The sequence below is a fragment of the Pseudomonas sp. NFACC05-1 genome, assembly GCF_900100135.1.
GTDB classification, from domain to species: domain Bacteria; phylum Pseudomonadota; class Gammaproteobacteria; order Pseudomonadales; family Pseudomonadaceae; genus Aquipseudomonas; species Aquipseudomonas fluorescens_Q.
On record NZ_FMTR01000003.1, the window covers coordinates 1 to 228,754 of the forward strand.

Annotated in this window: 202 protein-coding genes, 2 tRNA genes and 3 pseudogenes (1 of these 207 cut by a window edge); 101 read left to right on the plus strand and 106 right to left on the minus strand. The window is 61.3% G+C overall.

Annotated elements, in window-relative coordinates; translation table 11 throughout:
• A partial coding sequence (locus BLO97_RS06325) for a retention module-containing protein (RefSeq protein ID WP_139197657.1) occupies window positions 1-1,085 on the minus strand: 1,085 nt, incomplete at its 3' end.
• A 358-nt stretch (window positions 1,086-1,443) separates the two neighbouring features.
• Between BLO97_RS06325 and BLO97_RS06330 the strand changes: the two genes are divergently transcribed.
• From BLO97_RS06330 to BLO97_RS06360, 7 genes are all read left to right on the plus strand, one after another.
• Entirely contained in the window at window positions 1,444-2,793 is a 1,350-nt protein-coding gene (locus BLO97_RS06330) for a TolC family outer membrane protein (RefSeq protein WP_092345347.1), read from the plus strand.
• Between the two features lie 37 nt (window positions 2,794-2,830).
• Window positions 2,831-4,987 (plus strand): type I secretion system permease/ATPase, encoded by a 2,157-nt coding sequence (locus BLO97_RS06335; protein ID WP_092345521.1) that lies wholly within the window; start codon window positions 2,831-2,833, stop codon window positions 4,985-4,987.
• Window positions 4,977-6,344: an HlyD family type I secretion periplasmic adaptor subunit gene (locus BLO97_RS06340; RefSeq protein ID WP_063323481.1), complete on the plus strand. Its 1,368-nt coding sequence runs from the start codon at window positions 4,977-4,979 to the stop codon at window positions 6,342-6,344. Before BLO97_RS06335 ends, BLO97_RS06340 begins: the two co-directional genes overlap by 11 nt.
• Window positions 6,345-6,702: 358 nt before the next feature.
• Entirely contained in the window at window positions 6,703-7,614 is a 912-nt protein-coding gene (locus BLO97_RS06345; RefSeq protein WP_092345349.1) for a TauD/TfdA dioxygenase family protein, read from the plus strand.
• A gap of 37 nt (window positions 7,615-7,651) precedes the next feature.
• Entirely contained in the window at window positions 7,652-8,677 is a 1,026-nt protein-coding gene (locus tag BLO97_RS06350; protein ID WP_092345351.1) for an ABC transporter substrate-binding protein, read from the plus strand.
• Between the two features lie 5 nt (window positions 8,678-8,682).
• Window positions 8,683-9,543, plus strand: a complete 861-nt coding sequence (locus BLO97_RS06355) for an ABC transporter ATP-binding protein (RefSeq protein WP_092345353.1) — start codon at window positions 8,683-8,685, stop codon at window positions 9,541-9,543.
• A gap of 12 nt (window positions 9,544-9,555) precedes the next feature.
• Entirely contained in the window at window positions 9,556-10,422 is an 867-nt protein-coding gene (locus tag BLO97_RS06360) for an ABC transporter permease (RefSeq protein WP_092151086.1), read from the plus strand.
• Window positions 10,423-10,435: 13 nt separating this feature from the next.
• Here the strand turns inward: BLO97_RS06360 and BLO97_RS06365 are convergent, their stop codons facing one another.
• Window positions 10,436-11,272 carry an RHS repeat-associated core domain-containing protein gene (locus tag BLO97_RS06365; protein WP_092222184.1) on the minus strand — a complete coding sequence of 279 codons (837 nt, stop codon included), beginning with the start codon at window positions 11,270-11,272 and terminating at the stop codon, window positions 10,436-10,438.
• 414 nt (window positions 11,273-11,686) lie between these two features.
• Window positions 11,687-12,058, minus strand: a complete 372-nt coding sequence (locus BLO97_RS06370) for a DUF6124 family protein (RefSeq protein ID WP_092345355.1) — start codon at window positions 12,056-12,058, stop codon at window positions 11,687-11,689.
• 612 nt (window positions 12,059-12,670) lie between these two features.
• On the opposite strand from BLO97_RS06370, the gene BLO97_RS06375 reads away from it, so the two are divergent.
• From BLO97_RS06375 to BLO97_RS06405, 7 genes are all read left to right on the plus strand, one after another.
• Window positions 12,671-13,159, plus strand: a complete 489-nt coding sequence (locus tag BLO97_RS06375) for a cell division protein (RefSeq protein ID WP_170867286.1) — start codon at window positions 12,671-12,673, stop codon at window positions 13,157-13,159.
• Window positions 13,152-14,594 carry a TIGR01777 family oxidoreductase gene (locus BLO97_RS06380; RefSeq protein ID WP_092345523.1) on the plus strand — a complete coding sequence of 481 codons (1,443 nt, stop codon included), beginning with the start codon at window positions 13,152-13,154 and terminating at the stop codon, window positions 14,592-14,594. The genes BLO97_RS06375 and BLO97_RS06380 overlap by 8 nt, the downstream gene beginning before the upstream one ends.
• Window positions 14,595-14,603: 9 nt before the next feature.
• Window positions 14,604-17,039 (plus strand): alpha/beta hydrolase, encoded by a 2,436-nt coding sequence (locus BLO97_RS06385; protein WP_092345357.1) that lies wholly within the window; start codon window positions 14,604-14,606, stop codon window positions 17,037-17,039.
• An 846-nt stretch (window positions 17,040-17,885) separates the two neighbouring features.
• On the plus strand, window positions 17,886-18,665 hold the full coding sequence (locus BLO97_RS06390) for an efflux RND transporter periplasmic adaptor subunit (protein ID WP_092146640.1): 780 nt from the start codon (window positions 17,886-17,888) through the stop codon (window positions 18,663-18,665).
• Entirely contained in the window at window positions 18,662-19,981 is a 1,320-nt protein-coding gene (locus BLO97_RS06395) for an efflux RND transporter periplasmic adaptor subunit (RefSeq protein WP_092345359.1), read from the plus strand. Before BLO97_RS06390 ends, BLO97_RS06395 begins: the two co-directional genes overlap by 4 nt.
• A 1-nt stretch (window position 19,982) precedes the next feature.
• The gene (locus tag BLO97_RS06400; protein WP_092345361.1) at window positions 19,983-22,079 is read left to right on the plus strand and encodes a site-2 protease family protein; all 2,097 of its coding nucleotides are present in this window, start codon (window positions 19,983-19,985) and stop codon (window positions 22,077-22,079) included.
• A gap of 9 nt (window positions 22,080-22,088) precedes the next feature.
• A complete protein-coding gene (locus BLO97_RS06405) occupies window positions 22,089-22,580 on the plus strand; it encodes a GNAT family N-acetyltransferase (protein ID WP_092146634.1) in 492 nt (163 codons plus the stop codon).
• Between the two features lie 66 nt (window positions 22,581-22,646).
• Here the strand turns inward: BLO97_RS06405 and BLO97_RS06410 are convergent, their stop codons facing one another.
• Window positions 22,647-22,958 carry a DUF6916 family protein gene (locus BLO97_RS06410; protein ID WP_092146632.1) on the minus strand — a complete coding sequence of 104 codons (312 nt, stop codon included), beginning with the start codon at window positions 22,956-22,958 and terminating at the stop codon, window positions 22,647-22,649.
• A 46-nt stretch (window positions 22,959-23,004) separates the two neighbouring features.
• Window positions 23,005-23,592 carry a phage tail protein gene (locus tag BLO97_RS06415; RefSeq protein WP_092146630.1) on the minus strand — a complete coding sequence of 196 codons (588 nt, stop codon included), beginning with the start codon at window positions 23,590-23,592 and terminating at the stop codon, window positions 23,005-23,007.
• A gap of 306 nt (window positions 23,593-23,898) precedes the next feature.
• Here BLO97_RS06415 and BLO97_RS06420 point away from each other — a divergent pair, with 306 nt between their 5' ends.
• From BLO97_RS06420 to BLO97_RS06440, 5 genes are read left to right on the plus strand one after another with little or no spacing between them, the layout of a single operon-like run.
• A complete protein-coding gene (locus BLO97_RS06420) occupies window positions 23,899-24,744 on the plus strand; it encodes a sulfotransferase family protein (RefSeq protein ID WP_092146628.1) in 846 nt (281 codons plus the stop codon).
• A gap of 51 nt (window positions 24,745-24,795) precedes the next feature.
• On the plus strand, window positions 24,796-32,031 hold the full coding sequence (locus BLO97_RS06425; RefSeq protein ID WP_092345363.1) for an Ig-like domain-containing protein: 7,236 nt from the start codon (window positions 24,796-24,798) through the stop codon (window positions 32,029-32,031).
• Window positions 32,032-32,071: 40 nt separating this feature from the next.
• A complete protein-coding gene (locus BLO97_RS06430; protein ID WP_092146624.1) occupies window positions 32,072-33,586 on the plus strand; it encodes a TolC family protein in 1,515 nt (504 codons plus the stop codon).
• A 12-nt stretch (window positions 33,587-33,598) separates the two neighbouring features.
• Window positions 33,599-34,384, plus strand: a complete 786-nt coding sequence (locus tag BLO97_RS06435; protein ID WP_092345365.1) for an aspartyl/asparaginyl beta-hydroxylase domain-containing protein — start codon at window positions 33,599-33,601, stop codon at window positions 34,382-34,384.
• The gene (locus BLO97_RS06440; protein ID WP_092345367.1) at window positions 34,372-35,316 is read left to right on the plus strand and encodes a sulfotransferase family protein; all 945 of its coding nucleotides are present in this window, start codon (window positions 34,372-34,374) and stop codon (window positions 35,314-35,316) included. The genes BLO97_RS06435 and BLO97_RS06440 overlap by 13 nt, the downstream gene beginning before the upstream one ends.
• A 136-nt stretch (window positions 35,317-35,452) precedes the next feature.
• On the opposite strand, the gene BLO97_RS06445 is transcribed toward BLO97_RS06440, so the two are convergent.
• The gene (locus BLO97_RS06445; protein WP_063323460.1) at window positions 35,453-36,214 is read right to left on the minus strand and encodes a slipin family protein; all 762 of its coding nucleotides are present in this window, start codon (window positions 36,212-36,214) and stop codon (window positions 35,453-35,455) included.
• A gap of 1 nt (window position 36,215) precedes the next feature.
• Window positions 36,216-36,740, minus strand: a complete 525-nt coding sequence (locus BLO97_RS06450) for an NfeD family protein (protein WP_092222200.1) — start codon at window positions 36,738-36,740, stop codon at window positions 36,216-36,218.
• A gap of 148 nt (window positions 36,741-36,888) precedes the next feature.
• On the opposite strand from BLO97_RS06450, the gene BLO97_RS06455 reads away from it, so the two are divergent.
• From BLO97_RS06455 to BLO97_RS06470, 4 genes are all read left to right on the plus strand, one after another.
• Window positions 36,889-37,134: a DUF2789 domain-containing protein gene (locus BLO97_RS06455; protein ID WP_063323458.1), complete on the plus strand. Its 246-nt coding sequence runs from the start codon at window positions 36,889-36,891 to the stop codon at window positions 37,132-37,134.
• 214 nt (window positions 37,135-37,348) lie between these two features.
• Window positions 37,349-37,930, plus strand: a complete 582-nt coding sequence (locus tag BLO97_RS06460) for an alpha/beta hydrolase (RefSeq protein WP_092146617.1) — start codon at window positions 37,349-37,351, stop codon at window positions 37,928-37,930.
• 46 nt (window positions 37,931-37,976) lie between these two features.
• Entirely contained in the window at window positions 37,977-38,912 is a 936-nt protein-coding gene (locus BLO97_RS06465) for a sigma 54-interacting transcriptional regulator (protein ID WP_092345369.1), read from the plus strand.
• A 280-nt stretch (window positions 38,913-39,192) separates the two neighbouring features.
• Window positions 39,193-39,975, plus strand: coding sequence for a MetQ/NlpA family ABC transporter substrate-binding protein (locus BLO97_RS06470; RefSeq protein ID WP_092345371.1), 783 nt, complete (start codon window positions 39,193-39,195; stop codon window positions 39,973-39,975).
• 122 nt (window positions 39,976-40,097) lie between these two features.
• Here BLO97_RS06470 and BLO97_RS06475 read toward each other — a convergent pair whose 3' ends face one another.
• Complete coding sequence (locus BLO97_RS06475) at window positions 40,098-41,258, minus strand: AAA family ATPase (protein WP_092222202.1); 1,161 nt, start codon at window positions 41,256-41,258, stop codon at window positions 40,098-40,100.
• Between the two features lie 140 nt (window positions 41,259-41,398).
• Here BLO97_RS06475 and BLO97_RS06480 point away from each other — a divergent pair, with 140 nt between their 5' ends.
• The 3 genes from BLO97_RS06480 to BLO97_RS06490 are packed head-to-tail and all read left to right on the plus strand — an operon-like array spanning window position 41,399 to window position 46,607.
• Complete coding sequence (locus BLO97_RS06480) at window positions 41,399-42,502, plus strand: efflux RND transporter periplasmic adaptor subunit (protein WP_092345373.1); 1,104 nt, start codon at window positions 41,399-41,401, stop codon at window positions 42,500-42,502.
• Window positions 42,499-43,563: an efflux RND transporter periplasmic adaptor subunit gene (locus tag BLO97_RS06485; RefSeq protein ID WP_092222206.1), complete on the plus strand. Its 1,065-nt coding sequence runs from the start codon at window positions 42,499-42,501 to the stop codon at window positions 43,561-43,563. Before BLO97_RS06480 ends, BLO97_RS06485 begins: the two co-directional genes overlap by 4 nt.
• Window positions 43,560-46,607, plus strand: a complete 3,048-nt coding sequence (locus tag BLO97_RS06490; RefSeq protein ID WP_092222208.1) for an efflux RND transporter permease subunit — start codon at window positions 43,560-43,562, stop codon at window positions 46,605-46,607. The genes BLO97_RS06485 and BLO97_RS06490 overlap by 4 nt, the downstream gene beginning before the upstream one ends.
• A 199-nt stretch (window positions 46,608-46,806) precedes the next feature.
• Here the strand turns inward: BLO97_RS06490 and BLO97_RS06495 are convergent, their stop codons facing one another.
• Window positions 46,807-49,026: a heavy metal translocating P-type ATPase gene (locus BLO97_RS06495; RefSeq protein ID WP_092345375.1), complete on the minus strand. Its 2,220-nt coding sequence runs from the start codon at window positions 49,024-49,026 to the stop codon at window positions 46,807-46,809.
• 86 nt (window positions 49,027-49,112) lie between these two features.
• Here BLO97_RS06495 and cadR point away from each other — a divergent pair, with 86 nt between their 5' ends.
• On the plus strand, window positions 49,113-49,559 hold the full coding sequence (gene cadR, locus BLO97_RS06500; protein ID WP_003196623.1) for a Cd(II)/Pb(II)-responsive transcriptional regulator: 447 nt from the start codon (window positions 49,113-49,115) through the stop codon (window positions 49,557-49,559).
• Between the two features lie 131 nt (window positions 49,560-49,690).
• Here the strand turns inward: cadR and BLO97_RS06505 are convergent, their stop codons facing one another.
• The 3 genes from BLO97_RS06505 to BLO97_RS06515 all read right to left on the minus strand — a co-directional run bounded on the left by BLO97_RS06505 (window position 49,691) and on the right by BLO97_RS06515 (window position 52,373).
• Window positions 49,691-50,662: a thymidylate synthase gene (locus BLO97_RS06505; RefSeq protein WP_092146603.1), complete on the minus strand. Its 972-nt coding sequence runs from the start codon at window positions 50,660-50,662 to the stop codon at window positions 49,691-49,693.
• Between the two features lie 50 nt (window positions 50,663-50,712).
• Window positions 50,713-51,522: a prolipoprotein diacylglyceryl transferase gene (gene lgt / locus BLO97_RS06510; RefSeq protein ID WP_092146601.1), complete on the minus strand. Its 810-nt coding sequence runs from the start codon at window positions 51,520-51,522 to the stop codon at window positions 50,713-50,715.
• Window positions 51,523-51,590: 68 nt separating this feature from the next.
• Entirely contained in the window at window positions 51,591-52,373 is a 783-nt protein-coding gene (locus tag BLO97_RS06515) for a sulfite exporter TauE/SafE family protein (RefSeq protein WP_057450605.1), read from the minus strand.
• Between the two features lie 324 nt (window positions 52,374-52,697).
• Here BLO97_RS06515 and BLO97_RS06520 point away from each other — a divergent pair, with 324 nt between their 5' ends.
• A complete protein-coding gene (locus BLO97_RS06520) occupies window positions 52,698-53,444 on the plus strand; it encodes an NRDE family protein (RefSeq protein WP_092345377.1) in 747 nt (248 codons plus the stop codon).
• Between the two features lie 154 nt (window positions 53,445-53,598).
• On the opposite strand, the gene ptsP is transcribed toward BLO97_RS06520, so the two are convergent.
• Window positions 53,599-55,878, minus strand: coding sequence for a phosphoenolpyruvate--protein phosphotransferase (gene ptsP / locus BLO97_RS06525; protein WP_063323448.1), 2,280 nt, complete (start codon window positions 55,876-55,878; stop codon window positions 53,599-53,601).
• A 22-nt stretch (window positions 55,879-55,900) separates the two neighbouring features.
• Window positions 55,901-56,380 carry an RNA pyrophosphohydrolase gene (locus tag BLO97_RS06530; RefSeq protein ID WP_003186867.1) on the minus strand — a complete coding sequence of 160 codons (480 nt, stop codon included), beginning with the start codon at window positions 56,378-56,380 and terminating at the stop codon, window positions 55,901-55,903.
• 143 nt (window positions 56,381-56,523) lie between these two features.
• Between BLO97_RS06530 and BLO97_RS06535 the strand changes: the two genes are divergently transcribed.
• A complete protein-coding gene (locus BLO97_RS06535) occupies window positions 56,524-57,180 on the plus strand; it encodes a histidinol-phosphatase (RefSeq protein ID WP_092345379.1) in 657 nt (218 codons plus the stop codon).
• A gap of 37 nt (window positions 57,181-57,217) precedes the next feature.
• On the opposite strand, the gene BLO97_RS06540 is transcribed toward BLO97_RS06535, so the two are convergent.
• Together BLO97_RS06540 and ilvA are read right to left on the minus strand one after the other, a co-directional pair.
• Window positions 57,218-57,643, minus strand: coding sequence for a DUF2269 family protein (locus BLO97_RS06540; RefSeq protein WP_092146597.1), 426 nt, complete (start codon window positions 57,641-57,643; stop codon window positions 57,218-57,220).
• Window positions 57,644-57,787: 144 nt separating this feature from the next.
• The gene (gene ilvA / locus BLO97_RS06545) at window positions 57,788-59,302 is read right to left on the minus strand and encodes a threonine ammonia-lyase, biosynthetic (protein ID WP_063323445.1); all 1,515 of its coding nucleotides are present in this window, start codon (window positions 59,300-59,302) and stop codon (window positions 57,788-57,790) included.
• A 137-nt stretch (window positions 59,303-59,439) separates the two neighbouring features.
• Here ilvA and rpiA point away from each other — a divergent pair, with 137 nt between their 5' ends.
• The gene (gene rpiA / locus BLO97_RS06550; RefSeq protein ID WP_092345381.1) at window positions 59,440-60,111 is read left to right on the plus strand and encodes a ribose-5-phosphate isomerase RpiA; all 672 of its coding nucleotides are present in this window, start codon (window positions 59,440-59,442) and stop codon (window positions 60,109-60,111) included.
• Window positions 60,112-60,498: 387 nt separating this feature from the next.
• Here rpiA and BLO97_RS06555 read toward each other — a convergent pair whose 3' ends face one another.
• The 4 genes from BLO97_RS06555 to BLO97_RS06570 form a co-directional block, all read right to left on the minus strand.
• Window positions 60,499-61,416, minus strand: coding sequence for an SdiA-regulated domain-containing protein (locus tag BLO97_RS06555; protein WP_092146595.1), 918 nt, complete (start codon window positions 61,414-61,416; stop codon window positions 60,499-60,501).
• A gap of 121 nt (window positions 61,417-61,537) precedes the next feature.
• The gene (locus BLO97_RS06560; RefSeq protein ID WP_092146593.1) at window positions 61,538-62,470 is read right to left on the minus strand and encodes an SdiA-regulated domain-containing protein; all 933 of its coding nucleotides are present in this window, start codon (window positions 62,468-62,470) and stop codon (window positions 61,538-61,540) included.
• Between the two features lie 242 nt (window positions 62,471-62,712).
• A complete protein-coding gene (locus BLO97_RS06565) occupies window positions 62,713-63,378 on the minus strand; it encodes a fumarylacetoacetate hydrolase family protein (protein WP_063323441.1) in 666 nt (221 codons plus the stop codon).
• 42 nt (window positions 63,379-63,420) lie between these two features.
• The gene (locus BLO97_RS06570) at window positions 63,421-64,815 is read right to left on the minus strand and encodes an FAD-binding oxidoreductase (protein WP_092345383.1); all 1,395 of its coding nucleotides are present in this window, start codon (window positions 64,813-64,815) and stop codon (window positions 63,421-63,423) included.
• A gap of 205 nt (window positions 64,816-65,020) precedes the next feature.
• Between BLO97_RS06570 and serA the strand changes: the two genes are divergently transcribed.
• Complete coding sequence (gene serA / locus BLO97_RS06580) at window positions 65,021-66,250, plus strand: phosphoglycerate dehydrogenase (RefSeq protein ID WP_003186856.1); 1,230 nt, start codon at window positions 65,021-65,023, stop codon at window positions 66,248-66,250.
• An 80-nt stretch (window positions 66,251-66,330) separates the two neighbouring features.
• Here the strand turns inward: serA and BLO97_RS06585 are convergent, their stop codons facing one another.
• Window positions 66,331-66,756, minus strand: coding sequence for a DUF4399 domain-containing protein (locus BLO97_RS06585; protein WP_092146644.1), 426 nt, complete (start codon window positions 66,754-66,756; stop codon window positions 66,331-66,333).
• Window positions 66,757-66,889: 133 nt separating this feature from the next.
• On the opposite strand from BLO97_RS06585, the gene BLO97_RS06590 reads away from it, so the two are divergent.
• Complete coding sequence (locus tag BLO97_RS06590) at window positions 66,890-67,468, plus strand: transporter substrate-binding domain-containing protein (protein WP_092146591.1); 579 nt, start codon at window positions 66,890-66,892, stop codon at window positions 67,466-67,468.
• Window positions 67,469-67,681: 213 nt separating this feature from the next.
• Here BLO97_RS06590 and BLO97_RS06595 read toward each other — a convergent pair whose 3' ends face one another.
• From BLO97_RS06595 to BLO97_RS06650, 12 genes are all read right to left on the minus strand, one after another.
• A complete protein-coding gene (locus BLO97_RS06595) occupies window positions 67,682-68,308 on the minus strand; it encodes a class I SAM-dependent methyltransferase (RefSeq protein WP_063323438.1) in 627 nt (208 codons plus the stop codon).
• A 63-nt stretch (window positions 68,309-68,371) separates the two neighbouring features.
• On the minus strand, window positions 68,372-69,016 hold the full coding sequence (locus BLO97_RS06600; RefSeq protein ID WP_092146587.1) for a methionine ABC transporter permease: 645 nt from the start codon (window positions 69,014-69,016) through the stop codon (window positions 68,372-68,374).
• Complete coding sequence (locus BLO97_RS06605; protein WP_092222222.1) at window positions 69,006-70,130, minus strand: methionine ABC transporter ATP-binding protein; 1,125 nt, start codon at window positions 70,128-70,130, stop codon at window positions 69,006-69,008. Before BLO97_RS06605 ends, BLO97_RS06600 begins: the two co-directional genes overlap by 11 nt.
• Window position 70,131: 1 nt before the next feature.
• Window positions 70,132-70,941, minus strand: a complete 810-nt coding sequence (locus BLO97_RS06610) for a MetQ/NlpA family ABC transporter substrate-binding protein (RefSeq protein ID WP_092345387.1) — start codon at window positions 70,939-70,941, stop codon at window positions 70,132-70,134.
• Between the two features lie 161 nt (window positions 70,942-71,102).
• Window positions 71,103-72,461 (minus strand): LLM class flavin-dependent oxidoreductase, encoded by a 1,359-nt coding sequence (locus BLO97_RS06615; RefSeq protein ID WP_092345389.1) that lies wholly within the window; start codon window positions 72,459-72,461, stop codon window positions 71,103-71,105.
• A complete protein-coding gene (locus BLO97_RS06620; RefSeq protein WP_092146582.1) occupies window positions 72,461-73,654 on the minus strand; it encodes an SfnB family sulfur acquisition oxidoreductase in 1,194 nt (397 codons plus the stop codon). The genes BLO97_RS06615 and BLO97_RS06620 overlap by 1 nt, the downstream gene beginning before the upstream one ends.
• A gap of 23 nt (window positions 73,655-73,677) precedes the next feature.
• Window positions 73,678-74,919 (minus strand): SfnB family sulfur acquisition oxidoreductase, encoded by a 1,242-nt coding sequence (locus BLO97_RS06625; RefSeq protein WP_092345391.1) that lies wholly within the window; start codon window positions 74,917-74,919, stop codon window positions 73,678-73,680.
• Window positions 74,920-75,239: 320 nt separating this feature from the next.
• On the minus strand, window positions 75,240-76,010 hold the full coding sequence (locus BLO97_RS06630; RefSeq protein WP_092345393.1) for a hypothetical protein: 771 nt from the start codon (window positions 76,008-76,010) through the stop codon (window positions 75,240-75,242).
• A gap of 515 nt (window positions 76,011-76,525) precedes the next feature.
• On the minus strand, window positions 76,526-77,287 hold the full coding sequence (gene tcyN, locus BLO97_RS06635; RefSeq protein ID WP_092345395.1) for an L-cystine ABC transporter ATP-binding protein TcyN: 762 nt from the start codon (window positions 77,285-77,287) through the stop codon (window positions 76,526-76,528).
• 3 nt (window positions 77,288-77,290) lie between these two features.
• Window positions 77,291-77,956 (minus strand): cystine ABC transporter permease, encoded by a 666-nt coding sequence (tcyL, locus tag BLO97_RS06640; RefSeq protein ID WP_063323430.1) that lies wholly within the window; start codon window positions 77,954-77,956, stop codon window positions 77,291-77,293.
• Window positions 77,956-78,756: a cystine ABC transporter substrate-binding protein gene (gene tcyJ, locus BLO97_RS06645; protein ID WP_003196665.1), complete on the minus strand. Its 801-nt coding sequence runs from the start codon at window positions 78,754-78,756 to the stop codon at window positions 77,956-77,958. The genes tcyL and tcyJ overlap by 1 nt, the downstream gene beginning before the upstream one ends.
• 307 nt (window positions 78,757-79,063) lie before the next feature.
• Window positions 79,064-80,056, minus strand: a complete 993-nt coding sequence (locus BLO97_RS06650) for a D-cysteine desulfhydrase (protein WP_092345397.1) — start codon at window positions 80,054-80,056, stop codon at window positions 79,064-79,066.
• Between the two features lie 443 nt (window positions 80,057-80,499).
• On the opposite strand from BLO97_RS06650, the gene betT reads away from it, so the two are divergent.
• Window positions 80,500-82,461 carry a choline transporter BetT gene (gene betT, locus BLO97_RS06655; protein WP_170862053.1) on the plus strand — a complete coding sequence of 654 codons (1,962 nt, stop codon included), beginning with the start codon at window positions 80,500-80,502 and terminating at the stop codon, window positions 82,459-82,461.
• A 12-nt stretch (window positions 82,462-82,473) separates the two neighbouring features.
• On the opposite strand, the gene BLO97_RS06660 is transcribed toward betT, so the two are convergent.
• Window positions 82,474-83,214, minus strand: coding sequence for an SDR family oxidoreductase (locus BLO97_RS06660; protein ID WP_092146568.1), 741 nt, complete (start codon window positions 83,212-83,214; stop codon window positions 82,474-82,476).
• Between the two features lie 132 nt (window positions 83,215-83,346).
• Here BLO97_RS06660 and BLO97_RS06665 point away from each other — a divergent pair, with 132 nt between their 5' ends.
• The 4 genes from BLO97_RS06665 to mgrA all read left to right on the plus strand — a co-directional run bounded on the left by BLO97_RS06665 (window position 83,347) and on the right by mgrA (window position 86,138).
• Complete coding sequence (locus BLO97_RS06665; RefSeq protein WP_072342675.1) at window positions 83,347-84,237, plus strand: LysR family transcriptional regulator; 891 nt, start codon at window positions 83,347-83,349, stop codon at window positions 84,235-84,237.
• A 126-nt stretch (window positions 84,238-84,363) separates the two neighbouring features.
• Entirely contained in the window at window positions 84,364-84,546 is a 183-nt protein-coding gene (locus BLO97_RS06670) for a type II toxin-antitoxin system HicA family toxin (RefSeq protein WP_092345399.1), read from the plus strand.
• A gap of 92 nt (window positions 84,547-84,638) precedes the next feature.
• Window positions 84,639-85,040 carry a type II toxin-antitoxin system HicB family antitoxin gene (locus BLO97_RS06675; protein WP_063325186.1) on the plus strand — a complete coding sequence of 134 codons (402 nt, stop codon included), beginning with the start codon at window positions 84,639-84,641 and terminating at the stop codon, window positions 85,038-85,040.
• Between the two features lie 60 nt (window positions 85,041-85,100).
• The gene (gene mgrA, locus BLO97_RS06680) at window positions 85,101-86,138 is read left to right on the plus strand and encodes an L-glyceraldehyde 3-phosphate reductase (protein ID WP_092146565.1); all 1,038 of its coding nucleotides are present in this window, start codon (window positions 85,101-85,103) and stop codon (window positions 86,136-86,138) included.
• A gap of 159 nt (window positions 86,139-86,297) precedes the next feature.
• Here mgrA and tauD read toward each other — a convergent pair whose 3' ends face one another.
• From tauD to BLO97_RS06715, 7 genes are all read right to left on the minus strand, one after another.
• Window positions 86,298-87,140 (minus strand): taurine dioxygenase, encoded by an 843-nt coding sequence (gene tauD, locus BLO97_RS06685; RefSeq protein WP_092146563.1) that lies wholly within the window; start codon window positions 87,138-87,140, stop codon window positions 86,298-86,300.
• Window positions 87,141-87,189: 49 nt separating this feature from the next.
• A complete protein-coding gene (gene tauC / locus BLO97_RS06690; RefSeq protein ID WP_072342690.1) occupies window positions 87,190-88,029 on the minus strand; it encodes a taurine ABC transporter permease TauC in 840 nt (279 codons plus the stop codon).
• Window positions 88,026-88,820, minus strand: coding sequence for a taurine ABC transporter ATP-binding subunit (gene tauB, locus BLO97_RS06695; RefSeq protein ID WP_072342693.1), 795 nt, complete (start codon window positions 88,818-88,820; stop codon window positions 88,026-88,028). Before tauB ends, tauC begins: the two co-directional genes overlap by 4 nt.
• A gap of 21 nt (window positions 88,821-88,841) precedes the next feature.
• Window positions 88,842-89,819 carry a taurine ABC transporter substrate-binding protein gene (tauA, locus tag BLO97_RS06700; protein WP_063323420.1) on the minus strand — a complete coding sequence of 326 codons (978 nt, stop codon included), beginning with the start codon at window positions 89,817-89,819 and terminating at the stop codon, window positions 88,842-88,844.
• Between the two features lie 250 nt (window positions 89,820-90,069).
• The gene (gshA, locus tag BLO97_RS06705; protein ID WP_092345401.1) at window positions 90,070-91,653 is read right to left on the minus strand and encodes a glutamate--cysteine ligase; all 1,584 of its coding nucleotides are present in this window, start codon (window positions 91,651-91,653) and stop codon (window positions 90,070-90,072) included.
• A 270-nt stretch (window positions 91,654-91,923) separates the two neighbouring features.
• On the minus strand, window positions 91,924-92,307 hold the full coding sequence (locus BLO97_RS06710; RefSeq protein ID WP_014336033.1) for a PaaI family thioesterase: 384 nt from the start codon (window positions 92,305-92,307) through the stop codon (window positions 91,924-91,926).
• Window positions 92,307-94,631, minus strand: coding sequence for a Tex family protein (locus BLO97_RS06715; RefSeq protein WP_092345404.1), 2,325 nt, complete (start codon window positions 94,629-94,631; stop codon window positions 92,307-92,309). Before BLO97_RS06715 ends, BLO97_RS06710 begins: the two co-directional genes overlap by 1 nt.
• A 355-nt stretch (window positions 94,632-94,986) precedes the next feature.
• Between BLO97_RS06715 and ompR the strand changes: the two genes are divergently transcribed.
• A complete protein-coding gene (ompR, locus tag BLO97_RS06720) occupies window positions 94,987-95,727 on the plus strand; it encodes an osmolarity response regulator transcription factor OmpR (RefSeq protein WP_003196691.1) in 741 nt (246 codons plus the stop codon).
• Window positions 95,728-95,841: 114 nt separating this feature from the next.
• The gene (locus tag BLO97_RS06725; protein ID WP_063323417.1) at window positions 95,842-97,155 is read left to right on the plus strand and encodes an ATP-binding protein; all 1,314 of its coding nucleotides are present in this window, start codon (window positions 95,842-95,844) and stop codon (window positions 97,153-97,155) included.
• A 70-nt stretch (window positions 97,156-97,225) separates the two neighbouring features.
• Here the strand turns inward: BLO97_RS06725 and rimK are convergent, their stop codons facing one another.
• Together rimK and BLO97_RS06735 are read right to left on the minus strand one after the other, a co-directional pair.
• Window positions 97,226-98,131, minus strand: coding sequence for a 30S ribosomal protein S6--L-glutamate ligase (gene rimK, locus BLO97_RS06730; protein ID WP_003196697.1), 906 nt, complete (start codon window positions 98,129-98,131; stop codon window positions 97,226-97,228).
• Window positions 98,128-98,592 (minus strand): retropepsin-like aspartic endopeptidase RimB, encoded by a 465-nt coding sequence (locus BLO97_RS06735; RefSeq protein ID WP_170845936.1) that lies wholly within the window; start codon window positions 98,590-98,592, stop codon window positions 98,128-98,130. Before BLO97_RS06735 ends, rimK begins: the two co-directional genes overlap by 4 nt.
• A gap of 254 nt (window positions 98,593-98,846) precedes the next feature.
• Here BLO97_RS06735 and BLO97_RS06740 point away from each other — a divergent pair, with 254 nt between their 5' ends.
• From BLO97_RS06740 to BLO97_RS06755, 3 genes are all read left to right on the plus strand, one after another.
• On the plus strand, window positions 98,847-99,251 hold the full coding sequence (locus BLO97_RS06740; protein WP_072342873.1) for an RNA-binding S4 domain-containing protein: 405 nt from the start codon (window positions 98,847-98,849) through the stop codon (window positions 99,249-99,251).
• Window positions 99,252-99,487: 236 nt separating this feature from the next.
• Window positions 99,488-100,390 carry an Hsp33 family molecular chaperone HslO gene (gene hslO / locus BLO97_RS06745; RefSeq protein ID WP_063323416.1) on the plus strand — a complete coding sequence of 301 codons (903 nt, stop codon included), beginning with the start codon at window positions 99,488-99,490 and terminating at the stop codon, window positions 100,388-100,390.
• A 178-nt stretch (window positions 100,391-100,568) separates the two neighbouring features.
• A complete protein-coding gene (locus tag BLO97_RS06755) occupies window positions 100,569-102,113 on the plus strand; it encodes a phosphoenolpyruvate carboxykinase (protein ID WP_060739668.1) in 1,545 nt (514 codons plus the stop codon).
• 69 nt (window positions 102,114-102,182) lie between these two features.
• Here the strand turns inward: BLO97_RS06755 and BLO97_RS06760 are convergent, their stop codons facing one another.
• From BLO97_RS06760 to BLO97_RS06770, 3 genes are all read right to left on the minus strand, one after another.
• Window positions 102,183-102,536, minus strand: a complete 354-nt coding sequence (locus BLO97_RS06760; protein WP_092222240.1) for a DUF1493 family protein — start codon at window positions 102,534-102,536, stop codon at window positions 102,183-102,185.
• Window positions 102,537-102,927: 391 nt separating this feature from the next.
• Window positions 102,928-103,194, minus strand: coding sequence for a hypothetical protein (locus BLO97_RS06765; protein WP_092222242.1), 267 nt, complete (start codon window positions 103,192-103,194; stop codon window positions 102,928-102,930).
• 312 nt (window positions 103,195-103,506) lie between these two features.
• Window positions 103,507-104,571, minus strand: coding sequence for a S8 family peptidase (locus tag BLO97_RS06770; RefSeq protein ID WP_092146554.1), 1,065 nt, complete (start codon window positions 104,569-104,571; stop codon window positions 103,507-103,509).
• 249 nt (window positions 104,572-104,820) lie between these two features.
• Here BLO97_RS06770 and BLO97_RS06775 point away from each other — a divergent pair, with 249 nt between their 5' ends.
• From BLO97_RS06775 to BLO97_RS06785, 3 genes are all read left to right on the plus strand, one after another.
• Window positions 104,821-106,749: a RecQ family ATP-dependent DNA helicase gene (locus tag BLO97_RS06775; RefSeq protein ID WP_092146552.1), complete on the plus strand. Its 1,929-nt coding sequence runs from the start codon at window positions 104,821-104,823 to the stop codon at window positions 106,747-106,749.
• A gap of 107 nt (window positions 106,750-106,856) precedes the next feature.
• A complete protein-coding gene (locus BLO97_RS06780) occupies window positions 106,857-108,083 on the plus strand; it encodes a 3-hydroxyacyl-CoA dehydrogenase (RefSeq protein WP_092222244.1) in 1,227 nt (408 codons plus the stop codon).
• 47 nt (window positions 108,084-108,130) lie between these two features.
• Window positions 108,131-108,550: an acyl-CoA thioesterase gene (locus tag BLO97_RS06785; RefSeq protein WP_092146548.1), complete on the plus strand. Its 420-nt coding sequence runs from the start codon at window positions 108,131-108,133 to the stop codon at window positions 108,548-108,550.
• Between the two features lie 78 nt (window positions 108,551-108,628).
• On the opposite strand, the gene BLO97_RS06790 is transcribed toward BLO97_RS06785, so the two are convergent.
• The 4 genes from BLO97_RS06790 to BLO97_RS06805 all read right to left on the minus strand — a co-directional run bounded on the left by BLO97_RS06790 (window position 108,629) and on the right by BLO97_RS06805 (window position 113,571).
• On the minus strand, window positions 108,629-109,108 hold the full coding sequence (locus BLO97_RS06790; protein WP_058544959.1) for a glycine zipper domain-containing protein: 480 nt from the start codon (window positions 109,106-109,108) through the stop codon (window positions 108,629-108,631).
• Between the two features lie 297 nt (window positions 109,109-109,405).
• Window positions 109,406-111,754 (minus strand): FdhF/YdeP family oxidoreductase, encoded by a 2,349-nt coding sequence (locus BLO97_RS06795; protein ID WP_092146546.1) that lies wholly within the window; start codon window positions 111,752-111,754, stop codon window positions 109,406-109,408.
• Window positions 111,751-112,590 (minus strand): formate dehydrogenase accessory sulfurtransferase FdhD, encoded by an 840-nt coding sequence (fdhD, locus tag BLO97_RS06800; RefSeq protein WP_092146545.1) that lies wholly within the window; start codon window positions 112,588-112,590, stop codon window positions 111,751-111,753. Before fdhD ends, BLO97_RS06795 begins: the two co-directional genes overlap by 4 nt.
• A 93-nt stretch (window positions 112,591-112,683) precedes the next feature.
• A complete protein-coding gene (locus BLO97_RS06805; protein WP_092222247.1) occupies window positions 112,684-113,571 on the minus strand; it encodes a LysR family transcriptional regulator in 888 nt (295 codons plus the stop codon).
• Window positions 113,572-113,704: 133 nt separating this feature from the next.
• Between BLO97_RS06805 and lysM the strand changes: the two genes are divergently transcribed.
• Window positions 113,705-114,145 (plus strand): peptidoglycan-binding protein LysM, encoded by a 441-nt coding sequence (lysM, locus tag BLO97_RS06810; RefSeq protein ID WP_092222249.1) that lies wholly within the window; start codon window positions 113,705-113,707, stop codon window positions 114,143-114,145.
• Between the two features lie 116 nt (window positions 114,146-114,261).
• Here the strand turns inward: lysM and yrfG are convergent, their stop codons facing one another.
• The gene (gene yrfG, locus BLO97_RS06815; protein ID WP_092146541.1) at window positions 114,262-114,924 is read right to left on the minus strand and encodes a GMP/IMP nucleotidase; all 663 of its coding nucleotides are present in this window, start codon (window positions 114,922-114,924) and stop codon (window positions 114,262-114,264) included.
• A gap of 88 nt (window positions 114,925-115,012) precedes the next feature.
• Between yrfG and nudE the strand changes: the two genes are divergently transcribed.
• Both nudE and cysQ read left to right on the plus strand, forming a co-directional pair.
• Window positions 115,013-115,579 carry an ADP compounds hydrolase NudE gene (gene nudE / locus BLO97_RS06820; protein WP_003196729.1) on the plus strand — a complete coding sequence of 189 codons (567 nt, stop codon included), beginning with the start codon at window positions 115,013-115,015 and terminating at the stop codon, window positions 115,577-115,579.
• Window positions 115,576-116,403 (plus strand): 3'(2'),5'-bisphosphate nucleotidase CysQ, encoded by an 828-nt coding sequence (cysQ, locus tag BLO97_RS06825; RefSeq protein ID WP_092146539.1) that lies wholly within the window; start codon window positions 115,576-115,578, stop codon window positions 116,401-116,403. Before nudE ends, cysQ begins: the two co-directional genes overlap by 4 nt.
• 125 nt (window positions 116,404-116,528) lie before the next feature.
• Here the strand turns inward: cysQ and BLO97_RS06830 are convergent, their stop codons facing one another.
• From BLO97_RS06830 to rfbB, 7 genes are all read right to left on the minus strand, one after another.
• Window positions 116,529-116,984, minus strand: coding sequence for a YiiD C-terminal domain-containing protein (locus BLO97_RS06830; protein WP_092146537.1), 456 nt, complete (start codon window positions 116,982-116,984; stop codon window positions 116,529-116,531).
• Window positions 116,985-117,021: 37 nt separating this feature from the next.
• Window positions 117,022-118,413, minus strand: a complete 1,392-nt coding sequence (locus BLO97_RS06835; RefSeq protein WP_092146535.1) for a sigma-54-dependent transcriptional regulator — start codon at window positions 118,411-118,413, stop codon at window positions 117,022-117,024.
• Entirely contained in the window at window positions 118,410-120,218 is a 1,809-nt protein-coding gene (locus BLO97_RS06840; protein WP_092345406.1) for a sensor histidine kinase, read from the minus strand. The genes BLO97_RS06835 and BLO97_RS06840 overlap by 4 nt, the downstream gene beginning before the upstream one ends.
• 71 nt (window positions 120,219-120,289) lie before the next feature.
• Entirely contained in the window at window positions 120,290-121,171 is an 882-nt protein-coding gene (rfbD, locus tag BLO97_RS06845; RefSeq protein WP_092345408.1) for a dTDP-4-dehydrorhamnose reductase, read from the minus strand.
• The gene (gene rfbC, locus BLO97_RS06850; protein ID WP_092345410.1) at window positions 121,168-121,713 is read right to left on the minus strand and encodes a dTDP-4-dehydrorhamnose 3,5-epimerase; all 546 of its coding nucleotides are present in this window, start codon (window positions 121,711-121,713) and stop codon (window positions 121,168-121,170) included. Before rfbC ends, rfbD begins: the two co-directional genes overlap by 4 nt.
• The gene (gene rfbA / locus BLO97_RS06855) at window positions 121,710-122,585 is read right to left on the minus strand and encodes a glucose-1-phosphate thymidylyltransferase RfbA (RefSeq protein WP_092146528.1); all 876 of its coding nucleotides are present in this window, start codon (window positions 122,583-122,585) and stop codon (window positions 121,710-121,712) included. The genes rfbC and rfbA overlap by 4 nt, the downstream gene beginning before the upstream one ends.
• Window positions 122,582-123,664, minus strand: coding sequence for a dTDP-glucose 4,6-dehydratase (rfbB, locus tag BLO97_RS06860; protein ID WP_092222259.1), 1,083 nt, complete (start codon window positions 123,662-123,664; stop codon window positions 122,582-122,584). The genes rfbA and rfbB overlap by 4 nt, the downstream gene beginning before the upstream one ends.
• A 211-nt stretch (window positions 123,665-123,875) precedes the next feature.
• Between rfbB and BLO97_RS06865 the strand changes: the two genes are divergently transcribed.
• The 9 genes from BLO97_RS06865 (at window position 123,876) to BLO97_RS06905 (ending at window position 133,597) form a co-directional block, all read left to right on the plus strand.
• Window positions 123,876-126,788, plus strand: coding sequence for an aminotransferase (locus BLO97_RS06865; RefSeq protein ID WP_092345412.1), 2,913 nt, complete (start codon window positions 123,876-123,878; stop codon window positions 126,786-126,788).
• 253 nt (window positions 126,789-127,041) lie between these two features.
• Window positions 127,042-128,148, plus strand: coding sequence for an agmatine deiminase (aguA, locus tag BLO97_RS06870; RefSeq protein ID WP_092345414.1), 1,107 nt, complete (start codon window positions 127,042-127,044; stop codon window positions 128,146-128,148).
• A gap of 242 nt (window positions 128,149-128,390) precedes the next feature.
• Window positions 128,391-128,591 (plus strand): hypothetical protein, encoded by a 201-nt coding sequence (locus BLO97_RS06875; RefSeq protein WP_053177657.1) that lies wholly within the window; start codon window positions 128,391-128,393, stop codon window positions 128,589-128,591.
• A gap of 239 nt (window positions 128,592-128,830) precedes the next feature.
• Complete coding sequence (locus BLO97_RS06880; protein WP_092345416.1) at window positions 128,831-129,502, plus strand: DsbA family protein; 672 nt, start codon at window positions 128,831-128,833, stop codon at window positions 129,500-129,502.
• Window positions 129,503-129,753: 251 nt separating this feature from the next.
• The gene (locus BLO97_RS06885) at window positions 129,754-131,040 is read left to right on the plus strand and encodes an OprD family porin (RefSeq protein ID WP_072342793.1); all 1,287 of its coding nucleotides are present in this window, start codon (window positions 129,754-129,756) and stop codon (window positions 131,038-131,040) included.
• A 353-nt stretch (window positions 131,041-131,393) separates the two neighbouring features.
• Complete coding sequence (locus BLO97_RS06890) at window positions 131,394-132,140, plus strand: 2OG-Fe dioxygenase family protein (RefSeq protein WP_003196764.1); 747 nt, start codon at window positions 131,394-131,396, stop codon at window positions 132,138-132,140.
• A 13-nt stretch (window positions 132,141-132,153) separates the two neighbouring features.
• Complete coding sequence (locus BLO97_RS06895; RefSeq protein WP_170845933.1) at window positions 132,154-132,591, plus strand: GNAT family N-acetyltransferase; 438 nt, start codon at window positions 132,154-132,156, stop codon at window positions 132,589-132,591.
• Window positions 132,588-133,301, plus strand: coding sequence for an AzlC family ABC transporter permease (locus tag BLO97_RS06900; RefSeq protein WP_003196767.1), 714 nt, complete (start codon window positions 132,588-132,590; stop codon window positions 133,299-133,301). Before BLO97_RS06895 ends, BLO97_RS06900 begins: the two co-directional genes overlap by 4 nt.
• The gene (locus BLO97_RS06905; RefSeq protein ID WP_063323390.1) at window positions 133,280-133,597 is read left to right on the plus strand and encodes an AzlD domain-containing protein; all 318 of its coding nucleotides are present in this window, start codon (window positions 133,280-133,282) and stop codon (window positions 133,595-133,597) included. Before BLO97_RS06900 ends, BLO97_RS06905 begins: the two co-directional genes overlap by 22 nt.
• Here the strand turns inward: BLO97_RS06905 and BLO97_RS06910 are convergent.
• The gene (locus BLO97_RS06910) at window positions 133,514-134,440 is read right to left on the minus strand and encodes a LysR family transcriptional regulator (protein WP_092345418.1); all 927 of its coding nucleotides are present in this window, start codon (window positions 134,438-134,440) and stop codon (window positions 133,514-133,516) included. The two genes, BLO97_RS06905 and BLO97_RS06910, sit on opposite strands and share 84 nt — an antisense overlap.
• Before the next feature lie 345 nt (window positions 134,441-134,785).
• Here BLO97_RS06910 and BLO97_RS06915 point away from each other — a divergent pair, with 345 nt between their 5' ends.
• Entirely contained in the window at window positions 134,786-135,196 is a 411-nt protein-coding gene (locus BLO97_RS06915; protein ID WP_003196771.1) for an MbcA/ParS/Xre antitoxin family protein, read from the plus strand.
• The gene (locus tag BLO97_RS06920) at window positions 135,196-135,873 is read left to right on the plus strand and encodes an RES family NAD+ phosphorylase (RefSeq protein ID WP_063323388.1); all 678 of its coding nucleotides are present in this window, start codon (window positions 135,196-135,198) and stop codon (window positions 135,871-135,873) included. The genes BLO97_RS06915 and BLO97_RS06920 overlap by 1 nt, the downstream gene beginning before the upstream one ends.
• Before the next feature lie 54 nt (window positions 135,874-135,927).
• Here BLO97_RS06920 and BLO97_RS06925 read toward each other — a convergent pair whose 3' ends face one another.
• On the minus strand, window positions 135,928-137,535 hold the full coding sequence (locus BLO97_RS06925; RefSeq protein WP_092146517.1) for a methyl-accepting chemotaxis protein: 1,608 nt from the start codon (window positions 137,533-137,535) through the stop codon (window positions 135,928-135,930).
• A 266-nt stretch (window positions 137,536-137,801) separates the two neighbouring features.
• A complete protein-coding gene (locus BLO97_RS06930; RefSeq protein ID WP_092146515.1) occupies window positions 137,802-138,080 on the minus strand; it encodes a DUF3077 domain-containing protein in 279 nt (92 codons plus the stop codon).
• 378 nt (window positions 138,081-138,458) lie between these two features.
• Here BLO97_RS06930 and BLO97_RS06935 point away from each other — a divergent pair, with 378 nt between their 5' ends.
• Window positions 138,459-138,995, plus strand: a complete 537-nt coding sequence (locus BLO97_RS06935; RefSeq protein WP_092146513.1) for a dihydrofolate reductase family protein — start codon at window positions 138,459-138,461, stop codon at window positions 138,993-138,995.
• Between the two features lie 179 nt (window positions 138,996-139,174).
• Here BLO97_RS06935 and BLO97_RS06940 read toward each other — a convergent pair whose 3' ends face one another.
• Both BLO97_RS06940 and BLO97_RS06945 read right to left on the minus strand, forming a co-directional pair.
• Window positions 139,175-139,459 (minus strand): helix-turn-helix domain-containing protein, encoded by a 285-nt coding sequence (locus BLO97_RS06940; RefSeq protein ID WP_092146511.1) that lies wholly within the window; start codon window positions 139,457-139,459, stop codon window positions 139,175-139,177.
• Window positions 139,460-139,856: 397 nt separating this feature from the next.
• Entirely contained in the window at window positions 139,857-140,846 is a 990-nt protein-coding gene (locus BLO97_RS06945; protein ID WP_092146509.1) for an Abi family protein, read from the minus strand.
• A 569-nt stretch (window positions 140,847-141,415) separates the two neighbouring features.
• Here BLO97_RS06945 and BLO97_RS06950 point away from each other — a divergent pair.
• Window positions 141,416-141,655 carry a type II toxin-antitoxin system RelB/DinJ family antitoxin gene (locus tag BLO97_RS06950; protein ID WP_010567868.1) on the plus strand — a complete coding sequence of 80 codons (240 nt, stop codon included), beginning with the start codon at window positions 141,416-141,418 and terminating at the stop codon, window positions 141,653-141,655.
• Between the two features lie 136 nt (window positions 141,656-141,791).
• Window positions 141,792-142,751 (plus strand): LysR family transcriptional regulator, encoded by a 960-nt coding sequence (locus tag BLO97_RS06955; protein ID WP_371856956.1) that lies wholly within the window; start codon window positions 141,792-141,794, stop codon window positions 142,749-142,751.
• Window positions 142,752-142,770: 19 nt separating this feature from the next.
• Here BLO97_RS06955 and BLO97_RS06960 read toward each other — a convergent pair whose 3' ends face one another.
• A complete protein-coding gene (locus BLO97_RS06960; RefSeq protein ID WP_092146505.1) occupies window positions 142,771-143,232 on the minus strand; it encodes a RidA family protein in 462 nt (153 codons plus the stop codon).
• Between the two features lie 274 nt (window positions 143,233-143,506).
• On the opposite strand from BLO97_RS06960, the gene BLO97_RS06965 reads away from it, so the two are divergent.
• Entirely contained in the window at window positions 143,507-144,193 is a 687-nt protein-coding gene (locus tag BLO97_RS06965) for a hydrolase (protein ID WP_042730239.1), read from the plus strand.
• Between the two features lie 231 nt (window positions 144,194-144,424).
• Here the strand turns inward: BLO97_RS06965 and BLO97_RS06970 are convergent, their stop codons facing one another.
• From BLO97_RS06970 to vapB, 11 genes and pseudogenes are all read right to left on the minus strand, one after another.
• Window positions 144,425-145,582 carry an AAA family ATPase gene (locus tag BLO97_RS06970; RefSeq protein ID WP_092146503.1) on the minus strand — a complete coding sequence of 386 codons (1,158 nt, stop codon included), beginning with the start codon at window positions 145,580-145,582 and terminating at the stop codon, window positions 144,425-144,427.
• 208 nt (window positions 145,583-145,790) lie between these two features.
• Window positions 145,791-145,866 (minus strand) — tRNA-Thr (locus BLO97_RS06975).
• A gap of 75 nt (window positions 145,867-145,941) precedes the next feature.
• Entirely contained in the window at window positions 145,942-146,766 is an 825-nt protein-coding gene (locus BLO97_RS06980; protein ID WP_092146501.1) for an FkbM family methyltransferase, read from the minus strand.
• Window positions 146,767-147,076: 310 nt separating this feature from the next.
• Window positions 147,077-148,330 carry a methyltransferase gene (locus BLO97_RS06985; protein WP_092345420.1) on the minus strand — a complete coding sequence of 418 codons (1,254 nt, stop codon included), beginning with the start codon at window positions 148,328-148,330 and terminating at the stop codon, window positions 147,077-147,079.
• Window positions 148,311-149,000, minus strand: a complete 690-nt coding sequence (locus tag BLO97_RS06990) for an ABC transporter permease (RefSeq protein ID WP_092146498.1) — start codon at window positions 148,998-149,000, stop codon at window positions 148,311-148,313. Before BLO97_RS06990 ends, BLO97_RS06985 begins: the two co-directional genes overlap by 20 nt.
• Window positions 148,997-149,692 carry an ABC transporter permease gene (locus BLO97_RS06995; protein WP_063323379.1) on the minus strand — a complete coding sequence of 232 codons (696 nt, stop codon included), beginning with the start codon at window positions 149,690-149,692 and terminating at the stop codon, window positions 148,997-148,999. Before BLO97_RS06995 ends, BLO97_RS06990 begins: the two co-directional genes overlap by 4 nt.
• 78 nt (window positions 149,693-149,770) lie before the next feature.
• Window positions 149,771-150,526 (minus strand): ABC transporter substrate-binding protein, encoded by a 756-nt coding sequence (locus BLO97_RS07000; RefSeq protein ID WP_072342838.1) that lies wholly within the window; start codon window positions 150,524-150,526, stop codon window positions 149,771-149,773.
• Between the two features lie 13 nt (window positions 150,527-150,539).
• The gene (locus BLO97_RS07005; protein WP_014336086.1) at window positions 150,540-151,313 is read right to left on the minus strand and encodes an ABC transporter ATP-binding protein; all 774 of its coding nucleotides are present in this window, start codon (window positions 151,311-151,313) and stop codon (window positions 150,540-150,542) included.
• 301 nt (window positions 151,314-151,614) lie between these two features.
• Window positions 151,615-152,025, minus strand: a complete 411-nt coding sequence (locus BLO97_RS07010) for a hypothetical protein (RefSeq protein WP_175456236.1) — start codon at window positions 152,023-152,025, stop codon at window positions 151,615-151,617.
• Window positions 152,026-152,283: 258 nt separating this feature from the next.
• Window positions 152,284-152,526: pseudogene (locus tag BLO97_RS07015) on the minus strand (PIN domain-containing protein); the annotation flags it as partial.
• The gene (gene vapB / locus BLO97_RS07020; protein WP_092146642.1) at window positions 152,495-152,743 is read right to left on the minus strand and encodes a type II toxin-antitoxin system VapB family antitoxin; all 249 of its coding nucleotides are present in this window, start codon (window positions 152,741-152,743) and stop codon (window positions 152,495-152,497) included. The pseudogene BLO97_RS07015 and the gene vapB, both read right to left, overlap by 32 nt.
• Before the next feature lie 179 nt (window positions 152,744-152,922).
• Here vapB and BLO97_RS07025 point away from each other — a divergent pair, with 179 nt between their 5' ends.
• A complete protein-coding gene (locus BLO97_RS07025) occupies window positions 152,923-153,372 on the plus strand; it encodes a peptidase associated/transthyretin-like domain-containing protein (protein WP_092146496.1) in 450 nt (149 codons plus the stop codon).
• A gap of 8 nt (window positions 153,373-153,380) precedes the next feature.
• Here BLO97_RS07025 and BLO97_RS07030 read toward each other — a convergent pair whose 3' ends face one another.
• The 9 genes from BLO97_RS07030 to panM form a co-directional block, all read right to left on the minus strand.
• A complete protein-coding gene (locus BLO97_RS07030; protein WP_092146494.1) occupies window positions 153,381-153,827 on the minus strand; it encodes a hypothetical protein in 447 nt (148 codons plus the stop codon).
• 176 nt (window positions 153,828-154,003) lie between these two features.
• Window positions 154,004-155,053, minus strand: a complete 1,050-nt coding sequence (locus BLO97_RS07035; RefSeq protein ID WP_092222271.1) for a PDDEXK nuclease domain-containing protein — start codon at window positions 155,051-155,053, stop codon at window positions 154,004-154,006.
• Between the two features lie 223 nt (window positions 155,054-155,276).
• Window positions 155,277-155,684 (minus strand): hypothetical protein, encoded by a 408-nt coding sequence (locus tag BLO97_RS07040; RefSeq protein ID WP_063323372.1) that lies wholly within the window; start codon window positions 155,682-155,684, stop codon window positions 155,277-155,279.
• Between the two features lie 61 nt (window positions 155,685-155,745).
• On the minus strand, window positions 155,746-156,075 hold the full coding sequence (locus BLO97_RS07045) for a DHCW motif cupin fold protein (RefSeq protein ID WP_063323371.1): 330 nt from the start codon (window positions 156,073-156,075) through the stop codon (window positions 155,746-155,748).
• A gap of 116 nt (window positions 156,076-156,191) precedes the next feature.
• Window positions 156,192-156,267, minus strand: a tRNA-Phe gene (locus BLO97_RS07050).
• Between the two features lie 102 nt (window positions 156,268-156,369).
• Window positions 156,370-156,642: an oxidative damage protection protein gene (locus BLO97_RS07055; protein ID WP_003196814.1), complete on the minus strand. Its 273-nt coding sequence runs from the start codon at window positions 156,640-156,642 to the stop codon at window positions 156,370-156,372.
• A complete protein-coding gene (mutY, locus tag BLO97_RS07060; RefSeq protein ID WP_092146490.1) occupies window positions 156,639-157,706 on the minus strand; it encodes an A/G-specific adenine glycosylase in 1,068 nt (355 codons plus the stop codon). Before mutY ends, BLO97_RS07055 begins: the two co-directional genes overlap by 4 nt.
• Entirely contained in the window at window positions 157,703-159,934 is a 2,232-nt protein-coding gene (locus BLO97_RS07065; RefSeq protein WP_072342853.1) for an AsmA family protein, read from the minus strand. Before BLO97_RS07065 ends, mutY begins: the two co-directional genes overlap by 4 nt.
• 269 nt (window positions 159,935-160,203) lie before the next feature.
• Window positions 160,204-160,602: an aspartate 1-decarboxylase autocleavage activator PanM gene (gene panM, locus BLO97_RS07070; protein WP_092146488.1), complete on the minus strand. Its 399-nt coding sequence runs from the start codon at window positions 160,600-160,602 to the stop codon at window positions 160,204-160,206.
• A 261-nt stretch (window positions 160,603-160,863) separates the two neighbouring features.
• On the opposite strand from panM, the gene BLO97_RS07075 reads away from it, so the two are divergent.
• The 7 genes from BLO97_RS07075 (at window position 160,864) to BLO97_RS07105 (ending at window position 166,662) form a co-directional block, all read left to right on the plus strand.
• Window positions 160,864-162,525: an OFA family MFS transporter gene (locus BLO97_RS07075; protein ID WP_092146486.1), complete on the plus strand. Its 1,662-nt coding sequence runs from the start codon at window positions 160,864-160,866 to the stop codon at window positions 162,523-162,525.
• A 281-nt stretch (window positions 162,526-162,806) separates the two neighbouring features.
• A complete protein-coding gene (gene hisB, locus BLO97_RS07080; protein ID WP_003186751.1) occupies window positions 162,807-163,400 on the plus strand; it encodes an imidazoleglycerol-phosphate dehydratase HisB in 594 nt (197 codons plus the stop codon).
• Window positions 163,400-164,038: an imidazole glycerol phosphate synthase subunit HisH gene (hisH, locus tag BLO97_RS07085; RefSeq protein ID WP_018606318.1), complete on the plus strand. Its 639-nt coding sequence runs from the start codon at window positions 163,400-163,402 to the stop codon at window positions 164,036-164,038. Before hisB ends, hisH begins: the two co-directional genes overlap by 1 nt.
• Window positions 164,038-164,292 (plus strand): DUF2164 domain-containing protein, encoded by a 255-nt coding sequence (locus BLO97_RS07090; protein ID WP_003186749.1) that lies wholly within the window; start codon window positions 164,038-164,040, stop codon window positions 164,290-164,292. Before hisH ends, BLO97_RS07090 begins: the two co-directional genes overlap by 1 nt.
• 42 nt (window positions 164,293-164,334) lie before the next feature.
• Entirely contained in the window at window positions 164,335-165,072 is a 738-nt protein-coding gene (gene hisA, locus BLO97_RS07095) for a 1-(5-phosphoribosyl)-5-[(5-phosphoribosylamino)methylideneamino]imidazole-4-carboxamide isomerase (protein ID WP_063323366.1), read from the plus strand.
• Between the two features lie 9 nt (window positions 165,073-165,081).
• Window positions 165,082-165,852 carry an imidazole glycerol phosphate synthase subunit HisF gene (hisF, locus tag BLO97_RS07100; RefSeq protein ID WP_003196830.1) on the plus strand — a complete coding sequence of 257 codons (771 nt, stop codon included), beginning with the start codon at window positions 165,082-165,084 and terminating at the stop codon, window positions 165,850-165,852.
• A gap of 63 nt (window positions 165,853-165,915) precedes the next feature.
• Window positions 165,916-166,662, plus strand: coding sequence for a substrate-binding periplasmic protein (locus BLO97_RS07105; protein ID WP_092345422.1), 747 nt, complete (start codon window positions 165,916-165,918; stop codon window positions 166,660-166,662).
• Window positions 166,663-166,740: 78 nt separating this feature from the next.
• Here the strand turns inward: BLO97_RS07105 and BLO97_RS07110 are convergent, their stop codons facing one another.
• The 4 genes from BLO97_RS07110 to gpmI all read right to left on the minus strand — a co-directional run bounded on the left by BLO97_RS07110 (window position 166,741) and on the right by gpmI (window position 172,026).
• The gene (locus BLO97_RS07110) at window positions 166,741-167,520 is read right to left on the minus strand and encodes a divergent polysaccharide deacetylase family protein (protein WP_092146482.1); all 780 of its coding nucleotides are present in this window, start codon (window positions 167,518-167,520) and stop codon (window positions 166,741-166,743) included.
• Window position 167,521: 1 nt separating this feature from the next.
• Window positions 167,522-168,838, minus strand: coding sequence for a S41 family peptidase (locus BLO97_RS07115; RefSeq protein ID WP_063323363.1), 1,317 nt, complete (start codon window positions 168,836-168,838; stop codon window positions 167,522-167,524).
• 32 nt (window positions 168,839-168,870) lie between these two features.
• Entirely contained in the window at window positions 168,871-170,163 is a 1,293-nt protein-coding gene (locus tag BLO97_RS07120) for a murein hydrolase activator EnvC family protein (protein ID WP_092345424.1), read from the minus strand.
• A gap of 333 nt (window positions 170,164-170,496) precedes the next feature.
• Window positions 170,497-172,026, minus strand: coding sequence for a 2,3-bisphosphoglycerate-independent phosphoglycerate mutase (gene gpmI, locus BLO97_RS07125; RefSeq protein WP_092345426.1), 1,530 nt, complete (start codon window positions 172,024-172,026; stop codon window positions 170,497-170,499).
• A gap of 152 nt (window positions 172,027-172,178) precedes the next feature.
• On the opposite strand from gpmI, the gene BLO97_RS07130 reads away from it, so the two are divergent.
• Genes BLO97_RS07130 through secB form a run of 3 tightly spaced genes read left to right on the plus strand, consistent with a single transcriptional unit; the run spans window position 172,179 to window position 173,370 of the window.
• Window positions 172,179-172,592: a rhodanese-like domain-containing protein gene (locus BLO97_RS07130; RefSeq protein ID WP_092146476.1), complete on the plus strand. Its 414-nt coding sequence runs from the start codon at window positions 172,179-172,181 to the stop codon at window positions 172,590-172,592.
• Between the two features lies 1 nt (window position 172,593).
• Window positions 172,594-172,848 carry a glutaredoxin 3 gene (gene grxC, locus BLO97_RS07135; protein ID WP_063323359.1) on the plus strand — a complete coding sequence of 85 codons (255 nt, stop codon included), beginning with the start codon at window positions 172,594-172,596 and terminating at the stop codon, window positions 172,846-172,848.
• Window positions 172,849-172,887: 39 nt separating this feature from the next.
• On the plus strand, window positions 172,888-173,370 hold the full coding sequence (gene secB, locus BLO97_RS07140) for a protein-export chaperone SecB (protein ID WP_063323358.1): 483 nt from the start codon (window positions 172,888-172,890) through the stop codon (window positions 173,368-173,370).
• Between the two features lie 118 nt (window positions 173,371-173,488).
• On the opposite strand, the gene BLO97_RS07145 is transcribed toward secB, so the two are convergent.
• Window positions 173,489-173,944, minus strand: coding sequence for a tRNA (cytidine(34)-2'-O)-methyltransferase (locus BLO97_RS07145; protein ID WP_092345428.1), 456 nt, complete (start codon window positions 173,942-173,944; stop codon window positions 173,489-173,491).
• On the opposite strand from BLO97_RS07145, the gene BLO97_RS07150 reads away from it, so the two are divergent.
• Complete coding sequence (locus BLO97_RS07150) at window positions 173,943-174,383, plus strand: hypothetical protein (protein WP_086936680.1); 441 nt, start codon at window positions 173,943-173,945, stop codon at window positions 174,381-174,383. The two genes, BLO97_RS07145 and BLO97_RS07150, sit on opposite strands and share 2 nt — an antisense overlap.
• Before the next feature lie 494 nt (window positions 174,384-174,877).
• Here the strand turns inward: BLO97_RS07150 and ntrC are convergent, their stop codons facing one another.
• The 6 genes from ntrC to glnA form a co-directional block, all read right to left on the minus strand.
• On the minus strand, window positions 174,878-176,314 hold the full coding sequence (ntrC, locus tag BLO97_RS07155) for a nitrogen regulation protein NR(I) (protein ID WP_013692071.1): 1,437 nt from the start codon (window positions 176,312-176,314) through the stop codon (window positions 174,878-174,880).
• Window positions 176,311-177,396 carry a nitrogen regulation protein NR(II) gene (gene glnL / locus BLO97_RS07160; protein WP_053117539.1) on the minus strand — a complete coding sequence of 362 codons (1,086 nt, stop codon included), beginning with the start codon at window positions 177,394-177,396 and terminating at the stop codon, window positions 176,311-176,313. The genes ntrC and glnL overlap by 4 nt, the downstream gene beginning before the upstream one ends.
• A gap of 254 nt (window positions 177,397-177,650) precedes the next feature.
• Entirely contained in the window at window positions 177,651-178,274 is a 624-nt protein-coding gene (locus BLO97_RS07165; RefSeq protein ID WP_063323355.1) for a DUF4124 domain-containing protein, read from the minus strand.
• Complete coding sequence (locus tag BLO97_RS07170; RefSeq protein ID WP_092345430.1) at window positions 178,271-178,789, minus strand: DUF4124 domain-containing protein; 519 nt, start codon at window positions 178,787-178,789, stop codon at window positions 178,271-178,273. Before BLO97_RS07170 ends, BLO97_RS07165 begins: the two co-directional genes overlap by 4 nt.
• A 188-nt stretch (window positions 178,790-178,977) precedes the next feature.
• Window positions 178,978-179,541: a chorismate mutase gene (locus BLO97_RS07175; protein WP_092146466.1), complete on the minus strand. Its 564-nt coding sequence runs from the start codon at window positions 179,539-179,541 to the stop codon at window positions 178,978-178,980.
• A 121-nt stretch (window positions 179,542-179,662) separates the two neighbouring features.
• Window positions 179,663-181,069 (minus strand): type I glutamate--ammonia ligase, encoded by a 1,407-nt coding sequence (gene glnA / locus BLO97_RS07180; RefSeq protein ID WP_003196860.1) that lies wholly within the window; start codon window positions 181,067-181,069, stop codon window positions 179,663-179,665.
• Between the two features lie 328 nt (window positions 181,070-181,397).
• On the opposite strand from glnA, the gene thiI reads away from it, so the two are divergent.
• Window positions 181,398-182,852: a tRNA uracil 4-sulfurtransferase ThiI gene (thiI, locus tag BLO97_RS07190; RefSeq protein WP_063323352.1), complete on the plus strand. Its 1,455-nt coding sequence runs from the start codon at window positions 181,398-181,400 to the stop codon at window positions 182,850-182,852.
• Between the two features lie 138 nt (window positions 182,853-182,990).
• Entirely contained in the window at window positions 182,991-184,811 is a 1,821-nt protein-coding gene (gene typA, locus BLO97_RS07195) for a translational GTPase TypA (protein ID WP_047226918.1), read from the plus strand.
• A 151-nt stretch (window positions 184,812-184,962) separates the two neighbouring features.
• On the opposite strand, the gene BLO97_RS07200 is transcribed toward typA, so the two are convergent.
• Together BLO97_RS07200 and BLO97_RS31580 are read right to left on the minus strand one after the other, a co-directional pair.
• Entirely contained in the window at window positions 184,963-185,400 is a 438-nt protein-coding gene (locus BLO97_RS07200) for a YkgJ family cysteine cluster protein (protein WP_092146462.1), read from the minus strand.
• Between the two features lie 6 nt (window positions 185,401-185,406).
• On the minus strand, window positions 185,407-185,547 hold the full coding sequence (locus BLO97_RS31580) for a hypothetical protein (RefSeq protein WP_155767778.1): 141 nt from the start codon (window positions 185,545-185,547) through the stop codon (window positions 185,407-185,409).
• Between the two features lie 106 nt (window positions 185,548-185,653).
• Between BLO97_RS31580 and BLO97_RS07205 the strand changes: the two genes are divergently transcribed.
• From BLO97_RS07205 to BLO97_RS07225, 5 genes are all read left to right on the plus strand, one after another.
• Window positions 185,654-188,104, plus strand: a complete 2,451-nt coding sequence (locus tag BLO97_RS07205; protein ID WP_092345432.1) for a glycogen/starch/alpha-glucan phosphorylase — start codon at window positions 185,654-185,656, stop codon at window positions 188,102-188,104.
• A gap of 290 nt (window positions 188,105-188,394) precedes the next feature.
• Complete coding sequence (locus BLO97_RS07210) at window positions 188,395-192,018, plus strand: DUF2339 domain-containing protein (RefSeq protein WP_092345434.1); 3,624 nt, start codon at window positions 188,395-188,397, stop codon at window positions 192,016-192,018.
• Entirely contained in the window at window positions 192,015-193,391 is a 1,377-nt protein-coding gene (locus BLO97_RS07215; RefSeq protein WP_092345436.1) for a DUF3999 domain-containing protein, read from the plus strand. Before BLO97_RS07210 ends, BLO97_RS07215 begins: the two co-directional genes overlap by 4 nt.
• Before the next feature lie 231 nt (window positions 193,392-193,622).
• Window positions 193,623-194,633 (plus strand): class 1 fructose-bisphosphatase, encoded by a 1,011-nt coding sequence (locus BLO97_RS07220; protein WP_014336119.1) that lies wholly within the window; start codon window positions 193,623-193,625, stop codon window positions 194,631-194,633.
• 3 nt (window positions 194,634-194,636) lie between these two features.
• Window positions 194,637-195,233 carry a DUF924 family protein gene (locus BLO97_RS07225; RefSeq protein WP_092146454.1) on the plus strand — a complete coding sequence of 199 codons (597 nt, stop codon included), beginning with the start codon at window positions 194,637-194,639 and terminating at the stop codon, window positions 195,231-195,233.
• A 113-nt stretch (window positions 195,234-195,346) separates the two neighbouring features.
• On the opposite strand, the gene BLO97_RS07230 is transcribed toward BLO97_RS07225, so the two are convergent.
• Window positions 195,347-197,239, minus strand: a complete 1,893-nt coding sequence (locus tag BLO97_RS07230; RefSeq protein ID WP_218189609.1) for a methyl-accepting chemotaxis protein — start codon at window positions 197,237-197,239, stop codon at window positions 195,347-195,349.
• A gap of 282 nt (window positions 197,240-197,521) precedes the next feature.
• On the opposite strand from BLO97_RS07230, the gene BLO97_RS07235 reads away from it, so the two are divergent.
• Together BLO97_RS07235 and BLO97_RS07240 are read left to right on the plus strand one after the other, a co-directional pair.
• Window positions 197,522-197,776: a hypothetical protein gene (locus tag BLO97_RS07235; RefSeq protein WP_003196877.1), complete on the plus strand. Its 255-nt coding sequence runs from the start codon at window positions 197,522-197,524 to the stop codon at window positions 197,774-197,776.
• A gap of 106 nt (window positions 197,777-197,882) precedes the next feature.
• Window positions 197,883-198,452 carry a lipocalin family protein gene (locus BLO97_RS07240; RefSeq protein ID WP_072345109.1) on the plus strand — a complete coding sequence of 190 codons (570 nt, stop codon included), beginning with the start codon at window positions 197,883-197,885 and terminating at the stop codon, window positions 198,450-198,452.
• A 121-nt stretch (window positions 198,453-198,573) separates the two neighbouring features.
• Here BLO97_RS07240 and BLO97_RS07245 read toward each other — a convergent pair whose 3' ends face one another.
• Window positions 198,574-199,938, minus strand: coding sequence for a formimidoylglutamate deiminase (locus BLO97_RS07245; protein WP_092345440.1), 1,365 nt, complete (start codon window positions 199,936-199,938; stop codon window positions 198,574-198,576).
• Between the two features lie 143 nt (window positions 199,939-200,081).
• Between BLO97_RS07245 and hutC the strand changes: the two genes are divergently transcribed.
• The 17 genes from hutC to mdoH all read left to right on the plus strand — a co-directional run bounded on the left by hutC (window position 200,082) and on the right by mdoH (window position 221,900).
• Window positions 200,082-200,792, plus strand: a complete 711-nt coding sequence (gene hutC / locus BLO97_RS07250) for a histidine utilization repressor (protein ID WP_170845945.1) — start codon at window positions 200,082-200,084, stop codon at window positions 200,790-200,792.
• A complete protein-coding gene (locus BLO97_RS07255) occupies window positions 200,789-201,358 on the plus strand; it encodes a HutD/Ves family protein (protein WP_092345442.1) in 570 nt (189 codons plus the stop codon). The genes hutC and BLO97_RS07255 overlap by 4 nt, the downstream gene beginning before the upstream one ends.
• A 489-nt stretch (window positions 201,359-201,847) precedes the next feature.
• Window positions 201,848-203,536, plus strand: coding sequence for a urocanate hydratase (hutU, locus tag BLO97_RS07260; protein ID WP_092222286.1), 1,689 nt, complete (start codon window positions 201,848-201,850; stop codon window positions 203,534-203,536).
• Window positions 203,537-203,674: 138 nt separating this feature from the next.
• A complete protein-coding gene (locus BLO97_RS07265) occupies window positions 203,675-205,141 on the plus strand; it encodes a purine-cytosine permease family protein (RefSeq protein WP_092222288.1) in 1,467 nt (488 codons plus the stop codon).
• 70 nt (window positions 205,142-205,211) lie between these two features.
• Entirely contained in the window at window positions 205,212-206,180 is a 969-nt protein-coding gene (locus BLO97_RS07270) for an ABC transporter substrate-binding protein (RefSeq protein WP_092151004.1), read from the plus strand.
• A gap of 69 nt (window positions 206,181-206,249) precedes the next feature.
• The gene (locus BLO97_RS07275) at window positions 206,250-207,101 is read left to right on the plus strand and encodes an ABC transporter permease (RefSeq protein ID WP_041024738.1); all 852 of its coding nucleotides are present in this window, start codon (window positions 206,250-206,252) and stop codon (window positions 207,099-207,101) included.
• Window positions 207,098-207,928, plus strand: coding sequence for a quaternary amine ABC transporter ATP-binding protein (locus BLO97_RS07280; protein ID WP_092345444.1), 831 nt, complete (start codon window positions 207,098-207,100; stop codon window positions 207,926-207,928). Before BLO97_RS07275 ends, BLO97_RS07280 begins: the two co-directional genes overlap by 4 nt.
• 200 nt (window positions 207,929-208,128) lie before the next feature.
• Window positions 208,129-209,652 carry a histidine ammonia-lyase gene (hutH, locus tag BLO97_RS07285; RefSeq protein WP_092151010.1) on the plus strand — a complete coding sequence of 508 codons (1,524 nt, stop codon included), beginning with the start codon at window positions 208,129-208,131 and terminating at the stop codon, window positions 209,650-209,652.
• Window positions 209,653-209,781: 129 nt separating this feature from the next.
• On the plus strand, window positions 209,782-211,314 hold the full coding sequence (hutH, locus tag BLO97_RS07290) for a histidine ammonia-lyase (protein WP_063323336.1): 1,533 nt from the start codon (window positions 209,782-209,784) through the stop codon (window positions 211,312-211,314).
• 136 nt (window positions 211,315-211,450) lie between these two features.
• Window positions 211,451-212,653, plus strand: a complete 1,203-nt coding sequence (hutI, locus tag BLO97_RS07295) for an imidazolonepropionase (RefSeq protein WP_092151013.1) — start codon at window positions 211,451-211,453, stop codon at window positions 212,651-212,653.
• An 11-nt stretch (window positions 212,654-212,664) separates the two neighbouring features.
• A complete protein-coding gene (gene hutG, locus BLO97_RS07300; protein ID WP_092151016.1) occupies window positions 212,665-213,468 on the plus strand; it encodes an N-formylglutamate deformylase in 804 nt (267 codons plus the stop codon).
• Between the two features lie 261 nt (window positions 213,469-213,729).
• The gene (locus BLO97_RS07310; protein ID WP_092222294.1) at window positions 213,730-214,677 is read left to right on the plus strand and encodes a choline ABC transporter substrate-binding protein; all 948 of its coding nucleotides are present in this window, start codon (window positions 213,730-213,732) and stop codon (window positions 214,675-214,677) included.
• A gap of 144 nt (window positions 214,678-214,821) precedes the next feature.
• Window positions 214,822-215,733 (plus strand): alpha/beta hydrolase, encoded by a 912-nt coding sequence (locus BLO97_RS07315; RefSeq protein ID WP_256571716.1) that lies wholly within the window; start codon window positions 214,822-214,824, stop codon window positions 215,731-215,733.
• Window positions 215,734-215,838: 105 nt separating this feature from the next.
• Window positions 215,839-216,810, plus strand: a complete 972-nt coding sequence (gene pip, locus BLO97_RS07320; RefSeq protein WP_003196909.1) for a prolyl aminopeptidase — start codon at window positions 215,839-215,841, stop codon at window positions 216,808-216,810.
• Window positions 216,807-217,244: a D-aminoacyl-tRNA deacylase gene (dtd, locus tag BLO97_RS07325; protein WP_092151025.1), complete on the plus strand. Its 438-nt coding sequence runs from the start codon at window positions 216,807-216,809 to the stop codon at window positions 217,242-217,244. Before pip ends, dtd begins: the two co-directional genes overlap by 4 nt.
• Window positions 217,245-217,594: 350 nt before the next feature.
• Window positions 217,595-219,337, plus strand: coding sequence for a glucan biosynthesis protein G (locus BLO97_RS07330; protein WP_218189610.1), 1,743 nt, complete (start codon window positions 217,595-217,597; stop codon window positions 219,335-219,337).
• On the plus strand, window positions 219,330-221,900 hold the full coding sequence (mdoH, locus tag BLO97_RS07335; RefSeq protein ID WP_092222297.1) for a glucans biosynthesis glucosyltransferase MdoH: 2,571 nt from the start codon (window positions 219,330-219,332) through the stop codon (window positions 221,898-221,900). Before BLO97_RS07330 ends, mdoH begins: the two co-directional genes overlap by 8 nt.
• 201 nt (window positions 221,901-222,101) lie before the next feature.
• On the opposite strand, the gene BLO97_RS07340 is transcribed toward mdoH, so the two are convergent.
• From BLO97_RS07340 to tatC, 7 genes and pseudogenes are all read right to left on the minus strand, one after another.
• Window positions 222,102-222,443 (minus strand): DUF6124 family protein, encoded by a 342-nt coding sequence (locus BLO97_RS07340; RefSeq protein ID WP_092345448.1) that lies wholly within the window; start codon window positions 222,441-222,443, stop codon window positions 222,102-222,104.
• A gap of 1,453 nt (window positions 222,444-223,896) precedes the next feature.
• Complete coding sequence (locus tag BLO97_RS32200) at window positions 223,897-224,769, minus strand: methyl-accepting chemotaxis protein (RefSeq protein ID WP_371914211.1); 873 nt, start codon at window positions 224,767-224,769, stop codon at window positions 223,897-223,899.
• Window positions 224,755-225,801 (minus strand): annotated as a pseudogene (locus BLO97_RS32205) (methyl-accepting chemotaxis protein); the annotation flags it as partial. The pseudogene BLO97_RS32205 and the gene BLO97_RS32200, both read right to left, overlap by 15 nt.
• Window positions 225,802-225,950: 149 nt before the next feature.
• Window positions 225,951-226,814 (minus strand): methyl-accepting chemotaxis protein, encoded by an 864-nt coding sequence (locus tag BLO97_RS32210; protein WP_371914212.1) that lies wholly within the window; start codon window positions 226,812-226,814, stop codon window positions 225,951-225,953.
• Window positions 226,806-227,867, minus strand: a pseudogene (locus BLO97_RS32215) (methyl-accepting chemotaxis protein); the annotation flags it as partial. The pseudogene BLO97_RS32215 and the gene BLO97_RS32210, both read right to left, overlap by 9 nt.
• Before the next feature lie 159 nt (window positions 227,868-228,026).
• Window positions 228,027-228,734 (minus strand): 16S rRNA (uracil(1498)-N(3))-methyltransferase, encoded by a 708-nt coding sequence (locus BLO97_RS07365; protein ID WP_092345452.1) that lies wholly within the window; start codon window positions 228,732-228,734, stop codon window positions 228,027-228,029.
• A protein-coding gene (tatC, locus tag BLO97_RS07370; RefSeq protein ID WP_060739577.1) for a twin-arginine translocase subunit TatC crosses the window boundary here: on the minus strand, window positions 228,731-228,754 show its 3' portion. Its footprint extends 774 nt past the window's final position; 24 of the gene's 798 nt are visible here — the last part of the coding sequence; its start codon lies beyond the right edge, outside the window; it ends in the stop codon at window positions 228,731-228,733. The genes BLO97_RS07365 and tatC overlap by 4 nt, the downstream gene beginning before the upstream one ends.

Here is a 228,754-nt window from a genome sequence, read left to right on the forward strand (position 1 = left end):
GTAGTGCTCGGGACCAGGTTTTCGAAGTTGCCACCGGTCGCGCCGGTAATGGTGGTGCTGACCGTGCTGCCGTTGTTGTAGACGTCATTGGCTGGCGTCTCGACGTTAACGGTGCCTGTGGTCTGGCCAGCCGCGATGGTGATGACCGAGCCATTGCTCAAGGTCACGGTCACCGGGGTCTGGGCCGGGTTGGTCAGGGTGGCGGTGTAGGTGATCTGGCCGCCTTCGGTCACGGTGTTGCCCGCCGTCAGGGTGACGGTGGTGGTGTCGATGGTGTCGGTGATCTGGGTCACGGCCGGCGTGGTGGGCACGGTCACGGCAATACCAGTGCCACCGGTGGTGCCAGTGACGGTCACGCTGATCTGGCTTGGGTCGTTGTAAACAGTGTTATTCGGCGCGAGTGGAACGTTGACGCTACCGGTCAGCTGACCCGCCGGGATCACGATGACCGCGCCGTTGGACAAGGTCACGGTCAAGGCCGTCTGCGGGGCCTGGGTCACGGTCGCGGTATAGACCAGCACGCCGCCGGCTTCGGTCAGGGTTGGCGTAGCGCTCAGGGTCATCGTCGCATTGAGCACGGCGTTGGCGGTTGTATCCGTAGTATCGCCACCCAGGATGTTGTTATCGGTGGCGGCAGCCGCAGCGAGACCTTCAGTTGGGAAACCGACAGTAGGGTCGACACTACCAGCGGTGGCATCCAGCACCACAAAGCTGTGGCCGCCACCGGCGGCACCGCCCGTACCTGCGGCAGTGGCGCCGGCGGCGGTGGCTTCCAGGGCGGTCGTCGGGTCGACGCCGGCGGCGATGGCTTGTTGCAGCTCTTCTACTGACGGCGCAGCCTGGGCTGTGGCCTGTTCAAGATCGGTGGACGAGTCCGGGGCATTGGCGCTCCACTGGGTATCGCGGCCCAGGTCCAGGGTGCGGCCGTCGGCCAGATCCAATGTGACGGCGCCGGAAGGGCCAGTGTCCAACTGATCGCCCGTGTACAAGCGATCACCTTCAATGAGTACGCGCCGGATGCCCTCAGGGGATACGACGAAAACCTGACCAACAATGCTTTTGACAACGGCAATAACACTGCTCATTGAAGACTCTCCGGGGGCCACGCTCAGTAGACTTCCATGGACCCGCTGGCTTGTAGGCAGCAGCGGTCTGGACGTTCATGTTCACAAAGTAAGGTTATTTGACGCTTTTACATGTCAATATTCTGGCTATAATTTTTCAATTATTTTGTTTGTGCCAAACTATTGACCTTATGCCGGCCATCCTAAACAATCATTGGCGTAATGTCACATTGATATTTAAGCGGCGACCTGTTCTTTCGGTGCGTGTTCCAGCTCCTGTTTTGAACTTTCCGACATACGGTCATTCCGGTTGCCATCATCCGATGCAGCGCCACGTTTCGCTGTGATCCAAGACAAGTGTTTCAGGAAGAAATCCACCATGCGTCTGTACCTGTTCAAGGCTTTACCTTTTGCCCTCGCCGCCAGTTTCGTACAAGCACAAACCTTGCCGCAGGCCATGCAACAGGCGCTGGATGTCCATCCTGAAATCCAGGCCGGCGTGAACAGTCGCCTTGCGGCGGATTACCAACTCAAGGCGGCCAAGGGGGGCTACCTGCCTAGAGTGGACCTTGCAGCCGGATACGGCCGTGAAGGCACCGACAGCGTCACCACCCGGTCGGGCGGGACCAATCATTGGGAAACCCTGAACCGCAGCGAGTCGAGCCTGCGCCTGTCGCAAATGGTTTTTGACGGTTTTGCGACGTCCAGCGAAGTTGGGCGTCAACAAGCCACCGTCAATGCCCGTGCCTACTCGTTGCTGGACGCGTCCGAGCGCACCGGGTTGACAGTGGCCCAGGTCTACCTGGACGTGCTGACCCGTCGCGAGTTCGTGCGCCTGGCCGAGGAAAACCTCAAGAGTCACGAGCGCATCTTCGACCAGATCAAGCTGCGCACTTCCCGCGGCGTGGGCAGCGGCGCCGACCTGGACCAGGCCGAAGCGCGCATGGCCCAGGCCCGCAACAACCTGATCACCGAACAAACCAACCTGGCCGATGCCGAGACCAACTACCTCAGCGCCGTCGGCCAACTGCCGGATCAACTGGAGCGACCTGCTGATTTTCTGGCGTTGCTGCCGGCCAACCTGACCGAAGCCCGCGCCCAGATGCTGGAAAACAGCCCGGTGCTGCGTTCGGCCGAAGCCGACATCGCCGCAGCCGAGCAACAGTACGAAGCCGCCAAGTCAAGCTTCTACCCACGTTTCGACGCTGAGCTGGGCCGCACTGCCGACAACGACCTGGACGGCCAGAACGGTCACAACAATGAATGGCAAGCCATGCTGCGCATGCGTTTCAACCTGTATGCCGGCGGCAGCAACAAGGCGGACCTGGAATCCAAGTCGTACCTGTCCAACCAGGCGCTGGACATTCGCAACAACGCGCTGCGCCAGCTCAATGAAGAACTGGGCCTGGCCTGGAACGCCTTGAACAACGCCAACGCCCAGGTGCCGATCGCCCAGCAATACGTGGATCGCAGCGCCAATGTGCGCACTGCCTACCAGAAGCAGTTCAGCCTCGGCGAGCGGACCCTGCTCGACTTGCTCGACAGTGAAAACGAGCTGTTCAGCGCGTCCCGCCGTCTGGCCGAAATCAAGAATGTGCAGCTGTTCACCCAGTACCGGATCAAGGCGACCATGGGCCAGCTGTTGAAAAGCCAGGGTGTGGTCGCGCCGTTGGCATCGGTTGTGCAGAACGACATGAAGCCCAAGGTTCAGTTGCCTGGGATGAATTGAGTCCTACCACCCGTTTTAATCAGTCAGAGTGCCGAGCGTGGAATCAGAAGTCAGTCCAGTCGAACTAGTTCATGACCCGCGCACGCTGCACGACGACCCGCTGCTGGACGGCTTGCTGGCGCTTTGCATGCTGCATCAGAAGCCGGCCAGCGCCGCAATGCTCACCACCGGCCTGCCGCTGCCCAAGCAGCGGCTGAGCGTCGAATTATTGTCGCGCGCGGCGGCCCGTGCCGGCCTGCAAGGTCGGGTGCTGCAACGCAAGCTCGAACAAATCCCGACCATCGCCATGCCAGCGCTGTTGTTGCTCAAGGACGGCCGCAGTGCCGTGCTGCTGGGCTGGGTCGGTGACAATCAGGCGCGGTTGCTGCTCAGCGAAAGTGATGGCGGTGAGGTGACCATCAGCCGCGAACTGCTGGCCGATGACTACAGTGGCAAGGTGTTCTTCGCCCAGCCGCAGCATAAATTTGACGTTAACCACGGCACGCTGATTCCTCGGGCGCGTTCGTGGTTTCGCGACACCCTCAAGCGGTCCCGCTGGCTGTATGCCGATGCCATTGCCGCGAGCCTGCTGATCAACATCATCGCCATGGCCGCGCCACTGTTCGTGATGAACGTCTACGACCGCGTGGTGCCGAACCAGGCCGAATCGACCCTGTGGGTATTGGCCGTTGGTATCACCGGCGCCTATGTCTTCGACCTGATCCTCAAGATGCTGCGTAGCCTGTGTCTGGATCTGGCGGGCAAGAAAACCGACCTGATCATCTCGGCGACGCTGTTCGAGCGCATCGTCGGTATGTCCATGAAGTACCGCCCGGCGCGGGTCGGCAGCTTTGCCCAGAACATCCATGAGTTCCAGAGCCTGCGGGATTTCCTCGCTTCGCTGACCCTCACCAGCCTGATCGACCTGCCGTTCACCCTGCTGATCTTCATGGTCATCGCGATTATCGGCGGGCACCTGGTGTGGATTCCGGTGCTGGCATTCCCGATTGCCTTGCTGATCGGCTACGCCTTGCAAAAGCCCTTGGTGGCAACCATGGAACGCACCATGGCCCTGGGCGCCGAGCGCCAATCCAGCCTGATCGAAACCCTGGCCGGCCTGGACGCGGTGAAGGTCAACAACGCCGAGAGCGAGCGCCAGTACCAGTGGGAACAGACAATCGGCACCCTCAGCCGCCTCGAACTGCGGGTGAAGATGCTGTCCGGGCTGGCGATGAACATCACCTTGCTGATCCAGCAATTGGCCGGGGTGATCATGATCGTCTTCGGCGTTTACCTGATCATCGCCGGCAACCTGAGCATGGGCGGGCTGGTGGCCTGCTACATGCTCAGTGGCCGCGCCCTCAGCCCACTGGCGTCGCTGTCGGGCCTGTTGACCCGCTACCAGCAGGCGCGGGTGACCATGACCTCCGTCGACCAGATGATGGAGCTGCCCCAAGAGCGCAATTTCGACGAGCGCCCGCTCAGCCGCAAGGTGTTGCAGGGCGCCATTGAATGCCGTCAGTTGAACTTCACCTACCCGAACCAGCAGAACCCCGCGCTGAAGAACATCAACCTGGTGATCAAGCCGGGCGAGAAAATCGGCATCATCGGTCGCAGCGGCTCGGGCAAGAGTTCCCTGGCCAAGTTGCTGGTGGGGCTTTATCAACCCGATGACGGCGCCTTGCTAGTGGACGGCGTGGACATCCGCCAGATCGACGTCAGCGAGCTGCGCTACAACATTGGCTACGTGCCCCAGGACATCCAGCTGCTGGCCGGCACCCTGCGGGACAACCTGACCTCCGGCGCCCGTTACGTCGAAGATGAACTGGTGCTCCAGGCCGCGGAACTGGCGGGCGTGCATGAGTTCGCGCGCCTGCATCCGCAGGGCTATGAACTGCAGGTCGGTGAGCGCGGACAAAACCTGTCCGGTGGCCAGCGCCAGAACGTCGCCCTGGCCCGCGCATTGCTGCTCAACCCGCCCATCCTGTTGCTGGACGAACCCACCAGCGCCATGGACAACACGGGTGAAGAACGCTTGAAACAGCGCCTGGCCGCCGTGGTGGAAAACAAGACCGTGTTGTTGGTGACGCACCGGGCATCCTTGCTGTCGTTGGTGGACCGCCTATTGGTGATCGACCGTGGACAGATCCTTGCCGACGGCCCGAAAGCCGCCGTCATGGAAGCGTTGAAGAAGGGGCAGATCAGTGTTGCTTAAATCAGGTTTCAGGGGCGCTGTGGGCCGCTATTTCAAAGGCTCCGACTCGCTGCACGGCCAACCGCTGCCCGAAGTCAACAAGGCGCTGATCGAGGACGCTCCCCGGGTGGTGCGCTTGACGATCTGGGGCATCATCGGCTTCTTTGTGTTCCTGGCGCTGTGGGCCAACTTCGCCGTGATCGACGAAGTGACCAAGGGCGACGGCAAGGCGATTCCCTCGTCCAAGATCCAGAAAGTCCAGAACCTGGAAGGCGGCATCGTCGCTGAGCTGTTCGTCAAGGAAGGGCAGATCGTCGAAGCCGGCGCACCGTTGATTCGCCTGGACGACACCCGCTTTGTCTCCAATGTCGGCGAAACCGAGGCCGATCGCCTGTCCATGCTGTTGCGGGTCGAGCGCCTGAGTGCCGAGGTCGATGACCGGCCGCTGAACTTCCCGGCCGATGTGCTCAAGGCGGTGCCGGGCCAGGCCGCCAGCGAGGAGTCGCTGTACATCAGCCGCCGCCAGCAGTTGCACGATGAAATCGGCGGCTTGCAGGAGCAGTTGATCCAGCGCCAGCAGGAACTGCGCGAATTCGTGTCCAAGCAGGCGCAATACCGCTCAGGCCTGGCGCTGCAACGCCAGGAAATCAACATGTCCGAGCCGCTGGTGGCCCAGGGCGCGGTATCGCCGGTGGAAGTGCTGCGGCTCAAGCGCGCCGAGGTCGAGACCCGTGGGCAACTGGACGCCACGACGCTGGCGATCCCGCGTGCCGAATCGGCGATCAAGGAAGTGCAGCGCAAGATCGACGAGACGCGCGGCAAGTTCCGCAGCGATGCCCTGACCCAGCTCAATGAAGCACGCACCGACCTGAACAAGGCCCAGGCCACCGGCAAAGCCCTGGAAGACCGGGTGAGCCGGACCCTGGTGACGTCGCCCGTGCGCGGCATCGTCAACAAGTTGCTGGTGAACACCATCGGCGGCGTGATCCAGCCCGGCAGCGACCTGGTGGAAATCGTGCCGCTGGACGATACCATCCTGGTGGAGGCGAAAATTCGTCCCCAGGACATCGCCTTCCTGCACCCCGGCCAGGACGCCACGGTGAAATTCACCGCATACGACTACACCATCTACGGCGGGATGAAAGCCAAGCTGGAACAGATCGGCGCCGACACCATCACCGATGAAGACAAGAAGACTACTTACTACATCATCAAGCTGCGCACCGAACGCAGCCACCTGGGCACTGATGAAAAACCGCTGCTGATCATTCCGGGCATGGTGGCGTCGGTGGACATCATCACCGGCAAGAAAACCGTGCTCAGCTACCTGCTCAAACCCATCATCAAGGCCCGGGCCGAGGCGCTGCACGAGCGGTAGAGTCCCAATAGCTCGGGCCGGCGCCATCTCTGTGGCGAGGGGATTTATCCCCGTTGGGCTGCGCAGCAGCCCCAAATTGGCTGAATGTAACCAAGCCTGACACGCCGAGGTGGTAGGTTTTAGGGCTGCTTCGCAGCCCAACGGGGATAAATCCCCTCGCCACAGGAGGCGGTGAAAACTCTAAGCCATATCGTTATTCATTAACGGTATTTAAATTTCAATTCTTATACCCTTAAAGTCATCCCCCTGCGTACCTGCCGACCAATCGGCGCGCCGCACGACACAAACCAACACGGTAACGCCGTGAGTTTTGATCGAGTGCGCGCCTGTTCAAGCGCGCCGTGCGTGGGAGTGATGTATGTCAGCCGTCTCTTATTCTCCGGATTCCCTTACCCCAAGCGCCGCGAACATCGCGCCGCAGACGTTCGAAATCCGTCCGTTCATCGAAGCCGTTGGCGCCGAGATCATTGGGCTGGACCTGTCCCGACCGATCAACGACCAGGACTTCGCCCGCATCCATCGCGCCCACCTGGATCATCACGTGGTGGTGTTCCGCGACCAGCAAATTACCCCGGAACAGCACATCGCCTTCAGCCGCCGTTTTGGCGTGCTGCAAATCCATGTGCTCAAGCAGTTCCTGCTGGCCGGGCATCCGGAGATCCTCATCGTCTCCAACATCATCGAAAACGGCCAATCCGTCGGCCTCGGCGATGCCGGCAAATTCTGGCATTCGGACCTCTCCTATAAAGAACTGCCCAGCCTCGGCTCGATGCTCCACGCTCAGGAATTGCCTAACGAAGGCGGCGACACGCTGTTTGCCGACATGCACAAAGCCTGGGAGGGCTTGCCCGAAGCGTTGCGCAAAGCGGTGGAAGGGCGTTCGGCGGCGCATTCCTACACGGCGCGCTACAGCGAAACCAAATTCGAAGGCAACTGGCGCCCGACGCTAACGCCGGAGCAACTGGCCCAGGTGGCCGAAGTGGTGCATCCCATCGTGCGCACCCACCCGGAAACCGGGCGCAAGGCGTTGTTCGTCAGCGAGGGCTTCACCACCCGCATCGTCGGCTTGCCGGAGGACGAAAGCCAAGCGCTGCTGGCCGAGCTGTATGCCCACAGCGTGCTGCCGCAGAACATCTATCGCCATCAATGGCAGCCCCATGACCTGGTGTTCTGGGACAACCGCTCGCTGATCCACCTGGCCGCCGGTTGCCCGAGCCATCTGCGCCGCAAGCTGTACCGCACCACCATCCAGGGCGACGCCCCTTTCTGATCGGCTGCGCCTGGCGCAAAGAGCTTGGAGAATCACCATGTCCAAACGCATCGCTTTTGCACCGCTGGCCGCCGCCATCGGCCTGGGCTTCGGTTTGTTGGCTGGCAGCCTGGTCACGCCGGCCAGCGCCCACGCCGAGGGCGAGATTCGGATCGCCGAGCAGTTCGGCATCGTTTACCTGTTGCTGAACGTGGTCCGCGACCAGCAATTGATCGAGAAGCACGGCAAGGAGGAGGGCATCGACATCAAGGTCGATTGGACTCAACTGTCCGGCGGCGCGGCGGTCAACGATGCGTTGCTGTCTGGCTCCATCGACATTGCCGGGGCCGGCGTCGGGCCGTTGTTGACGGTCTGGGACCGCACCCGTGGCAAGCAGAACGTCAAGGCCGTGGCCTCCCTGGGCAACTTCCCTTATTACCTGTTGAGCAACAACCCGAACATCAAGACCATCGCCGACTTCACCGAGAAGGACCGCATCGCGGTGCCAGCGGTGGGTGTTTCGGTGCAGTCGCGCTTCCTGCAATACGCCGCCGCGAAGCAGTGGGGCGACAAGGACTTCAATCGCCTCGACAAGTACACCTTGGCCGTTCCTCACCCGGATGCCACGGCGGCATTGATCGCCGGCGGCACCGAGTTGACCGGGCACTTTTCCAACCCGCCGTTCCAGGACCAGGCCCTGCAAAACCCCAGTGTCCACGTGGTGCTCAATTCCTATGACGTACTCGGTCCGAACTCGCCCACGGTGCTGTTTGCCACCGAGAAATTCCGCGATGAGAACCCGAAGACCTACAAGGCATTCGTCGAGGCACTGACCGAAGCGGCCGAGTTTGCCCAGAACGACAAAGGCGCGGCGGCGGATACCTACCTGCGGGTGACCCAGGCCAAGATCGACCGGGCGACCTTGCTGAAAATCATCGATAACCCGCAGATCGAATTCACCGTCAGCCCGAAAAACACTTACCCGCTGGCCGAGTTTCTTTACCGCGTCGGTGCGATCAAGAACAAACCGGCGTCATGGGAGGATTATTTCTTCCAGGATGCCAAACCGTTGCAGGGGAGCTGATTGTCATGAATGCGCTTTTGCAAGGCCACGCGGCCAGCAACCCCACCTCTAGCGGTACCGCGTTGTTGTCGGTGGATAACGTCAGCCTGGAATACCGCACCCCGCAGCGTGTGGTGCGGGCGACGCACCAGGTGAGTTTCGAAGTCGATCCGGCGGACCGTTTCGTATTGCTCGGCCCCTCCGGCTGCGGCAAGTCCACCTTGCTCAAGGCCATTGGTGGTTTCATCGCCCCGTGCGAAGGCGAGATTCGCTTGCAAGGCCAAACCGTCAGCGCGCCGGGGCCGGACCGGATCGTGGTGTTCCAGGAGTTCGACCAACTGCCGCCCTGGAAAACCGTAAAGCAGAACGTGATGTTCGCGCTGTTGGCGTCTGGCACGCTCAAGCGTCGCGAAGCCGAGGAGCGGTCGCTGCATTACCTGGACAAGGTTGGTCTGGCGGCGTTTGCCGATGCGTATCCCCATACGTTGTCCGGCGGCATGAAAGCTCGCGTCGCGATTGCCCGGGCGCTGGCGATGCAGCCGAAAATCCTCTTGATGGATGAGCCCTTCGCGGCCCTCGATGCCCTGACCCGGCGCAAAATGCAGGAAGAGTTGCTGCTGCTCTGGGAAGAGGTGCGCTTCACGCTGCTGTTCGTCACCCACTCGATCGAAGAGGCGTTGGTGGTGGGCAATCGCATCCTGCTGCTGTCACCGCACCCCGGGCGTGTGCGGGCCGAAGTCCACAGCCATCAATACGATCTGCATAGCCTCGGTGGCGTGGGGTTCCAGCATACGGCGCGGCGGATTCATGGCTTGCTGTTCAATGAAGGCCAGCCGCTTGAAGCCGAGCGTGAGCTGGATTTCACCGACATTCGTATCGCGTACTGAGGGGAACATTCCATGAGCCATTTGTCGCCCGCGCGCGAAGAATATGAAGTCGACCTGCAACCTTTGACCCACGTGCCGCTGGAGCGGGAGCTGCCCCTCGGCCAGCGCCTCTGGCAACAGGGCTGGCTGCGCAAGAGCCTGATCCTGTTGCTGCTGGCGGTGGTGTGGGAAGCCGTGGCCCGCTACCAGAACAACGACCTGCTGCTACCGGGCTTCCTGCAAACCGCCAACGCGTTGTACGACGGTTTACTCAGCGGCGAGCTGCTGGGCAAGGTGTGGATTTCCCTGGTGGTGCTGATCAAGGGCTACCTGCTGGGCATCGTCCTGGCGTTCGGCCTGACCACCCTGGCGGTGTCGACCCAACTGGGCCGCGACCTGCTCAGCACCCTGACATCGATGTTCAACCCGTTGCCGGCCATCGCCCTGTTGCCGTTGGCGCTGCTGTGGTTTGGCCTGGGGCAGAACAGCCTGATTTTCGTGCTGGTGCATTCGGTGCTGTGGGCGCTGGCGTTGAACATGTATGCAGGGTTTCTCGGCGTGTCGGAAACGCTGCGCATGGCTGGGCGCAACTACGGGCTCAAGGGCCTGCGTTTTGTGCTGTTTATCCTGATCCCGGCGGCGTTGCCATCGATTCTCGCCGGGCTGAAAATCGGCTGGGCCTTCGCCTGGCGCACCCTCATCGCCGCCGAACTGGTGTTCGGCGCCACCAGCGGCAAAGGTGGCCTGGGCTGGTACATCTTCCAGAACCGCAACGAGCTGTACACCGACAAGGTGTTTGCCGGGTTGGCGGTGGTGATTTTGATTGGGTTGCTGGTGGAGAACCTGGTGTTCGACAGTTTGGAGCGGGTGACGGTGAAGCGTTGGGGGATGCAGCGGTAAAAAAGAAGCTGGCTTACTCAGAATCAGCCCCAAAATTCCTATACGAATTAAACTGGTCAACCCGGTTGGAACGGAGTTGTTCGGCTTGAGCAGCTAGATTGAACTCACGTTCTGTCTCCAGGTTTCTCTTGGCTGCTTCGTTTGCAAGCGTGAGATGTTCGTTGGATGGTTTGGTACTTTTAAGCTTCGTCATGTAGGTGCGGCCGTGTTCTTGATTCCGTAATTTGGTACTCGGGATTTTCGAAGTGCGCGTCGTGGCGGAAGGAGGCAGTGTTTCTCGAGTGAGGAGTTTTCGAAGTTCAGTCGACATCTTTTTCTGTGTCCCCCCTATAACGAGCTTACTGACTTCATTTCGTGCTCGATTTACGCCGCTGAAAATAGTTGAGACCGCGCTATTGACAGAGTTTGCGGCACTGGTAGCGCGTGTCATGGCAGTTCGCAGCCCGCCAATGAACTTCAGTATAAAGCTCGAAGCCCAGCCCAAATAGTGCCCCGTCGGATCCGAGTTCATCACCGGTTCCCCACCGCAATACATATACGCATTCAGCCCACCTTTACCAAACGGGCTCAAACTGTCCGGGCTATGAAAGCGCATCAGCCGTGGGTTGTAGACGCGGTAGCCATTACCCAAAAAGTACCATTGAGGTATTGCTTCGCGCCGTTCGCCATTGAAACCCAACTGGGATATGACCCCATGTTGTGCTGATTGATGACCGTACGGGGAGTACGCAATGCGATTGGGGTTACTCGCGTCGAGTTCAGCAAGTACCGAATTTTTGAGATCCACTGCCAGCAACACCGTCCGCGGCTGGCTCGGCTTCTCTTGATCGTTCGGTCTGCTTTGAGTCATACGAAACACTCGCAAGCGTGAGGCTCGAAACTGTTGGCTTTAGTTCTACACCTCTGGCGCCGGTTGGAGAACTATCAGAACTGCTAGTTGTTCCACATTCCACCCCAGGAGCAAGCTCCTGGAGGGAAAATACTGGCAGCTCGAACCCGTGGCGAGGGAGCTTGCTCCCGCTGGCCTGCGAAGCAGGCCCCTGCGTTTCTTCAGGCGGACCGCGTTGCCGGGTTTTGCGACTGCTGCGCAGTCGAGCGGGAGCAAGCTCCCTCGCCACGGGTTCTGGGTTGTCTGGGCTGGCGTCATCGCGAGCAAGCTCGCTCCCACAGTTGACGGGCGTTGATCTCGATATCTCAGTCGACACAAAACCCCTGTGGGAGCGAGCTTGCTCGCGATGGCGGTTTTCAATCCACCACAGGAATGTCAGCCCGAAGCCTGGACCTCAAGCCGATCCATCGCCCGCTCCACCAATAAATGCACCCCATCGGCCATGCGGCTGATCGCCAGGATGACACTGCGGCGGCTGCCTTCAACGTCATCCGCCAGGTCGGCGGCGATGGCGCTGATGGACAGCAGGTCTTCGGAGGCATTGGCCAGCAGGGTTTCGGTGTCGATGTCCGGGGCGACCATGAAGAGGTGGGCGGTTTGGGTTTTGCCCGAGGTTTCATCGGCCGGTTTGGGATTGAGGTAATAGTCGAGAACGCGCTCGGCGGTTTCGTCGAGTTTTTTGGTTTTCGAGGATTTGTCAGAGCTGATGCCAGGATCGCCTGGCGGATTTGGTGTCACTTTGAACATGTTGTGAAGCTCCATCTGTAGTGTTGGAACTGACACTCTTTCGCTTGCACGCAAATGAGGTGGCAGTTGTACGCAGGTGTGCAAGACCGGGCAGACGGAACCCCGGCAGACTCTTCCTTACGGAAAAATCTCCCACGCACAACCGCCATAAAAAACCTTGATCAAGGCTGATAGCGATGTGCGACGTCTTTTACCCGGACTTGCACGTCCGTGTCACCGTTTTTTCAGTGACAAACCCAGACTAGCGGCGGGCCCGAAGCCGAACAAGTTCACCAACATCGCTACAACTTGAAGGAAATCTCCTAGGACCTGTTGCTTACTGAAATGGAACACCGAACCTGTGGCGAGGGGATTTATCCCCGTTGGGCTGCGCAGCAGCCCTGAAACCAGTCTCCTCGGTGTGTCAGGCTGCGGGTGTTCAGCCATTTGGGGCTGCTGCGCAGCCCAGCGGGGATAAATCCCCTCGCCACAATTGCGTTCGGCTTGGGTGTGGGGAACGCCTCAGGTGCTCAGGCGGTGGATTTATTTATCGTTGGCCGGCCCGTTAGCCAGATAAAGCCACCTCCTTTTCCATTAGACTTGCGACCCTCCCGCAAGCCTTCAGGACACGGAATGCCAGTCCCTCAAAGCACCCTTCGCAAAGCCCTGGTCGTTTGGCTCTATGCCGCCGCCCTGATGCATCTGCTTGCCGGCGTCACCCTGAGCTGGGCAGGCCATTCGGGCTTGCTCGATGGCTACCTGCAAAACATCGAACAGGCCTTCTGGGGCGCCGCCGCGGTGCCCGCGACGGCCAGGGCACAACAGGTCTGGTGGCTGGCCTTGTTCGGCGCCACGTTGCAAAGCTATGCGTTGTACATGCTCGCCCTCGTGCACATTGGCAATCGACTGAAGCGCGCCATGCCTTGGGGTTGGATCATCGCCGGCATCTTGCTCTGGGCGCCCCAGGACATGCTGATTTCTGTCCAGGCACGGGTCTGGTCGCACCTGTGGTTCGACAGCCTGGCACTGCTCGTTTTATTGCCGCCGCTGTTTTGGCTCTATCGCCACGACCGCCGCACCTCCCTGACTGACAACGCGTCGAGTGATGCAAACCATGCCTGACTTTTCACTGCTGGACTGGGCCATCACCCTGCTGATTGCCCAAGCGATCCTCGGTGCGCTGGATACCCTGTATCACCACGAACTGACCGTCGCCTTGCCCTATCGCCACAGTGCCCGGCTGGAGCTCTCTATCCACGCCCTGCGCTCGTGCTTCTACGGGGTCCTGTTCCTGGGCATGGCGCACTTGGCCTTCGAGGGGACGTGGGCGATCGTCATCGCGCTGCTGTTCGCGCTGGAGATCGGCCTGACGCTCTGGGATTTCGTGGTCGAGGACCGGACCCGCAAGTTGCCCGCCATCGAGCGCATCATGCACACGGTGCTGGCGGTCAACGGCGGGGCCTTCTTCGCGTTGTACGGCGTGCAACTGGCGCAATGGGCGAATTTGCCGACCGGCCTGAGCGCGATCGAGCTGGGCTGGCGCGGTTGGTTGCTGACCTTGTTCGCCATCGGGGTCACGGCCTCGGGGATTCGCGACGGGTTGGCGGCCTTGCGCATGCAGCGCGCGGGCAAGCCCGCCAACCCGTTTGCCGGTGGCGCCTACAAGCGCGTGCTGGTGACCGGGGGCACCGGGTTTATCGGCGAGACACTGGTCAATCAACTGCTCGATGCCGGGCACACGGTCAGCGTGCTGGCTCGCGATCCATTGAAAGCGGCCTATCTGTTCGACGGCCGCGCCCGGTGCCTGCGTTCGTTGGGCAAACTGGGCCATGACGAAACCTTCGATGTGGTGATCAACCTGGCAGGCGCACCGGTGGCCGGGCCGCGCTGGAGTCCCAAGCGTCAGGCGCAACTCATCGCCAGTCGGGTCAATACCACTGAAGCCTTGATGACCTGGTTGAAAAACGCCCGGCACAAACCGGCGTTGTGGATACAGGCCTCGGCCGTCGGTTTTTACGGCGTGCGTGACGCCAGCGAAAGTCTCGATGAAAGTGCCGCCCAGGGTGATGGTTTCATGGCTGAACTCTGTGTGCGTTGGGAAGCCTCAGCCCGGCCCGCCACTGAGTTGGGCGTGCGCCAGGTGGTGATGCGCCTGGGCGTGGTGTTTGGCCCGGGCGGCGCGTTGCTGCCGTTGCTGATTCCGTTTCGCCTGGGGTTCGGCGGGCGGATGGGCGATGGTCGGCAGATCATGAGTTGGGTGCACCGCGACGACGTCATCCAAGTGATCGCCCGGGCTTTCGATGACGAAAGCCTGAGCGGCACCTACAACCTGGTGGCGCCAGAAACGGTCAGTCAGGCGCTGTTCGCCGAAAGCGTCGGCAAGGTACTCAAGCGTCCGGTGTGGTTCCACATTCCTGCCGCGCCGGTGCGTGCCCTGGCTGGCGAGATGGCCCAGCTGTTTTTCGACGGCCAGCGCGTGGTGCCCAATCGTCTCGTCGAGGCCGGTTATACGTTCCGGTACCCGACCCTCGACGCTGCCTTGCGCGACCTGGCCTGAGGAGCGCCCATGAGCAAGCCCCGGATGTACCTGCTGGCCGGCAACGGAAGCGCCGCCGATTGGTGGGACGACGCGTTGCCGCATTTTCAGCACCACGACGTGGTGCCGCTGGAGCTGCCTGGCTTTGGTAACAACCCTCAGGCCCCCTGCGAAGACCTGGCGGCCTACGCCCAGGCGTTGCTGGCGGCAACGGACAAGGGCAGCGCGATCATGGCGGTCGGGGTCAACGCCTTGCTGGTGCTGCACGCCTTGCAACGTCAGCCGGGGCATTTTTGTCGCAGTGTGTTGTTGGCGCCGGTTGGTGCTTTTTTGTGGCAACGACGGCTGCCGGCGTTGATGTCGCCACTGCCGATTCGCAAGACCATTCACTGGCTGCTCTCGAACAAGCCGACGCTGTTTGCCCACAAATTCTCCCGCCAGACCTGGACGCCCGCGCAGTACCAGCGCATGGGCGCCGGCTATGCTCGCTGCCGCGCCTTTGTGCCGCTCTGGGATCAGTTGCGTGCGGACACCGCACTGCCGCTGCTGGAATGGATCACCGACCCGGTCGAACTGGTCTGGGGCGATCAGGACAAGGTGCTGGGCGTCGCCCAGGCGGCGGCCTGGTCGGCCATTCTTGCCCGTGCCGATTTGACCATCAGCCTGAAACCCGGTTGGGGCCACTACCCGTGGATCGATGCGCCGGCCGAGTTCGCCGCATGGCTGGAGTCGGGCGAGCGTGGGTTCGTCGCGCACACCAAGGGTGGCCGCTTGCGTCTGGCGGAACTGGCCGGGCAGGCGGTGCCTGCGGCGCTGTCGCTCAACGATTGCCATGATCCGCGCTTGCCGGCGTTCCTGAGCAGTCAACCGGACGCTATCTGGGCGGTGCGTTCCTCCAGCTACGGCGAGGACCAGGCCGACGCGGCGAATGCCGGCCTGAGCACCACGTTCCTGCGTGAACCGACGCACAACGTGCCGGCGCGCATTGTCGAGTTGAGTGCGGCAGGTGTCGAGGAAGTGGTGGTGCAGCGCTTCATCGCACCACGGTTGTCCGGGATTGCCTTCGTGCGCCACCTGTCCGTCGAACTGGAATGGGTCGAAGGTCACCTGGAGTCGTTGGCCGATGGTCAGGTGAGCCCCGAGCGGGCGATCCTTTCCCGCCTCGGCGCGTCGTGGAGCAGCGGCACATTCAAGCCCGCCCATGGCCTGACCGAAGACGTGCTATGGCGTTTCCTGCAAGGCGTGCTGCGGGTCTTCCACTACGTACCCGGCGACGTTGAATGGGCCTGGGACGGCACGCAACTCTGGCTGCTGCAATACCGGCCGATCAGCGACTACGGCTGGCGCCGCCACCTGACCGCCGCCAACATCGCCGAGATCCTGCCGCCGCAACCCAGCGTGTTGGTGGAGTACGCCCAGCGCCGCGCGGCGGCGAGTATTCCGGCGATCATGGCGCGTTGGGACTCGCGGGTGTTACAGGACAGCGAGCCGTTCACGGCGGTGTTTGGCGGCGCGTCGTACATCAACAACGACCTGTTTCTCGCCCGGCTGGCCGACTGGGGCATCAGTGCCAGCAGTTACGCCGGCGAGGTTGGCGGCGCGACACCGCACCTGCCTTGGCGGCCACTGTGCCTGCTGCGTTCGCTGCCGTTGTTCCTGCGCATGCAACGCATCGCTCGTGGGCATCTGCTCACGCTCGAACACGGCTTGCGGCGCTTCGACCCGGAGCTGTTCGAACTGACCACACAAGGCGCCGACGGCCAGCAACTAGCCGACTGGTTCACCCGCTTCTACGTGTTCGTGGTGCAAGGCAACCTGTGCATCGCCAGCGCGTTGGCCAGCAGCGGCGGCGACCTGTTGGGGCGCCCACCGACCGCCTATGACGACCTTGAACACAGCCCCCATCGCCTGCCGTGGGAAACCGACCCGGCGACGCCACGCCCGGTGCCGACCGAGTTGCCCTTGCAAGCCTTCCCACAATGGCCCCTGGCGATTCGTGCTGCCCATTCGACGGGTCTGCCGGGCTTACGCGGTTACTACCTGCAAGTGCGCGAATGGTATCGCGACAACCTGATGCGGATGTTCTTCCGCCTGCATCACGCCATGCCGACGGCTGACCGAGCCCATTGGTTCGCGCCGCACCCGGACATCCGCACCCGCGATGGCAGCTTCTGGCAGGACGGTCGTGAAGGCACCGAGCAGGCCAGCGGCTTCATGATTTATCCGGGGCAGGCCCGCGGGATTCTGGGTGAGGACATTCTGCTTGAAGACACGTTGGACCCTGGTCGCCACGCACACTATCAAAGCGCCCGGGCGGTGATTGCGCGAATGGGTGGGCGTTTGTCCCACGGCTCGACGTTGCTGCGTGAGTTGCGCAAACCCTCGGCGGTGTTGCCGCAGGTGGATGTGGGTTGGTTGGGGCGTGAGGTGGTGTATTGCGATGGGGAGCTGAGGTTGGTGGAGTAGGCAGCGCGAAGGCTGTCGATCACGGAACCTGTGGCGAGGGAGCTTGCTCCCGCTGGGTTGCGTAGCGACCCCAAGCCGTTTGAATGCGATCTGCCTGACACACCGAGGCGCCAGGGTTTGGGACTGCTGCGCAGTCCAGCGGGAGCAAGCTCCCTCGCCACAGGGGTGAGTTCAATTCAGGGGCTGTTCTCAATCCCCAGAAACGAAAAAACCGGCCGAAGCCGGTGTTTTCACCCCAACGGCCAGAGAATTTAATCTCTGCGTACGGGGTTGAGTGAGTGAATCGTTGGTGGAGTAGGCAGCGTGATCTGCGTCGATCACGGAACCTGTGGCGAGGGAGCTTGCTCCCGCTGGGTTGCGTAGCGACCCCAAGCAATTTGAATGCGATCTGCCTGACACACCGAGGCGCCAGGGTTTGGGACTGCTGCGCAGTCCAGCGGGAGCAAGCTCCCTCGCCACAGGGGTGAGTTCAATTCAGGGGCTGTTCTCAATCCCCAGAAACGAAAAAACCGGCCGAAGCCGGTGTTTTCACCCCAACGGCCAGAGAATTTAATCTCTGCGTACGGGGTTGAGTGAGTGAATCGTTGGTGGAGTAGGCAGCGTGATCTGCGTCGATCACGGAACCTGTGGCGAGGGAGCTTGCTCCCGCTGGGTTGCGTAGCGACCCTAAGCAATTTGAATGCGATCTGCCTGACACCCCGAGGCGCCAGGTTTTGGGACTGCTGCGCAGTCCAGCGGGAGCAAGCTCCCTCGCCACAGGGCGTGTATGACCACCAAATTTCTCGCCTCCCTTGACGCCCCCCACCGCTGTCGTAGACTCCGCCCATCCGTCAGGGAGTAACGGTCATGCGACGTTTGAGTAGTTGGGTTGTGGGATTGACCTTTGTAGCGTGCACGGTTCAGGCACAAACGCCTGCTGCCGACGATCCTTTGCTGGAAAGCAGTGTCACGGCCAGTGCGCCGAGTGGCAACGAGGCGCGAGGGGTGCTGCGGGCGCGGGACCAGGCGGTGCTGGCCAGCGAGTTGGCCGGGCGTATCGTCGAGTTGCCGTTCAGTGAGGGCGAGTCGTTCAAGAAGGGCGACACCCTGGCGCGTTTCGATTGCTCGGCGTATCAGGCCCAGCTCAACGCGGCCCAGGCGGCCAGCCGGGGTGCTGGTGAGGAATTGGCGCATAACCGGCAACTGGCGCAATTGAAATCAGTCGGGCGTTTTGAGGTGTCGCGGGCCGAGGCCCGGCTCAATGAGACCCAGGCACAGTCCCAGGTGTATCAGGTTCAGGTCAAGCGCTGCAGCGTGGTCGCACCCTTCGATGGTCAGGTGGTGGCGCGCAAGGTCCAGCGTTATGAAAGCGTGGCCGCTGGGGCGCCGTTGCTCGATGTGGTGGACAACCGCACCCTGGAAATCCATCTGCTGGTGCCGTCGCGCTGGATGAACCGGCTCAAGCCCGGCCAGCCTTTCACGTTTATTCCCGATGAAACCGGCAAGCCATTGCAAGCGACGGTCAAGCGCTTGGGCGCGCGCATCGATGAGGGTAGCCAGACCTTGCTGCTGGTGGCGACCTTGCCGGATGCCACGGGGCTGTTGTCCGGCATGAGTGGTACCGCGCGTTTCGCGGAGCCCAAGTGAACGCGCCGATCACCGGCAACGCCGAGCAGGTGTTCGCCCGCTTCCTCGACCTGGAGCGCCAGACGCGTGCTGCACGTACCCCGGCGCAACTGAGCTACAGCCTGGTCAACGACGGTCAGGCCCTGTTCGGCTTTCGCCATGCCGCGCTATTGATCGCCGGCAAGGTCCAGGCCGTGACGGGCGTCAGCGCCGTGGAGCCGAACGCACCGTTTGTGGCGTTCGTCGAACAGGCGGTGGCGCAGTCGTTCAAGCAGGGGGTACTGAATCAGGCCCGGGTGATCGCCGCCGAGGGGGTGGGCGAATCCATCCGGGCTGACTGGCAAAGCCTGTCCGCCGGGCAGGTGTTCTGGCTGCCGTTGATCGATCATCAAGGCCAGGTGTTCGGCGGCTTATGGCTGGCCCGCGACCTGCCATGGACCCCTGCCGAGCAAGTACTGTTATCGCAACTGGGCGACACCTACAGCCATGCGTGGCTGGCGCTGCAACCGCGCAAGCCGTGGCGTCTGCGTTGGACGCGCAAGCGCCAGGTCGCCCTGGTGGCGGTGTTGCTGCTGGGCTTGCTGATCCCGGTGCGCCAGTCCGTGTTGGCCCCGGCCGAAGTGGTGCCATTGGGCGGGCAGGTGGTGGCGGCGCCGTTGGATGGGGTGATTGCCGAGTTCCTGGTCAAGCCCAACCAGACGGTCAAGAACGGCGACCTGCTGCTGCGTTTCGAAAGCACCAGCCTCAAGGCCCAGGCCGATGTGGCCGAGCGTGCGTTGGGCGTGGCTGAGGCCGAACTCAAGGCCAATTCCCAGCGTTCGTTTGTCGACGCTGAATCCAGTTCGAAGATTGACTTGCTGGCCGCCCGCGTCGAACAGAAGCGGGCCGAGCGCAACTACGCGCTTGAGCTGCTCAAGCGCAGCGAAGTCCGCGCCGAGCGCGACGGCATTGCGGTATTTGCCGACGCCGAGCGTTGGCTCGGCAAGCCCGTGCAGACCGGCGAGCGACTGATGGAAATCGCCGACCCGAACCAGGCCGAGTTGCGTATTGAATTGGCAGTGGGCGACGCGATTGCCCTGGAGCCCGGTGCGCAAGTGGCGTTGTTTCTCGACAGCGACCCGTTGCAGCGGCACCTGGCCTGGCTCGAGCGCTCGGCCTATGAAGCGCAGCCTACCGCCGCCGGGCAGTTGGCGTACCGGTTGGACGCGCGTTTCGATGCCACGGCGCCGCGCATCGGCCTGCGGGGCACGGCGAAGGTCTTTGGCGACCGCGCGCCGCTGGCGTTGTACCTGCTGCGTCGGCCACTGGCCGGCCTGCGCCAGAGCGTAGGCCTGTAGCATGGACTTGCCGAGCCTGCGGCCGGACCTGCAGTTGTCCGCGGCGGCGCCGGACCCGGACGGTTCGCCGCAGTGGACCTTGGCCGATCCGGTGCGAGGGCGCTATTTCAAGCTTGGCGCGGCGGCCATGCGCATGTTGCGGCACTGGTCCCTGGGCGATCCGGAGCAGGTGCTGCAAGCCGCAAACCGCGAGCCGGGCCTGCCGCTCAATGGCGAGTCGCTGGAGCAACTGCTGGGTTTCTTGCGCGGCCATGACCTGATCAGCGCAATGGACCCACAACAGCGCGACAGTTACCTCTTCAAGACTGCCGCACAACGCCAGAGCCTGTGGCAGATCCTGCTGCATCAATACCTGTTTTTCCGCATCCCGCTGTGGCGCCCGGACGCCTTTCTCAACCGGGCCTGGCCCTGGTTGGCGCGGTTCGGCCCCGGGATCCTGCGCTATGGCCTGCCGCTGACCCTGGGCCTCGGCATCTTCCTGGTGTCGCGGGACTGGCAGCGCTTCATCGCGACGTTTCCGCACCTGTTCAGCCTGGGCGGTGCGCTGGCCTTCGGGGCGGCGTTGCTCTTCGCCAAGCTGTGCCATGAGTTCGGCCATGCCTTCATGGCCAAGCGCGCCGGTTGCCGCGTGCAAAGCATGGGCGTGGCGTTCATGGTGCTGTTGCCAATGTTCTATACCGACGTCAGCGACGCCTGGCGGATCAACGATCGTCGCGCGCGGTTGCTGATCGGTGCCGGCGGCGTCCTGGCCGAATTGTTGCTGGCGTGCATCGCGCTGCTGGCCTGGTCGCTGCTGCCCGACGGACCGGCGCGCACGGCGGCGTTCATGCTGGCCAGCGCCACCTGGATCACCACGCTGATCATCAACTTGAACCCGTTCATGCGTTTTGACGGGTATTTCCTGCTCAGTGATTTCTGGGCGGTGGATAACCTTCAGGGGCGTGCGTTCGCCCTGTGCCGCTGGCACCTGCGCGAAGCCTTGTTCGGTTATGGGGCGGCAGCGCCGGAGCCCTGGTCGCCGAAGATGCGCCGGCGTTTGCTGGTCTGGGGATACGGCTCCTGGCTGTGGCGGGCATTGTTGTTTTTCGGGATTGCCCTGGCGGTCTATCACCTGTTTTTCAAGGTGCTGGGCATTTTTCTGATGATGGTGGAATTGGTGTGGTTCATTTTTATGCCCATCGTGAATGAGTGGCGGCAATGGTGGAGCCGCCGCGAGCAGGCCCATGGCCCGCGAGTGCTGTTTGCAGGCCTGGTATTGCTGGGGTTGCTGTTGGCGCTGGTGCTGCCCTGGCGCAGCGCTGTGGAGGTGCCGGTCATGCTCGAGGCCGGCCGCGCCAGTGCCCTGCATGCGCCAGTGGCGGCACGGGTCAAGCAAGTGAATGTGCACGATGGCCAGACCGTGGCCCAAGGCGATGTGTTGATTGAATTGGAATCGCCGGACATGGCCTCGCGTTTGACCATCGTGCGCCGGGAAATCGAGATCCAGCAGTTGCAGATGCGTCGTCAGGCCGGGCGCAGCGAAACCGCAGCCGATGCCGGCATCATCGAACAGCAACTGGCCGAAGCGGTGGCCGAGTACCGAGGCCTGGTGGCCCAGCGCGAACGTCTGTTGTTGCGTGCTCCCCATGCCGGCCAAGTGCGCGACTTGTTGCCGCAACTGTCGGTAGGGCGCTGGCTGTCACCGACGCAGGTGCTGGCGCGGGTGGTGCAGCCCGATTCGCGGTTGCGCGGGTACCTCACCGAAGCCGAGCTCTGGCGGGTCGGGCCGGGTGCCACGGGACGGTTCATTGCCGACGATCCGATGCACCCATCGATTGCCGTGCAGTTGAATGAAATCGACACCAACGGCGTGGCCTGGGTCGAACAACAAGCGTTGACGTCCGACCACCATGGGCCGATTGCGGTGCGCCGGGATTCGCAGCAACGGGCCGAGCCGGTGCAGGCGCAGTATGGCGTGCGCCTGAGTGCCATTGACGATTCGGCCGCGCCGGTGCAACCGCTGCGTGGCGTGGTGGTGTTGCAGGGGCAGGGCGAGTCGGTGTTGGGAGCGGCCTGGCGTCGGTTGGCGGCGTTGGGTGTCAGGGAAAGCGGTTTTTAAGGAGCGAGCATGGATTCAGTGGCGGCGGAGGGATTGGTGGTGCGGCCATCGCGGGTCAGCGATGGTCCGTTCTTGCAGAGCCTTTACCAGGCGGCACGACCGGATCTGCAGTGGATCGACGGCGAGCATGAGCAGGTGCGGCAGGTGATTGCCCAGCAGTTTCAAGTGCAGGAGCAAGGGTTGGGAGAGTGCTTCCCCAATGCCATGCATTACGTGGTGGAAAAACTCGGCACCGCTATCGGCGCCTTGAGCACTGATTTTGGTCCCAATGAAATTCGCGTGCTGTACCTGGCCTTTATCCCTCAGGCCCGCGGGCAAGGCTATGGCCGGGCGGTGCTGCAAGGGGTGCAAAAAGCCGCGCAACAGGTCCGCTGCCCGGTGGCGACCGTGGTCTGGACCAGCAACCCCCACGCGCGTCGGCACTACCTGGCGCTGGGTTTCGAAGTGCAGGAAAGCAACCCGGCGGCGGAGCGGTTGGTCTGGTATCCGAAAGGCAACTGAACAGTGCCTGACTGGTCACCTGTTCAATATGGGAGCGGGTTTGCTCCCACAAGGGATCATCAGTTTTTAGTTAAACGCGATGTAGAAGTATCCCAGCGCCGGATCCCGTCCCATGGGCGGCATCCGTGATACGAACACCCCCTCGATCTTGCCCAGTTCCGGCACCTCCAGCCCGCACAGGCCGTCCACGAACGCGGTGCTCTCCAGGCTGTTGAACTCGACGCTGAAGGGCATGCGCTCGGTGTTCGGCATCTTCGCCCGAGGTGTTTCTTCAAGGGTTTCGAAGCGTACCGGCAGGCAACTGCCGTCGGGCAGGGTCAGGCTGCCGGTCTGGCCTAGCAGCGGTTGGAAATGGCGGCTATGAACCTGTTGCAGCATGTCGACACTCCAAAAGGCCGGAGGACCGCAGCCCTCCGGCGGTTTATCAGTTACGGGTTGGGAATAGACCGTTCAAGGCGACACTGAAGTTGACCACCAGGAACGGGTTCATGACCGCCATTGGCAAGCCGTTGCCCGCGGGGGAAATCGTGCCGTCGATGCTCGTGCTCACGCCCTTGACCGGCACTGGTGAGGCGCCGATCTGGTCGGAATAAATCGCCGCCGAGCCAGGCCCGGTGCCCGAGGTGCCGATGAACGAGTTGGTGGCCGTCGGCGTATTCACCGGGTTGCTGGCCGGGTTTGCCAGTTGCAGGGTGGTGGAGGCGGTGAGTCCCGCCAGGGTGTGAGTGTGGGCGGGCAGGTTGCTGATCGTTGCAGTGACGTTTTCGGTGCCGGAGACTTCGCCCATGACCCGCGGCGTCAGACCCTGGCCGTTGCCTTGTCCTAGCGGCAGGCGGCCTTGCAGATTGGGGAGCATGAAGTTGGTGGTGCCGTTGCCTCCGTAATACGTGCCGAGCAAGGAGAACAAAGCCTGGTACTGGGCAATTGGGAGGCTCTGCCCGTTGCACTGAGCCCACCCATTGGGGGCGAAGTTAAAGGCAAACGGTTGGATGGTGCCCATAAATACTTCCATAGATTCCTCATCCCTTCAGATTATTGGTATGGCAATGCCGCCAGGATCCAAGGGAGGGTAGTGCGGTCAGCCCGATGCCTTCATTCCCTGGCCTGGTCACGCACGGCTGAGCGTAGACGGGGATGTCTCATTCTGCTGGGCAGCAATAGAGGAAAAATGTGGTCGATCGGCTTAATCGATTCAGGTTCGCATCGCCGCTATACCGTCCATCTTTTTTACAGAATTGGCTGATTTTGATGTCAAAGTACCACTAGGCGAAGATTGTTTCCTCGGCTACGCTTCGCGATACAAAGGGACTACAAACAGGTGAATGGATTGCCGCAGTTTCACTTTATTTCCGGTTTACCGCGCTCAGGCTCGACCCTGCTTTCTGCCATTTTGCTGCAGAATCCGCGCTTTCATGCCGGGATGACCAGTCCCGTCGGTTCGCTGTTCAGCACCGTCCTGCAACAATGCAGCGCCGGCAGCGAGTTCGGTTCGGTGATCGACACCGACCTGCGCCGCCGCCTGTTGCGTGGCCTCTTCGATTCCTACTACGCCGACAAAGCCGATAAACCGGTCATCTTCGACACCAATCGCCAATGGTGTGCCCGTTTGCCTGCCCTGCAGGACCTGTTTCCCCAGGCCAAGACCATCGCTTGCGTGCGCAACGTTGCCTGGATCCTCGACAGCCTGGAGCGCCTTTATCGCGCCAATCCGTTCGAGAACACCAAGCTGTTCAACGACGATGACGAGCGCAACACCGTCTACAGCCGCTGCGAAACCCTGGCCCAGCGCAATCGTCTGGTGGGGCTTGCCTGGACGGCGCTCAAAGAGGCCTATTACGGCGAGAACGCCGAGTCGTTGCTGGTCGTTGACTACGACCTGCTGAGCCAGGCACCGGAGCGGGTCATGCGACTGGTGTACGAGTTTATCGGCGAGCCCTGGTTCGAGCACGATTTCAATCACTTGACCTACGACGCACCGGCCTTCGACCAGGCACTGGGCGTTGCCGGCCTGCACAAGGTCAAGCCCAAGGTCGCGCCGCAAGCTCGACGCACCCTGCTGCCGCCGGATCTGTTTGAAAAGTATGCCGAGTTGTCGTTCTGGCGCGATGGGTCCGCAAGCGCCGCCAATGTCATTCGTATGAAAACCGACGCCGCCGTCAGCTGACTGCGGTTTTTTTTCATTTGTGTTCAAGAAGTTCGAGTCCAGGTGATCGTCATGTGGTGGAGCAAAGGCAAATCGCGGGTAACCGAGGGCGCACAGGCCCTGGCATCGCCAATGATCATGTCCCTGGAGCCGCGAATGCTGTTCGACGGCGCGGTGGCGGCAACCGTGGCCGACGCCGCGCAACCGGACGCTCATCCGACTGCCGAGGCGGCCAAGACGCCCACAGCGGACCAGCCTGCCGATAGTCATGCACCCCAAGGCCAGGTCGATGCCACCCAGGCTGCCGTTCCGGGCAAATCCGTGGTGTTTGTCGATTCCCGGGTCAAGGATTCCGCCAACCTGCTCGAAGGCGTGGCGCCCGGGACCCAGGTGGTGCAACTGGATGCCACCAAGGACGGTCTGCAACAGATCGCCGATTACCTGGACACCCACCAGGGCGTCAGCTCGGTGCAGATCATCGCCCACGGTAATGCCGGTGATTTGTGGCTGGGCAACAGCTACCTGTCGGCGGACAACGTCCAGGCCCGCAGCGAAGTGCTGGCACAGATCGGCCAGGACATGAACGCCGGCGGCGATATCCTGATCTACGGCTGCTACACCGCCGAAGGCGAGCGTGGCCTGAGCCTGGTGGATTCATTGGCGCAGTTGACCGGGCGTGACGTGGCGGCTTCCGACGATCGCACTGGCGTCGGCGGCGACTGGGACCTGGAGATCGCCACCGGCAACATCGAAAGTGCCAATGCGCTCTCGGCCACGGCCATGAGCGAGTACCAATGGGGCCTGGCCACCTGGACCGCCACCAACAATGCCAATTCCGGCGTGGGCTCCCTGCGCGCCGCCCTGGTTTCCGCGCAGAACGGCGATATCGTCACCTTCAACAGCAGCATGACCGTTGCCTTGACCCAGGTGCTGGTGGTGAACCAGAACATCACGATCGACGGCGATCTCAACAACGACAACGTCGCCGATGTCACCCTGGACGGGCAGTTCCGCACCCAGGTGATCAGCGTGACGGCCGGCACCACGGCCACCCTCGATGGTTTGGTGATTACCCGCGGCGTTGTGTCGGGCAACGGCGGTAACGGTGGTGACGATGCGCTGGTGGCCAAGGGCGGCGGGATCAACAACGCGGGTACCTTGACCCTGCGTAACGTCACGGTCACGGCTAACGTGGCGGCGGGCGGTGGCGGCGGCGGTGGTGTGACGCCGGAATACGCAGGTGGTGGTGGCGGTGGCGGTGGTGCGCTCGGCGGCGGGATCGGCGGGCGTGGCGGCGATACGCTCAACTCCTCGGGTTCCTTGGGCTCTACCAACCAGGGCGGTGCCGGTGGCGGCTTCTTCAACATCGGCGGGCGTGGCGGCTCCGCGACCGGCGGTGCCGGCGGCGCTGTCTATGCCGGCTACAGCACCGGCTCCTCCGGTGGCACGGCCAGCAGCGGCGGGTTGTCCATCGGCGGCGGCGGTGGTGGCGATGGCTATAACGACATCGGCGGTGCCGGCGGTGGCGCGGTTGGCGGTATCTACAACGACACGGGCGCAACCCTGCGGATCATCGGCAACTCGGTCATCTCCAACAACATCGGCGCGGGCGGTGGTGGCGGTGGCGGCGGTGCCGGCGGCGGCTACACCCAGGCGGGCGGCGCCGGTGGCGTGGGTGTCGGTGCGATCTGGAACAAGGGTTCGATCCTGATCACTGCGGCCAACTTCGCGGCCCTGGCCGGCAACGTCGGTGGCAGCGGCACCGGTGGAACGAGTGCCGGCACGGCAGGTGTCTCGCCGAGTTCGGTGGCCAACGTCTATGGCGACGGCGGCACCATCAATACCAACTATGTGCCGGACGAAACGCCGCCCACCGCGACAGTCGTGGTGGCCAACACCAACCTGAACTCTGGCGGCACGTCGCAGGTGACTATCACCTTCTCCGAGGCGGTGACCGGGCTGACCGCGGCGGACCTGACCGTACAGAACGGCACCATCGGCACGCTGACCAGCGGCGACGGCGGCATCACCTGGACCGGCACGCTGACGGCGGCAAGCAACATCGCCGATACCACCAACATCATCACCTTGAACAACACCGGTGTGGCGGACCTGGCCGGTAACGCCGGGGTGGGCACCACCGATTCGAATAATTACGTGGTCAACGACACCGTGGCGCCGACGGCGTCCATCGTGGTATCTGACACGGCCCTCAGGAACGGTGAAACCTCGCTGGTGACCATCACCTTTTCCGAGGCGGTCAGCGGCTTGACCACGGCCGACCTGACGGTGGCCAATGGCACCCTCAGCGGCCTGAGCAGCAGTGACGGCGGTATCACCTGGACAGCAACCCTGACACCCGACGCCGCTGTCACCGACACCACCAATCTGGTGGTGCTGAACAATGCCGGTGTCGCGGACCTGAGTGGCAACGACGGCGTTGGCACCACCAACTCCAACAACTACGCGATCGACACCGTGCTGCCGACCGCCACGATCGTGGTGACTGACACGGCGCTGAGCGCCGGTGAAACATCCTTGGTGACGATCACGTTCAACGAGGCGGTCAGTGGTTTCACCACCGCTGACCTGACGGTGGCCAACGGCACGGTCACCGGGCTGAGCACCAGCGACGGAGGTATCACCTGGACCGCAACGCTGACCCCGACCGCCAGCGTGAGCGATACCAGCAACCTGATCACGTTGAGCAACAGCGGCGTTGCCGACCTGTCCGGCAACGTCGGTACCGGCACCACCGACTCGAACAACTACGCGATCGACACCCTGCGCCCGACCGCCACGATCGTGGTGGCCGACAACGCGCTGAACATCGGTGAAACCTCCCTGGTGACGATTACCTTCAGCGAGGCGGTGACGGGGTTCACCCTGGCCGACCTGACCGTTGCCAATGGATCCCTGAGCGGGCTGAGCAGCAGCGACGGCGGTATCACCTGGACCGCGACGCTCACTCCAAGCGCCAGCATCAGCGATGCCACCAACCTGATTGTCCTGGCCAATACCGGCGTACTGGACGCGGCCGGTAACGCTGGCACCGGCACCACCAGTTCCAACAACTACGCCGTCGACACCGCGCGCCCGACCGCGACGATTGTTGTTGCCGACAACGCCTTGAGAATCGGCGAAACCTCGCTGGTGACCATCACCTTCAACGAAGCAGTGACCGGCTTCACCACTGCCGACCTGACGGTCGCCAACGGCACCCTGACCGGGCTGAGCAGCAGCGACGGCGGTATCACCTGGACCGCGACACTGACCCCGAGCGCCAGCATCAGCGACGCCACCAACCTGATCACCCTGGATAACACCGGCGTGGCGGACGCCGCCGGCAACGCCGGCAGCGGTACCACCGACTCCAACAACTACGCCATCGACACGGCGCGCCCCACCGCCACCATCGTCGTCGCCGATACGGCCGTCGCCCTGGGCGAAACCTCGGTGGTGACCATCACTTTCAGCGAGGCGGTGACCGGCTTCACCCTGGCTGACCTGACGGTCGCCAACGGTAGCCTGAGCGGGCTGAGCACCAGCGACAACATCACCTACACCGCCACCTTCACCCCGAGCGTCGGCACCAGCGATGCCACCAACCTGATTACGCTGAATAACACGGGCGTCGTAGATGGGGCGGGCAACGCCGGCAGCGGCACCACCGACTCCAACAACTACGCCGTCGACACGCTGCGTCCCACCGCGACCATCGTGGTGGCCGACAACGCGCTGAGCGTCGGTGAAACCTCACTGGTGACCATTACGTTCTCCGAGGCGGTCAGTGGTTTCGACAACTCGGACCTGAGCGTGGCCAATGGCACGCTGAGTGCGGTCAGCAGCAGCGACGGTGGAATCACTTGGACGGCGACGTTCACGCCTGCGCTCGGTGTCAGCGACACCTCCAACGTCATCACCCTGAACAACACCGGCGTCAGCGATGCCGCGGGCAATACCGGCACCGGCACGACCAACTCCAACAACTACCAGGTCGACACCAATGTGCCGACCGCGACCATCGTGGTCGCCGACAGTACGCTGGGAATCGGTGAAACGACCCAGGTGACCATCACCTTCAATTCGGCGGTGAGCGGTTTCGATAACGCGGACCTGACAGTCAGCAACGGCACGCTCAGCAATGTGTCGTCCACCGACGGCGGCGTCACCTGGACGGCCACGTTCACGCCGAGCGCGAGCATTTCCGATACCAGCAACGTGATCACGCTGGACAATACCGGCTTGATCAACGGCGCGGGCAACGCAGGTGTCGGCACCACCGATTCCAATAACTACGTGGTCGACACCGTGCGCCCCACTGCGACCATCGTCATGGCCGACCCAACCGTTGCCATTGGCGAAACCTCGCTGGTGACCATTACCTTCAGCGAGGCCGTGACGAGCTTCACCCTGGCGGACCTGACCGTGGCCAATGGTTCCCTGAGCGGGCTGAGTACCAGCGACAACATTACCTTCACCGCGACCTTCACCCCGAGTGCGGGAATCAGCGACAGTACCAACCTGATCAGCCTCAACAGTGGCTCGATCGCCGATGTGGCGGGCAACATCAACACCGGCACTGCGGATTCGAACAACTACGCTGTCGATACCCTGCGCCCGACCGCGACCATCGTGATGGCCGATAGCAACCTCAGCGTCGGCGAAACCTCACTGGTGACCATCACCTTCAGCGAGGCGGTCAGCGGTTTCGACAATTCGGACCTGAGCGTGGCCAATGGCACCCTGAGCGCCGTGAGCAGCAGCGATGGCGGCATTACCTGGACGGCGACCTTTACCCCGGCCACCGGTACGCGGGACGCCACCAACCTGATCGTCCTGGACAACAGCGGCGTGAGCGACGCGGCCGGCAACGCCGGTACCGGCACCAGCAACTCCGCCAACTACACCGTCGATACCCAGGTGCCGACCGCGACCATCGTGGTGGCCGATACGTCCCTGAGCATCGGTGAAACCAGCCAGGTGACCATCACCTTCAACGAAGCGGTGAGCGGTTTCGACAACAGCGACCTGACCGTCAGCAACGGCACGCTGAGCAATGTGTCGTCCTCCGACGGCGGCGTCACGTGGACGGCTACGTTCACACCGAGTGCGAGCATTGCCGATACCAGCAACCTGATCACCCTGGACAATACCGGTGTCGTCAACGTCTCGGGCAACGCTGGCGTCGGCACCACCGATTCCAATAACTACGCCATCGACACCGTGCGCCCGACCGCGACCATCGTCGTCGCCGACACCGCCATCGCCGCGGGCGAGACCTCGCTGGTGACCATCACCTTCAGCGAGGCCGTGACCGGCTTCACCACTGCCGACCTGAGCGTCGCCAACGGGACCCTCAGCGGGCTGAGCAGCAATGACGGTGGCATTACCTGGACCGCGACCTTCACGCCTGCCGCTGGCATCACGGACACCAGCAACGTCATCACCCTTGCCAACAGCGGCGTCGCCGACCTGGCGGGCAACGCGGGCAGCGGCACCACCGATTCGAACAACTACAGCGTCGACAGCCAGCGTCCGACCGCCACCATCGTGCTGAGCGATTCGGTGTTGAAACCGGGTGAAACCGCCCAAGTGACCATCACCTTCAGCGAGGCCGTTACCGGCTTCAGCAACGCTGACCTGAGTGTCGCCAACGGTACCCTGAGCGCTGTCAGCAGCAGCGATGGCGGCCTGACCTGGACCGCGACCTTCACGCCAACCCTGGGCGTGACCGACGCCAGCAACCTGATCAGCCTGGACAATACCGGCGTGAGCGACGCGGCTGGCAACAGCGGGGCAGGTACCACCGACTCAGCCAACTATGCGGTCGAGACGCAGGTGCCGACTGCCACGATCGTGGTGGCCGACAGTGCGCTGCGCGTAGGAGAAACCTCGCAGGTCACCATTACGTTCTCGGAGGCGGTGAGCGGTTTGGACAACAGTGACCTGACCATCAGCAACGGCACGCTCAGCAATGTGTCGTCCACCGACGGCGGCGTCACCTGGACGGCCACGTTCACGCCGAGCGCCAGCATCACCGATACCAGCAACCTGATCAGCCTGGACACCAGCGGCGTGGTCAACGCCTCGGGCAACAGCGGTGTCGGTGTGGTGGACTCCAACAACTACGCAATCGACACGGTTCGCCCAGGCGCCACCATCACCGTGGGCGACACCACCCTGGGCATCGGCCAGAGCACCACCGTGACTATCTCCTTCACCGAGGCGGTGTCCGGTTTCGACCTGTCCGACCTGAGTGTGGCCAATGGTGTGCTGTCCAACCTCGCCAGCAGTGACGGTGGCCTGACCTGGACGGCGACCTTGACGCCTACTGCAGGCGTCAACGATGCCACCAACCTGATCCTGCTCGACGCCAGCAATGTGCAGGACCTGGCCGGCAACGCCGGCGTGGGCATCGCGATCTCCGCCAACTACGCGCTCGATGCCACCCGGCCGACAGCGACCATCGTGGTGGCCGATCCGAACCTGACCGTGGGCGAGACGACCCAGGTCACCATCACCTTCAGCGAGGCGGTGAGCAATTTCGATCTGTCGGACCTCAGCGTCACCAACGGCGAGCTGACCAACCTGACCAGCAGCGACGGCGGCAGGACCTGGACCGCGACGTTCACACCGACGGTGAACCTCACCGACCCGAGCAACTTCATTGCCCTGGACACCAGCAACGTCAGCGACCTGTCGGGCAACGCCGGGGGCAGCGTGGCGGTGTCCAACAACTATGCGATCGACACCGTGGTGCCCAACGATGTGAAGCCGCCGCCGGAGTTCCTGACCTCCGACCCGGTCACGGTTATCCCGCCGTCCGAGGTGCCGCTGCAACCGATCGTCTTTACCCCGCCGACCGGCAATCTCGGTTCGCCGCTGGGGTTCCCGCCGCTGTTCGAGCAACGGGACGTGGGCGGGGGCCTCAAGCCGATTGGAGATATTTTCATCAACCGGGGCCAATTGGCGCCTAGCTATATCGCTCAGGTGTTCAGCAGCGATGCCGCTGGCGATGGTTCGGGCCAGGGCTTCCTGGGCTTTGGTGGGGGCGATGGTGGGGTATTCGGCAGCAGCACGCTTTCGACCCTGTTCACCCAGGACTCCGCTTCCGAGAGCGAATCGATGGGTGCCTTCGGCAGTCAGTCGATGCAGGGCGGCGATGTATCCCAAGGGCTGCGCGGGATGTTCGGCGCACCGACCTTGGGCCAGCAGCTGCAACAGCTCAAGGATACTGAACAGCGTCAGGTCGACAGCTTGGCAACGGCGTTACGACAGGTCGGCATCAGCCAGGCGCAGGCCTGAATTCTAAAAAATATTGGGGCAGCCAGGGGCAATCCAGGGAATGAATAGAAGTCAGAAGTTATTCGGTATGAGTTTGCTGGCGCTGGTGGTGAGTGGATGTGCGGTCACCAGCGATCCGATCGAGCGTAGCGTCAGCGAGCAGCGCGCTCGAACCGACCTGCAGAATATGTACAAGGATCAGGAGCCGCTCAGTGGCCCGCTGACCCTGCACCAGGCCATGGCCCGGGCAGTGAAGTACAACCTCGAAGGCCGCTTGAAGATCATGGAGGAAGCCCTGGCCAAGCGTCAGTTGGACCTGGCCAGTTTCGACATGCTGCCGCGCATGGCCCTGGACGCCGGCTATGTGGGCCGCAACAACGTCAATGCCTCCAGCAGCCAGAGCGTGGAAACCGGCACCCAGTCCCTGGAACCGTCGACCTCCCAGGACCGCGACCGCGAGGTGGCGGACCTGACCATGGTCTGGAACGTGCTCGATTTCGGCGTCAGCTACATCAGCGCCAAGCAGGCCGGGGACCAGCGCCTGATCGTGCAGGAGCGCCGGCGCAAGGTGATCAACACCATCGTCCAGGACGTGCGTTCGGCCTACTGGCGCGCCATGGCCGCCGAACGTTTGCTCAAGCAGATCGACAGCCTGATGGCCCGGGTCGAGGCTGCGCGCGACAACAGCCAGAGCATGAGCGAACAGCGCATTGGTGACCCGGTGCAGGCCCTGGGTTACCAGCGCTCGCTGATCCAGGCGACCCGTCAACTGGAAGAGCAGCGTCGGGCGCTGTCCCTGGCCAAGACCGAACTGGCGACCCTGATCAACCTGCCCCTGGGTACCGAGCTGACCCTGGCCACCCAGGATGAATACGTCATCCCGGAACTCAAGGTCGACCTGGCTCGTCTCGAACAGGAAGCCCTGGCCAGCCGCCCGGAACTGCGCGAGCAGGATTACCAGACCCGCATCACCGCCGCCGAAACCCGCAAGGCCATGCTGCGCCTGCTGCCGGGGCTGGAGTTTTCCGCCGGCGGGCATTACGACAGCAACTCGTTCCTGGTGGAACAGGGCTGGGCTGACTACGGTGTGAAAGTCACCTGGAACCTGTTCAACGTGATCTCCGCCCCGGCGGCCATCGACGTGGCCAAGGCCGGTGAAGAAGTGGCCTCGGCGCGGCGCCAGGCGATGTCGATTGCCGTGCTGGCGCAGCTGTACGTCGCCAACGCCAACTATCGCGAAGCGCTGCGCCAGTTCAAGACCAGCCAGCAACTGTCGGACATTGACGGGCAGATTGTCGGTCAATTGCGCAATCGGCACCAGGCTGCCGGCATTGGCGAGCTGGATCTGATCCAGGGTGAACTGAATACCTTGCAGGCCGATCTGCGCCGGGACCTGGCCTACGCTGACCTGCGCAACGCCTACGGGCAGATCTTTGCCAGTGCCGGTCTCGACCCACTGCCAAACGAAGTGCAATCGACCGCAGTCCAGTCGATCGCCACGGCACTGGCTAATCGTGAAGCGGCCTGGGCCCAGGGCGACATCACGGTGCCGACGACGGCCGCGGTGACTCAGTAACCGGGCGCTGGCATGACGCGCCCGGCGTTTTCCCGGCTGCCGGTGGCGGTGAACCTGCCGTTGCTGTTGCAGGCATTGGCCGCCATTGAAGACGAGCGCTGGCAGGGGCATTTCAACAGTGCCTTTTACAGTGGCGACTGGAGCGGCGTGGCGCTGATTTCGGCGGTCGATGCCTTGACCGAGTTGTCTCCCGGGCGCGGTCTGCCTGTGACGCGCGCGCCTTGGTCAGAGGATCGTCGTTGGCGCGAAGCGTTGCGTGATTGCTCCCTGGAGATCGTCTCGGCCCGGCTATTGCGGCTCGGGCCGGGTGGGTGCATTCACGAGCATCGCGACTATGACCTGGGCGGGCCGGACGCCGACCTGCGCCTGCACATTCCGCTGCTCAGCCCGCCGCAAGTGGACTTCTGGCTGGATGACCAGCGTGTGCCTATGACGGCGGGCGAGTGCTGGTTTCTCGACTTGTCGCGACCTCATCGCGTCGATAACCGCAGTGCCGAGCCCAGAGTTCATCTGGTGCTCGATTGCCGCCCGGGGCCCTGGTTGGAGCAGCAGATTGCCGCTGGGTTGCCCACTACACCGGCAGCTGGCGGCGGGCATAGCGACTTCGCCCGTTTTCAGCAGCACGTAGAGACTGATATCCAACTCGCCCGAACCTTGCAGAGCGTGCATGACGTAGACGCTTTCATTGAGTGCGCAATTGCGCTGGGTGCCGGACAAGGCCTGCACTTCACTGCGCAAGAACTCCGGGCGGCCATGCGCAACGGTCGCCGACAGTGGAGAGACCAGTGGAAAGCCTGAACCTGGACGGCTGGCTGCCGATCCGCGTGTGGCAAGAGGCTGGGCAGTGGTGGGTCGATTGGTGCTGGTTCGGCGATGCGCGACTGTCACAGCCATTCTTTGGCGATGCGGTGGAAGACGCCCTGCGCCTGCCCTTCAACCAGGCGTTCCGCCGCCGGACTCCCTTGGACGCCCTCGGTCAGTGGCAACGACAAACCCCGGGACTGGAGCCCAGCGCATTCATTTTCCATGCCTCCCGTTGCGGCTCGACATTGATCAGCCAGATGCTTGCCCAGTTGGACGACCATATCGTCATCTCGGAACCACCGCCCCTGGATACGTTGCTGCGCAGTGATTTGCCGTCGCCCGAGCGGTGCGTGGCGCTCAAGGGCTTGATGTCGGCTTATGGGCAGCGCCGACGAGGCGTGGAGCAACGGCTGGTGGTCAAGCTCGACGCCTGGAACATCGGTGAGTTGGCGCTGTTGCGAGAATGTTTTCCCGACACCCCCAGGCTGTTCCTGTACCGCGACCCTTTGGAAATCGCCGTCTCCCATCTGCGTCGTCCTGGCCTGCACATGGTGCCGGGGATGATCGGGACGAGTGTGCTGGACGATGGGTTGCCGTTCAGTAGCCCGGAAGATTTCATCTCGCGCCGGGTGGGGCAGTTGTTGGCGACGGGTTTGGACCACTGTCAGGTATTGGGTGCAATGGCGGTCAACTACACCGAACTGCCCGAGGTGATGACGGGCAAGCTGGCGGCGTTTTTCCGGCTTGATGAGGAGCAAGGCAGGCAAGTGTTCGCCGCAGTGGGGCAGCATGCCAAGCAGCCGGCGCAGGTGTTTGTTGGCGATAGCGAGGACAAGCGCCGCGAGGCTTCGGCGTTGTTGCGGGAGCGGGTCATGCGCTGGGCGTGGGGGCCTTACGAAGCGCTCGAGTGTTTGAGAAGGTCTTGAATTCAGGAGTGTCCTGTGGCGAGGGAGCTTGCTCCCGCTCGGTTGCGCAGCAACCGCAAGATCTTGGGGCTGCTACGCAGCCCAGCGGGAGCAAGCTCCCTCGCCACAGGGGCTCGCTTGTGCCTTGCCTAATCCATCACGGCTTGTTGGGCGACAACTCCGCCATTCCCTTGAGCAACTCGATCGGCAAGGGGAAGACGATGGTGGAGCTTTTATCCCCGGCAATCGAGCCCAGCGTCTGCATATAGCGCAGCTGCATGGCCCCTGGCTGGCGGCCGAGCATTTCGGCGGCCTGCATGAGTTTTTCCGAGGCCTGCAGCTCGCCTTCGGCGTGAATCACCTTGGCCCGGCGTTCGCGCTCGGCTTCGGCTTGGCGGGCGATGGCGCGGATCATCGATTCGTTGAGGTCCACGTGCTTGATCTCGACATTTGCCACTTTGATGCCCCAGGCATCGGTCTGGGCGTCGAGCACCTGCTGGATGTCGCCGTTCAATTGCTCGCGCTCGGCCAGCAGTTGGTCCAGGTCATGCTTGCCGAGGACCGCGCGCAAGGTGGTCTGGGCCAGTTGGCTGGTGGCCATGAGGAAGTTTTCGACCTGGATGATGGCTTTCTGCGGATCGAGCACGCGGAAATACAGCACCGCATTGACCTTCACCGAGACGTTGTCGCGGGTGATCACGTCCTGGGGCGGCACGTCGAGGACAATGGTGCGCAGGTCGACGCGGATCATCTGCTGCACCACCGGAATCAGCAGGATCAATCCCGGCCCCTTGACCTGCCAGAACCGACCGAGCTGGAACACCACCGCTCGTTCGTATTCGCGCAGGATCCGGAACGTCGCACCCGCCAGTGCAATCAACAGTAACAACAGCAGCACAAAACCGATTTGCATGCCCATCTCAGACTCCTTGTGAATCAGCGGGGGCCACTTCCAACAGCAAACCCTTGCGGGTGATGACTCGCACCGCTTGCCCAGGCCGCAGCGGCGTTGCGCTTGCCACCTGCCAGCGTTCGCCTTCCAACTGGACCCAGCCATGATGATGATTGCCGGCCTGCAACGCGGTCACCATAGTGACGCTGCCCAACAGCGCCGCATCGCCGCTGACCGGCTGGCGCGGTCGTGTTTTCAACGCACGGACCAACAGGACGATCAGCAGCAAGGCGCTGGCCAGGCCCAGGCCGAGCATCAGCGGAGCCGGTATATCGGCGTTGGTCAGGATGACCGCGCCAATCACGCACAGGACAATGCCACCCAGCCCTGCGATACCGTAATTGGGCAGGGCCGCCTCGAAGACCAGCAAGGCCACGCCAACGGCAACCAGCCAGAAACCCAGGGAATCGGTGCCTGGCAGCACGAGGCCATCGGCGCCGAGCACAGGTCCGCTGATCGCCAGCAGCGCAACCGTCAACCAGTGAATGTTCACAGGACCCTCCGCAACGTGTATTCGTCGGGATGTTATTCAAAGTCTAGTCGAGTCGAGGGTTGATTGAATTTTGATCAGTCTGGCGGTCGTCGAGGGGCTAGACTGCGGAGAAACACCCCGCCATCTCCATTATGTTCAGGAGGCCCGTATGGAAACCCCAATTCACCCTCTTTCCTCATTATTCAAGCAACTGGGCTTGCCCGATGACGCCGAGGGCATTGATAAATTTATCACCAGCCATTCACCCCTCAAGCCTGGGCTGCACCTGGCCGATGCGTTTTTCTGGAGCGAGGGCCAGCGGCAAATGCTGCGCGACGAGATCCTCGAGGATGCGGACTGGGCGGAGGTGATAGACCAGTTGGATGTGTTGTTGCGCAAGGGCCGTAGCGAGTGAGACCGACGCAATTCCTATGGGAGCGGGCTTGCTCGCGATGGCGGACTGTCAGTCAACATTGATGTAACGGACCTGACACTATCGTGAGCAAGCTCGCACTCACAGGTTTGAGTCAATATTCTTTTACGGTCTTAACAAATAGCTTCTTATTCCTTAAATAATATAGCTCTCCTCCCTATACTCGTCCGGGAACAGACACGCAGGAGAGCAACCCATGCGCAACGAATCGATTCGCTACCTGATTGTGCCGGGCTGGCAAGGATCGCCGGAAAATCATTGGCAAACCCACTGGCAGAACAGCCTGCCCAACAGCGCGCGGGTCGAGCAGGCCGACTGGTTGACGCCCCGGCGTGAAGACTGGGTCGCGGCGTTGGCCGAGGCCGTGGCCGCCGACAGCACGCCAGTGATCCTGATTGCCCATAGCCTGGGTTGCATCACGGTGGCCCATTGGGCCGCCACCGCGCCGGTGCAGTTCCTGCGCCAAGTACGCGGGGCATTGTTGGTGGCGCCGGCGGATGTCGAGCGGCCGGCTTGCGTTCCGGCGCTGCGCAACTTCGCGCCGATTCCCACTGATCTGTTGCCGTTCCCAAGCCAAGTGGTCAGCTCCGACAACGACGCCGCCGTGAGCGCTCCGCGCGCTCTGGAACTGGCCCGCAACTGGGGCGCCGAGGCCGGGATTCTGTCCGGAGCGGGGCATATCAACGTGAAGTCCGGTCACCAGCGTTGGGAGCAGGGTTTCGCTTACCTCTATCGCCTGCAAAACCGCATGGAGCATCACGCCCTGCGTCGCGCCTGAATTTTAGCGCCCCCCGTCTCCCGGCGGTCTGGGGCGGGAGCCTGCCATGAGTTTGCATGAAACCTTCGGTCAGCCCTTGCTGACCTTTCCCGATGCGGAAAAAAGCCCCCTGAGCATTCGCGCCAAGGCGCTGGTGTTCGTCGACCCACGTTCGCGGCAGTTGCGCCAGGCGTTGGAGCAACTGGCGCCACGTGCGGTCTCGGTGCTGATACGGGGTGAAACCGGTAGCGGCAAGGAATTGCTGGCTCGACATATCCATCGCGAAAGTGATCGCGGTGGGTTGTTTGTGTCGGTCAACTGCGGCGCCATCAGCCCGACCTACGCCGACGCCGAATTGTTCGGCTATGCCGCCGGCAGTTACAGCGGTTCGGCCAGCAGCCGGGCCGGTTGGTTTGGTTCGGCCAACGGCGGCACCCTTTACCTGGATGAAATCGGTGATTTGCCGCTGCCGATCCAGATCAAATTGCTGGCGGCCCTGGAAAACCATGAAGTCACCCGTGTGGGGGCGCATCAGCCCAGCCCGGTAGATGTCCGCCTGGTGGCAGCGACCAGCATCGACCTGGCGCAAGCGGTGGCGGCCGGGAAATTCCACGAGCGGCTCTACCATTACCTTGGCGAAGGCCAACTGGAACTGCCGGCCCTGCGTGAGCGGGTGGGCGATATCCTGTCCCTGGCCGAATATTTCCTGGGCATCTACAGCCAGCGACTCGGCCTCAGCGTGCCACTGATCAGTGAAGCGGCGCAGTCCGCCCTCGAGCGGCACAGTTGGCCGGGCAACACCCGCGAGCTGGAAAATGTCATTCACTTCGCGTTGCTGGTGAGCACCGGTGACGAGATTTTACCCGAGCACCTGAATTTGCCGCCCCAGCCTTCAGTGCCTGAACTGATCGAGCAGCAAGTGGCGCAGGTCATCGCAGGGGGATCGGAAGGTGAGCGTGCCGCACTCAAGGTGCTGCTCAGTCGATTGGGCTCGATGCTGTAAGTGTGGCTGACCCACTCTTGTGGCGAGGGAGCTTGCTCCCGCTGGGCTGCGTAGCGGCCCCAAGATCTTGCGGTTGCTGCGCAACCGAGCGGGAGCAAGCTCCCTCGCCACAAAAGCGGTGTTAGCTATATGAGGAAAATGAATATGAACTTGAACAAAAGATATTGTTAAGGAATAAAAAATGTCGGTATTGTCCGCATCACGCCAGCGATAGCACTTCACTGGCACTCCACATTTGGCCGTCGTCCATGACGACAGTGATTTTCGATAAGGACACTGCATGAAAAAGGTTCTGTTGTTCACCGCATTGGCGGCAGCCTTGGCCTCGGGCCTGGCCCAGGCCGCGGAGAAACTGGTCGTGGCCGCCACCCCGGTACCCCACGCTGAAATCCTCGAACTGATCAAGCCGGCCCTGGCCAAAGAAGGTGTGGACCTGGAAATCAAGGTATTCACCGACTACGTCCAACCCAACGTACAGGTTGATCAGAAGCGCCTGGACGCCAACTACTTCCAGACCCTGCCGTACCTGACGAACTTCAACGAAGGCAAAGGCACCCATCTGGTGACCGTGATCGGCGTTCACGTCGAACCGTTCGGCGGCTACTCGAAGAAGTACAAAAAGCTGGCTGATCTGCCGAATGGCGCGACCATCGCATTGCCAAACGAAGGCAGCAACAGCGGCCGTGCCCTGATCCTGCTGCAGAAGGCTGGGCTGATCGAGTTGAAAGACCCGAAAAACGCTCTGGCGACCCCGAAAGATATCGCCAAGAACCCGCACAACTTCAAGTTCAAGGAACTGGAGTCGGCCATGCTGCCGCGCGTGCTGGACCAGGTCGACCTGGACCTGATCAACACCAACTATGCCCTGGAAGCGGGTCTTAACCCAGCCAAGGACGCACTGGTAATCGAAGGCGCGGATTCGCCTTACGTCAACTTCCTGGTGGCCCGTCCGGACAACAAGGACAGCCCGGCCATCCAGAAGCTGGCCAAGGCCCTGACCAGCCCTGAAGTGAAGGCGTACATCGAGAAGAAATACAGCGGCGCGGTACTGCCGGCGTTCTGATTCGCGGGCTGAACCTTGTCACAGTTTCAAACGCCGACGGCTGATACAGCGTCGGCGTTTTTTGTGCTCGCGTTTTAATTGTGGGAGCGAGCTTGCTCGCGATTCGGTTGATCGGGCGCCAGTCAATCCGGCCAATGCCACGCCGGCTCATCCAACATCCGTTGCCCGACAATCCCGGTCTGTCCAAGCTCCTTTTCCAGCACGATGCAATTGCAGTCTTCATCCTGCTCCAGGGCGGCGATCAGGCGCGTGGCGTGGGACACCACCCAGACCTGGCAATTGACTGAAGCCCGGATGATCAGCCGCGCCAAGGCCGGCAACAGATCGGGGTGCAGGCTGGTTTCCGGTTCGTTGAGCACCATCAGCGAGGGTGGTCGTGGTGTGAGCAGAGCGGCCACCAGTAGCAGATAGCGCAGGGTCCCGTCCGACAGTTCGGCAGCGGACAGCGGGCGCAGCAGGCCATGCTGTTGAAACGCGATAGCGAAACGTCCGCCTTGCAGTTTCTCGATGTGCAGTTGGGCGCCGGGGAACGCGTCGCCGATGGCGGCATGCAAGGCCTCGATGTCACCGATTTCCAGGATCGTCTGCAGCGCGGCGGCGAGGTCGCGCCCGTCGTGGTGCAGCACCGGCGTGCGGGTGCCCAGTTGCGGTTGGCGCACCGGGGCGTCGGCATCGCTGCGAAAATGATCGTAGAAGCGCCAGCGCCGAATGAACTCGCGCATCTGCAAGACCTCTGGCGAAGTGCGCAGGCTGCCGACCTGGTCGAACAGGCTGTCGAAGGTCGGCGTGTGCTGGGCCAGCACATCCCAGGAGCGGCCTTCGCGGGCACGGATCATGGGCCCGTTGCGGTCCACCAGCAGGCTGGCCGGCCGAAACACCGGGCCGGCCCAGATGCATTCGCGCTTGATTTCAGGGTCCAGTGAAAACGCTGAACGACTGGGCTCTGGCAAGCCCAGGGCGATCGAATAGCTGAAGTCCTCCCCAGCGAAGCCCAGGCGCAGGCGCTTGGTGCCCTGGCGCACAATCGCCTGGACCGGCACCTCGCCGTTACGCATGCGCCGGCTGATTTCTTCCGGCCCGGCCCAGAAGGTCGAGTCCAGTCCGCCTTCGCGGGCCAGGGCGTTGACCACCCCGCCCTGGGCTGTCTCTGCCAACAGGCGTAGGGCGCGGTACAGATTGGACTTGCCGCTGCCGTTGGGACCGGTGATCAGGTTCAGCCGGCCCAGGGGGATTACCAGCTTGTTGATGGATCGGTAATTGGCCACCGCCAGGGTCTTGAGCATGAGCAGACTCCAGCTGCTGGGGGTCCATAGGGAAGTGATCAGTTTGCCCGATTTGTTGCGTCCATTGTATTCGTTGAACCCTGTTCTAAGCTCACAGTCGTATCGTCACTGGTACGTCCGTACAGCGCAAAGGAGTCTGCATGGCTGGTCCCCGAATCAAACTGGTAGTCGGCTTGGGCCTCTGTGTGCTGCTGGCCGGATGCGGCGATGAAAAGCCTGTGGAAAAAGCCCTGCCGCGGGTTTTCGTGCAGCAAGCCGTGCCCAGCGAATACGCCGCTTCGGTGACCTTGACCGGCGATGTCCAGGCGCGGGTGCAGGCTGATCTGTCGTTTCGCGTGGGTGGCAAGATCATCGAGCGCAAGGTCGATGTCGGCGCCCGGGTTTCGGCCCGGCAAGTGCTGGCCCGGCTCGATCCTCGGGACCTGCAGACCAACGTCGACTCCGCAGCGGCCCAGGTGGCCGCCGAGCAGGCGCGGGTCAAGCAGAGTGCGGCGGCCTTCGTGCGCCAGCAGAAACTCTTGCCCAAGGGCTACACCAGCCAGAGCGAATACGACGCCGCCCAGGCTCAACTGCGCAGCAGCCAGAGTGCGCTGACCGCCGCCCAGGCCCAACTGGCCAACGCCCGCGAACAACTGAGCTACACCGCACTGATTGCCGAGGCCCCGGGCATCATCACCGCGCGCCAGGCGGAAGTCGGCCAGGTGGTGCAGGCGACGGAGCCGATCTTCAGCCTGGCCCGGGATGGCGAACGCGACGCAGTGTTCAACATCTACGAGTCGCTGTTGAGCGAACCGCCATCGGACCCTGCCATCACCATCAGTCTGCTGGATAACCCCTCCATCAAGACCACCGGCACGGTGCGCGAGATCACCCCGGCGGTGTCTGCCCAGACCGGCACCGTGCAGGTCAAGGTCACCCTCGATGATCTGCCCGAAGGCATGCGCCTGGGCTCGGTGGTCAGTGCCACGGCTAAAGCCGCCGGCAAGACCGCCTTCGAGCTGCCCTGGTCGGCCTTGACCAAGAACCTCAGTGAGCCGACCGTGTGGCTGGTGGACAGCGAGGGCAAGGCGCAGTTGCAAACGGTGACCGTCGGCCGCTACCTGACCGGCAAAGTCATCGTCAGCGATGGCCTCAAGGGCGGTGAGAAAATCATCATCGCAGGCGGGCAATTGCTACACCCCGGCGTACGCGTCGAGATCGCTGAAAACACCTCTGGAAAAACCACGTCGGGAGTCCAGCCATGAAGGGTTTATGGATGGTCTCGGTCGGCCTCTTGCTGGCCGCCTGCTCCCAGGAAGAAGCGCCACCCGAACCGGTGCGCCCAGTGTTGTCAATTGAAGTCAGGGCCCTCGACCAGCAGGCGCTTGGGCGGTTCGCCGGGAATATCCAGGCCCGCTACGAGAGCAACGTGGGTTTCCGCGTGCCAGGACGGATCGCCAGCCGCAATGTCGACGTCGGCGCTGAAGTGAAGAAGGGCGACCTGCTTGCCACGCTCGACCCTACCGACCAGCAGAACCAATTGCGCGCCGCCCAGGGCGATCTGGCGCGGATCGAGGCGCAGTACATCAATGCCCAGGCCAATGCCCGCCGCCAGCAGCAATTGTTCGACCGTGGCGTCGGTGCCCAGGCGCAACTGGACATCGCCCAGACCGACTTGAAAACTACCGGCGCGTCCCTTGAACAGGCCCGGGCTTCGGTGGAGCAGGCCCGCGACCAGCTCAACTACAGCGAACTGCACACCGACCACGACGCTGTCGTCACGGCCTGGAATGCCGAAGCCGGGCAGGTGGTCACCGCCGGCCAGCAAGTGGTGACCCTGGCCCGCCCGGACATCAAGGAGGCAGTGATCGACCTGCCGGCCGATCTCGTCGACCGGCTGCCCGCGGACGTGGTGTTCGAAGTCACCGCGCAAATGGACCCGAGCATCCACACCACCGCCACCGTGCGCGAGATCGAACCCCAGGCCCAGAGCGCCACCCGTACCCGCCGCGCGCGCCTGACATTGGCCGATACACCACCAGGTTTTCGCCTGGGCACGGCCATCAGCGTGACCCTGAGCTCGACGATCGAACCGCGCATCGAGCTGCCACTCAGCGCGTTGCAAGAGATCGACGGCAAGGCGCGGATCTGGCTGGTCGACCCCCACAGCCAGACCGTCTCCCCCCGTGACGTGCGGATTCTCGAACGTTCGGCCAGTTCGGTGCTGGTGGCCAACGGCATCAAGGCCGGCGATCGCGTGGTCAGCGCCGGGGTGAACAGTCTCCAGCCGGGGCAGAAAGTGAAACTCGACGAGGATGCACGATGAAAGGGCCTTTCAATCTGTCCGAATGGGCCCTGCGGCATCAGTCGTTCGTCTGGTACCTGATGTTCGTGGCGTTGTTGATGGGCGTGTTTTCGTACATGAACCTGGGGCGCGAAGAAGACCCATCGTTCACGATCAAGACCATGGTCATCCAGACCCGTTGGCCTGGCGCGACCCAGGAAGAAACCCTCAGGCAGGTCACCGACCGCATCGAGAAGAAGCTCGAAGAGCTTGATTCCCTCGACTACGTCAAAAGCTACACCCGACCGGGAGAATCGACGGTGTTCGTGTACCTGCTCGACACCACCGCAGCCAAGGAAATTCCCGAGATCTGGTACCAGGTGCGCAAGAAGATCAACGACATTCGCGGCGATTTTCCTGACGGCCTGCAAGGACCCGGGTTCAACGACGAGTTCGGCGATGTCTACGGTTCGGTGTACGCCTTCACTGGCGACGGCCTGTCGATGCGCCAGTTGCGCGACTACGTGGAACAGGTGCGCGCCGAGATCCGTGACGTCCCGGGCCTGGGCAAGGTCGAGATGGTGGGCGAGCAGGACGAAGTGCTCTACCTGAACTTCTCCACGCGCAAACTTGCCGCGCTGGGGATCGACCAGCGCGAGGTCGTGCAGAGCCTGCAAACCCAGAACGCCGTGACCCCGGCCGGGGTGATCGATGCCGGGCCCGAGCGGATTTCCGTGCGCACGTCCGGGCAGTTCCAATCCGAAAAAGACCTGGCCAACGTCAACCTGCGGCTCAATGACCGCTTCTATCGGCTGGCCGACATCGCCGACATCAGCCGCGGTTACGTTGACCCTGCCACGCCGATGTTCCGTTTCAACGGTACACCGGCCATCGGCCTCGCCATCGCAATGAAGAAGGGCGGCAACATCCAGGATTTCGGCAAGGCGCTGCATGCGCGCATGAGCGAGCTGACCGCTGACCTGCCGGTGGGCGTTGGCGTGCATACCGTGTCGGACCAGGCCGAAGTGGTGGAAGAGGCGGTCGGCGGCTTCACCAGTGCCTTGTTCGAGGCGGTGATTATCGTCCTGGTCGTCAGCTTCGTCAGCCTCGGCGTCAGGGCCGGACTGGTGGTGGCCTGCTCGATTCCGCTGGTACTGGCGATGGTCTTCCTGTTCATGGAATACAGCGGCATCACCATGCAGCGGATTTCCCTCGGTGCGTTGATCATCGCCCTCGGCCTGCTGGTGGACGACGCGATGATCACCGTGGAAATGATGGTCACGCGCCTGGAAAAAGGCGACAGCAAGGACCAGGCCGCGACGTTCGCCTATACCTCGACGGCATTCCCGATGCTCACCGGGACCCTGGTGACCGTGGCCGGTTTCGTGCCCATCGGCCTGAACGCCAGTTCTGCGGGTGAGTACACCTTCACCCTGTTCGCGGTCATCGCGGTGGCGATGCTGGTGTCATGGATCGTCGCGGTGTTATTTGCCCCGGTGATCGGCGTGCACATCCTCAGCACCAACGTAAAACCCCACAGCGCCGAGCCGGGACGGATCGGAAGGGCGTTCAACGGTGGCCTGTTGTGGGCGATGCGCAATCGCTGGTGGGCCATCGGCATCACCGTGTTGCTGTTCGTGCTGTCGGTGTTTTGCATGCGTTTCGTGCAGAACCAGTTCTTCCCGTCCTCGGACCGGCCGGAAATCCTGGTGGACCTCAACCTGCCGCAAAACGCCTCGATGGACGAGACCCGCCGGGCGGTCGATCGCCTGGAAGCGACCCTCAAGGGCGACCCGGATATCGAGCGCTGGAGCACCTACATCGGCGAAGGTGCGATTCGCTTTTACCTGCCGCTGGATCAGCAACTGCAGAACCCGTACTACGCGCAACTGGTGATTGTCAGCAAAGGCCTGGAGTCGCGCACGGCCCTCACCGAGCGCCTGCAAAAGCGTCTGCGTGAGGATTTCGTCGGGATTGGCAGCTACGTGCAAGCCCTGGAAATGGGCCCGCCAGTGGGCCGGCCGATTCAGTACCGGGTCAGCGGCAAGGACATCGACCAGGTGCGCAAGCATGCGATCGAGCTGGCCACCGAGCTGGACAAGAACTCGCATATTGGCGAAATCATTTACGACTGGAACGAACCGGGCAAGGTGCTGCGCATCGACATCGCCCAGGACAAGGCGCGGCAGTTGGGCTTGTCTTCCGAAGATGTGGCCAGGCTGATGAACAGTATCGTCAGTGGCTCGCCGGTGACCCAGGTCAACGACGATATTTACCTGATCGACGTAGTCGGCCGTGCCGAAGATGCCGAGCGTGGTTCGCCGGAAACCCTGCAGAACCTGCAAATCGTCACCCCGGGCGGCACCTCGATTCCGTTGCTGGCGTTCGCCACGGTGCGCTATGAACTGGAACAGCCCTTGGTGTGGCGTCGTGACCGCAAGCCCACCATCACCATCAAGGCTGCCGTGCGCGACGAGATCCAACCCACCGACCTGGTCAAGCAACTGCAACCGGCCATCGACAAGTTCGCCGCCGGCCTGCCTGTGGGCTACAAGGTCGCCACGGGCGGTACGGTGGAAGAGAGCAGCAAGGCCCAAGGGCCGATCGCCAGTGTCGTGCCGTTGATGCTGTTCTTGATGGCGACTTTCCTGATGATTCAGTTGCACAGCGTGCAGAAGCTGTTCCTGGTGGCGAGCGTCGCGCCCCTCGGATTGATCGGCGTGGTGCTGGCGCTGGTGCCGACGGGCACGCCCATGGGCTTTGTGGCGATCCTCGGGATCCTCGCGTTGATCGGCATCATCATCCGTAACTCGGTGATCCTGGTGACCCAGATTGATGAATACGAACGTGACGGCTACGAGCCCTGGGATGCGGTGGTGGAGGCCACCGAACACCGGCGCCGGCCGATCCTGCTCACGGCCGCCGCGGCGAGCCTGGGGATGATCCCGATTGCCCGGGAAGTGTTCTGGGGGCCGATGGCCTACGCGATGATCGGAGGGATCATCATCGCCACCCTACTGACGCTGCTGTTCCTGCCGGCGCTGTATGTGGCCTGGTACAAGATCCGCGAGCCGAAGCGCGATTGATCGACGGGAGCTGGCTTTGCACTACTTCTGTGGCGAGGGAGCTTGCTCCCGCTGGGCTGCAGCCCTATAAGCGATGAGCGCTTCGCACTCAAGCGGGAGCAAGCTCCCTCGCCACGGGTTTCTGCGGGGCTTGATCTTCAGCGAAATCCTGCGGGAGCGAGCTTGCTCGCGATGAGGCCAGCCCAGTCACCCAGGCCTTTTACTTGCGCAACAACCGCAACCCATTGAACACCACCAACAAACTCACCCCCATGTCGGCGAACACCGCCATCCACATGGTGGCGAACCCGGCGAAGGTGAATCCGAGAAAGATCGCCTTGATCACCAACGCCAAGGCAATGTTCTGTTTCAGGATGCTGGAAGTCTGCCGCGACAGACGAATGAAAGCCGGGATCTTGCGCAGATCATCGTCCATCAGCGCGACGTCGGCAGTCTCGATGGCCGTGTCGGTGCCGGCCGCCGCCATGGCGAAACCGATTTCCGAACGGGCCAGGGCCGGGGCATCGTTGATGCCGTCGCCGACCATGCCGACGCGGTGACCCTGGGCGTACAACGCTTCAATGGCTTGCAGCTTGTCTTCGGGCAACAGATCGCCCCGAGCCTGGTCCATGCCCACCTGCGCGGCAATCGCGTCGGCGGTGTGGGCGTTGTCGCCGGTGAGCATCAAGGTCTTGATGCCCAGGTCATGCAGTTGCCGGATGGCTTCGCGGCTGGAGTCCTTCACGGTGTCGGCCACGGCAAACAGCGCCAAGGGACCTGTAGCGTCGAGCAGCAGCACGACGGACTTGCCTTGTTTTTCCAGGGCGAAGAGTTTCTCTTCCAGTTCGGGGGAGCACAGGCCGAGGTCTTCCACGAGGCGGTGATTGCCCAGGTGATAAGTCTGCCCGCCGATGTCGCCGCGCACGCCGCGCCCGGCAAGCGCCTCGAAGTTATCCACAACCTGCTGTGCCAGCTGCTTATCCACAGCCGCGTTGGCAATCGCCCGGGAAACCGGGTGATCGGAGCGGGCGGCGAGGCTGGCGGCCAGGGCTGGAGCGGTGGTTTCCACGCTCGGGTCCAGCGCCACATAGTCGGTTTGCACCGGCTTGCCGTGGGTGAGCGTGCCGGTCTTGTCCAGGGCCAGGTAGTCGAGCTTGTAGCCACCTTCCAGGTACACGCCGCCCTTGACCAGGATGCCTTTGCGCGCAGCGGCAGCGAGGCCGCTGACGATGGTCACGGGGGTGGATATCACCAGTGCGCACGGGCAAGCGACCACCAGCAGCACCAGCGCCCGGTAGATCCAGTCGAACCACGCCGCGCCCATGAACAGCGGTGGGATGATGGCTACAGCCAGGGCCAGGACAAACACCGCTGGGGTGTAGATTTTCGAGAACTGGTCGACGAAGCGCTGGGTCGGCGCACGGGAGCCCTGGGCCCGTTCCACGGCGTGGATGATCCGCGCCAGGGTGGAGTGATCGGCCGCCGCGGTGACGGTGTATTCCAGCTCGCCGGCCTGGTTGATGGTGCCGGCGAACACCTTGTCGCCGATGGCTTTTTCCACCGGCAGGCTCTCGCCGGTGATCGGTGCCTGGTCAATGGTCGAACGACCGGCGACCACGTCGCCGTCCAGCCCAACCCTTTCGCCCGGGCGAAGCCGTATCCGCGCACCGAGGGCGATGACTTTTACGTCCTGCACCTGCCAGCTGCCATCGGCCTGTTGCACGGTGGCCTGTTGCGGGGCCATCTGCATCAAGCCGCTGATGGCGTTGCGCGCGCGGTCGAGGGATTTGGCTTCGATCAGCTCGGCCACGGTGAACAGGAACATCACCATCGCCGCTTCCGGCCATTGGCCGATCAGCACGGCGCCGGTCACGGCGATGCTCATCAGCGCGTTGATGTTCAAGTTGCGGTTCTTCAGGGCGATCCAACCCTTCTTGTAGGTACCCAGGCCGCCACTGAGGATCGACACCAACGCCACCAGCGCGACCACCCAGTTTGGCGCGGCGTTGGTGAAATGGATCAACTCGGCGCCCAGGGCTGTCACGCCGGACAGCGCCAGCGGCCACCAGGGCTTGGCCGGGGCGGGCAAGTCAGGGGAGGCTTTCTCTTTGCCCGGAGTCATCGGCTCGGCCTGCATCCCTAAGGATTCGATAGCCTTGATGATCGGCGCGTCGCTAGGCAAATCGTGGGTTACGCCCAGCACACGGTTGATCAGGTTGAAGTCCAGTCGCTGCACGCCTTCAAGCTTGCCGAGCTTGTTCTGGATCAGCGTCTGTTCGGTGGGGCAGTCCATGGCTTCGATGCGGAAACTGCTCAGCCGCGCACCGTCCGTCGGCGTTTTGCCGAGGATGACCACCGCTGGCGCCGCTTTCGAGGCGCAGCAGGAATGCCCGTGGTCATGGCCGTGGTCGGGTTTGTGGGTGTGAAGGGAATCGCTCATCGGGTGACGTCCGTGAAAAGTGCCTGTTGCGCAGTAAAGACCCTGTAGCCACTATAGGGTCAAGCACCTATTTGGGAGGCCGCATCATGAAGATCGGAGAACTGGCGAAAATCACCGACTGCCAGGTCGAAACCATCCGCTACTACGAGCGCGAAGGCTTGCTGCCGGAACCGGCCCGTAGCGACGGCAATTACCGCGTCTACACCCAGGCCCATGCCGAGCGGCTGACGTTCATCCGCAATTGCCGCACCCTGGACATGACCCTGGAAGAAATCCGCAGCCTCCTGGCCCTGCGCGACAGCCCCCAGGACCAGTGCGAAAGCGTCAACGCGCTGATCGACGAGCACATCCAACACGTCAAGGCCCGCATCGACGGCCTGCTGGCCTTGCAGACGCAACTGATCGACCTGCGCCATCGTTGTGGCGAAGGGCCGGACCTGGATCAATGCGGAATCTTGCAGCGGCTGGAGGTCAGTGGTGCGGTGGCGCCGGAGGTGGAGCATTCGCATGTGGGGCGCAGTCACGGGCATTGAAAGCCCATTGATCGCTCCCACGCTCCGCGCGCGAATGCAGCCCGGAACGCTCCGCGTCCCTGTGTGACGCAGAGCGTCACTGGATACACTCCCACGCAGAGCGTGGGAGCGATCAAGAGAGGTGGTGTGGCTCAGACCGCCATCGGCGCGGTCATCGGCGCGTGGTGCTGGTAGCCTTCGAGGGAGAAGTCGCCCGGTTCCACCAACTCCAGCCACTCAGGCTGGTACACACCAGTCTGGGCAAACGCCGGCACGCGCTCGGAAATCACCAGTTTCGGCATCGGGAACGGCTCGCGCTTGAGCTGTTCGTTGAGCATGTCCAAGTGGTTTTCGTAGACGTGGGCATCGCCGATGAAATAGGTGAACCAGCGCGGCGTGTAGCCGGTCAGGCGACCGATCAGGCTCAGCAGCGCGGCGCCTTCGGTGAGGTTGAACGGCGTGCCCAGGCCCAGGTCGTTGGAGCGGATGTAGAGGGTCAGGGAGATTTCCTTGGTCTCGACATTCGGGTGGAACTGGTAGAGCAGGTGGCACGGCGGCAGGGCCATCTCATCGAGCTGGGCGCAGTTCCAGCCATGGAACAGGATACGCCGGCTGCCCGGGTCCTTGATGATGGTGTCGACGCACTGGCGAACCTGGTCGATGGCCTTGTACAGCACCACGTAGGCCTGGCCGTTTTCTTCACCTTCGGCGATCTGCCGGTAACCCTGGGCCAGGGTCTGCTCGATGGCCGCCGGGTTGCTCAAGGGGATCTGTTTGTAGGCCGGCCATTTGCGCCATTGCACGCCGTAGATCTCGCCCAGGTCGTCTTCGCCCTGGCGGAACGGGTTGGCCAGCCACTGGGCATTTTCGTTGGCGTTCTGGTCCCAGACCTTGCAGCCCAGGGCACGGAACTCGGCGGCGTTGTTAACCCCACGGAGAAAGCCGCACATCTCGCCAATGGCCGATTTGAACGCCATTTTACGGGTGGTGATGGCCGGGAAGCCGTCCTGCAAGTCATAGCGCAGCATGGCGCCGGGGAAGCTGATGGTGTTCACGCCGGTGCGGTTGGCCTGCTTGGTGCCGTTCTTGATGACATGGGCCACCAGATCGAGATATTGCTTCATGGGTTACCTTGTGTCCTTGAACCCGGGGCCAGCGCCCCGGGGTTCGAATTTTAAACCTTGGCCGCGGCAGCCGGCGCTCGATGATAAGCCAGCCAGATCAGTGCCAGGCCGCCGACGATCATCGGCAGGCAGAGCACCTGGCCCATGGTCAGCCAGTTCCACGCCAGGTAGCCGAGCTGGGCGTCCGGTACGCGGACGAATTCAACGATGAAACGGAAGATCCCGTAGAACAGCGCGAACATGCCCGACACCGCCATGGTTGGCCGCGGCTTGCGCGAGAACAGCCAGAGGATCAGGAACAATGCCACGCCTTCGAGGGCAAACTGGTAAAGCTGCGACGGGTGGCGCGGCAACTGCGCCGGGTCGCTGAACGGCGGGAAGATCATCGCCCACGGCACGTCGGTCGGCTTGCCCCACAATTCGGCATTGATGAAGTTGCCGATGCGCCCGGCGCCCAGGCCGATCGGCACCATCGGCGCGACGAAGTCCATCAGCTCGAAAAACGATTTGTTGTTGCGCTTGCCGAACCACAACGCCGCCAGCATTACGCCGATGAACCCGCCGTGGAACGACATGCCACCCTTCCAGACTTCGAGGATCAGCGTCGGGTTGGCCAGGTACGCACTCAGGTCGTAGAACAGCACGTAGCCCAGGCGCCCGCCGACGATCACGCCCATGGACAGCCAGAACACCAGGTCCGAGAGCTTTTCCTTGTTCCAGGTCGGGTCGAAACGGTTGAGCCGACGCGACGCCAGCAACCAGGCGCCGCCGATGCCGATCAGGTACATCAGGCCGTACCAGTGGATTTTCAGCGGGCCGATGGCCAAGGCCACCGGATCGATCTGCGGGTAAGGCAGCATTGATATTCCTCGTAAACGTCAAAAATACCCGGGCGACGCTGCCACCTCGGGATTAAGCCAGGATTGCGTCAGAACAGAAAACTCAAGCCCACGCAGAATAGCAAGGCGGCGAACAGCCGCTTGAGCAAGCGCGGCGACAGGCGATGGGCCAGTCGCGCACCGAAGCGGGCGAAGACCATGCTGGTCAGGGCGATGCCCAGCAACGCCGGCAAATACACAAAACCGAGACTATGGGCCGGCAGCAGCGGATCGTGCCAGCCCAGAATCATGAAACTTAGTGCACTGACCACGGCGATGGGCAGTCCGCAGGCCGATGAGGTCGCGACTGCTTGCTGCATCGGCACGCTGCGCCAGGTCAGGAACGGTACGGTCAGCGAACCGCCGCCGATGCCGAAAATCGCCGAGGCCCAGCCGATCACCGTGCCGGCCAGGGTCAGTCCGGCCTTGCCCGGTACGCTGCGACTGGCGTTGGGCTTGAAATCCAGGGCCAATTGCAGAGCAACGATCAGGGCGAACACGCCGATGATCTTTTGCAGGTGCGGGCCGGAAATCGCTTCGGCGGTGATCGCGCCGAATCCGGCACCGATCAGGATGCCGACGGTCATCCAGGCGAACACCGGCCAGCGCACCGCGCCTTTGCGTTGATGCTCGCGTACGGCATTGACCGAGGTGAAGATGATCGATGCCAGCGAGGTGCCGACGGCCAGGTGCGTCAGCACCTGCGGGTCGAAGCCCTGCAGGGTGAAACTGAACACCAGCACCGGGACGATGATGATCCCGCCCCCCACGCCGAACAACCCGGCCAACACGCCGGCGCAGGCGCCGAGCAGCAGATAGAGCACAAATTCCACCAGACTCTCCCCGCCCATCCCCGAAATAAGAGCGGCATGGTAACGGATCCAGGGTCCCTGGCTCCACTGAAGGTGATGGATGTGGGGGCCATGTCTGGGTAGAGTGATCTATAGCTGACCCGGAACGGAACCTTTGTGGCGAGGGGATTTATCCCCGCTGGGCTGCGAAGCAGCCCCAAAACCATCAACTCAATCAACCTGGCACACTTGGATGTCAGGTTTTTAGGACTGCTGCGCAGTCCAACGGGGATAAATCCCCTCGCCACAACAGCGGTGTCCGGCTTTATTCTTTTAACGGATTGGCATAGTTAACAGGACGACCTGATGTGCCTGATCGTATTTGCCTGGCGACCCGGCCATGCCCAACCGCTGATCGTGGCGGCCAACCGCGACGAATTCTACGCCCGGCCGACCTTGCCCCTTGCCCAGTGGCCTGATGCGCCCCATGTGCATGCTGGTCGCGACCTGGAGGCCGGCGGCACCTGGCTTGGCATTGGCGCCGAAGGGCGCTTTGCGGCGCTGACCAACATCCGTGACCCGGGCCAGTTGCCGGCATTCAAGTCGCGCGGTGAATTGGTGGCGCGGTTCCTGACCGGAAATCTTTCGATTACCGAGTATTTGAGCGAAATCGTGCCCCGCGCCAGCGAGTATGGTGGGTTCAACCTGCTGCTCGGCGATGGCGTCGAGCTGTGGCACCACAACGCCCGCGATGCCCAGCCGCAGCGGCTGGGCGAGGGGCTCTATGGCTTGTCGAACGCGGGGTTGAACACGCCATGGCCCAAGCTGCTCAAGGCCCGCGCGGCGCTGGGCGAGGTGCTGGACGATCCGCAGCCCGAGGCACTGCTTACGCTGCTGAACGACCCGCGGCCTGCTCCGGTGGCTGAGCTGCCTGATACCGGGGTGGGAGTGGCGACCGAGATGCTGCTATCGAGTGTGTTCATCGCCAGCCCGGCTTACGGGACGCGGGCGAGTACGGCACTGATTGTCCATGCCGATGGGACGCGGCAGATGGTCGAGCGCAGTTTCGGGCCCCACGGGGGGCATTTGGGGGAGGTGGAGCTGCACATTTGAATGCCTGCGATAACCCGTGGCGAGGGAGCTTGCTCCCGCTCGGCTGCGAAGCAGTCGCAAGTTGGCAGACACTGCCCTTATCGCTATCACCGCAATCGGGAGTGCTTCGCACTCCAGCGGGAGCAAGCTCCCTCGCCACACACTCCAATGCTCGTCAGAGCGTCTTGTTCGAAGCCGGATTGATCATCCGCGCCAACCCAAGGTTCTTCAGCGCCAGTTGCAAGGAGCTGTGGATCACTTGCGGGTTGTCGATGGTCATCACCTCCGCGAGCAATTCCTGGGCCTTGCTGAGGTTGATCTGGCGCAGCATCCACTTCACTTTCGGCAGGTTGGTGGCGTTCATCGACAAGCTGTCGAAGCCCATCGCCATCAGCAGCACTGCGGCGGCCGGGTCGCCGGCCATTTCGCCGCAGATGCTCACTGGCTTGCCTTCGGCATGGGCGTCACGTACCACGTTCTGCAAGGCTTGCAGCACCGCCGGGTGCAGATAGTCGTACAGATCCGCGACCCGTGGGTTGTTGCGGTCCACGGCCAGCAGGTACTGGGTCAGGTCGTTGGAGCCCACCGACAGGAAGTCCACCTGTCGCGCCAATTCCTTGGTCTGGTACACCGCTGCCGGAATCTCGATCATCACGCCAATCGGCGGCATCGGCACGTCGGTGCCTTCGTCGCGCACTTCGCCCCAGGCCCGGTGGATCAGGTGCAGGGCTTCTTCCAGTTCATGGGTGCCGGAGATCATCGGCAACAGGATGCGCAGGTTGTTCAGGCCTTCGCTGGCCTTGAGCATGGCACGGGCCTGGACCAGGAAGATTTCCGGGTGGTCGAGGGTCACGCGAATCCCGCGCCAGCCGAGGAACGGGTTGTCTTCCTTGATCGGGAAGTAGGACAGGGACTTGTCGCCGCCAATGTCCAGGCTGCGCATGGTCACCGGTTGCGGGTGGAACGCGGCCAGTTGTTCGCGGTAGATCGCCAGCTGTTCCTTTTCGCTGGGGAAGCGCTGGTTGATCATGAACGGCACTTCAGTGCGGTACAGGCCCACGCCCTCGGCGCCACGTTTCTGCGCCCGGGCCACGTCGGCCAGCAGGCCGGTGTTTACCCACAGTGGCATGCGGTGGCCGTCGAGCGTCACGCACGGCAGGTCCCGCAGCGCATCCAGTCCCAGGGACAGTTGCTTTTCTTCCTCGACCACATCGGCAAACTGCTTGCGCAGCACGTCGCTGGGGTTGGTGTAGACCTCGCCGTGGTAGCCATCGACGATCATCTGGATGCCGTCGACCTTGGAGTACGGCAGGTCCACCAGGCCCATCACCGTCGGGATGCCCATGGCCCGGGCCAGGATCGCTACGTGGGAGTTGCCCGAACCCAGTACCGAGACCAGTCCCGCCAGTTTGCCTTCGGGCACTTCGCCGAGCATGGCCGGCGTCAGTTCTTCACTGACCAGGATGGTGTTGTCGGGGTAGACCAGGGTCTGCTGGCGCTCTTGCTGCAAGTAGGCCAGCAACCGGCGGCCAAGGTCCTTGACGTCCGAGGCCCGCTCGCGCAGGTAGGCGTCGTCCATCAGTTCGAAGCGGTTGACGTGGTCGGTCACCACCTGGCGCAGTGCGCCCTGGGCCCACTGGCCGGTCTTGATGACGGTGGTCACTTCGCTGCCCAGGGAGGCATCGTCGAGCATCATCAGGTAAACGTCGAACAGCGCGCGCTCTTCAGGGCGCAGCTGCGTTGCCAGCTTGGCCGACAGGGCGCGCATGTCGGCGCGTACGCCTTCGATGGCGGTCTTGAACAAGCCCAGCTCGGCGTCGATATCGGTGATGGCCTTGTCCGGCACCACGTCCAGGTCGGCGGGTGGCAACATGACCACCGCCGTACCCACCGCCGCGCCCGGTGAACCCGGCACGCCGACGAACTTGGCTTCCTGGATGCCCTTGCCCTGGCGCCCCAGGCCGCTGATCGAGCCGGTGGCCTCGGCGTGGGCGATAACGCCGGCCAGTTGCGCGCTCATGGTCACGAGGAAGGCTTCTTCACCCTCATCGAACTGGCGGCGTTCTTTTTGCTGGATGACCAACACGCCGACAACGCGGCGGTGGTGGATGATCGGTGCCCCGAGGAACGAGGCGTAGCGTTCTTCGCCGGTTTCGGCGAAGTAGCGGTAGCGCGGGTGATCCGCGGCGTTTTCGAGGTTCAGGGGTTCTTCGCGTGTGCCGACCAGACCGACCAGGCCTTCATTGGGGGCCATGCTGACTTTGCCGATGGAGCGCTTGTTCAAGCCCTCGGTGGCCATCAACACGAAACGATTGGTCTCGGGATCCAGCAGGTAGACCGAGCAGACCTGGCTGCCCATGGCCTCTTTGACACGCAATACAATAATCCCCAACGCCGCCTTGAGATCCTTGGCGGAGTTAACTTCCTGGACGATCTTGCGCAGCGTATTGAGCATGGCTCGGGGTCGAACTCCGTCGTCAGTCGCGCGTCAGCAGGCGCGGGGCAAGCTCTTTGAGAGCGCGTCGGTACACTTCGCGCTTGAATGTCACCACCTGGCCCAACGGATACCAATAGCTGACCCAGCGCCAGCCATCGAACTCCGGTTTACCGGTCAAATCCATCCGCACCCGCTGCTCGTTGGAGATCAGGCGCAGGAGAAACCATTTCTGCTTCTGGCCGATGCACAGCGGTTGGCTGTGCGTCCTGACCAGGCGTTGCGGCAAACGATAGCGCAACCAGCCGCGGGTGCAGGCGAGTATTTCGACATCTTCTCGCTCAAGCCCCACTTCTTCGTTCAACTCGCGGTACAAGGCCTCTTCCGGCGTCTCCTGGGGGTTGATCCCGCCCTGAGGAAACTGCCAGGCGTCTTGATTGATACGGCGAGCCCATAGCACCTGCCCTGCATCATTCGTAAGAATGATCCCCACATTGGGGCGGAAACCATCGGGGTCGATCACGGCAACAACCTCGCAAACGCATGTCGCCGCATTGTTCCACAAAGGTTGTGAAAGCAGCAACGAGCCCGCCTAGCTTATGTGCACTCTTGTGAAAAGTCCGTATTCTGGACGCCTTTCTTCAGATTTTTCAGCGAGTAACTGCAATGCGGCTGGCTTTATTCGACTTGGATAACACATTGCTGGGCGGCGACAGCGACCACGCGTGGGGCGATTACCTGTGCGAGCGCGGTTTCCTGGACGCTGTCACATACAAGGCACGCAACGACGCGTTCTACCAGGATTACCTGGCCGGCAAGCTCGACAACGCCGAGTACCTGAATTTTTGCCTGGAAATCCTCGGTCGTACCGAAATGGACGTGCTGGCCCAATGGCACCTGGACTACATGCGCGACTGCATCGAGCCGATCGTGTTGCCCCAGGCCATCGAATTGCTGGAAAAACACCGTGACGCTGGCGACAAGCTGGTGATCATCACCGCCACCAACCGCTTTGTCACCGGGCCGATTGCCGAGCGCCTGGGCGTCGAAACCCTGATCGCCACCGAGTGCGAGATGATCGACGGGCGCTACAGCGGGCGCAGCACGGATGTCCCGTGCTTTCGCGAGGGCAAGGTGACTCGGCTGAACCGTTGGCTGGAAGAGACCGGGCATTCGCTCGACGGCAGCTATTTCTACAGCGATTCGATGAACGACCTGGCGCTGCTGGAGGTGGTGACGCATCCGGTGGCGGTGGATCCGGATCCGAATCTTCGGGCGGAGGCCCAGAAGCGGGGTTGGCCGATAATCAGTCTGCGTGGCTGAAACAGCTATCGCGAGCAAGCCGGCGCGGTCTAACGCCTCAAACCGGCTTGGCGCCCATCAACCCCGCAATGGCGATAAAGCAGGCAACACTGAACAGCGCCAAGGCAAAGGTAAACTTCCCGCTACCTCCCGGCGTCTTGCGCAATTTGTTCAGTCGCACCACCAACCAGAACCCCGCCAGCGCCGCCACGGTGTAGAGCACGCTGGAAGCCAGCAACCAGGTCTGCCCCAGCGACCAGCCAACCTGATGCACCATCCACCAGCCCGTAAACGGCAGGCTTGCCAATGCCAGGATCATCACCAGCCAGACGAACAGTCGCGGACGTTGCAGCGTGCGTGCCGCCGCCGTGGCATCGCCGTTGCGGCGCGTGCGCCAGACCCAGAGGGCCAGCCCGAGGGCGCCCGCCAACAGCAGAACCGTGGCTACGACGTGGGCGATTTTCAGGAGGGTCAACGTTTCCATGGTTCGATTTCCTTATGACTTGTCCAGCACAGCTTAGACCCCCCTGTGGCGAGGGAGCTTGCTCCCGCTGGGTCGCGAAGCGGCCCCAAAAAAAGCAGTGAGCGCTTCGCACTCAAGCGGGAGCAAGCTCCCTCGCCACAAGGTTCACCCCAAGAACAGCTGATACGCCGGGTTATCGCTTTCATCCCAGTACGGGTAGCCGATTTCTTCCAGGGCGGCCGGCACCAGGTGGCGCTCGTCGTGCGGCACCTGTAGCCCGGCGACCACACGGCCATCCGCCGCGCCATGGTTGCGGTAGTGGAACATCGAGATGTTCCAGCGTCCGCCCAGCTTGTTGAGGAAGTTGAACAGCGCGCCCGGGCGTTCCGGGAATTCGAAGCGCAGCACCACTTCGTCGATGACATGGGCCGCATGCCCGCCGACCATGTGGCGAATGTGCAATTTGGCCAGTTCATTGTCGGTCAGGTCCAGCACCGGGAAGCCTTGTTCGGTCAGGCTGGCGATCAGCGCGCTGCGCGGGTCGTTTTCCGGGTGGGTCTGCACGCCAACGAAGATGTGCGCCTCACTGCCGGTGTTGTAGCGATAGTTGAATTCGGTGATCTGGCGCTTGCCGACGGCTTCACAGAACGCCTTGAAGCTGCCCGGCTGCTCGGGGATGGTCACGGCGATGATCGCTTCGCGGCCCTCGCCCAGTTCGGCGCGTTCGGCAACGTGGCGCAAGCGGTCGAAGTTGACGTTGGCGCCGGAGTCGATGGCCACCAGGGTCTGGCCGCTGATGCCGCGCGACTCGACGTACTTCTTGATCCCGGCCACACCCAACGCGCCGGCAGGTTCGGTGATCGAGCGGGTATCGTCGTAGATATCCTTGATCGCAGCGCAGATCTCGTCGGTGCTGACGGTGATCACTTCGTCCACGTAATGCTTGCAGATGTCGAAGGTGTGCTGGCCGATCTGTGCCACGGCGACGCCGTCGGCGAACAGCCCCACGGTCGGCAGGACCACGCGCTCGCCAGCGGCCATGGCCGCTTGCAGGCAATTGGAGTCGTCCGGCTCGACGCCGATGATCTTGATGTCCGGGCGCAGGTATTTCACGTAGGCCGCGATCCCGGCAATCAGCCCGCCACCGCCCACCGGGACGAAGATCGCATCCAGGCGCCCCGGGTGCTGGCGCAGGATTTCCATCGCCACGGTGCCCTGCCCGGCAATGGTGTGGGGATCGTCATACGGGTGGATGTAGACGTAGCCTTTTTCGTCGACCAGTTTCAGCGAGTAGGCCAGGGCTTCGGGGAACGAGTCACCGTGCAGCACCACCTTGCCGCCACGTGAGCGCACGCCTTCGACCTTGATTTCCGGGGTGGTCTTGGGCATCACGATGGTGGCCTTGACCCCCAGTACCTTGGCCGCCAGGGCCAGGCCCTGGGCATGGTTGCCTGCCGAAGCGGTGACCACGCCGCGTGCGCGCTCTTCGTCGCTGAGCTGGGTCAGCTTGTTGTAGGCCCCGCGAATCTTGAACGAGAACACCGGCTGCAAGTCTTCGCGCTTGAGCAAGATGCTGTTGCCCAGCCGCTCGGAGAGCTGGCGAGCGGACTGCAGCGGGGTTTCTACGGCAACGTCGTAAACGCGCGAGGTGAGGATCTTTTTGACGTACTGTTCAAGCATCGGAAAGCATCACTGAGCGGGTTGGGCAGGGCCAAGGAGTCTAACCCGGCTTTTAGCTGGGCGACCACACGAATCCCAAGGTTTTGTTGGGTTATACTCGCGCCCCTCTTTACTTCCTGCCCGCTTTCGGAGCCCGCATGACCCAGGATCAACTCAAACAGGCCGTGGCCCAGGCCGCCGTCGACCTCATCCTCCCGAAGCTGGATGACAAGAGCATTGTCGGGGTTGGCACCGGCTCTACGGCCAATTGCTTCATCGACGCGCTGGCGCAACACAAGGGTGCGTTCGACGGCGCGGTCGCCAGCTCCGAAGCCACCGCCGCGCGCCTCAAGGGCCACGGGATTCCGGTGTACGAGCTCAACACCGTGAGCGACCTGGAGTTCTATATCGACGGCGCCGATGAAAGCGACGCGCACCTGAACCTGATCAAGGGCGGCGGCGCGGCCCTGACTCGCGAGAAGATCGTCGCGGCCGTGGCCAAGACCTTCATCTGCATTGCCGACGCCAGCAAGCTGGTGCCGGTGCTGGGCGCGTTCCCGTTGCCCGTGGAAGTCATCCCGATGGCCCGCAGTTATGTGGCCCGCGAACTGGTGAAACTGGGTGGTGACCCGGTGTATCGCGAAGGCGTGCTGACCGATAACGGCAACATCATCCTCGACGTACACAACCTGCAGATCACTAACCCGGTGGAACTGGAAAGCCAGATCAACGCCATCGTGGGCGTGGTCACCAACGGTTTGTTCGCTGCGCGTCCTGCTGATGTGCTGCTGCTGGGGACCCCTGAAGGGGTGAAGACCCTCAAGGCTTGATCCGCTGTTGTGACTGTGGCGAGGGAGCTTGCTCCCGCTGGGTTGCGTAGCAGCCCCCTCTCAAGCCCACCCAATCAACCTGATCCACAGCGTTGCCGGGTTTTAGGGCCGCTGCGCGGCCCAGCGGGAGCAAGCTCCCTCGCCACGGGAATTGGGCACGGCGCGGGTCAAGGGAATGCCTCGAATCAGTGTCAGTTTCAAGCGCAAATCGGTTGGTCGACCGGGATGCTTTTGTGGCGAGGGAGCTTGCTCCCGCTGGGGCGCGAAGCGGCCCCAAAAAAGCGGTGAGCGCTTCGCACTCAAGCGGGAGCAAGCTCCCTCGCCACAATGATTCAGGTCGGTCTTGAGTGATCGGGTGGGCTTGCCGCGGGATCTTTTCCTATCTGTTCAATCAGGCTGCGGCTTCTTGAACACATAGAACAGATTCGGCTCGCTCACCAGATACAGGTTGCCATCGTCGTCCATGGCGAGGCCCTCGGCCTGGGGCACGGTTTTTTGCAAGCCGTGGCGGCCCTTGCTCAACGACAGCGTGCTCAGCGGCCGGCCGTCAATATCCAATTCGATAATCAGCCGCGACTCCTCGGACAGCGCCAGTAAGTGGCCGCTGCGTTCGTCGTATTGCAGGCTTGAGAGGTCGCGTACGAACAGCCCGGCATCGCGCTTGGGGTTGTTGATCACATGGACGGCATAGGATTTTTCCGGATTGTGATGGGGAAACCCATGCACTTCATAAATCAGCATCGGGTCGCGTTCCTTCGCCACGAACAGGCGTTTGCCTACCGAATCGTAGGCCAGCCCTTCGAACCCCTTGTTGCCGCTCATGTGCACGCCCAGGGTTATCTGTTCGGCTTCGGCGGCGTCGATGAATTGGGTGTCCTCTTCCAGGTGAATCTTGATCAGGCGCTGCTGACGCTCGTCGGTGATGACGTAGATGTCTTCGCTGATGAACTCCACCGCCTCCGGATCGCCAAAGCCGATCAGGGCGATGCGCCGCAAAATCTTGCCGTCCAGCGATAACTCGACCAGCTCGGCATTTTTATTGGTGACGGTGAACAGGCTCTTGCGGATCGGATCGAACGTCAGCGCTGAAACGTCATCGTCCAGGCCGTCGATCGCCTGCGCCTCGAGCGTGACTCGGTATTGGTCCAGGGCGATGGCCTGTTCGCTGGGGGTTCGCCAGAGGGTGTTGAGGTTGAACCAGGCGCGTTCGAACAGGCGCAGATGCTGGCCGGCGGCGATCAGGAAGATCAGCGCCAGCGTCAGCAGTATCAGGATCAAGGGTTTGGGGCGGGCGAGTCGACGCATGTTGGGGTGGGCTCGGATAAGAACAGGTGCCTGGAAATACCACGGTTGCCTGAACTGAAGCTTAATGGCTGTGTGCCACACCCTACAACAATGGAGGATTTATCCTACAGAGTTGGTGCTGTCAGCGCTGTTTTTCGAAACGATAGAACAGATTCGGTTCGCTGACCATGTACAGATTGCCGGCCTCATCGACGGTGATGCCTTCGGCACGAGGGATTGTGTCTTTCAGGCCGTTGAAGCCGCCCAGCAAGGTCATGAAGCTGACCTGCTCGCCTTTTTCGTCCAGTTCCAGCAGCAGATGGGAGTCGGCCGAAAGCACCAGCATGTGACCGGTGCGCGGATCGATCGCCAGTGCCGAGAGGTTGCGCAGGTCCAGTTCATTGCTGACATGGATTTGCTTGTTGCCCTTGAGCAATTGGCTACCATCGCTTTTCCAGGTGAACAGCGCCGGCGGGCGTTCCTCTCCGAGTACCAGTTGCTGGTTGCGCGGGTCCCAGGCGATCGCTTCGAACCCTTTGTTCTTGTTCTTGGATGGGCCTAGATCGTAGTGGGGGAAATCGGCGTTGTTCAATTCGCGGGTGTCGGCACCAACGTGGACGATGGTCAACGTGTGACTTCGTTCGTCGGTGATAGCCAGCAGGCCGTCTTCCATATAAGTCACGCCCTCGGGGTTGCTCCAGCCCACCAACGGCATCTTGCGCAGCACATCGCCTTGCAGGGTCAGCTCCACCAGGAACGGGTTCTTGCCCATGACGGCGAACAGTGTCTTGGTCTGCGGGTTGTAGGTCACATCGGACGCCTCGTCCTTCTCCAAGCCGGGTAGCGGCTTGGCGTCGATCACGGCATGGTAGTCCGGCAACCAGATGCTCGCCTGGCGCTCGGCTGGGCTCTGGAAGTGTTCCGATAGCCAAAGCAGGCCGCGGTCGTCCCAATGCATCGCAAACGCCAGGCCATAGGCTGCGGCCACTGCCAGCAGCGACCAGGCATACCAGGGCAGGGCGAAGCGGGAGCGGCGGGCGGGTTTGGCGGCAAACAGTGCTTGGGTTTTGGCCATCGGGGAATGCGTTCCAGAAAATTCGGCTAGGGGAGTGGCTGGCTCAGATGCCGCATTCCCCGGAATTATCCGGATGGCATGTGAAAAAAACGGTAAAACCTTGGGCTCGGGAAAGCTGGATGCCTGTGGGAGCGGGCTTGCTCGCGAAGGGGCCATCAGGTGCAACATCTTTATGCCGACCGTTATACCGCCTTCGCGAGCAAGCCAGCTCCCACATGATCTCTAGCGGTCACAAAACCGAGTTAGCGAACGCTGCTTTCGAAGCGGCTCGCTCCCGGCAACTCCAGTACCAGTTCATCGCCTGCATTCAGCGGCCCGACGCCTGCCGGGGTGCCGGTGAGGATCACGTCGCCGGCCTGCAACGAGAAGCAGCCGGCCATGTATTGGATCATCGGCACAATGGGATTGAGCATCAGGCTGCTATTACCGTCCTGGCGCACTTCACCGTTGATGGTCAGGCGAACGGGGATGTCGGTCAGGTCGGCAAAGGTGCCGTTCGACACGAACGGTGCGAGCACCGCCGCGCCGTCGAAGGACTTGGCCACTTCCCACGGCAGGCCCTTGGCCTTGAGCTCGGCCTGCTTGTCCCGCAGGGTCAGGTCCAGGGCCGGGGCGAAGCCGGAGATCGCGTCCAGTACTTCTTCAGCGCTGGGCTTGGTGGACAGCGGCTTGCCGATCAGCACGGCGATTTCCGCCTCGTAGTGCACCGAGCCACGGTCGGCAGGAATGCTGAAACCACCTTCCAGCGGCACCACGCAACTGCCTGGCTTGATGAACAGCAAGGGTTCGGTGGGTACCGGGTTATCCAGTTCCTTTGCATGTTCGGCGTAGTTGCGGCCAATGCACACCACTTTCCCTACCGGAAAATGAATACGTGTACCGTCGACATACTGGTGCTGATAGCTCATTACCGGCTCCTGCTTCTGGGATTCATCAGGTGTTTTTAGGCGTCAAATCGCGAAAATCTTGCCCGGGTTCATGATGCCGTTCGGGTCGAATACCGCCTTCACCGCTTTCATGTACTCGATTTCCACAGGTGAACGACTATAGGTCAGGTAGTCGCGCTTGGTCATGCCCACGCCGTGTTCGGCGGAAATCGAGCCGTTGTACTTCTCGACGGTCTCAAAGACCCATTTGTTCACGGTCGCGCACTTGGCGAAGAACTCATCCTTGCTCAGGTTTTCCGGCTTGAGGATGTTCAGGTGCAGGTTGCCGTCGCCGATGTGGCCAAACCAGACGATTTCGAAGTCCGGGTAGTGTTCGCCGACGATCGCGTCGATTTCCCGCAAGAAACCCGGAACCTTGGAGACGGTCACCGAGATGTCGTTCTTGTACGGCGTCCAGTGGGAGATGGTTTCGGAAATGTATTCGCGCAGCTTCCACAGGTTCTGCAGTTGGGTTTCGCTCTGGCTCATCACGCCGTCCAGCACCCAGCCTTGCTCCACGCAATGCTCGAAGGTTTCCAGGGCGTGATTGGCGACTTCTTCAGTGGTGGCTTCGAATTCCAGCAGGGCGTAGAACGGGCACTCGGTTTCGAACGGTGCTGGCACGTCGCCGCGAGCGAGGACCTTGGCCAGGGCCTTGTCGGAGAAAAATTCGAAGGCGGTCAGGTCCAGCTTGCCCTGGAAGGCGTGCAGCACCGGCATGATCGAATCGAAGTCCGGCGTGCCGAGCACCATGGAGGTGAGGTTTTTCGGCGCACGGTCCAGGCGCATGGTGGCCTCGACCACGAAGCCCAGGGTGCCTTCGGCGCCGATGAACAGCTGCCGCAAGTCATAGCCGGTGGCGTTCTTGATCAGGTCCTTGTTCAGCTCCAGCAGGTCACCCTTGCCGGTGACGACCTTCATGCCCGCCACCCAGTTGCGGGTCATGCCGTAGCGAATGACCTTGATCCCGCCGGCATTGGTGCCGATGTTGCCGCCAATCTGGCTGGAACCGGCGGAAGCGAAGTCTACCGGATAGTACAGGCCATGTTCTTCGGCCTTGTTCTGCAGTTGTTCGGTGACCACGCCAGGCTGGCAGACCGCGGTGCGGTCGGTGAGGTTCACGTCGAGCACCTGGTTCATGTAGTCGAATGACACGACCACTTCGCCGTTGGCCGCCACGGCGGCGGCGGAAAGCCCGGTACGCCCGCCCGACGGCACCAGCGCGACCTTGTGTTCATTGGCCCAGCGCACGATGGCCTGGACCTGCTCGGTGGTCTTGGGAAAGACGATGGCCGTGGGCGCCGGGGCGAAATGCTTGGTCCAATCCTTGCCGTAAGCGTTCAGGGAGTCGGCATCGGTCAGGACCTTGCCAGGCTCAACCAGGGTCTTCAGCTCATCTATCAGGGCAGGATTGGTCATCGACAGAACTCTCGAACAATTCATGGTCATCCTGAGAACGCTTCACGTCGCAGGAATGAGTGTTTAGCGGGGTGCATATGCTAGCATACCGACCCCGCAGCGTAGTGCCCAACGGCTGTTCTGCGGCGACGGCTGTCACGCCGGTCGGGCCAGCATGCGCTGTCCGATTCCCTGCCATTTTTCTCCGGGACACAGGTTTACGCAGATGAGCAAGACTTCTCTCGATAAGAGCAAGATCAAGTTCCTTCTTCTCGAAGGCGTCCACCAATCGGCTGTCGACGTCCTCAAGTCGGCGGGCTACACCAGCATCGAGTACATCACCAGTTCTCTGCCGGAAGCCCAGCTCAAGGAAAAGATCGCCGATGCTCACTTCATCGGCATTCGCTCCCGTACTCAATTGACCGAAGAGATCTTCGACCACGCCAAGAAACTGGTGGCGGTCGGCTGCTTCTGCATCGGCACCAACCAGGTTGACCTCAATGCGGCGCGCGAGCGCGGCATCGCGGTGTTCAACGCGCCGTACTCCAACACCCGTTCCGTTGCCGAACTGGTGTTGGCCGAAGCGATCCTGCTGCTGCGCGGCATCCCTGAGAAGAACGCTTCCTGCCACCGTGGCGGCTGGATCAAGAGTGCGGCCAACTCCTTCGAAATCCGCGGCAAGAAGCTGGGTATCGTCGGTTACGGCTCGATCGGCACCCAGTTGTCGGTACTGGCTGAAGGCCTTGGCATGCAGGTGTTCTTCTACGACACCGTGACCAAACTGCCCTTGGGCAACGCCACCCAGGTCAACAACCTGCACGAGTTGCTGGGCATGTCCGACATCGTGACCCTGCACGTGCCGGAAACCGCTGCCACCCAGTGGATGATCGGCGAGAAGGAAATCCGTGCCATCAAGAAGGGCGGGATCCTGATCAACGCCGCGCGTGGCACCGTGGTCAAGCTCGATGCCCTGGCCGACGCGATCAAGGACAAGCACCTGATCGGCGCCGCCATCGACGTGTTCCCGGTGGAGCCGCGCTCCAACGACGACATCTTCGAAAGCCCGCTGCGTGGCCTGGACAACGTGATCCTGACCCCGCACATCGGCGGTTCCACCGCTGAAGCCCAGGCCAACATCGGTCTGGAAGTGGCGGAAAAACTGGTCAAGTACAGCGACAACGGTACGTCGGTATCGTCCGTGAACTTCCCGGAAGTGGCTCTGCCGGCACACCCTGGCAAGCATCGCCTGTTGCACATCCACGAGAACATCCCGGGTGTGATGAGCGAGATCAACAAGGTCTTCGCCGAAAACGGCATCAACATTTCCGGTCAGTTCCTGCAGACCAACGAGAAAGTCGGCTACGTCGTGATCGACGTCGACGCCGAATACTCGGACCTGGCGCAAGAGAAGCTGCAGCACATCAACGGCACCATTCGTTGCCGGGTGTTGTTCTAAGAAGGTTGGACGGCAAGTTGAGGTTTGGCTTGCAATAAAGAACGGGAGCTTCGTAAGGGGCTCCCGTTTTTTTGCCTGCGTTACTTCACGGTGACGGTGATCTTCTTGGACACGATCGTCGGATGGAACGGCATATGGCCGCTGTCACCCAATATCAGCTGCAAGGTATGTTTGCCCGGGGCCAGCTTGATGGTGGCTTCGGTCTGCGCTTTGCCGAAGTGCATGTGGTTGGCGTCGGTCGGAATCGGTGCGCCTTCGGCGGGCAGTTTGTCGACATCGATCAGCAGATGATGATGCCCGGTGTTTTTGGTCACATCACCCGCCGGAGCCAGGGCGATGTCCTTGACGCCGAACTTGACCTTGAATTCCTGGGCAACGGTGGCGCCGTCTTGCGGGGAAACGATGAATACCTCTGCGCCTTTGGGAGCGGGGGTTGCGGCAGTCGCCAGCATCGAAGTACTCAGCAACAGGCCGGCCAACGCGGCACGAGACATAAAGCTTTTCATTTTTTTCTCCAATTTTTCCATGAAATCCGCCTGGCCATGACAACTTCATGACCAATCGTTGTCGAAGCCTGCAACAACCATAGCAAAGCGAGCCTGAAACGAGCGTCGCTTGTATAAATACAAAGGAGTGACCATGCGCTTTCTGCCTGGCCTGATCTGCCTGCTACCCCTTTTGAGTCCCCTGGCTCATGCCGAACTGATCGATGACATCAATGACCGTGGCGAACTGCGCATTGCCCTTGAGGCCAACGCCGCGCCCTTCAACTTCAAGGAAGACGGCAAACTCACTGGTTTCGAAGTGGAGCTGGGCGAAATGCTTGCCAGTGAGCTCGATGTACGCCCCGACTTCGTGGTCACTGATGCCGGGGACCTGATGAGCGGGGTGGAGAGCGGCAAGTACGACGTCGCCATCAACCACATAGCAATGACCCCGGAACTGGTGGAACGTTTCGACACCAGCGCCGTTTACAGTCAGCCGGATGCACAATTGCTGGCGAGCAAGGAGCAGACGCCACGCCCGCTGGTCATGGCGCAGTCGTTCCAGCCCGAAAAAAAGAGCGACCCGGCGCCGAGCCTGGTGATTCCGTTCCAGAAGGGCAACCCGGCGTTCAAGGCCAGCCTGGACAACGCCCTGACACGTATCAAGGAGGATGGAAGGCTGGAGCGGTTGTCGCAGAAGTGGTTGGAAAAACAGCCAGCGGAAAACAATTGAGGCTTGGATTCAACGCGACACTTTGTGGCGAGGGAGCTTGCTCCCGCTGGGCTGAAGCAGCCCCAATCGGGATAACGCAAAACTCCAGGCAGACCGTGTCAGCCGGTTTTACGACGGCTGCGCCGCCGAGCGGGAGCAAGCTCCCTCGCCACTGGGTTCTTGTTTGGACCGGGGGACATGGTTACCGCTCACCCTGTCCAAACAGGCCTGTCCTCAAGACTTGCGCCAGACACTTGCCAACCAAGGCTGTTGCTCGCGCGGCAGCCCAGCCGGTCGGTAGTAATGCTCCAGTTCCACGAAGCCTGCGTCGCCGAGCAGCGTGCGCCAGGCCGCGAGGTCGTGATAAGCGCCGAAGCGCTGGCCGTTCCAGCCCTCCTGGTTTTCGCCCCGTGGGTTGGAGCTGAACAGCACGCCGCCGGGCTTGAGCGTGGCATGCAGTTGTTTCAGCACCCGAGGCAGTTCCTGGACCGGGATATGAAACAGCACGGCGTTGGCAAAGATCCCGTCGAAGCGTTCAGCCGGCAGGTCGAGTTTCAAAAAGTCCTGTTGCCACACTTCGCACCCGCTGTCCTGGCGCGCCATCCGGGCAAATTCCGCTGAGCCATCGAGGCCCACCGCCACATGGCCCATGGCGGTGAACGTGCGCAGGTCTCGTCCGGGGCCGCAGCCGAAGTCCAGGATGTGCAACGGTGCCTGGGCCTGAATATGCCGCAGCAACGCGTCGATATTCTGGCTGACGTCGTGATCACGGGTGCCTTCGCGAAAGCTGTCGGCGACCGCGTTGTAATGGCCCAGGGTCGTGGCGGTGATGGTTTGCAGGTCGTCGGGGGTGTGTTTCATGGTCGCTGGCTTGGAGTGGGGGAGCGTGAGCCGACTATACCGCAAGATCATTGATCGCTCAGGTCAGCGCTTGTTCAAGCCCCGCGCCAACCGATCCCCACCGAGTTGAATCAACGCCACCAATGCCACCAGCAACACGATCACCGTGAGCATGATCTGGCTGTCGAAACGCTGGTAACCATACCGGTAGGCGATGTCCCCCAGGCCGCCAGCGCCGATTGCCCCGGCCATCGCCGAGGAGTTGATCATGGTCACCAGTGTGATGGTAAAACCGCCGACGATGCCCGGCCGTGCTTCGGGCAGCAGCACATGCCAGACAATGTGCCAGCGTCGGCACCCCATGGCCTGGGCCGCTTCGATCAGGCCATGGTCGACCTCCCGCAAACTGACTTCGGCGATGCGGGCGAAGAACGGGGTGGCGGCGATGGTCAGGGGAACCACCGCCGCCCAGACGCCGTAGGTGGTGCCGACGATCAGCCGCGTGAACGGAATCAGCGCCACCATCAGGATCAGGAACGGTATCGAGCGGAACAGGTTCACGAACGCGCCCAGGACGCGGTTCAGGGCGGGCGCTTCATAGATCCCACCCTTGTCACTGGTGACCAGAATCACCGCCAGCGGAATGCCCGCCAGCAAAGCGATCAATGACGACACGCCGACCATCAGGAAGGTGTCGATGAAGCCCTGCAATAACCGATCAAACCACATAGCCCAGCACCTCCACCTGTTGCGCCCAATTGCCTGCACGTTGGCGCAGCTCTTCGGCGCTCCATGACGAGCCACTCACCGCCAGCAGTAATTGTCCCAGCCCGTGGCCTTGGATCCGTTCGATGCCGCCGTGCAGTAGCCGAACCCGACCATCCAGGGCGTTGAACAAGGCCGCGAGGTCCGGTTCGTCCCGCCCGATGCCGGTGAATTGCAGGCGCAGCACGGTAGCGGCATCCGCCGATGCTGGCAGGGCCTGCAAGCGGCTTTGCAGTTCTTCAGGTATGGCGTGTTGCAGGGGGGCCAGCAGTGTTCGACTGACGTCGTGTTGCGGGTTACCGAACACTTCCCAGACCGGACCCTGCTCGACAATCCGACCTTGCTCGAGGACCACCACGCGGTCACACACCTCGCGAATCACCGCCATTTCATGGGTGATCAACACGATGGTCAGGCCCAGTCGCTGATTGATCTCACGCAGCAAACCGAGGATCGATTGAGTGGTTTCCGGGTCCAGGGCCGAGGTAGCCTCGTCGCAGAGCAGGATCTGCGGATCATGGACCAGCGCCCGGGCGATCCCGACGCGCTGCTTCTGTCCGCCCGAGAGTTGCGCCGGGTAGGCCTTGTGCTTGCCCTGCAAACCCACCAGCTCCAACAGCTCACGAACTTTCTGCTGGCGCTCCTCCTTGGGCACGCCGGCGACTTTCAGCGGCAGCTCGACGTTCTGCCACACGGTCTTGGCCGACATCAGGTTGAAGTGCTGGAAGATCATGCCGATGCGCCGACGCAGTTCCACCAGGCGGTCTTCATCGAACTCGCCGATGTCTATCTGATCGATCAACACCCGGCCACTGGTGGGTTGTTCGAGGCGGTTGATGGTGCGGATCAGCGACGATTTGCCAGCGCCGCTGCGGCCGATGATGCCGAACACTTCGCCGCGCTGGATCGCCAGGTCGATGCCTTGCAGCGCCGCCACCGGACCCTGGGCGCCGTTGTAGGTCTTGCCCAGGCCGATGAAGCGCACGTGGGCGCGGTTGAGCTCTGGATGCAGTTCGGTGTGTTTGGCGCTTCTGGGTGTGGGGGCTTCTTGTCGAAGTCGAGCATTGACGGCGTTCATGTCAGCTTTCCCAGCCGGGTTGATAGAGCTTGCCGTGGGCCTTGTCCAGGGCGGCGCGCACGGCTGGCGAATGTTGGTAGATGTCGACGAACTTGATCAGCCGTGGATCGTTCTTGCTCTTGGGCTGGATCACGAACTGAATCACGTATTCCTTGTGATCGAGGCCGTCGAACAGCAAGGCAGAGCTGGCATCGAAGGTCTTGGCCAGGCGGATGTAGGCCGGGTAGCCCTGTACCAGGTCGGCGTCTTCATAGGCGCGCACCAGTTGCACGGCTTCGACCTGCAGGATCTTGACTTTCTTCGGGTTGGCGACGATATCGTCTTCTGTGGCCTTGTAGCCGACGCCCGGCTTGAGGCTGATCAGCCCGGCCTTGGCCAACAGTTGCAGGCCGCGACCGCTGTTGATCGGGTCGTTGGCAATGGCGACGCTGGCGCCTTCCGGGAGTTCGTCGAAGCTTTTGTATTTTTTCGAATAGAGGCCGACGTTGTTGATGATCCCCGGTGCAAAGGGCACCAGATCGAACCCGGCGGCGGCCTTGGCGTTTTCCAGGAACGGGATGTGCTGGAAGTAATTCACGTCGATGTCGCCGGAGGCCAGGCTGACGTTGGGCGCTATCCAGTCGCTGAACTCCACCAGTTCGACCTTCAGGCCTTGCTTGCTGGCCTCTTCCACGGCGGCCTCCAGGGGAATGGCGAACGCGGCGGTGGTGCCGATTTTCAACGGTGCGTCGGCGGCAAACAGTGCCGAGCTGAACAGGCCGAGGGCCAGGGCCAGTGCTTTGACTGGCAGGGTCAGGAGTTGCTGGGTCATGTCAGTTGTTCCAGTCATTAATGGATGAGTCTCAGGCTTTTGTGGCGAGGGAGCTTGCTCCCGCTGGGCTACGAAGTAGCCCCAACGCCTTTTTGGGCGGGCTTCGCCCACCAGCGGGAGCAAGCTCCCTCGCCACAGGGTCAGTGTCGGTAGTCCCAGGGTCAGTGTCGGTAGGTTGAGCCGGTGTGTTGTTCAGGTAGATGAGCCCCCGCGCGAAACAGCTTTTCCCGCAGGGTGCCGTTGTCGTATTCGGTCTTGTACGCGCCGCGCCGTTGCAGTTCGGGAATCACCAGGTCGATGAAGTCCACGTAGCTTTGCGGCGTGACGATGCGGGTCAGGTTGAAACCATCGAGGCCGGTTTCGCCGATCCAGGATTCCAGCTCGTCGGCCACCTGTTCGGGCGAGCCGACCACCGTGATGTAGCGACCGCCCAAGGCGTGTTGTTCGAGCAATTTGCGCCGGGTCCAGTCGTTGTTCTGCAAGGTCTTGGTGGCGGACTGGATGGCGTTGCTCTTGACGTACTGGATCGGTTCGTCCAGTTCGTACTGGGAAAAATCGATGCCCGTTGACGCGGAAAAATGCGCCACGCCGGCCTCGGCGCTGGCATAGCTCAGGTACTCGGCATGCTTGGCCCAGGCAGCCGCTTCGGTCTCGCCGACGATCACGTTCAGGCCCATGAACACCTTGATGTCCCCGGGGTTGCGCCCCGTCTCTACGGCGCTGGCGCGGACCTTGTCCACCTGGGCCTTGGTCGCCGGTTTGTTCTGGCCGCTGATGAACACGCACTCGGCATGCCGTCCGGCGAACAGCAGGCCGCGCTCGGAACTGCCGGCCTGGAACAGCACCGGCGTGCGCTGGGGCGAGGGTTCGCACAGGTGATAACCCTCGACCTGATAGAACTCGCCCTGATGCCGGACCTTGTGCACTTTCTCCGGCTGCGCATAGATCCGCCGCTGGCGATCGTTGAGTACCGCGTCGTTTTCCCAGCTGCCTTCCCAGAGTTTGTAGAGCACTTGCAGGTACTCGTCGGCCTGGTCGTAGCGGCGATCATGCTCGACCTGCGCGGTCAGGCCCATGGCCTTGGCGGCGCTGTCCAAGTAGCCGGTGACGATGTTCCAGCCGACCCGGCCGCGGCTCAGGTGGTCGAGGGTGCTCATGCGGCGGGCGAACAGGTAGGGCGGTTCGTAGGTGAGGTTGGCGGTGAGGCCGAAGCCGAGGTTCTTCGTGACGGCGGCCATTGCCGAGACCAGCAGCAACGGGTCGTTGACCGGCAGTTGGATCGACTCCTTGAGCGTGACGTCCACCGACTGTTGATACACGTCATAGACCCCGACGATGTCGGCGATGAACAGCCCGTCGAACAACCCGCGTTCGAGCAATTGCGCCAGGGCGGTCCAGTATTCGATCGTGTTGAACTGGGTCGACGTGTCCTGGGGATGGGTCCAGAGGCCGTGATTGATGTGCCCGATGCAGTTCATGTTGAACGCGTTGAGCAGGATTTTTTTCTTGCCGGGAGCCATCAGATAGTCCCCCGCAGCGGCGGTTTTTCATCGTTGAGGTAGAAGTTGCCCACGGCGTGGTATTTCCAGCGCACCGGGTCATGCAGGGTGTGCACTCGCGCGTTGCGCCAGTGACGGTCGAGGCCATGTTCGGCCAGGGTCGCCTGGCTGCCGGCCAATTCGAACAGCGTGCTGCTGGCGGCCAGGGATATTTCGGTGCTGACGGCACGGGCTTCGGCCACGGCAATCGAGGCGGCGGCGACCGTGTCGGCCCGGGTGTCGGCCTGGGCCCGGTCGAGGAATTCACCGGCACGTTCCAACAGGGCTTCGGCGGCATGCAGGCGGATGCTCAGTTGGCCGAAACTCTTGAGGGTGTGCGGGTCTTCGGTGGCGACGTCGCTGGTGGCGTCGATCCAGGGGCGGGTTTTATTGCGGACAAAATGCAGGGCGTCTTCGTAGGCGGCGCGGGCGATGCCGGTGTCGATAGCGGCGTGAAGGATCTGCGCCAGCGGCCCTACCGGTGTGGGACGTTCGAAGGCGCTCTGGAAGGGCACGATGTCGGTGGCGGCGACATAAACGTCTTCGAACACCACCGAACCGCTGCCCGTGGTGCGCTGGCCAAAACCGCTCCAGTCGTCGATCACCGTCAGGCCTTGGCTGCTGCGAGGCACGAACGCCAGTTGTTGCACACCGTTTTCGTCCACCACTGACGTGGGGATGCGCTGGGCGTAGATCGCGCCCGTGGCGTAGAACTTGCGACCGTTGATGCGATAGCCCTCGCCGTCGCGGCGCAGTTGGGTGATGCGATCATGGGCAGTCTTGGTGCCAAGTTCGGCCAGGGCGTTACCAAAGCGCTGGCCGGCGAGCACTTCGGCGTAGAGGCGTTGTTTTTGCGCTTCAGTGCCATTTACCCGTAGCACTTCCAGGGCATAGAAATGATTTTGCGGAATCTGCCCCAGCGAGCTGTCGGCCTGGGAAATCAGCGCAATGACTTTGGCCAGGGTGACGTTGGACACACCGGCACCGCCATAGGCCGTGGGCACGCTGATACCCCACAGGCCCGAGCGGGAGAAAGCCTCCAGTTCCGGGTACGGCAAACGGCGCTCGCGGTCGCGCAGGGCGCTGTCGCGCTTGAAGTCATCGGCCAGGTCGCTGGCCACGATCAGGGCTTGTTCATCGCTGGTGATCACCGCGACGTGTTGAGAAAGCGTCATGTGCTGCTCCAGAGGTCGGGTCGTCAGATCCAGGAATGGCGGGCCGGCAAGGTGCCGTTCAGGTGGTAGGCGCCTACCGCGTGATACTTCCAGCGCACCGGGTCGTGCAGGGTGTGGACCCGTGCGTTGCGCCAGTGGCGATCGAGGTTGAATTCGGCGAGGGTGGCGCGGCTGCCGGCCAGTTCGAAGAGTTTTTCGCTGGCGTGCAGGGCGATTTCGGTGGTGAGCACTTTGGCCTCGGCCACGGCAATCGAGGCGCGGGCGGCAGATTGCGCCGTGATGGGGGCGGCACTGACCTGGTCCAGCACCTGTCCGGCCTTGCGCAGCAAGGCTTCGGCGGCGTGCAGTTCGATTTTCAGTTTGCCAATGTCGGCGATCACGTAGAGGTCGTCACTGGCTCGGTCGACCTTGGCGTCGATCCAGGGCCGGGCCCGTTCACGCACAAAAGCGATGGCATCATCGATGGCGCCACGGGCGATACCCGCATCGATGGCGGCCTGGATCAGTTGGGAAATCGCACCTTGCACGCCGGGTGTTTCGTTGATGCGCCAGTTATCCAGGACCAACTCGGTATCCACCCGCACATTGTTCAGCAGCACGGTGCCGCTGGCGGTGGTGCGCTGGCCGAATCCTGACCAGTCGTCGACGATCCGCAGGCCCGGGGTGCCGCGCCGCACGAATGCCAGCACCTGGCGGCCCTCGTCATTCAACGCCTTGACCGCGACCCAATGGGCAAACAGCGCGCCGGTGGAATAGAACTTCTGACCATTGATGACAAACCCGTCACCGTCAGTGGTGATCCGAGCCTTGAGCTCAAGGGTATTGCGAGTACCGCGCTCCGGCCCGGCGTTGCCGATGCGCCAACCTTCGAGCACGCTCTGCAAGAGGATTTTTTTCTGCCGTTCGGTGCCGGTGCCGAGAATCAGCTGGAGCACGCCGAACTGGTTCTGCGGGATCTGCCCAAGGGCCGGGTCAGCGGCGGAAATGATCGCGAACACGTCGGCCAGGGTGACGAACGAAACCTGCGGACCGCCGTATGCCCGGGGAATGGCAATGCTGCCCAATCCGCTGCGGGTGAATTGCTCGATTTCTGCCCAGGGCAGCTTGCGTTGCTGGTCACGACGCGCGGCCTGCTGACGGGCGACCTGCGCCAGTTCATGGGCGGCTTTGATGGCCTCGGCATCGTTGCGCAACACCTGTGCGGGCAACAACAGTGGTGCGATGTCCAGGTCGCTCTGGACTTTTGCTTGCGCCAGATCCGACATTACAGCCACTCCGTGGCTGCAGGCAGTGCCTTGGCGTATTGCACTGGGGTGATTGTGTTCCGTTCCATACCCACCTCACATCTTTTCGGAAAACGCCGCGATAAATGCGGCGAGTCAAAATCAAGAATGTCCGGTGGTCCGGTATATATACCCTAAGCGTGTATAAATTATTTTTGAACTAACTTTTAGGAATATGTATAGGTTGGATTCAATTGGAAGGAGTCCTCTGTGGCGAGGGAGCTTGCTCCCGCTGGGTTGCGCAGCAACCCTTCTTTTACCCAAGCGGGAGCAAGCTCCCTCGCCACCAAAAGCGCTCTGTATCAAGGCGCTCGATGTCGCGGTTCGGCGGCCATGAGGGCCTCTTTCGAGGGCTTCTTCAGATAGGGATTGGCGCAACCGATCTTCAGCGTTCGCGGCGGTGCCCAGAGGGAATTGTTGCCTACGCGATCAATGATGCAGTAGGTCACTTCCAGGCGCAGGTCTTCGCCTGCCTCCAGGATGATCTGCGGCGGGACCCAGATATTGATTGGCTGGTCGACCTCGCTGGCGGCGACGGCAGGCAGGTCCATGCGCACATCGCCCCAGCGCAGGGTCACGGCATCGCCGGCGGCCATGTTCAGGTAGGGTTCGATGGTCAGTGGTACGCCGCGCTTGATCTGGTTGGGGTTCACCCCTTGGCGTCGGATAGTACCGGGAATGCGCACGGGCGCCAGGCCCTGGTTTTCATCGCCGCTCAGGGCCGACGGCTGCCCGCCGGGGCAATCGAGTTTCGCGTGTACCCGCTGCCTGGCAGATAGCGCCGGCCCACGCCCGACCTGCATCACCCGATAGTGAATGCGCGAGGTGCCATCGACGATGAAACTCTCCGGGACTCGCAGGGTGACGCTGTCTTGCACATCGGCCTGCGACAGCAAGCGCGAGCCGACGTAGCAGTTGTCCCAGAACAGTTCGATCAGGTCACCTGCGTCCATGCCAGGGTAGGGCGCAATGGCAACCTCCAGGTGAGCGGCGTTGGCGATATTGATGCCGGTAGGGTGGGCGTTGGCCAGGGTGGGGGCGGCCAGTTCAGGACTCTTCGACTTACATGTCATGGTGTTCTCCTTGATGCTTGAAAACTAAGTCCGTTTCGGGAAGATCAACGGCGATGACTAATCGCGACATATTTTATGTGTGCAGCCATATAGGCCAGGCTGCGCCTAATCACTGTGCAGAAAATAAATAATGTGCATCGCTTGTTGGTCACTAGATAAAGGCTCCATAGTTTCAGTGTCAATAGAGGCACTTGCTTAATAATTCATTATGAAAGGCTTCAGAAATATCCTACGCCCCCATGTTAATAATGCGCGGCATCACAAGCCCTTTTCCGAGGCTCGCAGGTTTCTGGAAAATGCTCGAAAGAGCGTTTTGAGACTAAAAAGGAGGAGTGCTTGGGCTGAGCGTAAGTGTTACGAGAGGTAGATCCATGCCGTGCATAAAACGGTCGAGGATGTTGAGTAGGGCGCAAGTTGCAAGTTGTTTCTTTATGGCAAAGTTATGGCGCTAGTATCTTGAAGAGTGTTGCAACTGCCTCACTTCCATCCCTGGAAGTGATGACACTGCCGATAACTTACTGAGCGCCGTGACCGGCGGAGAGGAACTTGCTGAGGAACTGTCGCGTGCGTTCTTCCTTGGGAGCTGCAAACAAGGCCTTGGCTTCGCCTTGTTCGACGATCACGCCTTTGTCGAAAAACACCACGCGGTTGGCCACGTCCCGGGCGAAGCCCATTTCGTGGGTCACGATGACCATGGTGCGTTTTTCTTCGGCCAAGTCGCGAATGGTTGCCAGCACCTCGCCCACCAGTTCCGGATCCAGGGCCGAGGTCGGCTCATCGAACAGGATCACCGCCGGCTCCATCGCCAACGCCCGGGCAATCGCCACGCGCTGTTGCTGGCCGCCGGAAAGGCGCCGTGGGTAGGCGTCCTCCTTGCCGGCCAGCCCGACCTTGGCCAACAGCTTGCGCCCCAGGGCTTCGGCTTCGGTGCGAGGAATTTTCTTCACCACCTGCGGGCCTTCAGTGACATTTTCCAATGCGGTGCGATGGGGAAACAGGTTGAAGTTCTGGAACACGAAGCCCACCTGCTGGCGCAAACGGCGCACCAGGCCCTGTTGCTGGTTCAGCGGTCGACTGCCATCGATTTCGATGTCGCCGACCTTGATCCGGCCACTGGTAGGTTCTTCGAGGAAGTTCAGGCAGCGCAGGAAGGTGGTCTTGCCCGAGCCGCTGGGGCCGATGATCGCAACCACTTCGCCTTCTTCGATCTTCAAGTCGATGCCGTTGAGCACCACCTGACCCTTGAACTGCTTTGTCAGTTTTTCCACGACAATCATGGGTCAGGACTCCTGGTCATGCCGATTGACCCGTGCTTCCAGGACGTTCTGCAGGTGCGAGAGCACGGTAGCAAGAACCCAATAGATCAGCGCGGCGGCAAGGTACATGGTGAAGATTTCGAAGGTTCGCGCGGTGATCAGCTGCGCCTGGCGGAACAGCTCCGGCACCTGGATGGTCGCCGCCAGCGCGGTGTCCTTGACCAGGGAAATGAAGCTGTTGCCCAACGGTGGCAGCGCCGTGCGTGCGGCTTGCGGCAGGATGGCCCGGCGCAGGGTCTGGGCGCGGGTCATGCCGATACTCGCCGCCGCTTCCCACTGGCCGCGCTCGATGGAACTGATAGCGGCCCGCAGGATTTCACACGCATAGGCAGCCATGTTCAGCGAGAAACCGATCAGGGCCGCGGGCAGCGGATCCAGCTCGATGCCCAGTTGCGGCAACCCGTAATAGATCACGAACAACTGCACCAGCAACGGCGTACCGCGAAAGAACGACACGTAGATGCGGGCGATCCAGTTCACCAGCTTGAAGCGCGACAGGCGCATCAGCGCCAGGCCGAACCCCAGCAGCAAGCCGAAAAACATACCGCCCAGGCTGAGGAAGACCGTGTAATACGCGCCCTTGAGCAGGAAGGGCGCGGAGTCCAGTGCGAGTTGAAGAGCTGCTTCCATTATTGGGTAACGTCAGCGCTGAAGTATTTTTCCGAAAGTTTTTTCAACGTACCGTCGGCGCGAAGTTTTTCGATGGCCTTGTTCACGGCTGCCAACAGCTCAGGCTCGCCTTTGCGCAGGGCAATACCGGACTCCTGGCGAGAAAAGGCTTCGCTGGTGACGGTGGTGTCCTTGGCTTTCTTGGCGTATTCCAGTGCGGCCAGGCGGTCGATCAGGATGGTGTCGATACGACCGACGCGCAGGTCCTGGAACTTGGTGGGGTCGTCATCGTAGGTTTTGACTTGGGCGCCCGGTACTTCTGCCTTGACCCACTGTTCGTAGTTGGTGCCCAGGCCCACGCCGACTTTTTTACCGTCCAGGTCGGCGGCCTTCTTGATGTTCAGCTCGTCGGCTTTCTTGGTCAGTACCAGCGCTTGAATCCCGGAAACGGTGTACGGCTCGGAGAAATCGTATTTTTTCTTACGTTCCTCGGAGATGGTCACCTGGTTGACCACTGCGTCCAGACGCTTGGATTCCAGGGCCGCGAGAATGCCGGCCCATGGGGTCGTCTGCAGCTTGACCTTCACACCCAGTTCCTTGGCCAGGGCTTCGGAGAACTCCACTTCGAAGCCGGTCAGTTTGCCGCTGTCATCAACGAAACTGAACGGTGGATAAGTGCCTTCCAGGCCGATCTTGATTTCGCCGGCATCCTTGATTTTCTGCAGCTGCTCACCGGCAACCGCTTGCCCCAGCAGCCCGGCGCTCAATGCCAAGCCCAGCGAACCCACCAACAGGTTGCGACGTAATGCGGAAAAATTCATGACAAGCCCCTGTGTTTTCTTATGAAGAGGTTATTTGGCTGAGATAAGGCGTAGCCGCGATCCGAAAAGATTGCCACATCCTGCCTTAAAGCGGTTTGGGCGTCTCGCGGCAAATGCGCCTGCGGCGAGACTATAGGATGGCTTTTATAGATTGGAAAATAATATTAAATCAACTCTATATGCCTGTTTTGAATTTTTCCCCGTGGGAGCGAGCTTGCTCGCGATAGCAGTGGATCAGCCCAATTCCAATCAACTGACACACTCTCATCGCGAGCAAGCTTGCTCCCACATTAAGGCTTTTCTATCTTCAGAAGACTGCGTTATAGGCAAACAACGCCGGTGCGCCGCCGGTGTGGAGGAAGATGATCGGGCCTTCGTCGAAACGGTCGCGACCCATGCCGTCGAGCAGGCCGGCCATGGCCTTGCCGGTGTAGACCGGATCGAGCAGCAGCCCTTCCTGGCTGGCCAGCAGCTTGACCGCCGCCAGTGTCCCGGCGTTGGGTTCGCCGTAGCGGGGGGCGAAATATTCGTCCCACAGGATCACTTTGAACGCTTCCGGAAGGTCGACTTCGAGCAACGCTGCCGTACGCTCGGCCAGGCCCTGGACCTTCGGAAACTGATCCTCCTCGCTGCGGGAAACGGTGACGCCAATGACCGGTAGTGCCGGCAGGCTTTCGCTCAACGCCAGTGCCAGGCCGCTATGGGTGCCGGCACTGCCCGAGGCCAGTACCACGGCGGCGAATTCAATCCCGGTGTCCTTGATCTGCTCGGCCAGTTCCAGGCCGGCGCGCACATACCCCAGCGCGCCCAAGGCGTTCGAACCGCCAATCGGCACCAGATAGGGCTTTTTCCCGTTGCTGCGCAGGCGCCCGGCGAGGGCCTGTAGCTGCTCATCGGCGTTGTCCAGGTTGTCCACCAGCTCGACCTTGGCGTCGAACAATTCCAACAGCAGCCGGTTGCCGTTGCCCAGGTAATTGCTGTCTTCGGTGCCGATGGGGTTTTCCAGCAAGGCCACGCAGCCCAGGCCCAGTTTCGCGGCGAGGGCGGCGGTCTGGCGTACATGGTTGGACTGGATCGCCCCGGCGGTGATGAGGGTATCGGCGCCTTGGGCGATGGCATCGGCGGCCAGGTATTCGAGCTTGCGCAGTTTGTTGCCGCCCATGGCCAGGGGCGTCAGGTCGTCACGCTTGATATAGATGTCCCGGCCGAGCCAGGTGGAGAGGCGGTCGAGTTTTTCCAGCGGTGTCGGATGGCCGAGCAGGTCGAGACGGTTAAAGCGAGACAGCTGTTCTTTGATCATGGGTCCGTACTGGTTGTAGGAGATGTCTGGACTATAGGCACGCGGATATTCAGGGGCAACCGGCAATCATTTGTTTGGAAGTAAACCGGCGACGGACAGGGAGTGACACATGATTTATGAACACACAAACCCTGTGGGAGCGAGCCTGCTCGCTCCCACAGGGTTTGTGTGTGGTCTGTTGAACACTGAACGAATACACACCAAGCAGCGTCTATCCTCCCACTGGCCTGCGTAGGAAACGCGCCGTTGAGCCCTGCGATTAGTCCTTAGCTGCCTATTCATGTTTAACTTGAACGTTCATTCAAGTTAAACCGTCGGTTTGCTGCCCGCTCACAATAAGGAGGCTTGCTTTTGCCGAGTCCGTTTTCGACCCTCGCTGTTTCTCTGCCCGGGGGCCCTCGCCCATGAGTGCTTCGTCCCTGCCACCCAGCGGCCTGGTCCGCATGAACCCGCCGGTCTTTTACTTCGCCGCGACCTTCATCCTGCTGTTCGGCCTGGTGGTGATTGCCATGCCCGCACAGGCCGGCGCTTGGCTGCTGGCCGCGCAGAACTGGGCGGCCAATACGGTCGGCTGGTACTACATGCTCGCGATGACGCTGTATCTGGTCTTCGTGGTGGTCACCGCCTTGTCCGGCTACGGCAAGATCAAGCTCGGTGCCGACCACGACGAGCCCGAATTCAGTTATCTGTCCTGGGCCGGCATGCTGTTCGCCGCCGGCATCAGCATCACACTGTTTTTCTTCTGCGTGTCCGAGCCGCTGACCCACATGGTGCAGCCGCCCCAGGGCGAGGCTGGTACCGCCGAGGCGGCGCGCCAGGCCATGCAGATCCTGTTCTTGCACTGGGGCCTGCACGGCTGGGGCGTCTTCGCGTTCGTCGGCATGGCCCTGGCGTATTTTGCCTACCGGCACAATTTGCCGCTGGCCCTGCGCTCGGCGTTGTACCCGCTGATTGGCAAGCGCATCAACGGCCCCATCGGCTACGCCGTGGACGGCTTCGGCATTATCGCCACGGTGTTCGGCCTCGGCGCGGACATGGGTTTTGGTGTGTTGCACCTCAATTCCGGGCTCGATTACCTGTTCGGCATCGCCCATACCCAATGGATCCAGGTCGGCCTGATCGTGCTGATGATGGGCGCGGCGATCATCGTCGCCGTGGCCGGTGTCGACAAAGGCGTGCGGGTCATGTCCGACATCAACATGCTGCTGGCCTGCGCCTTGTTGTTGTTCGTGCTGTTCGCCGGGCCCACCCAGCATTTGCTCAATACGTTGATCCAGAACATCGGCGATTACCTCGGCGCCTTGCCGATGAAGAGTTTCGATCTGTACGCCTACGACAAACCCAGCGACTGGCTGGGCGGCTGGACGGTGTTCTACTGGGCCTGGTGGATCGCGTGGTCGCCGTTCGTGGGGCTGTTCATCGCACGGATTTCCCGTGGCCGCACCATCCGCGAATTCGTGTTTGGCGTGCTGCTGATTCCCCTGGGTTTCACCCTGGCGTGGATGTCGATCTTCGGCAACAGCGCCATCGACCAGGTGCTGAACCATGGCATGAGTGCCCTGGGCATGTCCGCCCTGGAAAACCCATCGATGAGCCTTTACCTGCTGCTGGAAACCTATCCCTGGAGCAAGACCGTCATCGCGGTCACGGTGTTCATCAGCTTCGTGTTCTTCGTCACGTCCGCCGACTCGGGCACCGTGGTGCTGTCGACGTTGTCGGCCAAGGGCGGCAACCCCGACGAGGACGGGCCGAAGTGGTTGCGGGTGTTCTGGGGCGCGATGACTGCCCTGGTGACCAGCGCGTTGCTGTTCTCCGGCAGCATCGACGCCTTGAAGTCGGCGGTGGTGCTGACGTCCTTGCCGTTCTCGTTGATTCTGCTGCTGATGATGTGGGGCCTGCACAAGGCGTTCTACCTGGAGTCCCAGAAGCAGATCGCGCAATTGCATTCCCTGGCGCCGGTGTCGGGCTCGCGCCGGGGTACGGGCGGCTGGCGCCAGCGCTTGAGCCAGGCGGTGCATTTTCCGTCCCGTGATGAGGTGTACCGTTTCCTCGACACCACGGTGCGCCCGGCCATTGAAGAAGTGACCGCAGTGTTCGTCGAAAAGGGCCTGACGGTGGTGACCCAGCCCGATCCGGTCAATGACAACGTCAGCCTGGAGATCGGCCACGGCGAGCAGCATCCGTTCATCTACCAGGTGCAGATGCGCGGCTACTTCACGCCGTCCTTCGCCCGCGGCGGCATGGGGTCGAAGGAGCTCAACAACCGTCGTTACTACCGTGCCGAAGTGCACTTGAGCGAAGGCAGCCAGGATTACGACCTGGTGGGCTACACCAAGGAGCAAGTCATCAACGACATCCTCGACCAGTACGAGCGGCACCTGCAGTTCCTGCATTTGGTGCGCTGATCGGCCTGAGCCTCAGACGAGCCCGCCGTTGGCCCGCAGGATCTGCCCGTTCACCCACCCGGCGTCCGGACCCACCAGGAAGGTGATGATGCGGGCGATGTCCTGCGGCTGGCCGAGGCGCTCCAGGGGCGGCATCTTGGCGTAGTGCTGCACCTGTTCCTCACTCTTGCCGTGCATGAACAGCTCGGTGGCGACGGGGCCGGGGGCCACGGCATTGACCGTGATCTGCCGACCGCGCAGTTCCTTGGCGAACACCTGGGTCAGGGATTCCACTGCGGCCTTGCTGGCGATGTACACCGAGTAGCCGGGCAGGTTCAGGCCCACGGTGCTGCTGGAAAAATTCACGATCCGGCCACCGTCATTCAAACGGGTCGCGGCCTCGCGCAGGGTGTTGAAGGTGCCACGGGTGTTGATGGCGAACGTCTGCTCGAACAGCTCGTCGCTGTGCTGTGCCAGGGGCATGACCTGGAGGATGCCGGCGTTGTTGATCAACACATCGACCTTGCCCAGCTGCGCTTCGGTTTCATCGAACATCCGCCGGACATCGGCGGCAGACGACACGTCCGCCTTGATCGCTATGGCCTGATGGCCAGCCTGACGCAATTGCACCACCAGTTTCGAGGCTTCGGTGGCGCTGTTGGCGTAGTTGATGGCGACGGCGAAACCTTCGCTGGCCAGTTGCTTGGCAATCTCTGCTCCGATGCCGCGAGAGGCGCCGGTCACGATGGCAACTTTCGAATTTTGAACAGTCATGTGAAGGGTTCCTTTGCTGTTGAGGCGTTGTGATTCGTTGGAGCCAGATTCACATGTTTACTGTTGGCGATAAATACACGAGAGTTGCCTTGACTATTCAATATCTTCCAACAATCGGCGGGAAGGATTCAGATGGACCAGGTCAAGGCGATGAGAGTGTTTGTCCGCATATACGAGCGCAGCAGCTTCACCCTGGCCGCTGAAGACTTGAATATGCCCCGGGCCACGCTGACCCATACGCTCAATCAATTCGAAGCCTGGCTGGGTGTTCGTTTGTTGGAGCGCAGCACCCGCAAGGTGCGCCCGACTCTCGACGGCGAAGCCTACTACCCGCGCTGTGTGCAATTGCTGGCTGAACTTGAAGAGGCCGAACTGGCGTTTCGCGGTGTGGCGCCCAAAGGCAAGCTGAGGGTGGACTTACATGGCACCCAGGCCCGGTACTTCGTGATTCCGGCGTTACCACAGTTCATGGCTCGCTACCCTGAAATAGAGCTGTTCATCAGCGAGGCGGATCGTTTCGTCGACCTGATTGCCGAGGGCGTCGATTGCGTGCTGCGCTCCGGTACGCTGGCGGATTCATCATTGATCGGCCGACGTGTCGCCAATCTCCGGCAGATCACCTGTGCCAGCCCCGGTTACCTGCGCCAGTACGGCGAGCCGAAGAGCCTCGATGACCTGAAACATCACCGGGCGGTGAATTACGTCTCGCGGACCACCGCCAAACTCTATCCGTTTGAGTTCATGGTCGATGGCGAACTCAAGGAGGTAGCGATCGGGGGGACGTTGTCGGTGTCCGGTGCCGAAATCTACGCCGCCTCGGCCATCGCCGGCATGGGCTTGATCCAATGTCCGCATTACCGAATGGAAGAACCGATCCGGCAAGGGCTGATCCAGGAAGTCCTCACCGCCACCCCGCCACCGTCCATGCCGGTGTCGGTGCTCTATCCCCACAACCGACACATGTCGCCACGGGTCCGCGTGTTCGTGGATTGGGTGGCGGAGGTGTTTGCGCAGGCGCGATGACCGAGTGGTGAGGGCGGTGCATGGGTTGGAGAGTTGAACTAATATTTTTCTGGGTGTGTATTGTGTGTATCTGGGTCTTTTTCGCAGCTAGAGTTTTCCGGCAGAGTTGTGAATAAGGCAAAGGTGATGCGAAGTCGGGAAATGATCAGGAAGATCGAAGAGGACGGTTGGTATCGGGTGGCAGTCAAGGGTAGCCATCATCCGTACAAGCATGCCATCAAGGCTGGAAGGGTGACGATCAAGCACCCTGACGCCGATCTGCCCAGAGGCACGATCAATAGCATATTGAAACAGGCGGGCCTGAAATGAAGCCCATGACCGATTACGAAATCCCCGATGGGGATGCATTGTTATCAGACCGGTTGCTGCGGTTGCCGGATCTGAAGGAAGGATTCGTCCACATGAAATTTCCGGTCGTTCTGCACAAGGATGCCGATTCCGACTACGGAGTGACGGTCCCGGATGTACCGGGTTGTTTCTCCGCAGGCAGTACTGTGAGCCAGGCATTCGAAAATGTGAAAGAGGCGCTCTCGTTGCACTATGAAGGCTTGATAGCCGACGGCGAACCGCTGCCGCAGATCCATGAAATCGACGATCATCTCGACGATCCGCAATACGCCGGGGGGATATGGGGGGTGGTTGAGTTTGATGTCACGCCCTATTTCGGAAAGTCAGTGCGGTTCAACGCCACGCTGCCCGAGCAATTGCTTGAGCGCATCGACCAAACCGTGCGACGGGACCAGCGTTATAGCTCGCGTTCGGGTTTTCTGGCGGCGGCGGCCTTGCGCGAACTTTCAGCCTGACCGAGGCGTCTGTGAAATGTTAGCGTCTGTCACCCGCCGTCCGAACAGAGAGCCTTTTCGATGACCTACACCGCTGCGCAAAACCGCTACGAGTCCATTCCTTACCGCCGCGTCGGTCGCAGCGGGCTGGTGCTGCCGGCGTTGTCGCTGGGGTTGTGGCACAACTTTGGCGACAGCACGCCCATCGATACCCAGCGCGCCTTGTTGCGTACGGCGTTTGACCTGGGCATCAACCACTTCGACCTGGCCAACAACTACGGCCCGCCCTACGGCAGCGCCGAGATCAATTTCGGCCGGTTGCTGCGCGAAGATTTCCAGCAGTACCGCGATGAGTTGATCATCTCCAGCAAGGCCGGTTGGGACATGTGGCCGGGCCCATACGGCCAGGGCGGTGGCTCGCGCAAATACGTGCTCGCCAGCCTCGACCAGAGCCTGCAACGCCTGGGGCTGGACTATGTGGACATCTTCTATTCCCACCGTTTCGACCCCGACACCCCACTGGAGGAAACCGCCAGCGCACTGGCCACTGCCGTACAGCAGGGCAAGGCGTTGTACATCGGCATTTCCTCGTATTCCGGGGTGAAGACCCGGGAAATGGCGGCGTTGCTCAAGGAATGGAAAGTCCCGCTGCTGATCCACCAGCCGGCCTACAACCTGCTCAACCGCTGGGTGGAGAAAGACCTGCTGGACGCCACCGACGAACTGGGTACCGGTGTGATCGCTTTTACGCCGCTGGCCCAGGGCCTGTTGACCGACAAATACCTCAAGGGCGTTCCGGCCGATGCGCGGGTGAACCGTCCGGGCGGCGGCTCTTTGCAGGCTTCGCACCTGTCGGAGGAAAACATCGCCCATGTACGCGCCCTCAATGAGATCGCCCAGCGGCGCGGCCAGAGCCTGGCACAAATGGCCCTGGCCTGGACCCTGCGCGATCCCCGGGTCACTTCCGCCCTGATCGGCGCCAGCCGGCCGGAGCAGATCGTCGAGAACGTCGGGGCGTTGAAGAACCTGAGCTTCAGTGCTGAAGAGCTGGCCGAGATCGATCGGTTTGCCCAGGAAGGCGGAATCAATCTTTGGGAAAAGCCTTCGTCGGCGGAATAACACAAAACCCCTGTGGCGAGGGAGCTTGATCCCGCTCGACTGCGCAGCAGTCGCAAAAACCTCGCCCCCTGTTTTTTCCTGATGCGCCGTGTTGAATGGATTGGGGCTGCTACGCAGCCCAGCGGGAGCAAGCTCCCTCGCCACAGGTAAGTGGTGCGTTCAGCGAAAAAACGGCACATCCCCCAACACCGTCGCCCGGTGCATCACTCGGCGGGCGGGGCGGTAGTCATCCACGGCAAAGTGCTGGGTGACGCGGTTGTCCCAGAACGCCACGTCGTTGACCTGCCAGCGCCAGCGCAGGGTGAACTCCGGGCGGGTGGAGTGGGCGAAGAGCAGTTTCAGGATCACCTCGCTTTCGGTTTCCGACAGCTCGTTGATCCGTGTCGTGAAGCCTTCATTGACGAACAGCGACCGTCGCCCGCTCTCCGGATGAGTGCGGATCACCGGATGGGACAGCGGTGGGTTTTTTCGCCGTGCCTCTTCCCAGCGCGCCAGGTCTTCGGCGGTGTTGCCAAACCGTTCCAAGGGAAAGGACCGGGTGAAATCATGGGTCGCTGTCAGGCCTTCCAGCAAGCGCTTCAACGGCGCCGACAAGGCTTCATAAGCCGCGATGCCACTGGCCCATAACGTATCGCCGCCAAATGCCGGCAGCAGTTTGGCGCTGAGCACCGCGCCCATGGCCGGCGTCGGGAGAAAGGTCACGTCGGTGTGCCACACGGCGTTGTCGCGCACATCGGTGACGGCGGTGTCGAGCACCAATACTTCGGGCTGCTCCGGTACGTTGGGGTAGATCGGGTGAATGTGCAGGTCGCCAAAATACGCGGCGAAACGCGCTTGTTGCGTTGGGTCGATCGGCTGGTCGCGAAAGAACAACACCTGATGCGTGAGCAGGGCCTGCTCAATGGTCGTGCGATGTTCCTGGCTCAGCGGCTGGCTGATATCGATCCCACTGATCTGAGCGCCGAGGGCAGTGCTCAATGGCGTAATGGTTGGGCGGTTCATCGCAATGTTCTCGGTCTGGGCGCCGAAGGGTCGGCGTGGTCATTGGGTATCAATGGGCCTGGCCGTGCCACGGCACCAGTTTGCGTTGCAGGGCGCGCAGGCCCATTTCCATGGCGAAAGCGATCAGTGCGATCACCAGGATTCCCAGCACCACCACGTCGGTAACCAGGAACTGCGCCGCTGACTGCACCATGAACCCCAGGCCGCTGGTGGCGGCGATCAGTTCGGCGGCCACCAGCGTCGACCAACCCACGCCCAGGCCAATGCGAATGCCGGTGAGGATGTCCGGCAAGGCACTGGGCACGATCACGTGGCGAATCAACTGGGCCCGGGTGGCGCCCAACGATTGCGCAGCGCGTAGCTTGGCCCGGTCGACAGTGCGCACACCGGTGGCGGTGGCGATGGCAATCGGGGCGAAGATCGCCAGGTAGATCAGCAGGACCTTCGACAACTCGCCGATGCCGCACCAGATCACGATCAACGGCAAGTACGCCAACGGCGGAATTGGCCGGTAGAACTCGATCAACGGGTCGAGCACGCCGCGAGCGATGCGGTTGGCGCCAATGGCAATGCCCACCGGCACTGCCGTCAGCACCGCGAACAACAGGCCCAGGCCGATGCGTTCAAGGCTGGCGGCCAGGTGCTGCCAGAGGGTCGAGTCCATGTAGCCGCTGGTCGCCAGCAGCCAACCTTTTTGCAGCACGGCAGACGGCGAGGGCAGGAACAGCGGTTCGATCAGGCCGCTGGCGGTGACGGCCCACCAGACCGCCAGCAGTGCGATCAGGGTCAAGCCGCTGATCCAGCGCGTACTCAGGTGGGGTCTCAAACCGCTGGCCTTGGGCTGGGTCGTCGTGTCACGGACCGTGGCTGGAATTTCGTAGCTGCTCATGCGCGCTCCTGGGGTCGAGTGGCGCTGCGTTGGGAGAACACCTTGGCAAGCACATGCTCGCGGGTTTCGATAAAGCGCGGGTCGGACTTGATCGACCGCGCCGATTCCCCGGCGCCGTAGCGCTGGCCGAAATCCAGGCTTAGACGCTCGACGATCTGCCCCGGATTGGGCGCCAGCAAAATCAAGTCGGTGGCGAGGAAGACCGCTTCTTCAATGTCATGGGTAATCAGGAATACCGGTTTGGCGGTGCGCTGCCAGACTTGCAGCAACAGTTCCTGCATCTGCTCGCGGGTGAAGGCGTCCAGCGCGCCGAACGGTTCGTCCATCAGCAGCACGCGAGGGTCGGCCGCCAATGCCCGGGCCAGGCCGACGCGTTGCTTCTGGCCGCCGGAGAGCTGCCAGACACGGCGGTGCTCGAAACCGGCCAGGTCCACCAAAGCAAGCATTTCCCGGGCGCGAGCCTCGCGTTTTTCCTTGGGGATGCCGGCCAGTTCCAGGCCGAACCCAACGTTTGCCAGCACGTCCTGCCACGGCAGCAGCGCATCGTCCTGGAACACCACGCCGCGTTCGGCGCCCGGGCCCTTGACCGGCCTGCCGTCGAGAGTGATCTGCCCGGCGCTGGGCTCGACGAACCCGGCAATCAGGTTCAACAGCGATGTCTTGCCACTGCCGGACGGGCCGAGGGCAACCAGCAATTGCTGGGGCCCCAGGGTCAGTGAAATATCCGCCAGCACAGGTTCCGCCGCGCCGGGGTACTGTGCGCTGATGCGCTCCAGCTGGAGCAAGGCCATTGCGTGTCTCCCTTTTTTCGCTCAACGAGCAATGTATTTGGCGCTGACGTAAGGCGCGTAGTCCGGCAGCACGGCGTCGACCTTGCCTTGCTCCTTGAGGAACGCTGCGGTGTCGGTGATGGCTTGGGTGGTCGGTGCGCCGAGGCTCACGACCTGATCGGCCGCCAGGGGAAAGACGTTGCCTTGCAGCAACAGCGGGATATCGCTGGCCTTGGCGCCGGAGAGCTTCACCAGTTTGTCGACATTGGATGCATCGGCCAGCCAGGCTTGTGGGTCCTTGCGGTATTGGGCGTAGGCATCCAGGGTCACTTTGGCGAAGGCTGTGACAATTTCAGGGTGCTTCTGGGCGAAGTCCTTGCGCACAATCCAGGCGTCGAAGGTCGGGGCGCCGAACTTGGCCAGCTCCGCCGAGGTGATCAGGACCTTGCCGTTTTCCTTGGCTACGCCCAGGGCCGGGTCCCAGACGTAGGTGGCGTCGATGTCACCGCGCTTCCAGGCGGCGATGATGGCCGGTGGCGCCAGGTTGAGTACGGTGACTTTCGACGGGTCGATGTTCCAGTGCTTCAACGCGGCGAGCAGGCTGTAGTGCCCGGTGGACACGAATGGCACGGCGATTTTCTTGCCGATCAGGTCTTGTGGGGAATTGATGCCCGAACCGTCACGAACCACCAAGGCTTCGGCGGCACCGATCTGGGTGGCGATGAGGAAGGTTTCCACCGGGACCTTGCGGGTGATGGCCGCCGTCAACGGGCTGGAACCGAGGTAGCCGATCTGCACGTCGCCCGAGGCGATGGCGGTGATGACATCGGCGCCGTTATCGAACTTGCGCCAGTCGATCTTGGCTTGGGTGGCTTTTTCATAGGCGCCATCGGCCTGGGCGACCTTGGCCGGGTCGACGGTGGTCTGGTAGGCGACGGTCAGGTCGGCTGCCTGGACAAAAAAGCTGGTGACGGCCAGGGAGGCGGCCGCGAGAAGGCGAAGGGGGAAACGCAAAGACATGGGAAAGCTCCTCAACAGGCCGCCGGATGTTCGGCGTTGAAGGAGACTAAATGATCTAAGAATTGGAAAATAAATAACTTTTTCGAATGAGCTTATTTTCGAAAAAATCTATTGAAGATGGCTAAGCCCCCCGTGGCGAGGGAGCTTGCTCCCGCTGGGCTGCGCAGCAGGCCCCATTTTTACGACTGCTGCGCAGCCGAGCGGGAGCAAGCTCCCTCGCCACAAGAGCATCCCCGTCAAAGAAGGATGATCAGTTACTGATCGCCAAAATGCTCGCCTGATACGAACCCACGAACACATCGAAATCGCCGACCTCGTTCTGTTCCAGCTCAGCTTGCTGGACCAGCGACTCGCGCGCGGCGTCTTCGAAGGCCGCCTGCTCCTGGGCGGGCAACGGCTCGGCGCGGAAGAACTCGGCGTGGGCCTTGCTTTGGCGCAGGGAGAACTGGGCAAAGCTTTCCTGATGTTCGGCCATGGCGGCCAGCACCTGGGCGGAGGGCGTCAGGGACGGGTCGCGGACTTTCGCCAGTTGTGCGTCCAGCGCCTGGCGGTGGGCATCGCCACCTTGGCTCTGGTCGAGCAGCGAGGCCAACGGTGCGATTTTTTCCAGCAATTCGACGGCCCAGGCCTGCATGTCCACCGCTTGACCCTGGCGCTGCAATTGCAGGCCAGGCTTGCGGCCTTCCTTGACCACGGTCAGGAAGTTGCTCGTGGCGTTGCCGCATTCGTTGTTTTCCAACTGCGGGCTGTCATTGAGGCCGCAATACAGCAGGAACGCATCGAGGAATCGCGACTCGGTGAGGTCGATGCCCATCGGCAGGAACGGGTTGATGTCCAGGCAACGCACTTCGACGTACTGGATACCCCGGGCCATCAAGGCCTGGATCGGCCGCTCGCCGGTGTAGGTCACGCGTTTGGGGCGGATGTTGGAGTAGTACTCGTTTTCGATCTGCAGGATGTTGGTATTGAGCTGCACCCACTCGCCGTTCTGGTGAGTGCCGACTTCGACGTACGGCGCATAAGGCGTCGCCACCGCTTTGCGCAGGCTGTCGGTGTAGCTGGCCAGGTCGTTGTAGCAAGGCGTGAGGCCGGCCTGGGCGTTGCTCTGGTAACCCAGGTCGCTCATGCGCAGGCTGGTGGCGTAGGGCAGGTACAGGGTGTCCGGGTCCAGTTGCTCCAACTGGTGCGGGCGCCCCCGCAGGAAACCGGCGTCCAGGGCCGGCGAGGCACCGAACAGGTACATCAGCAACCAGCTGTAGCGGCGGAAATTGCGGATCAGCGCGATGTAGGCCGACGACTGGAAATCACGGTCGCTGGTCTCGACGCCTTCGGCCTGCCGGAGCAGGGGCCAGAGCTTTTCAGGCAGAGAAAAGTTGTAGTGGATCCCGGCAATGCATTGCATGGTCTTGCCGTAGCGCAGGGCCAGGCCCTTGCGATAGACGTACTTGAGACGACCGATGTTCGAGGTGCCGTAATACGCGATCGGGATATTCTCTTCCGCCGGCAGTGGGCACGGCATCGAAGGGCTCCACAGGTACTCGTCGCCGAGCTTGCTGTAGGCAAACCGATGGATCTTGTCGAGGCTGCGCAGGGTATCGGCGGGTTTGGTCAGGGCTGGCGTGATGAACTCCAGCAGCGACTCGGAATAGTCGGTAGTGATCTGTTCGTTGGTCAACGCCGAGCCCAGGGCCTTGGGATGCGGGGTCTGCGCCAAATGCCCATCGCCAGTGACGCGCAGGCATTCGCGCTCGATGCCGTGCAGGCACTGTTCGAGCAGGGAGAGGTTGGCGCGCTCGCCGAGCAGGGCCAGGCGGCGGTTTAAAAGGTCGCTCAAGTTGAATTCCTTCACGCGTCAGTCGCCCCAATATGGGGGTGGGCAAGACGGTCTACAAGGGTGAAGTTGAAACTGGCGTTTTCGCCTGGTTTTCGTGCCAAAAGCTAGCCACCGCAACCCCACTGTGGGAGCGAGCTTGCTCGCGATGGCGGTGGATCAGCAACGTTGATCTTGACTGACCCTGCGCTATCGCGAGCAAGCCCGCTCCCACAGGAAAGCCCGACACCGCATTTCGTGGCGTCGAAATTAACTCAAATCGATGACCGGGAGCTATAGGACAGCGAACGTGCCTTGCGCTTTTGCGACCAGTTTGTCGCCTTGCATCACCTCGGCTTCGACCACCAGCGTGCGCCGGCCGGGGTGGATGACCCGGGCGGTGCACAACACGTCGCCGTCGGACACGGCGCGGATGTAGTTGATCTTGCATTCGATGGTCGCGCTCTGCTGGTCAAAGCCGTGGACACTGGAACAGGCCAGCCCCATGGCGATGTCCACCAGGCTGAACAGCGCGCCGCCGTGCAGCTTGCCGCCGCGATTGCGCAGCGGCGGCTCAAGGCTCAGGGCGACTTGCGCCACCCCGTCCCCAAGGCTGTGCAGACGGCAGCCGAGCAGCTTGAAAAAAGCGCTCTCCACCAACCCGGCTGGCACGTCCATCAGCGTTTCTTCAACTGCTTGGCGTTGGCGAACAACGAAGCCATGGCGTTGTTCGTCGGTGCTGCGGTGGCGCTTTCCTTGCGCGGCGCGGTGTTTTGCCTCTGGCGTGGTGTCGAGCCAGGACGCGCACCACGGGCACCGTCGACTTTCTCGCCCGGCGTGTCGCTCATGCGCATCGACAGGCCAACGCGTTTGCGCGGGATGTCGACTTCCATGACCTTCACTTTCACCACATCACCGGCCTTCACGGCCTCGCGCGGGTCCTTGATGAACTTCTCCGACAGCGCCGAGATGTGTACCAGGCCGTCCTGGTGCACGCCGATGTCGACGAAGGCACCGAAGTTGGTGACGTTGGTCACCACGCCTTCGAGGATCATGCCCGGTTGCAGGTCCTTGAGGTCTTCGACGCCGTCCTGGAACTCGGCGGTCTTGAACTCGGGGCGCGGGTCGCGGCCCGGCTTTTCCAGTTCCTGGAGGATGTCGGTCACGGTGGGCAGGCCGAAGGTTTCGTCGGTGAATTTCTTCGGGTCCAGGCGCTTGAGGAACGCGGCGTCGCCGATCAGCGAACGGATGTCGCGGTCGGTCTGGGCGGCGATGCGTTGTACCAGCGGGTAGGCTTCAGGGTGGACAGCGGAGGAGTCCAGCGGGTTATCGCCGTTCATCACCCGCAGGAAGCCGGCGGCCTGTTCGAAGGTCTTTTCACCCAGGCGCGGCACTTTCTTCAACGCGGCGCGGGTCTTGAACGCGCCGTGTTCGTCACGGTGGGTGACGATGTTCTGCGCCAGCGTGGCGTTCAGGCCGGAGATCCGCGCCAGCAGCGCCACCGAAGCGGTGTTCACGTCCACGCCCACGGCGTTCACGCAATCTTCCACCACCGCATCCAGGCCGCGCGCCAGTTTCAGTTGAGAAACGTCGTGCTGGTACTGGCCGACACCGATGGATTTGGGGTCGATCTTTACCAACTCCGCCAATGGGTCTTGCAGGCGACGGGCGATGGACACCGCGCCACGGATCGACACGTCCAGGTCCGGGAACTCCTTGGAGGCCAGTTCCGACGCCGAATAAACCGAAGCGCCGGCTTCGGAAACCATCACCTTGGTCATTTTCATGGCCGGGTATTTCTTGATCAGCTCGGCGGCCAGCTTGTCGGTCTCGCGGCTGGCGGTGCCGTTGCCGATGGCGATCAGGTCCACCGAATGCTTGGCACACAGGGCGGCGAGCACGGCGAGGGTCTGGTCCCATTTGTTGTGCGGCACGTGCGGGTAGACCGTGGCGTGGTCCAGCAGCTTGCCGGTGGAGTCCACCACCGCGACCTTGCAGCCGGTGCGCAGGCCCGGGTCCAGGCCCAGGGTGGCGCGGGGGCCGGCCGGTGCGGCCAGCAGCAGGTCATGCAGGTTGTGGGCGAACACGTTGATCGCCTCGGTCTCGGCGTTATCGCGCAACTCGCCCAGCAGGTCGGTTTCCAGGTGGGTGTAGAGCTTGACCTTCCAAGTCCAGCGCACCACTTCGGCCAGCCATTTGTCGGCGGCGCGGTTCTGGTTCTGGATGCCGAATTGCTGGCCGATCATGCCTTCGCACGGGTGCATGGTGCCTGGCAGTTCATCGCCGACCTTCAGTGCGGAGCTGAGGATGCCTTCGTTGCGACCCCGGAAAATCGCCAGGGCGCGGTGGGACGGCATGCTCTTGAGCGGTTCGTCGTGTTCGAAGTAGTCGCGGAACTTCGCGCCTTCCTCTTCCTTGCCGGCGATCACCCGGGCGCTGAGGGTGGCTTCCTGCTTGAGGTAGTTACGCAGTTTTTCCAACAGGTTGGCGTCTTCGGCGAAACGCTCCATGAGAATGTACTTGGCGCCTTCCAGCGCCGCTTTCACGTCCGCCACGCCTTTTTCGGCATCGACGAAGCGCGCGGCTTCGGTTTCCGGGGCCAGGGTCGGGTCGTTGAACAGGCCGTCGGCCAGCTCGCCGAGGCCGGCTTCCAGGGCGATCTGGCCCTTGGTGCGGCGCTTTTGCTTGTAGGGCAGGTACAAGTCTTCGAGACGAGTCTTGGTGTCGGCCAGCTTGATGTCGCGCTCGAGTTGCGGGGTCAGCTTGCCCTGCTCCTGGATGCTGGCCAGGATACTGATGCGCCGTTCGTCGAGTTCTCGCAGGTAGCGCAGGCGTTCTTCCAGATGCCGCAATTGAGTGTCATCGAGGCTGCCGGTCACTTCTTTCCGGTAACGGGCGATGAAAGGCACCGTGGAGCCTTCATCGAGTAGCGCGACGGCCGCTTCGACCTGTTGTGGGCGTACACCGAGTTCCTCGGCGATGCGGCTGTTGATGCTGTCCATAAAACCACCTGACAAATTGTGAAATCAGGCTCGCCACCGCAGAAGCAGGGTTCGGCGAGACTGGTTGAGCGGCCTGGCATGCGCCGCTGCCTGGGTCAAAAGGCTGCCTGTTGACCCGCGAAATTCAAAAAGTTGCCTTGCCAAGGCTGAAAAAATGGCACGCCGGGTCACGATCCGACATTCCCTGGCACAAAAGGCCGCGCATTATAACCAGCGTTCTGTCCTGAGGGGGGGACATGGTCTGTAGGCTTGATACCCGGATTTGTGGTGATAGAGGAAAAATCTGCTAACAATGCACACGGTGCGTATAACGGCAGCTAGGCCATAATGCGCGCCGAGATCAAAGGAGCTTCCTATGAGCAGCACTGCACAAACTGCTGAAGGCGAAAAAATTCTTATTGTTGACGACGATCCGGGGCTGAGCAGCTTGCTGGAACGCTTTTTCGTCAGCAAGGGCTACCGCGCCCGCACCGTACCGAATACCGAGCAAATGGATCGGTTGCTGGCCCGTGAAGTGTTCAACCTGGTCGTACTCGACCTGATGCTGCCCGGTGAAGACGGCCTGACCGCCTGCCGCCGCTTGCGCGGCGCCAACAACCAGATCCCGATCATCATGCTCACCGCCAAGGGCGACGAGCTTAGCCGTATCAAGGGCCTTGAACTGGGCGCCGACGATTACCTGGCCAAGCCGTTCAACCCCGACGAGCTGATGGCCCGCGTCAAGGCGGTGCTGCGTCGCCAGTCGGCGCCGGTGCCTGGCGCGCCGGGCAGCGAAGACGAAAGCGTGACTTTCGGCGACTACGAACTGTCCCTGGCCACCCGTGAGCTCAAGCGCGGCGATGAGGTCCACATGCTCACCACCGGCGAGTTCGCCGTGCTCAAGGCCCTGGTGATGAACGCCCGCCAGCCGCTGACCCGCGACAAACTGATGAACCTGGCCCGTGGTCGTGAATGGGATGCGCTGGAGCGCTCCATTGACGTGCAGATTTCCCGTCTGCGCCGGATGATCGAACCCGATCCTTCCAAGCCGCGGTACATCCAGACCGTCTGGGGCGTGGGTTACGTGTTCGTACCGGATGGCGCCGCCAGCAAGTGATCGGCGATTTGTAGGAGCGGGTGGCCTGGCCGGTTGAAATGTCTTCTTCCAGGCGACTCGCGGTCTGTCATTGTGCGAGCATCGCTCGCTCCTGCAAGTGTGTAGCGGTTATTCATGAAAACCCCCGTTTGGTTCCCCCAGAGTTTCTTCTCCCGCACCCTCTGGCTGGTGCTGATCGTCGTGCTCTTCTCCAAGGCACTGACGCTGGTGTACCTGCTGATGAACGAAGACGTTCTAGTGGACCGGCAGTACAGCCACGGTGTTGCCTTGACCCTGCGGGCCTATTGGGCGGCGGACGAAACCAACCGGGCGAAAATTGCCGAGGCGGCGACACTGATCCGCGTCGTCGGTGCCGGCGTGCCGGAGGGCGAGCAGCATTGGCCCTACAGCGAGATCTATCAACGCCAGATGCAGGCCGAACTGGGCGCCGATACCGAGGTGCGATTGCGCATGCATTCGCCGCCAGCGCTGTGGGTGCGGGCCCCGAGCTTGGGGGATGGCTGGCTGAAAGTGCCGTTGTACCCGCATCCGCTGCGCGGCCAGAAAATCTGGAACGTGCTCGGCTGGTTCCTGGCCATCGGCCTGCTGTCGACGGCATCGGCGTGGATCTTCGTCAGCCAGCTCAATCAACCGTTGAAACGCCTGGTCTACGCCGCCCGCCAACTAGGCCAGGGGCGTAGCGTGCGGCTGCCCATCAGCGATACGCCCAGCGAGATGACCGAGGTCTACCGCGCCTTCAACCAGATGGCCGAGGATGTCGAACAGGCCGGGCGCGAGCGTGAGTTGATGCTCGCGGGTGTCTCCCATGACTTGCGTACGCCGCTGACCCGGTTGCGCTTGTCACTGGAGTTGATGGGCGAGCACACCGACTTGACTGACGAGATGGTCCGCGACATCGAGGACATGGACGCGATTCTCGACCAGTTCCTGGCGTTCATTCGCGACGGTCGTGACGAGTCTGTGGAAGAAGTGGACCTCAGTGAATTGGTGCGGGAGGTGGCTGCGCCCTATAACCAGAATGACGAAAAAGTGCACCTGCGCCTGGAGCCGATCCAGCCTTTCCCCCTGCGCCGGGTGTCGATGAAGCGCTTGTTGAACAACCTGATTGGCAATGCGCTGAACCACGCTGGCACCGGCGTCGAGGTCGCGGCCTATGTCTCCGGTGACACCAGCGCGCCTTACGTGGTGCTGAGCGTCATGGACCGAGGTGCCGGCATCGATCCCTCTGAGCTGGAAGCCATTTTCAACCCGTTCACTCGCGGCGATCGCGCCCGGGGCGGGAAGGGCACGGGGCTGGGCCTGGCCATCGTCAAGCGCATCGCCTCGATGCACGGCGGCAACGTCGAGTTGCGCAATCGCGCCGGTGGTGGGCTGGAGGCTCGGGTGCGGTTGCCGTTGGGGCTGATGCTGCCAAGGGATGCGGTATAGGGGCAGCTGCAAGTCGCGAGCTTCAAGCTGCAAGTTGAACCGGCTTGGCTTAAAGCTTGAAGCTGCTCTTCTAGCCCTTTCCTTTGGTCCGGGTCATGTTCGGCCCGCCATTCTTTTCCAGGTGTTCGATGATGATCCCTGCCACGTTCTTGCTTGTAGTGGTCTCGATTCCTTCCAGGCCTGGCGAGGAGTTGACCTCCATCACCAGCGGCCCGTGATTGGAGCGCAGGATATCCACGCCGGCCACGGCCAAACCCATGACTTTCGCGGCCCGCAGGGCGGTCATGCGTTCTTCCGGAGTAATCTTGATCAGGCTGGCACTGCCGCCGCGATGCAGGTTGGAGCGGAACTCTCCGGGTTTGGCCTGGCGTTTCATCGAGGCAATCACTTTATCGCCGACGACGAAGCAGCGAATGTCTGCGCCACCGGCTTCCTTGATGTACTCCTGGACCATGATGTTCTGCTTCAGGCCCATGAACGCCTCGATCACCGACTCCGCCGCCGTCGCGGTTTCACACAAGACCACGCCGATGCCCTGGGTGCCTTCCAGCACCTTGATCACCAGTGGTGCGCCGTTGACCATCGCAATCAGGTCGGGAATGTCGTCGGGGGAGTGGGCAAAACCGGTGACTGGCAGGCCTATCCCGCGCCGTGACAGCAGTTGCAGCGAGCGCAGCTTGTCCCGGGAGCGGGCGATGGCCACCGACTCGTTGAGGGGAAACACCCCCATCATTTCGAACTGGCGCAACACGGCGCAGCCATAGAACGTCACCGATGCGCCGATGCGCGGGATCACCGCGTCGAACCCTTCCAGCGGCTTGCCACGGTAGTGGATCTGAGGCTTGTGGCTGGCGATGTTCATGTAGGCGCGCAGGGTGTCGATCACCACCATTTCATGGCCTCGTTCGGTCCCGGCTTCAACCAGACGACGAGTGGAATACAGACGCGGATTACGCGACAGCACAGCGATCTTCATGCAACACCTGTGGCAGAGGTAGTGGACACCGGGAATGCCGGCTTGTCTTGAACGTATTTGATACCCGGATTGACCACCAGTTGGCCGTCGATCAAGGCTTTGGAACCCAGTAACAGGCGGTATCGCATGGACTTGCGGCAGGCAAGGGTGAACTCGACCCGCCAGATCCGATCACCCAGTGCCAACGTGGTGCTGATCACGTAGCGGACCTGAGCGTGGCCGTTGGAGCTTTTTATTGTCTTGCGGGCCACCAGCGGGGCTTCGCAGCGGCGATGGCGCAATTGCACGACCGTACCGAGGTGGGCAGTGAAGCGCACCCACTTTTCGCCATCGCGCTCGAATGGCTCGATGTCTGTGGCATGCAGGCTGGAGGTGCTGGCGCCGGTGTCGATTTTTGCCCGCAGGCCCACGACTCCCAGATCCGGGAGCGCCACCCACTCGCGCAGACCGACAACGGTCAAATGGTCAAAAGTCTTCAATAAAAAAACCTGCGATCAGTACATCGGATCGTGGACTCCGCGAATCGCGGTATTCACGCAGAATAATCACAAAATGGCGACAGTTATCTACGCGCTTGTTTGTGCTTGTAACCGATTTCTAGCCAAGCCATGCATGTGGAGGCGATTTGGCGGACATTCTATCCGTCGGCCCGGATTCGTGCGCTCGACAAAAACGGTAGTACAGTTCCGGCAATTGGCAGAAAAGAGGAATGGCAGTGGCACAAAAAAAGGAAGAGGACGACAAGGTCCGTCTCGATAAATGGTTGTGGGCGGCGCGATTCTACAAGACGCGGGCCCTGGCCAAGACCGCCATCGAGAGCGGCAAGGTTCATCACCGCGGAGAACGTTGCAAGCCGGGCAAGGAGCCACGCGTTGGCGATGAATTTGTCATTCGCACCGGCTTCGATGAAAAGACCGTGGTGGTCGAAGCTTTGTCGATCGTGCGTCGCGGCGCACCTGAAGCGCAGGCGCTGTATCGTGAGACCGAAGCCAGCATCGCCAAGCGCGAAGCCGCCGCCGCGCAACGCAAGGCCGGCGCCCTGGGGGTCAGCACCGATGGCAAGCCGAGCAAGAAGCAGCGCCGGGACCTGTTCAAATTTCATGGCAGCAATAACGAATAAAAAGGCTGGCGCAAGGCCCGTGGCGAGGGAGCTTGCTCCCGCTGGGCTGCGTAGCGGCCCCGAAATCTGACGGTCGCTGCGCAACCGAGCGGGAGCAAGCTCCCTCGCCACAATGACAATTCGGATTGAGTCATCGGTCTCTTCCCGTCAGGCAAACCCAAGCCTTGCTTGGAACCCACCGGCAATGCCCATAAAATGCCCGCCATCATTTGTCATCACCTCAGATACCAGACCCTATGACTGATTTACCGGATACCGACTACACCCAACGTTTCATCTTCGATGACAGCGACGCCCGTGGCGAGCTGGTGGCGTTGGAGCGTAGCTACGCCGAAGTCCTCGCCAAGCACCCCTATCCGGAGCCGGTCGCACAACTGCTCGGCGAGCTGATGGCGGCTGCGGCGTTGCTGGTGGGCACCTTGAAGTTCGATGGCTTGCTGATTCTCCAGGCGCGTTCCGAAGGTCCGGTCCCGCTGCTGATGATCGAGTGCTCCAGCGAGCGCGAGATCCGCGGCTTGGCCCGTTATCACGCCGAGCAGATCGCGCCCGACGCGACCCTGGCCGACATGATGCCCAACGGCGTGCTGGCCCTGACGGTGGACCCTACCCATGGCAAGCGCTACCAGGGCATCGTCGATCTCGATGGCGTGACCCTGGCTGAATGCTTCACCAACTACTTCGTCATGTCCCAGCAGACCAATACCCGCTTCTGGCTCTACGCCGACGGGCGGCGTGCCCGCGGTTTGCTGTTGCAACAACTGCCTGCCGATCGCCTGCGTGACCCGGAAGAGCGCGACGCCAGTTGGCAGCACGTCACCGCTCTGGCCAGCACCCTGAGCGCCGATGAGCTGTTGAGCCTGGACAACGAAACCGTGCTGCATCGCCTCTATCACGAGGAGCAGGTACGCTTGTTCGACGGACAACCGTTGCGCTTCCAATGCAGCTGCTCTCGTGAACGTTCTGCCAATGCGCTGGTCAGTCTGGGTCTGGAAGATGCGCAGCAACTGGTGATCGAGCATGGCGGTGCCATCGAGATCGATTGCCAGTTTTGCAACGAGCGCTACCTGTTCGACGCGGCGGACATTGCGCAATTGTTCGCCGGTGCGGGTGTCGACACACCGTCAGATACTCGTCACTAAAACGGTTCAGCGCAGGTAAATCTCCTGGCAAACGCCGGATTTACGCCGTACTGACGGGAGGGCCCTACTCTTTTTGGGGTTTTCTGGCATAATCCGGCCCACTTTTTTCGGGTAGTAGTGCGCGACTTCCTACTACAAAACGTTTGGAGCACTCGGCCACGGGCCGACGGGGAATCTCATGACGCAAGCCAATAACGCCGTGTACACCGATCTGAGTGTCGATGATCTGGTCAAAGAAGCCCTGAATCGCGGTGAAGGCGAGCTTGCCGATACTGGCGCGCTGGTTGTTCGTACCGGTCATCGTACCGGTCGCTCGCCAGTCGACCGTTTCATCGTGGAAGAGCCAACCACCCAGGACGCCATCGCCTGGGGCCCGATCAACCGCAAGTTCCCGGCCGACAAGTTCGATGCCTTGTGGAACCGCGTTGAAGCCTACCTGGGCGAGCGCGAGCGTTTTGTCTCCCATGTGCATGTAGGTTCCGATCCTGCGCACTACCTGCCGGTCAAGATGACCACCGAGACAGCCTGGCACAACCTGTTCGGTCGCTGCCTGTTCATCAACCCCGAGCAGTACAACGCCGGTGGCAAGGATGAGTGGCAGATCCTCAACGCGCCGAACTTCGTCTGCGAGCCTGAGCGCGACGGCACCAACTCCGACGGTACCGTGATCATCAATTTCGCGGCCAAGAAAGTGCTGATCGCCGGCATGCGTTACGCCGGCGAGATGAAAAAGGCCCTGTTCTCCGTGCAGAACTTCCTGCTGCCAGCGGTCGATGTGCTGCCGATGCACTGCGCTGCCAACATGGGCGAAGAGGGCGACGTGACCCTGTTCTTCGGTCTGTCGGGCACTGGCAAGACCACCCTGTCTGCCGATGAAAGCCGTTACCTGATCGGCGACGACGAGCACGGCTGGGGCGTGGGCGTGGTCTTCAACATCGAAGGCGGTTGCTACGCCAAGTGCATCGACCTGTCCGAGAAGAACGAGCCGGTTATCTGGAAAGCCATCCAGCACGGCGCCGTGCTGGAAAACGTCGTCCTGGACCCAGTCACCAAGAAAGCCGACTACGCCGACGACAGCCTGACCCAGAACAGCCGCGCCGCCTACCCGCGTGAGCTGATCGAAAAACGCGCACCGAAAAACCTCGGTGGCGAGCCCAATGCCGTGATCTTCCTGACCTGCGACCTGACCGGCGTACTGCCGCCTGTGTCGATTCTCAGCGAAGAGCAAGCCGCCTACCACTTCCTGTCCGGCTACACCGCGCTGGTGGGCTCGACCGAAATGGGTTCGGGCAGTGGCATCAAATCGACCTTCTCCACCTGCTTCGGCGCCCCGTTCTTCCCGCGTCCGGCCGGTGAGTACGCTGAGCTGCTGATCAAGCGTATCCGCGGCTTCGGCTCCAAGGTCTACCTGGTCAACACTGGCTGGACTGGCGGCGGCTATGGCGTCGGCAAGCGCTTCAACATCCCGACCACCCGTGCGGTGATCGCGGCGATCCAGAGCGGCGCGCTGATCGGTGCTGAAACCGAACACCTGGACATCATCAACCTGGACGTGCCGCTGGCTGTTCCGGGCGTCGAGACTGGCCTGTTGAACCCACGCAACACCTGGGCCGACAAAGCTGCCTACGACGAAGCGGCCAAGGCCTTGGCCGGGTTGTTCACCGAGAACTTCAAGAAGTTCGACGTGAGCGACGCGATCAAGGCTGCTGGTCCGCAGCTGTAAGGCTCGGTTAGCAGATGAAAAAGCCGCCCTCTTCAGGGCGGCTTTTTTGTGGGCGGCTTGTCTTACCAGCTAGGCGTTTTCCACTTCCTGCGTATCCCATCGTTGTGCCTTGATGGCCTTGTAGAGCATGCCGATGGTCAACGGCATCTTATTGCCACGGCCCTTGGCCCTGCGCTTTTGAAACACATCAAAGCCTTCCGGCTGGAAGTAGCGGTAAGCGTCATAGTCGACGAGATCGATGGTGAACCGCTCCTCCAAGGCTTCCATCAGCTGCCGGGCATCCGCGCCATCGCAGCCCAGATCGAAATTGATTGCCGTGCCCAGGCGAATGGTCTTGTGCTCGGGCAAGCCGATTTCTTCGTGGAGCAGTTCCATGAGTTGGCGTATGACCGGGTCGTCGGGGAAGTCTGGGCTAAGGCGCATGGTGAAATGTCCGGGCTGAAGGGGGGGTGTCTATCGGGGTGAAAGTCTAGGGCGAATCGTTGCCCATTGGAAAAAGAAGAAAAGTCTCACAACAGTCTCGGAACCGTCTGGTAAGGGGGCTTTTGGTTGCTCGGTATGGTTTGCCGCGCCCTTCAATGGGGGGTAATGCTGTTCACTTAAGGCCATCGACAAACCCGTGGCGAGGGAGCTTGCTCCCGCTGGGCTGCGAAGCGGCCCCTAAACCTGGCAAATGCGCAGCATCAGACACACCGCCCCCGCCGGTTTACGACTGCTTCGCAGCCGAGCGGGAGCAAGCTCCCTCGCCACAGGTCCATCATTTTCTTAAGTGAACAGCATTACCCTTCGAGGGCGTTTTTTTATGGACGGCTAATTAACGCAACCGCTGCCGCACAACCTCCAGCAACTCGCTGCCATCTTGAGTCAGCAGATAAAGCGCATGAACGATGTTGGGAATGTCTTTCACATCGGCATGTTTGAAGCATAGGCAGTGAAGGGTTTCGAGCAGGTCGCTGGACGCGCGGATTCGTTGGGCGGCGGCGTCGCAGAGGTCGTGGAGGTTGGCCTCGGTGTCGATGGCCAGAATCGGTGTGCTGTTGAGTCGCTGGTATCGATCGATGGGCGGAGTATCCGTATGCATTTGAGCCCTCTTCAGTACGATTTTCAATCGCGCCGAAACTATAGAGGGCTCCTTCCAGGCACCGCAATAGGACCTGAAAGGACAGCTTGTGTAGGACGTTTACCAGCGTCTGACGCTTGGATGAAATGTTTGCTCCAGGGCTAGCTGACCCGTCTTCATTTCCCATTCACCGTCTGGCCGATCCTACAAACTCGCTGTAGGGAAGGCTTAGGATGCGGCAGGCCATTTCCGACAGGCTAGTCATCTCGCCGTTACAGGAGCTGATGAAATAACAAGCGGTGGAAGCGAGCTCCACGTCGATGGTGCAGTACTTTAATCCGCTATGGGGGCGGGGACTCGTCGTGAGGCCGCCTCCAGATCCATCAACCCCCTGCCATAGGCCTCACTGTTGGCATAGATGCCCGTGCGGTTGGTTGTCGCCAGCAGATGCTCGCGCACCTGTTGCGGGTTGAGTTGCGGGTAAAGGCTTTGCAGCGCAGCCAGTGCGCCACTGACCAAGGCTGCGGCTGGAGACGTGCCGGCGGTTTGCACGTAACGACCCTCCTTGCCCACCGTGAGCAAGCCTGCCTGCGCCCCGGAGTCGCCGCCAGGTACGGCGATGCACCAGGCGGCTGCAACGCCGCAATAGTTGGATTTGCCATTGATCGCGCTGCCGTCGTTTTTCAGCGCAACCACCGCGAGCCACCCTTTTTCCAGTTCAGGCAAGGCCACCGGCAGCCCCGATTCGGCCAAAGGCTCACGCTTGAGTTCGTTACCTGTCGGGAAGACGAACACGGCGCCGTCCGCGACCAGTTTTCGAGCAACGGCCAGAGAGTCGGGCATGACCTGGTTGTAACGTGCCTCATTGATTTCGGTGGCGGGGATGGCGTTGGCCCACGAGTTGTTGAACAGGCGGGCGCCCTTGTCGAAGCCGCTTTGCCAGGATTGTGCGATTTCGCTGTCAAAGAAAAACGGCTCGTTGTCGTCGCCAAAACGAAAGGGGATCAACCGAGCGTTGAACGCGATGCCATGCATACCCTGGTCGTCCTTGTTGGCGGCGAGTATGCCGGCCATTTGCGTGCCGTGGCCGATGCGGTCAATCGTGCCTGGACGGTTTTCGACGTAATCGAATCCGGGATCGCTCAGTCGGTCTTCGAACTCCTTCAGGCGGGTGTCGAGCCCCGAATCGATCAGTGCGACCAGCACACCCTGTCCGGTGCCGCCACGGGCATATAACGCCGAGGCCTTGACGACGGCCAAGCCCTGCTGAGCGTGATACTCCGGTGTTTCGAACACGGCCGGTTCCACCCCGGAGGGTTCAGCAATGGTCAGGCAGCCGGCCAGCAGTGAGGCGGATGCTATCGCCAGGGCGCGTAGCACGGGAAACAGGTGTGGCATGGTTCGATCCTTGAAGAGAGTCTTGAGCGTCAGGCTTCCTGGCCTTGCTCTTGAGTTGACGGCGCACCTTAACCCGCAAATGGAGGGGGAACGAGGCATCAAAGTGCCCGGATTTGTATCACCTCGTGGCAAAGCAATCGGACGTTGAGGCTGTATCATCCGGTATCGTTTTTTACCCGACCTTTTCTCGACGCGCTGCGCTGTCCCGCTAGTCTTTGGGTCTCGCAGCAGTCAAAGGAGCGACCGCTCATGCACAGCACCCTGGAACAGGTTTTCGGTTATCCACAGTTTCGCCCCGGTCAGGAGTCTGCCATCGGAGCAGTCCTGGCCGGTCGGTCGGCAGCGGCCATTTTTCCCACCGGTTCCGGCAAGTCCCTGTGTTATCAATTGCCAGCCCTGCTATTGCCGCACCTGACCCTGGTGGTTTCACCATTGCTGGCGCTGATGCAGGATCAGTTGGCGTTCCTGCAACGTCACGGCATCGCGTCGGCCAGTATCGATTCGGCCCAGAGCCGTGACGAAGCCAACGACGCCATGGCGCGGGCCCGTTCGGGGGAGTTGAAGATCCTGATGATTTCCGTGGAGCGGCTGAAGAACGAGCGCTTTCGCAATTTCCTGCAGCAGGTACCGATCTCGTTGCTGGTGGTGGACGAGGCCCACTGTATTTCAGAGTGGGGGCATAACTTTCGTCCGGACTACCTCAAGCTTCCCGATTATCAGCGCCAGTTCAATATTCCCCAGGTGTTGCTGCTGACGGCCACCGCGACACCCAAGGTCATCGCCGACATGCAGGCGAAGTTCGCCATCGCCGCCGAGGATGTGGTGACGACCGGTTTCTATCGGCCCAACCTCAACCTGCTGGTCGAACCCGTGCGCGGTGCGCACAAGCGAGCACGGCTGGTGCAATGGCTGGGCGAACGTCCCGGGCAACCGAGCATCGTCTACGTCACCTTGCAGCGAACCGCCGAGCAGATAGCCGAACACCTGACCCAGCACGGCATCGGGGCCGAGGCCTATCACGCCGGTTTGCCCCACGAACAACGCGAAGCCATCCAGCGGCGGTTCATGGGCGGGCAGTCCAATTGCATTGTCGCGACCATTGCGTTCGGCATGGGCATCGACAAGAGCGATATCCGCAACGTGGTGCATTTCGACTTGCCCAAATCCATCGAAAACTACAGTCAGGAGATTGGCCGGGCCGGGCGGGACGGGCAACCGTCCGATTGCCTGGTACTGGCCAATCGCGACAGCCTCAACGTGCTGGAGAACTTTGTCTATGGCGATACTCCTGAGTTGGAGGGCATTCGTTGCGTGCTCGATGAGCTGAAGGCCGCCGCGCCCGATGGGCAATGGGAGTTTTTGCTAGGCCCCCTGGCGGACCAGAGCAACATCCGGCAATTGCCGCTCAAGACGCTGCTGGTCCAGCTGGAACTGCGCCGGCTGATCGCGCCGCGTTATGCCTATTTCGCGGAGTACCGCTTCAAGTTCCTGACTGAGCCACAAGAATTGCTGGAGCGCTTCGAAGGCGAGCGAAGGGATTTCGTCTCGGCCATCATCCAGACCTCCAGTCGCGCCCGGACCTGGGCCACGGTGAATTTCGACGGGATGTACCAGCAGTATCACGCTGAACGCAGTCGCGTGGTCAAGGCACTGGATTACTTCCAGGAGAAGGGCTGGATCGAGCTGGAAAGCAAGCAGATGACCGAGGTGTACAACGTGCTGGAGACGAATATGGATACGCAGGTCTTGGGCGCCGAACTCCATGCTTATTTCACCCGGCATGAACGCGGTGAAATCGCGCGGATCCATGCCATGCTCGAGTTGTTCGCCACCGACCGTTGCCTCGGTTATCGATTGGCGCAGTATTTCGGCGATGACAACGCGCCGCAGCAGTGCGGTCATTGCTCGGTGTGCCACGGACAGGTCGCTCAATTGCCGGAACCGCCGTCGTTGCCGGCACTTGTGGATAAAAACTTCGAGACGCTGTGCGGTGACTTTATCCACAGGCATGAGGAGCACACCGGCAACCCACCTTCCGCCGAGCGCTTGACCCGGTTTCTGTGCGGGATCAGCGTGCCGTTGTTCACCCGGTTGAAGGCGCGAAAGATCCGTGGATATGCCGCACTGGAGGAATATCCGTACGCAGAGGTTCGCCATTGGGCTCAAGCGCACCTGTGAACTGCATCCATCCGCTGAATGCCTTGCATCACACGAATAAATTTCAAAAACATTCGGCGGCTGACTAAGGTGAAGGCTGTCTTTGTATCGCCAACAAGAGAGCAAACATGAGCCAGACACCTTTCGATATTCAGCGTGCCGCGGTGGTCGGTGCAGGCACCATGGGCCGGGGCATCGTGATGTGCCTGGCCAACGCGGGCGTGGCGGTGCAGTGGGTCGACAACAATCCGCAGATGCTCGAGCAGGCACTGGTCGCCGTGGCCGAGACCTATGCCCATGGCGTGCGTCAGGGCCGTATCGATCAGGGTGAGGCTGATGCGCGGATTGCCCGGGTGACACGGGCGGATGATTACGCGGCGATCCGCAATGTGGACCTGGTGATCGAAGCGGTCTACGAGAATCTCGAGCTCAAGCAGAGGATTTTTCGTGAACTGGACGGTTTGCTCAAACCCGAGGCGATCCTGACGAGCAACACCTCGGCGCTGGACATCGATGCGATCGCCGCCGCCACTCGCCGGCCAACCCAGGTGCTGGGCCTGCATTTCTTCAGCCCGGCGCACATCATGAAGCTGCTGGAGATCGTTCGTGGTGCGCAAACTTCCAAGGCGGTTCTGGACGCGGCCCTGGTATTAGGCAAGCGCATGGGCAAGGTCAGCGTGGTATCGGGCAATTGCCATGGGTTCATCGGAAACCGGATGCTTCATCCTTATGTGTTGGAGGCTCGCAAGATGTTGCTCGAGGGGGCTTTCCCCCATCAGGTCGATGCGGCGCTGCAAGGCTTCGGCTTTGCCATGGGGCCGTTTCGCATGTACGACGTCGTCGGGATCGACCTGGAGTGGCGCGCACGAGAATTGGCAGGAACAGGCCAGGATGCGCCAGAGATCCAAATAGACAACCGGCTGTGCGAACTGGGACGGTTCGGCCAGAAAAGCGGCAATGGGTATTATCACTATGAGCCGGGCAGTCGACAGGCCGAGCATGATGTCGAGGTCGATGCGCTGGTGCTACGGGTCAGTGAAGCGCTAGGTTTCCAGCGGCGCGAGATTGGCCCGGAGGAAATCCTCGAACGGTGCTTGCTGGCGTTGGTCAACGAGGGCGCGAAAATTTTGGAGGAGGGCATTGCCGAGTCGGCCCACGACATCGATCTGGTCTACCTCAACGGCTACGGTTTCCCTGCGGACAAGGGCGGGCCGATGGCGTGGGCCGACGGGCAGGGGCTGGAGGACATCCACGCACGCCTGCTGGCGCTCGAAACGAAGCAGGGCGACCAGTGGAAGCCCGCGCGTCTGATTGGCGATCTGGCAGCGCAGGGCAAGGGTTTCGCGCAGGCCTGAGGCCGGGGCCACTTCAAGATCATTGAAACAACCGTAAAGGACACCTGATGCCCCAACGCAACGAATACCGACACTTGCAACCCATTACCACGCGCTGGCACGACAACGATGTGTACGGTCACGTCAATAACGTCACCTATTACAGCTTTTTCGATAGCGCTGTGAATACCTACCTGATCGAAGTCGGTGGTCTGGATATCCATGACGGAGAGGTGGTGGGGTTCGTGGTGAGTTCGGCCTGTGACTACTTTGCCTCAATCGCCTTTCCAGACCGGATTGAAATCGGCCTGCGGGTCGGGAAGCTGGGCAGCAGTTCGGTGCAGTACGAGCTGGCGGTGTTCAAGGTCGGCGAGGAGGAGGCCTGTGCGGCGGGGCGTTTTGTTCACGTATTTGTGGACCGGGCGTCGAATCGGCCGGTGGCGATTCCGGACCGGCTGCGTGGGGCTTTGGAACTGTTGGTGGTCTGAAACAAAAAATCGCAGCCTCCTGTCAGCTCTGGGAGCTGCCGGAGGCTGCGATCTTCAACGGCGGTTATCAGTCAGCCGTTAGTCGCGGTAGTAGCGATGATGTTTTTTGCGATGCCCGTAGGCATGGCCACGACCTGGGTGGCCGTCACGGTAGTAGCGGCGATCACCACGGCGACCGTCATAGTGACGATCATCGTCATCGTCCTTGCCCATGTAGTTACCCAGGGCACCACCAGCGCCGCCGCCCGCTGCCGCACCGATCAGGCTGCCAGTGGTGCCGCCGACGCTACGACCGACCACGTTACCGCCGGCTGCGCCCAGCGCGCCGCCGATCGCCGCTTCGCCGCGGCTGTGTTTGTCTGCACCGACTGCACTGCCGCCCGCGCCGCCCAGCGCCGCGCCGATAGTGGAGCCGGTGTTGCCGCCCAGGGACTGGCCGACGACCGAACCCAAAACCCCGCCCAATGCGCCGCCCACACCTGCTTCGGCAGTACCACCGGCAGAAGCGATGCCACTGGCCAGGCTAAGGGACAACAAGAGAATGGAGGAGAACTTCATAGAGGAGCCTCAAAGGGATGACGGCGCGATCCTGAGGCTGGCTTCGCTTGGTTACAATAGAAATCCGACGAGTAACACGACTTGTGCACAATTCTCTAAGTTATTGTTTTTTGGTGGGAACTTAAGACAATTTGGTCGGTCTTTAGCTACTTCGGACAGGCCGTTTTCTAGGGAAAACGGCCTTTTTTGTGGGCGCTGGAAAGTACTCTGTAGCGAGGGGGTATTGCTGGGCTGCGACTCCCTTTTCTGGTTGCTGCGCAACCAAGCGGGAGCAAGCTCCCTCGCCACAATACTGTGTCAGGCCGACTTGGCCAGGATCAGTCCATTCTCGCTCGCCGCTTCCAGGCGGATCGCGACGAATTTCGACGTTGGGGTGTGGCTGCCGTCGCCCGTGCTTTCCAGTGGCACCAGCGGGTTCACTTCTGGGTAATAAGCAGCAGCCTGCCCGGCAGGAATGTCGAATGCCAGCAGGGTAAAGCCCTTGACCCGCCGTTCGCGCCCGTCATCCCAGAGCGAGACGATGTCGGCTTTCTGCCCCGGCTTGAAGCCCAGTCGAATGATGTCCGCTTCGTTGGCAAACAACACGTCACGCTGGCCCTTCACACCGCGATAGCGGTCATCCAGGCCATAGATGGTGGTGTTGTACTGATCGTGGGAACGCATGGACTGCATGATCAGGTCGGGCAACTGGCCGGTGGCCCGGGTGCGTTCATGCACAAGATCGGTCGGCAACCGGTTGGGCTTGAAGTTGGCGCGGCCCGACGGGGTATTCCAGCGCCGCGAACCGGCGCTATTGCCGAGGTAGAACCCACCAGGGTTCTTCAGCTTTTCGTTGAAGTCCTTGAAGCCTGGTACGGTGTCGGCGATCAGGTCGCGGATGCGACTGTAGTCGGCCACCAGCCAGTTCCAGTCCACCGGACGGCTACCCAGTGTGGCGGCGGCGATGCCGGCGATGATCCACGGTTCGGAGCGCATCTGGTTCGACAGCGGCTGCAGCTGGCCCATGGACGCATGCACCATGCTGAAGGAGTCTTCCACGGTCACCGCTTGCGCACCTTCGGTTTGCAGATCGATGTCGGTGCGGCCCAGGCACGGCAGGATCAGCGCTTCCTTGCCGTGAGCCAGATGGCTGCGGTTGAGCTTGGTGCTGATCTGCACCGTCAGGTCGCAATTGGCCAAGGCCCGGAACGTTCGATGGCTGTCCGGCGTGGCTTGGGCGAAGTTGCCGCCCAGGGCAATGAACACCTTCGCCTGGCCGTCGGCCATGGCGTGAATCGCCTCGACCACGTTGTGGCCATTTTCACGCGGTACCTTGAATTGGAAGCGCCGCTCCAGCGAATCGAGGAACGCCGCTGGCGGACGCTCGTTGATGCCCATGGTCCGGTCACCCTGGACGTTGCTGTGGCCACGTACCGGGCACAGGCCTGCGCCTGGCCGGCCGATGTTGCCGCGCAGCATCATCACGTTGGCGATTTCCTGGATGGTCGCCACCGAATGACGGTGCTGGGTGATACCCATCGCCCAGCACATGATCACGTTCTGGCTCTTGGCGTACATGCGCGCCGCTTGCTCGATGTCGACCAGGGTCATGCCCGATTGCTCGACAATCTGTTCCCACGGCGTGTCGTCGACCGCCGCCAGGTAATCCAGCACGTTGGTGCTGTGCTCATTGAGGAACGCGTGGTCGAACACCGCCGCAGCGCCAGTGTTCTGCGCTTCGCGCTCCCACTGCAGCAGGAACTTCGCCATGCCGCGCAAGATCGCCATGTCGCCACCCAGGGCCGGGCGGAAATAGGCGGTGTTGGTCGGCTTATTGCCGTTGGTGAGCATTTCGATCGGGTTCTGCGGATGCTGGAAGCGCTCCAGGCCACGCTCCTTGAGCGGGTTGATGCAGACCACTTGGGCGCCGCGTTTCACCGCCTCGCGCAGTGGTTCGAGCATCCGCGGATGGTTGGTCCCGGGGTTCTGGCCCCAGACGAAAATCGCATCGGCGTGTTCGAAATCGTCGAAGGTCACTGTGCCCTTGCCCACGCCCACGCTCTGGGACAGCGCTACGCCGCTGGCCTCGTGGCACATGTTCGAGCAGTCGGGGAAGTTGTTGGTGCCGTAGGCGCGCACGAACAGCTGATACAAGTAGGCCGCTTCGTTGCTGGCTCGGCCCGAGGTGTAGAACTCGGCCTGGTTCGGGCTGGACAACCCTTGCAGGTGCTTGCCGATCAGGTCGAACGCCGCTTCCCAACTGACGGGTTTGTAGCGGTCGGTTTCGGCGTCGTAGCGCATTGGCTCGGTCAGGCGACCCTGGTACTCGAGCCAGTAGTCGCTCTGCTCCAGCAGCGAGCTCACGCTATGCTTGGCGAAAAATGCACCATCGACGCGGCGCTTGGTCGCTTCCCAGTTCACGGCCTTGGCGCCGTTCTCGCAGAACTTGACCATGCCGCTTTCCGGCGAATCACCCCAGGCACAGCCTGGGCAGTCAAAACCGCCATTCTGGTTGGTCTTGAGCATCATGCGGATGTTTTTCAGCGCGTTGTCGCTGGTCAACCAGGCCTGAGCGACGCTGATCAGTGCTCCCCAGCCACCGGCCGGGCCCTTGTAGGGTTTGTAGCGCGGTACGGGTTTCTGGTCGGCTTGTTGATGATTGCTCACGCTTGTTTCTCCATCGCTGGGCTGTAGACCCGTGGCGCACTTTTTTGTGGCAGGTGGATGAGGTTGAGGTTGTGTTGGCGGGCCCACTGCACCGCAAGGCCCGTGGGTGACGACAGGCTGACCAGGGTCTGGATACCGGCCCGCAGGACTTTCTGGATCAGTTCGAGGCTGCAACGGCTGGTGACGATCGCTACGCCGCCGGCTACCGGGATCTGCTGCCGGACCAGCGCGCCGATCAGTTTGTCGAGGGCGTTGTGCCGGCCGATGTCTTCGCGACCCAACAGCAATTCGCCTTGGGCGTTCATGAACAACGCGGCGTGGACTGCGCCGCAGTATTGACCCAGGGGCTGGAACTGGCTGATGCGGTCACGCAGGCCATCGAGCCATTGGGCGGGTGGCAGCGGTGCGCCGGGCAGCACCTTGAGGTTTGGCAATGCCTGTTCCACTGCCTCCACGCCGCACAAGCCGCAGCCACTGGTGCCCGTCAATTGCCGGCGTTGCTGCTTGAGGTTCCAGAAGGCGCGGTTGGCGATGGTCACCTCGGCATGGTGCGCAGCACCCGTGCCGCTCAGTTGCAGGTCATAGATGTCCGATGTGTCTTCAATGATGCCGCTGCCGAGGCTGAAGCCGACGATGAAGTCTTCAAGGTCGGTGGGGGTGACCAGCATGACCGCCTGGCTGATGCCGTTATAGGCAATCGCCAGCGCCACTTCCTCGGCCAGCGCGGTGCTGTCCGATTGGGAGTGGTCCAGATTGCAGTAGCGATAGCTCTGGCTGGCGGCCGGCGCGGATGTTTCCATCGCTGGCGCTGGACTGACCGGAGGCTTGTCGTTCATAGGCATCACTGAAAGTAGGAATAGTGTTAAGACTAAATGCGGCAATCTGCCACGTCTAATCGCTATTACTGATCTCTCAATAGATGACGTCGATCAAGATGTTGTCGATGATTTCTGGTAAAGGGCAAAACAGGCCTCTGCCAAGGCCGAACGTGGGGCGCCGCGCCGCATGATCAGGCCCAGTGGGACTAAGGTCTGCGCGCTTTCGATGGGCTGGATGCGCAAATCTTCGGTCAGCACATTCAGGCCGCTGTCCAAGGGCATCACCGCGCAACACAGTCCACCGTGCACAGCTTGTAACAATTGATGCACTGCGTCGGTTTGCAACAGCGGTTGAGGTGTGAGGCCCCGGCTGTGGAAGTTGTGGTCGATGGATTGGCGAAAATGCATGCCGCTGGTGAGCATGCCCAGGGGCAGCTCGATCAGCGCTTCCCAACTCAGCGGTTGTTCGCCGAAAAAGAAATAGCGCTGGTCGTAGAGCAGGCCCATGCGGGTGTGGCTGAAGGGCAGGGCTTCGAAGCGCTCGTTGTCCAGGCGTTCCAGGTAGGAAATACCCAGGTCGATACGGTTGTTCGCCAGCTGTTCGAGGATGCGTTCGGAGCTCAGGGACGACAATTCGAATCGCAGGTTGGGGTGCTCGGCGTGCAAGCGCTGCATCATCGCCAGGGGGTCGAAGTCCGACAACGGCACCACGCCCAGGCGCAGCGTACCCACCAGGTTGCCACGACAGGCCGCCGCTTCGGCCTGCAGCCCGTCATAGGCCGCCAGCACCGTACGCGCCCAGGCCAGGACCCGTTCCCCCGGCGCGGTGAAACCTTCAAAGCGCTGGCCGCGATTGACCAGCGGCAGGTCAAGTTCTTCTTCAAGATTGCGCAGGCGCATCGACAGGGTCGGCTGGGTGATGTGGCAACGTGCGGCGGCTTGGCCGAAGTGGCGGGTTTCGTCGAGCGCGATGAGAAATTTCAGCTGCTTGATGTCCATCTTCGCTCCAGGGCGCAGGAAGGTTCGGATTCTAGCGCTTGCGCGTGGCGGGGTCATTGGTCGGTTGGGAACCGGGTTCGTCTCGCCTGGTCTAGTCTTTGCGTCTGGACACTTAAATCAAGGAGCGTGTGCCATGAGTATTTTTAGCTTTGTGAAGGAAGCAGGAGAGAAGCTGATCGACCTGCTGACCCCCGGCAATGCCAATGCCAGCGAACAACTGAAAGCGCATATTGAAAAGGTCGGCCTGGGTAATCCGAATGTTCAGGCGACCCTCGACGGCGACAAAGTCATCGTCACCGGTGAAGTAGCGAGCCAGGAAGAAAAGGAAAAGATCCTGTTGGCGGTGGGCAATATCGAAGGTGTCGGCAGTGTCGACGACCAGATTACGGTGACTGGCCCGGTAGCACAGGCGGCGCGTTTCGTGACCGTGAAGAAGGGCGACACACTCAGCGCCATCTCCAAGGCCGCGTACGGCGACGCGAACAAGTACAACAAGATCTTCGAGGCCAACAAGCCGATGCTGTCGCACCCGGACAAGATCTATCCGGGGCAGGTGCTACGTATTCCCGAGTAGCCGGTTTCCTGTGGCGAGGGAGCTTGCTCCCGCTCAAGTGCGCAGCACTTGTCTGGAAAAAAAGGGGCCGCTTCGCGGCCCAGCGGGAGCAAGCTCCCTCGCCACAAAGGTTTTTTTCAGAGCCCTTCGATCAGCGTCCGGTAGTCTATCAACGCTTCGAACTCCCCCGTGTCCTTTGGCCCTTTGCGGCTATCCGGCTCGCTCACGGCCAGCAAGTGCGCCACGCCGAAGTCCCGGGCGCTGCGCAACACCGGCAGGGTGTCGTCGATGAACAGGCTGCGGGCCGGGTCGAAATCCAAGTCGGCTTGCAGTGCGTCCCAGAATTGCGGGTTTTCCTTGGGAAAGCCGTAGTCGTGGGAGCTGATCAGGCGGTCGAAGTAAGGGGCCAGCTCGATGCGCTCCAGCTTCAGGGACAATGAATCGCGGTGGGCGTTGGTGATCATCACCACGCGCTTGCCGGCCCGCTGGATCGCTGCCAGGAAGGTATCGGCGTCCGGGCGCAAGGCGATCAGGTGCGCGGTTTCCAACTTCAGTTCGCGTACCGGCAGTTTCAGCTCGGCGCTCCAGAAATCCAGGCAATACCATTGCAACTGGCCGGCGTTGCGCTCGAACAGCGGCTGCAGCTCCATCTCGGCCATCGCCCGGCTCACGCCATGCAGTTCGGCGTAGCGCTGTGGGAGGTGTTCGAGCCAGAAATGGTTGTCGTAATGCAGGTCCAGCAGGGTGCCGTCCATGTCCAGCAGAACCGTATCGATCTCATGCCAGGGCAGCAAAGCCATAAAACTTCTCCAGCGGTAATCGGATATCCGACACAAACAATCAGAATAGGCCGGGTATAGTAGCCCGCTATCGCCCAGGGAGCCGTTTATGCGCCAGAAACCCACCATACTCGATCGCCAGATCGTCGCTACCAGCCGCCTGTTTTGCGTGGAAGAACTGAAATTGCGGTTTTCCAACGGTGTGGAGCGCACCTATGAACGTCTGGCGAGCAAGGGGGCGGGCTATGGCGCGGTGATGATCGTGGCGATGCTCGATGCCGACCACGCTGTGTTGGTGGAAGAGTATTGCGGGGGCACCGACGCCTACGAACTGTCCCTGCCCAAGGGCTTGATCGAGCCAGGTGAAGATGTGCTGGCGGCGGCCGAACGGGAACTCAAGGAAGAGGCCGGTTTCGGAGCGCGTCAATTGGAACACCTGACCGAACTGTCGCTGTCCCCCGGCTACATGAGCCAGAAGATCCAGGTGGTGCTGGCGACCGATCTGTATGAAGAACGGCTGGAGGGTGACGAGCCCGAGCCGATGCGCGTGGACAAGGTCAACCTGCGTGAGCTGTCGGCCCTGGCACAGAACCCGCAGTTCACGGAGGGCCGGGCCTTGGCAGCGCTATACCTGGCCCGTGACCTGCTGACCCAGCGTGGAGCGTTCCTGTCATGACTTTCCCTCATCCGTTGATGGCCCCTGTAGTCGAGCTGGCGCTCCAGGCCGGTGAAGCGATCCTGCCGTTCTGGCGCGCCAACGTGCAGGTCAACCACAAGGCCGACGAGTCGCCGGTGACCGCTGCAGACATGGCCGCTCATGATGTGATCGTGGCCGGGCTGATGGCGCTGGCCCCGGATATTCCGATCCTCTCCGAAGAAGACGCCGATATTGCCCAAAACGTGCGCGCCGGCTGGCATCGCTGGTGGCTGGTAGACCCGCTGGATGGCACCAAGGAGTTCATTTCCGGCAGCGAGGAGTTCACCGTCAACATCGCGTTGGTGGAGCAGGGCCGCGTGGTGTTCGGTGTGGTGTCGATGCCCACCAATGGACGCTTTTACGTCGGCGGTGCAGGGCTGGGTGCCTGGCGTGGTGATAAGGGCGGCGTGCCTTTGCCTATTGCGGTTCGTGACGTCCTGGCCCCGGGTGAAGCTTTTACCGTGGTCGCCAGTCGTCGGCACACCAGCCCGGAACAGGAACGCCTGCTGGATGGTTTGAGCGGGAGCCTGGGTGAGCTGCAACTGACCAGTATTGGCAGTTCGTTGAAGTTTTGCCTGGTGGCCGAAGGCGCGGCGGATTGCTATCCACGGCTGGCGCCGACCTCCCAGTGGGACACCGCTGCCGCCCAGGGTGTATTGGAAGGTGCGGGGGGCGAGGTGTTGGACTTGAGCGGTGAACCGTTCTGTTATCCACCGCGGGAGTCGCTGTTGAATACATCGTTCCTGGCGTTGCCGGCGAAAGCGGCATGGCGGGGCAAGCTATTGGAGTTGGCCCGTTCCTGAACCGTACCTGCTTTCCTGTGGCGAGGGAGCTTGCTCCCGCTGGGCTGCGAAGCGGCCCCAAGATTTTGCGGTTGCTGCGCAACCGAGCGGGAGCAAGCTCCCTCGCCACAGGGGGCTGCGTTGCTTTAGCGGTGCAACACGTACTGCCCCTCGAACTGTACTGCCACTTCCTCACTTCCGGTATTCAACACTTGCGTCTGCAAGGCCAGTCGCGCCCGGCCATAGCGCCGATAGGTGGCCAGGAAGCGTTTCCAGACCTTTTCCTCGGGCGCTGCGCAGACGACGGTCGCATCGCGGGTCACCGGCAGCGGATAACTGATCTGCCCTTCCTGAATCACGATATGCCCGTCTTCGATGCCTTCCTCGCGCAGGGCCAGGTGCAGCCAGCCCCAGCCGCCGAGCACCGCGCCGCAATACAGGCTGCCACCGAACATGGTGCTCTTGTGGTTGACGTTGGCTGCAAGCGGCAAGGACAGGCGTAGTTGCCGGGCCTGCCAATCGAGCACCTTGAGGCCCATGTCCCGGGTCAAGGGGATGTCGTGGTGCAGGATCGATTCCAGGTAACGACTGTCGCGGTTCATTGCGGGGCCTTTTGCTTGAACGGGAAATGACGATAACTCAATCGGACTCATCGGCCGAACCATGGCTGCTGTCGCCGAAGTGCAGCCCATGTTTGCGTAACTTGTCGTGCAAGGTCTTGCGTGGAATGCCCAAGGCTTCGGCCAGGCTGCGCACCGAGCTGTGGGGGCGTGCCAGTTCGGCGGCGATCAGGGTTTTCTCGAAGTTTTCCACCTGCTCGCTCAAGCCTCCACTGACCAGTTCCACCGGTGCGCCGGGGTTGCCGTCTGGCGCGCTGTTATCCAGGGCCAGTTCCAGTCCCAGGGCAAAGCGTTCGGCGGCGTTCTGCAATTCCCGCACATTGCCCGGCCAACTGTGGCGCAGCAGCAGCGCCCGTTGTGCCGGTTGCAATTCATGGGGCGGCAGCCCGTGGCGAGCGCTGGCTTCGTCGGCGAAATGCTGGAACAGCATCAGCGTATCTTCACCCCGTTCACGCAAGGGCGGTATGCGCAGCGGCGCGACGTTCAGGCGGTAATACAGGTCGGCGCGAAAACGCCCTTGGTCGGCGGCCTGGCGCAGGTCTTCCTTGGTGGCGGCGATTACGCGGATATCCAGCGGGATCTGGTGATTGCCCCCCAGCCGCTCCACCACGCGCTCCTGCAGCAGGCGCAGCAGCTTGACCTGGACATCCAGGCTCATGCTTTCGATTTCATCCAGGAACAGCGTACCGCCGTTGGCGAATTCGAACTTGCCGATGCGGCGCTTCTGCGCGCCGGTAAAAGCGCCGGGTTCGTGGCCGAACAGCTCGCTTTCCACCACCGACTCGGCCAGGGCGCCGGCGTTGATGGCCACGAACGGCCCGTTACGCCGGCTCGAAAGGTCGTGCAGCGCCCGAGCGACCACTTCCTTGCCGGCACCGGTTTCACCGAGGATCAGCACGTCGGCGCGGGTGGCGGCCAGTGCCCCGATCTGCTCGCGCAGGCGCAGCATCGGAGTCGATTGGCCGACCAGGCGGGCGCTGAGTTCGTGGCGATCGCTCAGGGCCAGGCGCAGGCTGCGGTTGTCCAGCACCAGGCGGCGCAAGGCCAGGGCCCGGCGCACGCTGTCGAGCAGATGATCGCTGGCAAAAGGTTTTTCCAGGAAGTCGTAGGCCCCGGCGCGCATTGCCTGCACCGCCAGTGGCACGTCGCCATGGCCGGTGATCAGCAGCACCGGCAGCTCTGAGTCCTGGGCGTGGAGTTCGCCCAGCAGTTCGAGGCCGTCCATGCCCGGCATGCGAATATCACTGACCACCACCCCCGGCCAGTCACGGGGCAGTTGCCCGGCCACGCCTTTGGCTTCGGCCAGGGGCAGAATTTTCAGGCCGGCCAGGTCGAGGGTCTGGCTCAGGGCCTGACGCAAATGGGGATCGTCGTCGATCAGCACCACCTCAATCCGGTTGTCGATGGTCATACACTTCGGTCCTCGGACGGTTGCAGGCTCACCCCGGGGGCTCCGGCGCGCAGTTTCAGGGTAATCAGGGCGCCGCCTTCCTTGTGGTTGGCGAACGACAGTTCACCGCCGAAGGCGCGCATCAGGGTGTCGCAGATCGCCAGTCCCAGGCCAAGGCCTTGGGTGCGCGTCTTGGTGGTGTAGAAGGGCTCACCGGCGCGGCCCAGGGCTTCCATGCAAAACCCCGGGCCGTTATCGCGGATGTACAGGTTGACGCCGGTTTCGGTGGCCTGGGCACTGAGCCAGAGTTTGCGCGGTGGGCCTTTCTCGGTGAGCGCATCAAGGGCGTTGGCCAGCAGGTTGCCGAGTACCTGGCGCAAGCGGGTTTCGCCGGCCTCGACCCACAGCGTGGCGGCCGGCAAGTCGCGGATCAGTTCCACTTCCATGCCGCGCCGACGTTTGGCGAGCAGCGCCAAGGCGTCGTCCAGCGCCGGTTGCAGGGCGACGCTTTCCGGCGCATGTCGGTCGCGGCGGGCGAAGGCGCGCAGGTGGGCGATGATCGAGGCCATGCGCCCGGTCAGTTCGCTGATCAGCTTGAGGTTGCCCCGGGCATCTTCGGTGCGTTGGTGATCGAGCAAAATCTCGGCGTTTTCCGCGTAGCTGCGAATCGCTGCCAGCGGTTGGTTGAGTTCGTGGCTGATGCTCGCCGACATGGTGCCCAGGGCAGACAGCTTGCCGGCTTGCACCAGGTCATCCTGGGCACGGACCAACTCTTGCTGAGCCTGTTCGCGCTCCAGCACTTCCTGCTTCAACCGTCGGTTCAGTCCTTCCAGGTCGCTGGTGCGCTCGGCCACCCGGCCTTCCAATTCTTGACGGGCCTTGGCTTCGAAGGCGATTCGATCCAGGTAATGGCGCCTGCGTTGCATCATCAACCCGAGCAACAGCATCAAGACCAGCAAGGCCGCGCCACCGATGGCGACCACAGTGCGCACCGGACGATCAATCAGCGTGCGCGGGGCGAGGATGCTTACGCTCCAGCCGGTTTCCTCGATGGACTGGGTCTGGGTCAGCCAGGCGTTGGCGTTCAGGTTCAGCGGTTTGGGCTCGCGGGTCGGATACGGTTGTACCGCACTGATGGCCTCGCGCTCGGCGTCATTCAAGGGTCGGGTCGCGCGAAATCGCCACTCTTGTCGCGACGTGAGGATGACCACGCCGTTGTGGTCGGTCACCAGTAATTGTTCGGGAGTTTTGCCCCACAGGCTTTCGGTGTGGTCGAGGTCGACCTTGACCACCAGCACGCCAATGACTTTTTCGCGGTCGTGCACGGCGGCGGCGAAGAAGTAACCGCGCTTGGCCGACGTGGTGCCCAAGCCGAAGAAGCGACCCAGGCGTCCGGCCATGGCTTCGATGAAGTACGGCCGGAAGGCGAAATTGCGTCCGACGAAACTGTCGTGTTTGTCCCAGTTCGACGCGGCCAGGGTCTTGCCGGAAGGGTCCATCAGGTACATGACTTCGGCGCCGGTCTGGGCGCTGATGTTTTTCAGCAGCCGGTTGGCATTGCCTTGGGTCACGCCATCGTCGGGTGCCGACAAGGCGGCGCGCAAGGCCGGCAGGTCGCCGAGAATCTGTGGCAGCACCTCATAACGGTGCAGTGTGCCCAACAGGTTGGCGACGTAGAGGTCCAGGGTCTGGCGGTTTTGCCCGGCCAGTTCGCTGCGGTAGTAACGTTCGGCCAAGTGCTCCAACGGCCACAGCAACGGCGCCAGGCACAGCGCGAGCAAGGCCAGGCTGCGCCAACGGGGTCTGCGGGGAAGGGTGGAATTCATGAGCCTCGGACGCCTGTGGTGACAGGCGTATTATGCCTAGTTGCCTTGCAAATACTATTTGTAAGGCAGTACTAGGCTTGTCCGGCGAGGCACTGCTGCAACGCGTCTCGCCAGTCCGGTTGGCTCACTGCCCACTCCTTGAGCAGGCGCGTGCAATCCAGGCGCGAGTTGAATGGCCGCGGGGCTGGAGTCGGATAGGCGCTGGATTCAATCGGCTCAAGCTGCGCACACGGCTTGTGTCGCTCAAGCAGGTTTTCACCAATGGCCTGGGCGAAACCGAACCAGGACGTCTCGCCCCGGGCTGTCAGGTGATAGGTGCCCCAGGCGCCGGGTTGGCCGGCCTGCCAGCGCTCGATCAATTGCGCGGTGCTGTCGGCAATGGTGCCGGCCCAGGTCGGTGCGCCGACCTGGTCGGCGACCACCCGCAGCTGCGGTTTTTCCTGCAACAGGCGCTGCATGGTCAACAGGAAGTTGCGGCCCTCGGTGGAGTACACCCAACTGGTGCGCAGAATCAGGTGCTGGCCGCCAGCCTGGCGGATGGCATTCTCGCCGGCCAGCTTGCTGCGTCCGTAGACACTCAGCGGGTTGGGCGTGTCGTCCTCGGTGTAGGGAGCGGATTTGAGACCATCGAAGACGTAGTCGGTGGAGTAATGAATCAGCGGGACGCCCAGCGCAACCGCTGCCTGGGCCAGGATGCCCGGTGCCGTGGCATTGATGGTGAACGCCCGCTCCGGTTCACTTTCGGCCTGATCGACGGCCGTGTGGGCGGCGGCATTGATGATCAGGCCGGGCTTGAGGGCTTCGATGGGGGCACGCAGGCAATCCGGTTGTGCCAGGTCGAGCTGGTCGCTGCCGCGTACGGTCAACTCGCCCAGGCCGCTCAGGCGCGATTGGAGCGCCCGGGAAACCTGGCCGTTCTGGCCGATGATCAGGATACGCAAGGGGGCACTCATTGGAACAGATCAGCCTCGTGCAGGGCTTTGCCATTCAGGTCCTTGGCCGAGAGGATCGGCGTGCCTTCGAACTCCCAATCGATGGCCAACTGCGGATCGTCCCAGCGAATGCAGCGTTCGGCCGAGGGGGCGTAGTAATCAGTGGTCTTGTAGAGGAAGTCCGCTGATTCGCTCAGTACGACGAAACCGTGGGCAAAACCTGGCGGGACCCACATCTGCCGGTGGTTCTGCGCCGACAGGCGTACGCTGGCCCATTGGCCGAAGGTCGGCGAGCTGCGGCGGATGTCTACCGCGACATCCAGCACTTCCCCCGCCGTGACGCGCACGAGTTTGCCCTGGGTTTGTTCGATCTGATAGTGCAGGCCCCGCAGCACGCCCCTAGTGGAGCGTGAATGGTTGTCCTGGACGAACTGCAGGGTGCAGCCAGTCGCTTCGGCAAACGCCCGGGCATTGAAGCTTTCGTAGAAAAAACCCCGGTCGTCGCCAAAGACTTTCGGTTCGATGACCAGGACGTCTGGCAAACGGGTGGCGATGACATTCATCGTGTTTCTCCGGCGATCTTGAACAAGTACTGGCCGTAGCCGGTCTTGCCAAAATACTGGGCGCGCTCCAGAACGTGCTCGCGGCTGACCCAACCTTGCTGGTAGGCAATTTCTTCCAGGCACGCCACTTTCAGGCCTTGGCGATGTTCGATGGTCTGCACGTATTGCGAGGCTTCCAGCAGGCTGTCGTGGGTGCCGGTGTCCAGCCAGGCGAAACCACGACCGAAGCGCTCGACGTGCAGGTCGCCGCGTTGCAGGTAGGTATTGTTGACGTCGGTGATTTCCAGTTCGCCGCGCTTGGACGGCTTGATGGCCTTGGCGATCTTGATCACGTCGTTATCGTAGAAATACAGGCCGGTGACCGCGTAGCTGGATTTGGGTGCGGTGGGTTTTTCTTCGATGGACATCGCCCGTCCTTCTGTATCGAAGTCGATCACGCCAAAACGCTCAGGGTCCTTGACCCAGTAGCCGAACACGGTCGCGCCACTCTGCCGGTTGACGGCGGTCTGCAATTGTTCACCAAAATGCTGGCCGTGGAAAATGTTGTCGCCCAGGATCAGGCACACCGAGTCGCTGCCAATGAACTGTTCGCCAATCAGGAACGCTTGGGCCAGGCCATCGGGCGACGGCTGCTCGGCATAGCTGAACCGTACGCCAAACTGATGGCCATCGCCCAACAGGTTGCGGTACTGCGGCAGATCCTGCGGCGTGGAAATCACCAGGATGTCCTTGATGCCGGCGAGCATCAGCACCGAGATCGGGTAATAAATCATCGGCTTGTCATAAATCGGTAAAAGTTGCTTGGAAACCCCGAGGGTAATCGGGTGCAAGCGTGTGCCGGAACCGCCGGCCAGGACAATGCCTTTCATCATGCCATTGCATCCTTGTTGTCGAGCGAACCCAGGCGCTCGCCTTGATAGCTGCCGTCCTGGACACGTTGGCACCACAGCAGGTTTTCGAGGTACCACTGCACGGTCTTGCGCAGCCCGGTCTCGAAGGTTTCCCGTGGTGTCCAGCCCAGTTCCCGTTCGATCTTGCTGGCGTCGATGGCGTAGCGCAGGTCGTGGCCGGGGCGATCCTGGACGAAGCTGATCAGGTCGGCATAGTGCTCGATCCCTTCGGGCTTGCGTGGCGCCAACTCTTCGAGCAAGGCGCAGATGCTGCGCACCACGTCGATGTTTTTCTGCTCGTTGTGACCGCCAATGTTGTAAGTCTCGCCGACCATGCCTTCGGTGACGACCTTGAGCAGTGCACGGGCATGATCTTCGACAAACAGCCAGTCGCGCACTTGCTGGCCGTCGCCATAGACCGGCAACGGCTTGCCGGCCAGCGCGTTGAGAATCACCAGTGGAATGAGCTTCTCGGGGAAGTGAAACGGCCCGTAGTTATTGGAGCAGTTGGTCAACAGCACGGGCAAGCCGTAGGTGCGTTGCCAGGCACGGACCAGGTGGTCGGACGCTGCCTTGCTCGCCGAGTACGGTGAGCTTGGGGCATAGGCGGTGGTCTCGGTGAACAGGTCATCCACGCCGTGCAGGTCGCCATACACTTCGTCGGTGGAAATGTGGTGGAAGCGAAACGCACGTTTCTGCGGCTCGGGCAGGGCCTGCCAGTAGGCTCGAGTGGCCTCCAGCAGGCTGTAGGTGCCCACGATGTTGGTCTGGATGAAGTCCGCCGGGCCATCGATGGAGCGGTCTACATGGGACTCGGCCGCCAAATGCATGATGGCGTCAGGTTTGAATCGCGCCAGCACCGCACTGACGGTTGGTTGGTCGACGATATCGGCCTGGACGAATTCGTAGCGGCTGTCGTGATCGATGCTGCTCAGTGATTCGAGATTGCCAGCATAGGTCAGCTTATCGAGGTTCAGAACCTGGTGTCCGGTATCAAGAATCAAGTGCCGTATGAGAGCCGAGCCGATGAAACCGGCACCGCCAGTGACGAGAATGCGCATCCGGGTAAGCCTTTTTCCGTGAGACGACAGAGCTTTAGGAGCATAGCTTGTAGGCATGGCGAGGGGCGGTGCAAGCGAATATCCCATGGACACGCCCTCCCCATATAGCCTCTCAGGAGAGCTGTGCATATTTTTGAACAGGAGGGGTTGCTTATCCTCCGGCTCAGTGGCGTGATAGGCATCCGAACAAAACCACCTCAGGGGTCGTTGTATGCCACTCGCTACGTTGGTTCACCGTGCCAGTTTGCCAAGCCCACAGATCAGCGCCGAGCAAGCGCTGGTGTTGCTGCGCTCGAATTACGGACTCAGCGGCGACCTGCGACCCCTTGGCAGCAATCAGGACCTCAATTACCGCGTCGACAGCGAACGTGGGCGCTTTGTGTTGAAAATTTGCCACGGCGACTACGCTGTCCAGGAACTTCAGGCCCAACACGCGGCCCTCAAGCAGTTGGCCGGGCACAGCGCGGTGAAGGTGCCGCGGGTGATTACCGCCAGCAACGGCCAGGACCTGCTGACTTTGGACGTCGACGGTCAAGCGATCCATATGCGCCTGCTTGAGTACATCGACGGCCAGGCCCTCACGCAGCTCAAACACCTGCCGCCTGAGTTGGTGACCGGCCTGGGCCGCCTGTGCGCGGAAATGGACCTGGCCTTGGCAACATTCGACCACCCAGGCCTGGAACGCACCCTGCAATGGGACGCGCGCCACGCTCCGGCCCTGGTCGATCATCTGTTGCCTGTCATCGACGACGATCAGCGGCGGCAACTGATCGCCGAGGTCGCGCAACAGGCCGAGCGGCGCTTGCAGTCGCTCAAGGCCAGCCTGCCGGTGCAGGCGATCCACATGGACATCACCGATGACAACGTGGTCTGGCAGCGCGATGCCCAGCGCCAATGGCAATTGCAGGGCGTCATCGATTTCGGCGACCTGATCCGCACCTGGCGCATCACGGACCTGTCGGTAACGTGTGCGGCCCTGCTGCACCACGCCGACGGCGATCCATTCTTCATCTTGCCGGCGATCAAGGCCTACCAGGCGGTCAACCCCTTGCAACGCGAAGAACTGTTGGCGCTGTGGCCATTGATCGTGGCGCGCGCCGCGGTGCTGGTGCTCAGCGGTGAACAGCAGGTTTCCATCGACCCGGACAACCAATACAGCCGTGACAACCTGGCCCATGAGTGGGAGATTTTCCGGGTCGCCCACTCGGTGCCCTTCGAATTGATGGAAGCGGCGATTCTCACCGCCGTCGGCCACAGCCTGCCGCCCATCGCCAGCGAAGGCTTTGCGCCGCTGTTGCCGACCCTGGTGGGGCGTGAGTTCGCGCTGATTGACCTGGGTGTACTGAGCCCGCATTTCGAGGCCGGCAATTGGGAGCAGCCGGGGATCGACCAGCGCCTGCTGAGCGAGGCCGCGGGCGTTCATGGCCTGGCCGCCAGCCGCTATGGGCAATACCGGTTATCCCGCACTCGGCCGGACAGCGCCGTCGAACCTGATACTTATCCACTGCACGTGGAGTTGAGCGTTCCTCGGGGGACGCCGCTCGAATCCCCGTTCGCTGGGGTCGTGCGCAAGGCTGCCGACGGCCTGTTGCAGCTGGACAGCGCGCAGTTGAGCGTGCGGCTGTGGGGCGTGACGTCGCCACTGCATTCCGGCGCGGCACTGGTCAAGGGGCAGGTGCTGGGTGAAGTGACGGGGCCGTTGCGGGTCCAGTTGTGCCGTGGCGCCCAGGTGAATCCACCGCTGTTCTGCACGCCCTCCAGGGCAGCGGCCTGGCAGGCACTATGTCCTTCGCCGGCGGTGCTGCTGGGACTGGCTTGCGATGCCGAACCGGAGATCGATCCCCAGGCGCTGCTGGCCCGTCGCGATGCGAGCTTTGCCCGTTCGCAGAAGCACTATTACGTAGATCCGCCGCGCATCGAGCGCGGCTGGCGCAATCACCTGATCGACATGCAGGGCCGCTCGTACCTGGACATGCTCAACAATGTCGCGGTGCTGGGCCATGGTCATCCACGCATGGCGGCAGTGGCTGCCCGGCAGTGGTCGCTGCTCAATACCAACTCGCGTTTCCACTATGCGGCGATCGCCGAATTTTCCGAACGCCTGCTGGCGTTGGCGCCGTCCAACATGGACCGGGTGTTCCTGGTCAACAGCGGCACCGAGGCCAACGACTTGGCGATCCGCCTGGCCTGGGCCTACAGCGGCGGGCGGGACATGCTCAGCGTATTGGAGGCCTATCACGGCTGGTCGGTGGCCGCCGATGCGGTCTCGACGTCTATCGCCGACAATCCCCAGGCCTTGAGCAGCCGCCCGGACTGGGTGCATCCGGTGACCGCACCGAACATCTATCGCGGCGAATTCCGTGGTCCCGACACTGCGCCGGACTACGTGCGCAGCGTTGAACACAACCTGGCGAAAATCGCCGAAAACAACCGCCAGCTCGCCGGTTTCATTTGCGAACCGGTATACGGCAACGCCGGTGGGATCGCGCTGCCGCCCGGTTACCTGAAGCAGGTCTACGCGATGGTGCGCGAGCGCGGTGGGGTCTGCATCGCCGACGAAGTCCAGGTCGGTTATGGGCGCATGGGCGAGTTTTTCTGGGGCTTCGAAGAGCAAGGAGTGGTGCCGGATATCATCACCATGGCCAAGGGCATGGGCAACGGCCAGCCACTGGGTGCGGTCATTACCCGCCGGGAGATCGCCGAGGCGCTGGAAGCCGAGGGGTATTTCTTTTCGTCGGCCGGAGGCAGCCCGGTCAGTTGCCAGATCGGCATGGCGGTACTGGATGTCATGGAAGAAGAAAATCTCTGGGAAAACGCCCGGGTGGTGGGTGGGCACTTCAAGGCACGGCTGGAGGCCTTGATCGATCGCTATCCATTGGTCGGTGCGGTGCATGGCTCCGGTTTCTACCTGGGCGTGGAACTGATCCGCGACCGCGACACGTTGGAGCCGGCCACTGAAGAAACCACGGCGCTGTGCAGCCGCCTGCGAACGTTGGGGATTTTCATGCAACCGACCGGCGATTACCTGAACATCCTCAAGATCAAACCGCCGATGGTCACTACGCGCCAGAGCGTGGATTTCTTCGTAGATATGTTGGTGAAGGTCTTGGACGAGGGGTTGTAACTAATCTGGAACGCCAAGCTGTTCCCCTGTAGGAGCGAGCGTGCTCGCGATGACGGTGTCCAAGCCTATATTGATTTGGCTGACCCACCGTTATCGCGAGCACGCTCGCTTCCACAGGGGTTGCATTAATTTATAAAATCGATTTTTGTCGATGTTTGGCGCTATTTTTTGATGGGTGTTAGTTTTTTTGGCTTTATTAGTCGATATTTATCGTTTATAAGGTTGCCACTGCCCATCGCCCAGGAGATGACCCATGACAACGTTGCACAGCACTCCCCGCGCGGATGGTTTCCACATGCCTGCCGAGTGGGCGACCCAGACCCAGGTCTGGATGATCTGGCCCGAGCGCCCGGACAATTGGCGCCTGGGCGGCAAGCCCGCCCAGGCCGCCCACATAGCGGTCGCCAAGGCCATCGCCCGTTTTGAACCGGTGACCGTGGCGGTGTCTGCGGCCCAATACGAAAATGCCCGGGCGCGTCTCGATGTGCCGAATATCCGCCTGGTGGAAATGTCCAGCGACGACGCCTGGGTTCGCGACACAGGGCCGACGTTCGTCATCAATGACAACGGCGAAGTGCGCGGTGTCGATTGGGATTTCAACGCCTGGGGCGGTTTCGACGGCGGCCTGTACGCACCGTGGAACCGTGATGCGCAAGTGGCCGGCAAGATTCTTGAGATCGAGCGCAGCCCGCGTTATCGCACCGAAGGTTTTGTGCTCGAGGGCGGCTCGATCCATGTGGATGGTGAAGGCACCCTGATCACCACCGAAGAGTGCCTGCTCAACCGCAATCGCAACCCACACTTGAGCCGTGAAGAGATCGAGGCAGTGCTCAGCGCGCAGTTGGCTGTGGACAAGATCATCTGGCTGCCGGACGGTCTGTTCAATGACGAAACCGACGGCCATGTGGATAACTTCTGCTGCTACGTGCGGCCAGGTGAAGTCCTGCTTGCCTGGACCGATGACCCGCAAGACCCGAACTACACCCGCTGTCACGTGGCGATGAGCGTGCTGCAAAACAGCACTGACGCCAAGGGACGCCCGTTCACAGTGCACAAAATGCCGATTCCGGGGCCGTTGTACGCCACCGAGGAGGAGTGTGCCGGTGTCGACGCGGTGCAAGGGTCCCAAGAGCGCAACCCAACCGTGCGGCTAGCCGGCTCCTATGTGAATTTCCTGATCGTCAACGGCGGCATCATCGCCCCAAGTTTTGACGATCCGCTGGACGCACCGGCCAGGGACATCCTGCAGAACCTGTTCCCGCAGCACGAAGTGGTCATGGTGCCAGGGCGCGAACTGTTACTGGGGGGCGGCAATATCCATTGCCTTACTCAACAGCAACCTGCACCGCGCGCAAAATGAGTGGCGATGTAACAGCTGGGTGATATCGACCGCGCCGGCTCTAGGTCGGCGGTTTTGGATCCATGCCGGCAAGCCCGCGGCCCGATTGGCGCGCGGGTTTTTTTGTGTCTGTTTATTGGCGTGGCGGATACATTGGCATAGCTCTTGTATCTGTACTTCGGCAGTTCTGGGGAGAGAACTGAGTTGTTTTGTCATAAACCTTGGATAAATTGGCCGCTCATCAACCAGGAGAGGGCGCTGGAATGAATATGATAAGCGAGCGCACATGCCATCCCTTGGCCGTTAATGGTGAGTCGCTTCAAGCCTTGGCGCAGTGGTTGAAATCCAACGGAACGCGTCAGATCAGAGAACCTGATCCGCGCCAGGTAATCGTTGAGCGTTACCCCGTTGGCCTGTTCAGCGAGGCGGAGCTGGAAGCGTTGTGGGATGTGATGCAAGGATAGAATTCGACGGATTGATAAAAAGCGCTGGCCGGGATGGCAGCGCTTTTTTTGTATCCGCAGGCTTTCACATTCGCACAAATCCTATGGGAGCTAGCCAGTTCCCATACAGGGGTGGTGTTCAAATTCAGTGGGATATTCGACCGATTCACGAAACATACTGAAAACCGTTTCAGCGTTTTTCCGCAGCGCTCTCAAGACTACCCTGCTGCCATTCAATCCCCATGGTTAGCGGAGTCCTCATGGCCACTCTTCATTATATCTACGACCCGCTGTGCGGCTGGTGTTACGGCGCCAAGCCGCTGGTGCAGGCTGCCCGAAGTGTATTGCCGGTGATTGCTCATGGCGGCGGCATGATGACCGGTGCCAATCGCCAGCAGGTTTCGCCGCAATTGCGCGATTACGTGATGCCCCACGACCGGCGCATCGCCGAATATTCCGGGCAGCCGTTTGGCGAGGCCTACTTTGAAGGTTTGCTGCGTGACCACAGCGCTGTGTTCGATTCGGCGCCGCCGACCGCCGCCATCCTCGCTGCCGAACAGCTCGGCGGCCACGGCCTGGAATTGCTCGGGCGCCTGCAAACCGCGCACTACGTCGAGGGTCGGCGCATCGCTGACGAAACCGTTCTGCTGGAGTTCGCTCAATCCATGGGCCTGCCGGCCCAGGCGTTCCTGGCGGCGTTGCGCGCGGTTGACGTGCAGGGGCATATCAAGGCCAGTCGTACCTTGCTGGCTCAGGTTGGCGGCCAGGGTTTCCCGACCTTGGCCCTGGAGCAGGACGGCCAGTTCACGCTGATCGACATCGGCCCCTGGCTCGGCAAGCCCGAGGCATTCGCCCAATGGCTGACGCAAGCCACGCCGGTTCAGGCCTCCACGCCACCAGCGGCCTGCGGTCTGGATGGTTGTTCGCGGTGAGCAGTTCTTAGACATTTTTTGCCTGATTACAGACGTTTCACGAAATTGACACACCGTTGAGGGCGCGACTAGGATTCGTCCTACGCCTGTGGCTAACAGCCATGACTCTTAAATAATAAAAAGGCCCGACACGATCACTCGTGGGCGGGCCTTTTCATTATTTCCAGGAGCAAGAGTCCGAAAAAGAGCGCAAAAAGCGCCATTTCGGTTGCCCGCCACAGTGCGTATCAACCCGCACAAGGAAAATAAACATGTTGAACAAGCGCATTAGTTTGATCGCACTGGGGATCTTGAGCACGACACACGCCATGGCCAATGACCAGGCTGAGTCCAAGGGGTTCGTTGAAGACAGCAGCTTGAAAGTGCTGTTGCGCAACGCTTATATCAATCGCGACTACAAAGATGGCAACCAAGACAAGGCCGAGTGGGGCCAGGCAGCCATAGGTACCTTCTCGTCCGGTTTCACCCAGGGCACCGTGGGTGTCGGTGTGGATGCGTTCGGCCTGTACGCGCTGCGTCTGGACGGCGGTAAAGGCCGCAGCGGTGCGGGTGGCATCGACTTCTTCAAGCAAGGCGACAGCGGCAACGCGGCCGATGACCTGTCCAAGTTCGGGGCAGCGGTCAAGTTCCGCGTCTCCAACACCGTGCTGGCCTACGGCGACCAGATGCCGGCCCTGCCGGTGCTCAGCTATGACAACTCGCGCCTGTTGCCGGAAAGCTACACCGGCACGTTGATCACCTCCAAGGAGATCAAGGGCCTGGAACTCAATGCCGGCCGTTTCACCGCCGAATCGCGCAAGAGTGCTGAAGGCCGCGACAGCGGTGGCCTGAAGTCGATCAACGTCTTGGGCGGCAGCTATCAGTTCACCGAGCAGTTCAAGGCTTCGCTCTACGCTTCGGATGTCGAAGACGTATTGAAGAAGCAATACGTGAACGCCAACTATGTGTTCCCGCTGGCCAAGGATCAGTCCCTGACCCTGGATTTCAACGGTTATCGCACCAAGCTGGACAACAGCTACGTTCGTGAAAACAACGTCACCGGCGATGACAACAAGATCTGGAGCCTGGCTGCCACCTTCGCCACAGGGCCGCATAGCTTCACGCTCGCCCACCAGCGCAGCACCGGCGACAGCAACCTGGGTTATGCCTACGGTGGCTATCAGCGCGAGCAGAATCGGGTGGGTGATGGCGGCAATACGATCTACCTGGCCAACTCCTACTGGTCCGACTTCAACGCTGAAGACGAGCGCAGCTGGCAGTTGGGCTATGGCCTGGATTTCACCACCTTCGGCGTACCGGGCCTGACTTATAACGTTGCTTATGTGCGTGGCGATAACATCACCACCTCGACCAGCGAAGGCGGCACCGAGCGCGAGATCTTCAACCAGTTCAAGTACGTGGTCCAGAGCGGTCCGGCCAAGGACTTGAGCGTCAGGTTGCGCAGTTCCGTGCTGCGGGTGTCGCAGAAGTCCAGCGAGTACAACGTCAGCGGCAATGAGCTGCGGGTGTTCGTGGATTACCCGATCAACGTCTTCTGATGCCTGATCAGGTTGTAAGTCTATAAAACCGTGGCGAGGGAGCTTGCTCCCGCTGGGCTGCGCAGCAGCCCTTCTGGTGTGAGCGCTGCGCACTCAAGCGGGAGCAAGCTCCCTCGCCACAATTGATCACGCCTGCCTGCAATAAATAGCGTTGCGACCTCAAACTCGGGTCTTTTTGGCTTTCAGCACAAAAAACACCGCTGGAACCGCCTGTTTTCCCGAACAAAAGTCGTACTCATGCAATTTTTGCCAGCGTTTCAAGCGCCGCTTGAAATGCCTCAAATACTTTCTCATGGACGTAAATCCTGCACCTACTAGATTAGGCCGCTCAATGCAGCGGAGACCTATGAAAAATGATCGTTCTGAACAGGGAAGTGGGCGAAGCGCTAAGACGTGACAAATACGTCAATGTTCGCGGTGGAGACTTCAACCTCTACGGTCATTTCGGCGATTTTGTCCGGCTGACCAAAAGCTGGGAAAACATGGAGCCCGACAGCTACTACGGCCAGGCCGAGTCAGGCATGCGTTTTCGCCGCTACAGCGACTTCGAATACAACCCTACGACCCGCGAGCTCACGCAGCTCGAACACCGGGCCTACATTCAGTCCAAGGCCAACAACAGCTATGTCGGTGGACTGGAGCGGCACTTTCAGGACTTCTCCAACGAAGTGATCAATTCGCCGGTGATGCGCAGCCTGATCGACACGGACTTCGAGGTCTACAAGAACGTCCTGCCGCAGGAGCTGCACGATGAAATCTGGCAGTGCCAGATCCATCAGATCCGCATCGAGATCAAGCCGGGCAAACAACTGGAAATCACCCCCGAAGGGATTCACTGTGATGGCTATCCGTTCAGCGGCGTGCACTTCTGGGGTCGCCAGAATGTGGCGGGTGCGGAAAGCCGTTTGTACAGCGCCCAGGAAGAACAGCTGGCGGCGACGACCTACGAGGACATCCTCGACACGACGTTCTTCCTGGATCGCGACATGCGCCATTACGTGACCCCGGCGCGCAACACCCATAGCCATGACATGGCGTACCGGCAGATCCTGGCCATCTCCTTCTCGCGGCCCGGGACCGCTTTCGACATTGTTCGCTGAACGGCTCGAACCCATGGACGACCCGACGCAGCAGGTCCTGTTGCGCCGGGCCATGGTCCGGGACGCCGAGCGACTGGAGCGGTTTTTTCGCGGTTTCGACGAAGTGTCGTTCTGCGAATGGCAGGACGCCCGATTCTTGCGCGGTGTGTTGTTGCAGGAAACCACCACCGCTTACCTGGCTATCGATGCGAGCGGTGACGTGGTGGGTGCCGTGATCGGCGGTATGCTCGGTACCCGTGGCACGATCAATCACCTGGCGGTCAGCATGCAGCATCGCGCCAAAGGCCTGGGCCAGCGCCTGGTTGAAGCCGCGTCGGCTGACATGAAACGGGTCGGCGTGCTGCGCATGTTCCTTTTTGTCGACGATGCTAATCTGGCCGGCAAGCGCTTCTGGGCGGCCCAGGGCTTCTGTGAGCCCCGGGGCGAAATCACCTTCGAGAGGGATTTATGAACAAGACTTCCAGCCAGCCGCTGGCGGTCGAACCACAAGCCTCGCGTACCTTTGCTGAAGCCAGTCCGGTGGTAGCGGGTTATTTCACGGTTTCGTTTGTGTTCGGTCTGATGGCGGTCAACGCCGGGTTGCCCCTGTGGTTGCCGGTGGCGATGTGCCTGTTCGTCTACGCGGGCGCTTCGCAATTCGCGGCGCTGGCGTTGATTTCCAGCGGCGCGTCGCTGACCACCATCGTGCTCACCACGTTCCTGATCAATGCCCGCCACATGCTGATGTCGGTCTACATGGCCAAGGCCCTGCGTGCGCTGGGGCTCAGCCGTTTCGAGCGCTGGTGCTACGCGGCGGGGCTGACGGACGAGTCGTTCGCGTTCCACAGCGTCAAGCTCGGCAGCGGGGCGCCGGTGAGTGTGCGCTACCTGGTCGGCTTCAACCTGTTCTGCCACACATCCTGGGTACTGGGTGGCTTGCTGGGCGCCGTATGTGCGCAATACGCGGCGCACCTCATCAAATACCAGCTCGACTATGCCCTGACAGCGATGATGCTCTATGTGCTGGTTTCGTTGTGCAACACCCGCAACAAACTGATCGCAGCCCTGGCGGCTGTCGTCTGCATGGGCGGGCTGAGCCTGCTGGGCAGCTCGCCATTCAATGTCTTCATTGCCACGTTCGTTGGCTGCGGGGTAGGCGTATGCCTGACCAAACGTTCCTGATCCTGGTCGTGGTCCTGATGATGGCCGTGACCTTCCTGCCGCGCGCCCTGCCGTTGCAGATCAATACCGAACACTGGCCGCCCTTTATTGCCCGCGCCCTGGAATACCTGCCAGTGGCGATCGTCGCTGCCATCAGTCTGACTCCCTTGTTGATCAAGGATCAGCAGATACAACTCGACCGCCCTGAGTTTTATGCCGCGATTCCGACGCTGTTATGTGCGTATTTCAGCCGCAACCTGTTTCTCAGTGTGGCGGTGGGCACGGCGGCGTACATCGCGCTCGGTTCGTTCCTGTAGCGTCAGGTCCACCACATCGTGCAGTGCCTGGCCGGACAACTCCGGATTGTTCACCGCCAGGCGGACTTCAAGGAAATCCTCGAAATCCGGGAAAATCGCCAGGCCGTTGCGCAGCGCGGCTTCTCGGGACACCAGCCCCAAGCCATCGAGCTGAGTGATCAATGACAGCGTCAGCGTTTCACTGCAGGAATACACCATGCGCTGGCTCGGCCCGTATTCACCCAGACCGGCGTCGAGAAAGCGCAGGAAGCTGTGGGAATACGGGCATTCTTCTGCCGGACGCACCTGAAACTTGTCACCGAGCAGGCCAAGGGAATCGTCTGCATCGCCACAATGGGCGCCGACCACCCGCACTTGCACATCCGGCATGGTGATGCTGGTAAAACCGCCCTGTTGCTGGCCGATCAGGACCGCCAGGTCAAAATCTTCATTCCTGAGTTTGCTCAGGTTCTCCATCGACTCGGCGTAGCTGAATTCCAGCTGATACTGGGGGAACACAGCGATCAACCGGTCGATCATTCGCCGGTTGAACTCCGCCGGCAGGGTAGTATTGAGCGCCATTCTGAGGATGCGCTGTCGCGGGGTCTTGAGCGCCGCGACTTTCTCCTCCAACTGCCGGGTGGCAATCAGCACCTGATCCATGAAGGGGGTCAGTTCCGAGCCTTGGCTCGTCAACGTCAGGCCCTTGTTCGAGCGCCGGAACAACCGGAAACCGAACTGTTCCTCGACCTTGTTCAACTGCGCCGCCAACGCCTGCACCGTGAGGCACGAATGCTCGGCCGCTGCCGACAACGAGCCGGTCTGCACGATACGCATGAGGTTGCGTAGGGTTCTGCTATCCATGAGGTAATGCCCTCTGCTTAAGTGGGCTCGCTATTGTTGTGCGCCTGGTCCGGGCCAGGCAGTGCATGCCGGCTATCATCATGCACCTTGCCACGGTTGTCGCGATTTTGTGCCGAAAAGCGCCGGCAGGCGATGGTTGGAGCTTATGCGGAATTTGGGGATTTTGCCTAACAGATGCTGGCCAAGACCCGTTAGTGGGAAGCTGGTTACGTTTGTTGACCTGCAAAGCCATGCCGAATTGTTCGAATAGAACATCGATAGAATCCGTTTGCGAATAAAAACTTAAAAATAATCCACATCTGTACTATCCTCTAAGCACCACCCCGCGATAAAGGAGCCCAAACCATGGCGACTTCCTCCATCACTCTCAATGCGCAGCAACAATTGGATTCCCCGGATGCGGGTCGAGTCGCGTTGAAGTTTTTCTTCAACCTCATGGCGCTCTGGGGCTGCAGCGTCGAGCAGCAGCGCACATTGCTGGGCAAGGTGGGAAACACGACCTTCTACAAATACAAACAATTGCCGGAAAACGTGAAGCTGCCTCGCGATACGCTCGAGCGCATTTCCTACCTCATGGGTATCCACAAGGCACTGAGCATTATCTTCAGCAACAGCCGGGACCGTGCTTATCAATGGGTCAGCAGCCCGAACACTGCGGCACCGTTCAACGGCCAGTCGGCACTGTCCTACATGCTGACCGGCCGCGTGGTAGACATCGCCGATGTGCGGCGATACCTCGACGGAGTGCGCGGTTGATGATGCCACCACTGGCGGACCCGCAATGGAATCGGGCCTATCGGATCGTCAACAGCAGCTTCCCGCCGATTTCGCTGTTTGAAGACGTACTCGACCCTGAAGACCTGCCCACGGCCTACGCCCTGGAAGCGTTGACCAACGATCGGCTGATGGAGCAAGCCGGCGTGCTGTCCCGGGTCCGCCCAGAGGACCGCATTTCCGGGCCCGGCTCCTCGCCGGTGATGGCGGCGTTTACCCACATCGGCAAAAGCAGCCGCTTCAGCGACGGCACCTTCGGCGTCTACTACGCCGCCAGCAGCCAGGAAGCGGCCATTGCCGAGACCTGCTACCACCAGGCGCGATTCCTTGGCGCGACCAACGAGCCAGACCTGGAGCTGACCATGCGCACCTACATCAACAAGGTGGTCAAACCTCTGCACGATATCCGCCACGACTACCCCCACCTCCACAACCCCGACCCTACCGCCTATGGTCCGTCCCAAGTGTTCGCCCGACAACTGCGTGAAACCTTGTCGTGGGGGCTGCTGTACAACAGCGTCCGGCTGCCCGGCCACGAATGCGTGGCCGCGTTTCGCCCTCCGGCAGTTTCGATTCCGGTGCAGGGCAAGCATATTCGGTACGTCTGGAGCGCCCAGAAGCGGGAGATTTCGTTTGTGTTCGAGGTGAGCGAGGTTTGAAAAGGGCTGCTAGGCAGCCCAGCGGGAGCAAGCTCCCTCGCCACGGGTATCCGATCAAACCTTGAACTGCTGCACCGAAGCCTGCATCGACCCCGCCGCATTGTTCAATTGATCCGCCGTTTGCGTCAGGTTGTGAATCGAGCGTGTGTTCTCACGGGACTGCTCGGCAATCGACTCCACCCGCTGGGCCATCTCATCACTGGCCTTGGATTGCTCGGCAATGGTCTGGGAAATTTCCTCCACCACTTCGGCCGCATGCCGGGCACCGGTGCGGATTTCGCTGATGGACACCCCGGCCTGCTGGGCCAGGTTGACGCCTTCGTCCACACGGCTGACACACGCCTGCATGTTCGCCACCGCGTCCCGGGCGCTGGACTGGATGCGCTCGATCATCGCGGTGATTTCCTGGGTGGACTGGGTGGTGCGCGCCGCCAGGTTGCGCACCTCATCGGCCACCACCGCAAAACCTCGCCCCGCCTCACCGGCGCGGGCGGCTTCGATGGCGGCGTTGAGCGCCAGCAAGTTGGTCTGTTCGGCGATGCTCTTGATCACTTGGATGATGGAATGAATGTCCTCGGATGATGCGTCCAGCGCCGTGATCTTGCTGGAGGACTGGTTGACCACCTCGGCGATCCGGTTCATGCCTTCCACCACCCCGAGAATCACCTGGCCACCGCTGCTCGCCAAATGCTCGGACTGCGCGGAAATCGTCCGGGCGCTGTCGGCGTGCTGATGGATCTGGCTGATATTCGCCATCATCTGCTCCATGCTCGCCGCCATACTGGTTGCGCTCTGGGCCTGCTGATCGGCGCTGGACACAATCTGTCGCGCCGTATCGCCCAGATGCCGGGACGTGCCGTGCAACTCATCGCTCTGGCCGCGGATCGTGGCGATCATCTGTCGCAGATTGGTCTGCATCTGCTCGATCACACCTTGCAACTGACCCAACTCATCCTTGCTCTGAGCCCCCATCGAGCGCTGCAAATCCCCTTGGGACATCGCCTGGGCATTGAGGATGATCTTGTTCAGTGGCGTCAGCACAGCCTTGAGCAGGCTCCACGACAACAGCGCCAGCGCCACGCAAGTGGCCAGTAGTGTCGCGATCAGCCAGCGCTCCGAGGTGTGAATGCTGTGGTCCTGATGCTCACGCGAGGATTGCGCCTGGTTCTCGATCAGCTCACTCACTGCCTCGTTGCGCTCCTCCAACGCCGAAAACGCCCCGTCGAACTCCGCCCGCAACGCCTGGCCATCCTGGGCACCGCTCAGTGCCTTGCCAATTATTTGCTTGGCTTTGTCGATATAGGTTTCGACCTGTGGTTTAAGCTCGCCAATCGCCTTGGCGACATCCCCCGGTAACTTGGCCTCGGCGTTTTCGGCGATAACCTTGCGCATCCGCTGCGTATGCTCATCGAATGCCTCCGTCACCTCCTTGGCCGCCTGAGTGTCCCCCGGTGCCACCAGCAATGCGGCCAACACATCGGCACGAATGGCGTCGTGCATCATGTCCGCCTCCATGTGCTTGCGCATGGCCGAAATACTGGTCTCGTTCTGCACCAGGGCCTCGGTCATGGAGTGATAACCCCACAGCCCTATACCGCCGAGCAATAGCGCAAAAGAAAGACTGACCAACCCCGAGCCTATGACTTTGGTGCGGATCTTCATCGCTTACTGCTCCTGGAGCGGGGGAATTCTGGGAAGTGTAGTCGAGCGCCAGCAGAGCCTTGGGGGAGCCCAGGCTCTTATCTGAGGCTATCGGCGGGGGAAATGATTAGATGAATACAGCGCCAACTGTTTGGGCCTGGGACAGAGTGAACCTGTGGCGAGGGATTTATCCCCGATGATGGGCGTGAAGCAGCCCTTCTTTAATCTGCTCCGGCAGATAAAATCCAAGGCTGCCCCGCTCGTGAGCAGCATTGGGTTTGCAACTCTTAAGCCGACTTACTCCCCGGCGCCTCAAGCACCTTCACCACGTCATCGATGACGGCCTTGCTCATATCCTGCAAATAACACGAAGCCCAGGCATACCGATCCGTACCGCGAATCATCGCCGCGTCCTCGGCCAGGACCTTGGCGACGTGGAGCAGATCGGAAGCGTGGGACAGGGCTTCGCCGATGGGTATGCCGCTGTTGACGCGGAATAAAGGGCGGTCGGAGTGGTAGCAGAAGGGGGTTAGGCCTGGGGTTTTGAGGTCTTGCGGGTTTGGCATTGTCTGGCTCCTTGACTGTGAGAGCCGCAACCGTCCTTTCCTACGGGATGGGGTGGCGGCCATGCACGGGGTAGGAAAACCGGGAATCAAGGCACCCGGCACACCCGAAGGTGTCCCGCGCACAGCCGCCATAACGCATATCGCAGACACAGAAAAAGCGCCTGCAATAGTAAGCGAGGCGCAGCTGATGCGCCTTGATTTACTTCGGGTTTCCTACGCCCGGTCGCTGAATTTGCAGCGACAGATGGAGAGTAGCGGGCGGGTGAGAAGGCTGCAATCGTGGCGCGATGCTGGCGGAGGCGGTTTAGGTATTTTTATGGGTGAGCAATAATTTCGTGCTTCCGGTCATGCATCGACATACCTCTCAAGGAGACCCTGATGGCCACTGCCCATGTTTTCATAGCCACCAGCCTAGATGGTTTCATCGCCAGGCCCGATGGTGACATCGACTGGCTTTTGCAGCGCGACGATCCAACCGAGGACCATGGCTACTCAGACTTCATCGCCGATAAAGACGTGATTGTGATGGGGCGAGGAAGCTACGAGAAGGTACTGACCTTTGATACTTGGTTCTATGAACGACCCGTGGTGGTGTTGTCGGAACGGCTGGCGGATTCGCCGGTGCCTGAGGCGCTGAAGGGCAAGGTACGTTTCTCCAACCTCTCACCCAAGGACGTGATGGAGGAACTGACGAGCCAGGGTTTGCATCGTGTCTATGTCGACGGAGGGCAGGTCGTGCAGTCATTCCTGCGCGATGGATTAGTCGCCGACATGGTGATTACCACTGTTCCTGTGCTGATCGGGGCGGGCAGGTCGCTGTTCGGTGCCATTCAGCAGGACGTTGAATTGAAATTGGTGTCTAGTCGCTGCTTTCCCTCGGGGTTGGTGCAGTCCACGTATCGGTTGGGCTCATGAGCCGCTCACATGGGATCTGCTTTGCGCTCTGAGAATGACCTCTGACGGAACCAAGCCGTTTTCCAGGCTTGCTCCAATGAGGTGTTTAGCTCACTGTAAAGACCAATGTCATTACAGTGATTTGTCTAGTCCTGAAATAGGTTTGCACCTGTTTCAGGACTAGACACAGCGCCCCCGGTTCAGGCGGCTTTGGCGGTAACGCTGATTTCTATTTTCAAATCTGCACCGGCTAACAGATTCACCAGCGCATCCAGGGAAAACTTATCAACCTTCCCCTTCAGCAGATCGTTGAGCCGTGGCTGCGTAACATGCAGCCGGCGAGCCGCTTCGGCTTGCGAGACGTCCCATGCCTTTACGACCAAGGCGATAGCTCGCATAACTTGGGAGCGGACTCTAAGGTTCTCGGCTTCTTCTGGCGTGTCAACCAACGCTTCCCAAACACTGGTCGCGCGTTCGTTTGCCATATCGGTATTCCTCACTTTCAATGCTTCCAATTCTACTTTCAGTTTGATTCTTAACTTTCTGCTCAACACTATTCTTTATGATCGAGTCGGGTTGCGAGAGGTTCAGAGTAGCAGCTTACCCCTTCACCCGAACGGAGGGTGAAAGGGTACCTGCCCTGCCTGCTTATCTGCTCCTGCGATCAACCCAGCGACAAAGCCCCCCGCATTTCTGCGAGGGCTTTGTTTTGTATGGTGCGGCACCAGACGAACGGTAGCTTTTGGCGAGGCCAGGTTTCCTGCGGGTTTAGACGTCGGTGGAAAATTTGCCGTACCCCGATCAGTGATTCGAGGGGACAGACCACGATTTTTGGCTGGAATGATGAAGCAGGGAATTAACCGCAGTCTGCTTCTAGTTTCTCTACGCTAGGCGCCATTGCTGTTGATCTTTCCAATCATTTGGAAATCCCATGAGCCTCAAATAATCCAGTTCCTGCTGATCCATGATTTCGGCCAGGCGAAGCTTCCACTGGCTGTCAGGGCTGATCAGGTCGGTTAGGTAGGCCAGCATCGTCAATACGACGTATAGCCGCTGTTTGGGCTGAGGCTGGTCGGCGGGGGCCGTGGGAATGGCCCATTCTTTAGGTAAGGATGGTCGAATCGAGAGCTCTCGGTTCCATAGCCGTGAGTGGTGGGCACAGCAGTTGCGAATGAAGGTCAGCGTGTGTAGCCAGGAGGCCAGTACTTCGAAGGGCAGGCTGAATCTGGTGGCGATAGCTTTCTTGTCGGCGCTTTTGCCTATGGCATTGAAGAGGGTAGATACCGTCCCAAGGCTGAGTTCTTCCAGGACCGCCCAAGCGGGCGGCAACTCCGGGTGGGCATAGGTTGCACCGTAGTATCGGAAATAGTTGTCACGCATGCGGTTTTCGATCCGCTGTTGCTGGAGCCCATCGGCTTGTCGGCCCTTTCTGATGCGGTCGACATCACGTTTGAGTTTACTGCGCTCCTTATTCATTTGCTCCCGCAATGGACGCAACAAATCGGTGTGTGAGTATGACGAGGAGAAGACGGACGCGTCAGCTATCCAGTCAGGCCCGTACTTGGGGCACATATGATTGCTGATAGTCGCTCGTATGGCGACTTCGACACGTTCGATGGCATCCATGGTGACGCGCCGCAACGTACCATCGAAGCGGTAAATATCGACGATTGCCTTCAGTGTGCTGCCGGGCTTGAAAGGATGTTCAGGGTCTAGCTCCTGAAAGGGGCGCATGTAGGGACTCAGGCGAAACAGCGTGACCACTTCGAGAAAACGCATGGCTCGATCATCGTTGGCGATGTGCAAACCTCGTTGCTTTAGCAGTTCCAATTGCTGTTCTACGCTGAGAGCCGGCTTGTCGAAGGGCCTCATGTAGTTTTCTCCAGGCAAAAAAAACCCGCACGATTTGAGCTTGCTGACTGGGTCAACCTAGGCTTGGCGGGTGTGTTGGGGGGCATTATAGGTCGGTGTAAGAGACCGTCAACATTGTCCTGACGTGAAATTGTAACGGGTAGGAGCGCAGGAAAGGTTTGGTCTGTGGATGCTGATTAAGGCGATATCGGTCTTATCTAGCTCCTGGGAAGGTTCAACCTCCAGAAACAACAAAGCCCCCGCATTTCTACGAGGGCTTCGTTTTGTATGGTGCCGGCACCAGACGAACGGTAGCTTTCGGCGAGGCTAGGTTTTCTGCGGGTCTGGAGTTCGCTGGAAAATTCGGCGTACCCCAACTAGTAACTATAAACAAATCAGCTAGTTATGGCTTTCAGTGGAATCGAATCGGGGACGATTAAACCTGAGCATGTGCTGTGCTCGGTACGTAGAGTTGCGAGCGACACACGTAACCTGTGAATTGGGTAAAAAAACCAGCTATTTTCAGGCTGGCTCAAATGAAGTTGTTACCTCAATGTAAAGACCAATGTCATTACAGTGAGGGCCATCCCATGGCGTCCATCAATGTCCGTATCGACGACGACCTCAAAGCGCGTGCTTACCACGAGCTGGAAAAGCTCGGCGTCACCCCTTCTGAGCTGATGCGCCAAGCCTTGCAGTACGTAGCAGAGCGCGGTCAGCTACCCTTCAAGCCCGTCCTGATGACCGAGGACGATGAAGCCTTGATCGCAACGGTTCGCGAGCGGCTGGCTAATCCCCAGCGGGTTAAGGTTTCGCTAGATGACCTATAGCCTCGAATTCGATGCGCGGGCGTTAAAGGAGTGGCACAAATTGGGGGGTACCCCAATTACTTTGTTCCCCGTTAGCCTTTTCGTATGATGAGCGAACATGCTATTTGGAATATCTCGCGTGAATACGCCACCTAACATCGGTTCATCACGCCAGGCAGTGCAAAAGGGGGGCAGATCGGATTTCAGTGATGCTGTGGCCCAGCTCTCATGGGACGACTTGCGCATTATCAAAGCGCTCAGTGAATGCGCAAATCGCACTGATGCTGCCAAAAAACTGGGGATCAACATATCCACGGTATCGCGCCGAGTGGCCCAGCTTGAGAAAACACTTGGAGTTGCACTCTTCGATCACCGCCGCTCGGGATACATGCTCACAGCGGAAGGCGTAGAGCTGCGAGAGCTCGCCGAGCGAGTCGAACTGGATATCGTTAGTGTTGCACGGCGTGTGTCACGGGCGGGTCAGGGGCCACTCGGAAAACTCCGCATCACCACCAGCGATTCGCTGCTGCTGTACTTCCTCACACCTATCATTGCGCAATTCAAAGCTCTGAATGAAGGGATAGCGATTGAAGTACTTGTAGGCAATCAGACATTGAGTCTTGCCCGCGATGAGTCGGATATTGCGGTGAGGGCGACCAATAAACCAGCTGAAAGTTTGGTTGGGCGCAAACTCGCGACAATTGCCTGGGCGCCATACGGCAGTGATAAAAACGCACCGACCTCGACACCTTTCGCAGAAGGCCAGGCGTGGGTATCTTACTCGGCAGCTTTATGCGGCCTCAAAGCAACGAGCTACGTTGATAGCAGAGTTCACCCCGATTGCATTTCGTATCGTACCGACTCCGTTGCCGCTGCAAGCGCTGCGATTGTAGCGGGTCTTGGTTTTGGGTTCCTTCCCTGCATGCTGGGTGACATCACGCCGGGATTGGTGCGTGTCGGCCCGGTTGTGCCTGAACTTCAGGATGGGCTTTGGCTGCTGACTCACCAGGACATTCGAAAATCATGGCGAGTCAAGGCGTTCATGACGTTTTGCGCAGCGGCGGTTGCCGAACTCAAGCCCTTGGTCGAAGGCCAGCGATCTCTCCCGGTTTCGTAGACGAAACCGGGAGCACGTCTTAGCGGGTGCCGGAGCCAATGACCGCCTTGCAGACAATTTCGATCAACTGCGAACGCTGTGCGAGCCTCGATACGCCGATGATGTTGCTCGTGCACTGGGGCCGCTCGGTGCCAAACGCAGCCTTGCGAACATTGCCTACCACGGCAAAAGCCGCGTCCATGTCCAGCACATAAAGCGTCTCTTCGACCACGTCTTCAAGTGTTGCGCCATACAGTGTAAGCAACTTGGAGATGTTGTCGTAGGAAGCGCGCATTTGCTCTCCCATCGAAGAGAAATCACTGGGCTTGCCTTCGCTATCGAGTGGGGCAGGAGCTACCAGGTTGCCGTCTTCATCATGGTTGAATTGGCCGGATATATAGATGTCGTTTCCGACTTGTCTGGCCTGCGGGTAGCCGTAGCTTTCTTCCCATGCGACTCCCCAGTAAGCGGTTTTCTTTCCGAACGGTTGCGAAGCTGACATTGCATTCTCCTGGCGTAGAACAGACTGCTCGCACAGCGGCAGTCCGAGTTGTGGGATGCCAGAGACTAGCACCGCAAATGATTTTATAAGGGCGCATTAATGCGTCTATGGAGACGCATTAATGCGCCCCTAAAATCGTGAATGATCGGTTACCTTGAACTCGAAATCGGCGCCGCACCTACCGCCAACAACCTTCCGTGATTTTCAGCGGACAAAAGATTGGCCCGGCCCGCAAAGAGATTAGAAGACCATCATTTCACTAAAGGGAACCACCATGAACAATCCAAAAACCGAAGTCCTGACCCCTCAAAACAGCCAACTGATTTTCATTGATCAGCAGCCCCAGATGGCCTTTGGCGTGCAAAGCATCGACCGCCAGACGCTGAAGAACAACACGGTCGCTCTGGCGAAGGCCGCAAAAATTTTCAACGTGCCAACCACTATCACCACCGTCGAAACCAATAGCTTCTCCGGCCACACATATCCCGAATTACTCGCTGTGTTTCCTGACGCGCCTCTGCTGGAGCGCACCTCGATGAACTCGTGGGACGACCAGAAAGTCCGTGACGCGCTGAAAGCCAATGGCCGTAATAAAATCATCGTCTCTGGCCTTTGGACTGAAGTGTGCAATACCACATTTGCACTTTCCGCCATGCACGATGCCGGCTACGAGATCTACATGGTCGCCGATGCTTCCGGTGGCACAACGAAGGAGGCTCACGATTACGCCATGCAGCGCATGATTCAGGCCGGCGTGGTGCCGGTCACCTGGCAGCAGGTGCTGCTGGAGTGGCAGCGTGACTGGAACAACCGCGACACCTACGACGCCGTCATGAATCTGGTGAAGGAGCACTCCGGTGCTTACGGCATGGGCGTCGACTATGCCTACACCATGGTGCACAAGGCTCCCGAGCGTGTAGACCACGGCCCGACCCTGGCACCTGTGGCCGCCTCTGTCTGAGCCTCACTGGCCCTCATCAAATGGGGGCCAGTCCCCATTTCTATCCATTTGAACCGGAACGGCGACAGAGGCTATATCAGGAAGGAAAGGAAGGAAAAAGGAAAGGAAAAAGGAAAGGAAAAAGGGGACGTATTTATTTTCCAAATCGAAAGTGAGGTGCCTATGTGCAGGAGTGCTACGTTTGCGGACGGACGCCTATGCGGCTAGTGCCACTCGATGATCAACCAGTCCCTAACTCCCCTCAATCAAAACCCGCTGCTCCAGCCAAATCTCCTGAACAAACTGATCCGTAATCGCGTAAATCCCATGCCCGCGCCGCATGATGATGTTCTCCGCTACTAGCGCGATTACCACCGGTTGAATCTCTTCAACCCGCACCTCTCGCCCTACTGACTTTGAATACTCTGCCGCTGCGTCGATGGAAAAAATCCCTCGAGCATCGCCTTCTGTAGATGCGATTTTGTTGAAAATCGCCAGGGCCAGGCTGCCCAGTTGCTCGACTTTTTCCAGCTCGATGTTCGCTGCAGCCGAACGTAGAGTGCTGGCGATTACGGGAAGAAAGAGGTCGGGGTCCCCGTCCTGCTGCAAGAGTTGGCGTAGAGCCTTGAGCATCTCCTCGGGTCGGTTGCCCAAGGTATTGAACGCCTCGATGGCTGTCTCCACGGACGGCAGCTTTTCTTTTTTCACGGTCATGGCAAGTCGGTTGAGCAGGAACTCTACGTAGTCACCTTTGAGCAGCGGGTAGGCGGCTGATGTGGCGCCGGAAAACGCCTGGTTGCGTTTGGCGGTCAGTTCGCTGACTTGGGCCCTGTGGGAGCCGGTTCCGATAAACAAGAAGTAACCCGGTGTATTCGGGCGAGGGTTGATTGCATCGCGTGCGGCCTTGAGGGCCAAGAGCATTTGATTGCCATCGTCGGAGGAGATGGCGTGCTGCACTTCGTCAATGATCAGGACCAAGTCGGTCTTGGCTTGGTCGACGACTTCTGTCAGTGCTTGCGCCAGTGTCGGGCCGTCGGGGTTACCGATGCTGTCGAGTTTGAAGCCGAATTTGAACCCTGCGGCGCCTGCCTCGACATTACTGACGCGCTTGAGTATTTCCAGGGCAGAGGAGCCCGGCGTTTGCAGATCTTTCAGCGTTTTATGTATGGCGTTGTGCACGAGCGTGGCCGGGTTGGCCAAGGTGTCGCTCCATAGGTCAACGTAGATGACCAGAGCCCCAGCCTCTTCCAGGGCTGGGATGAGGTCATTTCTCAGAAAAGTCGTTTTGCCTGTACGGCGTAAGCCAGACAGGAACAGACCTGAGCGCAGGCCTTCATCGAGCACGCCTGGATGGAGCAGCTGATTTGCCATCGATTCAGCCAATTCAGGGCGTTGAAATATGCTGCTCATGCAATTACCCCCTTTTATGGATACGCCATAATTATTGCTAATTCATAATTTAGCATAAAGATCGGATTGTGAGCCTTAGGAGAGAATCGATGCTTTGAGGAGTAGCGAAGCGGGGGACTACGAGTTGGTCGACGAAGGCAGGGGGTAGGAACATCAATACCCCAGAAACAACAAAGCCCTCGCATTTCTGCGAGGGCTTTGTTTTGTATGGTGCCGGCACCAGGAGTCGAACCCGGGACCTACTGATTACAAGTCAGTTGCTCTACCAACTGAGCTATACCGGCGTGTGGGCGACGATTATAGCGATTGGGTGCGTTCTGTAAACCCCTGAATTCTGACTATTTTTGCACTGCCCATACTCAAGCGCGGTGCAGCAGGTTGCGCAGTTTGTTCATGGCGCGCCAGGTGCGGCTGTTTTGCATGGCGTGGAGTTGGGCTTCGGCCTGTTCGGCGCGTTGCAGGGCGGCGCTGAGTTGTTGGTCGGTGTCGTCGATGGGGTGGCTGAATTTGTGGCCTTTGCAGAGTTGGAAGCCGTCGAGGTTGCACGGGGGGATGTCGAAGGCGGGTTTGAGGGCCAGGTGTTCTTCGGCGAGGTAGTAGGTGTTGATGCCGTCGAACAGGATGGACTGGTAGCCGGCGTCGGTCACCAGGGTTTCCCAGGTCTGGTCGCGGGCCCATGGGGTTTCGATGAGGATGATCCAGGGGCGCCAGCGGCCGAAGTCCATGCCGCGCAGCACGGTTTCTTCGTGGCCTTCGACGTCGATTTTCAGGAAGTGGATGGGACGATCCTGGGCGTATTGCTCGCAGATGGAGGCCAGGGTGCGGGACTGGACGGTCTGGGTGCCCACGTCCATGCCGGCGTCGCGGTGTTGTTGGGCGACGCTGGCTTCTACCGTGGACAGGCCGGTGTTCGCGATGGTGTAGAAGGTCAGGCTTTCGGCGTTGTCGCCGGCCACGCATTGCAGGTTGATGTCGTGGGGGCGTTGTTGGCAGAGGGCGTCGTAGTAGGCCGGCACGGGTTCGATGTTGATGCCGCGCCAGCCGCGGTCGTAAAACGCTCGGGTGACTGAATCATCTGTCGGATGGTTGGCGCCGACGTCGAGGTAAAAGCCGTTTTCCACCGATTTGAGGGCGCGCCACAGGCGTATGTCTTCGAAGTTTTGTGCGTAGGAAATGAACGTCACGGCCAGTCCTTGAGTGTGTCGGCGTTGTGTCAATCACGATACGTTTGGCTGTTGTATAGCACGGGCGCGGTGGACGCAATTGTTGGCGCGGAGCAGCACTGAATTCGGCGGTTATGTCGTTTTGCTTAGACGCTTATGCACAACGGGCAGGATGAGACGCAGCGCATCTTGTGATTTTGTGACCGCCTTCGCGTTTCGTCGCAAATGCCTGTTTTCATGGTTTTTTATCCATATGAACAAAAAATGACCAATGCTGATTCGCTCAGGAAATCACGGATTTCTTGGATCCGAGTTTATTTCATCAACAGAGTTATCCACAGGCTGTTTCGTCTCGGCAACGCTCTGCCAGCAACAGCAGGTTGCGCGGCGTCAGCGGGGTTTCGCAGAAGGTGCCGAGGCGAACGTCGTAGCCTTTTTGAGTGAGGAAAAGCGCCCGGTCCAGTACCAGCCAAAGCTCTAGCGGCCGTCGGAAAAGACCTCGCAGTAACTCCAGGTTGCGCACCTCGGCCAGGCGCTGATGGCCTGCTGCTTCCAAGGCGACCCAATCAGGCGTGCCGACTGTGGATAAGTCTTTCAGGATCGCCAGATCGGTGCAGTATTGGGCGAAGGATTTTTCCAGCCAGGCGCTGGGCAGTGAGGGGGTGGACAAGTAGTCGTCGCACCCCCTGATGTGCCGTTGCAGCAGGTCGAAGCCCAGGCGCCAGGCCATGGAGTGGTCCCGTTGTCTTCTGACGCGTGCGCCAGCGGTGACGGTTTCGGTCAGCGGCAGGCTGAGATCGTCTAGCGACAGCTGTAGGGCAGAGCCCTTGGCCGCGTCGGACAGCGCTTGATAACGCTCGCTGCTGATGCGGTTGTAACAGCAGGGCGCGATCGCCAGTTGTGCGCAGCCGACGGCGCTGGCCAGGTGAATCAAGCGCACATGCAAGTCGCCGCAGGCGTGCAGGGCCACAGGCGTGTGTCCAGGATGGAGCGCCTGGGTTGCGTCCGCCGCCAGCACATCTTGTTGCAGGTGCGTGGCGGGCAGGTGATGGCGCAGGCTCAGTTGTTGGCCGCTGGCGACCAGTGCGGGGTCATACTCCAGGCAAGTCAGTTGCTGTTCAGCCTGCAGCAGGCGTCGACCGAGGTGGCCTTTGCCGGCGCACCAATCGAGCCAATGGGTCGGTTGGGTGGTGAAGTGCAGGCGGCTGGCGAAGGCTTCGATCTGCTGCCATTTGCGCCCGGGCACGTCGACGTTGAGGCGATGGCTTGGCGCTTCGAGCGTGCTGGCCGGCAATTCTGCGACAGCGCTCAATGCTCGGGAGATAGCGGCCAATTCCGGGAATGGCGCAGGCGCATCTTCCATCAACCACGGCTGATGATGGTCGTTTTCCGCAGCTTCCAGCGAGCGCTGGCGTAGCCATCGGGACAATTCCGGGTGGGACGTTTCCCAAGGCAGTTGCAGATGGGTGAACGGACGCGGTTTCCACAGTGCCTGGTGCGCCGTGAGAAAAGTATCCAGCGCCGTGAAGCGGGCGAGCAGAGCCTCGCCCGTCAGCACGCCGCAGTCAGCGCCCTTGGCAGGCATCGACGCGCAACCAGCGCTCCAGCTGCTTGAAGCCTTGCACCAGTAGGTAGGACATCAGCAGGTAGAACATGCCGGCCGCAAAGAAAATCTCCACCGGCAAGTAGGTCCGGGCAATGATGGTGCGGGCCATGCCGGTGAGTTCCAGCAAGGTCACGGTACTCGCCAGGGCACTGGCCTTGAGCATCAGGATCACTTCGTTGCTGTAGGCCGGCAGGCCGATGCGCGCGGCACGGGGAAGCATGATGTAGAACAACGCCTTGGGCCGCGACATGCCCAGGGCCCGTGCGGCTTCGATCTCGCCACGGGGGATGGCCTGGATCGCACCGCGCAGGATCTCGGCGATGTAGGCAGCGGTGTGCAGGGTCATGGTGGCCGTGGCGCACCAGAACGGGTCCCGCAGGTACGGCCACATTGCACTGCTGCGCACGGCTTCGAATTGCGCCAGGCCGTAGTAGACCAAAAACAGCTGGACCAACAGCGGCGTGCCACGGAAAAAGAAGATGTAGGCATAGGGCAATGCCCGCACTTGCCACAGGCGCGAAGAGCGCGCGATGCCCAGTGGAATCGCCAGCAGCAGCCCGGCGATCACGGCGATGGCCACCAGCTCCAGGGTCAGTGTCGCGCCTTGGGCCAGCTTGGGCAGCCACTTGATGATGACGTCCCAGTTCATTGGGTACTCCTGGTAAATCCACGGGCGGCGCGTCGTTCCAGCAGGTGCATGCCGATCATGGCGAGCACCGTCAGGCCCAGGTACATGAATGCTGCGACCATATAGAAGGTGAACGGTTGCTTGGACACGGTCACGCCGATTTCCGCATGGCGCATGATTTCTTCCAGGCCGATCACCGAGACCAGCGCGGTGTCCTTCATCAGGATCATGAACAGGTTGCCCAGGCCGGGCAGGGCGATGCGCCACATCTGCGGCATGATCAACCGAGTAAAGATCCGCCACTTCGACAGGCCCAGGGCGACGCCGGCCTCACGGTGGCCCTTGGGAATCGCCAGGATCGCACCGCGAAACACTTCCGTGGCGTAGGCGCCAAAGCACAGGCCCAGGGCAATGACACCAGCGGCGAAGGCATCGAGGGTGAGATCGGGGTTGCCGAAATACTCACCCAGGGCACGCAGCAGGTTGACGGTGCCGAAATAGATCAGCAGCACCCAGAGCAATTCCGGGATGCCGCGAACCAGCGTCGAATAGGTGCCGCCCAGCCATTGCAGCGGCTTGTACGGCGAGGTCTTGGCCAAGGCGCCGAGCAGGCCGAGCACCAGCCCCAGGCAGAGGGCCGTGAGTGCCAATTTGACGGTCATCAGCGCGCCGGCGGCAAGCGCCGGGCCGAATCCGTAGAGATCGATCATCATGGGTAAGAATTCATATCGCGGCAGGCTTTGCTAAGGGCCGGCGCTGCCAGACGGCTGCGCCGGCCAGGCACGTCAGTATCAATAGATACTGAACGGGAAGTACTTGTCGTTGATCTTTTTATAGGTACCGTCGGCAAGGATTTCCTTGAGTGCGGCGTTCAGCTTGTTGCGCAGTTCGTCGTTACCCTTGCGCACCGCAATGGCGATCTTGTCACCTTCCACTACCGGATCCCCCTTGAATTCGTAAGCACGGCCAGCTTCGGTTTTCAGCCAGTCGTAGTTCACGTATTTGTCGGCCAGGATCGCGTCGACGCGGCCGGAGGTCAGGTCCAGGTAGGCGTTTTCCTGGGTGTCGTAGAGCTTGGCGGTGATATCGCTGCCCAGTTCGTCTTCCAGCCAGGTGCCGGCGAGGGTAGAGCGCTGTGCCCCGATGACCTTGCCCTTGAGAGATTCTTTATCGACTTTGAAGTCGACGTTTTTCGGTGCGATGAATTGCAATTTGTTGGAGTAGTACGGATCGGTGAAGTCCACGGCTTGCTTGCGCTCGTCGTTGACCGACAGCGAAGAAATCAGGAAGTCGAACTTCTTGGCCATCAGGGCGGGAATGATGCCGTCCCAGTTGGAAGTGACCACTTCACACTCGACTTTCATCTTGGCGCACAGGGCGTCGCCGATGTCTTTATCGAACCCCACGACCTGGCCGCTGGCATCCTTGTTGTTGAACGGCGGATAGGCCGCTTCGATGCCCATCTTCATTTTTTCGGCCGCCATGGCGCTGGCCGAGAAGACCAGGCCGGCCGCTGCGGCCAGGAGGAATTTCTTGTAGCTCTGCATGTGTACTGCTCCGTTAGCGGTTGCTGGACATGAATTGTTTGCAGCGCGCCGAAAGCGGGTTCTCGAAGACCTGCTGTGGCGATCCTTGCTCCTCGACCAAGCCTTGATGAAGGAACACGACTTCGCTGGAAACCTGACGGGCGAAGCCCATTTCATGGGTGACCAGCAGCATGGTGCGTCCTTCTTCGGCCAGGGCGCGGATCACACTAAGTACTTCCTGGACCATTTCCGGGTCAAGGGCGGAGGTGGGTTCGTCGAACAGAATCACCTTGGGCTGCATCGCCAGTGTGCGAGCAATGGCCGCGCGTTGTTGCTGGCCGCCAGACAGTTCGGCCGGGTAGGCGTGACGCTTGTCGGCGATACCGACTTTGGCCAGCAGAGCTTCGGCCACTTCGACGGCTTCGGCCTTGCTTTGGCCAAGCACCCGGCGCGGCGCTTCGATGATGTTATCGAGCACGCTCATATGCGGCCAAAGGTTGAAGTTCTGGAAGACAAAACCGATCTCGCTGCGCAGGCGGTTGATCTGTTTGCCGTCGGCGGCGACCAGTTCACCGTTTTTCGCGGCCTTGAGCTTGAGCTCTTCGCCGGCCACCAGGATCTGGCCCTGGTTGGGGTTTTCCAGCAGGTTGATGCAGCGCAGGAATGTGGATTTGCCGGACCCGGAGGATCCGAGGATCGAGATCACATCGCCGTCGCGGGCGGTCAGCGAGACGCCTTTGAGCACCTCCAACTGTCCGTAGCGTTTGTGCAGGTTGCGGATTTCAAGCGCGGGCGTGGCCTGGGCCATGTGCGGTCCTCATGGTATGTGCTCCCTTGCTGTTGGCTGCCTTCCTTGGCGAGGCGGCCAAGCTAGCATGCGTCCGAATGGCAGCCAACAGCGCTACGGGGGGTAAACCAATGATGTGCGGCAGGTTGTCGCATCGGCACAGCAGACTGTCGCGCCTTCAACAACCGAACGGCCGTTTGAACCTGGTTTACCGGTGAAAAGTCCGGGGAGTCGCGTAAAAAAAGGCGCGATGGTGCCAGCTTTGGGCGGGGGTTGGAAGGGTTAATCGGATGAGCGTTGCCGCGATCAAAAGTCTGTTGGGTTACTCGGGAGCGTCCTCGAGATCCCACAGTACTTTGAGAACCTCTTTGAAGCTGGCTCGTGCAATTTCGAAATCCGCCTGTACTTCAGGGCTGTGAAGCCAACGCTCCGCTGCTTCCCGATCGATATCGTCAGCCCACATTCGATAAGTGATCAGGCTATTTTCGACCAGGTTTTGGACGGCCATGGCTTCGTTTTCGGCATTTTCACGATTCAGAAGTTCGGGCTGTTCATTCGTCATCACAAGGATTAATCCGAGCATCCTGATCATCATGTCAATGCGCCCCGACTCTTCTTCGGCGTCATGCATCTCATAAAACAGTGACAAGAAGTCTCTTGGGCGTTCTGCGAGTTCGTCTTGCAGGGCATCCAGGAAGTACGGATCGTCGTACTCAGGAAGATCAAACGCCACGGCAGCAGGCTTTGTACGACTGACGCGTAGTTGCTTGGCTTTTGTTTTTGCACGCTTGGCGCGTTTTTGTTGCTTGTTGGCGGAGGCCGTGGGCGTGGTTCCGTTATTTTGTTGAAAAAAGAGTCATGAAATCTGTGGGAGCGAGCTTGCTCGCGATGGCGGTAGAGAAGCCAACAAAGATGAGGGGGTGATGGCCTCATCGCGAGCTACTTCCACAGGAGCCTCAATGGAGTGGTTTTTAACTTCAAGCCCCCGAAGTTACAACCCTGGCGTCGTCGCTGTGGTCCAGTCCGCGATGCGCAGGCCCGGGACTCTATCAAATTCCCTTCGATTGTTGGTCACTACGATCAGCCCGCGAGAACGGGCATGGCCTGCGATCATTTGGTCGTAGGGGCCGATCGGCTTGCCAATTTTTGCCAGCTCGGCTCGGATCATTCCGGTATGCGCTGCGCCTTCATAATCAAAAACTTCAAGCCGGGCACAGAACCCAGACAGGCTCGCGCTCCTGATCGGCAGGCTGTTCACGCTCTGCCATAAAATCTGCTGTCACGGAGTCTCCATTGAACCCGCTATCCCACGCTTCGCCAACGGGTGTGATGACGCGTGCTCTGCCTATGGCAATCACGTCTACACGCTTTACATCGTTTGGCATCGCAACTGCTTTGGGTAGCCGGACGGCCTGGCTGCAATTACTCATGAAAAGGGTGGCTTGTTCGATGTGCAGTCCCTCTTGGAAATTCAAACTAAGCATAGAACCATGCGGGGATATGTCAGCCGGATATGCGTTGCGATGAATGGTTTTCTGATTCCGTTCATCGCCAATAGATCTAAACCTTGGCGTGTAACCACAATCAAAAGAGAACTCATGAGCTGTTTCCAGTACCTGGAGTCCTCGCCATGAAGCATAACCATTACTTTTTGCTGCCCTTCCTTCTGCTCGGCATGCTGTTGTTCCCCATCATGCTCAACGCCACCAGCCTGGCCCCGGTAGACACTGCCGGCGTGCAGGTCCAGCCGCAGCAACAGAACGGCATCACCTACTTGTCCGGTGGCATTGGCGAGGATGAAGCCCGGGCCATCGGACAGGCCCAGGCTTACAACCTGCACATGACGTTCGCGGTCGGCCCGGAAAACAAATACATCCCGGATGTGCATGTCGTCGTCCAGAACGCGGCGGGGCAAGCGCTGCTGACGCTGGACGAGGCGGGACCGCTGGTTTACGTACAGTTGCCGCCGGGCAAGTACACCGTGGTGGCGACACGCAACGGCGAGGCGCGGCGCGACACCGCCGACGTCGGCAGCGGCGCCACGCGCAACCTGGTGTTCCATTGGAACGGTGACGAATAACCGGCCGGTTATTCGCTGGCCGGTTCTTCCATCGACTGGCGATAACGGTCCAGCGCCTCGCTGAAGTCCTGGATGAACTCCGGGGTGCTGAGCCAGCGCTGCGCCGTCTCGCGGTCCATGTCATCGACCCACATGCGGTAGTCCACCAGCATGTCGGCCGCCAGGTTGGTGGCGGCCATGCTTTCGTTTTCGGCGTTTTTCAGGTCGAGCAGACCTGGGCGTTCGATGATCATCACGCTCAGGGACGCGAGCAACGTATCGAGCATTTCACTGCGGCTGATGGCCTCGGCTTCGCGCAGCTTGGCGAACAGTTCCAGCACGTAGACCGGTGGCTGGGCGGTGGCGTGGGCCGGGTCGCCATACATTGGGATCGATTTGCGCCCGCTCATGCGGATCTGCTTGGCTTTGTCTTTGGCGCGCTTGGCGCGTTTTTGCTGCTTGTTCAGTGAGGCCATTGGGCTTCGGTTTCCAATTCGTTAGGGGACAGTGCCCGGCTCAGTCGATTTTCGGCACGCTAAAGCGCAATTCGCTGCCCTGGCCTGGCTGGCTTTCGGCGTGCAGTTTACCGCCATGGGCCTGGATGATGCCCCTGCCAATTTGCAACGCCATCCTGATAGCGACTGTCTTCCCCTCAGACGCCAGGCCCGGTTGCCATTTCCTCAAGTCGGGCGCGTTCACGATCCAGTTCTCTGCTCAGCTCTTGCTCGGTGGGCAGTACCAGCTGGTACTGGCTGGCGAATAGCTGTTCGTTACCTTGCAGCACGGAATAACGCACCACCGATTCGTCTTTCTGGGCGCACAGAATGATGCCGACGGTGGGTTTGTCATCGGGGCCGCGCTTGAGGTCGTCGTAGAGGCGCACATACATGTCCATTTGCCCGATGTCCTGATGGCTCAGTTCGCCACGTTTCAGGTCGACGATTACAAAACACTTGAGCAGATAGTTGTAGAAGACCAGGTCGAGGTAGAAGTCTTTGCTTTCGGTACTGATGCGTTGCTGGCGGGCGATGAAGGCGAAGCCCTTGCCCAACTCAAGCAGGAATCCCTGTAATTGGTCAATCAGGGCCTGTTCCAGTTCTGTTTCCAGGAGCGTGCCGGCATTGGGCAGCCCGAGGAACTCCAGGACCACCGGATCCCTGACGATATCCCTGGGGCCGAGGTTCAGTTCCTTGAGATTGACGAGGGCCTCCTGCTCCACTGCCGGCCTGTCGCGGCTGGCCAGTAGGCGTTCGTAATAGAAGGTGCCGATCTGGCGTTCCAGGGCGCGGGTGGACCAGTTTTGCGTTGCTGCTTCATTCATGTACCAATGACGTGCATTGTCATTTTCAACACGGAGTAGTAGGCGATAGTGGGTCCAACTCAATTCGTGACGCAGTGCGTCACACATTGGAAATGCTTGATAAAAAAGTCGCATATAGCGCAGATTAGACGCATCAAACCCCTTGCCAAACCGCGCCGTCAGCACTTTCGCCAGCGACGGCAGCAGACGTTTTCCATAAGCCGCTCGTTCGGCGCCTCCTTGCTCGAACTCAATGATATGTCGCCCGATTTGCCAGCACGTTTGCACCTGCAGGGTATCGACGGCGCGCAAGACCTTCTGGCGTGCCTGCTGGATCAATTGGCCGAGTTCACTGATCAGTGGCGCGAGCTGCGGGTCGTCTTGAGGTGAAATTGAAGTCATCGATGTGTCCAGCCATTGAGAAGGGGTGGACCCAAAGCATGCTCCAGAGGAAGTTTTGATGATGCAGGACCGGGCTGATTGGCCTGGAGGATTAAAAGCTGATTCATGCAGGACGGATTTGACGCCGCCCTATGTCGATTGACCCTGGCTTGTAGGAGCTTTCTCTGAGGGTTGTCGTCCATCGCAGACGCTTTCATCACAAAAGCGCTTGGCGGGATGACGGTCAGATCGAGCCTTGGGCCAGCGCCTGGGACGCGGCCACATAATCGGCCTGGAATGGCTTGCTTTCCACCCAGTCCAGCGCGGTCTGTTCATCCACGCCCGTGGTCAGACGGCGGTATTCGATCAATGCGGTAATGATGAAGTCGGTCGCTTCTTCCTCGCCTTCCTGTTCCAAAACCAGCGCCAGCAGTGGATGGGCCAGGAACGCTTCGCACATCGCTTTCTGGCTGACCTTTTCGGCGGCACTCATGAGTTGGAACAACTCCGTCAGGTCCACGGTTTCCAGATCGATGCGCTCGTCGTTCGGGTCGAGGAAATCGTTCGGCGCAGCAGCACGCCGGGTGCGGTTCTGCTTGGCTTTCGCCTTGGCGCGCTGGCTGCGCTTGTGCTGTTTGTTCGCCGATGACATGGCCGGATTCCTGATGGATAAGGCCATCTATCCTACAGCTTCAACGCCGACGCTTCGAATCTCAATCCACTATGAAGAGCGTAGCTCCCGATGAAGTGGAGGATCGATGAGGCTCGGCCTGGTCTGCTACTTGGTAGCTCATGCCGGGCCTGAGCAAGAATTGCCGGCCATCTTCAAGTTCAGTATTGAGTTCGCCCTTGAGGCAAAACAGGATGTGGCCTTTGGTGCACCAATGGTCGGCTAGGTACCCCGGCGTATATTCCACCATCCGCACGCGAATGCTCCCGAACTGTTGGGTGCGCCAATAAGCGGTTCCGGTGACGCCTTTGTGCTCGGTGGGTTCGATGGTTGACCAATCGGTGGTGCCAAAGGGGATGCCGGTGATGTCCATGTCGACTCGCTTGCTGGAGGGGAGTGGACGAATGTAGCCGAGTCGATCAGGCGGAGAAAGAAAATCCCGGACAATAAAAAACCCCGATCAATTTCTTGATCGGGGTTTTCGGTATTTGGTGCCCAGAGACGGAATCGAACCGCCGACACGGGGATTTTCAATCCCCTGCTCTACCGACTGAGCTATCTGGGCAACGGGGCGCATTAAACGGGTTTTTCAGGGGGGCGTCAAGCACGTTTTCAAAAAATATTTAATTATTACCGTCGCTTACGATCCGCCCCCACGCGGGACAGCTTATTCGGACGGCGGTACGTAGCCTTCGGCCTTGGCGTAATCTTCGCCGGAAAAGTACTTGTCCATCTCGCCCTGAAGGTATTTGCGATCTTCAGCGTTCATCATGTTCAGGCGTTTTTCATTGATCAGCAGGGTCTGGTGTTTCTGCCAGTCGGCCCAGGCCTTGGCCGAGACATGGTCGTAGATGTCCTGGCCCTTGGCACCCGGGAACGGTGCACGTTCCAGGCCTTCCAGTTCTTCTTTGTACTTGCGGCACATGATGGTGCGGGTCATTGCAACTCTCCTGCGTTCATTACGGCGGCCGCGCGTTCGAGCAAGGTTTTGACCGGGGCGGCAAGGCCCAGGCGCGGCGGGGTGGCGAGGTTATACCAGAGCCAGTCGGCCTCGGCCACGTGATGGCCGGTTTCCCGGACCCGGACCAGCCAGGGTTCGATCGCCAACTGGAAGTGGCTGAAGGTGTGCACCAGGCTTGGCATTTCCTGTTGGCTGCCCAACTCCAGCGAGTGTTGCAGGGCCAGATGCTGCAGGTCGTCGAGGTCGTCGAGTTCCGGCAGGCTCCACAGGCCGCCCCACAGCCCCGTGGAAGGGCGACGGTAAAGCAGGATTGCGCCTTCGTTGTTCGCCAGCATCGGCATCAAGGTACGCTTCTTGGGCACTTCCTTGCGAGGCTTGGGAATCGGGTAGCGGGTTTCCAGGCCCAGCATGTGGGCCTCGCAGCCTTGCTTCAGCGGGCAGAGCAGGCAACTGGGCTTGCTGCGGGTACAGAGTGTGGCGCCCAGGTCCATCATCGCCTGGGTGTAGGCGTTGACCCGGTCTTGCGGCGTGAAGCGCTCGGCGGTGGCCCACAGCTGTTTCGCCACCTTGGGTTCGCCTGGGTAGCCTTCCTGGGCGGTGAAGCGCGCCAGTACCCGCTTGACATTGCCATCGAGGATCGGTGCCCGCAGGCCCATGCTGATGCTGGCGATGGCGCCGGCGGTGGACAGGCCGATCCCCGGCAGCTCGGTGAGTTTTTCCACGTCCCGGGGGAATTCCCCGTCGTACTGCTCGACGACGATTTTCGCGGTTTTCTGCAAGTTGCGTGCACGGGTGTAATAGCCCAGCCCGGTCCACAGGTGCAGCACTTCGTCCTCCGGCGCGGCGGCCAGGGCTTGAACGGTAGGCAGCGAGGCCATGAACCGGTCGAAGTAGTTGAGCACGGTACTGACCTGGGTCTGCTGCAGCATGATTTCCGAGACCCATACCCGATAGGGCGAGATGGCCTGCTGCCAGGGCAAATCGTGGCGCCCGTGGCGGTCGAACCAGTCCAGTACGGCGGTGGAAAACTGCTCGGCTCTCATCGCTTGAACAGCCCCTTGAGCGCATCTTTGAGTTCGGGGCTGACCTTGTCGCCCAGCTTCTCATCGATCTTGTCGCCGAGACGGTCGCCGGCCAGTTTCGCCGCGACCTTGCCCAGCCCGTCGTTGTCCAGGCGACAGGCCTTGGCGCCGAGTTCCAGCGGGCCGCGGCAGCGCAATGGCCATTCGACGTCGACGTAGCGTTCGTTGACCTGGCAGGCCGGGTCGGGCATATCGCTCTTGTCGCCTTCGACGATGACGCCGACGCGATAATCCATGCCCAGTACACGCAGGTCGATGTCGCCGTTGCCGTTGACGGTCATGCCGGGGATGCGGACTTTCAGGTCCGGGTTGTTGGCAACGCCATTGTTGAAGGTGAGATTGCCGTTGAGTTGCTGGAACGGCGTGTCCTTGCCCCGGGGTTCGCCGCTGAGGCTCTTGCGATTGAGGGTGGCGATGCCTTTGCACAATTGCTGTTCGAGGTTGGCATTGAGCAGCACGCCATCGTTGATGACGAACCCGGCGGTGCCGTTGAGGCTGTCGATCAGGGCTTTCTGGCTATTGCCGCTGGCGGTGATCGCGCTGTTGACGGTGACGAGGCCTTTGACCGGCGGATTCTTGCCTTGGCTTTCGATGATCTTCTCGGCAGGGACCCGATTGATGCGCGTTTGCAGGCTCAGTTGCGGCGTAGGCTGGCGCACGTCCAGGGTGCCCTTGGTTTCGAAGTTGCCGCTGTACAGGTCGCCTCGCAGGTTCTCCAGGGTCAGCAGGCCGCCTCGGCCGGTGGCCTTGAGCGCAGCGTTCTGGATTGGCAGTTTATCGAGGGTCAGTTGCCCGAAGGCCAGGTCAGCATCGAGGTCCAGCTTGCTCAGGCGTTCCACTGGAAACAGTCGATCGTTACTCCAGGCGCCCTGGGTCGGGGCGCTTGGCAGCGGTGTACTGCCGGCACCGGCCATGGCGCTGGCTTCGGTGTTGCTGACTTCAGCCTCACGGGCCGCCTTGGAACTGTCGGCTTCGGCGGACTTTGGCGCCAGGTAGCGGTCGACGTTGAACGTGTCGGCCTTGAGCTGCGCGCGCAGGGACTGCTTGGCGAAGTCCTCCACGGCGATGCGACCGCTGAAGTTGCTGTCGTCCACTTTCAGGTTGATGTCGTTGAGCTCGACACTGGTTGGCGTACCGGCAATGCGGCTGGACAGTTCGACCTTGCTCAGGCTGCCTTCGGCCATGGCTGGGAGTTTCTGGCCGATGCTTTCGACGAACTTCGCCAAGTCGAACTGGGCGATGGACACGCCGCCATTCAATTGCGGGGTCTTGTCGAGGTCGTTGACCTTCAGTTCACCCAGGGCGCGCAGTTGATTGAGCGACAGCTTGATGCCGGTCCACTCGGCGACGTTTGCGGCTTTGTCCAGGAACAGTTGGCCTTGGACGGCGAAGTTCAGGGTCTTGCCCTGCAAGGGATCGCCGGTGGCTTCGCCGGACAGTTTCAGGTCTTCGAACTTGTAGCGCTTCAAGGCACGTTCGAAGCGCAGTTCCCCCGTCACTTCGGTGCGTACGCGTACGGCCGGCTGGTTGCTGGACAGGAATGCGGTCAGGGTGACTGGAATGTTGGTGGAATCGTGAACCGGGCCGGTGCTCAGTTGGATGCTCTCGGCCGTGAACAGCTTGCCGGTCTGCTCGTCGGTGTATTCGACCCGGGCGTTGTTCACGGTCAGGCTATCGATATCCAGTCGGGTCGGCTGGGCAGGTTTTTCTGCCGGGGTACTGACGGGCGGGGTCGGTTGTTGGGATGGCACGGGGGCCGGCGCGTTCGCCGTCGACGCAGAGGCCGGCACCTTGCCGATGTCTTCCCAGTTGCCGTGCCCGTTCTTGTCACGATTGAGCCGCAGGTTCAGGCCTTCGACCCGCACATCGCTCATTTGTACTTCCCGGCGCAGCAGCGGTATTACCCGGACCGAAAGGCCGAGCATCTGCAGGTCAGCGAAAGGCTGGGTCGGACTGGCCAAGGTCGCGACGCTGGCATCGTGCAACTCAAGGCCCAGCCACGGAAACAGGCTCCAGCCAATGTCGCCATTGAGGGTCAGCTCGATGTGGGCCTTGTCGCGGGCTATCTGGCGGATCTCTTCTTTGTAGTCGTTGGGATCGAACAGGTGGGTCAGGGCAAAGCCCAGGGCCACAATGATCAGCAACAGCCCGAGAAGTACCAGACCCAGGATTTTGCCGAACGCTTTCATGGGCGAATCCTTGTAGGTTGAGTTCAAAATTTAGCCGGGAGTATAACGCCCCGAATTAGTGGCGCGTTGGGTGATCGTGTCTCACTCCCTCGCAGTCAGGCCGGCAGGTGTGATCCTGTGGCGAGGGAGCTTGCTCCCGCTGGGCTGCGAAGCAGCCCCAAACCAGGCGAATCGGTGTGCCTGAACACACCGAGGCGTTGGGTTTGGGGGGACTGCGCCCCCCAGCGGGAGCAAGCTCCCTCGCCACAGGGATTTGTGTTCGGCTTTAACTAGCATTCGTCCAGCGGCAATCTCAATTTGGCCGCCAGCGCCTGGGTTTGCAGATGCCCGGCCGGGGCCAACAAGTGCAGCTCGGCACCGCTTGGTGCGGCCATTCGCCGAGCTTCGCTCACCAGCCGTTCAGCCACGCCACGGCGACGGGTAACGTTTCGTACGCACAGGTGGGACAAGCGCCAGGCGTTCTGGTGCCGTTGCAGGCGTGCTGCGCCGAGCAGTCGGTCATTGAAGCGTGCCGCGATCAGCGAGCCTTCCTCAAGGCATTGCTTGATCAGTTGCGTGGCATCGCTAAACGGTTCGAACAGCCAGGCCGGGGCATCCCGGTAGATTTTCTGCAGGTCCTGTTGGTCCTGACAGCTGGCGTCTGTAATGAGCTCGACAACGATGGGCATGGAAATTCCTGAAAAAATAAATCGTTAGCCCCCTATAGAAAGCCGGCGGGCGTGCGATAAGACAGATGGCAGGAAAAAGGTGATATCACTTTGGTTTTTCTGCCGCGAGCAAATGGTAACCTTTGCCCGTTCGTCCGTCCTTCTGCGACTTGATGTCGCACACTATGGAGCTTCACCAGAAAATACAGCCATGCCTGCGTGCAATGAAGGCTGAGGGTGACGCGTGGCTGACGGACCATTCCAATAACTGGGGGATACACAATGAGCACGAGCATCACGGCTGGCGGCATCGCCGACCAGCCAGCGTTCCTCTCCAAAGAGCGCATCATCGCCAAGCCCGGTTTCAACCGGTGGTTGGTTCCACCGGCCGCACTGGCTATTCACCTCTGCATCGGCATGGCCTACGGCTTCTCGGTGTTCTGGCTGCCACTGTCCAAAGCCTTGGGTATCACCAAGCCTGTGGCCTGTGCACCGGATATGAGCTTCATCTCGCAAGTCTTTTCGTCCCAATGTGACTGGCCGATCTCGATGCTCGGTTGGATCTACACCCTGTTCTTCATCTTCCTGGGTTGCTCGGCAGCCATCTGGGGCGGCTGGCTGGAACACGCCGGGCCACGCAAGGCCGGCGTTGTATCGGCCTTGTGCTGGTGCGGTGGCCTGCTGATTTCCGCGCTGGGTATCTATACCCACCAGATCTGGCTGATGTGGGTCGGTTCCGGTGTGATCGGCGGTATCGGCCTGGGTCTGGGCTATATCTCCCCAGTGTCGACCCTGATCAAGTGGTTCCCGGACAAGCGCGGCATGGCCACTGGCATGGCGATCATGGGCTTTGGCGGCGGTGCGATGGTCGGTGCTCCGCTGGCCGCCGCGCTGATGAGCCATTTCGCTTCGCCAACCGGCGTGGGCGTATGGCAGAGCTTCCTGGTCATGGCCGCGATCTACTTTGTGTTCATGATCGGTGGCGCCTTGTCGTACCGCGTCCCGCCAACCGGTTGGAAGCCTGAAGGCTGGACCCCGGCACCGAAGAAAGCCGCGAACGCGATGATCACCCATCGCCACGTTCACGTGAACGTGGCCTGGAAAACCCCGCAGTTCCGTCTGGTATGGCTGGTGCTGTGCCTGAATGTATCCGCCGGTATCGGCATCCTCGGCATGGCTTCGCCTCTGTTGCAGGAAGTGTTCGGTGGCAAGTTGCTCGGCAACGACCTGCCGTTTGGCCAACTGGACGCTACGCAACTGGGCCAGATCGCGGCCATCGCGGCCGGCTTCACCGGTCTGTTGAGCTTGTTCAACATCGGCGGCCGGTTCTTCTGGGCATCCTTCTCGGATTACCTGGGTCGCAAAAACACCTATTTCGTGTTCTTCGCCCTGGGCTTTGCCCTGTACGCGCTGATCCCGAACCTGGGTCACCTGGGCAGCGTCGCGCTGTTCGTGGCGGCGTTCTGCATCATCCTGTCGATGTACGGCGGCGGTTTCGCCACTGTGCCGGCGTACCTGGCGGACCTGTTCGGTACGCAAATGGTCGGCGCGATCCACGGTCGGCTGTTGACCGCCTGGGCGGCGGCAGGCGTGCTGGGTCCGGTCCTGGTGAACTACCTGCGTGAATATCAGCTGAGCATCGGCGTCGAACGTGCCGCAGCCTATGACATCACCTTGTATATCCTCGCCGGCCTGCTGGTGCTGGGCTTCCTGTGCAACCTGCTGGTCCGCCCGGTCGCCGACAAGTACTTCATGACCGACGCCGAACTGGCCGCCGAACAGGCGCTGGGCCATGACAAGGGCGCCGACAGCAGCACTTCGCTGGAATGGAAAGCCGCGCCGGGCACCAAGCCCCTGGCGATCGCCGCCTGGCTGGTGGTGGGCATTCCGTTGGCGTGGGGTGTGTGGGTGACCCTGCAGAAGACAGCGGTGTTGTTCCGCTAAGACCGTTGCCCTGTGTCATCGGCTCAGGGCAACCCTTGTGGGAGCGAGCCTGCTCGCGATGGGGGCGTGTCAGTCGACATCATTGTCTGCTGACCCACCGCCATCGCGAGCAAGTTCGCTCCCACAGTCGTTTTGGGTGATGGCAAAGACTTGTATGGACATGTCTATCGCCGACAGCGCGGGAGACAACCCGTCAGGGATATCACCTCCCGTGTTTCTGTTTGCCGCTCGCGCCCCTATAATGGCTGCCTTTTTCGCCCAATGATTTTGCGGAGCTGGTGATGGCCGAACGTAAGGCGTCTGTCGAGCGCGACACTCTGGAAACCCAGATCAAAGCCTCGATCAACCTGGATGGCACCGGAAAGGCCCGGTTTGATATCGGCGTGCCTTTTCTTGAGCACATGCTGGACCAGATCGCCCGTCACGGGCTGATCGACCTGGACATCGTCAGCAAGGGCGACCTGCATATCGACGACCACCACACGGTGGAAGACGTCGGTATCACCTTGGGCCAGGCCTTTACCAAAGCCATCGGCGACAAGAAGGGCATCCGTCGCTACGGCCATGCCTACGTGCCGCTCGATGAGGCGCTGTCGCGTGTGGTCATCGACTTCTCTGGCCGTCCGGGCCTGCAGATGCATGTGCCGTACACCCGTGCCACCGTCGGCGGCTTCGACGTCGACCTGTTCCAGGAATTCTTCCAGGGCTTCGTCAACCACGCCAACGTGACCTTGCACATCGACAACCTGCGCGGGCACAACACCCACCACCAGATCGAAACCGTGTTCAAGGCTTTCGGCCGCGCCCTGCGCATGGCTGTGGAGCTCGATGACCGCATGGCCGGCCAGATGCCTTCCACCAAGGGCGTCCTGTAATGCAGACGGTCGCGGTTATCGACTACGGCATGGGCAACCTGCACTCGGTGGCCAAGGCCCTCGAGCACGTGGGTGCCGGCAAGGTGCTGATCACCAGCGATGCCGACGTGATTCGCGAAGCTGACCGGGTGGTGTTTCCAGGCGTCGGTGCGATTCGCGATTGCATGGCCGAGATTCGTCGCCTGGGCTTCGACAAGCTGGTGCACGAAGTCAGCCAGGACCGTCCGTTCCTTGGCATCTGCGTGGGCATGCAAGCCTTGCTCGAGCGCAGCGAAGAGAACGACGGCGTCGATTGCATCTCCATGTTTCCAGGCCAGGTGAAGTTTTTCGGCAAGGGCCTGCATGAAGACGGCGAGCACCTGAAAGTCCCGCACATGGGCTGGAACGAAGTGAAACAGACGGTGGATCACCCGTTGTGGCACAACATCCCGGACCTGGCGCGCTTCTACTTCGTGCATAGCTACTATATCGCCGCCGGTAATGCGCGGCAGGTGGTGGGCAGCGGTCACTATGGCGTCGATTTCGCCGCAGCCCTGGCCGATGGCTCGCGCTTCGCCGTGCAGTTCCACCCCGAGAAGAGCCATACCCATGGCCTGCAACTGTTGCAGAACTTCGCAGCGTGGGACGGGCGCTGGTAATGGCCCGCAAGAAACCGCCGATCCTCACCCTCACGCCCGAGCAGGAGAGCGAGGCGAACCGCAAGATCCAGCGGTTCATGGAGGAGCGTTTCGAGCTGGACCTGGGCTCGTTCGAAGCGGCGGAAATTCTTGACCTGTTTACCCGCGAAATTGCTCCGCACTATTACAACAGGGCGATTTTCGATGTGCAGACGCACCTTAAAGAAAGGTTCGAAAGCATTGAAAGCGACTTGTGGGCGCTCGAGAAAAATTGATTTTCGAGCCAAGCTGAATATTCGTATTTGAAGGTTTGCCAGATGCTGATTATCCCCGCTATCGATCTCAAGGACGGCGCTTGCGTACGTCTGCGTCAGGGCCGCATGGAAGACTCCACGGTGTTTTCCGATGACCCGGTGAGCATGGCCGCCAAGTGGGTGGAGGGCGGCTGCCGTCGCCTGCATCTGGTCGACCTCAATGGCGCCTTCGAAGGGCAGCCGGTCAACGGTGAAGTGGTCACGGCCATCGCCAAGCGTTATCCGAACCTGCCGATCCAGATCGGCGGTGGCATTCGCTCGCTGGAAACCATCGAGCACTACGTCAAGGCCGGCGTGAGCTACGTGATCATCGGCACCAAGGCGGTGAAGGAGCCTGAGTTCGTCGCCGAAGCCTGCCGCGCCTTCCCGGGCAAGGTTATCGTTGGCCTCGACGCAAAAGACGGTTTCGTCGCCACCGACGGCTGGGCTGAAGTCAGCACCGTGCAGGTGATCGACCTGGCCAAGCGTTTCGAGGCCGATGGCGTGTCTGCCATTGTCTACACCGACATCGCCAAAGACGGCATGATGCAGGGCTGCAATGTCCCGTTCACCGCCGCTCTGGCTGCCGCCACCAGGATTCCGGTGATCGCCTCCGGTGGCATCCACAACCTGGGTGACATCAAGGCACTGCTCGACGCCAAGGCGCCGGGCATCATAGGTGCGATCACCGGTCGCGCGATCTACGAAGGCACCCTGGACGTCGCCGAGGCCCAGGCCTTCTGCGATTCCTACAAAGGCTGAGGACTCATCATGGCGCTGGCCAAACGCATCATCCCTTGCCTGGACGTGGACAACGGCCGGGTGGTCAAGGGCGTCAAGTTCGAGAACATCCGTGATGCCGGCGACCCGGTGGAAATCGCCCGTCGCTACGACGAACAGGGTGCGGACGAGATCACCTTCCTCGACATCACAGCCAGCGTCGATGGCCGCGATACCACGCTCCATACCGTCGAGCGCATGGCCAGCCAGGTGTTCATCCCGCTGACCGTGGGCGGTGGCGTGCGCACCGTGCAGGACATCCGCAACCTGCTCAATGCCGGTGCCGACAAGGTGTCGATCAACACCGCGGCGGTGTTCAACCCGGAATTCGTCGGCGAAGCGGCCCAGCACTTCGGCTCGCAATGCATCGTCGTCGCCATCGACGCGAAGAAGGTCTCCGGCCCGGGCGAAACCCCGCGCTGGGAAATCTTCACCCACGGCGGCCGCAAGCCCACGGGCCTCGATGCCGTGGAGTGGGCGAAGAAGATGGAAGGCCTGGGCGCCGGTGAAATCCTGCTGACCAGCATGGACCAGGACGGCATGAAAAACGGCTTCGACCTGGGCGTCACCCGCGCCATCAGCGATGCCCTGGGCATTCCGGTCATCGCCTCCGGCGGTGTCGGCAACCTGCAACACCTGGCCGACGGCATCCTGGAGGGCCATGCCAGCGCGGTGCTGGCGGCGAGCATTTTCCACTTTGGCGAGTACACCGTGCCGGAAGCCAAGGCCTACATGGCGCATCGCGGTATCTGCATTCGCTGATCGCTGGACACCATGGCGGGCCCAAGGCACTCTTGGGCACACCATGGATTGCGGTAGCCCGACATGCCCAAACGCCTCGTTCTTGCCTTTGCCGGTGCCACGCTGTTGCTCGCAGGTACCGTCCGCGCCGCTGATACATCGCTGGTGTTGCTGACGGAAAACTTCCCACCGTACAACATGGCCAAGAACGGCAAGAACTTCGCCCAGGACGAGAACATCCATGGCATTGCCGTGGACGTCGTCCGTGAAATATTCAAACGTGCCGATATCTCCTACAGTCTGACGCTACGTTTCCCTTGGGAGCGCATCTACAAACTTGCCCTGGAAAATCCGGGTTACGGTGTGTTTGTCATGGCGCGGTTGCCGGAGCGTGAAAAGCTTTTCAAATGGGTCGGCCCCATCGGTCCGGACGACTGGATCATGCTCGCCAAGGCCGACAGCAAGATCGCTCTCGACTCGTTGGAGCAGGCGCGTCAGTACAAGATCGGTGCCTACAAGGGCGACGCGATTGCCGAGACGCTGGCCAAGCAGGGACTGAAGCCGATGGTCGTGTTGCGCGATCAGGACAACGCCCGGAAACTGGTCAACGGCCAGATCGATCTGTGGGCCACAGGAGATCCTGCCGGGCGTTATCTGGCGCGTCAGGAAGGGGTGACCGATCTCAAGACCGTGCTGCGCTTCAACAGTGCCGAGTTGTACCTGGCCTTGAACAAGGACGTGCCTGACGATGTGGTTGCCCGGCTTCAAAAGGCCCTGGATGAATTGCGCAAGGAAGGTGAAGTGGACGCGATCATGGCGCGGTATCTCTAAGGGCTGTACCCGCCGCATTGCCGCCATCGCGAGCCTGCTCGCGATGAAGGCGACGCGGTTTGAGATAGAGCCCAGCCGCTACCGATAAACCCCATCCTTCCCATGCCCGACCATCGCCCGATTGCTGCGCAGGCTGATCATCGACTTGATGTCGATCCACTCGATGCCCTGGGCCTTGAGCTTGGGTAGTTCGCGTTCGAGCACTGCCAGGGTCTGTGGGTAGGGGTGCCCGATCATTACGGCCGAGCCTTGCCGGCGGGCCAAATCGATGGCGGTCTGGAGCTGGCGGGCAATGGCCGCTTCGGTGCGCTCGTCGTCCAGGAACACGTCCCGCGAGACACTGGCGAGGCCGATCTTCTGGGCCTCGGCGGCGGCGACTGTCTGGGCGCTGGTGCGGCTGTCGACGAAAAACTTGTGTCGCTGCTGCAAGTTCGCCATCAGCCACGCCATGGCCTGGGGCTGGGCAGTCATGCGGCTGCCCATGTGATTGTTGATCCCGCTGGTATAAGGCACGGCAGCGAACGCGGCGTCGAGGCGCTTGCCCAGTTCTTCGATGGGCAGCTCCGGATGCCAGGCGAACGGCCCGGTGGCCGGGTCCATGGGCATGTGCAGCATGACCAGTTTGCCGGCGCGATGGGCTTCGCGGGCGAATTCGGCGGCGTGGGGCGTGTCAGGCATGATCGCGGTGGTGACCGGGCCGGGGAGGGCCAGTACCCGGCGATCCCGGGGCAGGTTTTGCCCCAGGTCGTCGATGATCAGGCTCAGGTAGGCCTTGTGCGGCGAAGAAGGCGTGGCGGGCGCCGCGTTAACGGCTCCCGCTAGCAGGCACAGCAGGACGAAGGTGAAGCGCAGGCCCATCTCAGCGGCCGGACGTGATGTTCAACCCTTTGAGCAGGCTCAAGGCCTGGGCCAACTGATAGTCGTCATCCTGCGGCATTGGCTTGGCCTTGCCACCGGAACCGGTCGGTTTGTCGGCGCCGCCGTTGCCATTGCCCAGGTGGCCTTGCAGGTCGGCTTCCTTGAAGTATTCGCTGTCCTGCTCGTTGGTGATCTTGGCCTTGCGCACCTCGATGTCCGGGACGATGCCCTGGGCCTGGATCGAGCGACCGTTGGGCGTGAAGTACAGCGCGGTGGTGATCTTCAGGGCGCGGTCGTTGTTCAGCGGCAATACGGTCTGTACCGAGCCTTTGCCGAAACTGGTGGTGCCCATGACCACGCCACGCTTCTGATCCTGCAGGGCGCCGGCGACGATTTCCGAGGCCGAGGCGCTGCCGCCGTTGATCAGCACCACCAGTGGCACGGCTTCGCTCAGGTCGTTGCCGGTGGCCGAGAAGCGCAGCTCGGAATTGGCGATGCGGCCCTTGGTGTAGACGATAAGGCCCTTGGTGATGAAGTGGTCCACCACTTCCACCGCCGATTGCAGCACGCCGCCGGGGTTGTTGCGCAGGTCCAGGACCAGGCCGTTGAGCTTCTTGCCGTTGTCCTTGCGCATCTTGGCCAGGGCCTTGGCGACTTCTTCGCCGGTCTTGACCTGGAACTGGGTGATGCGGATGTAGCCGTAGCCCGACTCCAGCAGCTGGCTCTTCACGCTTTTGACCTGGATGACCGCACGGGTCAGGGTCACGTCGAATGGCGTACCGCCGTCGCGCACCAGGGTCAGGGTGATCTTCTGGCCGATCTTGCCGCGCATCTTGTCCACGGCTTCGGTCATGCTCTGGCCGCGCGTCGGCTGGCCATTGATCTTGACGATGAAGTCGCCGGCCTGGATGCCGGCCTTGGAAGCGGGCGTGTCGTCGATTGGCGAGACCACCTTGACGAAGCCGTCTTCGCTGCCGACCTCGATGCCCAGGCCGCCGAATTCGCCGCTGGTGCTTTCCTGCAGTTCGGCAAAGTCGTCCGGCCCCAGGTAGGCCGAGTGCGGGTCAAGGTTGCTGAGCATGCCTTTGATGGCGTTCTCCAACAGCATCTTGTCATCCACAGGTTCCACGTAGGCGGCCTTGATCCGGTCCATGACCTCGGCAAAGGTGCGCAGTTCGTCCAGCGGCAGCGGGGCCTTGGTAGTCGCGGCTGTGGCGGCGGGTGCCGACGGGGCCGGTTCGGCGGCGAAAGCCAGGGGCGCGCCGATCACCAGGGCGATCGTCAGGGCCAGCGAGGTAAGGCGGGACAAATGCAGCATGTCGAACGAACTCCTTAATAGGATGGGCGCGCTTATCCTTGCGCACGACACCATTGGGCCGGGTCACTGGGGCGACCCTGCTGACGAATAGCGAAATACAGTGCTGGCGTATCCTGCCCGCCACTGTTGCCGACCGTGGAGATGGACTCACCGGCCTTGACCACATCCCCCGCCGACTTGAGCAGCGTCTGGTTGTGGCCGTACAGGCTCAAATAACCGTTGCCGTGATCCAGGATCACCAACAGGCCGGCGCCGCGTAGCCAGTCGGCGAATACCACGCGCCCGCCATGAACCGCATGCACCTGGCTGCCAGCGGAGGCGCTGATCATCACGCCGTCCCACTTGGTGCGGGTGTCGTCGCCACGGGTTTCACCGAAGCGCGCTAGTAATCGACCATTGACCGGCCATGGAAGTTTGCCTCGGGCTGAAGCAAAAGCGCCGCCAAAGGTTTCGCCGTCACTGGAAACCAGTGCGCCGGGGCTGGATTTTGCCGGTTTGCGCGGTGCGTCGCCGGCGTCTGCGTCGGCCTGGGCTTCACGCAAACGCTTTTTTTCGGCTTCCTGCTGGGCGATCAGCGCTTTCTGGCGCGCTTCTTCTGCCTCTCGGGCCTGGCGGGCCAGGGTTTGCTCGATAGTTTTCAACACGTTTGCCAGCTCGGCCTGGTCCTGCTCGCGGGCCTTGAGCTTGCTGTCGCGGGCTTTCACGTCTTCATTGAGCTTGGCCAGGGCCACCTGGCGTTCCTTGCGAACTTTCTCGAGTTCTTCGCGCTGGGTGTCGAGGCTGCTTTTCTGCACCAACAACTGGGCTTGCTGCAATTCGATGTCTTTTTCGACATTGGCCAGTTGGCGCAGGGTTTCGTTGAAGTTCTTGAGTTGTTCCAGGCGGGCCTGGCTCAGGTAATCGTAATAGGTGAGGGTGCGGGCGAACTTCTCGGGATTCTGCTGGTTGAGCAGCAGCTTGAGGTATTCCTGGCGACCGTTCTGGTAGGCGGCCCGGGCCTGGATGGCGATCAGCTTTTGCTGTTCAGTGCGCGCGCTCTGGAGTTTTTTTTTCTCTCCATCGAGTCGTTGCAGCTCGGATTCGCTTTTCTTCAGCTCTTTTTGCAGCGCGTCGACCTGTTTCTCCAGATTGCCCATCTCGGTTTCGGTGCCGCGCAGGTCTTTCTGCACGCTGGATTTCTCTTCCTGCAACTTGCCCAGCAGTTTTTTCAGCTCGGCAATGTCCTGGCGCGTGGCTTCCAACTGTTGTTGGGTTTGCGCGCGCTCGTCGGCAAAGGCCGGTTGGAGCAGGCAAGTCAGAGCGAGGGCTATCAGGACGCGAAGCATAGAGGCGGGCGACACCAGGGAAAGGGACGGCCTAGTATGCCCGCCCCACGCTGCAAAAAAAACGCCCATTTGGGGCTGTGTGATAACTGGCCTGAAAAACACTGCAAACCCCTCTGTGGGGGCGCAATGCTTACTTAAGGATTGCCCGATTCATTGTGGCGAGGGGATTTATCCCCGTTGGACTGCGAAGCAGTCCCTCCCAACCCATCTGACACACCGCATGCTCGGGTTTTGGGGGCGCTTCGCGCCCCAGCGGGGATAAATCCCCTCGCCACAGGTTCATCTACTTCCTTAAGTGAGGAGCACCAAGCCCCACAAGGGGGTTGTGTTGAATCAAACCAGAATCGAAGTCCCGGTCATCTCCGCCGGCTTTTCCATGCCCAGCAACATCAGCATGGTTGGCGCCACATCAGCCAGCACGCCGCCCTCGCGGACCTTGAAGTCACGCTTGCCGACATAAATGAACGGCACCGGCTCGGTGGTGTGAGCGGTGTGGGCCTGGCCGGTGGATTCGTCGGACATCTGCTCGACGTTGCCGTGGTCAGCCGTGATCAATGCTTCGCCGCCGACCTTTTCCAGGGCTTCGACGATGCGGCCAACGCAGGTGTCCAGGCATTCCACGGCCTTGACCGCCGCCTCGAACACGCCGCTGTGGCCGACCATGTCGCCGTTGGCGTAGTTGACCACGATCACGTCGTAACGCTGGTTTTCAATGGCCTCGACGATGCGGTCGGTCACTTCCGGCGCGCTCATCTCCGGTTGCAGGTCGTAGGTGGCGACTTTCGGCGAGGGGATCAGGATGCGTTCTTCGCCCGGGAAGGGTTCTTCGCGGCCGCCGGAGAAAAAGAACGTCACGTGGGCGTACTTTTCGGTCTCGGCGATGCGCAGTTGGGTCTTGCCGTTTTTCGCCAGGTAGTCACCCAGCACGTTTTCCAGGCTGCCGGCGGCGAAGGCCGATGGTGCGGGGATGCTGGCGGCGTATTGGGTCAGCATGACGAAACCGGCCAGTTTCGGCTGGCGGGCGCGTTCGAATTCCTTGAAATCGTCTTCGACAAACACGCGGGTCAGTTCGCGAGCACGGTCGGCGCGGAAGTTCATGAACACCACGGCATCGCCGTCCTCGACCTTGACCGGTTCGCCAATGGTGGTGGCCTTGACGAACTCGTCGCTTTCGCCGCGCTCGTAGGCGGCCTGCAGGCCTTCCTGGGCGGTGGCGGCGTTGAATTCGGCGCTGCCGTCGACGATCAGGTTGTAGGCCTGGGACACACGGTCCCAACGGTTGTCACGGTCCATGGCGTAATAGCGGCCAATGAGGCTGGCGATGCGCCCCTTGCCGAGGGCCTGGAAGGTGGCGTCCAGCAGTTCGATCGACGAGGTGGCGCTTTTCGGCGGGGTGTCGCGGCCATCGAGGAACGCGTGCAGGTAGATCTGCTCGGCGCCGCGCTTGAAGGCCAGTTCGGCCATGGCGATCAGGTGGTCCTGATGGCTGTGCACGCCACCGTCGGACAGCAGGCCCATGAAGTGCACGGCCTTGCCGGCGGCCACGGCTTTATCCACGGTGGCGCAGATGGTCGGGTTTTCGAAGAACTCACCGTCGCGGATCGATTTGGTCACACGGGTGAAGTCCTGATACACCACGCGGCCTGCGCCGAGGTTCATGTGGCCGACTTCGGAGTTGCCCATCTGCCCGTCCGGCAGGCCGACGTCCATGCCGCTGCCGGAAATCAGGCCGTTGGGCACGGTGGCCCACAGGCGGTCCAGCACGGGCTTGTTGGCCGAATACACGGCATTGGATTCGTGGCTGTCACTGTGACCGAAGCCGTCGAGAATCATCAGGACCAAAGGTTTAGGCGTGGTAGTCATGGAATCCACTCGTGGCGGGTTAAAAGAAGACGATGGAAAAGGGACGGGCAGTTTAAAGGTAAGTTCCGACGGCGTCACCGCCGGGCGGGGTTTGGCCGGCCTTGCGTGCTGTGTATACTGGCCGACATTTTAACGCCCTGGAACCTCCTTCGATGGTTGCTCACCTGATTGAATTTGCCACTAACCACTACATTCTCGTCGGTATCTTCGTCGTACTGCTGGCGTTGCTGGTCGCCCATACGATGCAGGGTGGCGGTCGTAGCCTGAGCACCGGCGAGCTGACGGCGCTGGTCAACAAGGATGCCGGTGTGGTGGTGGACATCCGCCCGAGCAAGGATTACGCCGCCGGTCACATTGTCGGGGCGTTGAACATTCCCCAGGACAAACTGATCGCGCGCATCGGCGAACTGGAAAAGCACAAGGCCAAGACGCTGATCCTAGTGGATGCCCAAGGCCAGCACGCCGGTACCCTTGCCCGCGAGTTGATGAAATCCGGTTTCACCGCCGCCAAGCTCTCCGGTGGCGTTACGAGCTGGAAAGCCGACAACCTGCCCCTGGTGAAGTGAGATGGCCCACGTCGTTGTCTATTCCAGCGATTACTGCCCCTATTGCTCTCGAGCCAAGTACCTGCTCCAGAACAAAGGCGTGGCTTTCGAAGAGATCAAGGTCGACGGCAAGCCGCAACTGCGCGCCGAAATGACCCAAAAGGCCGGACGCACCTCCGTGCCGCAGATCTGGATCGGCAGCACCCACGTGGGCGGCTGCGATGATCTGTTCGCCCTGGAGCGCGCCGGCAAGCTCGACGCGATGCTCAAGGCCTGAATTTCCCACTCAAGAACCTGAAAGTAAGAAGGATCTGCGATGACTGACCAACAGAACACAGCTGCCAGCGAAGAAGAAGCCGCACCGCAATTCTCCTTGCAGCGCATTTATGTCCGTGACCTGTCCTTCGAGGCCCCGAAAAGCCCGGCGATCTTTCGCCAGCAGTGGGAGCCGAGCGTCGGCCTGGACCTGAACACCCGCCAGAAGGCCCTGGAAGACGACTTCCATGAAGTGGTGCTGACCCTGTCGGTGACCGTGAAGAACGGTGAAGAAGTGGCGTTCATCGCCGAAGTGCAGCAGGCCGGGATCTTCCTGATCAAGAACCTGGATGCGGCTTCGATGAGCCATACCCTGGGTGCGTTCTGCCCGAACATCCTGTTCCCCTACGCCCGCGAAACCCTGGACAGCCTGGTGACCCGCGGTTCGTTCCCGGCCCTGATGCTGGCTCCGGTGAACTTCGATGCCCTGTACGCGCAAGAATTGCAGCGCATGCAGCAAGAAGGCGGCGCGACCGTTCAGTAATTCGACGCAAACCCTGTGGGAGCGGGCTTGCCCGCGAAAGCGGTGTGTCAGGCGACATTGATGTCAACTGACTCTCCCTATTCGCGAGCAAGCCCGCTCCCACATTTGTTATCAGGTGTTATTGAAAGCCGTTCTGCCGCCACGCCTCATAAACCGCCACTGCCACGGTATTGGACAGGTTCAGGCTGCGACAGCCTTCGCGCATTGGCAGGCGCAAGCGCTGGTCGGCGGGCAAGGCGTCCAGCACCTCGGCCGGCAGGCCACGGCTTTCCGGGCCGAACAGGAATGCATCGCCAGCGACGAAGCGGGCGTCATGGAACGGCCGCGAACCCTTGGTGGTAAAGGCGAACAGGCGCGGATGCCCGAGGCTTTCCAGGCAACTGGCGAGGTCTGCATGGCGCTGCAAGGTGGCATACTCTTGGTAGTCGAGGCCGGCACGGCGCAGGCGCTTGTCGTCCATCTCGAAGCCCAGCGGTTCGATCAAATGCAGGTGGCAGCCGCTGTTGGCGCACAGCCTGATGACATTGCCGGTATTCGGCGGAATTTCCGGTTGAAAAAGGATGACGTGAAACATGCACGGCTCCGCAGATGAAGATGAGCGGCATTCTACGCTGCAAACCGACCGACGTTCGAAGCTAATGCCTCGGGTGATGGGTTCGTTGGCGATCTTCGGCATGATGGTCGGATTGATGATCGGACGCCTGACCACGCCTGAACCGAGCGTGCTGCAGCAGGTCGAGGTGATAGACGGTGGGGTGGTGGCTTGGTTCAACACTGAACCCAAGCTGCACGGGGAAGTCATCGACGGCTCGGTGGCGCTGTTGTTCGAAGCAGAAGGGCGATCGCAGAACGGCCAGTTAAAGCTCAACGGCAAGGACGTGAACTGGCGGGTGCGGTTGAGTGACAAGGGGTTGTTGCTGACGTTGGTGGCGGCGCGTCCATTGCGCGGGGCGTGGACCGGCAGCGAGGTCGATGACCGCTGGCGGCTGGAGGTCCGTCTCCAGGAGCAATAAAAGAGGGAATCCCCGGCCTGCCTGTACCAAGGTCCCCAAAACGGGAGGGCTTACCGCGAAGGTCCAGCCCTGGTGTAAAGAAGGGAAACCTTGACCTGCCTGTATCAAGGCCCCCAAAACAGTGGGCTCGATGAGCCCGGTATAAAATGGGGAATCCCCGGCCTGCCTGTACCAAGGTCCCCGAAACTGGGTAGTGATTGAGCTATTGCAGGGGGCGTGCCAGTTTTAAATGGCTTGTCACAAAAAAACTGCTGCTGAGTCGAGAAGCCCCGTATTCCGGGGCTTTTGTCTTGTTTGTGCGGTTTTTTTTCGAGCTGGGCCGATTGGTTTTGGCCGGTGGTGCATGTGCCATTGCGGTTCGCAGTGCATTGATGCGGTGCATGAAGCCTTTAAAAGCATCGCGAGCAAGCTCGCTCCCACAGGAATTGCGTTTCCCCTATGGGAGCGAGCTTGCTCGCGATTGGCCCTACAGATCAGCGAAGAACTAAGGCCTTTCAGCCCTCATCCCCGTCATCATCATCCCCGCCATCGACCTTCATCCCCAATTCCTTGATCTTGCGGGTCAAGGTATTGCGGCCCCAACCCAGCAGCACCGCGGCGTCGCGGCGGCGGCCAGCGGTGTGCTTGAGGGCGGTCTCGATCATGATCCGCTCGAAACTCGGCACCGCGCTGTCCAGCAGGCTCGACTGGCCACGGGACAGGGCCTGGTCGGCCCACTGGCGCAGGGCTTGCTCCCAGTTGGTCACTGGAGCCGAATCCTGCGGCAGGCTCAACAGCTCTGGCGGCAGGTCGCTGATGTGCACTTCGCGACCCGAAGCCATCACCGTGATCCAGCGGCAGGTGTTCTCCAACTGACGCACGTTGCCCGGCCACGGCAAGTTCTTGAGGTATTCCTCGGTTTCGCTCTTGAGCAGCTTTGGCTCGACCGCCAATTCCTGGGCCGCGCGGCTGAGGAAGTGCCTGGCCAGGGTCGGGATGTCTTCGCGACGATCCGCCAGGCGCGGGATATGAATGCGGATCACGTTCAGGCGGTGGAACAAGTCCTCACGGAACTTGCCGGCGTGAACCAGGGTTTCCAGGTTCTGGTGGGTCGCGGCGATGATGCGCACGTCCACCTTGACCGGCGTATGCCCGCCCACCCGATAGAACTCGCCATCGGCCAGTACGCGCAGCAAGCGGGTCTGGGTGTCTGCCGGCATGTCGCCGATTTCATCGAGGAACAACGTGCCGCCGTCAGCTTGCTCGAAGCGCCCGCGCCGCAGGTTGGCCGCGCCGGTGAACGCACCTTTTTCGTGGCCGAACAGCTCGGACTCCATCAGGTCCTTGGGAATCGCCGCCATGTTCAGCGCGATGAACGGCGATGCCGCTCGTGGACTGTGACGGTGCAAGGCGTGGGCCACCAGTTCTTTACCGGTGCCCGACTCGCCGTTGATCAGCACGGTGATGTTGGAGTGGCTCAGGCGCCCGATGGCGCGAAACACTTCCTGCATCGCCGGCGCTTCACCGATGATTTCCGGTGTGCGGGCCAGGGCCGGCACCTCTTCCATGCCCTGTTGTTCCTGGGCATGTTGATTGGCGCGTTTGACCAGCGACACGGCTTCATCGACGTCGAATGGCTTGGGCAGGTATTCGAAAGCGCCGCCCTGGTAGGACGCCACGGCGCTGTCCAGGTCGGAATGGGCGGTCATGATGATCACCGGCAGCCGTGGATGCTGTTCGCGAATCCGCGCCAGCAGGTCCAGGCCGCTGGCGCCAGGCATGCGGATGTCGGAGATGATGACGTCCGGTTGCTGACGCGCCAGGCGGCTCATCACCCCATCGGCGCTGTCGAAGCTCTGGGTGGTCATGCCTTCCTGTTGCAAGGCTTTTTCCAGGACCCAACGGATAGAACGGTCGTCATCGACGATCCACACGGTTTCACTACGGCTCATGTCGATGTGGCTCCTTGTTCCAGTGGCAGGAAGATCGAGAAGGTGGTGTGGCCGGGGTGGCTTTCACACTCGATCAAGCCCTGATGCTGACTGATGATGTTCTGGGTAATGGCCAGGCCCAGCCCGGTACCGTCCGGACGGCCGCTGACCATGGGAAAAAAGATGGTTTCCTGCAGCTCGGCAGGGATGCCCGGGCCGTTGTCGATGATTTCGATCTTGGTCACCAGGCGATGGCGCACATGACCGATGGTGAACTGGCGCATGGCCCGGGTACGCAGGCTGATGCGGCCCAGGCGCAGCTCGTTCTGGCTGCTGATGGCCTGCATCGCATTGCGCACGATGTTCAGCACTGCCTGGATCATTTGCTCGCGGTCGATCAAGACGTCGGGAATGCTCGGGTCATAGTCGCGCACCAAGGTGATGCAGCCCTGGCTTTCGGCTTCCACCAGGCTGCTGACCCGCTCCAGCACCTCATGGACGTTGCACATCGCCAGCGATGGCAGCTTGTTCGAGCCGAGCATGCGGTCCACCAGGTTCCGCAGGCGGTCGGCTTCTTCGATGATGACGTTGGTGTAGTCCTTGAGGCTTTCTTCCGGCAGTTCGCGGGCGAGCAACTGCGCCGCGCCACGAATCCCGCCGAGGGGGTTCTTGATCTCGTGGGCCAGGCCGCGCACCAGCATCTTGCTGGTTTCCTGCTTGGACAATTGTGCTTCTTCCTTGGTGATACGCAGCAAGCGATCACGCGGGTGGACTTCCAGCAAGAGCAGGGTGGCGCCGTTGTTCAGGATCGGCGTCACCGCGTAGTCCACGGTCAGGGTCTGGCCGGTCAGCGCGGTGAGCATCGCTTCGCGCTTGGTGAACGGATGGGCCTGTTCCACCGCCTGGCGCAAGGAGTTGAGCGCTTCGGCGGACTCGGTGAACAACTCGCTGATGAACTGCCCGTGGCTGCGCTGGCCACTGACGGCCAGGAGCATCTCGGCCGCCGGGTTCATGTACTCGAGGCGCAGTTCGGCGTCGAGCAGGATGGTCGCGGTGGTGAGGTTGTCGAGCAGCAAGCGGTGTAATGCGTCGCTAATGGTCATCAGGACCTCTTTTGGAGCGTAGCAACTCGGGACCGGTCCCAAATTGCGCGCGCGATTAATGCGCTGTTACAAAGGAAAATGCAAAAACCAAACCAAGGCTCCGAAAAGAAGCGTTTAGAGCCTCAAAAGGGTGTTTTTCGCCCAGTTGCGTGGCGTTCTGCCAGCTTTTTCGGGTACTTTCGAACCAAAATGGGTTTGGAAACTGAGTAGCGTGCAAGTGTTTGCACCAATATAGTGCGCCAACCTGAACGGCATCAGAAGAACGGCAAGATGCTGCTTTTTTCCTCTTCAGGCTTTTCGGCGAGGGGGCACTCGGGGCGTTGACCGTAATCGGCCGTGGCGCAGGGTTTGATGCGGCGCTTTTGCGCCAGGGACATGCGTTGCATATGGAAGGGCTGGTTGGCGGTGCGTTCGACGATGCGGTCCTGCTCATCGAGGATTTCTACCGCCAGTTGATGGGTGCCTCGATCGATGTTGCTCAAGGCAAACACCGGGCTTGGCCCCGGCGCGCCTGTTGGCTGGCCGTCGAGCAACAAGCGATAGCGGTGGCCTTTTTTCAGGCCGGGTTCGCTGGTGACGCTGACGATCAGTTCGCCTGCGGTGCTGCGTATCGTCGCGTCCGGCTCCGGGATCAGCAGCCGGAGCATTTCGTAATGGAACAGTGGCTTGGACGGGACTTCTGCCGCGGGCGGAGGGTTTGTGCTGGCGGGCGGCGTTGGCAGGCGGTTGGCGGGGGGCAGCTGTACCTTCTTCGCATTGCCGGGGCGCGGTTGATCGGTGAAGACGCGATTGCCCTGGGCGTCGATGTAGGTATAGACCTGTGCCATGCCCGGCAGCGCGGCCAGCGAAAGGCCTAGGGCGATCAGCCAGCGGATCACGGCTGGTGCACCCGCTGCACGGTGAACGTCACGGTTTCACTCTGTTGCACGAGATTGTCCCCGTCGATGACTTGAACCGCCAGGCTGTGCTCGCCCCGATCGATATTCACCAATTGCAGGCGCGGCACGTTGGACGCCTGGCCGTAGGGTTGGCCGTCCAGCAACAGCCGGAACAGATGCGGGCTCTGCAGGCGTGGTTGCGCCCGGACGCCAACGGTGAAGGTGCCATTGTTGGCGCGCAGGGCCTCGTCGGTGGGGATGTCCGTCAGTTCCAGTATCTCGTAGGCATTGCGCGGCTCGTCGCTGTTGGCGGGGGCTGGCGGTGTTTTCAGGCTGGCCGGGGATTGGCGTTCGATGCTGTTGAGCGGCGGCAACTCCACCGCCTGGGCCGGCACGCCTTGGGGCGGCTGGTTGCTGTAGGCGGTGTTGCCGTCGGCGTCGGTGTACTTGTAGATCTGCGCGGCGGCGGGCAGTGCCAGCAGCCACAACAGGATGATTGAAAAACCACGACCCATGGAAAATCGACCGAAAACGAAAAGTGATGGGTGCAGCATAGGCCAGGGCGGATGGTTGGCCCAAGTTGTTGCACCCAAACCCTGGGGGAGCGGGCTTGCTCGCGAAAGCAGTGTGTCAGACGCTGAGATGTTGAATGTGCAGGCTTCATCGCGAGCAGGCTCGCTCCCACAGGGGGAGGAGGGCTGTCTTAGGCTTTTGGGGAGATGCACAGCTCACCGGTCGCTCGGATCAGGGCGAGGCGGTGCACCGGGTGCTGCTTGTTGTGGTGGGTGGCTCGGGCCAGCCATTGCGGGCACTGCGGGTCTGTGCGGTAGGGGGCGAAGTCGGCCAGTTGTTGCAGCAGACGTTTTTGCAGGCGATCGAGTTGTGGGCGGATCTCTCCCACCAGGTCCGGGCGTGGGAGGTCCGGGGCCTTGCCTTCCAGGGCCCAGTCGGACAGGTTGATGTACTGCACCATTTTGTTGGCTTCTATCTGGGCGGCGAAAAACGCTTCCACGGTTTCGCCACTCAGCTTGTAGGCCGGTGCCTGGGCAACGGCGGCGGCAATGACTTCACGCTCGCGCTGACGGTCTTCTACCGGTTTATGGCTGTCCCATTTGCTCAACGCCACTTGATCGCCAAGGGCCAGGCGTTCGCCAATGGCGTTAAGCAACGGGGTAAGGGCCTCGGGGGCGCGAGCCGAGGCGGCTTCGGCGGTGGAGGCCAGCAGTGCGGCAGACAGGGCAAGGCAGAGCTTGAAGCGCAAAGTCATGGGCAGTCTCGTCTTCTATGGGGGAGCGACGAGGCATCATGCACGTAACCTGCGCCCATAAAAAAGGCCTCCCGAAGGAGGCCTCTCTTTATTCACGCCGTGCGTGGCGGCGTTTACTGGATCAGCAGCTGTAGTACAGCTCGTATTCCAGTGGGTGTACGAAGGTGCGAACCTTGATTTCTTCTTCGCTTTTCAGTGCGATGTAAGCGTCGATGAAGTCATCGCTGAAGACGCCGCCCTTGGTCAGGAACGCACGGCCCTTGTCCAGCTCTTCCAGGGCTTCTTTCAGGCTGCCGCAAACCTGTGGGATTTCCTTGGCCTCTTCAGGCGGCAGGTCATACAGGTTTTTGTCAGCGGCATCGCCAGGGTGGATCTTGTTCTGGATACCGTCCAGGCCGGCCATCATCAGTGCGGCGAAGGCCAGGTACGGGTTGGCAGCCGGATCCGGGAAGCGTGCTTCGATACGGCGGGCTTTAGGGCTGTTCACGTAAGGAATACGGATCGAGGCGGAACGGTTGCGAGCCGAGTAGGCCAGCATGACCGGAGCTTCGAAGCCTGGTACCAGACGCTTGTAGGAGTTGGTCGACGGGTTGGTGAAGCCGTTCAACGCCTTACCGTGCTTGATGATACCGCCGATGAAGTACAGGGCGGTGTCCGACAGGCCGGCATAGCCTTCGCCTGCGAAGGTGTTCTTGCCGTCTTTGGAGATCGACATGTGAACGTGCATGCCCGAACCGTTGTCGCCGTACAGTGGCTTAGGCATGAAGGTCGCGGTGCGACCGTAGGCGTCGGCAACGTTGTGTACGCAGTACTTCAGGGTCTGGACTTCGTCAGCCTTCTTGACCAGCGTGTTGAACTTCACGCCGATTTCGTTCTGGCCGGCAGTTGCCACTTCGTGGTGGTGAACTTCGACGGTCTGGCCCATCTCTTCCAGTGCATTGCACATGGAGGTACGGATTTCGTGGTCGTGGTCGAACGGTGGAACCGGGAAGTAGCCGCCCTTGATGCCTGGACGGTGGCCTTTGTTGCCGCCTTCCACGTCCTGGTCGGACATCCACGAACCTTGTTCGGAGAAGATCTTGAACATGGAGCCGGAGATGTCGGACTTGAATTTGACCGAGTCGAAGATGAAGAACTCAGGCTCAGGACCGAAGAAAGCGGTGTCGCCGATACCGGTGGACTTCAGGTATTCCTCGGCGCGGTGGGCGATGGCGCGTGGGTCGCGGTCATAGCCTTGCATGGTCGAAGGTTCGATGATGTCGCAGACCAGGATCAGGGTCGGCTCTTCGGTGAACGGGTCCAGGACGGCGGTTTCGTCGTCCGGCATCAGGATCATGTCGGAGGCTTCGATGCCTTTCCAGCCGGAGATGGAGGAACCGTCGAACATTTTCCCGATTTCAAAGAATTCGTCGTCCAGCGCATCACGGGCCGGCATGGTCACGTGATGTTGAGTACCTTTGGTGTCAGTGAAGCGCAGATCAATCCACTTGACGTCATGATCTTTGATGAGTTGAACCGACTTCGACATATGTCCTCCGGGTGGCTTCGGGCGGGTAGTGGAGTGCCCTTAGATATGGGTGATGCCGGCGCGAATACTCTGCCAAGGCAACCTGCCTCACAAGGGAGCAAATTGCATGCCAGTGCCCCAGCATGGGTTTTTTGCACCAAATCCACGCTTTTAAAGGCGTAAATCAAAGATTGTCAGACAATAACGCACTGCAATGTGGCGTCGTCAATCGATAATGACCTGTTTTGGTGCATACAAAACCATCTGCACATAAACTGGTTAAACCTTGAGCAATTTCCGCTATAATCCGCGCCCCCCTTTTTCGGCTGGCCGTTCGCGCGCTGTTTTCATGAAACTAATCGTAAAAGTCTTCCCCGAGATCACCATCAAGAGCCGCCCGGTACGGATGCGTTTCATCCGCCAGTTGGCCAAGAACATCCGTGCCGTGCTCCGAGACCTGGACCCGGCCGTGGTGGTGAATGGCGTGTGGGACAACCTCGAGCTGGAAACCCGTGTCAGTGAACCCAAGGTTCTGAAGGAAATGACCGAGCGCCTGAGCTGCATGCCGGGCATCGCGCATTTCCTGCAAGTCGATGAATACCCGCTGGGGGATTTCGACGACATCCTTGCCAAGTGCATGCTCCATTATGGTGATGCCCTGGCCGGCAAGATTTTTTCGGTGCGCTGCAAGCGTGCCGGCAAGCACCCGTTCAGTTCGATGGATGTGGAGAAGTACGTCGGCAGCCAGTTGCGCCGACAGTGCGGCGCGGCCGGTATTTCGCTGAAAGATCCGCAGATCGAAGTGCGCATCGAAATTCGCGACCAACGGCTGTTCGTGATCCACAGCCAGCACAACAGCATCGGCGGTTATCCGCTGGGTTCGCTGGAGCAGACCCTGGTGCTGATGTCCGGCGGTTTCGACTCCACGGTGGCCGCCTACCAGATCATGCGTCGCGGGTTGATGAGCCATTTCTGCTTCTTCAACCTCGGCGGACGTGCCCACGAACTGGGCGTGATGGAAGTGGCGCACTTCATCTGGAAGAAGTACGGCAGCTCCCAACGCGTGTTATTTGTGAGCGTGCCATTCGAAGAAGTCCTGGGCGAGATTCTCGGCAAAGTCGATAACAGTCATATGGGCGTCATTTTGAAGCGTATGATGTTGCGCGCCGCTTCTCGAATTGCTGATCGCCTGCAGATCGATGCGCTGGTGACCGGCGAGGCGATTTCCCAGGTGTCGAGCCAGACGTTGCCGAACCTGTCGGTGATCGACTGCGTGACCGAGAAACTGGTCTTGCGTCCACTGATCGCCAGCCACAAGCAGGACATCATCGACCAGGCCAATGAAATCGGCACCGCCGAGTTTGCCCGGCACATGCCGGAGTACTGCGGCGTCATCTCGGTCAATCCGAAGACGGCGGCCAAGCGCGGGCGGGTGGAGCACGAAGAGAAAGAATTCGACATGGCGGTGCTCGAGCGTGCGCTCGAAAACGCCAGGCTGGTGCCGATCGATCGAGTCATCGATGAGTTGGGCCAGGACATTCAGATTGAAGAAGTCGGCGAAGCGCTGGCCGGTCAGATCATCATCGACATCCGTCACCCGGACGACGCTGAAGACGACCCGCTGGAGATCGCCGGCATCGAGGTAAAAACGATGCCGTTCTATGCCGTGAACGCGCGTTTCAAGGAACTGGACCCTACTCGCCAGTACCTGCTGTATTGCGACAAAGGCGTGATGAGTCGCCTGCATGCCCACCATTTGCTCAGTGAGGGGCATGCCAATGTGCGCGTTTATCGACCGAGCTAAGTGCCCGGGGCTGTTTGCCTGTGGCCTGCGTCACCGGCCCCCCGACGCCGCCGACAGGCTGTAACGGCCTTGTCGGACTCAACGTAAATCGCTGCCACGACCTGTCAGCACACCGAATCCTCTGATCGAGATACACAAGTGATCGAAAATCTACGCAACATCGCCATCATTGCTCACGTTGACCATGGTAAGACCACCCTGGTAGACAAACTCTTGCGTCAATCCGGCACCCTGGAGCGCAACGAGCTCAACGACGAGCGCGTGATGGACTCCAACGACCAGGAAAAAGAGCGCGGTATTACCATCCTGGCGAAAAACACCGCCATCAACTGGAATGGCTACCACATCAACATCGTGGACACCCCGGGCCACGCCGACTTCGGTGGTGAAGTAGAGCGCGTGATGTCGATGGTCGACTCCGTGCTGCTGCTGGTTGATGCCCAGGACGGCCCTATGCCGCAAACCCGTTTCGTGACCAAGAAGGCTTTCGAAGCCGGCCTGCGTCCGATCGTGGTGATCAACAAGGTTGACCGTCCAGGCGCGCGTCCGGACTGGGTCCTGGACCAGATCTTCGACCTGTTCGACAACCTGGGCGCCACCGAAGAACAGCTGGACTTCAAAGTCGTCTACGCCTCGGCCCTGAACGGTATTGCCGGTCTGGACCACACCAACATGGCTGAAGACATGACCCCGCTGTACCAGTCGATCGTCGACGACGTACCGGCGCCGAAAGTCGACCGTGACGGTCCGTTCCAGATGCAGATCTCGGCACTGGACTACAACAGCTTCCTGGGTGTGATCGGTGTTGGCCGTATCGCCCGTGGTCGCATCAAGCCGAACACCCCGGTGGTTGCCATCGACGCCGACGGCAAGAAGCGCAACGGTCGTATCCTCAAGCTGATGGGTCACCACGGCCTGCACCGCATCGACGTTGAAGAAGCAGCGGCCGGCGACATCGTCTGCATCAGCGGCTTCGAGCAACTGTTCATCTCCGACACCCTGTGCGACCCACTGAACGTCGAAGCGATGAAGCCGTTGACCGTCGACGAGCCAACCGTTTCCATGACCTTCCAGGTCAACGACTCGCCATTCTGCGGTAAAGAAGGCAAGTTCGTGACCAGCCGTAACATCAAGGAACGCCTGGACAAAGAGCTGCTCTACAACGTTGCACTGCGCGTTGAAGAAGGCGACTCGGCTGACAAGTTCAAGGTCTCCGGCCGTGGTGAGCTGCACCTCTCGGTACTGATCGAAACCATGCGTCGCGAAGGCTTCGAAATGGGCGTGGGCCGTCCTGAAGTGATCATCCGCATGGTTGATGGCGTCAAGCACGAACCGTACGAAAACGTGACCATCGACCTGCCGGAAGAATCCCAGGGCGCGATCATGGAGCAAATGGGCCTGCGTAAAGGCGACCTGACCAACATGGTTCCGGATGGCAAGGGCCGTGTGCGCCTTGAGTACAACATCCCGGCTCGTGGCCTGATCGGTTTCCGTAACGAGTTCCTGACCCTGACCTCCGGTGGCGGCATCCTGACTTCGATCTTCGATCGTTACGACGTGATGAAGTCCGGTGACATGTCCGGCCGTCAGAACGGCGTGCTGGTATCGGTTGCGACCGGCAAGGCACTGACCTACTCGCTGGAAACCCTGCAAGCGCGCGGCAAGCTGTTTGTCGAGCACGGCCAGGATATCTACGAAGGTCAAATCGTCGGCCTGAACAGCCGCGACAACGACCTGGGCGTGAACCCAACCAAAGGCAAGAAGCTCGACAACATGCGTGCTTCGGGCAAAGACGAAACCATCGCCCTGGTTCCGCCGGTCAAGTTCACCCTGGAGCAAGCGCTGGAGTTCGTGCAGGAAGACGAACTGTGCGAAGTGACGCCGAAGTCCATCCGTCTTCGCAAGAAGATCCTGGGCGAAAGCGAGCGTACCCGCGCTGCCAAGAAAAGCGGCAACTGAGTTTCGACTTAGTTAGCAGCTAAAAAAACGCCCCCGGTCGTTAGATCGGGGGCGTTTTTTTATGCCTGGAAGTTATGTGGCGGCTGTCAGGGCCCTATCGCGAGCAAGCTCGCGATAGCGTCGGCTCAGGCACCGCTGAATTATCAATAGATCAGAACTTATCCAGCGTCCGCAGATTGCGCTCGCGCTCCACTTCCTTGGGCTTGTAGGCACAATACCCCGGCCGTGGCCCGACCCGCGGATGGTTGCGGCAGGTGTCCGGGCGTTTCTCGTAAATGGTGCACAACCGGCTCTTGCGGTCCAGATAAAGGCAATCGTTGTTGCTCATGCGCTGGAGCGTGAAGATTTCCGACTTCTGGTTGTAGCGCTCGACGATCCCTTCCTTTTGCAGGCGCTTGGCGATGTTCTTCGGCGGGTCGCCCAGTTCGAACTCATCGACGATGCCGATGCGGATCAGGTCCTTGATCTTGACCTCCACCGGTAGCGTGCAGCAGCTCGACACGCAGGAACCGCACATCGGGGCGGAGTATTTGGCCCAGGTATCGAGTCGGTCGATCTCCGCGGCGGCGATCAGGTTGGGCTTCATCATCACGGTTTACCAGCATGCATCAGGGCGCGCGATCATACCGGGACTGGTGAAATTTTGAACGACCATCCGCCAGTTTTTTTTCATCCCGGCCAAACCCGCCCGGATCGGCACGGCCCCTGCATTCATTCGACCATCCGGCAATTCCATGGCGGCGATTCTCCGACACTCGGGGAAATCCACCGAACCAAGAGCCTGTACCGTCTGTCAGACCGTCTAGGCTCAGACAATTCCATGCTCGTTCGAGGTCTTATCAATGACTCAAGAACCACTTGTTCGCGAAGCTGAAGTTGCCGCATTTCGCGACGCCGTGTTGACCAAACTCACTTATGCCGTCGGCAAGGACCCGGATCATGCGTTTGATCACGATTGGTTCGAAGCCATCGCCCTCGCCGCCCGCGACCACATGGTCGAACACTGGATGGACCACACGCGACAGATCTACCGCAAGGGCCAGAAGCGCGTCTATTACCTCTCCCTGGAATTCCTCATCGGCCGCTTGCTCTACGACAGCCTGAGCAACCTGGGCCTGCTGGACACGGCGCGCGAGGCGCTGACCGAACTGGGTGTGGACCTGGAGCGCATTCGTCTGCTCGAGCCGGATGCAGCATTGGGCAACGGCGGTCTTGGCCGTTTGGCCGCGTGTTTCATGGAAAGCATGTCGACCCTGGGTATTGCCGGCCATGGCTACGGCATCCGTTATGAGCACGGCCTGTTCCGTCAGGCCATCGTTGACGGCTGGCAGCAGGAGCAGACCGAGCATTGGCTGGATTTCGGCAACCCGTGGGAGTTCGAGCGCCCGGAGGTGGTCTACCCGATCGGTTTTGGCGGCAGCGTCGAGACCGTCACCGATGAGGCCGGCAAGACCCGGCAAGTCTGGTCCCCGGCCGAAACCGTGCGGGCCATTGCCTACGACACGCCGGTGGTGGGCTGGCGCGGTGCCAGCGTCAATACCCTGCGCCTGTGGCGCGCCCGCGCTGTGGAAGACCTGCACCTGGAACGCTTCAACGCCGGCGACCACTTGGGCGCGGTAGCCGAAGTGGCCCGGGCCGAAAGTATTTCCCGCGTGCTGTACCCGGCCGACAGCACCGAGGCTGGCCAGGAACTGCGTCTGCGCCAGGAATACTTCTTCGTGGCCGCCTCGCTGCAGGACCTGCTGCGTCGCCATCGCAACATGCACACCTCGGTGCTGACCCTGGGCGATCACGCGGCGATCCAGCTCAACGACACTCACCCATCCATTGCCGTGGCCGAGCTGATGCGGCAACTGGTGGACGTCTACGACGTGGCGTGGGACGCGGCCTGGCAGATCACCCAGGACACGCTGTCCTACACCAACCACACGTTGCTGCCCGAAGCCCTGGAAACCTGGCCGGTGGGGCTGATGGAGCGCATGTTGCCCCGGCACATGCAGATCATCTACCTGATCAACGCCCAGCACATCGATTCACTGCGGGCCAAGGGCGTGCACGATTTCGATGTGCTGCGTTCGGTTTCGCTGATCGAAGAAGACAATGGCCGCCGGGTGCGCATGGGCAACCTGGCGTTCCTCGGTTCCCACAGCGTCAACGGGGTGTCCGGGTTGCATACCCAGTTGATGCGCAGCACTGTGTTTTCCGAGCTGCACAAACTCTATCCGGAGCGGATCAACAACAAGACCAACGGCATCACCTTCCGCCGCTGGCTGTTCCAGGCCAACGCCGAATTGACCTCGATGATGGTCGATGCCCTCGGCCCGAGCGTGCTCGACAACCCCGAGGAGCGCTTGATCGAACTGGAGCCGTTTGCCGACAAACCAGCGTTTCGCAAGCTGTTCGCCGAGCAGCGCCTGCACAGCAAGAAGGCCCTGGCTTATCTGATCCACGAGCGCCTGGGCATCGCGGTGAACCCGGCGGCGATGTTCGACGTGCAGGTCAAGCGGATCCACGAGTACAAGCGCCAGTTGCTCAACTTGATGCACACTGTGGCGCTGTACCAGGCGATCCGCGCCGAGCCGGAGGTGGACTGGGTGCCGCGGGTGAAGATCTTCGCCGGCAAGGCCGCTGCCAGTTACCACCAGGCCAAGCTGATCATCAAGCTGACCAACGACATCGCCCGGGTGGTCAACAACGACCCGACCGTGCGCGGCTTGCTCAAAGTGGTGTTCCTGCCTAACTACAACGTCAGCCTGGCCGAAAGCATCATTCCGGCGGCGGACCTGTCGGAGCAGATCTCCACGGCCGGTTTCGAAGCGTCGGGCACCAGCAACATGAAGTTCGGCCTCAACGGCGCACTGACCATCGGTACCATGGACGGCGCCAACGTGGAGATGCATGAGCGCGTCGGCGGTGAGCACATGTTCATCTTCGGCCTGACCGCCGAGCAGGTGGAGGCCCGCAAGCAAAACGGTGAGTTCAGCGCCGCGCCGGACATCGCCGCGTCCCATCGGCTCAACGACGTGCTGCAGGCGATTCGCGGCGGAGTGTTTTCGCCGGATGATCCGATGCGCTACGCCGGGCTCGTGGACTCGTTGGTCGATTACGACCGCTTCCTGGTCTGCGCCGACTTCGACTCGTACTGGAACGCCCAGGCCAAGGTCGAAGAGCGTTGGCACGACTCCAAGCAATGGTGGCGTTCGGCGGTGCTCAACACCGCGCGCATGGGCTGGTTCTCCTCGGACCGGACCATTCGTGAGTACGCCACCGATATCTGGAAAGCCCTGGAGTAGCATTTACTGTAAGAAATGTGAGCGAAGCCCAACGGCGGTTGGGCTTCGTCGATATACTAGGCGCCAGTTTCGCCGGGCTGTGTAGCCGGGCTCAGCACTGGAAGTGCCAACAATCCAATGTGGGAGCGAGCTTGCTCGCGATAGCGGTGTATCAGTCAACCTTGAGGTGTCTGTCATGCCGCTATCGCGAGCAAGCTCGCTCCCACAGGGTTTGGGGGGTTCCACTAGACTGATCCAGGCACCGCATCACCCCGGTCATGCCCGCAACGGGCCGCTTAGGGATATCGACCATGCAATGGATCTTGACGCTGTTGGGCCTGGCACTCGGCTGGGTGGTGGACGAGTCGTTCGCCGATGCGCTGATAGGCGCTTTGGTGGGGCTTGGCATCGCCCAGGCGTTTCGATTGGGGCGCCTGGGTGTCCAGGCGGCCAAGCAACAGATCTTGTTGCAAGAGGCCCAGCAGAGCTTGCTCACGTTGGAGGGCCGCCTGGCGGTACTCGAACGCGGCAAGGTGGCCGAACCGAGTGATCCGGCCCCTGTGCCCGAGGTTGTCGCGCCCCAGGCCGCGAAGCCCGCGACGCGCACCGAACCGGAGCTCGTCTGGGAACTACCGTCAGACCTCGAACCCGCACCCGCTATGGCCACCCAGGCCAGCCAGCCGTTGCCCGATGACATTTGGAAGCCCGCACCAGAGACGTCCAGTCGACGTGCCGAGCGTGATTTTGCCCCTTTGCCTCTGGAGCCAGTGATTGCGGAGCCGGCGGCCCCGCGTGGTCCGAATCTGTTCGACCGCGCCATCATCGGCGCGCGCAACTGGCTGTTCGGCGGCAACACGGTACTGCGGGTCGGCGTGGTGCTGTTGTTCCTCGGCCTGGCGTTTTTGCTGCGCTATGCCACCGAAGGCATGGTGGTGCCGATCGAGTTGCGTTACGCCGGCGTCGCGGCCAGTGCGTTGGGCCTGTTGGGCCTGGGCTGGTGGTTGCGCCAACGCAACAGTAACTATGCGCTTATGCTCCAGGGGACTGGCATCGCGGTGCTGTACCTGACGGTGTTCGCGGCCATGCGCCTGCATCCGTTGCTCGACTCCAAGGCGGCCCTGGGCTTGCTGGTCGCGGTGACGGTGTTCTCGGCAATCCTGGCGATTACCCAGAACGCCCTGGGCCTGGCCGCGGCTGCGGCGCTGGGCGGGTTTGCCGCGCCGATCCTGACTTCCACCGGCAGCGGCAACCACGTCGCCCTGTTCAGCTATTTCATCCTGCTCAATGCCGGCATCCTCGCGATTGCCTGGTTCAAGGCCTGGCGCCTGCTCAACCTGATCGGCTTTGTCGGCACCTTCGGTATCGGTTTCGCCTGGGGCATGCGTTCCTACACACCGGAGCTGCTTTGGAGTACCGAGCCGTTCCTGATCCTGTTCTTTCTTATCTACCTGGTGATTGGCTTGCTGTTCACCCGGCGCAAGCTGCTGGAAATGAACGACGCCCCCGAAGAGGGCAGCCGCGACGCGTTGTTGCGCTGGTCGGCGCGCAAGGGCGATTACGTCGACGGCACCATGCTGTTCGCCCCGCCGCTGGTGGGCTTCGGCTTGCAGTTCGCGTTGGTGCAGCACCTGGAGTTCGCCGCTGCCTTCAGCGCCCTGGCCCTGGGCATGATCTACATGGGCCTGGCGCGGCTATTGATGGGCGGCCGCGCCTTGTTGCTGGCGGAAACCTGCCTGGCCCTGGGGGTGATTTTTTCCAGCCTGGCGATTCCCTTGGGGCTCGACGCCCGCTGGACCGCCGCTGCGTGGGCCGTGGAGGGTGCGGGGATCTTCTGGCTGGGCCTGCGTCAGCAACGACCTTTCGCACGAGCCTTTGCTTTGTTGCTGCAATTGGGTTCGGCGCTGGCCTTCCTCAGCGAATTGCGATCTGGCGAAAGCAGCCTGCTCGACGGCTCACCGTTGGGGGCGTTGATGCTCGGCGGCGCTTTGTTGTTCACGTTCTACCAACTGCGCAAGGCAGCCCCTGAACACACGGCGGCTTGGGAGCGCCAAGGCCTGCCGGTGCTGGCAGTGCTGGGCTTGAGTTTCCTCTATCTGCTGGCACCGTTGTTCTTCTTCACTCACGGCACGGCCATCGCCTGGGCCTTGGCCGGATTGGCGACGTTGTTTGTCGGCCTGCGCCTGCAATCGCGCAGTTTCCTGTTCACGGCGTTCGCGGTGCAATTGCTCGGCGGAGCCCTGTTCCTGTTGCGCTTGCAAGGTGCCGAGGGCGATTCGGCGGCGGTGTTCAGCGCGGGCTGGAGCGGTTTGCTCAGTGCTTCTCTGATCGGTCTGGCGTTGATCGGCGGCATGTTGCTGGCGGCGCGCGACGATATGGTGCGCAACGATGTCCGGTTGCTGCGCGGCTTGTCAGTGGTACTGCTGGCGGGGCTGGTGCTGATCAACCTCGCGGTGCTGTTCGTCCTGCCCTGGCAAACCGCGAGTGGTGTGTGGGCGGCCAGCGGGTTGTTGATCATCTGGTTGAGCCTGTACCTGAAGCAGCGCGTGAGCTTTGTCTTCGGTCTGCTGCTGCAACTGCTCGGCGGCGCGTCGTTCCTGATGGCAGGGCCAGCACTGTTGGGGCCGCTCAACGCCGAGGGACTGCGACCGCTGGCCCATAGCGGGTTCTGGACGCCGCTGGTCCTGGGGCTGGCAGCGCTGGTGGGCGCATGGCGCCTGCAACGGGCGCACGCGGCGCAGGAGCTGGACGCCTTGAGCTTGCAGCGCCTGTCCGAGCTGTTGCTGATCTGGGGCGCGGGTTGGTGGGCGCTGGCGTGGGTCAGCGAAGTGCTGCGTTTTGCCCCGGAGAACCTGCAAGGCAGCTTGCTATTGTTGGTCGCGGCCATCAGCGTGGCGGTGTGGAGCCTTTTGTCGCTGCGGTTGAAATGGCCGGCGCTGGGGCTGCTGTGCACCTTGCTGATTCCGGCGGCGGGCTGCGTGCTGGTGGCGACGTGGCACAGCCAGTATCATCCGGCCGCGAATTTCGGCTGGCTGGCCTGGCTGGCGGTATTTGCCGTGCACTTCCTCTCGCTCAAGCGCCTGGCGCCGATGCTGCCGGCCCCGGCGCGCAGTACGGCCCATGTGCTCGGTTGCTGGTTGCTGATGGCGGTGTTGATGCTGGAGTTGCGTTACGGTCTGCTATTGCTGTCCGAGCAGTACAACGCTTGGCGCTGGCTGGGCTGGGCGATCCTGCCAGGCCTTTACCTGGTGCTGATGGCCACGCCGCGTACCCTGCCATGGCCGGTTTCGGCACAACCACGGGAATATCGGGTCTACGCGGCGGCACCCATGGCGCTGTTGATGCTCGGTTGGTTCTGGCTGACCAACACCTTCAGCGATGGCAACTCAGAGCCACTGCCTTATGTGCCGTTGCTCAACCCCTTGGAGCTGGGCCTGCTGTTCGCCTTGTTCGGTATCTATGTGTGGGCTCGCAACGCCGTGGAGCAATCGACGAACCGTTGGAATCGCGTCGGGAACATCGCCCAGTTGATCGCCGGTGTGTCGCTGTTCGCGTTCTTCACCGCCCTGGTGATGCGCACGGCCCACCAGTGGATGGGGGTGCCATACGCGCTGGACGCGCTGCTCGAGTCGATGTTCGTGCAGGCCGGGCTGTCCATTGTCTGGACCCTGATCGCCCTGGGGCTGATGATCGGTGGGCATCTGCGCCATCGCCGTGAAGTGTGGCTGATCGGTGCTGCGTTGATCGCCGTGGTCGTGGCCAAGCTGTTCTTTGTCGAATTGAGTAACCGTGGCGGTCTGGCGCGGATTGTTTCGTTTATCGGTGTAGGCGTGTTGCTGCTGGTAGTGGGCTATTTTGCGCCGCTGCCACCCAAGCGCCCGGAGACGGTCGCCCAGGATGAGCCGCCTATGCCTGTCAGTGAGGGAGTGTCGTCTTGAGTCGCAAGTTGAGTCGGATCGGGCTGGGCGTGGTGGGGTTATGGGCGGCATTGTCGGCCATGGCCCAGGAGCAACCGGCGGATTTCGCCCATCAAGTGCCGTTGGCCTTGAGCGGCGAGGGGCCGTGGTATCGCTTGCCGTTGCCGTTGGACGTGCAGTTGCAGGCGCGGCAGACCGACCTGAGCGATCTGCGGGTCTTCAACGCGGCCGGTCAGGCCCAGGCCTACGCCCTGGTACGTGAGTCGGCCCAGAGCCGGGAAAACCGCACCCTCACCGACGTGAAGTGGTTCCCGCTGTACAACGCCGCCGATGACAATGAACGCGCGCCCAGTGTGCGGGTGCAATCGAACGCCAACGGCACCTTGGTGGAAGTCCAACCCTCCAGCAGGCTCGAAGCTGGGGAGGAGGAGCTGCGTGGCTGGTTGTTGGATGCCAGTGCGATCAAGGCGCCGTTGCAGCAGTTGATCCTCGACTGGACCAGTGAGCGCGACGGCTTCCAGCGGTTCACCATCGAAGCCAGTGATGACTTGCAACACTGGCAGTCGTGGGGTGAAGGCCAGGTGGCGCGCTTGACCTTTGCCGATGAGCGAGTTGAGCAGCATGAAGTGAGCTTGCCGGGGCAATCGGCGCGTTACCTGCGATTGTTGTGGGATTCGCCATCCTCCGCGCCGATCCTGACCGCGGCCCAGTTGCAAAGCGCCAGCCGCGAAAGCCTGCCGTTGCCGCTGGCCTGGTCGCAGCCGTTGGCCGGCAGCATTACGAAGGCCGGTGAATACACCTGGCAGTTGCCCATGGGGCTGAACATCGAGCAGGTGCAAGTCGAGCTGAGCCAGGCCAACAGCCTGGCGCCGGTGACCCTGGCCGGTCGCCGTGAAAGCAGCCATCCGTGGCAACCGCTGGGCAGTGGCTTGCTCTATCGCCTGACCCAGAACGGCCAGGATGTGCTGCAAAACCAATTGCAACTGTCCGGCCAGATCGTGCAGCAATTGAAATTGACCGTGGACGAGCGTGGCGGTGGCCTGGGTAGCGAAGCCCCGGCCCTGCGCTTTGCCGTGCGTCCGACGCAGGTGGTGTTCCTGGCGCGCGGCGAAGGGCCTTACCGCCTGGCCCTGGGCAACGCGACAGTGAAAGCGGCCAGCTTGCCCTTGACCACGCTGGTGCCCGATTACAAACCGTCGCGCCTGGCGACGCTGGGTACGGCGACGGTGAACGGCGCGGCCACGTCAACCCCGGTTGCGGCCACGGCAGCCACGCCTGCGACGGTCGGGACCAACTGGAAGAAAATCGGCTTGTGGGCGGTGCTGCTGCTGAGCGTACTGTTCCTCGCGGCGATGGCGTTCAGCTTGCTGCGCAAGCCACCGGTCAAGGGTTGAGGTGAATTCATCGCGAGCAAGCTCGCTCCCACAGTAGGCCGCGTTTGTCGAAACAACTCGGTCAAACTGTGGGAGCTTGCTCGCGATTCGGTCTCCCAGCGACCCAAAATCCACAAGCGAGCCGCCACCCCGTGAACTCAATCCGCCATTCCCCGTCTCATAGGAGGAATTAAGTCCCGACTCGCGCTAAACTGCGCTGGTTTTTCCGTCCCCTATTCTTCGGAGCCGTCCATGTCCCGCGTTACCTTGAGTCGCTATTTGATTGAGCAGACCCGCAGCAACAACACCCCTGCCGATCTGCGCTTTTTGATCGAAGTGGTGGCGCGTGCGTGCAAGGAAATCAGCCACGCCGTCTCCAAAGGCGCGCTGGGTGGTGTCCTGGGCAGCATGGGCACCGAAAACGTGCAGGGCGAAGTGCAGAAGAAGCTCGACGTGCTGTCCAACGAAATCCTGCTCGAAGCCAACGAATGGGGCGGTCACCTGGCCGGCATGGCGTCCGAGGAAATGGACAATGCCTACCAGATCCCGGGCAAATACCCCAAGGGTGCCTACCTGCTGGTGTTCGACCCACTGGACGGTTCGTCGAACATCGACATCAACGCACCGGTTGGCACCATCTTCTCGGTACTGCGTTGCCCGAACGAATACCTGAGCCAGAACGAAGCCTTGAATGAAAAGGCCTTCCTGCAGCCAGGCACCGAACAGGTTGCCGCCGGTTATGCCATCTACGGCCCTCAGACCATGCTGGTGCTGACCCTGGGCGACGGCGTCAAAGGCTTCACCCTGGACCGCGAGATGGGCAGCTTCGTATTGACCCACGAAGACATCACCATTCCTGAAACCACCCAGGAATTCGCCATCAACATGTCCAACCAGCGTCACTGGGAAGCCCCGGTAAAACGCTACGTCGAAGAATTGCTGGCAGGCGAAGAAGGCCCTCTGAAGAAGAACTACAACATGCGTTGGGTCGCCGCGATGGTTGCCGATGTGCACCGTATCCTGACCCGTGGCGGTCTGTTCATGTACCCGCGCGACAGCCGTGAGCCGTCCAAGCCGGGCAAACTGCGCCTGATGTACGAAGCCAACCCGATGTCGTTCCTGGTGGAACAGGCGGGCGGCGCTTCCACCGACGGCCACCAGCGCATCCTTGATATCAAGCCCGACGGCCTGCACCAGCGCGTGGCGGTGTTCCTCGGCTCGAAGGAAGAAGTGGCGCGCGTTACGGCCTACCACAAGGAATAAATCATGGCCGAGCCCTGGCAGCCGTTGCTCGATTGGTGGTTTGGTTCAGCCAAGACACCGGACGAAATATCGGCTGACAGAGGCAAGCTGTGGTTCGGCAAACGCCATGATCGCCAGGCCAACGAGCGCTTCGGCGATCAGGTCGAGCTGGCACTGGCTGGCGAATTGTCCGACTGGGCGCAACGCCCGGAAGGTTGGCTGGCCCTGGTGCTGCTCCTCGACCAACTCCCGCGAATGATCTTTCGCGACACCCCCAAAGCCTTCTCCGGTGACCTGCGTGCCCAAGCGCTGGTAGCCCAGGGCATGGCAGCGGGTTTCGACCGGCAACTCAAACCGATCCAGCGCGTATTCATCTACCTCGTGCTTGAACACTGCGAAAACCTTGCGGTACAGAACGAGGCCGTGTCGCGCTTCATCGACCTGGTTCGAGAGCAACCGGAGGCGCAGCGGGCGGTGTTTGAAGACAACCTGGATTATGCCGAGCGGCACCAGAAGATCATTGCGCGGTTTGGACGGTTTCCCCATCGCAATGCGGTGTTGGGGCGCGAGTCCACGGCTGAGGAAATGGAGTTTTTGAACAGGCCTGGGTCCAGGTTCTGATTCTTTCGGTGTAGCTGACGCCGCTATCGCGAGCAAGCTCGCTCCCACATTTGACCCCGTTCGCAATCATTAATGTGGGAGCGAGCTTGCTCGCGACGGGGCCAGTCCAGGCACTAGATCCGGAAACTACCCACCAACTGCTTCAACCGCGCCGCCTGCTGCTCAAGATCGGCACAGGCGCGCAAGGTGGCTTGCAGGTTTTCCACGCCTTCCTGGTTCAGGGTGTTGATCTCGGTGATGTCGACGTTGATCGACTCCACCACGGCGGTCTGTTCTTCGGTGGCGGTGGCCACGGACTGGTTCATGCCGTCGATTTCACCAATACGCTGGGTCACGCTGCCCAGGCGTTCGCCGGCTTGGTTGGCGATGCCGACGCTGCTTTCGCTCTGGCGCTGGCTGTCGGTCATGGTCAGCACCGCTTCCCGGGCGCCGACTTGCAGTTCTTCGATCATCTTCTGCACTTGCTGCGCCGAATCCTGGGTGCGGTGGGCCAGGTTGCGCACTTCATCGGCGACCACCGCGAAGCCGCGCCCGGCTTCACCGGCACGGGCCGCTTCGATGGCCGCGTTGAGGGCGAGCAGGTTGGTCTGCTGGGAAATGCTGGTGATCACCTCAAGAATCTGGCCGATGTTCACCGTGTTGCTGTTCAAGGTTTCGATGTTGCCGCACGAATCGCTGATCTTGGCCGACAACTGCTGCATGGCCGCGATGGTTTTATCCACCACGTGCTGGCCATCTTCAGCCAGGCTGCGCGCATCGCTGGAATGCTGCGAGGCGAGGGCGGCGTTCTGGGCGATCTCCTGGGCGGCGGCACCGAGCTGGTTGATGGCCGCGGCTACGCTGCTGGTGCGTGAAGCCTGCTGGTCGGAGTTGAACATCGACGAGTTGGACGCGCTGACCACGCGCAGGGCGACTTCGTTGACCTGGCCGGTGGCCGAGGCCACTTCACGGATCGAGGTATGAATGCGTTCGACAAAGCGGTTGAACGACGTCCCCAGCGCGCCGAATTCGTCGTGGCCGTGGATGACCAGGCGCCGAGTCAGGTCGCCTTCGCCTTCGGCGATGTCGTGCATGGCGCGGCCCATGGTCAGCAGCGGTTGCATCAGCACGCGGATCAACATGCCAAGCAGGGCGATGATGAACACCACCGCGATGACCATGGCGATCAGCGCCGAAGTGCGGAACTCACTGAGCATCGCCAGCGCGGTGTCCTTGTCGAGCACCAGCGCCACGTACCAGTCGGCTCCCGGCACGCCGTTGACGTGGGTGAAGGAGATGAATTGGGTCTTGCCGTCGAGGTCGACTTCTTTCACGCCCGGGCTGATTTGAGGCGCGCCGTTAGGGTAGGCCTCGGCCAGGGTCTTGAGCACGCGCTTGCTGTCGGGGTGGATCAGGATCTTGCCGTCGGCACTGACGATGAACGCGTGGCCGTGGCCGCCGAAGTTCAGCGAATTGATGATGGCGCTGACGCTGGACAGGTCGATGTCCGCACCGGCCACGCCGATCATCTGGTTCTGGTGCTGCACCGGGGTGGCGACGGTGATCACCAGCTTGCCCGACGAGGCGGCGATGTAGGGTTCGGTGACGATGGTTTGCTGCGCGCTGTTGGCGGCCTTGTACCAGCCACGGGCGCGCGGGTCGTAATCGGCAGCGCGATTGCCGGCCGGTACCGAGAACATCACGCCGTCGGTGCCACCAAAATAACTGAGCTGGAAATTGCTGGTGTAGGCCGGCAAGCCCACGGCGCGCTTGAGGCTGTCGGCACTGCTGCCGTCCGCGGCAATCTGCTGGGCCAGCGATTGCAGCAACTGGATGCGGCCCTCGACCCACGTCTGGATATTGCGACTGGTCAGGCTGCCGAGTTCCTGCATGGAGGTTTCGGTGCTGGCGTTCAAGCTCTGGCGTTGACGATAGTCGTTGAACAGGATGAAACAGGCGAATGCAACGGCCACCACGAGGGCGGCAGCCAATAGGATTTTATGGCTGAATTTCATGTTTCTGGTCATTAATAACACTACCGCGGAGGGACGGGTCAGGACGGGCTGTCAATTTGCCATAACGCGTTCCTTTGCGCTGTTTCTTTTTATCGGCGTGCCAGAGCGCCCCATCAGCCGATAGCGGTTCAATTCCGACGAAATGCACGACGCTGTCACAAAGTGAGTGTTTCACCGATGAAACACCAGGCCAGACCCAATAAATACCGGGGGTGTCGGGGAACCAGATAGGGGTTTTCTCTTCTAAGCTTCTGGTTGGCACCTGCCACCCCCCTTCCGTTCCAGGAGTTCACCATGTCGCTGCGATCTATCGCCTTGTTGTTTGTGTGTGTCGTATTGACTGCATGCAGCAAGGTCAACCAGGAAAACTATTCGAAGCTGTCGGCTGGCATGCCCAAGTCCGAAGTCGAAACGTTACTGGGGAAACCGACCGATTGCTCGGGCGCGCTCGGCATGTCCAGTTGCACCTGGGGCGACCAGAAAAGCTTTATCAGCGTGCAGTACGCCGGTGACAAAGTGTTGATGTTTTCCGGCCAAGGCCTGAAGTAAACCGGGGATGGTGGCCAGTATGGTTAGTTCGTCAGTTCTACTTCGGCGCCAGAAGTAGAACTGACGAACTAACCATGCTGGCCACAGTGCCCGCGGGAGAAAAATAATGATGCGGTTAGTTTTTGTGCTTTTGGCTGGCCTGATTTTGGCTGGCTGTGCCACTTCTGGCGAAGATCCGCTGGCACCCAAGACGGTCAACAGCGTCAATCTCAAGCGCTACCAAGGCACCTGGTATGAGTTGGCCCGCCTGCCCATGTATTTCCAGCGCAATTGCGCACAATCGGAAGCTCACTACACCCTCAAGCCAGACGGCAACGTGGGCGTGCTCAATCGCTGCCTGACCTCGGACTGGCAGTGGGAAGAAGCCAGGGGCACCGCCACGCCGCAGGTGCCGGGCAAGACCGACAAGCTCTGGGTCGAGTTCGACAACTGGTTTTCGCGGATCGTGCCGGGCGTGGCGAAAGGGCAATACTGGGTGCTGTACGTCAGCGATGACTACAAGACCGCCATCGTCGGCGACCCAAGCCGTCGCTACATGTGGCTGCTGTCCCGTACGCCGACTGTCAATAGCGTCGTGCGCGAGGAACTGCTGAGCAAGGCACGCCAGCAGGGTTATGACACGACCCGACTGATCTGGCGCGCGTCGGATCGGCAGATGGCCAAGACTTCGGACTGACTGCCTGCAAGTATTCAATGTGGGAGCGGGCTTGCTCGCGAATTCGGTGTATCAGCCGACATAATCGTTAGCTGACAAACCGCCTTCGCGAGCAAGCCCGCTCCCACACTTTTTATCTACGTCAGCCTAAGAGCTCGCGCAATACCTGGGTAAACGCGCGGGCGCTTTCTTCTTCGCCGGCATGCCGCCCATCGCGCACCACCCACCGGCCGCCGACCATCACATCGCGTACCTGGCGATCGCCACCGGCAAACAGCCAGCGATTGAGGATTGCGTCGCCCTGGGCCGTGGCCAAATACGGGTCGCTGCCATCGAGAACCAGCCAGTCGGCGCGCTTGCCGATGTCGAGGGTGCCGATCGGTTGCCCCAGGGCCTGGGCGCCGCCTGCCAGCGCCGCATCGAACAAGGTGCGACCGACCATCGGCTGATCCGCCCGGTACAAGCGGTTGCGCCGTTGATCCCGCAGGCGCTGGCCATATTCCAGCCAGCGCAATTCTTCGACCACGCTTAGCGATACATGACTGTCAGAGCCGATTCCCAGGCGCCCGCCCTGGGCGAGGAAATCCACGGCCGGGAAAATTCCGTCCCCCAGGTTGGCTTCGGTGGTCAGGCACAGGCCGGCAATCGCCCGGCTCCTGGCCATGAGGCTGACTTCCTGGGTGTTGGCGTGGGTAGCGTGGACCAGGCACCAGCGCTGGTCGACTTCGGTGTTTTCGTACAGCCATTGCAGCGGACGGGCGCCGCTCCAGCTCAGACAGTCGTCGACTTCCTTCTGCTGCTCGGCAATGTGAATGTGCACCGGGCACTCGCGGTCACTGGCGGCCAGCACATCTTGGATCTGCCCGGGCGTCACGGCACGCAGCGAGTGGAAGCACAGGCCCAGCGCCTGGGACGGCTGCCCGGCCAGGATCGGCTGCAAGCGCGACTGAAGCTTCAAGTAGTTTTCGGTGCTGTTGATGAACCGGCGTTGCCCGTCATTGGGCGCCTGGCCACCAAACCCCGAGTGGCTGTAAAGCACCGGCAGCAGCGTCAGGCCGATGCCAGCAGCGCTGGCGGCGTGGCTGATGCGCAGGGCCAGCTCCGCCGGGTCGGCGTAGGGCGCGCCATCGGTGTCGTGGTGCACATAGTGGAATTCGGCGACTGAGGTGTAGCCGGCCTTGAGCATTTCGATGTACAGCTGGCGGGCAATGATGCCGAGTTGGTCGGGACTGATTTTTCCGACGAGGCGGTACATCAAGTCGCGCCATGTCCAGAAACTGTCGTTGGGATTGCCCGCCACTTCCGCCAGCCCGGCCATGGCCCGTTGGAAGGCATGGGAGTGCAGGTTCGGCATACCCGGCAACAGCGGGCCGCCCAGCCGTTCGGCGCCGTCTGCGTGGGAACCGGCCTGGATATGGGTCAGGACGCCTTCGGCATCGACCTCAAGACGTACATCATGGGCCCATCCACTAGGCAGCAGCGCGCGTTCGGCAAAGAAGGCGGACATGGTTCAACCTCATCGTGCGTAATTTGTATATACATATACAGACGTTTGCCTGGCCGGTAAACTCCGGCAAGCTAGCATTCTTATCCGCAGAACAAGGAACCGCCGTGTCGACTCCGCCTGCCAAACCGCCGCTGGCCGCAAACATGGGTGACAGTCCGGCACCCCTGTACGCCCGCGTCAAACAGATGATCACCCAGCAGATCGACAGTGGAAACTGGCCGCCGCATTACCGCGTGCCGTCGGAAAGCGAACTGGTCAGCCAACTGGGCTTCAGTCGCATGACCATCAACCGTGCGCTGCGGGAAATGACCGCCGACGGCCTGTTGGTGCGCATGCAGGGTGTCGGCACCTTCGTGGCCGAGCCCAAGAGCCAGTCCGCGTTGTTCGAAGTGCATAACATCGCCGACGAAATCGCCTCCCGCGGTCATCGCCACACGTGCAAGGTCATCACCCTGGAAGAAGAGGCGGCCGGTTCCGAGCGGGCACTGGCCCTGGATATGCGCGAAGGCCAGAAAGTGTTCCATTCGCTGATCGTGCATTTCGAGAACGACATCCCCGTGCAAATCGAGGACCGTTTCGTCAACGCGCTGGTGGCGCCTGACTACCTCAAGCAGGACTTCACCGTGCAAACGCCCTACGCCTATCTGAACCAGGTCGCGCCGCTGACCGAGGGCGAGCATGTGGTCGAGGCGATCCTGGCCGAGCCAAGTGAATGCAAGCTGTTGCAGATCGAAAGGGGCGAGCCGTGTCTATTGATCCGCCGCCGTACCTGGTCCGGGCGCCAGCCGGTGACCGCTGCGCGCCTGATCCATCCGGGTTCCCGTCACAGTCTGGAAGGGCGCTTTCATAAATGAGCCATTTGAAGGTTTTACGCGCGGCAGACTACCCACGCATGCCGTGGAAAAACGGTGGCGGCAGCACCGAAGAAATCACTCGCGATGCCGGCACCGGCCTGGAAGGTTTCGGCTGGCGGCTGTCGATTGCCGACATCGGTGAGTCGGGCGGTTTCTCCACCTTCGCCGGTTACGAGCGGGTCATCAGTGTCTTGCAGGGGAGCGGCATGACGCTGAACGTCGATGGCCAGGCCACGCGACCTCTGCATCCGCTGGACCCTTTTGCATTCAGCGGCGAGAGCCATGTGTTTTGTACGCTGCTGGGCGGACCGATTCGTGACTTCAACCTGATCTACGCGCCGCAACGTTACCGGGCGCGGTTGCAGTGGTTGGGCGGCCAGCAGCGGTTTTTCAGTGACGCGGAAACGGTGCTGGTGTTCAGTGCCGCCCCGGGGCTGGCTATCAAGATTGGTGAGTCCGCTGTGGACTTGGGTCTCTACGACTGTTTGCAACTGAGCGGTAACACCGGGTTGGTGGATGTCTCCACTCACGGTCAATGCTGCGTGATTGAGCTGACGGCCCATTGATTTCCGGCTAACACACTCTTGTGGCGAGGGAGCTTGCTCCCGCTGGGGCGCGAAGCGGCCCTAAAACCCGGCGACGCGGTGGATCAGGTTGATTGAGTGAGCTTGAGAGGGGGCTGCTGCGCAGCCCAGCGGGAGCAAGCTCCCTCGCCACAAAAAGCCTCGTCCTCGCTGTTTCCTCTTTGCGCACCAATTTGTTACCGAATGCCCCAGCGTGGCGCAATGCCATGCTTCTGTGACCCTCCGATTGCCCTCTCGAAAACCCTCTTAAAAAATTTCATGCCGCTCAGCAGCCCTGAAATCACAAGGCTTTCAGCCAATTCCCCAACCGTTTCTGAACACCACCTCCAACAAGTTGGCCGCTTGATTGCATATGCTTGTACATACAAGTAAAGACGTATGCGTATGAGTCACTGATATTCAACGCAACGTTCGCTAAATCGCTGCCCACTGCCCGGGCTGGTCTGGATTGATCGCTGAGGAGTTTTTGCTGTGACCGACGCTACCCGCAAACCTGAAAAATACCGTGACGTTGAAATCCGTGCCCCTCGCGGTAACACGCTGACCGCCAAGAGCTGGCTGACTGAAGCGCCGCTGCGCATGCTGATGAACAACCTCGACCCGGAAGTGGCCGAGAACCCCAAGGAACTGGTGGTCTACGGTGGCATAGGTCGCGCGGCGCGCAATTGGGAGTGCTACGACAAGATCGTCGAAAGCCTGACCAACCTGAACGACGACGAAACCCTGCTGGTGCAATCCGGCAAGCCGGTGGGTGTGTTCAAGACCCACAGCAACGCCCCTCGCGTCCTGATCGCCAACTCCAACCTGGTGCCGCACTGGGCCAGTTGGGAGCACTTCAACGAACTCGACGCCAAGGGCCTGGCCATGTACGGCCAGATGACCGCCGGCAGCTGGATCTACATCGGCAGCCAGGGCATCGTGCAGGGTACCTACGAAACTTTCGTCGAGGCTGGTCGCCAGCACTACGACTCCAACCTCAAGGGGCGCTGGGTCCTGACCGCCGGCCTGGGCGGCATGGGCGGTGCGCAACCCTTGGCCGCGACCCTGGCCGGTGCGTGCTCGCTGAACATCGAGTGCCAGCAGGTGAGCATCGATTTCCGCCTGAAAACCCGCTATGTCGACGAGCAAGCCACCGACCTCGACGACGCCCTGGCGCGCATCGAGAAATACACCGCCGAAGGCAAGGCGATTTCCATCGCCCTGTGCGGGAACGCTGCCGAGATCCTGCCGGAAATGGTCCGTCGTGGTGTGCGTCCGGACATGGTCACCGACCAGACCAGCGCCCACGACCCGCTCAACGGCTACCTGCCGGCCGGCTGGACCTGGGACGAGTACCGTGCCCGCGCCAAGACCGAACCTGCCGCCGTGGTGAAGGCCGCCAAGCAATCGATGGCCGTCCACGTCAAAGCCATGCTGGCCTTTCAGAAAATGGGCGTGCCGACTTTCGACTACGGCAACAACATCCGCCAGATGGCTCAGGAAGAGGGCGTCGAAAATGCCTTCGACTTCCCTGGTTTCGTCCCGGCCTACATCCGTCCGCTGTTCTGCCGCGGTATCGGCCCGTTCCGCTGGGCTGCGCTGTCCGGTGATCCGCAGGACATCTACAAGACCGACGCCAAGGTCAAGGAACTGATCCCCGACGACGCCCACCTGCACAACTGGCTGGACATGGCCCGCGAGCGCATCAGCTTCCAGGGTTTGCCGGCACGGATCTGCTGGGTCGGCCTGGGCCAGCGCGCCAAGCTGGGCCTGGCGTTCAACGAGATGGTGCGCAGCGGCGAATTGTCGGCGCCGATCGTGATCGGTCGCGACCACTTGGACTCCGGTTCCGTGGCCAGCCCCAACCGTGAAACCGAATCCATGCAGGACGGTTCCGATGCGGTCTCCGATTGGCCGTTGCTTAACGCCTTGCTCAACACCGCCAGCGGCGCGACCTGGGTGTCGCTGCACCACGGTGGCGGCGTCGGCATGGGCTTCTCCCAGCACTCGGGCATGGTGATCGTCTGCGACGGTACCGACGAGGCGGCCGAGCGCATTGCTCGCGTACTGCACAACGATCCGGCCACCGGCGTCATGCGTCATGCCGATGCCGGTTACCAGATCGCGATCGATTGCGCGAAAGAGCAGGGGCTGAACTTGCCGATGATTACCGGCAAGTAACCCCGAGCCCCTTGTGGGAGCGAGCTTGCTCGCGATGAGGGCGTGTCAGTGCTGACCCACCGCTATCGCGAGCAAGCTCGCTCCCACAGGGAAGCAGCGGCGAAAATGAATTCCAGAACAATCCACAGAGGTTGAACCATGGCTGTCAGTAGCACACGCGCAAGCAGCAAGCCGTTGATCGAGAAACGTTCGATCGACTACATCCCGGAAGCGGAGCGACACGGTCGGCTGTTGAGCCAGTTCACCCTCTGGATGGGGGCCAACCTGCAAATCACTGCCATTGTCACCGGTGCATTGGCGGTGGTGCTTGGCGGTGATGTGTTCTGGTCGTTGATCGGTTTGCTGATCGGCCAAGTGCTCGGCGGTGGCGTCATGGCCTTGCATGCCGCGCAAGGGCCCAAGCTTGGCCTGCCGCAGATGATCTCCAGTCGGGTGCAGTTCGGTGTGTATGGCGCGGCCATCCCGATCGTGCTGGTGTGCCTGATGTACCTGGGTTTCACCGCGACGGGCACCGTGCTTTCCGGTCAGGCACTGGGCCAGTTGTTTGATGTCAGCGACAGTGTCGGCATCCTCATCTTCGCCAGTGTCATCGTGTTGGTCACGGTGCTTGGTTATCGGGTGATTCACTTCATTGGCCGTGTCGCCAGCATCCTGGGTGTGATCGCCTTCGTTTACCTGTTCGCTCGCCTGATGAGCCAGACGGACGTTGGCGCACTCCTGCAAATCCGCCATTTCAGTTGGAGCAGCTTCCTGCTGGCGGTGTCGCTCGCGGCCTCCTGGCAGATCGCTTTCGGCCCCTATGTGGCGGACTATTCGCGTTACCTGCCAAGCCAAACTTCCTCGGTGAAAACCTTTTTTGCCGCAGGCGCAGGTTCAGTCATCGGCGCGCAGGTGGCGATGATCCTCGGCGTGTTTGCCGCGGCCTCGGCCAATGGGCAGTTCGCCGGTCACGAGGTGGCCTACATCGTGGGCCTGGGCGGTACCGGCGCCACGGCTGCGCTGCTGTACTTCAGCATCGCATTCGGCAAGGTCACCATCTCCACGCTGAACTCCTACGGCAGCTTCATGTGCATCGCGACCATCATCAGCGGTTTTCGTGGTCACCTGAACGTCACGCGCCTGCAGCGTCTGGTCTTCGTGCTGGTCATCGTCGGCGCTGCGACGCTGATCGCGCTGCTCGGCCAGCACTCGTTCCTCGGTGCGTTCAAGTCCTTCATCCTGTTCTTGCTGGCGTTCTTTACGCCTTGGAGCGCGATCAACCTGGTGGACTACTACTGCATCACCCGCGAGCGCTATGACGTACCGGCACTGGCCGACCCGAACGGTCGCTACGGTCGTTGGAACGCCCTTGGCATCAGCGTCTATGTCTTCGGCGTACTGGTTCAACTGCCGTTTATCGCCACCAAGTTCTATACCGGTCCGCTGGTGGAAGCCATGGGCGGTGTGGATATTTCCTGGATCATCGGTCTGGTGGTTCCGGCGGCGCTGTATTACGTCGTCGCCAAGAAGTGGCACAGCGCTGTACCCGATCAATTGATCCTGCCGCTCGAGCAGGACACGGTTGACGCACAACCGAGCAGGGCGGGCCGCATCCAAGCGGTCTGATGGGACGTTGACAGGGCTGGATGCCTCTTGACTGCCGTAAGCCAATCCAACTGATTAGGAGCGTCACATAATGAAGTCGAACAAGACCCTGCTGACCACATTGCTTTCCATGGGCCTGCTGGCCGGCGCCAGCGCCACACAAGCGGCGGGTTGGTGCGAGTCGGGCAAACCGGTGAAGTTCGCCGGCCTGAACTGGGAAAGCGGCATGCTGCTGACCGACGTCCTGCAAGTGGTGCTGGAAAAAGGCTACGGCTGCAAGACCGACAGCCTGCCAGGCAACTCCATCACCATGGAGAATGCCCTGAGCAGCAACGACATCCAGGTGTTTGCCGAAGAGTGGGTCGGCCGCAGCGAGGTGTGGAACAAGGCCGAGAAGGCCGGCAAGGTGGTCGGCGTCGGCGCCCCGGTGGTGGGGGCCATCGAAGGCTGGTATGTGCCGCGCTACGTGGTTGAGGGCGACGCCAAGCGCAAGCTCGAAGCCAAGGCCCCGGGCCTGAAGAACATCGCTGACCTGGGCCAGTACGCTGCCGTGTTCAAGGACCCGGAAGAACCGTCCAAGGGCCGTTTCTACAACTGCCCGGCCGGTTGGACATGTGAGCTGGACAACAGCGAAATGCTGAAAAGCTATGGCCTGGAAAAAACCTACACCAACTTCCGTCCAGGCACCGGCCCGGCCCTGGATGCGGCGGTGCTGTCGAGCTACAAGCGTGGCGAGCCGATCCTGTTCTACTACTGGTCGCCTACGCCGCTGATGGGCCAGGTGGACCTGGTGAAACTGGAAGAAAAACCGGGCGTGGATAAAAGCGTGAGCATCAAGGTCGGCCTGTCCAAGACCTTCCACGACGAAGCCCCGGAGTTGGTGACGGTGCTGGAAAAGGTCAACCTGCCCATCGATATCCTGAACCAGAACCTCGGGCGCATGGCCAAGGAGCGGATCGAGTCGCCGAAGCTGGCGAAGATCTTCCTGAAGGAACATCCTGAAGTCTGGCACGCCTGGGTCAGTGAAGACGCTGCCAAGAAAATCGACGCGGCTCTGTAGGTCGAATCCCCCGGCCAATCCTAGGGTTGGCCGGGACGTTCACTGCATCCACCTGATCGAGAGTCTCTTATGTTTCCCGAAAGCTTTACCTTCTCCATCGCCGACTGGGTCAACGGTTGGGTCGACGCCCTGGTGACCAACTATGGCGATGTGTTCCGGCACATCTCCGACACCTTGCTGTGGGCCATCGTCAACCTCGAAGGCCTGCTGCGCATGGCGCCCTGGTGGCTGATGCTGGCCATCGTCGGAGGCATTGCCTGGCACGCCACCCGCAAGGTCGTGGCCACGGCAGTGATCGTCGGCCTACTGTTCCTGGTGGGCGCGGTGGGCCTGTGGGACAAACTGATGCAGACCCTTGCCCTGATGCTGGTGGCGACGCTGATCTCGGTGTTGATCGGCATTCCCCTGGGCATCCTCTCGGCGCGCAGCAATCGCCTGCGTTCGGTGCTGATGCCGCTGCTGGACATCATGCAGACCATGCCGAGCTTCGTGTACCTGATTCCGGTGTTGATGCTGTTCGGCCTGGGCAAGGTCCCGGCGATTTTCGCCACGGTGATCTATGCCGCGCCGCCATTGATCCGCCTGACCGACCTGGGCATCCGCCAGGTGGACGGCGAAGTGATGGAAGCCATCAACGCCTTCGGCGCCAACCGCTGGCAACAGTTGTTCGGTGTGCAACTGCCCCTGGCCCTGCCGAGCATCATGGCCGGGATCAACCAGACCACCATGATGGCCCTGTCGATGGTGGTCATCGCCTCGATGATCGGCGCCCGTGGCCTGGGTGAAGACGTGCTGGTGGGCATCCAGACCCTCAACGTCGGCCGTGGCCTGGAAGCCGGGCTGGCGATCGTGATTCTCGCCGTGGTCATCGACCGTATTACCCAGGCCTATGGTCGTCCTCGGCATGAGGTGAGCAAATGAACAACGCAGCCATCAGCAAAATCGAAGTCAAGAACGTCTTCAAGATTTTCGGCAATCGCTCCAAGGAAGCCCTGGAGTTGATTCGCCAGAATAAGACCAAGGATCAGGTGCTGGCCGATACCGGTTGTGTGGTCGGTGTGAACGACCTGTCGTTGAGCATCGGCACCGGTGAGATCTTCGTGATCATGGGGCTGTCCGGTTCCGGCAAGTCCACGTTGGTGCGCCATTTCAACCGGCTGATCGATCCTACCAGTGGTGCGATCTTGGTGGACGGTGAAGACATCCTGCAACTGGACATGGACGCCCTGCGCGAGTTTCGCCGGCACAAGATCAGCATGGTGTTCCAGAGCTTCGGCCTGCTGCCCCACAAGAGCGTGCTGGACAACGTCGCCTATGGCTTGAAAGTGCGCGGCGAGAGCAAGCAGGTGTGCGCCGAACGGGCGCTGCACTGGATCAACACCGTGGGCCTGAAGGGCTACGAGAACAAGTACCCGCACCAGCTCTCCGGCGGCATGCGCCAGCGCGTGGGCCTGGCCCGGGCCTTGGCGGCGGACACCGACATCATCCTGATGGACGAAGCCTTCAGCGCCCTCGACCCGTTGATCCGCGCAGAGATGCAGGACCAGTTGCTGGAGCTGCAAAAGACCCTGCACAAGACCATCGTCTTCATCACCCACGACCTCGACGAGGCCGTGCGCATCGGCAACCGCATCGCGATTCTCAAGGACGGCAAGCTGATCCAGGTCGGCACGCCCCGGGAGATCCTGCATTCGCCGGCGGATGAGTATGTCGATCGGTTCGTGCAGCGCAGGGCTGCGGTGGTGTAAGGCCGGACCCAGTTGTGTAAGGCCAGACGCGGTTGTGGCGAGGGGATTTATCCCCGTTGGGCTGCGCAGCAGCCCCAGACCAAGCAGTGGGATCAGCCTGACACAATTGGATGGAAAGTAATGGGACTGCTTCGCAGCCCAACGGGGATAAATCCCCTCGCCACAAATGTTATTGGCAACTTATGGGTATGAGGTTTTAGATGTCCCAGGCTGAAAAAATCGTGATCGCCGACGCCCCGTTGCGTTGGCAGGATGTGGTCGCCGTCGCCCGCTTCGGTGCCGAGCTTGAGCTGTCGGCCCAGGCCTGGGCGCGGATCGACAATGCCCAGGCCATCGTCCAGCGCATCGTCGAAAGCGGTGAGCGCGCCTATGGCGTCAATACCGGCCTGGGGGCCTTGTGCAATGTTTCGCTCAAGGACGAACAGCTCAGCCAACTGTCGCGCAACACCCTGCTCAGCCATGCCTGTGGCGTCGGTGCGCCGCTTTCCGATGAACAGACCCGGGCGATTCTCTGCGCCGCCATCCTCAACTACAGCCAGGGCAAATCCGGCATCCATCGCCGGGTGGTCGAAGCGCTGCTGGCGCTGCTCAACCGGGGCATCACACCGCAGGTGCCGTCCCAGGGTTCGGTGGGTTACCTGACCCACATGGCCCACATCAGCATCGCGCTTTTGGGCGTCGGCCAGGTCAGTTATCGCGGGCAAATCGTTTCGGCGCAACAGGCCTTGGCCGCCGAAGGCTTGCAACCGGTGCAGTTGGGCGCCAAGGACGGTTTGTGCCTGGTCAACGGCACCCCGTGCATGACCGGCCTCAGTTGCCTGGCCCTGGCCGATGCGACGCGGCTGGTGCAATGGGCCGACGTGATCGGCGCCATGAGCTTCGAGGCCCTGCGCGGGCAGATTGCCGCGTTCGATGCCGAGATCATCGCCCTCAAGCCGCACCTGGGCATGCAGCAGGTCGGGGTCAACTTGCGGGCCTTGCTCGACGGCAGCGAAGTCATCGCCTCGAGCTTGGGCATTCGTACCCAGGACGCCTTGAGTATCCGCTCGATTCCGCAGGTGCACGGTGCCGCTCGCGATCAGTTGGCGCATGCGCGGCAACAGATCGAAACCGAACTCAACGCCGCCACCGACAACCCGCTGTTGCTCGGCACGCCTGAGCATTTCCGGGTGATGTCCCAGGCCAACCCCCATGGTCAGTCGGTGGCGATGGCGGCGGACCTGCTGGCGATTGCCATGGCTGAGATCGGCTCCATCGCCGAGCGTCGCCTCGACCGCTTGATCAACCCCCACGTCAGCGGCCTGCCGGCCTTCCTGGTAGCCAACCCCGGGGTGAATTCGGGGATGATGATCGTGCAATACGTCGCCGCGTCGCTGTGCGCGGAAAACAAGCAACTGGCGCAACCGGCGGTGCTCGACAACTTCGTCACCTCGGGCCTGCAAGAAGATCATTTGAGCATGGGCACCAACGCGGCCTTGAAGCTGCACAGGGCGCTGGAAAACTGCACGCAGATCCTCGCCATCGAATACCTGCTGGCGGCCCAGGCCTTTGAATTTCTCAAGGCCCAGCGCTTCGGCACCGGCACCGACATCGCTTGGAAACTGCTGCGTGAGCGCGTGCCGGCCTACGACCAGGATCGCTGGCTGGCGCCGGACATCGCCAGTGCCGCTGGCCTGCTTAAAGACCCGAGCATGCTGCGAAGCGTATTACCGAATTTGAATTGATCAAAAAAGCGCCAGCGTGCCAAGGCACCTATTGCCCATAAAGCATCGCCCAAAAGGCGAAGGTGACGGATAACGGAACATTCCGGAGCGACTGGCGGGTAAAAACAAAACTCTCAAAAGGAGCAATACATGACTGCCTTAAACCTGATTCCCGGCCAATTGAGCCTGGCTCAATTGCGTGACATCTATCAGCAACCGGTGACCTTGAGCCTCGACGCCAGCGCGTCGGCGCAGATCGAGGCCAGCGTCGCCTGCGTGGAACAGATCCTCGCCGAGAACCGCACCGCCTACGGCATCAACACCGGTTTTGGCCTGCTGGCCTCGACCCGCATCGCCAGCGAAGACCTGGAAAACCTGCAGCGTTCCCTGGTGCTGTCCCATGCCGCCGGCGTGGGCGAGCCGATCAGCGATGCGCTGGTGCGGCTGGTCATGGTGCTCAAGGTCAACAGCCTGAGCCGGGGTTTCTCCGGCATCCGTCGGCAGGTGATCGATGCGCTGATCGCGCTGATCAATGCCGAGGTCTATCCGCACATTCCGCTCAAGGGTTCGGTCGGTGCTTCCGGCGACTTGGCCCCGCTGGCCCACATGTCCCTGGTGCTGCTGGGCGAAGGCAAGGCGCGCTATAAAGGCGAATGGTTGCCGGCTGTCGAGGCACTGAAAGTGGCCGGCCTCGCGCCGCTGACCCTGGCCGCGAAAGAAGGCTTGGCGCTGCTCAACGGCACTCAGGTATCCACCGCGTTTGCCCTGCGTGGCCTGTTCGAAGGCGAAGACCTGTTTGCCGGTGCCCTGGCCCTGGGTGGCCTCACGGTGGAAGCGGTGCTCGGCTCGCGTTCGCCATTCGATGCACGCATCCATGCCGCCCGTGGCCAGAAAGGCCAGATCGACGCCGCCGCTGCCTACCGCGATCTGCTGGGCGAGCGCAGCGAAGTCTCCGATTCGCACCAGAACTGCGACAAGGTCCAGGACCCGTACTCCCTGCGCTGCCAACCGCAAGTGATGGGTGCCTGTCTGACCCAGTTCCGCCAGGCCGCCGAAGTGCTGGTGATCGAGGCCAACGCCGTGTCGGATAACCCGCTGGTGTTCGCCGCCGAGGGTGACGTGATTTCCGGCGGCAACTTCCACGCCGAACCGGTGGCGATGGCCGCCGACAACATGGCCTTGGCGATTGCCGAAATCGGCTCCCTGAGCGAGCGCCGGATTTCGTTGATGATGGACAAGCACATGTCGCAGTTGCCGCCGTTCCTGGTGGCCAATGGCGGGGTGAACTCCGGCTTCATGATCGCCCAGGTCACCGCGGCGGCCCTGGCCAGCGAAAACAAGGCGCTGTCCCATCCGCATTCGGTGGACAGCCTGCCGACCTCGGCCAACCAGGAAGACCACGTTTCCATGGCCCCGGCTGCCGGCAAGCGTCTGTGGGAAATGGCCGAAAATACCCGTGGGATCCTCGCGGTGGAATGGCTTGCGGCTTGCCAGGGGCTGGACCTGCGTGGCGGCTTGAAGACCTCCACGAAGCTGGAGCGGGCCCGGGGGCTGTTGCGTGCGCAAGTGCCGTTTTACGAGAAGGACCGCTTCTTTGCGCCGGACATCAATGCGGCCAGTGAATTGCTGGCGAGTCGGTGCCTGAACGAGCTGGTCACGGCGCAGTTGTTGCCGAGCCTGTAAGGCTGATTCGATCGTTCCCACGCTCTGCGTGGGAACGCCTCATGGGACGCTCTGCGTCCCGATCTACGAAGGACGCGGAGCGTCCCGGACTGCATTCCCACGCGGAGCGTGGGAATGATCCTGACGGAGGACATCAATGAAAACCCTCTGGCAAAACTGCCACGCCGCCACCATGGCCCAGGGCGTCTACTCGATCATCGAAGACGCCGCCATCGTCACCCAGGGCAAGCACATCCAATGGATCGGCCCGCGTGCCGAATTGCCGACGGGTGACTACCCGGCGGTCAACGACCTCAAGGGCGCTTGGGTCACGCCGGGGCTGATCGACTGTCACACCCACACGGTATTTGGCGGCAACCGCAGCGGTGAGTTCGAGCAGCGCCTGCAAGGCGTCAGCTACGCCGAGATTGCCGCAGCCGGCGGTGGCATCGCCAGCACCGTACGCGCCACCCGCGCCGCCAGTGAAGACGAGCTGTTCGCCAGCGCCGCCAAGCGCCTGGGAAGCCTGATGCGCGACGGCGTGACCACCGTGGAAATCAAATCCGGTTACGGCCTGGACCTGGCCAGCGAGCGCAAGATCCTGCGCGTCATCCGCCGCCTCGGCGCTGAGCTGCCAGTCAGCGTACGCAGCACCTGTCTGGCGGCCCACGCTTTGCCGCCGGAATACAAGGATCGCGCCGACGACTACATCGAACACATCTGCAGCGAGATGCTTCCGGCCTTGGCAGCCGAAGGACTGGTGGATGCGGTGGATGCCTTTTGCGAATACCTGGCGTTTTCCCCGGCGCAGGTCGAGCGGGTGTTTATCACAGCGCAACAACTTGGGCTGCCGGTGAAGCTGCACGCCGAGCAATTGTCGTCGCTGCACGGTTCCAGCCTGGCGGCGCGTTACCAGGCGCTGTCGGCCGATCACCTGGAGTTCATGACCGAGGACGATGCCAAGGCCATGGCCGAATCCGGCACCGTGGCGGTGTTGCTGCCGGGGGCGTTTTATTTCCTGCGCGAAACCCAGTTGCCGCCCATGGAAGCCCTGCGCAAGCACGGTGTGAAAATCGCCGTGGCCAGCGACCTCAACCCGGGCACCTCGCCGGCGCTGTCGTTGCGCTTGATGTTGAACATGGCCTGCACCTGCTTCCGCATGACCCCGGAAGAAGCCTTGGCGGGGGCGACGATTCATGCGGCCCAGGCCTTGGGCATGGCTCAAACCCACGGTTCGCTGGCTGCCGGCAAGGTCGCGGACTTTGTCGCCTGGCACATCGACCGCCCGGCCGACCTGGCGTACTGGCTCGGTGGCGATCTGGAAAAACGCGTCGTGCGTCACGGCGTGGAAATCGATTGAGGAGAACGGTTGTGGAGAAGGTCCTGAATTTCAAGCAAGGACGCGTGCCGCTGTTGATCAGCATGCCTCACGCCGGCCTGCGCCTGACTCCGGCGGTACAGGCCGGGCTGATCCCCGAGGCGCAAAGCCTGCCAGACACCGATTGGCACATCCCAAGGCTCTACGAATTTGCCGCCGAGCTGGGTGCCAGCACCCTGGCCGCCGAGTACTCACGGTTCGTCGTCGACCTGAACCGTCCCTCCGATGACAAGCCGATGTACGTCGGCGCCACCACCGGTTTGTACCCGGCGACGCTGTTCGATGGCGTGCCGTTGTTTCGCCAAGGGCTGGAGCCGTCGGCCGAGGAGCGGGCGAGGTATCTGCAACAGATCTGGATGCCTTACCACCAGGCGCTGCAGCAGGAACTGGCGCGGCTCAAGGCCGAGTTCGGCTATGCCTTGCTGTTCGACGCCCATTCGATCCGTTCGGTGATCCCGCACCTGTTCGACGGCAAGCTGCCGGACTTCAACCTCGGCACGTTCAACGGTGCCAGTTGCGACCCGACCCTGGCCAGCCAGCTCGAAGCCATCTGCGCTCGCCATGGTCAGTTCACCCACGTGCTCAACGGGCGGTTCAAGGGCGGACACATTACGCGGCACTACGGCAACCCGGCCGAAGACATCCACGCGGTGCAACTGGAACTCTGCCAGAGCACCTACATGGAAGAGTACGAACCGTTCAACTATCGCGCCGACCTGGCGGAGCCGACGCAAGTGGTACTCAGGCAATTGCTGGAAGGCTTGTTGGCGTGGGGGCGGCAGGCTTACAAGCATTAACCTGTGGTGAGGCAGCTTCTGTGGCGAGGGAGCTTGCTCCCGCTCGAATGCGTAGCGCTCGCAAGTTTTTGGGGCCGCTGCGCAGCCCAACGGGAGCAAGCTCCCTCGCCACAGAGGTCTTCAGTGCCCTCAACCTGTCGCCACCGTGCAAAACCGAGTCGCCACAGTTCATCTTCAGCCCCTCGGCGCTGCGTAATGTTTTGGGCACGGTGCAGCAAGACACCGACCTACAATAATCCGCTGCCGCACGAGACCTTCCCGATGAAAAGACTGTTCAAACGCTGTCTGTCGATCCTCTGCGGTACCACCCTCTTGAGCGCCGGGGCGATGGCCGCCGAGCCTGCGTCGTGCCAGACCGTGCGCATGGGCGTGGTCAACTGGACCGACGTGATCGCCACCAGCGGCATGGCCGATGTGCTGCTCACCGGTCTGGGCTACGACAGCAAGCAGACCAGCGCCGTGCAGCAGATCATCTTTGCCGGCATCCGCGACAAGCGCCTCGACATCTTCCTGGGCTACTGGAAACCGGCGATGGACAAGAACATCGCGCCATTCCTGGCCGCCAACCAAGTGAAGGTATTGGACAAGCCAAGCCTGGCCGATGCCCAGGCCACCCTGGCGGTACCCGACTACGTGGCGGCGGCAGGGCTCAAGACCTTTGCCGACATCGCCCGGTTCAAGGATCAGCTTGGCGGCAAGATCTACGGCATCGAGCCGGGCAGCGGTGCCAACACCACCATCAAGACCATGATCGAGACCAACCACTTCGGCCTCAAGGACTTCAAGCTGATCGAATCCGGCGAAGCAGGCATGCTGGCGGCGGTGCAGCGCGCGGTGAATCGCAAGGAGTTCGTGGTCTTCGTCGGCTGGACCCCGCACCCGATGAACATCAACATGAACATCAGCTACCTGACCGGCAGTGAAGATGTCTATGGCCCGAACGAAGGCGCCGCCACGGTCTCCACCGTGACTGCGCCGGACTATGCCCAGCGCTGCCCGAACGTGAACCGCTTGCTGGAGAACCTCACCTTCACCGCCGCCCAGGAGAGTCAGTTGATGGTGCCGATCATGGAGCGCAAGACACCCCAGGACGTCGCCCGCCAATGGCTACGCGAGCATCCCGAGGATCTTCAGCGCTGGTTGGCGGGTGTCACGAGCTTCGATGGCAAGGATGGCGTGGCGGCGGTGCAGGCCAGTCTCAAGAACTGAGGCAATCTTCCGGGCACTGATAACCCTGTGTGGCGAGGGAGCTTGCTCCCGCTCGAGTGCGTAGCGCTCGCAAAATTTTGGGGCCGCTGCGCAGCCCAGCGGGAGCAAGCTCCCTCGCCACAAAAGCCTTTGAGCCACACCACGATGACCTACCCACTCTCCCAGGCAATGTCGGCTTTCATCGACAAAACCCTGAGCTTCACCAGCCTGGACGACAGCCTTGCCGGCTCGCGCCAGGCCTACAGCCAGATGTGCCGGGCGTTCACTGCGCCTTGCCCGCCGACGCTGGCCGTCGAGGATTTCGAACTGGCCGGCGTGGCGGTGCGGGCCTATTACCCGCAACGTGCGGCACCGCTTGCCGGCTGGCCATGCATGCTTTACCTGCACGGTGGCGGTTGGGTCGTGGGGGACCTGGATTCCCATGACTTCATCTGCATGGAGCTGGCCGCTGAGTTGGGCGCGTTGGTGGTGGCGGTGGATTACCGGCTGGCCCCGGAGCATCCGTTTCCGGCCGGTTTCGAAGATTGCCTGGCAGTGTGGCGCCACTTGACCGACGCCCCGTTTGCCATCGACCCCCGTCGCCGGCTGGTGGTCGGTGACAGCGCCGGCGGCAATCTCGCCGCCGCGTTATGCCTGGCCTTGCGCGATGCCGGGCAACCGTTGCCGCGGGCCCAGGTCTTGATTTATCCGGCGCTCGGTGGCCCTGCGGATCTGCCGTCGCGTCACGAGTGCTGCGATGCCCCGCTCCTGAGCAGTCGCGAGTTGGAGCGCTATGAGGCGCTGTACCTGGGTGGCGCTCGTCCCTCGCTTTATGCCATGCCGTTACTCGCCGACAGCCTGGACGGCTTGCCACCAGCGCTGGTTGCTGTCGCGCAATGGGACCCGCTGCGCGACGACGGCGTCCTTTATTGCGAGCGGCTGAACGCCGCAGGGGGAGACGCCGCGCTGTATGTCGGCAATGGGCTGGTCCACGGTTGCCTGCGTGGCCGCGGCCAGGTGCCAGAGGTCGATCAGATGTATCGCACGCTGCTGGCGTACCTGGCTGACATGCTTTGACTGCGCAGGGGACATGCTCATTAAGGTAATTCGGGTTTATGATGCCGGACGGCAGACTAAATAGACGTCCCCACAGGGATGACTCGACCCCTTACGGAGCGCGCAATGCAGACTTTGTACCCGCAGATCAAACCCCATGCCCGGCACGATCTGGCTGTCGATGACACCCACACGCTCTATGTCGATGAAAGCGGTTCCCCCGAAGGCCTGCCGGTGGTGTTCATTCACGGCGGCCCGGGTGCCGGCTGCGATGCGCAGAGCCGGCGTTACTTCGATCCGAACCTGTACCGCATCGTCACTTTCGACCAGCGCGGCTGCGGTCGGTCCACCCCCCATGCCAGCCTTGAGAACAACACCACCTGGGATCTGGTCGAAGACCTGGAGCGCATCCGCAAACACCTGGGCATCGAGAAGTGGGTGCTGTTTGGCGGTTCCTGGGGCTCGACCCTGGCCCTGGCCTACGCCCAGACCCATCCCGAGCGGGTACACGGCCTGATCCTGCGTGGGATCTTTCTCTGCCGTCCGCAGGAAATCGAGTGGTTCTACCAGGCCGGCGCCAGTCGCCTGTTCCCCGACTACTGGCAGGACTACATCGCACCCATCCCTTTGGACGAACGCGACGACCTGCTCAGCGCTTTCCACAAGCGCCTGACCGGCAACGACCAGATCGCCCAGATGCATGCGGCCAAGGCCTGGTCCACCTGGGAAGGTCGTACCGCGACCCTGCGTCCGAACCCGCTGGTGGTCGATCGCTTCTCCGAGCCGCAGCGGGCGCTGTCGATCGCCCGGATCGAATGCCACTACTTCACCAACAACGCTTTCCTCGAACCCAACCAGTTGATTCGCGACATGGGCAAGATCGCCCATTTGCCGGGCGTCATCGTGCATGGCCGCTACGACGTCATCTGCCCGCTGGACAATGCCTGGGAGCTGCATCAAAACTGGCCCAACAGCGAACTGCAGGTGATTCGCGACGCTGGTCACGCCGCTTCGGAGCCGGGGATCACCGACGCATTGGTGCGCGCCGCTGCGCAAATGGCCCGGCGCCTGCTCGACCTGCCGCCTGAAGAAGCATGAAGGGGCTGTTGCAACGAGTTCGCTGCGCACGGGTCGAAGTATCAGGTGAGATCGTCGGCGCCGTGGACCAGGGCTTGCTGGTGTTGGTGGCCGTCGAGCCCGGGGATACCCGGGCCAGCGCCGACAAACTGCTGCATAAGCTGCTTAACTATCGAGTATTCAGCGACGCCGACGGCAAGATGAACCTGTCCCTGGCGGATGTCGGTGGTGGGTTGTTGCTGGTGTCGCAGTTCACCTTGGCGGCCGACACCAAAAGTGGTTTGCGCCCGAGTTTTTCGACAGCCGCACCTCCGGCCCTGGGAGAAGAGTTGTTCAGCTATTTGCTCACCCAGGCAAAACAGGTGCATGGCACTGTGGCATCAGGTAGATTCGGCGCCGACATGCAGGTGCATTTGGTCAATGATGGCCCGGTAACGTTCCTGTTACAGGTTTGAAAGCGCTTGAAACATCTTTTCGGGCCTGTTTCGAGGAAAAACTGGGAGTTTTCTCGATAAATACTTTGCTACCCCTGATGCGTTGTCACGCGGGCTACTAGATAATCGCGCGCTACGGGGGATCAGCGTTCGCTGGTCCATTTGACTTAGGTAGAGACTTGTCCTGGACCGTTTGGGGAATCATTTTGTCCCATCGGAGTCGGAACAATGCTCGCCAACTTGGCAAGAGTGGTCCGCAGGAACGGTTTTTCAGTGCCGTTACCGTGCAGATACTTTATCTGGCCGTTGGTTTTTTGATCAGTTTTCGGCGAGGGTTGCTCGTGATTGTTAGTCCCTGTAATGCACCAAAAATGACTGCCAAACGGTTTAGAAACGCTCTGGTAGCGGGCTCGGCCCTGCTGTGCCTGTTCGGCGCGGGCCAACTGTGGGCATTCAGCCTGGATGATGTATCGGCGAAGGCACAAGAATTGGCCGGGCAAAAGTTCGAAGCCCCGCGCAGCAATTTGCCGAACGAATTCCGCGAAATGAAATTCGCCGATTATCAGAAAATTCGTTTCCGCACCGAAAAAGCTGAATGGGCCGACCAGAAGACCCCGTTCCGGCTGTCGTTCTATCACCAGGGCATGCATTTCGACACGCCGGTGAAGATCAACGAAATCACCGCGACCACCGTCGACGAGATCAAGTACGACCCGACACGTTTCGATTTCGGCGACGTGAAGTTCGATCCCAAGGCCACCGAACAGCTGGGCTACGCCGGTTTCCGCGTGTTGTACCCGATCAACAAGGCTGACAAGCAAGACGAAATCATGACCATGCTGGGCGCGAGTTATTTCCGCGTCATCGGCAAGGGCCAGGTCTACGGTTTGTCCGCTCGAGGCATGGCCATCGACACCGCGTTGCCTTCCGGTGAGGAATTCCCGCGCTTTCGCGAGTTCTGGATCCAGCGTCCGAAACCGACCGACAAGCACCTGGTGATCTTCGCCCTGCTGGATTCGCCACGGGCCACTGGCGCCTATCGCCTGATCGTGCGTCCGGGTACCGACACCGTTGTCGACGTGAAATCGCGGGTGTTCCTGCGTGATCGTGTCAACAAGTTGGGCATCGCCCCGTTGACCAGCATGTTCCTGTTCGGCGCCAACCAGCCGTCCAAGGTGCTGAACTACCGTCGTGAACTCCACGATTCCAGCGGCCTGTCCATCCATGCCGGCAACGGCGAGTGGATCTGGCGTCCGCTGAACAACCCGAAACACCTGGCCGTGAGCAACTTCTCGGTAGAAAACCCGCGTGGTTTCGGCCTGCTGCAACGTGGTCGTGACTTCAGCCACTACGAAGACCTGGATGACCGTTACGAAAAACGTCCAAGCGCCTGGATCGAACCGAAAGGCGATTGGGGCAAAGGTACTGTCGATCTGGTTGAAATCCCGACCGCCGACGAAACCAACGACAACATCGTTGCGTTCTGGAGCCCGGAAAAACTGCCTGAACCAGGCCAGCCACTGGACTTCGCCTACCGTCTGCACTGGACCCTCGACGAAGCCAACCTGCACTCGCCAGACAGCGCCTGGGTCAAGCAGACCCTGCGTTCGACCGGTGACGTGAAGCAGTCCAACCTGATCCGTCAACCGGACGGTAGCGTGGCCTACCTGGTGGATTTCGAAGGGCCGTCCCTGCAAGCGCTGCCTGAAGAAGCCGAAGTGCGTAGCCAGGTGAGCGTTGGTGAGAACGCCGAGATCGTCGAGAACAGTGTGCGCTACAACCCTGAAACCAAGGGCTGGCGCCTGACGCTGCGCCTGAAGATCAAGGACCCGAGCAAAGCGACCGAGATGCGTGCCGCCTTGGTCAGGCCGCTTGTTCCTGTCGAACTCCCAGCCACCGCGCATTCCGTGGCCACGCTGGCCAAGGCCGACAAGGTCGCCAAGCAGCAGAGCGAAAAAGAGCAAGCCAACGAGCAAGCCGGCGAGCAGAAAGAAACCAAGGCCGTCAAGGCATCCACCGCCGTCGCCGAGCCGATCCCAACCCAACAGGAACCGGAACAGACTGAACAAGTCCTGACTGAGACCTGGAGCTACCAGTTGCCTGCCGATGAGTAATACGTCCGTACGACCAGAGACTCTCAGTGAGTATCTGGCCCACTTGCCGATGACCGACGAGCAGCGCGCCGAGCTGGCGGGCTGCACGTCATTCAGCCAATTGCATGAACGCTTGGCTTCCTCGACATTCGACGCACCCAACGAGGCGGCGCAAGCCTCGGTGGGCCGACGCCTGACGCTGAGCACCGCCGAGGAACTCGAGGACGCCGAAATGCTGGCCCTCGATGCCAACGGTCGGGTGTGCTTGAAGGCGACACCGCCGATTCGCCGGACCAAGGTCGTGCCGGAACCGTGGCGCACCAATATCCTGGTGCGCGGTTGGCGGCGCCTGACCGGGCGTACCAACCCGCCGAAGCCGCCCAAGGATGAGCGCGTGCTGCCCCATGCACGCTGGCGTACCGTGGGTTCGATCCGCCGCTACATCCTGTTGATCCTGATGCTCGGCCAGACCATCGTTGCCGGTTGGTACATGAAAGGCATCATGCCGTACCAAGGCTGGTCGCTGGTGGACCTGGACGAAGTCCTGCACCAACCGCTGTTGCAGACGGCCACGCAAGTGCTGCCGTATGCGTTGCAAACCAGCATCCTGATCCTGTTCGGGATCCTGTTCTGCTGGGTGTCGGCGGGTTTCTGGACGGCGCTGATGGGCTTTCTCGAATTGCTCACCGGTCACGACAAGTACCGCATCTCCGGTGCCAGCGCCGGCAACGAGCCGATTCCCAAGGACGCCCGCACCGCACTGGTGATGCCGATCTGCAACGAAGACGTGCCGCGGGTATTCGCCGGTTTGCGCGCAACCTTCGAGTCGGTGGCTGCCACCGGTGACTTGGATCGTTTCGACTTCTTCGTGCTCAGCGACAGTAACGAGACCGATATTTGCGTAGCCGAGCAGCAGGCCTGGCTGGATGTCTGCCGTGAAGCCGGGGGCTTTGGCAAGATCTTCTATCGCCGCCGTCGCCGTCGCGTGAAGCGCAAGAGCGGCAACCTCGACGACTTCTGCCGTCGTTGGGGCAGCGACTACAAGTACATGGTCGTGCTCGACGCTGACAGCGTCATGAGCGGTACGTGCCTGACCAGCCTGGTGCGCCTGATGGAAGCCACACCGGACGCTGGCATCATCCAGACCGCGCCACGTGCCTCGGGCATGGACACGCTGTATGCGCGCATGCAGCAGTTCGCCACCCGGGTGTACGGCCCGCTGTTCACCGCCGGCCTGCACTTCTGGCAGTTGGGTGAATCCCACTACTGGGGCCACAACGCGATCATTCGCATGAAGCCGTTCATCGAGCACTGCGCACTGGCGCCGCTGCCCGGTAAAGGCGCGTTCGCCGGTGCCATCCTGTCCCACGACTTCGTCGAAGCGGCGCTGATGCGCCGTGCCGGCTGGGGCGTGTGGATTGCCTATGACCTGCCGGGCAGCTACGAAGAACTGCCGCCGAACCTGCTGGACGAACTCAAGCGTGACCGTCGCTGGTGCCACGGCAACCTGATGAACTTCCGGCTGTTCCTGGTCAAGGGCATGCACCCGGTGCACCGTGCGGTGTTCCTGACCGGCGTGATGTCTTACCTGTCGGCGCCGCTGTGGTTCTTCTTCCTGGTGCTGTCCACTGCGTTGTTGGCGGTGAACACGCTGATGGAGCCGCAGTACTTCCTCGAGCCGCGTCAGCTCTATCCGTTGTGGCCACAATGGCACCCGGAAAAAGCCATCGCCCTGTTCTCCACCACCATCGTGCTGCTGTTCCTGCCCAAGTTGCTGAGTATCGTGCTGATCTGGGCCAAGGGTGCGAAGGAGTTCGGTGGCAAGTTCAAGGTGACGCTGTCGATGCTCCTGGAGATGCTGTTCTCCATGCTGCTGGCGCCAGTGCGGATGATTTTCCACACCCGCTTCGTGCTTGCCGCATTCCTGGGCTGGGCTGCAACCTGGAACTCGCCACAACGTGACGACGACTCCACGCCATGGAGCGAAGCGGTCAAGCGCCACGGCCCGCAAACCTTGCTGGGCTTCTTCTGGGCCTTGCTGGTGATCTGGCTGAACCCGAGCTTCCTGTGGTGGCTGGTGCCGATTGTCGGCTCGCTGATGCTGTCGATTCCGGTATCGGTGATTTCCAGCCGCGTGGGCCTGGGCTTGAAGTCCCGCGATGAAAGCCTGTTCCTGATCCCTGAGGAATACGCACCGCCCCAGGAACTGCTGTCGACGGACCAGTACACCCATGAAAACCGTTGGCATGCGCTCAAAGACGGTTTCATCCGGGCGGTGGTCGATCCACAACAGAACGCCTTGGCGTATGCGTTGGCAACCTCGCGTCACGGCAAGGCCGAGCCGATCGAATGGCTGCGGGTCGAACGCGTTCGTCACGCCTTGAAGACCGGCCCGACCGGCCTCAGCAACGCCGAGCGACTGGCCTTGCTGAGCGACCCGGTGGCCTTGTCTCGCCTGCATGATCAGGTCTGGAGCGAGGGGCATCCCGAGTGGCTGGCGGCGTGGCGTGAGTCGGTCAAGGCCGACCCTCATGCACCGCTGCTACCGCTACAGCCGGTGAGCGTGCAGCCTCAAGTGGCCTGATACGCACAAAGCCCCGCTTCTGGAAGGAAGCGGGGCTTTTTGTTGGGCGCTGTTGTGAACACGACTGTTTGATCCGGGGATAGGGTTAACACCTGTGGCGAGGGAGCTTGCTCCCGCTCGGCCGCGCAGCGGACGCCAAAAAGCGGGGGCGGCTGCGCCACCCAGCGGGAGCAAGCTCCCTCGCCACATTTCGTGGTGCGGTCAGGGTTGTGTGTTGACGTTGTCCAGTGCTCGATTCGCCAACAAAGCACTCAGCTCGATCAGTTGCTGAATACCAAGGGCGACATGACGTCGTGAACCTTCCAGGTCGAACGCAAGGTCACTGACCATGGCGTCGGCTGAGGCCAGGTTTTCGCTGAGGTTGGCCAACAGGCTTTCAGTGTCGATACCGTCCACGACGGTGAAGAGCTGGCCCGATGGCTGTTTTTCTTCGGGGTTGGGCTGTTTGGGCTTCAGGTAGTAATCGAGCGCGCGGTCGGTGGCTTCCTGGAGTTTCTTGGGGTCGGTTTCGGGTTCTGGTGGGTTGGGTGTGGCCTTGAACATGGTTGACGCTCCTAGGGTAATGGAGCCGCCAGATATCGCTGCTAAACGAGAATGGGTGGCGACTGTACGCGGGTTAGCAGACCGGGACCCTAGAACCCGGCAGACCCGAAGGTCTCCCACGCACAACCGCCATGACATAGATGTGCAGGCGCTGAAGCCTGCTCACGCATGTGGAGAGCGTACGTCTAGGATTGTCCAGGCTGCTAAACCCGATCGCTGAACTGACAGCGACCTGCAAACGTTAGAGCCCAGGGCCAAGGCGCACAAGCCGGCGGATTCTGGCGTAGTTGTAGGCAATGGCGCAAGGCTCCGTAGCCTTGGGATGACGGATTGTGGGGCGCAGGTATTTTTGTATGTATATCCGTTATTTAGGTAACGGCTGCTTAGGGTTCCGCTCTTACAGCGGGTCACTTTCGAAAAGCGCGAAAGTAACCAAAGCGCTCATGCCCCACCACTCGGTGCCTCGCTTAGGCTCGGCATGCCCTCACTCCGGCATTGCTCCGTGGGCCCGCCGCGAAGGGCCATCCATGGCCCAGCGCGGCTATCCCGGCATCCATGCCGGGATGCCCACTCCACAATGCCTGCGTTCGGCCAGCGTGGTTAACGGGGCGCCGAAATCAACGTCCACCACGAGGCGGCCTGGTAGCCGACCTGGTTCATGGTGGGACCGCGTTTCCCCTGTGGGAGCGGGCTTGCCCGCGAAGGCGGCCTAGTAGCCGGCCTGTCTCTTGCGGGTGTACCCCGATTCAACTGTGGGAGCGGGCTTACCCGCGAAGGCGGCCTAGTAGCTGGCCTGTCTCTTGCGGGTGTACCCCGATTCAACTGTGGGAGCGGGCTTACCCGCGAAGGCGGCCTAGTAGCTGGCCTGTCTCTTGCGGGTGTACCCCGATTCAACTGTGGGAGCGGGCTTGCCCGCGAAGGCGGCGGTTCAGTCACATAAATGTTGGGCTTGCCGGCCTCATCGCGAGCAAGCTCGCAACACAAGGGGGCTGTGTTGGACATGAATTTTGTTTTCACTGGAGGTGAATATGGGAGCAAGCTCGCTCGCGATGGCGGTGTGTCAGTTTTGCGGTGATGTTGGATGTGCCGGCCTCTTCGCGAGCAAGCTGATCCCACAGGAGGAATGCGGTCCCCATCAAGAACCAGGTCGGCTACCAGGCCGCCTCGTGGTGGACGTTGATCTCGGGCGCCCCATTAACCACGCTGGCCGAACGCAGGCATTGCGCAGTGGGCAACCCGGCATGGATGCCGGGTTAGCCGCGCTGGGCCATGGATGGCCCTTCGCGGCGGCCCACGGAGCAATGCCGGAGTGAGGGCATGCCGAGCCTAAGCGAGGCACCGAGTGGTGGGGCACAAGCGCTTTGGTTACTTTCGCGCTTTTCGAAAGTGACCCGCCGTCAGGGCGGAACCCTAAGCAGCCGTTACCTAAATAACGGATATACACACAAAACCATCAAACCCTAAACCGCCCCACCAACCCCTGCAAATGCCCCCCCAACCGCGCCAACTCAGCACTGGAAGCAGCCGTTTCCTCACTGGAGGCGGCAGTCTGTTCCGACACATCACGCACATTCAGTACGCTACGGTTGATCTCTTCAGCCACAGCACTCTGCTGCTCAGCCGCAGCGGCGATCTGCTGATTCATCGCCTGGATCGCCGAGACGGTACGGGTGATGTTTTCCAGCGACGCACCGGCACGACGGGTCAGCTCGACGCTGCTGTCGGTCAGGCTGCGGCTGTTGTCCAAGGTCGCCGCGACCTGCTCAGTGCCCGACTGCAGGCCAAGGATCAGTTCCTCGATCTCTTCAGTAGACTTCTGGGTGCGCTGGGCCAGGCTGCGGACTTCATCGGCGACCACCGCAAACCCACGCCCGGCTTCACCGGCCCGGGCCGCCTCGATGGCGGCGTTGAGGGCCAGCAGGTTGGTTTGCTGGGCGACGGACTTGATCACATCCAGCACACTGCCGATCTTGTCGCTTTCTCGCTTCAGCTCGCCCATGGCGGTGGTGGAATTACCCACTTCGAGTGCCAGGCGCTCGATCTGGGCAATCGCTTCGCCGACGACTTTATCGCCTTCGCGTGCCTGGGCATCGGCGGCGACGGCCGCTTCGGAAGCCTCTTCGGCATTGCTGGCCACTTCCTGCACCGTGGCGGTCATTTCGTGCATGGCGGTGGCGACCTGGTCGGTTTCCGCTTTCTGGCTGTTGACGCCGGCGCTGGTCTGTACGGTAACGGCCGATAGTTGTTCGGCGGCGCTGGCGATTTGCGTGACGCCTTCGCTGATGCCGCCGATCAATTGCCGCAGGCCCACGGTCATGTTCTGCATGGCGCGCTGTAGCTGGCCCAGTTCGTCGCGGCGCTCGGAAGTGAGGTTGTGGGTCAGGTCGCCGGCAGCCACGCGTTCGGCGATTTTGAGGGTCTGGCCCAGAGGACCGACGATCTGCCGGGTGATGACCAGGGCGGCGATGACACCGAACAACAGGGCCAGTACGGCAGCCGAGACCAGGAAGGTCTTGGCCTTGGCGGCATCACGGTCGCGCACAGCGGTCTGGGAGACCGTCAGTTTTTGGCTGGCGTCGATCAATACGTCGCCTTGCTCTGCCATGAGCTTGAGTGCGGCGGCGTTGTCGATCTGGGAGTCGCGGAACTGGCTGACCGCTGCGCGATAGACATTGATCGAGTCGTTGGCCTGTTGCAGGTTGGCGGCATGTTCTTCGGGTAACTGCTCTGGCAAGCGTGCGAGAAGCTTGAGGACATTGTCGATGGCCTCAAGGGCCGGTTGCTGGGCTTCGTTCTTGCCGCTGTAGGTATAACCGCGAACTTGATAGCGTGCTTGCTGGATCGCCTTGCTCAGGGTCACAGCGTTGTTGAACTGGGCGACGCTGTCGCCTTCCAGCAACGACTTCTCTACTTCAGCGACGCGAGCCACGGCATTGTCTGCACTGGCACCGAGTTTGCTGCGGGCATCTTCTCGGCTGGCGGTAGCGCGGGTCATCTCGGCGAAGGCTTTTTTGTACTCGGCCACGGCGGTCAATTGTTTATCGATCAGTGCGGCATCGGCCGGTTGTTCGATCAGTTGGCGGGCGGTTTTCAGCCCGGCGTCGAGTTTGCCGATCAGGTCGTTGACTTGCTGGGGGCCGTTCTCGCCCCGCGAGGTGTCGTAGTTCATGCGTGCCAGGCGCAAGTCCTTGGTCAAATCGTTCAGGCTGGCAATGAACCCCAGCTTGTCGCCACGGCTGATGACGTTACCCAGGCCGGTCCAGCCCGTGAAGGCGATTATCACGGTCAGGAACAGCACCAGGCCGAAGCCGAAACCGAGTTTGCGATTAACGCCTACATTACCTAGCCATCGGAACATACTGTTACTCCCTGCAGCGCTGAGTTTGTGTGCTGGGAGCTATATCGACCGTTTGGAAGGGATCTGTAGAGAATAGATGTCACAGTAGTGGCCGCTTCGCGCCCAAGCGCGAGCAATCTCTGGCCACGGTTTTATACCTGCCCTTATGGTTAGACCTTGAAGCGACTTACCAGCGTCTGCAAATGCACCCCCAACCGTGCCAGTTCGGCACTGGAGGCTGCGGTTTCTTCACTGGAAGAAGCCGTTTGTTCGGACACATCGCGAACGTTCACGACGCTGCGGTTGATCTCTTCGGCCACGGCGCTCTGCTGCTCGGCGGCGGCGGCGATCTGTTGGTTCATCGACTGGATCGCCGAGACCGTGCGGGTGATGTTTTCCAGTGAGCCACCGGCCCGGCGGGTCAGTTCGACGCTGCTGTCGGTCAGGTTGCGGCTGTTGTCCAGGGTGGTCGCGACCTGTTCGGTGCCCGATTGCAGGCCGAGGATCAGTTCTTCGATTTCTTCGGTGGACTTCTGGGTGCGCTGGGCCAGGCTGCGGACTTCATCGGCGACCACCGCAAACCCACGCCCGGCTTCACCGGCCCGGGCTGCTTCGATGGCGGCGTTGAGGGCCAGCAGGTTGGTTTGCTGGGCGACAGACTTGATCACGTCCAGCACGCTGCCGATCTTGTCGCTCTCGCGCTTGAGGTGGCCCATGGCTTCGGTGGAGATGCCCACTTCCTTGGACAGGCGTTCGATCTGGGCGATGGCTTCGCCGACCACTTTTTCGCCTTCGCGAGCCTGCTGGTCAGCGGCAACTGCCGCTTCGGAGGCTTCCTCGGCATTGCGCGCTACTTCCTGCACGGTGGCGGTCATTTCGTGCATGGCAGTGGCGACCTGGTCGGTCTCCGTTTTCTGGCTGTTGACCCCGGCACTGGTCTGTTCGGTGACGGCCGAGAGCTGTTCGGCGGCGCTGGCGATTTGCGTGACGCCGTCGCTGATACCCCCGATCAGTTGCCGCAGGCTGATCACCATTCGCTGCAGGCTGGCTTGCAATTGGCCCATGTCGTCACGGCGGGTAACCACCAGGTTATGGCTCAAATCGCCCGAGGCGACACGTTCGAGGGCCACCAGGGTTTGTTGCAGGGGAACAACGATCTGCCGCGTAATGATCCACGCAGCCAGCAGACCAAACGCTAACGCCAGGACGGCAACGGTAATCAGGGCCTCTTTCGCATGAATCGTCTCCAGGTCGCGCTTCTCAATCTGCGAGGCCGTCAAATGTTTGTTCAGCTCATGCAAATGGGTGTCCTGGTCGACCATTCTCTTGAGGGCTGAGGCGCTGGCGACCTGCGAATCGCGGAACTGGCTGACGGCTGCGCGATAGGCTTTCATTGATTCGGCGGCTTGTTGCAAGTTGGTTGCGTGCTGTTCCGGTAACTTGCCCGGCAGGCTCTCGAAGTTTTTCAGGACGTTTTCGATGGCATCCAGCGCCGGCTGCTCGGCGTCGGCCTTACCGCTGTAGGTGTAGCCGCGAACTTGGTAACGCGCTTGCTGGAGCAGTTTGCTCAGCTCGACCACGTTGTTGAATTGCGGGACGCTGTCGCCTTGTCGCAAGGCATTTTCGACGTCTGTCACCTTGGCCACGGCGTTGTCGGCGTTGGCGCCAAGCTTGGACCGGGCCGACTCGCGGTTCTGCGTCGCTTGAGTGAGGTCGACAAAGGCACGCTTGTATTCATCGACATTAGCCAATTGCTGATTGAGCAACTCCTGGTCTGCCGGGCGCACAAATCGTTTGAGGGCAGCTTGGATGCTCTCTTGAAGTTTGCCCAGGAGCTCGTTGACGGCTGTCGGCCCTTGTTCGCCGCGTCGCATCTCGTAGTCGAGACGGGCGACGCGTAAATCCTTGGCCGCCTCGTTGATACTGGCGATGGAAGCTTGTTTATCTGAACGGCTGATCACACTGCTCAGGCTGTTCCAGCCGGCGAAGGTGCTCAAGAGGGTCATGAGCAGGACCAGGCCAAAACCGAAACCCAGCTTGCGATTGACGCTGACGTTTCCCAGCTTTTCGGTTAACCAACTGAACATGCCGATACTCCCTCAAACCTGTTATAGGCCTTATGAAGAGAGTATCGACCATATGCCGGGGATCTGTAGAAATCGTCAGGGAGTCTAGCGGTGGAGAGGGCAAGCGTTGCAGCCAGCGAGGATGAATCGCCTGTGGTCACGTTGCACAAGCTACGAGGATCAGAACAATCGCGCGAGCAAGGCAGTTACCGCAGTCTCGACCCGCAGGATTCGCTCGCCCAGTTGAACCGGTTGCAGGCCGGCCTTGCCCAGCAGTTCGATCTCGTAGGGAATCCAACCGCCTTCGGGGCCGATGGCCAAGGTCACCGGCTCTGTTAGCGCTCGCGGGCAGGGCGGATAGTTGCCAGGATGGCCGACCAGCCCCAGGGTGCCATCCGCCATGGCTGGCAAGCGGTCCTCGACGAAGGGCTTGAAGCGTTTTTCGATGATGATTTCCGGCAGCACGCTGTCCCGGGCCTGCTCCAGGCCCAGGATCAATTGCTCGCGGATGGCCTCGGGCTCCAGGAACGGCGTCTGCCAAAAGCTCTTTTCCACACGATAACTGTTGACCAGCACCACGCGCGGCACGCCCATGGTGGCGATGGTCTGGAACACGCGACGGAGCATTTTCGGGCGAGGCAGGGCCAGCACCAGGGTCAGCGGCAACTTGGCCGGCGGCGGCTGGTCGAGGGTCACTTGCAGTTCGGCCTCGCGAGCTTCCAGGCGCAGCACCTGGGCGGTGCCCATCAGCCCACCGATGCGCCCGACGCGCAGGCTGTCACCGACGGCGCTGCGATGGACTTCCTGCATGTGGGTCAACCGGCGATCGCTGAGGATGACGCGGTCAGGCCCGATGAAGTCGGCCTCTTCGAGCAGCAGCAGGTTCACGCTTGGGTCGCTGGCGGCTG

Bases quoted from the DNA above. Each gene is read 5' to 3' on its own strand.
- BLO97_RS06330 (WP_092345347.1), top strand. From the start codon at position 1,444: ATGCGTCTGTACCTGTTCAAGGCTTTACCTTTTGCCCTCGCCGCCAGT.
- BLO97_RS06345 (WP_092345349.1), top strand. From the start codon at position 6,703: ATGTCAGCCGTCTCTTATTCTCCGGATTCCCTTACCCCAAGCGCCGCG.
- BLO97_RS06350 (WP_092345351.1), top strand. From the start codon at position 7,652: ATGTCCAAACGCATCGCTTTTGCACCGCTGGCCGCCGCCATCGGCCTG.
- BLO97_RS06355 (WP_092345353.1), top strand. From the start codon at position 8,683: ATGAATGCGCTTTTGCAAGGCCACGCGGCCAGCAACCCCACCTCTAGC.
- BLO97_RS06360 (WP_092151086.1), top strand. From the start codon at position 9,556: ATGAGCCATTTGTCGCCCGCGCGCGAAGAATATGAAGTCGACCTGCAA.
- BLO97_RS06365 (WP_092222184.1), bottom strand. From the start codon at position 11,272: ATGACTCAAAGCAGACCGAACGATCAAGAGAAGCCGAGCCAGCCGCGG.
- BLO97_RS06370 (WP_092345355.1), bottom strand. From the start codon at position 12,058: ATGTTCAAAGTGACACCAAATCCGCCAGGCGATCCTGGCATCAGCTCT.
- BLO97_RS06375 (WP_170867286.1), top strand. From the start codon at position 12,671: ATGCCAGTCCCTCAAAGCACCCTTCGCAAAGCCCTGGTCGTTTGGCTC.
- BLO97_RS06380 (WP_092345523.1), top strand. From the start codon at position 13,152: ATGCCTGACTTTTCACTGCTGGACTGGGCCATCACCCTGCTGATTGCC.
- BLO97_RS06385 (WP_092345357.1), top strand. From the start codon at position 14,604: ATGAGCAAGCCCCGGATGTACCTGCTGGCCGGCAACGGAAGCGCCGCC.
- BLO97_RS06390 (WP_092146640.1), top strand. From the start codon at position 17,886: ATGCGACGTTTGAGTAGTTGGGTTGTGGGATTGACCTTTGTAGCGTGC.
- BLO97_RS06400 (WP_092345361.1), top strand. From the start codon at position 19,983: ATGGACTTGCCGAGCCTGCGGCCGGACCTGCAGTTGTCCGCGGCGGCG.
- BLO97_RS06405 (WP_092146634.1), top strand. From the start codon at position 22,089: ATGGATTCAGTGGCGGCGGAGGGATTGGTGGTGCGGCCATCGCGGGTC.
- BLO97_RS06410 (WP_092146632.1), bottom strand. From the start codon at position 22,958: ATGCTGCAACAGGTTCATAGCCGCCATTTCCAACCGCTGCTAGGCCAG.
- BLO97_RS06415 (WP_092146630.1), bottom strand. From the start codon at position 23,592: ATGGAAGTATTTATGGGCACCATCCAACCGTTTGCCTTTAACTTCGCC.
- BLO97_RS06425 (WP_092345363.1), top strand. From the start codon at position 24,796: ATGTGGTGGAGCAAAGGCAAATCGCGGGTAACCGAGGGCGCACAGGCC.
- BLO97_RS06430 (WP_092146624.1), top strand. From the start codon at position 32,072: ATGAATAGAAGTCAGAAGTTATTCGGTATGAGTTTGCTGGCGCTGGTG.
- BLO97_RS06435 (WP_092345365.1), top strand. From the start codon at position 33,599: ATGACGCGCCCGGCGTTTTCCCGGCTGCCGGTGGCGGTGAACCTGCCG.
- BLO97_RS06445 (WP_063323460.1), bottom strand. From the start codon at position 36,214: ATGGGCATGCAAATCGGTTTTGTGCTGCTGTTGTTACTGTTGATTGCA.
- BLO97_RS06455 (WP_063323458.1), top strand. From the start codon at position 36,889: ATGGAAACCCCAATTCACCCTCTTTCCTCATTATTCAAGCAACTGGGC.
- BLO97_RS06460 (WP_092146617.1), top strand. From the start codon at position 37,349: ATGCGCAACGAATCGATTCGCTACCTGATTGTGCCGGGCTGGCAAGGA.
- BLO97_RS06465 (WP_092345369.1), top strand. From the start codon at position 37,977: ATGAGTTTGCATGAAACCTTCGGTCAGCCCTTGCTGACCTTTCCCGAT.
- BLO97_RS06470 (WP_092345371.1), top strand. From the start codon at position 39,193: ATGAAAAAGGTTCTGTTGTTCACCGCATTGGCGGCAGCCTTGGCCTCG.
- BLO97_RS06475 (WP_092222202.1), bottom strand. From the start codon at position 41,258: ATGCTCAAGACCCTGGCGGTGGCCAATTACCGATCCATCAACAAGCTG.
- BLO97_RS06480 (WP_092345373.1), top strand. From the start codon at position 41,399: ATGGCTGGTCCCCGAATCAAACTGGTAGTCGGCTTGGGCCTCTGTGTG.
- BLO97_RS06485 (WP_092222206.1), top strand. From the start codon at position 42,499: ATGAAGGGTTTATGGATGGTCTCGGTCGGCCTCTTGCTGGCCGCCTGC.
- BLO97_RS06490 (WP_092222208.1), top strand. From the start codon at position 43,560: ATGAAAGGGCCTTTCAATCTGTCCGAATGGGCCCTGCGGCATCAGTCG.
- BLO97_RS06495 (WP_092345375.1), bottom strand. From the start codon at position 49,026: ATGAGCGATTCCCTTCACACCCACAAACCCGACCACGGCCATGACCAC.
- cadR (WP_003196623.1), top strand. From the start codon at position 49,113: ATGAAGATCGGAGAACTGGCGAAAATCACCGACTGCCAGGTCGAAACC.
- BLO97_RS06505 (WP_092146603.1), bottom strand. From the start codon at position 50,662: ATGAAGCAATATCTCGATCTGGTGGCCCATGTCATCAAGAACGGCACC.
- lgt (WP_092146601.1), bottom strand. From the start codon at position 51,522: ATGCTGCCTTACCCGCAGATCGATCCGGTGGCCTTGGCCATCGGCCCG.
- BLO97_RS06520 (WP_092345377.1), top strand. From the start codon at position 52,698: ATGTGCCTGATCGTATTTGCCTGGCGACCCGGCCATGCCCAACCGCTG.
- ptsP (WP_063323448.1), bottom strand. From the start codon at position 55,878: ATGCTCAATACGCTGCGCAAGATCGTCCAGGAAGTTAACTCCGCCAAG.
- BLO97_RS06535 (WP_092345379.1), top strand. From the start codon at position 56,524: ATGCGGCTGGCTTTATTCGACTTGGATAACACATTGCTGGGCGGCGAC.
- BLO97_RS06540 (WP_092146597.1), bottom strand. From the start codon at position 57,643: ATGGAAACGTTGACCCTCCTGAAAATCGCCCACGTCGTAGCCACGGTT.
- ilvA (WP_063323445.1), bottom strand. From the start codon at position 59,302: ATGCTTGAACAGTACGTCAAAAAGATCCTCACCTCGCGCGTTTACGAC.
- rpiA (WP_092345381.1), top strand. From the start codon at position 59,440: ATGACCCAGGATCAACTCAAACAGGCCGTGGCCCAGGCCGCCGTCGAC.
- BLO97_RS06555 (WP_092146595.1), bottom strand. From the start codon at position 61,416: ATGCGTCGACTCGCCCGCCCCAAACCCTTGATCCTGATACTGCTGACG.
- BLO97_RS06560 (WP_092146593.1), bottom strand. From the start codon at position 62,470: ATGGCCAAAACCCAAGCACTGTTTGCCGCCAAACCCGCCCGCCGCTCC.
- BLO97_RS06565 (WP_063323441.1), bottom strand. From the start codon at position 63,378: ATGAGCTATCAGCACCAGTATGTCGACGGTACACGTATTCATTTTCCG.
- BLO97_RS06570 (WP_092345383.1), bottom strand. From the start codon at position 64,815: ATGACCAATCCTGCCCTGATAGATGAGCTGAAGACCCTGGTTGAGCCT.
- serA (WP_003186856.1), top strand. From the start codon at position 65,021: ATGAGCAAGACTTCTCTCGATAAGAGCAAGATCAAGTTCCTTCTTCTC.
- BLO97_RS06585 (WP_092146644.1), bottom strand. From the start codon at position 66,756: ATGAAAAGCTTTATGTCTCGTGCCGCGTTGGCCGGCCTGTTGCTGAGT.
- BLO97_RS06590 (WP_092146591.1), top strand. From the start codon at position 66,890: ATGCGCTTTCTGCCTGGCCTGATCTGCCTGCTACCCCTTTTGAGTCCC.
- BLO97_RS06595 (WP_063323438.1), bottom strand. From the start codon at position 68,308: ATGAAACACACCCCCGACGACCTGCAAACCATCACCGCCACGACCCTG.
- BLO97_RS06600 (WP_092146587.1), bottom strand. From the start codon at position 69,016: ATGTGGTTTGATCGGTTATTGCAGGGCTTCATCGACACCTTCCTGATG.
- BLO97_RS06605 (WP_092222222.1), bottom strand. From the start codon at position 70,130: ATGAACGCCGTCAATGCTCGACTTCGACAAGAAGCCCCCACACCCAGA.
- BLO97_RS06610 (WP_092345387.1), bottom strand. From the start codon at position 70,941: ATGACCCAGCAACTCCTGACCCTGCCAGTCAAAGCACTGGCCCTGGCC.
- BLO97_RS06615 (WP_092345389.1), bottom strand. From the start codon at position 72,461: ATGGCTCCCGGCAAGAAAAAAATCCTGCTCAACGCGTTCAACATGAAC.
- BLO97_RS06620 (WP_092146582.1), bottom strand. From the start codon at position 73,654: ATGACGCTTTCTCAACACGTCGCGGTGATCACCAGCGATGAACAAGCC.
- BLO97_RS06625 (WP_092345391.1), bottom strand. From the start codon at position 74,919: ATGTCGGATCTGGCGCAAGCAAAAGTCCAGAGCGACCTGGACATCGCA.
- BLO97_RS06630 (WP_092345393.1), bottom strand. From the start codon at position 76,010: ATGACATGTAAGTCGAAGAGTCCTGAACTGGCCGCCCCCACCCTGGCC.
- tcyN (WP_092345395.1), bottom strand. From the start codon at position 77,287: ATGATTGTCGTGGAAAAACTGACAAAGCAGTTCAAGGGTCAGGTGGTG.
- tcyL (WP_063323430.1), bottom strand. From the start codon at position 77,956: ATGGAAGCAGCTCTTCAACTCGCACTGGACTCCGCGCCCTTCCTGCTC.
- tcyJ (WP_003196665.1), bottom strand. From the start codon at position 78,756: ATGAATTTTTCCGCATTACGTCGCAACCTGTTGGTGGGTTCGCTGGGC.
- BLO97_RS06650 (WP_092345397.1), bottom strand. From the start codon at position 80,056: ATGATCAAAGAACAGCTGTCTCGCTTTAACCGTCTCGACCTGCTCGGC.
- betT (WP_170862053.1), top strand. From the start codon at position 80,500: ATGAACCCGCCGGTCTTTTACTTCGCCGCGACCTTCATCCTGCTGTTC.
- BLO97_RS06660 (WP_092146568.1), bottom strand. From the start codon at position 83,214: ATGACTGTTCAAAATTCGAAAGTTGCCATCGTGACCGGCGCCTCTCGC.
- BLO97_RS06665 (WP_072342675.1), top strand. From the start codon at position 83,347: ATGGACCAGGTCAAGGCGATGAGAGTGTTTGTCCGCATATACGAGCGC.
- BLO97_RS06670 (WP_092345399.1), top strand. From the start codon at position 84,364: ATGCGAAGTCGGGAAATGATCAGGAAGATCGAAGAGGACGGTTGGTAT.
- BLO97_RS06675 (WP_063325186.1), top strand. From the start codon at position 84,639: ATGAAATTTCCGGTCGTTCTGCACAAGGATGCCGATTCCGACTACGGA.
- mgrA (WP_092146565.1), top strand. From the start codon at position 85,101: ATGACCTACACCGCTGCGCAAAACCGCTACGAGTCCATTCCTTACCGC.
- tauD (WP_092146563.1), bottom strand. From the start codon at position 87,140: ATGAACCGCCCAACCATTACGCCATTGAGCACTGCCCTCGGCGCTCAG.
- tauC (WP_072342690.1), bottom strand. From the start codon at position 88,029: ATGAGCAGCTACGAAATTCCAGCCACGGTCCGTGACACGACGACCCAG.
- tauB (WP_072342693.1), bottom strand. From the start codon at position 88,820: ATGGCCTTGCTCCAGCTGGAGCGCATCAGCGCACAGTACCCCGGCGCG.
- tauA (WP_063323420.1), bottom strand. From the start codon at position 89,819: ATGTCTTTGCGTTTCCCCCTTCGCCTTCTCGCGGCCGCCTCCCTGGCC.
- BLO97_RS06710 (WP_014336033.1), bottom strand. From the start codon at position 92,307: ATGGACGTGCCAGCCGGGTTGGTGGAGAGCGCTTTTTTCAAGCTGCTC.
- BLO97_RS06715 (WP_092345404.1), bottom strand. From the start codon at position 94,631: ATGGACAGCATCAACAGCCGCATCGCCGAGGAACTCGGTGTACGCCCA.
- ompR (WP_003196691.1), top strand. From the start codon at position 94,987: ATGAGCAGCACTGCACAAACTGCTGAAGGCGAAAAAATTCTTATTGTT.
- BLO97_RS06725 (WP_063323417.1), top strand. From the start codon at position 95,842: ATGAAAACCCCCGTTTGGTTCCCCCAGAGTTTCTTCTCCCGCACCCTC.
- rimK (WP_003196697.1), bottom strand. From the start codon at position 98,131: ATGAAGATCGCTGTGCTGTCGCGTAATCCGCGTCTGTATTCCACTCGT.
- hslO (WP_063323416.1), top strand. From the start codon at position 99,488: ATGACTGATTTACCGGATACCGACTACACCCAACGTTTCATCTTCGAT.
- BLO97_RS06755 (WP_060739668.1), top strand. From the start codon at position 100,569: ATGACGCAAGCCAATAACGCCGTGTACACCGATCTGAGTGTCGATGAT.
- BLO97_RS06760 (WP_092222240.1), bottom strand. From the start codon at position 102,536: ATGCGCCTTAGCCCAGACTTCCCCGACGACCCGGTCATACGCCAACTC.
- BLO97_RS06765 (WP_092222242.1), bottom strand. From the start codon at position 103,194: ATGCATACGGATACTCCGCCCATCGATCGATACCAGCGACTCAACAGC.
- BLO97_RS06770 (WP_092146554.1), bottom strand. From the start codon at position 104,571: ATGCCACACCTGTTTCCCGTGCTACGCGCCCTGGCGATAGCATCCGCC.
- BLO97_RS06775 (WP_092146552.1), top strand. From the start codon at position 104,821: ATGCACAGCACCCTGGAACAGGTTTTCGGTTATCCACAGTTTCGCCCC.
- BLO97_RS06780 (WP_092222244.1), top strand. From the start codon at position 106,857: ATGAGCCAGACACCTTTCGATATTCAGCGTGCCGCGGTGGTCGGTGCA.
- BLO97_RS06785 (WP_092146548.1), top strand. From the start codon at position 108,131: ATGCCCCAACGCAACGAATACCGACACTTGCAACCCATTACCACGCGC.
- BLO97_RS06790 (WP_058544959.1), bottom strand. From the start codon at position 109,108: ATGAAGTTCTCCTCCATTCTCTTGTTGTCCCTTAGCCTGGCCAGTGGC.
- fdhD (WP_092146545.1), bottom strand. From the start codon at position 112,590: ATGAACGACAAGCCTCCGGTCAGTCCAGCGCCAGCGATGGAAACATCC.
- BLO97_RS06805 (WP_092222247.1), bottom strand. From the start codon at position 113,571: ATGGACATCAAGCAGCTGAAATTTCTCATCGCGCTCGACGAAACCCGC.
- lysM (WP_092222249.1), top strand. From the start codon at position 113,705: ATGAGTATTTTTAGCTTTGTGAAGGAAGCAGGAGAGAAGCTGATCGAC.
- yrfG (WP_092146541.1), bottom strand. From the start codon at position 114,924: ATGGCTTTGCTGCCCTGGCATGAGATCGATACGGTTCTGCTGGACATG.
- nudE (WP_003196729.1), top strand. From the start codon at position 115,013: ATGCGCCAGAAACCCACCATACTCGATCGCCAGATCGTCGCTACCAGC.
- cysQ (WP_092146539.1), top strand. From the start codon at position 115,576: ATGACTTTCCCTCATCCGTTGATGGCCCCTGTAGTCGAGCTGGCGCTC.
- BLO97_RS06830 (WP_092146537.1), bottom strand. From the start codon at position 116,984: ATGAACCGCGACAGTCGTTACCTGGAATCGATCCTGCACCACGACATC.
- BLO97_RS06835 (WP_092146535.1), bottom strand. From the start codon at position 118,413: ATGACCATCGACAACCGGATTGAGGTGGTGCTGATCGACGACGATCCC.
- BLO97_RS06840 (WP_092345406.1), bottom strand. From the start codon at position 120,218: ATGAATTCCACCCTTCCCCGCAGACCCCGTTGGCGCAGCCTGGCCTTG.
- rfbD (WP_092345408.1), bottom strand. From the start codon at position 121,171: ATGAGTGCCCCCTTGCGTATCCTGATCATCGGCCAGAACGGCCAGGTT.
- rfbC (WP_092345410.1), bottom strand. From the start codon at position 121,713: ATGAATGTCATCGCCACCCGTTTGCCAGACGTCCTGGTCATCGAACCG.
- rfbA (WP_092146528.1), bottom strand. From the start codon at position 122,585: ATGATGAAAGGCATTGTCCTGGCCGGCGGTTCCGGCACACGCTTGCAC.
- rfbB (WP_092222259.1), bottom strand. From the start codon at position 123,664: ATGCGCATTCTCGTCACTGGCGGTGCCGGTTTCATCGGCTCGGCTCTC.
- BLO97_RS06865 (WP_092345412.1), top strand. From the start codon at position 123,876: ATGCCACTCGCTACGTTGGTTCACCGTGCCAGTTTGCCAAGCCCACAG.
- aguA (WP_092345414.1), top strand. From the start codon at position 127,042: ATGACAACGTTGCACAGCACTCCCCGCGCGGATGGTTTCCACATGCCT.
- BLO97_RS06875 (WP_053177657.1), top strand. From the start codon at position 128,391: ATGAATATGATAAGCGAGCGCACATGCCATCCCTTGGCCGTTAATGGT.
- BLO97_RS06880 (WP_092345416.1), top strand. From the start codon at position 128,831: ATGGCCACTCTTCATTATATCTACGACCCGCTGTGCGGCTGGTGTTAC.
- BLO97_RS06885 (WP_072342793.1), top strand. From the start codon at position 129,754: ATGTTGAACAAGCGCATTAGTTTGATCGCACTGGGGATCTTGAGCACG.
- BLO97_RS06890 (WP_003196764.1), top strand. From the start codon at position 131,394: ATGATCGTTCTGAACAGGGAAGTGGGCGAAGCGCTAAGACGTGACAAA.
- BLO97_RS06895 (WP_170845933.1), top strand. From the start codon at position 132,154: ATGGACGACCCGACGCAGCAGGTCCTGTTGCGCCGGGCCATGGTCCGG.
- BLO97_RS06900 (WP_003196767.1), top strand. From the start codon at position 132,588: ATGAACAAGACTTCCAGCCAGCCGCTGGCGGTCGAACCACAAGCCTCG.
- BLO97_RS06905 (WP_063323390.1), top strand. From the start codon at position 133,280: ATGCCTGACCAAACGTTCCTGATCCTGGTCGTGGTCCTGATGATGGCC.
- BLO97_RS06910 (WP_092345418.1), bottom strand. From the start codon at position 134,440: ATGGATAGCAGAACCCTACGCAACCTCATGCGTATCGTGCAGACCGGC.
- BLO97_RS06915 (WP_003196771.1), top strand. From the start codon at position 134,786: ATGGCGACTTCCTCCATCACTCTCAATGCGCAGCAACAATTGGATTCC.
- BLO97_RS06920 (WP_063323388.1), top strand. From the start codon at position 135,196: ATGATGCCACCACTGGCGGACCCGCAATGGAATCGGGCCTATCGGATC.
- BLO97_RS06925 (WP_092146517.1), bottom strand. From the start codon at position 137,535: ATGAAGATCCGCACCAAAGTCATAGGCTCGGGGTTGGTCAGTCTTTCT.
- BLO97_RS06930 (WP_092146515.1), bottom strand. From the start codon at position 138,080: ATGCCAAACCCGCAAGACCTCAAAACCCCAGGCCTAACCCCCTTCTGC.
- BLO97_RS06935 (WP_092146513.1), top strand. From the start codon at position 138,459: ATGGCCACTGCCCATGTTTTCATAGCCACCAGCCTAGATGGTTTCATC.
- BLO97_RS06940 (WP_092146511.1), bottom strand. From the start codon at position 139,459: ATGGCAAACGAACGCGCGACCAGTGTTTGGGAAGCGTTGGTTGACACG.
- BLO97_RS06945 (WP_092146509.1), bottom strand. From the start codon at position 140,846: ATGAGGCCCTTCGACAAGCCGGCTCTCAGCGTAGAACAGCAATTGGAA.
- BLO97_RS06950 (WP_010567868.1), top strand. From the start codon at position 141,416: ATGGCGTCCATCAATGTCCGTATCGACGACGACCTCAAAGCGCGTGCT.
- BLO97_RS06960 (WP_092146505.1), bottom strand. From the start codon at position 143,232: ATGTCAGCTTCGCAACCGTTCGGAAAGAAAACCGCTTACTGGGGAGTC.
- BLO97_RS06965 (WP_042730239.1), top strand. From the start codon at position 143,507: ATGAACAATCCAAAAACCGAAGTCCTGACCCCTCAAAACAGCCAACTG.
- BLO97_RS06970 (WP_092146503.1), bottom strand. From the start codon at position 145,582: ATGAGCAGCATATTTCAACGCCCTGAATTGGCTGAATCGATGGCAAAT.
- BLO97_RS06985 (WP_092345420.1), bottom strand. From the start codon at position 148,330: ATGCCTGCCAAGGGCGCTGACTGCGGCGTGCTGACGGGCGAGGCTCTG.
- BLO97_RS06990 (WP_092146498.1), bottom strand. From the start codon at position 149,000: ATGAACTGGGACGTCATCATCAAGTGGCTGCCCAAGCTGGCCCAAGGC.
- BLO97_RS06995 (WP_063323379.1), bottom strand. From the start codon at position 149,692: ATGATGATCGATCTCTACGGATTCGGCCCGGCGCTTGCCGCCGGCGCG.
- BLO97_RS07000 (WP_072342838.1), bottom strand. From the start codon at position 150,526: ATGCAGAGCTACAAGAAATTCCTCCTGGCCGCAGCGGCCGGCCTGGTC.
- BLO97_RS07005 (WP_014336086.1), bottom strand. From the start codon at position 151,313: ATGGCCCAGGCCACGCCCGCGCTTGAAATCCGCAACCTGCACAAACGC.
- BLO97_RS07025 (WP_092146496.1), top strand. From the start codon at position 152,923: ATGAAGCATAACCATTACTTTTTGCTGCCCTTCCTTCTGCTCGGCATG.
- BLO97_RS07030 (WP_092146494.1), bottom strand. From the start codon at position 153,827: ATGGCCTCACTGAACAAGCAGCAAAAACGCGCCAAGCGCGCCAAAGAC.
- BLO97_RS07035 (WP_092222271.1), bottom strand. From the start codon at position 155,053: ATGACTTCAATTTCACCTCAAGACGACCCGCAGCTCGCGCCACTGATC.
- BLO97_RS07040 (WP_063323372.1), bottom strand. From the start codon at position 155,684: ATGTCATCGGCGAACAAACAGCACAAGCGCAGCCAGCGCGCCAAGGCG.
- BLO97_RS07045 (WP_063323371.1), bottom strand. From the start codon at position 156,075: ATGGACATCACCGGCATCCCCTTTGGCACCACCGATTGGTCAACCATC.
- BLO97_RS07055 (WP_003196814.1), bottom strand. From the start codon at position 156,642: ATGACCCGCACCATCATGTGCCGCAAGTACAAAGAAGAACTGGAAGGC.
- mutY (WP_092146490.1), bottom strand. From the start codon at position 157,706: ATGAGAGCCGAGCAGTTTTCCACCGCCGTACTGGACTGGTTCGACCGC.
- BLO97_RS07065 (WP_072342853.1), bottom strand. From the start codon at position 159,934: ATGAAAGCGTTCGGCAAAATCCTGGGTCTGGTACTTCTCGGGCTGTTG.
- panM (WP_092146488.1), bottom strand. From the start codon at position 160,602: ATGCCCATCGTTGTCGAGCTCATTACAGACGCCAGCTGTCAGGACCAA.
- BLO97_RS07075 (WP_092146486.1), top strand. From the start codon at position 160,864: ATGAGCACGAGCATCACGGCTGGCGGCATCGCCGACCAGCCAGCGTTC.
- hisB (WP_003186751.1), top strand. From the start codon at position 162,807: ATGGCCGAACGTAAGGCGTCTGTCGAGCGCGACACTCTGGAAACCCAG.
- hisH (WP_018606318.1), top strand. From the start codon at position 163,400: ATGCAGACGGTCGCGGTTATCGACTACGGCATGGGCAACCTGCACTCG.
- BLO97_RS07090 (WP_003186749.1), top strand. From the start codon at position 164,038: ATGGCCCGCAAGAAACCGCCGATCCTCACCCTCACGCCCGAGCAGGAG.
- hisA (WP_063323366.1), top strand. From the start codon at position 164,335: ATGCTGATTATCCCCGCTATCGATCTCAAGGACGGCGCTTGCGTACGT.
- hisF (WP_003196830.1), top strand. From the start codon at position 165,082: ATGGCGCTGGCCAAACGCATCATCCCTTGCCTGGACGTGGACAACGGC.
- BLO97_RS07105 (WP_092345422.1), top strand. From the start codon at position 165,916: ATGCCCAAACGCCTCGTTCTTGCCTTTGCCGGTGCCACGCTGTTGCTC.
- BLO97_RS07110 (WP_092146482.1), bottom strand. From the start codon at position 167,520: ATGGGCCTGCGCTTCACCTTCGTCCTGCTGTGCCTGCTAGCGGGAGCC.
- BLO97_RS07115 (WP_063323363.1), bottom strand. From the start codon at position 168,838: ATGCTGCATTTGTCCCGCCTTACCTCGCTGGCCCTGACGATCGCCCTG.
- BLO97_RS07120 (WP_092345424.1), bottom strand. From the start codon at position 170,163: ATGCTTCGCGTCCTGATAGCCCTCGCTCTGACTTGCCTGCTCCAACCG.
- gpmI (WP_092345426.1), bottom strand. From the start codon at position 172,026: ATGACTACCACGCCTAAACCTTTGGTCCTGATGATTCTCGACGGCTTC.
- BLO97_RS07130 (WP_092146476.1), top strand. From the start codon at position 172,179: ATGGTTGCTCACCTGATTGAATTTGCCACTAACCACTACATTCTCGTC.
- grxC (WP_063323359.1), top strand. From the start codon at position 172,594: ATGGCCCACGTCGTTGTCTATTCCAGCGATTACTGCCCCTATTGCTCT.
- secB (WP_063323358.1), top strand. From the start codon at position 172,888: ATGACTGACCAACAGAACACAGCTGCCAGCGAAGAAGAAGCCGCACCG.
- BLO97_RS07150 (WP_086936680.1), top strand. From the start codon at position 173,943: ATGCACGGCTCCGCAGATGAAGATGAGCGGCATTCTACGCTGCAAACC.
- BLO97_RS07145 (WP_092345428.1), bottom strand. From the start codon at position 173,944: ATGTTTCACGTCATCCTTTTTCAACCGGAAATTCCGCCGAATACCGGC.
- ntrC (WP_013692071.1), bottom strand. From the start codon at position 176,314: ATGAGCCGTAGTGAAACCGTGTGGATCGTCGATGACGACCGTTCTATC.
- glnL (WP_053117539.1), bottom strand. From the start codon at position 177,396: ATGACCATTAGCGACGCATTACACCGCTTGCTGCTCGACAACCTCACC.
- BLO97_RS07170 (WP_092345430.1), bottom strand. From the start codon at position 178,789: ATGGGTCGTGGTTTTTCAATCATCCTGTTGTGGCTGCTGGCACTGCCC.
- BLO97_RS07175 (WP_092146466.1), bottom strand. From the start codon at position 179,541: ATGACTTTGCGCTTCAAGCTCTGCCTTGCCCTGTCTGCCGCACTGCTG.
- glnA (WP_003196860.1), bottom strand. From the start codon at position 181,069: ATGTCGAAGTCGGTTCAACTCATCAAAGATCATGACGTCAAGTGGATT.
- thiI (WP_063323352.1), top strand. From the start codon at position 181,398: ATGAAACTAATCGTAAAAGTCTTCCCCGAGATCACCATCAAGAGCCGC.
- BLO97_RS07200 (WP_092146462.1), bottom strand. From the start codon at position 185,400: ATGATGAAGCCCAACCTGATCGCCGCCGCGGAGATCGACCGACTCGAT.
- BLO97_RS31580 (WP_155767778.1), bottom strand. From the start codon at position 185,547: ATGGAATTGCCGGATGGTCGAATGAATGCAGGGGCCGTGCCGATCCGG.
- BLO97_RS07205 (WP_092345432.1), top strand. From the start codon at position 185,654: ATGACTCAAGAACCACTTGTTCGCGAAGCTGAAGTTGCCGCATTTCGC.
- BLO97_RS07210 (WP_092345434.1), top strand. From the start codon at position 188,395: ATGCAATGGATCTTGACGCTGTTGGGCCTGGCACTCGGCTGGGTGGTG.
- BLO97_RS07220 (WP_014336119.1), top strand. From the start codon at position 193,623: ATGTCCCGCGTTACCTTGAGTCGCTATTTGATTGAGCAGACCCGCAGC.
- BLO97_RS07225 (WP_092146454.1), top strand. From the start codon at position 194,637: ATGGCCGAGCCCTGGCAGCCGTTGCTCGATTGGTGGTTTGGTTCAGCC.
- BLO97_RS07230 (WP_218189609.1), bottom strand. From the start codon at position 197,239: ATGACCAGAAACATGAAATTCAGCCATAAAATCCTATTGGCTGCCGCC.
- BLO97_RS07235 (WP_003196877.1), top strand. From the start codon at position 197,522: ATGTCGCTGCGATCTATCGCCTTGTTGTTTGTGTGTGTCGTATTGACT.
- BLO97_RS07240 (WP_072345109.1), top strand. From the start codon at position 197,883: ATGATGCGGTTAGTTTTTGTGCTTTTGGCTGGCCTGATTTTGGCTGGC.
- BLO97_RS07245 (WP_092345440.1), bottom strand. From the start codon at position 199,938: ATGTCCGCCTTCTTTGCCGAACGCGCGCTGCTGCCTAGTGGATGGGCC.
- hutC (WP_170845945.1), top strand. From the start codon at position 200,082: ATGGGTGACAGTCCGGCACCCCTGTACGCCCGCGTCAAACAGATGATC.
- BLO97_RS07255 (WP_092345442.1), top strand. From the start codon at position 200,789: ATGAGCCATTTGAAGGTTTTACGCGCGGCAGACTACCCACGCATGCCG.
- BLO97_RS07265 (WP_092222288.1), top strand. From the start codon at position 203,675: ATGGCTGTCAGTAGCACACGCGCAAGCAGCAAGCCGTTGATCGAGAAA.
- BLO97_RS07270 (WP_092151004.1), top strand. From the start codon at position 205,212: ATGAAGTCGAACAAGACCCTGCTGACCACATTGCTTTCCATGGGCCTG.
- BLO97_RS07275 (WP_041024738.1), top strand. From the start codon at position 206,250: ATGTTTCCCGAAAGCTTTACCTTCTCCATCGCCGACTGGGTCAACGGT.
- BLO97_RS07280 (WP_092345444.1), top strand. From the start codon at position 207,098: ATGAACAACGCAGCCATCAGCAAAATCGAAGTCAAGAACGTCTTCAAG.
- hutH (WP_092151010.1), top strand. From the start codon at position 208,129: ATGTCCCAGGCTGAAAAAATCGTGATCGCCGACGCCCCGTTGCGTTGG.
- hutH (WP_063323336.1), top strand. From the start codon at position 209,782: ATGACTGCCTTAAACCTGATTCCCGGCCAATTGAGCCTGGCTCAATTG.
- hutI (WP_092151013.1), top strand. From the start codon at position 211,451: ATGAAAACCCTCTGGCAAAACTGCCACGCCGCCACCATGGCCCAGGGC.
- BLO97_RS07310 (WP_092222294.1), top strand. From the start codon at position 213,730: ATGAAAAGACTGTTCAAACGCTGTCTGTCGATCCTCTGCGGTACCACC.
- BLO97_RS07315 (WP_256571716.1), top strand. From the start codon at position 214,822: ATGACCTACCCACTCTCCCAGGCAATGTCGGCTTTCATCGACAAAACC.
- pip (WP_003196909.1), top strand. From the start codon at position 215,839: ATGCAGACTTTGTACCCGCAGATCAAACCCCATGCCCGGCACGATCTG.
- dtd (WP_092151025.1), top strand. From the start codon at position 216,807: ATGAAGGGGCTGTTGCAACGAGTTCGCTGCGCACGGGTCGAAGTATCA.
- BLO97_RS07330 (WP_218189610.1), top strand. From the start codon at position 217,595: ATGACTGCCAAACGGTTTAGAAACGCTCTGGTAGCGGGCTCGGCCCTG.
- mdoH (WP_092222297.1), top strand. From the start codon at position 219,330: ATGAGTAATACGTCCGTACGACCAGAGACTCTCAGTGAGTATCTGGCC.
- BLO97_RS07340 (WP_092345448.1), bottom strand. From the start codon at position 222,443: ATGTTCAAGGCCACACCCAACCCACCAGAACCCGAAACCGACCCCAAG.
- BLO97_RS32200 (WP_371914211.1), bottom strand. From the start codon at position 224,769: ATGCAGAACATGACCGTGGGCCTGCGGCAATTGATCGGCGGCATCAGC.
- BLO97_RS32210 (WP_371914212.1), bottom strand. From the start codon at position 226,814: ATGGTGATCAGCCTGCGGCAACTGATCGGGGGTATCAGCGACGGCGTC.